The organism is Paenibacillus sp. FSL R7-0312, from assembly GCF_038004445.1.
GTDB lineage: Bacteria > Bacillota > Bacilli > Paenibacillales > Paenibacillaceae > Paenibacillus_AQ.
Window position 1 is genome coordinate 2,072,859 of sequence record NZ_JBBORE010000001.1, and the last position, 230,686, is coordinate 2,303,544.

Genomic DNA, 230,686 nt, shown 5'->3' on the forward strand with positions numbered 1-230,686 from the left:
TTCTTATGTAGTTAACGCTACCAAGAACAAACGTGAGCGTATCGGCCGTATCCTGCAAATGCATGCGAACAGCCGCCAAGAAATCTCCATTGTGTATTCCGGTGATATCGCGGCAGCCGTTGGTCTGAAGGACACAAGTACCGGCGATACCCTTTGCGATGAGAAACATCCGGTTATCCTGGAGTCCATGAACTTCCCTGATCCGGTTATCGAAATCGCAGTTGAACCAAAAACCAAAGCTGACCAAGATAAGCTCGGCGTAGCTCTCGGAAAGTTGACTGAAGAGGATCCTACTCTTCGTGCTCACACTGATGAAGAAACTGGCCAAACGATCCTGGCAGGTATGGGTGAGCTTCACCTGGATATTATCATCGACCGTATGCGCCGCGAATTCAAGGTAGAAACCAACGTGGGTAAACCACAGGTTGCTTACCGTGAAACATTCAAAGCACCAGCACGTGTTGAAGGTAAATTCGTTCGCCAATCCGGCGGTCGCGGTCAGTATGGTCACGTATGGGTTGAATTTGAACCTCTCGAGCCGGGTACTGGCAGCAAGTTCGAAAGTAAAGTTGTCGGTGGTTCTGTTCCTAGAGAATACATCGCTCCTGCACTTGCCGGTATTGAAGAGCAAATGAAAAACGGCGTTATTGCAGGCTTCCCGCTTGTTGACGTTAAGGCTACCATCGTAGATGGTTCCTATCATGATGTTGACTCCAACGAAATGGCGTTCAAAATCGCCGGCTCGATGGCACTCAAAGCAGCTAAAGACAAGTGTAAACCTGTCCTGCTCGAGCCAATCATGAAAGTGGAAGTAACTGTTCCTGAGGAATACATGGGCGATGTAATGGGTATGTTGAACTCCAGACGCGGACGGATCGAAGGTATGGATTCCCGTGGCGGTGCGCAAATTATCCGTGCAAAGGTACCTCTTTCCGAAATGTTCGGATACTCCACAACACTTCGTTCCGGTACTCAAGGACGCGGCGTATTCTCAATGGAACTTTCTCACTATGAAGAAGTACCTAAATCCATTGCTGAAGAAATCGTAGCCAAGAACAAAGGCGGAGAATAATCATCATTTTTAACTTGCCGTCCGGGTATATCACATAAGTCATCTAAGAATTGCATGTAGGCGGGCGGCTCAAATATAAGGAACCCCACATTAAGGAGGAACTGTTCAAATGGCAAAGGCAAAGTTTGAACGTAACAAACCGCACGTTAACATTGGTACTATTGGTCACGTCGACCATGGTAAAACAACTCTGACTGCTGCAATCACTACTGTATTGTCCAAGAAATACGGTGGCGCTGCTGTAGCATTCGACCAAATCGATAAGGCTCCTGAAGAACGCGAACGTGGTATCACTATCTCCACTGCTCACGTTGAATATGAAACTCCTAATCGTCACTACGCTCACGTAGACTGCCCTGGACACGCCGACTATGTTAAAAACATGATCACTGGCGCAGCGCAAATGGACGGAGCTATCCTGGTTGTATCCGCAGCTGATGGCCCTATGCCACAGACTCGTGAACACATCCTGCTGTCCCGTCAAGTAGGCGTTCCTTACATCGTTGTATTCTTGAACAAATGCGACATGGTTGAAGACGAAGAGTTGCTTGAACTGGTTGAAATGGAAGTTCGCGACCTGCTGAGCGAATACGACTTCCCAGGCGATGATACTCCAATCATCCGTGGATCTGCTCGTGAAGCTCTGCAGAACCCTGAAGGCGAATATGCACAGAAGATCGTTGAAATGTTCGAAACGATCGACACGTACATCCCGCTTCCAGAACGTCAGACTGACAAACCATTCTTGATGCCTGTCGAAGATGTATTCTCCATCACTGGCCGCGGTACTGTGGCAACTGGTCGCGTAGAACGCGGAACAGTTAAAGTCGGAGAAGAAATCGAAATCGTTGGTATTCACGAAGAAAAGAAAAAATCCGTTGTTACAGGCGTTGAAATGTTCCGTAAATTGCTCGATTCCGCACAAGCGGGCGACAACATCGGCGCATTGCTGCGTGGTGTAGACCGTAACATGATCGAGCGCGGCCAAGTATTGGCTAAGCCGAACTCCGTTAACCCACACACAGAGTTCACTGCTCAGATCTACGTTCTGACTAAAGAAGAAGGCGGACGTCACAAACCATTCTTTACTGGTTACCGTCCACAGTTCTACTTCCGTACAACTGACGTAACTGGCATCATCAACCTGCCAGAAGGTACTGAAATGGTTATGCCTGGTGACAACATCACTGTAACTGTTTCCCTGATCTCACCAATCGCTATTGAAGAAGGTACTAAATTCTCCATTCGCGAAGGCGGACGTACAGTTGGTGCCGGTTCCGTAGCTTCCATCCAGAAATAATTCGTCTCTATCCGTTAGGATAGATCCGGAATATAAGTCAGGGCCCCTTCATTATGAAGGGGCCCTGTTTTTATTGCTGGCTGTAGGATCTAGATTTCTTTGGCATAGGCCGGACTCGGCAGCTTGGACAGAATGACATGCAGACTGGAAGGGGAAGAGCTGTCATTAGTGTAGGCAAAAGATTCATCTCCGGCGATATAGATAGTCTCTCCTTCAATAAGGGGCTGCACGGCTTCATTTACATGAATGGTTCCATTTCCTTTTAAAGCAAGGATATATACATCCGCTCCAGGATGCTTATGAACAGGCAATTTTTGACCCGGCATGAAATTAAGCACGAATACAACACTTTCACCTTGCTGGAAGAGGATTTTCTTTGTAAAACGTTCCTCCTGATACTGCAGCACGTCAGCTAAACTTTTCTTTTCCATTAGATAATCCCTGCTTTCATAATTATAAATTTATCCATCTCAATCTCATCCTTTAAAGCTTAACTTCGTATTCACAGTGCTCATGACCGGTAACGTTGCATTTGATCTCTTTAACAGAGACCTTACGGCCGAGAATCTTGCCGAGTGCCCCTTCAAGAATCGCTCCCTCTAAGTCACATACCATTTTCTCTTCTTCGAGAGTTGGCAGTCCTTTGCAAAAGCAATCCTCTACAGCAATATTGATCTTACGGTTATCAGAATGAACAATCCGCGGAATACCGATTTTGAGCTCTTCAAACATCTGTAGAAGATCATCAACAGAGTTTACAGGCAGGCTTTCACCAATCTTTCTGCCAATGGTAAGCGTAGTCCCTTTTCCTCCAAGGGGAAGTCCCTGGTTCAGTCCAATCAGACGTATGGTACGGAACAACTCAAGGGGCACCGTATTACCAAGGGTACTCCTATCAATCTGACGCATATCTTCAAATGAATACTGCAGCAATTACTCCAACTCCTTTACTCTCTCTATAATTCTATTGTAATGATAAGCCGGTGAAGATTCCTTGATGCAGATCAAGTTTTTGAGAAATATGTGTTTCCAGTCACCCGCCGGAATCCGGAATTTTGATATATTAGAGTCAGCTATAAGGAAGGGTGAAGGATCATGAGCTGTCCTACCTGCAATTCGCATGCCTGTGTACGTCAGGTTCCCGTATTTCGGAGCTTGTCTGATGAGGAATTAGTGATGGTCGAATCGATTACAGAGACCCATAACTATAAAAAAGGAAGTCAAGTGTGCAGAGAAGGGGAGCCGTCTGAAGCATTGTTTGTAGTAAAAAGCGGTCTCATCAAGCTGACTCAGAACAGTAAGGATGGAAAGCAGCATATTGTCCGTTTTCTTTTCCCGGGTGATTATTTCGGCCAGTTTGCCTTACTCCATAATAAAAATAATGATGTAACGGCAGAGGTGATTGAGAGCGGAGAGGTATGCCGGATGCACCGTAAAGACTTTATTCCCTTGCTGGAGCAGAATGCAGGTCTTGCCTTTAGCTTCCTTATGTCTGTTAGCGAGCAGCTGCATCAGGCCGAGGAGGCTGCTGGGGCATTGCACATGTTTGAGGTTGAGAAGAGACTGGCCAGGCTGTTGGTATACCTGTATACAAGGAATCTTGCCGAATCGGCAGTGACTGTACAATCCTTAGGACACTCCGTAGATTTGCCGTCAGCCCAAAAAGAAGTAGCAGCCATGATTGGAACTACGGCAGAAACTCTAAGCCGCAAACTGAATAAACTGGAAGCATTGAAGATTATCGCTATGCATAAAAGAACCGTAAATATTCTTGAGCTGGAAGCTCTTATTCAGATTGCAGAAATCAGAGATTGAACTACTAATCTGGGGAAATGTCCTTTTTCATTTATGCATGGTCTGACTTCAAAGAATACCAATGAGGAATCTCCCGCCGCTCCATCAATGGACATCAAAAGCTTTGCACCCGCTACCACAGAGATGTTTCATACCCCTGACGGGCATGATGATTTGAACAAGCAAATGCGAATGATCGATTTAACTGAGGAAGATTTAAGACTCCTGCGCCTGATGAAACCTGTTGTAGAACAGAGAATCGACGATATCACAAATCAATTCTATAATACGGTTCTTGGAGTCAACAAACTGGAAGCAATTATTCTGGAACACAGCAGTATTGATCGCCTTAAAAAGACTTTGCGTGAGCATATCATCGAGATTTTTGATGGTAATGTTAACGAGGAGTACATAGCCAAGCGGCTAAAAATTGCAAATATTCATAAGAGGATTGGCCTGGAGCCTAAATGGTATCTCTCCGCTTTTCAGAATCTGCAGAATGTGTTCATTACGGCTATTTATAATGAGACACATACAGATGCCGAGAGGATCAAACTGGTCCAGACCGTAACCAAATCGCTTAATCTGGAACAGCAACTGGTCCTTGAGGAATATGAGAAGGAGAACATTAGGGAAAAGGAAGAACAGTATCTGCTGGTTAAGAACGAATTGAAACATAAGATAGCTGAATTCAGCGGAGAGCTGATTGATCTTAGCATAGATACCAACGCCGCTGTGGAGCAGCTGGTGACGAGCAGCAATGAAGTCGACAATACATTCCAGCGAACTGCCGCCTCCGCTCTGGAGTCACAGGGGAAGGCCAGGGAGGGACATGGACAGCTGAACAACCTTACAGGTCAGATTAATCTTATATATGCGAAATGAGATGGAGCGGTCAGTAAATGAACTGAGCAGTTCGTCACAGAAAATCCGTAAAATTGTGGCGGCTGTTCAGGATATTGCTGACCAGACTCGCCGAAGATACCAAGAACACGGTGGTCTGGATCGGTGAACTGACCCTTCAGTCCAGCTCTCTTACGTCGTAGGTTGTTGGGGAGATCCGCAAAGTTCAGGAGCTGTCGAAGAGCGGTAAACACCAGTCCCTCGAGACTAGCAGGCTCTTCAGTGATATTGTAGACTCCATGCAGACGAGTACACAGAGAATTGTTACGGTAGAGGAAGAGATCAAGGTGCTCATTCAGACCATTGAAGGTATTGGTTCTGCAACTGCGCAGACAGCAGCTTCGGCAGGACAATTCAAATCTGCGACGGATAATTTATAGACGGAGCTATTTATATAGAAGAAAAACGTTATATTGCAGCTCGTAGTGTGCATTTCTGAACAAGAAAGGCACCTTTTCTATTCTTTTCGGAAAAAGTTGATTTGTTTTTGCAAATCCCCTTGCAATATAGCCGCCTATTATATATAATAATAAATGTTGTTCTGAGACGTTGCGATGATGTGAGAGGTTACTGACACACCCGGCCCCTTTGCCATGAGGTCGACGTCAGAAAATTTTCACGGAGTATGTCCGATAATAAATTGGGCGATAGAAGGAGGGACTAAAATGGCAAAGCAAAAAATTCGTATTCGCTTGAAAGCATACGACCACAGAATTCTTGATCAATCCGCAGAGAAAATCGTTGAAACAGCAAAACGTTCGGGTGCTGGTGTATCCGGGCCGATCCCGCTGCCAACTGAGAAGCAAATCATTACTATTCTCCGTGCGGTACACAAGTACAAGGATTCCCGTGAACAGTTTGAGCAACGGACTCACAAACGTTTGATCGATATTGTGAACCCAACACCACAAACTGTGGATGCCTTGATGCGCTTGGATCTACCGTCCGGTGTAGATATCGAAATCAAATTGTAATTTCATTATTAAGCAACTAGGAAAAGAAAAGAGGTGTCAACATTGAAAGGTATCTTAGGAAAAAAACTCGGTATGACTCAAGTGTTTACTCCAGAAGGTAACGTAATCGCGGTTTCTGTTATCGAAGCTGGCCCTTGTGTGGTACTGCAAAAGAAAGACCTGAATATCGACGGATATGAAGCAGTGCAGTTGGGCTTTTCCGATAAAAAGGAAAGTCGCTCCAACAAGCCTGAACAAGGTCACGCCAAAAAGGCAAACGCAACACCTAAGCGCTACGTTCGCGAAATTCGCGGTGTTGACCTCGGGTCACTCGAGGTTGGACAAGAGCTTAAGGCTGACATCTTCGCAGAAGGCGAATTTGTTGACGTAACAGGTACTTCGAAGGGTAAAGGCTTCCAGGGTAACATCAAACGCTGGGGACAAAGCCGCGGACCAATGGCACACGGATCGCGCTACCACAGAAGACCAGGCTCCATGGGTTCCATTCAAGCTAACCGTGTTCCTAAGGGCAAACGCCTGCCAGGACATATGGGTCACACGACTATAACGGTTCAAAAGCTTGAAATCATCCGAGTTGACGTAGAACGTAATGTATTGCTGGTTAAAGGCGCGATTCCGGGCCCTAAAAACAGCTTCGTGAAAGTTAAACAAACCGTTAAGAAATAATCTCTGAAGAAAGGAGGAACATGAAATGCCAAAAGTAACACTTTATAATATTAGTGGTAACGAAGTTGGCGAAGTTGAACTGAGTGATTCAGTTTTCGGTATTGAACCGAACGTACATGTGCTGCATGAAGCTGCACTTATGCAGAGAGCTTCCCTTCGTCGTGGTACACACAAAGTAAAAGGACGTTCTGAAGTGCGTGGCGGCGGACGTAAGCCTTGGAAACAAAAAGGTACAGGTCGTGCTCGTCAAGGCTCCATTCGTTCACCGCAATGGAAAGGCGGCGGCGTAGTCTTCGGACCAACACCACGTAGCTATTCCTGGAAACTGCCTAAGAAGGTTCGCCGGTTGGCCATCAAATCCGCGTTGTCCTCGAAAGTACTTGAGAATGACATCATCGTTTTGGATAGCTTGACTATGAGTGCTCCGAAGACGAAAGAATTCGCAGCTATTCTGAACAACCTGAAGGTTGGTACAAAAGCATTGATCGTAGCTCCTAGCTATGATGACAATGTAGCACTTTCCGCTCGTAACATCCCTGGGGTGAAATTCGTAGCGGCTGACGGCATCAATGTTCTTGACGTACTGACGTACGACAAACTGATTATCACTAAAGAAGCAGTTCTGAAGGTAGAGGAGGTGTTCGCGTAATGAAAGATCCGCGTGATATTATCAAGCGTCCGGTGATTACGGAACGCACATCCGAATACATGAGCGAATTGAAATACGCTTTTGAAGTGGATATCCGTTCTAACAAGACCGAAATCAAAAAAGCTGTTGAAGCTATTTTTAAAGTTAAAGTTGTTAGTGTGAACACAATGCGCGTACCTGGCAAACTGAAACGTTACGGCAAATATTCCGGTTACACTCCGGAGTGGAAAAAAGCCATCGTTAAGCTTAGCCCGGACAGCAAGCCGCTCGAATTCTTTGAAGCGGTAGAATAATACTCTTAAAGTAAGGAGGAAACTATAGTGCCAATCAAAAAGTACAAACCGACCTCTCCGGCAAGACGCAACATGTCTGTGTCTACGTTTGAAGAAATCACAACAAACCAGCCAGAGAAATCGTTGCTTTCTCCGCTGTTCAAACATGCGGGACGCAACAACCAAGGTAAAATTACGGTTCGTCACCACGGCGGCGGACACAAACGTAAATACCGTATCATCGACTTCAAACGGACTAAAGACGGCATACCAGGTAGCGTTGCTACAATCGAGTATGACCCGAACCGTACTTCCAATATTGCTTTGATCCACTATGCTGATGGAGAGAAACGTTATATTATCGCTCCTAAAGGCCTTAAAGTTGGGGATAAAGTTGAGTCCGGCCCTGCTGCGGATATCAAAATTGGTAACAGCCTTCCGCTGATCAACATTCCGGTAGGTACAATTATCCACAACATCGAGTTGAAACCAGGTAAAGGCGGACAATTGGTTCGTGCTGCTGGTACTGAAGCTCAGTTGCTGGGTAAAGAAGAAAAATACGTATCCGTTCGTTTGAACTCCGGCGAAGTTCGCAGAATCCTCAGCGTATGCCGCGCAACCATCGGATCCGTAGGTAACGAAGATCATGAATTGATCAAGATTGGTAAAGCCGGACGCAGCCGCTGGCTAGGACGTCGTCCTGAAGTTCGCGGTGTTGTCATGAACCCTAACGATCACCCACACGGTGGTGGTGAAGGCCGTGCTCCAATCGGACGTAAATCGCCAATGTCACCTTGGGGCAAACCAACCCTTGGCTACAAAACGCGTAAGAAAAACAAAGCATCTGATAAATATATCGTTCGTCGCCGCACAAAATAAGACGCTTCAGGCAAGTTAGATTAGCGCGAAGCGTCGATTCGCGGTTTGAAGAACCGGATGAAGGGAGGATTCACACATGGGTCGCAGTTTAAAGAAGGGGCCGTTTATTGATGGCTACCTGCTGAAAAAAGTTGAGGATTTGAACGAGGCAGATAAGAAAGTTGTAGTTAAAACTTGGTCCCGTCGCTCAACCATTTTCCCTCAGTTTATCGGACATACGTTTGGTGTATATGACGGCCGCAAACACGTGCCTGTATACGTAACGGAAGATATGGTAGGTCACAAGTTGGGCGAGTTCGCGCCAACACGTACTTACAAAGGCCACGCGGGTGACGATAAGAAAACCAGAAGATAATTAACGTCTTCGTTTGAAAGGAGGGAAAACAATGGAAGCAAAAGCACATGCAAGATCGGTGCGGATTTCCGCTCGTAAAGCGAAACTGGTTGTTGACTTGATTCGCGGCAAGCAAGTGGGGGAAGCAATTGCAATTCTTCGCCACACTCCGAAATCCGCTTCTCCGGTTGTTGAGAAGCTACTGAACTCGGCGATTGCGAACGCTGAGCATAACTACTCTTTGGACGTGAACAGCTTGTTCGTAAGCGAAGTTTTCGTTAACCAGGGTCCAACTATGAAACGTTTCCGTCCGCGCGCCATGGGCCGCGCAAGCCGGATTAACAAACGTACCAGCCACATTACTTTGGTGGTATCTGAGAAATAAGGAGGGATAACACGTGGGTCAAAAGGTAAATCCAGTCGGACTCCGAGTCGGTATTATTCGCGATTGGGAATCTAAATGGTATGCAGGCAAAGATTTCGGTACTCTTTTAATGGAAGACGTCAAAATCCGGGAATACCTTAAAGGCAAGTTGAAGGATTCCGCTGTTTCCCGCATTGAAATCGAAAGAGCGGCAAGCCGCGTGAACGTTACAATTCACACTGCTAAACCTGGTATGGTAATTGGTAAAGGCGGAGCAGAAGTGGAAGTACTTCGCAGCGCAGTTACAACTATCGCCGGTGGCAAAAAAGTACACATTAACATCAATGAAATTAAACACCCTGAACTGGATGCAATTCTGGTTGCTGAAAGCATTGCACAACAATTGGAACGTCGCGTATCGTTCCGTCGTGCACTGAAACAAGCTATTCAGAGAACTATGCGTTCCGGCGCAAAGGGAATTAAAACTCAAGTAGGCGGACGTCTTGGCGGCGCTGAGATTGCCCGTTCAGAAGGTTATAGCGAAGGAACAGTTCCACTTCATACGCTTCGTGCTGATATCGATTACGGAACAGCTGAAGCACATACAACTTACGGCCTGATCGGCGTAAAAGTATGGATCTACCGTGGAGAAGTTCTTCCCCCAGCTAAGAAACAAGCTGCTCAGGAAGGAGGCAACTAATCATGTTGGTACCAAAGCGCGTTAAACACCGCAAGCAACAACGCGGTCACATGAAGGGTATGGCAAAAGGCGGTACAGAATTGAACTTCGGCGAATATGGTTTGCAGGCACTGGAACCATCGTGGATCACTAACCGTCAGATCGAAGCTGCCCGTATTGCAATGACACGTTACATCAAACGTGGCGGTCAGGTTTGGATCAAGATTTTCCCAGATAAGCCTATTACTCAGAAGCCTCTCGAGGTTCGTATGGGTAGTGGTAAAGGTAACGTTGAGAAGTGGGTAGCGGTAGTAAAACCGGGCAAGATTATGTTCGAACTCGGAGGCGTGTCGGAAGAAATCGCTCGTGAAGCGATGCGTCTTGCCGCTCACAAGCTGCCTGTAAAGACTAAGTTTGTGAAACGTGAAGAATTGGGTGGTGAAGCAAATGAAAGCTAATGAACTTCGCAACTTAACCACTGCCGAGATTGAACAAAAGATCGCTGGATTCAAAGAGGAACTTTTCAATCTCCGTTTTCAATTGGCAACTGGCCAACTGGATAACCCGACTCGGATTCGTGACGTGCGCAAGGAAATAGCTCGTGCTAAAACCGTTATCCATCAAAGAGTACTTGGGATCAGTTAAGTGACCGCGGATTCTTAATCCGTAATCAGGAAGGAGGCTAACTATGAGCGAAGAACGTAATGCACGTAAAGTGCTGACCGGTAAAGTAGTCAGTGATAAAATGGATAAAACCATCGTAATTGCTGTTGAAACCTATAAAAAGCACAATCTGTATCACAAACGCATCAAGTCCACGAAGAAATTCAAGGCACATGATGAAGAGAATGTAGCTAAAATTGGTGATGTCGTGAAAGTCATGGAAACTCGTCCATTGTCCAAAGACAAACGGTGGAGACTGGTTGAAGTGGTAGAAAAAGCGGTAATCATCTAATACAAAGCTGAACCCTTTCCGGAAGGAGGAAATTAATAATGATTCAACCATTTACACGTTTGCATGTGGCTGATAACTCTGGTGCGAAGGAACTGATGTGTATCCGCGTACTAGGTGGTACTGGACGCCGTACAGCAGCAATCGGCGATTTGATCGTTTGTTCCGTTAAACAAGCAACACCAGGCGGCGTTGTCAAAAAGGGTGATGTTGTTAAAGCGGTAGTTGTTCGTACGAAACGTTCTGTACGCCGTAAAGATGGATCTTACATCGCATTCGACGAAAACGCAGCTGTTGTTGTAAAAGACGACAGAAGCCCGCGCGGAACACGTATCTTCGGACCAGTTGCTCGCGAACTTCGCGACAAGGACTACATGAAGATCGTTTCCTTGGCACCGGAAGTAATCTAATAAATCGAGCCGGTCTCGGTTTTAATTGAAAAGGTCAGTTATAGGAGGTGTAATAAATGCCTAGAGTGAAAAAAGTTCTGGAATCCCATAACAATAAACTGCACGTGAAGAAAGATGATGTGGTACTTGTGATCAGCGGGAAAGACAAAGGTAAAAAAGGCCGTGTCATCGCTGCTTATCCTCGTGAAAACCGCGTTCTGGTAGAAGGCGTGAACATGGTGAAAAAACACCAGAAGCCGAACCAGTTGAATCCACAGGGTGGAATCATCGAGCAAGAAGCTTCGATTCATGTGTCCAACGTAATGCACATCGATCCGAAGAGCGGTAAAGTAACACGTATTGGCTACAAAGTGCTCGATAACGGTAAGAAGGTTCGGGTAGCAAAACGATCCGGAGAGATTATCGACTAATACAGTCCTAAAGAAAGGAGGTAAATCTTCATGGCAGCAAGAATGAAAGAACGTTTTCTGAATGAAATTACACCTGCTCTGATGCAGAAGTTTAACTATACTACTGTTATGCAAGTGCCTAAGATCGAGAAGATCGTCATCAACATGGGTGTGGGTGACGCTGTTCAAAACTCCAAAGTACTTGATGCTGCAGTTAATGACATGCAATTGATCACTGGTCAAAAGCCAGTTATCACTAAAGCAAAGAAATCCATCGCCGGTTTCAAACTGCGCGAAAATATGCCGATCGGGGTTAAAGTAACACTGCGCGGCGAGCGTATGTATTACTTCCTGGATAAATTGATCAACGTAACGCTTCCACGCGTACGTGACTTCCGTGGTATTTCCAACAAAGCCTTTGATGGCCGTGGTAACTACACACTGGGTCTTAAAGAGCAATTGATCTTCCCGGAAATCGAATATGACAAAGTGGATAAAGTCCGCGGTATGGACATCGTTATTGTAACGACTGCAAAGACGGACGAGGAATCCCGTGAGCTGCTGAATCAGCTGGGAATGCCTTTCACAAAATAAGAATCATCCATTTCTCCGAAAATGTTTAGGAGGTGTCAGTCTAAGTGGCAAAGACTTCAATGAAAGTTAAACAACAACGCGAGCCTAAGTTCAAAGTACGTGCATATACACGTTGCGAGCGTTGCGGTCGTCCACATTCGGTATTGCAAAAGTTCAAAATTTGCAGAATTTGTTTCCGTGAATTAGCTTATAAAGGCCAGATTCCTGGCGTGAAAAAAGCAAGTTGGTAAGAAGTTTATAAACGGGAAGGAGGTTTACACACATGACTATGTCTGATCCTATTGCAGATATGCTTACTCGTATTCGTAACGCCAACACTGTGCGTCACGAGACAGTAGAAATGCCTGCTTCTACTATGAAGAAACAAATCGCGGACATCTTGAAACGTGAAGGTTTCATCCGTGATGCTGAATTCGTTGAAGATAGCAAACAAGGGATTATCCGTATTTTCTTGAAATACGGCCCGAACCAGGAGCGCGTTATCTCTGGTCTGAAAAGAATCAGTAAACCAGGTCTTCGCGTTTACACGAAGAGCAATGAAGTGCCTCGTGTACTCGGTGGTCTGGGAATCGCGATTATCTCCACATCTAAGGGAGTTATGACCGACAAAGAAGCTCGTCAATCAAAATCCGGCGGAGAAGTTGTCTGCTACATTTGGTAATAAACGTCACAAGATAAGGAGGTGCAACACATGTCTCGTATTGGTCGCAAACCAATCGCAGTACCTAGCGGTGTAGATGTCACTTTGGACAACACCGTTATTACAGTAAAAGGTCCTAAAGGCACTTTGACTCGTGAGCTTCATAAAGACATGAAGATTACAGTTGAAAATAACGAAATCACTGTTGTTCGCCCGTCGGACAACAAATTGCATCGTTCACTTCACGGCACAACCCGCTCCGTTGTCAACAACATGGTGAGTGGTGTGACTGAAGGTTTCTCGAAATCTCTGGAGCTGGTTGGGGTCGGATATCGTGCAAGCAAATCCGGAGATAAAATCGTACTGAACGTTGGTTACTCCCACCCGGTTGAAATTACACCGGAAGCGGGCATTGAGTTCGATGTTCCTGCGAACACGAAGATCATCGTTAGAGGTATCGATAAAGAACGCGTAGGCGCTTATGCTGCCAAAATCCGTTCCGTACGTGAACCAGAACCGTACAAAGGTAAAGGTATCAAATATGAAGGCGAGCGTATCATCCGCAAGGAAGGTAAAGCTGGTAAGAAGAAATAACCAGCTCTACCTAAATTGTAAGATACCCCGTGCATCTTAAAGTGAAGCTGTTTACGGCAAACTGAAGGGAGTGAAAGGGAAGTCATGATTACAAAAGAGGATAAAAACAAGGCTCGTCTCAAAAGACACCTGCGTGTTCGTAAAAAGATCCAGGGTACTACTGAGCGTCCACGTTTGAACGTGTTCCGTTCTTCGAAACACATCTACGCTCAATTGATCGATGACGTGACAGGCGCTACTATCGTATCCGCCTCCACTCTGGATAAAGAATTGAGTGCTACAATCGGAAATGGCGGCAGCGTTGAAGCTGCAGGCAAAGTAGGTCAATTGATCGCTGAGCGCGCTAAAGAAAAAGGTTATGCAGTGGTTGTATTTGACCGCGGTGGATACTTGTACCATGGACGGATTCAGGCTTTGGCTAACGCAGCACGCGAAGCTGGTCTTGAATTCTAGAATATTTCTTAAAAGGAGGTTAACGACTTGCGTGTAGATCCGAACAGTTTAGAACTGACAGAAAGAGTTGTGCACATTAACCGTGTTGCAAAAGTTGTAAAAGGCGGACGCCGTTTCAGCTTTAGCGCACTTGTTGTTGTGGGCGACGGCAACGGCTATGTCGGTGCAGGTATCGGTAAAGCCGGCGAAGTTCCGGATGCCATCCGTAAAGGCATTGAAGACGCCAAGAAAAACCTGATCCACATTCCAATCGTAGGAACTTCGATTCCTCACTTGGTTACTGGGCATTTCGGCGCAGGACGCGTTCTGCTGAAACCAGCATCCGAAGGTACCGGCGTTATCGCTGGTGGTCCAGTTCGTGCGGTACTTGAATTGGCAGGCGTTGGCGACATCTTGACAAAATCTTTGGGTTCTTCGAATTCCATGAACATGGTCAATGCTACTTTAGAGGGACTTTCCCGTCTGAAACGCATTGAAGAGGTCGCGAAGCTTCGCGGCAAATCTGTCGAAGAATTACGCGGTTAAGGAGGGGAACGTCAATGGCAAAGTTGCAAATTACCCTCGTACGCAGTGTGATCGGACGTCCAGAAACACAACGTGTTACTGTTAAGACGCTCGGCCTGCGCAAAACCAACTCGTCCGTGGTTCACAATGATACTCCTGCAATTCGCGGGATGATCAACAAAGTGAGTCACTTGCTATCCGTTACTGAAATTGAAGGCTAATTGCCTCGCATAAATTAACAAACATAAGGAGGTGCAAACGATGAAGTTACATGAACTTGCTCCAGCTCCTGGTTCACGCAAAGAACGCAACCGCGTTGGTCGTGGTCCAAGTAGCGGGAACGGTAAAACTTCGGGCCGCGGTCACAAAGGTCAAAACTCCCGTTCCGGCGGTGGTGTGCGTCCAGGCTTCGAGGGTGGACAAAATCCACTCTATCGTCGTCTGCCTAAACGTGGTTTCATCAATCCTACCCGTAAAGAGTACGCGATTGTGAACCTGGAAGATCTGAATAGCTTTGCTGAAGGAACAGAAGTGACTCCACAACTGTTGCTTGAAACTGGTGTTGTCAGCAACACTAAGAGCGGCATTAAGATTCTCGGCAATGGCGAACTGGCTGTTAAATTGACTGTACAAGCAAATAAGTTCTCTCAATCTGCGGTAGAGAAAATCGAAGCTGCCGGCGGTAAAACCGAGGTGATCTAATGTTCAAGACGCTTAAGAATATATGGCATGTTGAAGATTTGCGCAAAAAGATCCTGTTTACCCTGTTCGTTCTGATCATTTACCGCATCGGTTCGTTTGTACCGGTTCCCGGTGTGAACAAAGAAGTACTGGAATCAACAAATCAGGGCGGAGACGCTTTGATGGGTCTTTTGAACACCTTCTCGGGCGGAGCGCTCAAAAACTTCTCGATTTTTGCGATCAGTATTTACCCGTACATTACAGCATCCATCATAGTGCAATTGCTCTCGATGGATGTTATCCCTAAGTTTGCCGAATGGGCTAAGCAAGGGGAGCACGGGAAAAAACAACTGGCGCAAATTACGCGTTACGGCACGGTAGTGCTAGGTTTGATTCAAGCGTTTGCCACATCTATCGGGTTTAACCGGATTTATGGCACTGAGATGATTCCAAATGCAACCTTTGCGGATTACCTGCTCATTGCGATCATACTGACGGCGGGTACATCGTTCCTGATGTGGTTAGGTGAGCAGATCACTGAAAAGGGTATAGGAAACGGGATTTCCATCCTAATTTTTGCGGGAATCGTCGCCGCCTTTCCGGGATATATCACAACTACGGCTCAATCAAGCTTTATTCAGCCGGATCAGATGTTCCTGAATATTCTTAAAGTCGTTATTGTACTGATTGTGGTTGTTGCGATTATTGTCGGGGTTATCTTTGTTCAACAAGGTATCCGTAAGATTCCTGTACAATATGCCAAACGCGTAGTCGGTAACAAAATGTACGGTGGACAGAATACGCACATTCCGCTTAAAATTAATGCGGCTGGTGTAATTCCGGTTATCTTCGCCGTTTCACTGCTTCAATTCCCGATCGTTATCGCAAGTATCTGGCCACATCTCGCTTGGGCCAAATGGGTTTCTCAAAATCTGGATCATACGAAGCCGCTCGGCATGGTTCTTTATGTAATCATGATCATTGGATTTACGTTCTTCTATACGTTTGTCCAGATGAATCCGCAGCAAATGGCTGATAATATGAAAAAGAATGGCGGATACATTCCGGGGATTCGTCCAGGCAAGGCTACAGAGAAATATTTGACTAGAGTAATGTCGCGTCTGACTATGTCCGGTGCGTTGTTCCTATCCCTCATTTCTGTGCTGCCAGTATTGTTTGGTTCACTGTCCGGTCTGCCGAAGCAAGTACAGATCGGCGGTACTGCTCTCTTGATCGTAATCGGTGTGGCATTGGATACTATGAAGCAGATCGAGAGCCAATTGATCAAACGCCATTACAAAGGCTTCATCAATAAATAGGCGATAGGTTCCGGTGAAGTACCTAGGGTTTTAAACTTCCCGGTACCTATTGTGCTGTTTCTTGCTTGGTGGCGAACTTTTGGGGGGAGAAGAGAATCGTGAACATTTTATTCATGGGCCCTCCTGGGGCAGGCAAGGGAACACAAGCCGCTGTAGTAGTGAAGGAACTTGGTATTCCGCATATTTCGACTGGAGATGCTTTCCGCTTGGCGATCAAGCAGGGAACTCCAATCGGGCTGAAAGCTAAATCTTACACGGAGCAAGGCTTGCTTGTACCTGATGATGTGACTATTGGAATCGTTGAAGAACGGCTGCAGCAGTCCGATTGCGAAAAAGGTTTTTTATTGGATGGCTTTCCAAGAACCCTTTCGCAAGCGGAAGCGCTGGGAGAAATCCTTAGCCGCCTCGGCACTTCATTAGATCACGTAATCAACTTGAATGTGGACCGCGGACTGCTCATGGCGCGCCTTACAGGACGCCGGATCTGCAGTACTTGCGGAACATCCTACCATTTAATTTTCAACCCGCCGAAGCAAGATGGCATCTGCGACATTGATGGCGGTGAATTGTATCAGCGTCCGGATGACAACGAAGAGAGTGTAGGCAAGCGTCTGGATGAGTATGATAACAAAACAGCGCCGCTGCTTGCATTTTATGACGATAAAGGTCTTTTGCGTCAGGTAAACGGAGAAAACGAAATCAATGTCGTTTCTTCCGAAATCGTGTCTTTATTGCGGGGTTAATGTAATGATCATTTGTAAATCCGAACAGGAACTTGCCTTTATGAGGGAAGCTGGACGAATTGTTGCCGAGAGTCACCGCCGTATTGCTGAGGCTATAGAGCCTGGTATTACAACTGGAGAGCTCGACAGAATCGCCGATCAATACATCCGCAGTCAAGGTGCTGTGCCGTCTTTCAAAGGTTACAACGGTTTTCCTGCCAGCATTTGCGCTTCAGTCAACGAACAATTGGTGCATGGATTTCCAGGTAAACGCAAACTGGTAGAAGGCGATATTGTTACGCTGGATATCGGTGCAGAGTACCGCGGTTATCACGGTGATTCCGCCTGGACCTACGGGGTGGGCAGCATTTCTGAAGAGGCTCAGCGTCTGCTGGACGTCACGGAAGGCTCCTTGAACGCAGGACTAGCGTTAGTCAAACCGGATGTGCGCTTGTTTACAATCTCCCATGCAATCCAGCAGTACATCGAGGACGCCGGCTTCTCCGTTGTCCGCGAGTATGTTGGTCATGGCATTGGGGCAGAACTGCATGAAGAACCGCAAATTCCGAACTATGGCATAGCGGACCGCGGACCACGTCTGAAGCCGGGTATGGTACTCGCGATTGAGCCGATGGTTAACGCCGGGGACAGATATGTCAGAACGCTGGAAGATAACTGGACGGTCGTTACGGTAGACGGTTCACTATGCGCTCACTTTGAGCATACAGTAGCAGTTACACCGGACGGCATGGAGATTTTCACAAAACTGAATGCGTAGGTGATCTTCACGTGAATACTGGGAGCAGCCCGCAGATTGGTCAAATCGTGAGAATTCTCAAAGGCAAGGATGCCGGAGAGGCTGCCGTTGTTATCGCAGTTGTTGATAGCAGATTTGTATATATTGCTGACGGGGACAAACGCAAGTTTGATAGTCCAAAGAAGAAGAATATTCAGCACTTGGAGCTCATACCCTTCATCAGCAGTGAGATTGTAGATAGTTTGGAAGAAACCGGCCGGGTAACCAACGGAAAGCTGCGGTTCGCAGTGATGAAGTATGGGGAACCAGCTGGAAAAAGTGCTAATGAGAAAGGAGACTAACTGTGGCTAAGGAAGATGTCATTGAGGTAGAAGGAACGGTCATTGAGCCGTTGCCTAACGCAACGTTTAAGGTTGAGCTTGAGAACGGTCATCAAATACTTGCCCATGTGTCCGGGAAATTGCGGATGCACTTTATCCGTATCCTAACCGGAGACAAAGTGGTCGTGCAGTTATCGCCTTATGATTTATCAAAAGGCCGTATAACTTACCGTAAATAGATGGGAACTACAACAAAAGTTTTGCTTCGCAAAACTTTGAGGAGGTAATTAACATGAAGGTAAGACCTTCTGTAAAGCCCATTTGCGAAAAATGCAAAGTCATCCGCCGCAAAGGGACTGTTATGGTAATTTGCGAAAATCCGAAACACAAACAAAAACAAGGTTAAGAAGGGGGTGTAGCGTAAAATGGCTCGTATAGCTGGAGTGGATTTGCCACGTGATAAGCGCGTTGAGATCGCCTTGACTTATATTTTCGGAATCGGTAAAACGACTTCCCAGAAAATTCTTAATGAAACAGGCATTGACGTTAACACACGTGTCCGTGATTTGACGGAAGATGAAGTCAGCAAACTGCGTGAAACGATCGACAAAGAGGTTAAGGTTGAAGGTGACCTTCGTCGTGAAATTTCCTTGAATATTAAACGTCTTACTGAGATCGGCTGTTACCGCGGTGTTCGTCACCGTCGTGGATTGCCTGTTCGCGGTCAACGTACCAAAACAAATGCCCGTACCCGTAAAGGCCCGCGTCGTACGGTAGCAAACAAAAAGAAATAAGAAGAGGTGATAAGAGACAATGGCTAAACCGAAAAAAGTCGTACGTACGAAACGTCGCGACCGGAAAAATATCGAGTCTGGCGTGGCACATATCCGTTCCACGTTCAATAACACTATCGTTACGATCACGGACCCTCACGGAAATGCAATTTCCTGGGCAAGCTCCGGCGGTCAAGGATTCAAAGGTTCCCGTAAATCGACTCCATTTGCAGCGCAAATGGCAGCCGAATCTGCTGCTAAAGCAGCTATGGAACACGGCATGAAGTCCGTTGAAGTTATGGTTAAAGGACCGGGCGCGGGCCGCGAAGCAGCCATCCGTTCCCTTCAGGCCGCTGGCCTTGAAGTAAACCTCATTAAAGACGTTACTCCGGTTCCTCACAATGGATGCCGTCCGCCGAAGCGTCGCCGCGTTTAGTAAAATCAGAATTGTGATTGTGGTATAATTCTGACGCATCTGCTAATAATAGGTGTTTAGGCATACTACATGATACACCTGATGGGGTGACTGTTTCATATAGGAGCGACGTTTGAAGGAGGGGTACACTCGTGATAGAAATCGAAAAGCCGAAGATTGAGACCGTAGAAGCCAATGATGATGGAACCTATGGGAAATTCGTAATTGAACCGCTGGAACGTGGATATGGCACGACTCTGGGGAATTCGCTTCGCCGGATCTTGCTTTCCTCCCTTCCGGGAGCCGCAGTGACTTCGGTCCAAATTGACGGCGTTCTGCATGAGTTCTCGACCGTTCCCGGCGTAATGGAAGATGTGACGGAAATCATCCTGAACCTTAAAGCTCTGTCTCTGAAGATTCATTCGGATGAAGAGAAAGTGTTCGAGATTGATGCTGAAGGTGAAGGCATCGTTACCGCAGGTGATATTCGTGCGGATAGCGATGTTGAGATCCTGAACCCGGATCTTCATATTGCAACGCTGGGACCTGGAGCGAGACTACACATGCGCATTTTTGCAGGCCGTGGTCGCGGCTACGTCCAAGCGGACCGGAACAAACGCGACGATCAGCCAATCGGTGTTATTCCAGTTGACTCCATCTACACTCCTATTTCCCGCGTGAATTATGGTATTGATAATACCCGTGTTGGTCAAGTGACTAACTACGACAAATTGACGCTTGAAATTTGGACGGATGGCAGCATCAGACCGGAAGAAGCCGTTAGTCTTGGAGCCAAAATTTTGAACGAGCACCTCGTTCTGTTCGTAGGTCTTACGGACGAAGCGAAAGACGCCGAAATTATGGTTGAAAAAGAAGAAGACAAAAAAGAAAAAGTACTCGAGATGACCATTGAAGAGCTTGATCTTTCTGTCCGTTCCTACAACTGCCTCAAACGTGCCGGTATTAATACCGTGCAAGAGCTGACTACGAAAACTGAAGAAGATATGATGAAGGTCCGTAACCTGGGCCGCAAATCTTTGGAAGAAGTTCAAGAGAAGCTTGAGGAGCTCGGTTTGGGTCTTCGTACAGAAGAATAGTTACAGGGTTTCTTGAGACTTGAGTGAAGGAGGGAAAACAAATGGCATACCAAAAATTGGGCCGTGATTCCAGCGCGCGCAAAGCACTATTCCGCGATATGGTAACGGATCTGTTCCTATACGAACGCATCCAGACTACAGAAGCCAAGGCGAAGGAAGTTCGTTCCATCGCTGAGAAACTGATCACAAAAGCGAAAAAGGGCGATCTTCATGCTCGCCGTCAAGTAGCAGCATTTGTTCGTCGTGAGACTGTAGACGGTGAACAAGATGCAATCCAAAAATTGTTCTCTGATATTGCTCCTCGTTACACAGAGCGTCCAGGCGGATACACTCGTATCCTGAAGCTGGGACCTCGCCGTGGCGATGCTGCGCCTATGGTTTATCTTGAACTGGTAGACCGCGCGTAGTTTCACAAGCATGATTTCCGGATGTACGCATTACGTATTTAACGTTATTGTACTGCAGGGCATTCTTGACCCTGCCGTGCAAATAACCGCGGGAATCACCTTGTATAGAGTAGAAGGAGCTCCCGCCGGGGCTCTTTTTTTATGACACAGAAAAACCTATGGACTAACAGGAGAATGAAATGCGCAATCTATTGATGAAAGTCAATTATGACGGTACCCACTATGATGGCTTTCAGACCCAGCCTCAGGGCAATACGATTCAGGACAAGCTGGAGCATGCTATTCTTCATCTGACCGGTGAGACGCTCAAGATAACGGGCTCAGGACGGACAGATGCGGGTGTGCACGCTTATGGCCAACCTTTTAATTTCATAACCTCTTCCCAGATCCCGCTGGAACGCTGGTGTCTGGCTCTGAACGCCAGGCTTCCGCAGGATATCGTGGTTACCGAGGCCTGGGAGGTTCCGCTCTCATTCCACTCGCGTAGAGGAGCGAAGCGTAAAACCTACCGGTACACGATTAACGGCAACCGGTTCCCGGACCCGTTCCAGCGGCGTTGGCAGCATCATCATCCGGTGAAGCTGGACATTCAGTCGATGGAGCAGGGACTGGCAGGGCTGCTGGGTACTCATGATTACACTTCGTTCGCATCAAGGAAGTCTACCAAGACATCGCATGTGCGGACAATATTTGAAGCGTATCTTGAAGTGGACCGCAGCATGTGCCGGCCGGGATCATCCGATCAGGGAGTTATTCATACGTATATTACAGGCAGTGGATTTCTACAGCATATGGTACGCATTATTATGGGTACGCTGATGCAAGTGGGGGAAGGTAAAATCAGCGCGGACAAAGTCCCTGCAATTCTTGCGGCATGTGACCGTGCGGCTGCCGGACCTACGGCCGTTTCGAAAGGTCTGGCACTGTGGAGTGTAGAATATGACGAGAATGAGATTTAAACGACATGCACACTATTTTTTTCTGAAAAATAGAGCTTGAAAAGTTAAAAATCACTTGCACTTGTCATGTTTATACTGTAATATAAAAGTTGTGTTTTCTTGATGGCTATCCCACAGCCCCGATCAAGGAAATGCCAACAAACAAGTTTTTCTTAACTCACATAATTGTAATCCAATGAGAAACAAGATATACGAGACAGATGATTTTCGTACGAGAACAAGGAGGAAACATTCATGCGTACCACCTATATGGCGAAGCCAAACGAAGTTGAACGCAATTGGCACATCATTGATGCCGAAGGCAAAACACTTGGTCGTTTGGCAAGCGAAGCCGCTGCTCTGATCCGTGGCAAACACAAACCGCAATTCACTCCACATGTTGATACTGGAGATTTCGTAATTGTTATCAACGCTGAGAAGATTCACCTGACCGGTAAGAAAATGCAAAACAAGAAATACTACCGTCACTCGATGCACCCAGGCGGCTTGAAGGTTACTGTTGCAGAAGACCTGATCAAGACCAAACCTGAGCGTATGATTGAATTCGCAGTTCATGGCATGATTCCTAAGACTCGTCAAGGGGACCACATGAAGCTGAGACTCAAAGTATATGCAGGCGCTGAACATCCACATGCAGCACAAAAACCTGAAGTTTACGAACTTCGCGGATAAGAATAGAGGAGGACAGTTTCATGGCACAAGTACAATACTATGGGACAGGTCGTCGTAAACATTCGGTAGCACGTGTTCGCCTTGTACCGGGTGAAGGACGCATTGTCATTAACAAACGCGAGATGGACGAATATTTCGGTGTTGAAACACTGAAGATGATCGTAAGACAACCTTTGAACCTGACTGAAACACTTGGCAACTACGATGTAATCGTTCTTGCACATGGTGGCGGCATTTCCGGTCAAGCTGGCGCAATCCGTCACGGGATCTCCCGTGCATTGCTCAAAGTTGACCCTGAATATCGCGGTGCGCTGAAGAAAGCAGGCTTCCTGACTCGTGACCCACGTATGAAGGAACGTAAGAAATACGGCCTCAAAGCCGCTCGTCGTGCTCCACAGTTCTCGAAACGTTAAGATCTGTCCCTTGTTATCAAGGAACTCAAGCTCCTGGCCTTTATGGCCGGGAGCTTTTTTACGTTTCATTAACATACAAATATTAATTCCCCGCATACTTTATTCCAAAATGAACAAAACCCATTGACTTCGCCACTGAAACGGATATACTATACCATATAGAATTAGTCGGGATTAATCTCTCTGAGGATTCGATCTTGGCTATACCCGGATGGAGGAAGATTAGATGAATCTGCTTGAGAAAGAGGATTTAATCAAAGTTAAAGCTGAAGAATTGGAGAATGCCACTCCCGAAGAGATTATCCGCTGGGCGGTAGAGACTTTTCCTAACATAACCTTTGCCTGCAGCTTTGGTGCCGAGGATGTAGTGCTGGTGGATATGATCCAGAAGGTAAGCCCGTCGACAGATGTGTTCTATCTCGATACCGATTATCACTTCAAGGAAACCTATGAGACAAGAGATGTTATGGCCGACAAGTACGGAATGGAGTTCGTCCGTGTATCGCCGCAGATTACAGTAGAAGAGCAGGCACTGCAATATGGTGAGGCGCTTTGGAACACTGACCCGAATCAATGCTGCGCCATCCGTAAGGTTGAGCCGCTCACGCGTATTCTTTCGCAATACGACGCTTGGATTACCGGAATCCGCCGTGACCAGGCGCCAACCCGCGCCAACTCTAAAAAGGTGGAGTATGATAACAAATTTGGCCTTGTAAAGTTTAATCCGATTGCAAGCTGGACCACAGAGGATGTATGGAATTATATCCGCGAGAATGATGTAGTCTATAACCCGCTTCATGACCGTAACTTCCCTAGTATTGGCTGTGAGCAATGCACCCGGGCAGTTATGCCTGGTGAAGATCCGCGTGCCGGAAGATGGTCCGGATCAGACAAAACAGAATGTGGATTGCATAAATAACACACTAGCATTGCACACAGGAGGAGAGAACAAGGATGACTTCAATACTTCCTCATGGAGGAGCGCTGGTTCAGCGTATAGCACAGGGTACGGAGAGAGAACAACTGCTGCAGCAGGCCTCAGCCAATAAATCAATTTCTCTCAATACATGGACTTTATCTGATTTGGATTTGATTGGTGTAGGTGCATTTTCGCCGCTCACTGGCTTCTTGAATGAAGCGGACTACCATTCTGTGGTCACAAGCATGCGTCTGGCAGATGGAACCGTATGGAGCATTCCTATCACACTCGCTGTAGATGACAAGCAGGCGGCATCCCTTACAGTGGGTGACAGGGTATCACTGATTAGTGAAGAAGACGGTGTAGTCTGCGGACTGCTTGATATTGAGAGTATTTATGTAGTGGATCAGCAGCTTGAAGCGCAGAATGTGTTCAAGACAACCGATCCTGAGCATCCTGGCGTAAGCAAACTGCTCGCCCGTCCGGCAACTTATGTAGGCGGTCCTATAACTGTACTGAACCGGCCGCAGCCTGAGAAATTCGGTGAGTTCTATTTCGACCCCGCCGAGACCCGTCAGATCTTCGCGGACAAAGGCTGGAGAACCGTTGTGGGCTTCCAGACACGCAATCCGGTACACCGCGCTCATGAGTACATTCAGAAGTGTGCTATGGAGGTTGTAGACGCTCTTTTCCTGAATCCTCTTGTGGGTGAAACCAAGTCTGACGATGTGCCGGCCAATGTGCGGATGAAGAGTTATCTTGCGCTCCTGGAGAATTATTATCCGGAGAACCGCACATTCCTGGGCGTATTCCCGGCGGCAATGCGTTATGCCGGACCGCGTGAAGCGATATTCCATGCGATGGTGCGCAAGAATTACGGCTGCACACATTTTATTGTCGGCCGTGATCATGCCGGTGTGGGTGACTACTACGGCACTTACGAAGCGCAGGAGATCTTCGCGAACTTTACCGCCGAGGAACTTGGCATTACACCATTATTCTTCGAGCACAGCTTCTTCTGTCTGAAATGCGGCAATATGGCTTCCAGCAAAACCTGCCCGCATCCGGGTGATCAGCATTTGACGCTTTCCGGAACCAAGGTACGGGCACTTCTTCGCGACGGACAATGTCCGCCTCCAGAATTCACGCGCCCCGAAGTGGCGCAGATTCTGATTGAAGGCATGTCTCCGGAAGTTTCGGTCCAAGCTTAAACAGCCAGTACTATTTGGCCCTCTTGTCCCATATAGATGAGTAGAATCTATCGGGACGAGGGGGTCTTTGTTATGTCTGGCCGACAACAGCATAAAGTCTCGGTCTGGATCTCTTGGAGCAGCATCAAAAAAAGCATCCTTGGCGCTGCATTACTCGCTGTGATGATCGGTATCATTGCTTATGATATGCCGACTGCCAAGACGATCAATTATTGGAGTCTGCCGCTCTCCGGCAAGGTAATTGCCATTGATGCAGGCCACGGGGGGCCGGATGGCGGCGCAGTGAGCCGGGAGGGGCTGATTGAGAAGGATATCAACTTATCGGTGTCCCTCTATTTACGCGATTATCTTCAGCAGGCGGGAGCTATTGTAGTGATGACCCGGGAAGGGGATTATGATCTGGCCCAGGACAGCACCAAGGGGTATGCCAGACGCAAGACGGAGGATCTGAAGCAGCGGGTCAGAAGTATCGAGGAGAAGGGCGCCGATCTGTTTGTCAGCGTACATATGAACAGTATTCCTTCGAACCGCTGGAGCGGAGCCCAGACCTTCTATTATCCAAGCAATGAGGGCAACAAGGCGTTGGCCGGATCGGTACAGGATGAGCTGAAGGCTACCCTTGAGAATACAGACCGTGTGGCCAAGACTGCGAATACCATTTATTTGTTAAAAGTATTAAAGATGCCGGCTGTCTTAGTTGAGGTAGGATTCCTATCCCATCCTGAGGAATCCGTTCTGCTTGGAGACGATGTGTATCAACGGAAGGTGGCAACCAGTATCTACCGGGGGATCTTGCGGTATACCTCTGATCAGCCATAGGGTGGGACTACTCTTCCGCCGGAGGGTAATGCTATAATAGACGAAAATACCGGAGCTTACCCATCCGGTAAGGAACAGAGGTGCTTTCCATGCTGACTAGGGAACAAATTCAGGAACTTTTGCAGCCGCTCACAGACCCGGAATCCGGAAAAAGCCTTGTCGAATTGCAGCTGATCCGCGATATCATGATTAAAGAAGACCGGATCTCGCTATCTGTCGTGTATCTTGACTCCGAGGAGAAGCAGCGTATGGAGCTGGAGCAGCAGGTTCGCGATCTGCTTACTGAGGGCGGAGCAGATAATATTCATATCCGTCTGCGTGATGCCACCGATTATGAACGAGCTATACTCCGTGGAGAGAGTGCAGAAGGCGAGCAGGAATCAGAACAAGGCGAGAAGCTGAAAGGCCACGCAGCGGGCCTTGAGGGGCATGAGCTGATCAACGAGAATTCGGGTGTGAACTTCATCGCGATCGCCAGCGGCAAGGGCGGAGTGGGAAAGTCAACGGTGACAGTGAACCTGGCCGTAGCACTAGCCAGAAAAGGCAAAAAGGTCGGTCTGATCGATGCTGACATTTACGGCTTCAGTATCCCTGACATGATGGGGATTGAAGAAGGACCAGTCGTGGAAGAAGGTACGATTATTCCGGTGGAACGATTCGGAGTGAAGGTCATGTCGATGGGCTTCTTCATCCGTGAGAATAGTCCGGTCATCTGGAGAGGGCCCATGCTTGGCAAAATGCTGCGCCAGTTCTTCAGCGATGTAGGCTGGGGTGAACTGGATTACCTGCTGCTGGACCTGCCTCCGGGAACGGGCGATGTGGCGCTTGACGTGCATCAGATGCTGCCGCACAGTAAGGAGATTATTGTAACCACCCCTCATGCAACGGCGGCCTTTGTGGCAGCGAGAGCGGGCTCTATGGCTCTGCAGACCGATCATGAGATTCTTGGGGTCATCGAGAATATGGCGTATTATGAATGTTCCTCCTGCGGCAAGAAGGATTATATCTTCGGACGCGGGGGAGGTGCCCGCCTGGCCGAAACACTGCATACAGAGCTGCTGGCCCAGGTGCCGCTGGGTGCACCTGATAACCATATCTCTGAGCCTGATTTCTCACCATCGGTGTACAAGGCGGATACGCCAACTGCAGGATTGTTTGCAGAAGTTGCAGATAAGCTGATCGCCAAGTACGAACATTAAGCTCTGCGTAATTTGTTTGCACACAAAAAGGCCTGTCCTATATGGGACATGGCCTTTTTTGAAAATAATGTATGTTATTTTAGGAGCCGGAATCATCTCCGCCTTCCTGCTTCTGACTGTCGCCCCCGCTTTCCTGTTCCTCTCCGCCCCCGCCGCCTTTTTCGGCATCCTTTTTCTGTACCTTAGGCTGCAGCTCTTCCTGTACTACAGTTTTGAGCAGATCGAGCACTTCCATACGGAAGAGCGGATTCTGCATGGCCTCCTGCATAATGGTCATGGATTGCTTGCGGTAATCGGAAGTCTTAGTAAGGTCGAGGAACATTTTCATCATTTCAGGCGATTTCATAATTTCTTCGACAGACTTTTGATAAGTGGGGTCCTTAATTAATTGAAGATGCAATTCCTTGCTCTGCGTATTAATCGCTTTGGCGAACTCCCCGGCAAACTGCGGGTCCGTCATGATTTTTTCGATTTCCTTCTGGTACTCAGGAGCTGTGATGGTGTCTTTAACCGCGATCCGGATCTGCTCGGTTGTTTGCATCGGCATCATTTTCATGCTCAGCCCGCTTGTGCTGCCTTCACCCGAGCTGGGGGTAGAAAGGGCCTCCTCAACTGCCTTTTTCCCCTCATCGCTTTTCAATATATCTACAACCATCGTCTTCATTTCCTTATATCCGCCCTGTCCGGAAGAAGAACTGCTGCTCTGTTCGCCTCCGCAGGCCGTTAAGGCCATAACCAAGCCGAGTGCCAAGCCTCCAGACCACAAAGTCCTCCATTTCATTGGCGCTGCCCTCCTTTATAGAGTTACTGACTGTAGTATGCCGCGGGGGCACACATTTATGTTGGAGTGTAATGGTTTTTTGACGGTAACCTTGGTAAAATAAATCTGACACAGGGAGGTGGAAGCGCTGAACTTAAGAAAATGGTTTTATTTATTCTGGACCACGCTTTTGATCGGAGCAGGAGGAGCCGTGATTGCCGGTCTTGCCCTGCAGATAGTCAATGGCGGAATCGATTTCAAGAGCACCGCCGACCTTTTACTTTACTCCCTGATCCTTTTTGGCTACGGAGTGCTCGTCAGTGTATATGCACAGCTTGGGTTCTTCGCTTATCTGATTCTTAATTACATGGGCACCGGCGTGTTCCCGCGCAAGGCATGGCGGTACATACAACTGGTGCTAGCAGTGCTTGCGCTGCTTGAACTGGTTTTCCTGCGTACATTTTTGAGCGGGGACCGGAGTGTTGCATCCGACCTGATTCTGGGTCTCGGGATTCTGCTTACCGCAATTATTGTTTCCTGGTTCAAAATGCGGGGTACCAACGCTTCGGCCTGGATTCCAACCTTTTTCTTTATGACCGCCATCACCATTGTTGAGATTATCGGTGTACTCCGGATCGGCGTAGATAGCGCCACCATTTTTATTCTGGTGCCGCTGGTCGCTTGCAATGCGTTCCAGATTTTGATGCTGCACCGCATTTTGAAACCGGCCTCAATTTAAAAGTCTATAAACCAAAACCCCGCTTCCCTGAATACACTCAGGGTGGCGGGGTTTTGGCATTGCTTATACGGAACGGTTAGAATCAAGTTGATGAGGTTAATCTTAAAGAATAGAGTGGAGGAGGGAATATATGAACATCAAGCGTTATATGATAAAAGACACAAGTGAAACACGCCTGAAAGACCTCGATCCGGACGAACGCGGCGAATTCAAATCTAAAGAAGAAGCGGAAGCCAAAATGGAGAAGCTGAAGAAACGGCTGGCAGAGCTTCAGGATATCCTTTTTGCACAAAAGAAGCATTCCCTGCTCGTTATTCTTCAAGGAATGGATTCCAGCGGGAAGGACGGAACCGTTAAGCATATTTTCTCCGGTATTAACCCGCAAGGCTTCATCGTTACCAGCTTCAAGAAGCCCTCTCTGGAGGAGGAAGCTCACGATTTCCTGTGGAGAGTCCATATGAAGACACCGCCCAAAGGCTATATTGCTGCGTTTAACCGTTCGCATTATGAGGATGTGCTGGTACCGCGTGTGCATGGCAGTCTGAAGAAAGAGGATGCCAAGCGGCGTTTCCGCTACATCCGCCAGTTTGAGGAAATGCTGGCGGAAGAGGGGACAACGGTAATCAAGCTCTTTCTGCACATCTCCAAGGAGAAGCAGCTGGAGAAGATCCAGGAGCGGCTTGATGATCCGGCGAAACATTGGAAGTTCGACGCCAGCGATCTGCAGGAACGCGAATTCTGGGATGATTATCAACAAGCCTATGAAGATGTTTTTGAGGAAACCGGTATAGAGAAAGCTCCATGGTACTGGATTCCGGCGAATCACCGCTGGTACCGCAATTATCTGGCGCTGGCCATTGTGGTGAAAACGCTGGAGGGGCTTGACCTGAGCTACCCGAAACTAAATACACCTACTCCGGATATTTCCAAGCTCATTTCTCCGCGCCACTAATTCATAGCACATAACCTATAGCGGCGCGTTTAGAACTGGTCTAAGTTACATCCCGGCAGCGTCTTCTAACCCATTATCCAGCCAAGCGGAGTCGCGGACTTCCTTGCCTTCGGCACTGCTTTGGCTAATTAGTTCAGAGACTGTAACGAATTCATATCCTTGGCTGCGCAGTTTATCAATAATTTGCGGCAATGCCTCATGAGTCTGCTTACAGGAGTCGCTGGCATGCAGCAATACGATATCTCCGGGATGGGCCTTGCTCGTCACACGGTTCACGATATTATCCACACCGATGTTCTTCCAGTCCAGCGAATCTGTATCCCATTGAATTACCTTATACCCAAGATCAGAGGCAACCTGCAGCACTCTTTTGTCAAAATCCCCGTTAGGCATTCTGATGAGGTTGGGCTGTGTACCTGTTAACTCGGTCAAGACCGTATGGGCTGTAGTAATTTGCGTACGGATTTCTTCATTGCTCAGTGTACTGTAGTTCACATGCTTGTGGCCGTGGCTGCCAATCTCGTATCCGGCGTCTTTGATGCTGGTGACAATCTCTGGATGGGTCTTACTCCAAGGGGAGGATAGAAAGAAGGTAGCCTTATCCACCTTTTTGTCTTCCAGCACCTTCAGGATCGGTTCCGGTCTCTTCTCCCCCCAGCTAATATCAAAGGTTAAGGCAATCAGCTTCTTTTCCGTCGGCACGCTGTAAATGGCGGAAGGGGCTGCTTCAGAGAAAACAGTAATATTACCCCTTTCGACATAGACGACACCGGCGGTAAGAAGCGCAGCAGCAAAGATATAAATGAACCGTTTTATCTTTTTGCCGCTGAATACATAAAAAGAATTCATAATGTCAGCGCTCCTCTCCCATGCGAAATGCTTGTTTGTTCTAAATGTATGCTCGTACAGGGCGCTTATGACCGCAGATATAAAACCTGCAGCAAATGCTTCAAAAGCGCGATATCATATCAGGAGGTACAAATGTTATCTTTTAATACGTTTATCAAAGATCTGGGAACGATCCGCAAAGCGCTGCTGACAGCAGCCTTGTTATTCATAGCCGGCGGAGTAATTGGCTGGATCGGTACGGGAAGTCTGCAGCAGCTGCTGAATGAGCAATTGAAAGGAATCAGCGAAATCAGCGGGAACCTTAGAGAATCCTCTAATCCGCAATGGAGCTTTTTTGTATTTATCTTTCTGAACAACAGCATCAAAAGTGTAGTCATTATATTTCTAGGGGCACTGTTTGGAATATTACCGGTGTTCTTCCTGCTGATTAACGGTGCGGTCATTGGTTATCTGATTCATCTGTCCGCAATACAGGGACAGGACCTGTTCACCCTGATTGTAAAAGGATTGCTGCCGCACGGGATTATCGAGATTCCAGCAATCATTATTGCCTGTGCTTTTGGTCTGAGGTTCGGAGGCAAAGCGTTGTCTGCCCTATTTCGGGCGGGAAAAAGAAATGAGAGGGAAGCGGGCCATTGGCAGGCGTTTATGCGGCAGACTTTTACCGCTTCGGTATGGATTGTTATTCTGCTGTTCGTTGCCGCAATCATTGAGAGTACAATTACATTTTCACTTTTATCATAAAATTTATGGGAATTGAGCATAACATTAAAAGCCAAATAAATTGGTCCCATAGTCGGAATTTGGATATAACGAGACCATAATGGAATTTTTTATAATTATGGTTATAGATCCTATGCTCCGGTTAATCTAGTGTAAGCAGTACAATTGGAGCTTCCCACATCGAATGGTCTATTTTCTACAGTAGAGGACATGGCATTTGATGGTTGTTGATAGCTATGAATTTCATGAAGGAGGCCAAGCATATGCTCGGGATGTTATTCAATGAGAAGGAATGCAAGGAGCTGGACTATGTTTTGCGTAAAGAGCTGGATGAAATGCTTCTGGACTTGAGCGATCAGCGTTTAGATCAGAATATCAGACACGCTATTGCCAATCGATATAAAACGGTATTCCGTATGTATGCACGTTTTGCTCCACAGAAGGAGTTGTCCAAGTACGCGTGGGGAGGACGTTCCTCACAGTTCAAACATTGAATACTAAAGTGCTATAAGACCAGAACAAATAAAATTAACCTAATAGCTTGACTAAAAGGGAGCCGGCATGATACATTATATCTCGCGCTCCTTTTGAATGTTTAAAAGGGTGCTACAGGCAGGAAATAATGAAAAATAACTTTTTCAAAAAAAAGCTTGCCAAACAACGAAACACTATGATATATTATAAAGGTCGCCGCTGAGATGCGGTGAAGAGTTAAAATGAGACATTGATCTTTGAAAACTGAACAACGAGTGAGTGGGGAATCACGAAAGTGACTTCCAAAAATGATGAGTTTCACAGCGTCTTGTACGCTTTAGAAACTTCATCGTGAGAATGAAAATTCTCGTCAGATGTTTCAAAATGAGCAATCGCTCTTTCTAAATACAATTTGGAGAGTTTGATCCTGGCTCAGGACGAACGCTGGCGGCATGCCTAATACATGCAAGTCGAGCGGAGTTCATTTGAAAGCTTGCTTTCAAATGAATTTAGCGGCGGACGGGTGAGTAACACGTAGGCAACCTGCCCTCAAGACTGGGATAACTACCGGAAACGGTAGCTAATACCGGATAATTTCTTTCCTCTCCTGAAGAGAGAATGAAAGGCGGAGCAATCTGCCACTTGGGGATGGGCCTGCGGCGCATTAGCTAGTTGGTGGGGTAATGGCCCACCAAGGCGACGATGCGTAGCCGACCTGAGAGGGTGAACGGCCACACTGGGACTGAGACACGGCCCAGACTCCTACGGGAGGCAGCAGTAGGGAATCTTCCGCAATGGGCGAAAGCCTGACGGAGCAATGCCGCGTGAGTGATGAAGGTTTTCGGATCGTAAAGCTCTGTTGCCAGGGAAGAACGTCCGGTAGAGTAACTGCTACCGGAGTGACGGTACCTGAGAAGAAAGCCCCGGCTAACTACGTGCCAGCAGCCGCGGTAATACGTAGGGGGCAAGCGTTGTCCGGAATTATTGGGCGTAAAGCGCGCGCAGGCGGTCATTTAAGTCTGGTGTTTAAACCTTGGGCTCAACCTGGGGTCGCACTGGAAACTGGGTGACTTGAGTACAGAAGAGGAAAGTGGAATTCCACGTGTAGCGGTGAAATGCGTAGATATGTGGAGGAACACCAGTGGCGAAGGCGACTTTCTGGGCTGTAACTGACGCTGAGGCGCGAAAGCGTGGGGAGCAAACAGGATTAGATACCCTGGTAGTCCACGCCGTAAACGATGAGTGCTAGGTGTTAGGGGTTTCGATACCCTTGGTGCCGAAGTTAACACAGTAAGCACTCCGCCTGGGGAGTACGGTCGCAAGACTGAAACTCAAAGGAATTGACGGGGACCCGCACAAGCAGTGGAGTATGTGGTTTAATTCGAAGCAACGCGAAGAACCTTACCAGGTCTTGACATCCCGATGAAAGCATTAGAGATAGTGCCCCTCTTCGGAGCATCGGAGACAGGTGGTGCATGGTTGTCGTCAGCTCGTGTCGTGAGATGTTGGGTTAAGTCCCGCAACGAGCGCAACCCTTGACTTTAGTTGCCAGCAGGTAAGGCTGGGCACTCTAGAGTGACTGCCGGTGACAAACCGGAGGAAGGTGGGGATGACGTCAAATCATCATGCCCCTTATGACCTGGGCTACACACGTACTACAATGGCCGGTACAACGGGAAGCGAAACCGCGAGGTGGAGCCAATCCCAGCAAAGCCGGTCTCAGTTCGGATTGCAGGCTGCAACTCGCCTGCATGAAGTCGGAATTGCTAGTAATCGCGGATCAGCATGCCGCGGTGAATACGTTCCCGGGTCTTGTACACACCGCCCGTCACACCACGAGAGTTTACAACACCCGAAGTCGGTGGGGTAACCCGCAAGGGAGCCAGCCGCCGAAGGTGGGGTAGATGATTGGGGTGAAGTCGTAACAAGGTAGCCGTATCGGAAGGTGCGGCTGGATCACCTCCTTTCTATGGAGAATCGTTTCCTGCAACGGAAACATTCAAATCGGAAGCTAAAGCTTCCACAACGAACCTTAGGGTTCAAACACTCACTCGTGTTCAGTTTTGAAAGAGCAAGTCTCTTTCGTATGCGTTTGGTGGCGATAGCGGAGGGGTTCCACACGTACCCATCCCGAACACGACCGTTAAGCCCTCCAGCGCCGATGGTACTTGGACCGAAGGGTCCTGGGAGAGTAGGACGCCGCCAAGCGAACAATCAATTTATTGGTTGATTCACAATGTTATCTGTTATATGGGCTTTTAGCTCAGTTGGTTAGAGCGCACCTCTGATAAGGGTGAGGTCGGTGGTTCGAGTCCACCAAGGCCCACCATATAACATTTAGAATTGAATACCTTTATGGGGCCATAGCTCAGCTGGGAGAGCGCCTGCCTTGCAAGCAGGAGGTCAGCGGTTCGATCCCGCTTGGCTCCACCAATACTTCTTTACAAGATTATATGCACATTGTCTGTTATTCCGAACATCACAGTCGTGATTGTTTCATAATAACAGCACCTTGATCCTTGAAAACTGGATACCGAAACGAATTTGCGTTTTAGAACATCTTTTAGCTGAAACTTGTATAAGCAAGTTGAAATAGTTATTAGTCATGCTGAGCGATGGTTTTGGATTATGAGCGACTTTTGGCTTTAAACAGACTAGCGGACGGATTCATCCGGAAGCGCTGTTTAAAACAAGATGAGCGAATGAGCCAATACCGGAGCGATTGGTTAAGCTAATAAGAGCACACGGAGGATGCCTAGGCGCCAGGAGCCGACGAAGGACGTGGCGAACAACGAAACTGCCTCGGGGAGCTGTAAGCAAGCTTTGATCCGGGGGTGTCCGAATGGGGAAACCCAGCTGTGGTAATTCGCAGTTACTCGTATCTGAATACATAGGATACGCAGAGGCAGACCAGGGGAACTGAAACATCTAAGTACCCTGAGGAAGAGAAAACAATAGTGATTCCGTCAGTAGCGGCGAGCGAACGCGGAACAGCCTAAACCAAGGGGCTTGCCTCTTGGGGTTGTGGGACGTCTCACATGGAGTTACAAAGGAATATGGTAGGTGAAGAGGTCTGGAAAGGCCCGCGATAGAGGTAAAAGCCCTGTAGCCTAAACTGTGTTCTCTCCGAGACGGATCCCGAGTAGTGCGGGGCACGTGAAACCCCGTATGAATCCAGCAGGACCATCTGCTAAGGCTAAATACTACCTGGCGACCGATAGTGAAACAGTACCGTGAGGGAAAGGTGAAAAGCACCCCGGAAGGGGAGTGAAATAGAACCTGAAACCGTGTGCTTACAAAAAGTCAGAGCCCTATTACTGGGTGATGGCGTGCCTTTTGTAGAATGAACCGGCGAGTTACGTTTAACATGCAAGGTTAAGTCGAGAAGACGGAGCCGCAGCGAAAGCGAGTCTGAATAGGGCGAATGAGTATGTGGACGTAGACCCGAAACCGTGTGATCTACCCCTGTCCAGGGTGAAGGTGCGGTAACACGCACTGGAGGCCCGAACCCACGCATGTTGAAAAATGCGGGGATGAGGTGGGGGTAGCGGAGAAATTCCAATCGAACTCGGAGATAGCTGGTTCTCCCCGAAATAGCTTTAGGGCTAGCCTCGGTGAATGGAGTGGTGGAGGTAGAGCACTGATTGGGTGCGGGGCCCGCAAGGGTTACCAAGCTCAGTCAAACTCCGAATGCCATTAACTTCTTGCCGGGAGTCAGACAGTGAGTGCTAAGATCCATTGTCAAAAGGGAAACAGCCCAGACCATCAGCTAAGGTCCCCAAGTGTGTGTTAAGTGGGAAAGGATGTGGAGTTGCACAGACAACCAGGATGTTGGCTTAGAAGCAGCCACCATTGAAAGAGTGCGTAATAGCTCACTGGTCGAGTGACTCTGCGCCGAAAATGTAACGGGGCTAAACACACCACCGAAGCTATGGCTAGATACTTTGTATCTGGGGTAGGGGAGCGTTGTATGTGGGTTGAAGGTGTACCGTAAGGAGCGCTGGACAGCATACAAGTGAGAATGCCGGTATGAGTAACGAAAAGATCAGTGAGAATCTGATCCGCCGAAAGCCCAAGGTTTCCTGAGGAAGGCTCGTCCGCTCAGGGTAAGTCGGGACCTAAGGCGAGGCCGAAAGGCGTAGTCGAAGGACAACAGTTTGAAATTACTGTACCACCGTAATCCGCTATGAGCGATGGGGTGACGCAGGAGGGTAGTGACGCGGACTGATGGATGTGTCCGTCTAAGCAGTGAGGCTGATGTGTAGGCAAATCCGCACATCAATAAGGCTGGGCTGTGATGGGGAGCGAAAATTGTAGTAGCGAAGGTCATGATCTCACACTGCCAAGAAAAGCCTCTAGCCAGGAGAAGGTGCCCGTACCGCAAACCGACACAGGTAGGCGAGAAGAGAATTCTAAGGCGCGCGGAAGAACTCTCGTTAAGGAACTCGGCAAAATGACCTCGTAACTTCGGGAGAAGAGGTGCCTCGGTAGGGTGAATAGCCCGAGGGGGCCGCAGTGAAAAGGCCCAAGCGACTGTTTAGCAAAAACACAGGTCTGTGCGAAGCCGCAAGGCGAAGTATACGGGCTGACGCCTGCCCGGTGCTGGAAGGTTAAGGGGAGTGGTTAGGGGTTAAACCCGAAGCTGTGAACCGAAGCCCCAGTAAACGGCGGCCGTAACTATAACGGTCCTAAGGTAGCGAAATTCCTTGTCAGGTAAATTCTGACCCGCACGAATGGCGTAACGACTTGGGCGCTGTCTCAACGAGAGATCCGGTGAAATTTTAATACCTGTGAAGATGCAGGTTACCCGCGACAAGACGGAAAGACCCCATGGAGCTTTACTGCAGCTTGATATTGAATTTGGGTACGATCTGTACAGGATAGGTGGGAGCCGTTGAGGCAGGAGCGCAAGCTTCTGCGGAGGCGCCGTTGGGATACCACCCTGATCGTATCTAGGTTCTAACCTAGTACCCTAAGCGGGTACGGGGACCGTGTCAGGCGGGCAGTTTGACTGGGGCGGTCGCCTCCTAAAGAGTAACGGAGGCGTTCAAAGGTTCCCTCAGAATGGTTGGAAATCATTCGCAGAGTGCAAAGGCATAAGGGAGCTTGACTGCGAGACCTACAAGTCGAGCAGGGACGAAAGTCGGACTTAGTGATCCGGTGGTACCGCATGGAAGGGCCATCGCTCAACGGATAAAAGCTACCCTGGGGATAACAGGCTTATCTCCCCCAAGAGTCCACATCGACGGGGAGGTTTGGCACCTCGATGTCGGCTCATCGCATCCTGGGGCTGAAGTAGGTCCCAAGGGTTGGGCTGTTCGCCCATTAAAGCGGTACGCGAGCTGGGTTCAGAACGTCGTGAGACAGTTCGGTCCCTATCTGTCGTGGGCGCAGGAAATTTGAGAGGAGCTGTCCTTAGTACGAGAGGACCGGGATGGACGTACCGCTGGTGCATCAGTTGTTCCGCCAGGAGCATGGCTGAGTAGCTACGTACGGACGGGATAAGCGCTGAAAGCATCTAAGCGTGAAGCCCCCCTCAAGATGAGATTTCCCAACTAGTAAGACCCCTTGAAGACGACGAGGTAGATAGGTTGGAGGTGGAAGTGCAGCAATGCATGGAGCTGACCAATACTAATCGGTCGAGGGCTTATCCAAATTTCTTAGAGCGCAGATTCGTTTCGGATTCAGTTTTCAGGAATCAATTCCTGAAGCATTTACGCTGTAAATGCCCGTTTGGTGGCGATAGCGGAGGGGTTCCACGCGTACCCATCCCGAACACGACCGTTAAGCCCTCCAGCGCCGATGGTACTTGGACCGAAGGGTCCTGGGAGAGTAGGACGCCGCCAAGCGGACAATATTCCCTGATAGCTCAGTTGGTAGAGCACTCGACTGTTAATCGAGTTGTCACAGGTTCGAGTCCTGTTCGGGGAGCCATGCTCTCATAGCTCAGCAGGTAGAGTGCTTCCATGGTAAGGAAGAGGTCACCGGTTCGAATCCGGTTGAGAGCTCCACAGATTTACTTTACTAAGGCCCGTTGGTCAAGGGGTTAAGACACCTCCCTTTCACGGAGGTAACATGGGTTCGAATCCCATACGGGTCACCAATTTTTTATGGGATGATAATTCCCTGAGTTTCACCCCTTTGGAGCGCCATACATATGGAGGCTTAGCTCAGCTGGGAGAGCATCTGCCTTACAAGCAGAGGGTCGGGGGTTCGAACCCCTCAGCCTCCACCATAATTTTCTTGATATTTGTGGGAGATTGTGGGCATTATATAGGTATCTATTGTAGGGGATTCGCCAAGTGGTAAGGCAACGGACTCTGACTCCGTCATCATAGGTTCGAATCCTATATCCCCTGCCAATTGCGAGCCATTAGCTCAGTTGGTAGAGCACCTGACTTTTAATCAGGGTGTCGAAGGTTCGAGTCCTTCATGGCTCACTTTTATTAGTTTTATGCGCGTGTGGCGGAATGGCAGACGCACCAGACTTAGGATCTGGCGTCGTAAGACGTGGGGGTTCAAGTCCCTTCACGCGCACCACTAATTTGCGGACGTGGCTCAGCGGTAGAGCATCGCCTTGCCAAGGCGAGGGTCGCGGGTTCGATTCCCGTCGTCCGCTCCATATTTTTTGCGCCCTTAGCTCAGCTGGATAGAGCGTTTGACTACGAATCAAAAGGTCGGGAGTTCGAATCTCTCAGGGCGCGCCATTATTCTTTTGAGTAATAGGCTTTATATTAACGGGATGTAGCTCAGCTTGGTAGAGCACCTGGTTTGGGACCAGGGGGTCGCATGTTCAAATCGTGTCATCCCGATATTTCACCTTTGCGGGTGTAGTTCAATGGTAGAACTTCAGCCTTCCAAGCTGATAGCGTGGGTTCGATTCCCATCACCCGCTCCATATTAAATTTTATAGTTTCGGGATGTAGCTCAGCTTGGTAGAGCACCTGGTTTGGGACCAGGGGGTCGCATGTTCAAATCGTGTCATCCCGATAACACAGCTAATAGCTGGCAATGAACTCTTACTTCGGTAAGAGTTTTTTGTTGCGTTATTAAAGGAACATATGTTCCTTTAATCGTCTAAAAAAAAGACAACCTCTGCCGGGATGCCGATCCTTGCATAATAGCTCTGTAAAGATTCATCCTGCTCGATAGAAGTGCCAGCGGATAGCAGCTTCACTGCGAATATATTGGCCTGACGCTCCAGCTTCCCCGGTGAGAAAAAAGAGTTTTCCTCCAGAAAAAAACGGTTGACCCCTTTATGCAGACGGTCATGAGCCAATTCATGCGCACATACAAACCGCTGCCACTCCAGAGGCAGCTCATTATGAATGACGATAAACCTTCTTCTCAACTTACGGTAATACAAGCCCTTGGTGCCTTCGCCTAGATCCATAAACCTGATGTGAATGCCGAGGACTCCGGCCAGCTCGAAGGGGTTGTTGGTATTATATTTTTTGACCAGACGCTTGATTAGCTCATCCATATTCTTCACCCGCAGCATGTTAATAGTTGTATGATTGCCTGGCTATTCCTTCGTACCTGAATCGTGCTTGGGCTTAGTTCTTTTGTTCATCTGCTTGGCCTCCCAGAATAGGCCTGTTAATACATCCTTGATCCGCTGCTTATCCTCCTTGTTCAGTGGGATTCCGTCGAACATCAGCTCGCCATCATCCTCAAGCATTTGACGGAAATCCCGTTTATCCTTACTCGTAGCCCATGCGGGCACTGACCCTACAGTACTGCTCTGTGATTCGGTTAAATGACCGGCATGGCCCATAAGCTCCTCATAAGAGACATCGGTCGCTTCAGCAATCTTACGCAGTGTAGCCGGCTTAGGGACACCCCGCAGTCCATTCTCTATCCGCGAAATTTGTGCTCCGCTAATCCCGGCAAGGGATGCCAACTGATTGATTGTCAGTCCCTTTTCTTCCCGAAGCTGTTTCAGATAGTTCCCGAATTCCTCTGCCATCGTTAACCACTCCTTATCACCTAATAAGCTGTTGCTATTAATATAAGCTATTTATGCCAATAGGTAAACAATAAAGCGGACAATATTGCCAAAAGGTAAGATAAATAATGAATATAGCTTGTTTATACTCTAAAACGGGCCTAAATGGCATTTTACGGAATTGGTAGATAAGTGGTATATTAATGAAAAACACGAACAACATACGAACAAATAGAATTTTACCACATTTCGCTGGAAAGGTCCGCAATAAAGTTCTCAAATCTGTATGACATCAAAAGGAGTGGTTAACATGATGATTCTAGCTTCGCTGCCCGAGCTTGACCGCCGTCTTACTCAGGTCACTATAGAAAATATGCTGGAGAAATACCGTATATTTAAGACCGTAACTTTCGAGACTAAAGAGGCCGGGATTACGTACTCTTATACGGAAAGGTTCCACGGCGCGACTAATACGGTTACGGATCAGACGGCGGCTATAGCAACTCATAATGTGGATGTGCCTGCGGCAAGAAGAGCATACTGTGCAATGATAGATTCCGTAGTAGAGAGACTTACACTTAGAGAACAGCAGCTTGTGCGGGAACGTTACTTGCGCAGAGAGGAGAGCTACGACTACACGATCTATAATCATGTATTCGATCCCCCGGTGAGCAAGGACACTTATGTGAAAATAAGGTCGAAGGCGTTCTATAAAATGGCGCTGGCGCTCGCAGATCTGCAGTTGTTGTCATTAACTTCGCTAGAGAAAACATCAGGGCCCCGCAAGGAGAAATAGTAGACTGCCCGCTGAAGCTGAACCTTCTCACGGAAATAGCCTGGAGATTCGGTTATTTTAGATAATAAGTAGTACACGAAGCCGTATTGCCCAATGGGTGATGCGGCTTTTTTTGCGGCACAACTGGCACCTCCTTTTTTCATCCCAAGGGTCTCCGGAAGTTAGTCCATTCTCCTCTATAATAGCGTCTGCGCAGAGATTCAAAGGGTCTATATTTATAACATGGCAAATGAAGCAGAAGGACACCGCGGGAGCATGAATGCTCTACAAAATATCGGCTCCCTTGGGGGCTGAGGCATAAGCGTGGTGAAAGTTCCTTCAGCAGAGGCCTAATACAAGACGGATATTATTCTTGTCAGGATAGTATCCGTTGTGATTTCCAGGAAGGGGGGAGGGATTATCACAACTAATCTTGAGAGGATTGAAATCATGACTGTACAACAAGTGCGGGAGAACATCACAGATGCGTTGGCAGAGTATTATCCCGATGTACCTGTCTATGTGGAAGGGGACAAGCCGCAGTCAGCCTACTTCAAAACGGGGCTCATCTCAGCAACCTACGACCGGCAGCGTGAAGGCAGATACATGGCGGTGTACCGTTTCGGTATCCGCTACGAGCAGGGAAGTCCGCTGGATGCAGAGAGCATGGCGGACGGCTTGTGTGAAGCGTTGGCGGACAGGGAAAGCGGCAATCCAGCTTTTCGTGTAATGCGCCAGTCATGGGAGGCAGGAGCAGAGGGACATGGGCCGCTGTTCACAGTAGACTATATGCTCTATCTCCAGAAGCAGAAGCAGCCGGAGGGCGAGGCAGAACTGATGGGTCACTTCACAGAAGGAGCACGGCTGAAATGAATTCAAAGGAAATGAATGCAAGTGAGCTGAAGCGAGGCGGGGAAGAGCAGAATGCTTTTGGCAAACAGCAGATTATGGGTTCTGTCTTATTTTCGCCGAAGGAAAAAGATGTACTGGATGTAGTTCTGCATGAGAGCGGGAGCTACAGCCTGGAAGAGGTTAAGCAATTAATGATGCTTTATCTAAATAAGGAGGTTATCTAATGGCTGGAGGAACATGGACAACACAAAACAAGGTGCGTCCGGGAGTATACGTAAATGTGGCTTCGAACGGAAGCGTGTCAGGTAAAATGGGGGAACGCGGTACGGCGGCCCTGGCGCTTACGCTGCCTTGGGGACAAGCCGGAGTAATTCTTAAGCTCACCGCACAGGATGATTTCCAGAAGAAGCTTGGGTATGATCTGACGGGTGCTGAGTTGCTGCCGGTAAGAGAGGTACTGAAACGGGCAGGCACGTTGCTGCTCTATCGTTTGAATCAGGGTGTAAAGGCAGCTGTGACCAATAATGGGGTTCAAGTTACTGCATTGTATGGCGGGGAACGCGGCAATGCACTCAAGATTGTTATCGAGAAGAATATCGACGACAACGCTCAGTTCGATGTGCGGACTTTGCTTGAGAATACAGAGGTGGACAAGCAGACAGTAGCTACGGCTGCCGGGCTGACTGCGAACGACTATGTAGAATTTAAGCCGAATGGACCCGGTGCGCTGACGCTAACAGCCGGGATGCCGCTTGTAGGCGGTGCTAATGGTACGGTAACGAATGCAGAACATAGCGACTTCCTGGCGGAGCTGGAGGTTCAGGACTTCCAGACTGTGGGGCTGGTATCCGAGGATAACACGCTCAAGGCGCTATATAGCGCTTATGTGAAGCGTCTGCGTAATACGGAAGGCAAGAAGGTGCAGGCAGTATTGTCCGATTATGCTACGGCTGACCACGAGGGTATTATCAGTGTGGCAAACGGTGTGGTGCTGAGTGACGGAACTGTGGTGGATAAAGCACATGCCGTGGCTTGGGTAGCCGGTGCTACTGCCGCCGCTGCGGTGAACGAATCCCTGACCTATCAGGCCTACGATGACGCTGTTGATGCGGATGTGCGCTTCAGCCATTCCGAGACCGTAGCCGCGCTTACAGACGGTGAACTGCTCTTTACGTATAATGGCGGCCGTGCTGTGGTAGAGCAGGATATCAACACCTTTACTTCATTTTCACCAGATAAGGGTAAGGCATTCTCCAAAAATCGTGTACTGCGCGTACTGGATGGAATCTCCGGTGATTTGAAGCGTATTTTTGAGAATTACTTCATCGGTAAATTGCCGAATAATGAAGACGGGCGTGCGCTGTTCTGGTCGCAGTGCGTCACCTATATGAATGATCTGCAGAACCTGGGGGCGATTGAGAACTTCAATGCACAGAGCGATATTGTAGTTACCCCCGGAGCGGACAGTGACAGTGTTGTGCTGGATGTGGCTGTGAAGCCGGTGGATTCCGTAGAAAAAGTATATATGAAAGTGAAGGTGGTTTAAGATGACATTCTTGAAAGCCAGCGATACGCTATCCGGCCAGGAGGGCCGGGCCTATGCGACAATTAACGGACAGACGGAAGAAATGTTCTATGTAAAAACGCTGGAGGCTACAGTGGAGAAACAGAAGGCGGAAGTGAAAACGCTTGGACGCCGCGGGGTGCAGCATAAGGCAACCGGATGGTCGGGCAGCGGTACGATGACGATTTTCTATATGACCAGCCGTTTCCGGCAAATGATGCTGGAATACATGAAGACGGGGATTGACCAGTATTTCAGTATTATTGTGACGAATGAAGACCCGTCCTCTACAGTTGGCGCGCAGCGCATCATGCTGAAGGATGTCAATCTGGACAGTGTCATTATGGCTTCGCTGGATACGGAGTCGGATGCGCTGGAGGAAGAGGTCAGCTTTACCTTTGAGGATGTGGAGTTGGTTCAGCCCTTCAGTGCCCCGGCAAATTCCGGCCAATAAAGATTATGCAGGCATATCCATAGACAAGAGCTGGAAAGACCCGGGCTTATGATATGGCGGCGGGTCTCTTCTTTTGTCTATACACAATAAGAATCCGGGAGGAACATCATGAGTGAATTAAGTTTGTTTTTTGCGCAAAATGCAGCATGTGATACAACAGAGGAGTTTGTGGTCTCGCTACGTTTCAAGGATAAGGAAGGTAAAGCTGCCGTCTGGAAGCTGCGCAGCATGAATGAGGATGAGAACCAGGAGTGCCGGAAAGCCGCCACACGCAAGGTCAAAGGAAAGAACGGCACCTATACCACGGAGATTGATCCCAATGAGTATATGGCCAAGCTGATGACGGCAAGCGTTGTGCATCCGGATCTGAAGAACACGGAGTTGCAGCGCTCTTATGGGGTGATGGGGGCCGAATCACTGCTGCGCAAAATGCTGCTGCCCGGTGAGTTCGCCGCGCTTGGTGAGCGGGTACAGGCCCTGAACGGCTTCGCCACAGATATGAACGAGCTGGTAGATGACGTAAAAAACTAATCAACGAGGGCGATGGTGAGGCCAATCTGGCCTACTACGCCCTCCACGAGCTGCATATTCTGCCGCATGAGCTGATGAAGCTCTCGGTCCGCGAACGCGCGGCGATCTATGCCATGATTGCTGTGCGCGTGGACAAGGAGAAGCGGGAGCGTGCCCGGAGTAAGGGGAAGAAGAGATGAAGGGGGTGAATGAATGGAAATTACAAGTACAGCGTTGGTTCCTGTAACGGCATTAACCGTCTGGCAAAATGTGAATTCACAGTGGGATCGGCTGAACCAGAATTTTAACCGGGCCAGCCACTCGCTGGGTGACCTGCAGCAGATACTGGAGCGGGTGTATGAAGAGAAAAACAAGTCTTTTATGGAAGGGTTCATGCAGTCTCAGGAAGCGGCCAGACGGCTTGCGGATGAAGGGGGCTCTTCCAGATCCAGCCGCTCTGGAGGCAGTTCTAACGATGACGATCTGGATCATAACGATGTCCGGAATGCCAAAAGCGGATTCATGGGTGAAGTCCAAAAAATAATGAAGGCCCTGGACGTAGGCGGATTCGAACTTATCACTTACGTTGGGGACAAAGCCATAGGTTATATGCAGAACAAGAAGAAGGAAGCTGCAGCGGAAAAGGAACAAAAGGCAGCAGAGAAGGCACGGAAAGCAGCGGAGCCGGGATTCCTCTCCAAAACGAAGGACTCCTTGGGTTCACTGGACCTTGGCGGTGTGTTCGATAAGGTGAAGTCTCTGGGTACGAAAGCGATAGCTGCTAACGCGACGGAGGAAGATAAGGGGAAATGGAACAAGCTGCAGGGAAACATGGATAGCGCAGTTGAAATGATGGGTCAAAAAGCCATCGTTGCGTTACGTCCGGTTCTGGATACCTTGAATAATGCATTTCAGTCTGAAGGAATGTCTACTGCACTAAATCTGATCGCGAATGCATTCCTGGTAATAGCTACGGTGATTGGAGAGGTTGTAAATGGCATCTTGTATATGTTTGCAGCGTTCCAGGAGAACTGGGATGTTGTAGGGCCAATCCTTGCGGCCATTGCCATTGTCTTCATAGCTGCGATGATTGTGCAGTTATATAATCTTGCTGCCGCTTGGCTTGTAGGCATGTGGCCGATCCTTTTAATTGTTGCCGCTGTAGCGCTGCTTATTTATATTCTTCAACAAGCAGGTGTGTCCGTAAACGAGGTAGTTGCTTTTATCGGGGGAGCTTTTGGCTGGCTGAGGGCGACTATAGAGAATTTTGTTATCGGTCTGTACAATAACTTTGTTTCATTTGCAGACTTCTTCCGTAACTTGTTTATTGATCCGACGTATGCTGTGCAAAAGCTATTTTATGACCTGGCCACGAACTTCCTGGGCTTCATTTACCAAATGGCGTTAGGTGTTGAAAGCTTTGCAGGCGGGTTCGTAAAGGCCATAGCAGAAGGCATAAACTTTGTGCTTAAGGGGATTCAAAGTGTGGCAGGGTGGTTAAGCAAATTCCCCGGTTTTGAATTTTTGGCCGATTTCAAACCCAACTTTCTTGAAGCAGAGAATCCGCATGTCTTCAGTGATATGGTCAAGAATGCTCAAGGTACCCTGGTAGAGCCTACATCAACTAAGGATGTACACAATACCAAAAAGAAAGAATTTGTCGATACCGCCAAAACAGTAGCGGAATATGAGAACAAGGCAGCAGCTCTCCCCGCAAAATTCAATACCAAGCTGGATTCGGCCAAGCCCAAAGATGATAAATCCAAGAATCCTGCTCAAACTGCTGCAGCTAACATCAACAACATCAACAAAGTGGGTGAAGTAGGCTCCATTAATGATAAGGTCGATATCTCCAGCGATGATCTGGACATGCTGCGCGAGCTGGCCGAGATTCAGTCGATTCAGAATTTTGTAGAGCTGACACCAACAGTTCAGGTAACAACGGGTAATATTAATAACTCCGGCGATATTGACTCCATCATCACGAAGATCGGACAAAAGCTGAAAGAGGAATTTGTCTCTACGGCCCAGGGGGTGTATACGTAACATGGAGGAGTATGGGTTCTATCTTAGCTTCAATAACTATGAAGAGGTGATCCGGCTTCCGGTTAATCCTGAGACCCTCGAGATCAAAGAGAATGGCGACAGCAAGAGCTATACGGTCATAGATTTTGGCGAGATCAATGCTATTGCTTATCCGAAGCTGACGGAGATCACCATTGAGAGTATTTTTCCGGCACAGTATTATCCGTTTGTGGTGTATTCGGGAGAGAATGCCGGCAAGCTGCTGAAGCCTTATGAATATGTGGAGCTGATCCGGAAATGGATGCTGAGCCGCAGGCCGGTCCGGTTTGTTTTCTCAGGGCTGAAGGCGGTGAATGTGCAGGATACGCAGACTCCAGATTGGCTGAAGCAGGCGAATGCACAGGCGCAGCAGACTTTTACCGGGGACATTGGCATCAATATGGCTGTCAGCATTGAAAGCTTCTCCTGGAAGCTGAGTGCGGGCTCTTCCGGGGATATCGAGTATACGATCGGCTTGAAAAAATATGTGTTCTATCAGGCGTTAGCCATGAAGGTTGACAGCAAGGGTGAAGTGAAGACGCAGCAGAAGCGGGCAAGCGAAAAAACAGCAGCCTCCACTTATACCATCAAAGCCGGTGATACCCTCTGGTCCATTGCCCAAAAACAACTGGGTGAAGGCAGCAAATATCAAACTCTGCAAAAGCTTAACAGTATCTCTGACAGCGAACTGAAGAAGCTCAAACCCGGCAGAGTGATTAAGCTGTCGTAGGAGGCCATGGCGATGGAATTAATAGTAATCAATAAAGAAGGCACGATCTGGGATGTTTCCGGGATTGCCACTGACATCTCCTGGAAAACCACCCGTACCGGCAAGCCTGCCACCCTCGAGCTCACACTGGTGGATAGCGGCATTTATCAGCATGCTAAGTTCGGCATCAGCAACGGGGATATTGTGCAGTTCAGGAAAGACGGGATTGATGTGTTCTACGGGTTCGTCTTCAGCATCGATACGGGAGCGAATCAGGAAATGAAGCTGACGGCGTATGATCAGATCCGTTATCTGCTGGGCAACGGCAGTTATGTGCTGCAGGATATTACAGCAAGTGAGCTGATCAGCAAAATCGCCAAAGACTATGGCCTCCGGCTCGGAGTAATGGACCCGGCGAAGTACACGATTCCTTCCCTGATCGAGGATAATAAAAAGCTGCTGGATATAATTATGGGAGCTGTGGGCAGTGAACTGCAGTATATGGGCCAGCTGATGGCTTTTTATGATGATTTCGGAAAGCTGACCCTGCGTGCGCCTCAGGCAATGCTGCTGAATGTGATCCTTGGTGCCGGTCATTATCTGTATGATTATTCGCTTAAAAGAAGCATTGACGATGATACGTACAATACAATCCTGCTCTATCAAGACAATGAGGAAACCGGCAAACGTGAGTTTTTTCCGGCGACGGATAAGGAAAATGTGGAACGCTGGGGGATTCTTCACCTGTACCAGAAGGCGGATGACAAGGCGAATGCTGCGCAAATCCAGGAGAAGGCAGGCAATCTGCTGAAGCTGCATAACCGCGAGAAGCTTAGCCTCTCTGTGCAGGCCATTGGTGATATGCGGGTCCGGGCCGGGAATTTCATTTATGTACTGCTGGATGAGTTTCAGACACAGCTGTTTCTGGTCGATCAATGCAGCCATAAGATTTCAGGCGGGGAGCATACGATGTCCCTAGACATTAAGGTGGTGTAGAAGACATGCTAGATATTATTAAACAAGCAAGCCTCGGGGCCGTATCGAATACGAATCCGGTGGCTTTTTCTTATGGGACAGTAGTCGGGGTACAGCCGTTGCAGATCCAGGTGGAGCAGCGGTTCATTCTGACGGGACCGGCGCTGGTTGTGCCAGAGTCCGTGATGGAGAGCAAGGCAGTGTTTGAGGGCAGAGAGATCTTGCTCCGCCGGGCCTTGGCAGCGGGAGACCGCGTGCTGCTTGTGCGTATGCAGGGCGGACAGAGCTATATCGTCCTGGATCGGCTGGTGGACCTATGATCCCGGCGATTGGGAAGTCCGGTCCGGTTACGGCATCCCTTGAAGGTAATGGGGATACAACGGCTGTCAGCCCGAGCCTAACGTATAGGATGGACTGGGAGCAGGGGCGGATAGCCGGAAGAATCGATGGGCTTGAAGCAGTCAAACAGGCAGCGGTTAAAGTGCTGCAGACTGCCCGCTTCGAGCATTTGATCTATAGTCCAAACTACGGAACGGAATGGAGTCTCGTACTGGGACAAGACAGGCTGCTGGCCCGGCCGGAGCTGCGCAGAATCGTAAGTGAGGCGCTGCTGCAGGATGAGCGGATTCAACAGCTTAAGGATGTGGACATTCTTTTTAACGGGGATACGGTGAGCTTCAGCTGCACTGCGGTCACGGTTTACGGCAATTTTGAACTGAGAAAGGAGGAGATTGCCGGTGTATGAAGATCAAACCTATGAGGCCCTGCTCGAACGTATGCTGGACCGGGTTCCGGAAGGGATGGACAAGCGCGAGGGAAGCATTATTTATGATGCACTCGCTCCGGCGGCGGCTGAAATGGCCCAGATGTATATTGAGCTTGAGGTCAGCAATAACCTGTATTTCCCCGATACAGCGGGTGGTGAGTATCTGGAACGCAGCATTGCCTGGACGGGGATTACCCGTCATCCCGCAGGGAAAGCGCAGCTGAGCGGCAAGTTCTATACAAGCGGAGGGGAGCTGCTGGATGTTCCTCTTGGCAGCCGGTTTTCCCTGGGCTTGCACCACTATAGCGCAGCGGAGAAGCTGTCGCCCGGAACGTACCGTCTTGAAAGTGAGACCGCCGGTGCAGAGGGGAATCAGTACTCGGGTACGCTGCTGCCCATCGATTATATTTCCGGGCTGGCACGCGGGGAGATTACGGCACTGCTCGTTCCCGGTACGGATGCGGAGTCAGATGAGGCGCTGCGCCAGCGGTACTTCGACTCGGCTAGACGGCCTTCGACGAGCGGCAATAAATATCATTATATGGAATGGGCGTTGGACACCCCGGGCGTAGGGGGAGCGCGGGTTTTTCCGCTGTGGGCCGGGCCGAAGACGGTAAAAGTGGTCATTGTGAACGCGGAGCATAAGCCTGCTTCCGCGCTGCTGGTCTCCCAGGTTCAACAATACATTGATCCTGCTCCGGGTCTTGGCGAAGGACAAGCTCCGGTCGGAGCCGTAGTGACGGTGGAATCCGCCACAGGCAAAACCATTAACGTCACAGCCAAGATTACACTGGCAGCGGGTTATGCGCTGCAGCCGGTTATTAATGCTTTTACAGCGATTCTGGAGAAATACCGCAAAGAGAAAGCTTTTGCCGCCACTTATATTAGTCAATCTGTAGTTGGATCGCTGCTGCTGGATACCGACGGCGTTGTGGATTATAGCGGACTCAAGCTGAACGGCGGGACAGGGAATGTGACTCTAAATGAGACTGAAGTGCCGCTATTCGGCAGTGTCGTACTGGAGGTGTAGCGATGGGATATCCGGAGCAGATTTACGTCTTTCAGGACAAGCTGAACAAAAAAGCAAACGGCAGCAGCTATGTGGTCGAGGAGAAGCTTCTTCTTGCAGGCGGTGTGTACAGCGGGCTTCTCGCCCACGATAACATTAACAATCAGACGCTATCGGTGTATACAGGTTCACGCTATAGCGGGACAGAGGTGCGGAATTACTCGGTGTCTTTTCCTGACGAAGCGCCTTGGCGGCGGATGATTAAGATCTATGCCGATGTGCCCGAAGTGTATGTGACTTACGAAACGCCGGGAGATACGGTGGAAGCGGATGATGTGAATCAGCTGCAGTCGGGGCTGACCGCTACGCAAACTGAGCTTGAACGTTACAAAAAAGCCGGGCTGATTGACGGCGGATCTTTCAAAAGAGAGGTGTAAAATGGCACAAACTATTCAAGTGAAACGCGGTACGCGGGCAGAGCTGTCCACTTACGGGACGCTGAAGGCCGGTGAAATGGGCTTCTGTACAGACACGAAGGAAATATACATCGGAGACGGTACATCCAATTCCATGGTCGGTCGGGCGTTGTCCGGTCCGGAAGCCTCTCGCCCTGCGGCAGCGTCTGTGGGCCGGCTGTATTATGTGAGCAGCGGAAGTAACAGCGGTTATTTGTACTTCGATGACGGGGCGGCCTGGCGCCGGGTGAATGCGCAGAAATTAACAGATCTGACCGGAACCGTGGATGATATCGCAGATGGCACTACCTATGCCAAAGTGCTCAAAGCGGATATCACTGCGGGACATCCCAACAAGGTGTCGGACGGCACTAATACCAAGACGGCTGCTGAGATCAAAACCCATATCGACGATGCCGCTAAGCACCGGTTAATCAATGATACGGGAACGGCAATTACGGATCTGTGGTCTGCACAAAAAATCAAAAATGAGATTGAGCTGGCCAAGCATAATATCGAGCCTCAGGCCTCGGTCAAGGATCAGAACCTCAGCGCTCCGCCGGCCAGCCCGGTCGAAGGTGAACGTTACATCATCCCGGCTGGAGCTACGGGTGTATGGGCAGGGAAAACCAATCAGGTTGCCGAGTACCAGTCTGCTGTCTGGGTGTATTATGTTCCGGTTGTCGGCTGGACGGCTTATGTGGATGATGAGCAGAAAATTTACAGCTGGAACGGGACCGCCTGGGTGCGGACGGGGGGAGCACTGCAGACCATTACAGCGGGCAGCGGGCTCACCGGCGGCGGACAGGCCGATGCGGTAACGCTGAATGTCGGAGCGGGAAACGGGATTACGGTAAGTGCAGATGCGATTGCTGTAACCGCCGGCAAAGGTATTACTGTAGATGCGGCAGGTGTTGCGGCCAATGTGGATGGAAGCAGCATTGTCTATGATGCGGGCAACGGCAACCGGCTGACGGTGGGCAGTATAGATGGCGGAACATTCTAGGGGGCGGTGACCATGGCACTGAAGACATTGATTCAAATCCGCCGCGGCCTGGAAAGTGCACTGGGTACGCTTGCCGCAGGCGAATTGGGCTACTGCACCGATACAGGCAAGCTCTACATTGGGAATGGCAGCAGCAATTTGCTGCTGGTTGCCGCCCAAAGCACCGGCGACATGCTGAAGAGCATCTATGATACCAATAACAACGGCAAGGTCGATTATGCGCAGGCTGCGGATAGTGTCCCTTGGTCCGGTGTGGACGGCAAGCCATCCGTATTTCCACCGGCTGCGCATACCCATGATTATTTGCCCAGAGGTCCGCTAACCTGGAATCAGCTTAAGGGGGTGTAGCTGTGGCTTATGGAGACAGTATATATGGCCTTCTGAAGTATTCCGAAGAGGGTGTGTCGGGGGAAGGGCCGGAAGTTCAGGTCCCTGATCTGATGAAATACCTGCCGGAGTATTATCAGAGCGTACCCGAGATGGAGCAGCTGCAGGCGAGCGCCGGTGCGGAATGTGGCGAGCTTGCCTATGCGATGGCTGACAGCGATGCACAGAAGACTCTGGAGTCTGCAACGTGGAGTCTGTCCCGCTGGGAGCGGATGCTGGCGCTGACTTCGGATACGGGGAAGTCTTACGCAACCCGCCGGGAGATGATCAAGGCCAAGCTGCGGGGGAACGGAACGACCACGCCGGAGATGATCCGGAGGACGGCATCTGCTTTTTCCGGCGGGGATGTTGAGGTGGTGGAGGTGCCCGGAGCGTACAGCTTCGAGGTGCGTTTCGTCGGTACGCTGGGCATCCCGGCCAATATGGCCGGTCTGATTCAGATCATGGAAGAGATTAAGCCGGCGCATCTGGATTATAGCTTCGTGTACAGCTATACCTGGTGGGACTCCGTCAAGACGCTTACCTGGAGTGGTGCACATGGCAAGACCTGGAACGAATTAAGAGTATATGAATAGGAGTGTGAGCGATGAAAACAACAGGGAATTTGGGACTGAAAAAGCCGGATGGCACAGATATCGTGGATATTACGGATTTGAACGGCAATATGGATATTCTGGACACAGCCGTCAAGGCTGTACAGGATCATGCCGCAGATGCGGTCAAGCATATCACGGCTGCTGATCGCACAGCATGGAATGCCAAGGCATCCACCGCCGCCGCTACTGCGTCCGCCGCCGGGCTGATGGCTGCAGCGGATAAGGCGAAGCTGGATGGTGTGGCTGCCGGGGCGAATAATTATGTGCATCCCAATCATACCGGGGATGTAACCAGTACGGGGGATGGCGTAACGGCGATTGCACCTGGGGTAATTGTGAATGCAGATATCAACGCTGCTGCGGCGATTGATGCGTCGAAGATCGGCACGGGTGTTGTGTCTAATGCGGAGTTTGGGTATTTGGATGGGGTGACAGCGGGGATTCAGGGGCAGTTGAATGGGAAGGCGAATCTGACTACTACACCACAGCAGACTACGGCGGACATTACCTATTATGTCCGGACGGATGGGAATGATGGGAATACGGGGCTGGGGAATACGGCGGGTGGGGCGTTTAGGACGATTCAAAAGGCGATTAACAGTGTTCCTTACCACGTGGACCATGCGGTTAACATCTATGTGAATGCCGGGACGTATGCCGAGGATGTCAAAGTTTCCGACTTCAACGGATCGACAGAGTTGTACATTTATGGCGCAACAACTGCGGCTACAGTGGTTAACTACGTTGTTAATAGCTTTAAAGTATATGGTTGCTCTAATCAAATATATATCCAAGGGTTCACTGCGTCCACAAAAACAAAAACAGCTTTTGATGTAGTCAATACAACATTTTGTCAGCTTGTACTTTGCCGTGCTGTTGTAACTACTACGCCGCCATACACTGGCGTGGAGGCGTCAAATGGGTCGACTGTCAGGGTTGCTTCTTGCGAACTATCAAACAGATCAACGGCAATACATGCCACGCAAGGCGCTCTTGTTAACTCATGGGACAATACAGGCACAGGAAACGCTTATGGTATAACTGCGACCGAAGGAGGGACGGCAACTAAAGCGGGTACGCAGGCTTCAAGCGTTCAGGGCGATGCGATTAATAGAGGTACGATAACTAACGGCGTTATTAATCCATGGGGAGATAATACTTGGACGGCACGTTCATTTATGTACGCCACTCACTCAGTCCAACAAACTTTTTCCGCAAATGTTCTTACGAAAGTCATTTACGGTTGGGAAGGTAACGATAATTTAGGAGAGTATGACCCGGCAACGGGCATTTTTACCGCAAAAATGGCTGGTGTCTACATGATCACGGCATCCATCCAGTTCACAAACGCTATAAGCGGGATTGAGCTGAAAATCGGAGTTGGTTCCGCTAGCGGAGGAACATTATTTATGTCTCATACACGCCCTGGAAGTTCTGGTTATACCGCTGCTAGTGGATCAGCAACGTTGGGGGTGGCGGCTGGTGGGACTTTGGCTATATGGGCAACGGCAACTGCGGGAGTGTCAACGAACCCGGACCCTTCTTACTCTTATTTAATGATTACAAGAATTGCATAAGGAGGATTGAAAATGAATATAGCACTAGCAATCATGTATCTATACCCGGACGCCAACCCAACGCATAATTTCATCGTCCAAGACAACGGCCCAGAACCCGTCCTGCGGCCCGGGGCCGAAGAAAAAGGCCGCGTCCGCTACGAGATCAAAACGCCAGAAGTCGGCGAAGAACCCGTTGAGGGCATCCACTACCGCTACGGCATCGACTATAACCTTCTAGTCGAAGGCGAAGACTATGACCTTGTAGAGCGCGGCCCATATATCGCCGTTTGGAATCTGGACGAGCCACAGCCGACAGTAGCTGAACTGCAAGCAGCCTGGGAAGCGTACCAGGAGGCCGAAGCCAACAAGCCGCCGGTGCTGACGGAGATTGAGCAGCTGCAACAAGAAAATCTGCTGCTGAAGGCGCAGAATAACGCGCTGTCCGAACGGGCGGATTTCATTGAGGACATTATTGCCGAAATGGCAATGCAGGTCTATCAATAATGTTTCGTCTTTTATAAGCTCATGCTCATATGGAAAGGTGGTGAGGATATAATGGCATTGTTTTTTGCACAACGTGTAACCCTTGGGAAAACCAAGTATAGTGAAATACCCTCCACGCTGAAGCTTGCAGTCAAAGAAATTCTGGCAGATAGCGGACTTGAGTTTCTTGCAACCGAAGAATAGATAACCACAGGCGCCGACCAAGGCGTTTTTATTTTGCCCTCGGACCCGTCCGGGGGCATTTCTTTTACCAACACAGAAGGGAGTGAAGCAATGGACAGCAACGATGTTGCGAATTTGGAGAAGCTGCTGCCTTTGGCGGATAAGTATGGGCTTGCTTACATCATCGCTTTGATTCTGCTGATGATTTTTCTTGTGCTTTTGCGGTCGATTGTGAAGGGGAATCTGGTGCCGCGTGAACTGCTGGAGCGTGCCGAGGAAGACAGAGACAGGCTGCAGAACATCCTCGACAAAGAGCGGTCCGACTTCATGGCACCGACACTTGAAGTGCTGCAGCGATTGAAGATCGACCATTCAGCGGGCAACAAGAATTCAGATGGTATTAATGAAGAAGACAGGGGGGGATAACGTGCTGAGTGAGTGGATCAAGCGACTATCTCCCCTGCACCGGGATAGAGAACGGAAGCTGACGCAAGCGGGAATGAGAGTATCGCTCTCTATCCGAAGGTACAAGAATGTCTCCAAAGAAATTCAAGATGAAATCAGGAACAACGGGTTCGCCGAGTTCCTAATCTATGATCGGGGGGCAGAGGATGAGCATCATTGATATTGTGTTGTTCATAGCGTATTCCATATCCTTTATCTGTGCGCTGCTGCTGATAGCTGCGCTTTTTTTGTATTTCCGCAAAAGGTTCCAGGTACGCGTGGTCAGTCTGTTTATGCTGGCAGTGTTCTTTTTTCTGGGGGCGTATACCGTTAACATGGCGGTTGCCTTCTGGATCAGATTCAGTACTTCCGGTTCGGACGCTGTGCTGAGCTCGCTGCAATCGGAAGCCTGGGCCATTGCCCAGACGTGCACTACTGTAGGACTGGTCATTCTGACGCTGTTAATGTACACCAAATGCCAGGATTTTTTCTTGGTACTGTCCGGGATCAGGAAAGGGAGGGATCCGCATGCTGACTCTGACTCAGGTTTTAAATAGATCCGCTGCCCGTCTATCCGGACTCCATCCCGCCGTACTCGCCGCAGCTAAAACGCTGATTGAACGCTGCTATGCTTGCGGTGTTCCCATCCTGATTACCCAGGGACTGCGGACGACTGCCGAGCAGGATGCGCTCTATGCCCAGGGACGAACCAAGCCGGGAACGATTGTCACTAATGCACGCGGCGGATATAGCTATCACAATTATGGACTGGCGGTGGATTTTGCACTGCTGCTCCCGAATGGCTCAAGTGTTTCTTGGGATACGAACAAGGACGGGGACAATGACTGCACAGCCGATTGGCTGGAGGTGGTGCAGCAGGCCAAGGCAATCGGGTTTGAATGGGGCGGGGACTGGACCAGTTTCAAGGATTATCCGCATTTTCAGCTGAGCTTTGGAATGACGCTGGCAGCACTTCGGACAGGAGCGGAGCCTGCTACGGCAGCAGTGGCGGCAGTGTATGAACGCATTAAGCTTAAGGAGGAACAAACTGTGAAGAGTGAAATTACAGCAACGGTAAAAGTGAACGGAGTGAAGATTGTAGAAGGGATGCTGGAGAATGGTGTTACTTATGCTCCCGTTCGTGTGATCGCAGAAGCGCTAGGCGCACAGGTCGGCTACAATCCGGGTACAAAAACAGTGAATATTACAAGTAGCCACCAGAAGGGAGCAAACTGATGATTAACAGTGAACTGTTTGACAATGTGTTAGCTTTTGCTTCAATACTGGCCGTAGTTATTCTGGCTTTGGTGCAGCTGATCAAAAATAATACCCGTCTGCCGCGGGGCGTTATCCCGTTTGTAGGATTAGGCATAGGGTTACTGGTTGGAGCGGCAGCGTACCCTTTTACAGATCTCGGTATTACCCTTCGCCTCTGGGCAGGAGGGATTGCCGGACTGTCTGCTACAGGATTATTTGAATTGGCATTCAATAACCGGCCAGGGAATACCATGAAATGAAACATGACTTATAATTGACAGCTGGCTCTGAGGAGTCGGCTTTTTTTCTATTTTATGTCATGTAATATTACATATTAACTACATAAAACAGACAATATATATAGGAAGAGATACATAATTAATTCTGACTGCATAAATAACTGGATTGGTGTATAATCTTAATTGCTGTATCGCTTTACCGCGCAATAAAGTTGAAGATTTCCGGGCAGTTTTATTGTATGATATGAGGAAAGCTTTTAAATAGACAATGTTAAGAGCATTGATCCGGAAGAGGATGGGGGGAGCAGAATGACCGAACTTACGACTACCGTTAGCAAAAGCAACTCCAATAATCTGCTGCGGCGGGACGTACGGTTCTTGGGGAATATTCTGGGCGAAGTCTTGGTACACCAAGGTGGCAACGAACTGCTGGATATCGTGGAGAAGATCCGTGAAACCAGTAAATCGCTGCGCTCATTGTTTTTGCCTGAACTGCACAATGAATTTAAAGAGCTAATTAGTTCACTGGATACGGAGAACCGGCATCAGGTGATACGGGCTTTCGCCATTTATTTTCAATTAGTGAACATAGCCGAGCAGAATCACCGGATTCGCCGTAAGCGCGATTATGAACGTTCTGCCGGGGAGACCGTACAGCCAGGGTCGATTGAAAGCGCGATTCAGGAGCTCCGCGAGCGGGATTTCTCCCACGAGGATGTTCATGAGATTATGAACGGCCTGTCTCTGGAACTAGTTATGACGGCTCACCCTACGGAAGCTATGCGCCGTGCGATCCTCGATATCCACAAACGGATCTCCGATGATGTCATGGGACTGGATAATCCGACTCTGACGTTCCGCGAACGCGAACAGCTCCGTGAGAAGCTGCTGAATGAAGTGATTACACTGTGGCAGACGGATGAGTTGCGCGACCGTAAGCCTACTGTGCTCGATGAAGTGCGCAATGGCATGTACTATTTCCATGAGACGATTTTTGAAGTTCTGCCGGATGTCTATCAAGAACTTGAGCGATGTTTGAGTAAGTACTATCCTGGCCAGAACTGGCATGTGCCAACTTATCTTCGTTTCGGTTCATGGATTGGCGGCGACCGCGACGGTAACCCTTCCGTGACAGCAGCCGTAACTATGCAGACGCTGCGTCTGCAGCGCAAACTGGCCATTCGTGAGTATCAGCGGATTATGCGCGAATTGATGCAGTACCTAAGCTTTAGTACAAGCATCGTCAATGTGACGCCGGAGCTGCTGGAGTCCATTGAGAAGGACCGTAATATTATCAATCTTAACCGGGTTGATGCCTGGCGTAATGATAATGAACCATACCGGATTAAGCTCAGCTATATGATCTCCAAGACACAGAATGTTCTGGACGATGAGAAAAAAGGCACGCCTGTGCGCTACTCCTCACCAGAGCAATTTATAGATGATTTGAACGTGATTGATCGCAGCCTGCGGCATCACTATGCTGATTATGTAGCAGACACCTACATTAAGAAGCTAATCCGCCAGGTGGAGCTGTTCGGCTTCCATACGTCAACCCTGGACGTCCGCCAGCACAGCCAGGAGCATGAGAATGCGATGACGGAGATTCTGGCCAAAATGAATGTTACACCGGATTACTCCAAGCTGGAGGAGAAACAAAAGATTGAGCTGCTCGAAAAGCTGCTGAATGATCCGCGTCCGCTGACATCCCCTTACCAGTCTTATAGTGAAGGTACGGAGGAATGCCTTGCGGTATACCGGACGATCTTCCAGGCGCAGGAGGAATACGGCAAGCAATGTATCACAAGCTATCTGATCAGTATGGCGGAAGCAGCCAGTGATATTCTTGAAGTCATGGTATTCTCCAAAGAAGTGGGACTGTTCCGCAAAGACAACGATGGTACAGTGGTTTGTACTTTGCAGGCGGTGCCGTTGTTTGAAACCATTGACGACCTTCATGAGGCACCGCAGATTATGCATACGCTGCTCAGCATGCCGATCTACCGCGATGCCGTTACTGCGATGAATGACCTGCAGGAAATCATGCTTGGTTATTCGGACAGTAATAAGGACGGTGGTGTGGTTACTGCGAACTGGGAGCTGCGCGTTGCCCTGAAGCAGATTACAGCGACTGCCGATGAATTCGGCATTAAGCTGAAGTTCTTCCATGGACGCGGCGGAGCCCTCGGACGTGGCGGTATGCCGCTGAACCGGAGTATTCTGGCCCAGCCGGCTTCCACCATTGGCGGCGGTATCAAGATTACCGAGCAGGGGGAGGTGATCTCTTCCCGGTATTCGATGAAAGGCATTGCTTACCGCAGTCTGGAGCAGGCGACATCTGCTCTGGTTACGGCAGCCATTCATGCCAGATCGCCACAGGCGGATCTGTATGAAGCGAAGTGGGATGAGATTATTGCGCGCATCTCTGAAGTCTCCCTGAACAAATATCAGGATCTGATCTTCCGTGATCCAGATTTCCTGACGTACTTCAAAGAATCAACCCCGCTGCCGGAGGTTGGGGAACTGAATATCGGTTCACGTCCTTCGAAGCGTAAGAACAGTGAACGCTTCGAGGATCTGCGTGCCATCCCTTGGGTATTCGCCTGGACGCAGAGCCGTTATCTGCTGCCTGCATGGTATGCGGCCGGAACAGGACTGCAGAGCTTCTATGAGGATAAAGAAGAGAATTTGAAGATCATGCAGCATATGTATGCCAACTTCTCTTTCTTCACGACCTTGATCGATACCCTGCAGATGGCTATTGCCAAGGCGGATCTCGTAATCGCCAAGGAATATGCCGGCATGGGCAAAAACGAAGAGGCGCGTCAGCGGATCTTCGGCCAGATTGAAGCCGAATTCAAGCTGACCTCCGAGCTGATCCTGAAGATTACCGGTCAGCAGGACATTCTGGATAATGTTCCGGTTATTCAGGAATCGATCCGCCTGCGTAACCCGTATGTTGATCCGCTCAGCTACCTGCAGGTTCAGCTCCTTGCCGAGCTTCGCGCCCTGCGCGATGTGGAGGGCGATGACGCTGAGCTGCTGCGCGAGGTACTGCTTACCATCAACGGTATTGCCGCCGGTCTCCGGAATACCGGCTGATGCCTTTGCTTGAGCTCTTGCTTGTTCGGTCTTGATCTAGCGATCTTGATCTTAAAGTCGGCGAAGCCGCTTTGCTTTAAAGGGTTTGCGTTTTTAATCTTGCTCTTTTGATCTTGCCTAGCTGATCTTGATCTTAAAGTCGGTGAAGCCGCTTTGCTTTAAAGGGTTTGCGCTTTTGATCTTACTTTTACGATCTTGATCTAGCTGATCTTGATCTTAAAGTCGGCGAAGCCGCTTTAAAAGGTTTGTTTGTGTCTGAAGCCAGGGAATCCGCTTCAGGAAACCCCGTCCGCCCTCTTACCCGGAGGATGGACGGGGTTTTTATCTTTCTAAGTGAGGCCGGGAGTCATTGACCCGGCCGAACCCATGCACACCCCATTGTTGCCTGAGATATACTTTGGGCAACAAAAAAGAGGTCCCCCATGGCTGATGGAGACGGCGGAGCGGAAATTTGGAACTGGAGGAGCGGCAGCGTTCGCCTTTATTGGCAGATTTCGACCGCAGATTGCGGTTCCAATCAGGAAATCTGCCAATAACAGCGACCGGAAGTCCAAATGTTCTGCGCAGTCCGCGACTAATCAGCCCGCCTGTCCTCTTTTCCAATCACAATATATAGAAGGTAACAATACAAACCTTGATTTTTGCAAGAACTTGAATTACGATTTATATGCTTGTACCGTGGATTTTCGGAAACTGAGATACCAAGGGCGGCAAGTCTGGGGGAGTTAACAGGTGGAGAATCTGGAAGGCAGATTGACAAAGCTCGCCTTGAAGGGCGACCAAAGGGCATTTGCCGAGCTTGTGGAACTATATAAAGACAAAATATATCATTTGGCTTACCGTATGCTGAATAACCGCCATGAGGCGGAAGATATTGTTCAGGAAACGTTTTTGCGCGTGTACCGAAATTTGGACCGTTATGATGATAAACAGAAGTTCTCAACGTGGATCTACCGTATCGGTACGAACCTTTGTATTGACCGGCTGCGCAAGCGGCGCCCAACGTATTCATTAGATGCCGAGATGAACGATCAAGAGGGAATTGACGGGTATTCGATGATTCCGAGCGATAATGTGACACCGGAGACAGAACTGCTGCTCTCAGAGACTCAGAGCCTCATCTATGAAGCCATCGACAGTCTGCCCGTGAAATACAGATCGGTGATGATACTGCGCTATCTGCAGGATTTATCGCTTCAGGAAATCAGTGATGTGCTGGATATGCCTGTGACGACGATCAAGACCCGTGTGCATCGAGGACGTGAGTTTTTACGTAAAAAATTAGGCCCTAAATTGTAAAAATAGATTATTTTTTATGAAACTCCTGCATGGCAGTGACGTATGTAAGTTAAGCAAGTCTTATGCGTCCTGCTCCTATGTCTTGAAAGAATTAAATAAGCACTCATGAAAGGATTGGCTCCTATGGAATGCAAACTGGCCGTCTCTATGATGCACGACTACCTGGATGACGACTTGCCCGAACTGCAGCAGAGGGAATTGAAGGAGCATCTTCTATCCTGTACGGATTGCCGTGCGAAGTTCAAGGAACTGGAACAGACCGATATGCTGATGTTTTCCCTGATGCACCAGACCCCTGTTGCCTCGGAGGATCTTGTAGGCCGGATTATGAATTCATTACCGAAACCCAAGAAGGAAAGAGCTTTTATCACCTGGATCAAACGACATCCGGCGCTTACGGCAGCCTCTGTGTTTATCTTCGTGATGCTGATGAGTTCTGTAACTTTTTGGAATCAGGATAGACAGCTTGTAGTCAGAGGGACTGACCTCGATCAGGTTGTTATCCAAGGGGATACGGTTATCGTACCTTCCGGCAAAGTCATTTCCGGCAATCTGACGGTGGAGAACGGTAAAACTCAAGTTTATGGGGAAGTCAACGGCAATGTGACGGTGATCGACGGCTCGCTGTATCAGGCTTCAACCGCCCATATTTCCGGGCAAGTCAAAAGCATAGACCAAGCGGTAAGCTGGCTCTGGTATAAAGTGACGAACATGTTCTCTGAAGTTGCCTACCGATAGCTAATGTTGGTCGCTTGTAGCAGAAAACTCATTTGCGCCTCTTTTTCCGGAAAGATGGCGCTTTTTTGTTGCCTGAAAACACCAGTTTTGCAATTTGCTTCAGCCCTAAACTTGCAACCGGAGGCAGAACGTTATAACCTAGATATGATAAAGTGCTAACATACAATTTACATAAACCCAGCTAATTTTGAAATGACGGGGGTTTTCGGCCATGAGCTATTTTACCGACCTTACATGGAAAGAGTCCATTAAAGATATAATTGATATTCTGATTGTCAGCTACATCATCTACAAAGTACTGAATATGGTGCGCGGTACGCGGGCTGTTCAGCTCCTGAAGGGAATTCTGGTCCTGGTTGTAATCTGGGGGGGCAGTACCCTATTGGATTTGTACACGCTCAAATGGCTGATGAACCAGATGTTTACGTTTGGGGTATTTGCGATCTTTATTATTTTTCAGCCGGAACTGCGCAGGGGGCTGGAACAGCTCGGCCGGGGGAAATTCTTCGGGCGGACTGCCGAGAATGATGAAGAGATCAGTAAATTAATTGGGGAAGTTATAAAAGCTGTGAATTATTTAGCTGTGCGCAAAATCGGGGCATTAATCGTATTTGAACGGGCCACAGGGCTTAATGAATATACGGAATCCGGGATCGCCATGCGTTCGGAAGTCAGCTCTGAGCTGCTGATTAATATCTTCATTCCCAATACACCGCTGCACGACGGGGCGCTGATTATGCAGGGGAGCCAGATTGCTGCGGCCGCCTGTTACCTGCCATTGTCAGAGAATCCATTCATCAGCAAGGAGCTCGGAACAAGGCATCGTGCCGCCATCGGTATTAGTGAAGTGGCAGACTCCGTATCTGTTGTCGTCTCCGAGGAGACCGGACAGATCTCTCTGGCCATCAACGGACAAATCGTCCGGGATATTAAGGAAGAGTCGCTGATCTCGAAGCTGCATCAAGAGCTGAGTGCAAGCTCACTCCTGAAGGATAAAGGTTCCGCTTTCTGGAAATGGAGGGGGACTAAGAACAATGGATAAATGGATGAAGAATAATAACTTCAACAAAATTCTTGCGCTTGCCCTCAGTATTATTCTCTGGACCATTGTACATGTAGATACGGCACCGGCGAATCAGACTACGGTTAATACCGAATCGAAGACGATCGAGAATGTCAAAGTGGAGATTGAAGGCTTCGACAGTGATGCTTATGTACTGACCAAGGATGTAGATAGCGTAAGGATGGAGGTAAGGGGCAAGAGGTCCGATCTTACCTACAAGTTCTCCGATGCCTACCGGGTGTGGCTGGATCTTAGTGATGTGAAACCCGGCGACAATACGCTTCCCTTAATGTATTCGACGCCGAGTGGTGTAACCTTGGATGATATGGTGCCGAATCAGGTGAATGTGCATATTGAGCTGCGGACGACCAAGTCTTTTCCGGTAACCCTGAATATCACGGGGGAGCCTGCAGCAGGTTATCAGGTGGGGGCTCCGGTGGTTGACCCGGTATCGGCAGAGGTGACCCTTCCGGCCAGTGAACTCGGACGGGTAGCGAAGGTACAGGGGGATATTGAGCTGGATGGCGAGAATGAGCCGTTCAGTGAGAAGAAGCTGAAGCTCTATGCTTATGACAGTGAAGGAAACGAGCTGAAGGATGCTATGATCGAACCTTCAACAGTAGGTGTAGAACTGCCTATTACGCTCCCATCCAAAACACTGCCGCTGGATATCAGCTATACCGGCAGTCTGCCCGGTTCACTGGTCCTGTCCCGGGTTACGCCTGAACAGGATATGGTGACTGTATATGGCAGTGCGGAGATATTGCAGAACCTATCCTCCTATGAGGCGGTTCTTAATCTAAGCTCCATTACTGCTGCCGGTACAGAACAGCTGAAGCTGGAGCTGAAGCCGCCAGAAGGGACCGGTAAGATCGAACCGGCGGCCATGAATGTATCGGTCTCAACAGCGGAGATCGCCCAGCGGACGATCTCCGCTGTGCCTATAAAGCTGGAGGGTGTAGCTACCGGGCTGACGGCCCTTATATTAGATCCTGTGAGCACCTCCATGGATCTGACGGTATCGGGTGCGCCCACCCTTCTGGACCAGCTGGACCAGGATAATGTCAGTGTGGTTGCTGATGTGGGCGGGCTTACGGCTGGAATTCATGATATTCCGCTGCAAATCTCCCTTCCCCGGTTCATAGCACTGCAGAATGACGGTCCGCAGCTTACTGCAAAGGTAGAACTGCTGGCTCCAGCTACACCGGAGCCTTCTGCCGGTGCTGACAACAGCACGGCAGTTCCTACTACGGAGCCCAGTGCTGAGCCGGCTGCCGTTGAGGAGACGCCCTTAGAGCCGTCTCCTACCCATACTGACGAGTCTGCAGAGCCGACCCCGACTCTGTCACACACTCCTGCGGAGAACACGGCTACACCGGCAGCAGGCGGGAATAACGCCGGAAGTACGGGGGGGACGTAACTTTTTGTTCAAGAACACGTCTATTTATTAGGCATCTCATATACACGGAATAAAGAATCAATCATACTATAATTTATTAAGCTGAAGCAGCGTATTAGAAGGAGAAAAAAGATGGGTAAGTATTTCGGAACAGATGGCGTACGCGGTGTCGCAAACCGTGAATTAACAGCGGAGATGGCCTACAGCATTGGACGCTGCGGTGGATATGTACTGGCAGGAAATGTGGAAAAGCCTAAGGTCGTAATTGGGATGGATACACGGATTTCTGGTCCGCTCCTGGAATCGGCACTGATTGCCGGGTTATTGTCCATTGGTGCGGATGTAGTCCGCCTGGGTGTAGTATCTACACCTGCGGTTGCTTATATTACAAGATTGCTCAAGGCGGATGCCGGCGTCATGATTTCAGCTTCGCATAACCCCGTGGAAGATAACGGGATTAAGTTTTTTGGCGGAGACGGCTTCAAATTGACTGATGAAACAGAGCTGCGTATTGAAGAACTGATGGATGCCGAGCAGGATGAGCTGCCGCGTCCGGTCGGATCGGGTCTCGGTACGCTCCAGGTAGATAATGATGCCAAATATCTGTATCTGGAATATTTGAAAACGACGATCGACCAGAACTTCAAGGGCATTAAGGTAGTACTGGACTGTGCGCACGGCGCTGCTTATGAGCTGGCACCACGGCTGTTCAGAGAGCTGGGAGCCGAAGTAATCTCCATCGGTGCAGAGCCGGACGGGCTTAACATTAATGATGGATTCGGTTCCACGCATCCGGAGACCCTGCGTGCGGAAGTACTGCGTCACGGGGCGGACCTGGGACTCGCATTTGACGGCGATGCCGACCGCCTGATTGCTATCGATGAGAACGGCGATGAGGTTGACGGTGACTTTATCCTCTGCATTTGCGGGGATGCCATGAATCGTGCAGGGAAGCTGAAAGACGGTACAATTGTATCTACAGTAATGAGCAATATCGGATTCTACAAAGCGACAGAGAAATTATCGCTGAATACGGCGAAGACTGCTGTCGGCGACCGGTATGTCATGGAAGAAATGCGCCGTGGCGGTTATAACCTGGGCGGAGAACAATCCGGCCATGTAATCTTCCTGGACTACAATACGACAGGTGACGGTATTCTGACGGCGATTCAACTGGTCAATACCATGAAGAGTTCCGGCAAAAAGCTTAGCACACTGAAGTCCATGATGACCAAATATCCGCAGGTACTGGTAAATGTGCGTGTGCAGGACAAAACCAATTATCCGAACAATCCGGCAATTGAAGCTGCGATCATAGAAGTGGAAGGCAAGCTAGGCGACAACGGGCGTGTATTGGTGCGTCCTTCGGGAACCGAGCCGCTGATCCGTGTAATGGCGGAAGGACCGGATAAGGCTGAGCTTGATCTTTTTGTAGGACAGATTGTTGAAGTGGTGCAGCGCGAGCTGGTGTAATTACACTAATAAAGTAAAATGGGCAGCCGGTGGGACGGAGGAGTAATATTCGTTCACCGGCTGAACCTTTAATGTGGACGATGTTTTCAATTGAAATGGATGAAAAAGGTTTTCTTTGCCGCATCATTGCCAAAACGATGTAAGGTGCATATAATAGACTAAGTGTCATTCCAGAAGGAAAGCGAGGATAGTAAGGTTGAAGCAATGCAAGCGCCAGAGCTTGATCTTGCGCGGGGGAGAAGGGAAGACTGGAAGCTGCCATTAAGGGCAGAACGGCCTGAACGGATCACGGCAGATGTAAGCTGACGAGGTGGAGGTGTTCGAAATGTTCGGCGGGGACCTCCCGGTGATGCACCAGAGCCGTAAATGGAAGCGGAAAATGCGAGGGCGACCTCTCACACAACGCTCCTGTGGGTGCCAATTGAAATGTACAAATCATGGGTATGCGCATGCAGGAAACGCAGATGGTTCTGCCACGGCAGAGGAGAAGACTGTGCATTTTCGTGACTATAGATGCAAGTGACAGGTTATTTTGTTGATCTGTAAATGACAACAACATATTTGCTTTTCTTCAAAACATGCCGCACGGCACGTTTCTTTCCTCATGGCCGCCCTTACTACGAAAAATTGGACGGAGGAAAATATAATGTGTGGTATTGTGGGATATATTGGTAATCAGAATTCGCAGGGGATCTTGGTCGAGGGTTTGAAGAAGCTGGAGTATCGCGGGTATGATTCCGCAGGTATTGCCGTATTCACTAAGGAAGGTCTGCAGGTTGTAAAAGCACAGGGCCGTATGGCGAACCTGGAATCCCGTCTCGAAGCAACTCCACTGACTGGAAGCGCAGGAATTGGCCACACCCGCTGGGCAACACACGGCAAGCCATCCGATGAGAACTCTCATCCGCACACAGATAACACCCACAAATTCTCCGTAGTTCATAACGGGATTGTTGAGAACTATCTGGATCTCAAGGAAGAACTGATTGCTGGAGGAGCTAATTTCTCTTCCGAAACAGATACCGAAGTTATCTCCCATCTGATTGCGCGTGAATACAATGGGGATATCGTGAAGGCTGTGCAAAAAGCGATCACTTATATGCGCGGTGCGTTCGCGCTGGGTGTTCTGACTGAATATGAACCGGATAAACTGGTAGCTGTACGTCAGGCCAGTCCGCTGATTATCGGTCTTGGAGAAGGCGAGAACTTTATCGGGTCTGATATTCCTGCTCTGCTGGAATATACCCGCAACGTATATATTCTGAACGACGGCGAAATGGCTGTATTGACACGGGATGCTGTCGAACTCATGACGATTGAAGGCAACTTTATTTCTCGGGAAATGATTACTGTCGATTGGGATGCTGTTACCGCAGAAAAAGGCGGTTATGAGCACTTCATGCTGAAAGAAATCCACGAGCAGCCAAAGGCTTACCGCGATACAATGCGCGGACGCATGAATGCTGCAGGCAACAAAGTCATTCTGCCTGAGCTTAACCTGACTGAAGAACAAATTAAGAACATCCGGAACATTCAGATCGTCGCTTGCGGTACTGCTTATAATGCTGGTCTCGTAGGTCGTAACCTGATTGAGTCCCTGGTACGTATTCCGGTAGAGAATGACATTGCTTCCGAATACCGTTACCGTGCGCCAATCGTGACTCCGGAAACACTGGTTATCGTAGTCAGCCAATCCGGTGAAACTGCCGATACACTGGCTGCTCTTCGCGAAGGTCAAGCCAACGGAGCCCATGTTCTGGCAATCACTAACGTGGTAGGCAGCTCTATTGCCCGGGAAGCTAACAGTGTACTGGTAACACTGGCTGGTCCAGAAATCGCTGTAGCTTCGACCAAAGCTTATACTTCCCAGTTGATCGCATTCACGTTGCTGGGTCTGTACCTGGCTGAAGTACGCGGCACCCAGTCTGAACCAGAAGTGGCTAAGATTCTGGCAGCTATGCAGTCCCTGCCGGAGCAAGTAGAAGTAATCCTGGCTCAGAAAGACGCGATTAAAGCTTACGCCGAGCAAATCGCTGAGCATAAGCACCTCTTCTTCATCGGCCGCGGCGTAGATTACGCAGTCGCCCAAGAAGGATCGCTGAAGCTGAAAGAAATCTCCTACATTCACTCCGAAGCTTATGCTGCGGGTGAACTGAAGCATGGTACACTGGCGCTGATCGAAGAAGGCGTTCCTGTCATTGCCCTGGCAACCCAGGAATTCGTGCTTGAGAAGACCGTCAGCAACATCAAAGAAGTGAAGGCCCGCGGAGCACATGTGCTGGCCATCACTCATGAAGAACACAAAAACGATCTGCTCAGATCCGTTGACCAGGTGTTCGTGATTCCTCAGACCCTGCCGCTGCTGACCTCTGCACTGTCCGTAGTGTCGCTGCAACTGCTGGCTTACTACGCCTCATTGGCTCTGGGTCATGATGTTGATAAGCCAAGAAACTTGGCTAAGAGTGTTACTGTTGAATAAATGAGGGAATTGGCGTCATGGTGATTGTTCAGAGACATTAATGTTAGTAACTGAACATTAATGTTAGTAACTGGTTTTATAAAAATTTCAAATGGGAGTAGTTACGGTCGTCAACCATTATGGACGGTAACGGTATCGCTTCTAGCCATGCGGCACAAGAAGAGCAAGGTGTACGAAAGGTGCATCCCTCTTTTTGTGCCGCTTTTTTTGTTCTATAAAAAACTATTTTGTAAATACTAATTCTACTAAATATATTAGTGGGAATATTTAATGATAGACTAAAAAATAAAGTTTTAGACTAACGATGCATCATTAACCGAGGGACGGGCAAATTTGTGTAAAACCAGCGAGACTGAGCAATTGCCAGAGGTCGCTCTTTTTGCGAACCGAAGAGTGTGACTGATCAGGAAACTATCTATGCTTGGAAAGTAGTGTTAGCTGTTGAGTAAAGTGAAATTCCGCAAAAAATATCAAAACAGAGCGTTCCATCTGTCGTAAAGTGAGTATATCGATATGGAGGTATTCAAGTGGATTATAAGGATTTGGTAATCAAGGCCATTACCTATATTGAGGATCATCTGACCGAAGAGAGCTTAAGCAACAAGGTTATGGAGGCTGCGGGCTATTCGCCGTACCATTTTCACCGGATCTTCCTATCGGTTACGAGAAACTCCGTCTCGGAGTACATACGCAAGCGGAGATTGACACAAGCAGCATACGATTTATTTTATACCAATCAAAGGATCATAGATATTGCCATATTGTACCAATTCGAGTCTCAGGAATCCTTCGCCCGAGCCTTTTGGAAAATGTTCTCCATCTCGCCTGGACAATTTCGAAAGCAAAGGGACATGAAAGACACGCTGTTCCGGGCAATGGAGAAGCTTCCTTTGGATGAAGTGGGGCTACAGCATTTGAATAAGAGCGTTTCCCTAGTGCCAGCTTTTGTTTGCCTGAATAAGCTGAATCTGGTCGGCATGTCAATACCGGGTGTCAATTCGGACGAGGTCGGAAAGCTATGGCGGAGCTTTAGGCAGCGTTTGTTTGAAATTGAGCGAAAGCCGGATACGGAAGACATATTTTATGCGGTCATTGAACTTACAGGTAGGCAATGGGAAATCACGTATATCGCTTGTGTCGAGGTGGCTAGCGAGGAGAGTGCAGTTCCCTTGGGAATGGTCGCTAAGCTGCTCCCAGTGGTAACTTATGCGGTTTTTACTCATAAGGGGACATTATCGAGACTCAACGATACGGTCCAGTACATTTATGAAACATGGTTACCCCAGTCAGGCAGCGTTCGTACGAAATACCCGGAGTTTGTGCGTTATGACCATCGATATCTAGGACCGATGAACGAGGATTCGGTAGTAGACATATATATTCCCGTTGGCTCGCCATATTAGGAGTATGTAGCTCAAGGAGAGGAAGAGATCAGGATGAACAAAATAGAAGACATTGTTGAAGTATATGCAGGTTGCTGCGAGGTACAAATTACCGACAACGCATTGAGGGTGACCGTTCCCATGATCGTGATGTATCCGACAGATGCACCGGAACAGACTGATAGGATGGGGCCGTACTCGTTGGAGGTGGCCAGAGATGCAGCGCCGTTGGATGGGGAATTTAGGATGGTCCTCATTTCACACGGTACAGGCGGTTCACCGCTTGTGTACCGGTCGCTCGCTCGGCATTTGGCGCGCAGCGGCTTTATCGTTGGCCTGCTCGAACATCCATTCAATAACCGCAACGATAATAGTTTGGAAGGTACTGTCCAAAACCTCACCTATCGCCCCCGGCACCTTCGCATGGCAGCCGACTGGTTTTTTGAAGATGAGAGGTTTAAGGGGCTTCTCCAGCCGGGAGGCCATTCGGTCATCGGGCATTCCATGGGGGGGTACACCGCGCTTGCAGCAGCTGGCGGCATCCCGACCTCCTTCCCTACTGAGAGCCCGGATGGGAAGCCGCAGCAGATCGATGTTCCTTATGATTCACGCATCCGGTCCCTGATTTTACTAGCCCCGGCGTCCGTTTGGTTCCGTAATGAGGGAGCATTAAGCAACGTTCGGCTCCCCATTCTCATGTTGGATGCCGAGCAAGACCCTTACACACCTCCTTTTCACGCACAGATCATCATGAATAGTGTTGCTGAACCGCAAATGATTCGCTATCGGACGGTAGAGAATGCCGGACATTATTCCTTCCTGACTCCTTTCCCAGCTGAGATGCTTTCACCAGCTTTCCCCCCCTCGCAAGACCCGCCTGGCTTTGATCGCGTGCAATTTCACGAAACGCTGAAGGCTGAAGTAGTAGAGTTTCTGTTGATTTAACATTAGGAACAATCACTTTCCGTCGAAATCAAATGTTACCTGAGAGTTCGATTAACTAACCGTTACGCTAACTGGAGAATGTTAGTTCAATAACAGGCTGAAACAGCAGCGGCAGTCTAGAACTTTATTTCAACGAACAACAATTAAAGTTGGTACCTGAAGAATAATGTAAGAACTCAGACCATTAAGTTAGTGTCTTTACAAAATAGTTGGTCCTAGAAGTTGAATAGGCCCATTGAATACCCACCAAAAAGTCCCGATGATATCTTAAATCATCGGGACTTTTTTTGCGATTGGTTGAGATCATGGGAACGAAGGTTACCAGACGTTTAGTGAAAGCAATACGTGGCCTGTGTTGTCATTTCGCTACAATCGGCACGAATATATCAGATAGATGATAGCCCATATTCTCTTTGAATATTTTGGGTGTAACAACATGGGTCATAACGTAACGTTCAGCTGAATCATTGTCACTTGTTGATATTTCGAAGCACTGGCTTGTCTCAACCCACGAGCGAATGGATGCTTTAGTTTCCTGGATGGCCGCTTCCTCTGCGTCTTTCGAAGTTGCAACTGCATATAATCCCCCAGGGAAATCGACTACTTCGTATCCACCTGTATCTTTGTATCCTACCGGAAGCGCAAAAAACCATTCCAAGTAACCCTTTTTGATGTTATACCACATAAAGTCACGGGGCGTAATGTAATGCTTCACATCGACAGAAGACCACCATTGGTCAAACGCTTCGAAATCCTCCGTATCTGATATGCTTCCCGAATTAACGACTGTCAGAGGTGGAATCTCAATTACACGGATATTCTCCATGTTCACAAAACCTCCTGAATAGAAGTACTTTAACCAAGAGCATAAGTGTAATGGATAAATTTGGAGATGATATGCATCACAAGTGAATTTTGTAGGTTGGAATCCATCACTCATATCCGTTCGGAATGTTAAAAAAACCTGTGACAGCAAAGCCGGCGGTCTTTGTTTTTAAGACGATTCCCCTATAATCCTCTTGATACCTGCCTCATAGAAGGGGTACATATTATCAAGTTCCATAATGTGCGTTTGAATGGGCACTCCATACATTAAAGCGAATAATTGACTTACTAATTCATTGTACTGAGAAGGAGGTATCGTTTTTATCTCCGAAAGATGGTAGTTAAAAACCTGCTGCAGGCTCAGCGGCTCTACCTGTTGGTCAAATGCTTCCTTATTAAACAGATAATACTCGTACTGTGAAGGCTCGATAGCGGGTGGTTTTTCGGTAAGCTTACTATAATATTGAATGAGTGATATCATGATTTTTTTGCCGGGAACCGTATCATCACAAATCGATTGAAATACTTTATACAATCCTGCTTCACCTGGATGCCTTTTGCGGTGGATATCAAAGCTTCTATCATAAAGCCACTTACATATGAAGTAATCTAGTACCTGCTCTTTGTAGCTAAAGTTTTTGAAAAAAGTTACTTTAGTTGTATTAATGTTAGAACACAGTTCTTCCAGGGTTAAATCATTAATACTTTTCATTGTCAGCAGACGAAGCATCTCCTCCAGAATAGAAACCCTCAGAAGAGCCGCCTTTTTTTCTCTAATCCCGAAATTCTCCATCCGTTTGCTCCTTCTTGGACCTGCTTCTAATCCAGGCTGCACCGTTTACTAGTAAGATAGCGATAACCACAATATAAAATACTAAAGTTGATATGCTTTTGATAATTGTAAAAGTACTTGCTGCATAAACAAGGATTATTGGAACTGCCGCTTTGTACGAAAGCATCATGAAGATCATGATGTTCTCCAGGTAATCAAATAACATGGCAACCAGCGGAAGGGCTAAAGCGGCTTTTGAAAAAGAGGAATATATAGATGATGCAGATGTATTCTTCACCTTATTATATAGACGAAGCAGCAAAATGAAAGTAGATAATCCAGTCAAGCCATTTAGAATAGGAAACAAAATATCGAGGGGTAACTGCACATGCAGATAGAGGGTATAACCTTCTTCAGATAACTGTGATAGAAATTTATGCGCATATTCATAAGTATACCCCAAAGGATTCATATCAAAGATCAGGAGACCGCCAGCTTCTTGGCATATTCGTGGAATCGAATAGCTCTGCATAATGGCATAAATAGATTGAGACATTAATAGAAAGAGCAACCAAAGCTTAAACGTTACAGTTTCAAGGCCCTTAGACAGCCTATTGATCATGAGAAGACCTCCGGAAATTAGATTTACCGTAGTAAATAAATTAACTTAAGTTAATCATAATATAAGGGGAAGCCGACTCAAAGTCAACAATCCATAAGAAAAACAACACGAGTTAAATTATGCTAAAATGTAGTTAATTTTAAAAGCTAAAATGTAGTTGATTAATAATGCAGATATCCCTGATGAACAAAGGAGAATTGAAAATGAGAAAACTTGTTCTATTTCTGCACGCATCGCTTGACGGTTTTGTGGAAGGACCGAAGGGGGAAATGGATATTGGCTGGATTTCCTACGATGCTGATTTGGAGAACCACGCAAAAGAAATTCTCAGTACTGCCGACACTGTTATTTGGGGGCGGGGGACTTATCAGATGATGTACAGTTATTGGCCATCAGTGCCTTCGGATCCATCCTCTTCGCAATATGAGCTGAACCATGCCGAGTGGATCGAAAAGACAACCAAAATCGTTTTTTCTACGACCCTGGAGAAAGTCGAATGGAACAATTCCAGATTGGTGAAAGAAAATGTCGAGGAAGAGATCAGGAACCTTAAGCAACAGGCCGGCAAGGATATGGTCATTCTCGGCAGTCCTAGGTTAGCCCATTACCTAATGCAGCTTGATTTGATCGATGAGTATAAAATCACAGTTTCTCCCGTCCTGATCGGCAGCGGGTTACCGTTATTCCAAGGTCTAAAGGAAAAAATCAATCTCAACCTTATCGAAAATAAGACATTTGATTCTGGAGCCATAGGTCTCGTTTACCAAACGGTCAGATGACCGTTGACTCCTACAGTTCGAGCATGATTTTATTTGAGTTTCCGTTGCCATGACGCCAACACTTTGCAAGGAAGCGAGATCGAGTTCGATCAACGCAGGAGGCGGCCGCCTCCTTGGGTGCGGCGTCAAGGACCGAAAACAGCGGTAGTCTAGGACTTTATTTCTCGTCCATGGCTACCGCTGTTTTAATAACTGTGGCTAGTTAAATATTATTTTCCGAGCCCTAACGTTATATTGCTTATTACAGATCGACTCTCCAGTTGCCCATCATCTTGGCGACTTCCGGATCGCGGTACGATAAGAAAAGACTTTGCTGCTTATCGAGAGTGGAAATTTGTTCGATATCGTCGGCGCTCAGTTCAAAATCAAAAATGTTGAAGTTTTCGGCGATCCGCTCTTTGCGCACCGATTTTGGAATAGCCACAACTCCACGCTGAACAAGCCAGCGAAGCACGACCTGGGCTACGGACTTGTTATGTTTGTCTGCGATGGAGGTCAGTATTTCATTGCCGAACAGGTTGTTAAGTCCTTCAGCAAACGGGGCCCACGACTGGTGCTGTACTCCCTGCTCTTTCATAAAAGCGGCACTCTCAATTTGATGGTAGAACGGATGTGTTTCAACCTGGTTGACCGCGGGCACAATTTCGTTATGCACGATGAGGTCCATCAGACGGTCGGGCAGGAAATTGCTGACACCGATCGCCTTGATCTTGCCTTCGCGGTACAGGTCTTCCATTGCACGCCAAGCGCCGTAATAATCGCCGAACGGCTGGTGAATAAGGTATAGATCGAGATAGTCGAGCTGCAGCTTTTTTAAGGATTTGGCAAACGCCAGCTTGGCACTCTCGTAACCGGCATCCTGAACCCAAAGCTTGGTCGTGATGAACAGCTCCTCACGCGGCACACCGCTGCGCTTGAGCGCGTGTCCGACCGCTTCCTCGTTCAGATAACCGGCGGCAGTGTCGATCAGGCGGTAACCGGCCATCAGGGCTTCATATACCGCATTCTCACATTCTTCAGCATTCGGAACTTGGTAGACACCAAAGCCGATGACCGGCATTTTCACACCATTGTTTAAGGTTACGGTTTGCATTGTAATTCCTCCTAATGTTCAAACGATAATAGCCTTCGTGTTACACGAAGTCAAGGCGACTTAGTCATAAAAATGTACGTAGATCTCTGTCTCGAAGGAGATTCGACCATTCCGCAACGCGCCGCACTCATGATGAAGCATAAAGAAGCGGCGCTCGCTAAGCTCGAAGAAGCCAAACAGCATGTTGCCCATTTGGAAGAGAAAACCGTACTATCTCAAGCCATCCTGGAGCACCGCTCTCCAGACACGACCAATCCTGGTAACTGGGACAAAATTCAGCATATGCATAGTGACGTATTTTACTCGCCCACTGCTCGGAAGGCGTGAGAGATGTACGTGAGACAAATCGTTATGAAGAAAATACTGGATTAGGAGTGGGGAAAAGCAATTTGGAAGAGTGCATCATGATCCGCAGTGAGCAAGGGGATTGTGCGGTTGGAGAAGCCGTAGTTACAACAGGAGGGAACTTGAAGAGTCGTCTTGTAGTCCATACTGCGGTTTCCGTTTGAGATATGATAAATGCAAAGTGGGTGACGTTACTTGGAGGACATAAATATTTTAATTCAAAAGCTGGATTGGGATACACCTGTGGAAGAGAGAGAGAATGCAATAAAAAAGCTGCAGTATGTTAATGATGATGAACTCCATCTATTATTACAGCCTCTCTCGAAAGGGCATTGGGATGGAGCTGCTGAAGTAATCCTAAATATAGGATATCCCCGTGTGAAGAGTATATTGCCGGAACTGCTTATTTGGATCCAGGATTTGAATTGGCCGGGTGCTGACAAGGTCTCGCGGTTGTTAAGAGAAATTGGCGATCCGCTTATTCCATATATAAAAAATGTATTTATACATAATAGTGACGATAGAGAATGGATTTGGTGGATATTTGAACGCATCATTGATCAATGGAATACGGAACAGATATCTCAAATCCAGAAAGAATTAATTCAGCTTTCTAAAGGAAGAGTTAATGATGTGAAGTATCGAACTGGAAAAATCTAATCCCGGAATGGATTGTGAACAACTTCAAAAAGAATTTAGTGAGGTGATCTTTAAGCCGGAATTATCCAGACCGTTTTATGAGCAAAACAAGGCGGGATTTTCGTTTTGTAACTATAAATCTTACTTACAGAATTATTTAAATGAAATTGAAGATTTAGCCACTGAGGTGTCGTACTTCGTCTAACTTAATCGCGCTACAGGCCATACAGTTTCATTGATCTGCGATTTTAATTAAGAATAATACACGGTTTCTATTTTATATAAGGTTTGCTCAATAGTCGGGCATAGATTGGCATCTGTTTTGTAAAATTTAACACGGAAGTATAAACTTTTCAAAAAGTTTTTTATATTATTTTTTTGCTTAAAGGCAGGAAGGAATTCCGGATTTTTCTCTATATCAGCAAAACTTTGAATCCATTGCTCTACATAAGTCTGACTAAGTATTTTTCTGTTTAGAATACTAATGACGGATCTTACCATTCGCTCATCCTCACCATCGGAGTAAATCCGGTCTGTGATGGTGATCTTGTCGTAAACCAATTTGAGGATGGTTAAGAGGTCTTTGTTATCCAGTTCGGAACATTGAGCCAGATCGTCCAAGGCATCTGCCCCATGAGCGATGGCATGAGCCCAGCCTTTTTCCTCGTCATACCCGCGGTAATCCCGTTCTTCTTGTATACTGTACAATACTTTCTCTTTGATCTGATGAATTTGTTCACTTGAGAGAAAGGGGGATTCACGGTGTCTCATAAGGATGAGCGGTATGACCAGCATTGAGAAAGAACGGGTGAAGACCGAGTCTGTATTATTTTCGCCAAGCTTAAAGTGCAAGTGCTGTGTATCCAAAATAACAGGCAGAAGTTGTTCCAGCTCGTATGCAGTTAGAGAATGACCGGGAATCCAATGGGATAAGGTCGTATAAATCAGATCATCACGCAGCTCAGCATCCACAGAACCGATGTTATGTATCATTTCTTGTGCCAACTGGAAAGTGTCGGGAGGTGCCTGGTAGCCATTTTCTGTGATTGCTATCAACTTTTCTTTTAAATTCATTGTACACGCTCCTGCTTTTTCGGTATTCCTTCTTCTCTTATTATAAGCGAAAATTCGTTTCTAAATGAAGAAGTGCATATTAAACTTGCTCTGGAGGAAGAAGTAATCGAGGTGGTTAACCGGATAGATGAAGCAGGTACGTAGTTCAAATATATAGGGTGAATACTCTAAATAAAGCGGTCATGGAAATAGAACTGTGAGCAAAGAGGGAGACGCATGCTTTTGAATATTATCCATGATCGAGCCGTCAAATAAAGCGGGGGTACTGGTAGCGCTCATAGGAGACTGGAGACAGATTTGGAGTGTGAATATCCCGGGAACAATATTTATATTTTTGCTCTCGGCGGAGTAATGTTACAGATTGTTGTAATGGGGATTATCTACTTGACGCTTGGAATTGGCAGTGAAGGTAATTATTATCTTCCGTTGCTATTTATGATTATAAATCTGAGAACAATAATAGTTAATTTATATCCAAGAATCTTTGCGCGTTATGGAGTGTATTACCCTAGTGACGGATTGCTTTTGAAAAGAATACTACAGATGAAGGCATCTCCGGACAACAGGCTGTAGTCCTTCAATTAAGATTTTTATAATCGGGACACTAAGGCAGCAATGCCCGGGTGTCTTTTTTTATGTCTTTTTGGGACAGGACCCAAAAATAGTGGTATTTTTCCCAATGAGGGGTCCTTATGTCTGAGAGCGTCTGGCAATATAATATGAATGCGGTTACATAAAACCGAGGATTGAATATAAAAGGGGAGGCAAAGTATGAAAAGTATGAAGCGTGTTCTAGCGGGGATCTCTACACTGGTTTTGATGTCATCTGCTCTGGCAGCGTGTGGAGGCAATAATAATTCAAGCTCATCCGGCGCAAACGCAACAACTGCTCCAGCAGCTAATACTGCTACAGAGGCTACAACTGCTCCAGCAGCAGGATCTGGTGAGAAAGTTACTATCAATCTCTGGAGCTTCACGGACGAGATTCCAAACATGACCAAGAAGTACATGGAGCTACATCCTGAAGCGAATGTGGAATTCAAAACTACGATTGTTGCAACTACAGATGGAGCCTATCAGCCTGCTCTTGACCAGGCGCTGGCCGCTGGCGGAAAAGATGCACCAGATATTTACGCTACTGAAGGGGCATTCGTACTCAAATATACACAAGGCGATGCATCCACTTTTGCCGCCAATTATGCTGACCTGGGCCTTACTGATCAAATGGTTAAGGACGCAGGTATCGCTCAATATTCTGTTGATATCGGCAGCAAAGACGGCCAGCTGAAAGGTCTTGGCTATCAGGCGACAGGCGGAGCCTTTATCTATCGCCGCTCGCTTGCCAAGGATGTATTTGGAACAGATGACCCGGCTACGATCAAGAATGAAATTGGTCCAGGCTGGGATAAGTTCTTCAGTGCAGCAGAAAAGCTGAAAGCTAAAGGATATGCCGCAGTTTCTGGAGATGGGGATCTCTGGCACGCGGTCGAGAACAGTTCTGATAAAGGCTGGATTGTCGATGGCAAGCTGCATATTGATCCGAAGCGCGAAGAGTTCCTCGATCTTTCCAAGAAGCTGAAAGACAATGACTATTACAACGATACGACAGACTGGCAAGAAGCCTGGTTCGCTGATATGAACGGTACTGGTGCAAAACCGGTCTTCGGCTTCTTCGGTCCTGCGTGGCTCATTAACTATACGTTAAGCGAACATGCAGTAGAAACAAAGGGTGACTGGGCAGTTACTGAATCACCAACAGGCTTCTTCTGGGGAGGCACTTGGTTGATCGCTAACAAAGATGTAGTCAAGGACGAAGCCAAGAAACAAGCCGTTGCCGACTTTATCAAGTGGGTAACACTCGACACCTCTGAAACCGGACTCCAGTACTCCTGGGCTAACGGAACAATGAAAGCTGGCGAGCAAGGTGCGAAGGACAGTGTTGCTTCCTCCGTTGTTATGGATAAATCTAAAGGTGATTTGGAATTGGTTGGCGGACAGAACATTTTCGATATCTTTGTTCCAGCTAATGCCAACGCTTCCGGTAAGAACTTGACTGCATTCGACGAAACGATCAACAAGCTCTGGCGTGATCAAGTACGCGAATATACTGCAGGCAACAAAGACCGTGCTAAAGCGATCGAAACCTTCAAACAGCAAGTCAAAGATCAACTGAATATCGATAGCGAATAAAAAGCAATCGAAGGGGCGGGGGAGTCATCCCGCCCCTTCATATCAACTAAAGGGGTGAGAGCATGCGCCGCAATGGTGTGAACTACTCTAAATTTGGCTATATTTTTACGTTTCCGTTTGTTTTGGCATTTCTGATCTTCTCGCTGTATCCTATTTTATACACCGCATTCATCGGGTTCACCGATTTGCAGGGATTAATACCAAAACCAATACATATTTTGGATAATCCTTTTCAGAATTTCAAAGATTTGATCCTTAGTAACGCCTCTTTCCGAAAATCTCTGATTAACACCGGGATACTCTGGATTGTCAACTTCGTTCCCCAAATTCTTCTTGCACTCTTGCTTACTGCATGGTTTACGAACCAGCGTCTCAAAATAAAAGGACAAGGTTTCTTCAAGGTTCTGCTGTATATGCCTAATATTATTACTGCGGGTACAATCGCCTTGCTTTTCAGTACTCTGTTTGGCTATCCAATGGGTCCAGTAAACAGTTTCTTTGAAATGATGGGTTGGTCCGACGCTCCGATCTACTTCCTTCAGGATAAGACGACAGCGCGGGGCATTGTGGCGTTCATCCAGTTCTGGATGTGGTACGGGAACACCATGATCATTCTGATCGCAGGTGTTATGGGTATCAATCCCGCGCTCTTCGAGTCTGCATCGATTGACGGTGCAAACGGAGTTCAGACGTTCTTCAAGATCACGCTGCCAAGTTTACGTACAATTCTACTATTCACACTGATTACATCGATGGTCGGTGGTTTGACCATGTTTGATATTCCACAGCTCTTCCTTGCGGGCGGACCGGATGACTCTACGCTTACCACGTCCATGTTCATTTATGGGCAAGCCTTTAAGGGAAGCTATTTGTACAATCGTGCTGCTGCTGCGAGCATGATTATGTTCTTGATTTCAGGGATATTGTCTGCATTTGTGTTCTATCTAATGCGTGACCGTGACGCGGCAAGACTTAAAAAAATCGAAAAAATGCACCGGAAATCCACCAAGAGCAGCCAAAAGGGGGGCGTAGCACATGGACAATAATCAAAAAGGCGGAAACGTCACCCGGAAGATAAACAAGACGATTATCTATATCGTCTGTATCTGTCTGGCGGTGCTCAGCGTCCTTCCGTTTTGGATCATGTTTGTAAACGCCACCCGTTCTTCAGCAGAAATTCAAAGCGGTATCTCATTGTTTCCTTCATCCCATATGATGGACAATCTGAAGGTGCTGCTTGAAAAGAGCTTCGATCCGATTCAGGGGTTTATCAACTCATTTGTTATCTCTTCTTCAGCTACTCTCTTAACGGTCTATTTCTCCTCCCTGACGGCTTATGGTCTTGTGACTTATAGCTGGAAGCTGCGCGGGGCATTCTTTACCTTTATTTTGTGTGTAATGATGATTCCTTCCCAGGCCAGCGCCATCGGATTCTATCAGTTCATGTATAAAATTCATTGGACCAATAGCTTCCTTCCGCTAATTCTTCCGGCAATTGCCGCACCGGCGGTGGTATTCTTTATGCGCCAGTATCTGCTGGCCACGCTGTCGATAGAGATCGTTGAAGCCGCGCGGGTAGACGGCTCGAGTGAGTTCAAAACCTTTAACCGGATTATCCTGCCGCTGATGGCTCCGGCTGTGGCGACACAGGCGATCTTCGCCTTCGTGGGCAACTGGAACAACCTGTTCATGCCGCTCATCCTGCTTACCCAGAAAGAGAAGTATACGATGCCGATTATGGTCAGCTTGCTGCGCGGGGATATATACAAGACGTCGTTCGGCTCGATCTATATGGGGCTGGCGCTGACAGCTTTACCGCTGTTCGTAGTCTACTTCCTGTTGTCCCGTTACATTATCGCGGGCGTAGCGCTTGGCGGCGTCAAAGAATAAACCCACTCAGATTCATCCCAAATTGAGTTCTGTTGATTAGCTAAATTATGGTTATGGAAACGTAGTAGACTTTTTCTTGAGGCCGCCACATTGCGGAGATCTGCAGAGGTGTAGAAGATTTACGGAATGAGCGATTTCTTTGCTACTTATTTTGGCTAATCAACAGGCGTACTCCCGATAATGCACAACATTATCGGGAGTTTTTTTGTAAATATACAAATTTTATGTTTCACATGATAAGTTATCCTTCTATCTCTCGCTGAAACGGCGCTTGCAATGGCTTCGCAGGGCGTAAGCGTATCGGTGGTGCGGCTTCCGCTGTCCGTTCATGGTGATGGCAACTGGAGCTGTCAAAAAATAAATATCGGATGAGTCAGAGCATATTGTACAATTGAAAGGATGATGTGAAGTTTCTTTTATTTAGCTCACAGGGAGGAAGAATGGATGAAAATCGGTTTGCTGATTATTGATCTGCAAGAGGTGCATTTGGGCAAGGTGGAACAGAAAGTAATCGATAAGGCCTGCGAGTATATTAACTATGCTGCAGAACTGCTGCGTTCCAAAGATCATACCGTGATTCATGTTCAGGACATTGAGGGTATGCAGCCTTCAGAGGAAGCGAAGTTCAATATCATTCCCGGAATCGAAATTAAGGAGACAGATCTTAGAGTGACGAAGGAATATTCGAATGCTTTTTGGAAGACGGACCTGGAGCAGATTGTGCTGGAGCAGGGCATTGATCTGCTGATTCTCTCGGGATATGCCGCTGAGCACTGCGTACTGTTCACCTATAACGGGGCTCTGGAGAGAGGCTTCAAAGCCGTACTCCTGCAAAATGGAATTCTAAGCTCACAAAGTGATGTGATTCCTGCAACCTATAGAGACCGGAGTCTGATTTCTTATCCAGTGATTGAGGCGCTGGTGCAGTAAGGGAGTATCGCAGGGCTGGAGGAAGAACAATGGAACAGTATATGGTCTACAATGCGGAGAACAACGGTCAAACGCTAGTGGTGCTCCCGGCGCTGGGTGAACGAAAGGAAATATATGCTCCTCTGGCTGCACAAATGGAGACTGTTCGGATCATCGCCATTGACCTGCCGGGTCATAACCGTGAGGATCGGGCCGATGCTGATATTGGAGCTTTTGTGCAGGAGATTAAGGATATTTTGGATGAGTTACAGATTTCGGAAGCGCATCTCGTAGGCAATTCTATCGGCGCATGGATATGTGAGGCCTTTTATGCGGAGTATCCTGCTTATGTGAAGTCACTTACTTTGCTCGATGGCGGATATTATTTCCTTGCGGACAGGGAAGAGGATGAGGGGGAGATTACGTTACCTGTCATTGATAGTCTGGAGGAGCTTGAGCAGGCAGTGGATGAAACCATCCTGGCGATGGACAAGCTTGCTGAATCTGAACGACAAGTATTCAAGGACTATTTAATGAATAACTTCTACCTGCAGGGTGATTCCTATATGCACCATAGCCGTGAACAGGCCTTAAATCGTCTGAGCAAGGAAGTAACTGCCACCGATTATTGCCTGAAGCAAACGGCTGATATTCCTTTGATATTGCTGTTGGCAGAAGAGAGTATGGATGAATTTAGTCTGGAGAAAATGCAGCTTTTCAAGGTTGCCCACCCTGATGCGGATGTGAAAATAATCGGCAACGGCTATCACTTCCTGCCGATTACGAATGCGGCAGATGTGGCAGCGGCGATGCATGAATTGCTAAGTCCGCTGTAATACCGCTTCTTTTAATTTAACAGGTATAAGAATACGCCAAAAACACTTCAAGAGCCGTTTAAGCGCTGAAGTGTTTTTGGCGTATTAGGGTCACAATATCAGTTATTTAACCCCGGTACGGGCTAATTCCTTATGCACGATAGGGGCAACCTTGGTGCCCAATAGCTCAATGGCGCGCAGCACCTCGCGGTGCGGCATGGTGCCTACATTCACATGCAGGAAGAAGCGGGTCACGCCAAGATTCTTGCGCAGCAGGAGGATCTTCTCGGCTACATATTCAGCGTCGCCGACATAGAGTGCGCCGCGCAGGCTGCGGGCATCGTCAAAGGCCGCACGGTTATAGGTTCCGCCCCAGCCCCGTTCGCGTCCGATGACATTCATCTGGGCTGCGGTGGACGGGTAGAACAAGGCGGCTGCCTGTTCGTTAGTTTCACCTACGAAGCCGTGGGAGTGCGTGGCAATCTGCAGCTTGTCTGGATTATGTCCCGCGCGGACAGCCGCCTCCTTGTATAAGGCGACGAGAGGAGCAAAGCGTTCCGGCATGCCGCCAATGATCGCGAAAGCGATCGGAAGACCAAGCGTTCCGGCCCGCACAGCGGATTCAGGATTGCCACCGCTGGCCACCCAGACGGGAAGCGGATCCTGGACGGCGCGGGGATAGACGGCAAGGTTATTAATCGCCGGGCGATGGCCGCCGCGCCAGGTGACCTTCTCGGAAGCGCGGATCGCCAGCAGCAGCTCCAGATTCTCCTCGAACAATTCATCATAATCATCCAGGCTATAGCCAAACAGCGGGAAGGATTCGATGAATGAGCCACGGCCAGCCATAATCTCTGCCCGGCCATTCGACAGTCCATCCAGAGTGGCAAAATCCTGGTACACCCGGACCGGATCATCTGAAGACAAGACGCTGACAGCGCTGGTCAGTCTGATTCGCTTGGTCGTAGCTGCCGCTGCGGCAAGAACCACAGCCGGAGCACTGCCTGCATAATCGGCCCGGTGATGCTCACCTATGCCATATACGTCCAGGCCCACCTGGTCAGCGAGCACAATTTCTTCTACGGCTTCGCGCAGTCTCTCCGCATGGCTAATGGCCTTGCCGGTTACCGGATCAGGCGTAGTCTCCAAAAACGTGCTTATTCCTATTTCCATCAATTGTTTCTCTTCGGACATATTAATCCGCCCCCTTCTTCATGTACTCATTCTACTATACTTTATAATGTTTCTCAACTTTAGTAAGTGAAATTTATTCCGGAAGCTACTGCCGCTTGGATGATAACGGAATGGCAGCGGCAGCGGATACCGGGTACGGGGTAGCGTACGGATGGCGTCAGATTCGCATTTATGTGAAATAACCGGCCGGATCAGCGGCCCAGCCAAACAAAGCCAAGCGGACCGGGATGACCCCGGATCCACTTGGCTGTTTGCTGTCCTCAGGATTTATCCTTTTTGACAGCAAGCTGTACGATCATAATGATGAGAACGAGCAATGCGATGAGCTGATCTGTACTCATGGTGGTCCGGCCTCCAATCCACTGGCAAGGATGGCTCTTCGGACCTGCATCTCCTCTCCAAGAAGCTGCTGCGTTCCCCATAATCTAGCATATGAACCGGCAGAGAAGGTTAGTACTTAAGCGTAGTGAACTACACACCACCTAAGAGGTGGGTGCTTCTTGGTCAATAGAGCTACTGCTCCAAGTTTACCCAAGCTTATAGGCTAGTTCCTAACCCGCTAAGGGCCATTTACATGGCTAGTTGTAGAAGATTCAGTGCCGCATTCCGGTCTCTGTCATGCTCCGTATGACAGGCAGGGCAGGACCACTCCCGTACGGCTAGGTTCTTTACTTCTGCATTTTTGTAGCCACAGCAGGAACACAATTGACTGCTTGCAAAGTGTTTGGGGGCAATGATTAATTCTCTGCCGTACCATTTCGCTTTGTAGGTCAGCATGTCTCTGAACAGGCTCCAAGACACTTCGGATATGGCTTTGGCTAACTTATGATTCTGCATCATGTTCTTTACACGCAAGTCCTCCATCACGATCACTTGGTTTTCGTTTATCATTTGGGTGGACGTTTTGTGCAAAAAGTCTTTCCGTTGATTCGCTATTTTTTCATGCAGTCTGGCGACCTTCAGCCTTGCTTTATACCGGTTACGGCTCCCTTTCTTCTTTCGTGACAAGTCCTTTTGCAGCTTGGCTAATCGTTGTTCAGACTTCCGCAAGTACTTCGGATTCGGTATGATTTCGCCATGTGAAGGAATCGCAAAGTCTTTCAACCCCAGATCCACACCGATCTTCGTCTCGAGTGGGGGCAATGGGATGATATCCGTTTCCACCAATACGGAAGCGTAATATTTTCCCGTGGGTGTTTTGGAAATGGTGCATGATTTAATACGTCCCTCGAATGGACGGTGCAGCTTGATTTTGATTTTCGTTTTTAGTTTGGGAATTTTGATCCTTCCATCTGTAATGGCAATGGTTCCCTTCTGGTTATTGGTTGTGAAGCTATGGCTATTCTTCTTCTTGCTCTTGAATTTTGGGAATCCCGCGTTCGGTTCACGGAAGAAATTCTGATAAGCCTTCTCTAAGTGAAGCTGGGCATTGGCTAAGGCTAGACTATCCACTTCTTTCAGCCAGGCAAAATCCTTTTTGTATGGCGCAGGTGTCGTTTGGAGCATCGTTTCCGTTTGCTTGTAATGTTCAAGCTTATCTGCAAGCATTCGATTGTAGATGAAGCGAACAGCGCCGAATACTTTAGTGAAGTACTGCTCTTGCTCATAGGTGGGATGGATTCGATACTTATAAGCCTTTAACACCTGCCCACCTCATTTCTGACCTTGAGATTCGATGTACTTCCGGATGACTTCAATCGGCGCACCGCCAATCGTCAGTAGACAATAACTTCTGGACCAGAAATATTCCTTCCACAGCTGTTGACGAATTACAGGAAATTCTTTCTTAATTAGACGGGAGGATGCACTCTTATAAGCGTTCAGAAATTTAGAAATATCGCTATTGGGGTGAGCTTTCATTAGAATGTGAACATGATCCTTGTCATGCTTCCATTCCTGCAGGGTGATATTGTAATTAGGCTGAATAGACTCAAATATCTCTTGTAACCGATTCGAAATGTCATCGTCTATTACTTTTCTGCGGTACTTCACGACTAGAACAAGATGATAATGAAGAGAGAATACTGAATGATTATTTGTGTCTAATTTTACGGATATCACAACCTATTTCAGAATACTACTGAATAGTTTTATTGTAATATTTTAGGTTGTATTTGTCTATGAGAAAGACCGCTGACATTCATCCCGCCACTTAGAGAAGTGGGGGAATTCTGATAGCTAAATGTCAAAATATTCCTGAAAACAGGGTGACTATAGAATTGAAATATTACCTCTTGTCCTTTTGATAGGACTGTTTTAGTATATAAGAATTGGCTTATATAATGAGGAGGCTGAACCGCGATGGATAAGCTTAACGAGGTGGCTGATGACCTGAAGCTTCTGGGAGACAAGACCCGCCTGATGATGCTTGGACTGCTGCAGGAGCGGGAATGGTGTGTCTGTGAGTTCGTCGAACTCTTTGAGATCTCGCAGCCGGCAATCAGCCAGCATCTGCGTAAACTGAAGGATAAGGGGATGGTGAAGGAGAGCAAACGCGGGCAGTGGAAGCATTACTCCCTGAATGTGGAGGGCAAGCCGCATATCACGGCCGTCCTGCATGGACTGCCGGATTCACATACTCTGCTGGCGTCACTGAATAAGACAGAGGTTACTGCCTGCTGCGACTGATACAACACTAGATCGATGAGAACGTCTGGAGGATAGGCTGGCGTTACTCTTATATATAAATATATCGGATTGGGGAGTGCTGCGGGAAATGTTGCTGCGGGTCAAACGGAGGGCGGGATTATGGTTGTCCTAGCCAGCCTTATTTTTGTTATTACTTTAATGTTTGTGATCTGGCAGCCGCGGAAGTTATCCATTGGCTGGTCAGCCTGCGGCGGAGCGCTGCTGGCCCTGGCGGCAGGCGTGGTCAGCTTCGGGGATGTCCGCGATGTGACGCTGATTGTGTGGAATGCCACGCTGGCCTTTGTAGCTATTATTCTGATTTCTTTGATACTCGACCGTGTTGGATTCTTCGAATGGGCGGCACTGCATATGGCAGCGGCGGCACGCGGCAACGGTACACTGATGTTCATCTATGTTATCTTGCTGGGTGCAGTGGTAGCTGCGTTGTTTGCCAATGACGGGGCAGCGCTGATCCTGACACCGATTGTACTGGCGATGGTCCGGGCGCTGAATTTTGATGAGAAAAAAGTGTTTCCCTTCATTATCGCCAGCGGGTTTATCGCCGATACGACTTCGCTGCCGCTGATCGTCAGCAATCTGGTCAATATTGTATCGGCCGATTTCTTCGGCATCAGCTTCACGGAATATGCAGGACGTATGCTGCTGCCTACGCTCTTCTCGCTCGCCGCCAGTATTCTGGTCTTATACTTGTTCTTCCGCAGAAGTATACCCAAAGTGTACGACACTGCCGGGATGAAGCTCCCGGAGGAGGCGATTAAGGACAAGCGGATGTTCCGGTTATCCTGGGGCGTGCTGGCGCTTCTGCTGGCCGGATATTTTGTCAGTGAATTTCTGAACATTCCGGTTTCTGTCGTGGCAGGTGTAATCGCGGTTTGCTTCCTGCTCATGGCCCGCCGGAGTCCTTACGTCAAGACGATGGAAGTGGTCAAGGGCGCGCCGTGGGCGATTGTCTTTTTCTCCATTGGTATGTATGTCGTGGTGTATGGCTTGCGCAATGCCGGACTGACCGATGTGCTTGCAGAGATGATCAGTGAGGTTGCGGAACACGGATTGTTCGCAGCAACGATGGGGATGGGCTTCCTCGCCGCGATCCTCTCCTCAGTGATGAATAATCTGCCGACTGTGCTGATTGGGGCGCTGGCCATTGATAACGCACAGGCGACAGGTCTCATTAAAGAGGCTCTGATCTACGCGAATGTCATCGGTTCCGATTTGGGTCCGAAGATTACGCCGATCGGCTCGCTCGCTACTCTGCTGTGGCTGCATGTGCTATCAGGCAAAGGTGTAAAGATCTCTTGGGGCACTTATTTCAAAACAGGAATTATTCTGACAATTCCGACGCTATTTATCACATTGTTAGGTTTGTATCTGCAACTGAAGCTGTTCTAATCTAGTCCTGAAGGAGAAGTCAGACATTAGCAAAAAGACAATCTATTTCCTATACGGGAACGAAATACAAACGAATTAAGTACAAAAAGCGGTGCAGACGGGGTGTCTGACCGCTTTTTATGTTGTTCTAGAAAGAGATACAGTTCGAACAATTGGAGTTACCCATTAATTATAGGATGATCATTAAGATATTGCAGAATGTACAACATTAAGGCCGATCTATACAGCTGACCTTAAAGATTATCACTTCAGCCGCCTGGTTGGGGTAAAGATAAGGCCATAGGGCAGACTGACCTGCCCTATCCAGTCTCAAACTGAGCAAAACCACGCGCTACTCCTTCTGCTTCCCAAGCCCATGCTCATGCCCATGCTCGTGCCCCTGATCCTGATCCTGATCCTGATCCTGATCCTGATCCGGGTATTTCACGACAGGCCATTTCACTTTGCGCAGGGCATCCATCAGCTCCGGCCCCACATTCAGATTGCTGCTGACCAGTTCATGGGGGGTAAGCGCCATCCACTGGTTCAGGGAGACATCGGCGAACCGGTCGCTCCGGAACATTTCCAGGAACCAGAGCGTGTCTGTCCCGGTATTCTGTATATAATGTCCCTGGGCAAAAGGCACATAGCCAACATCTCCGGCTCTGACGTTAAATGTACGCGCTGCGCTGTCCCCGCCGAAGACCGTCATCCGGCCTTGCCCGGTCAGATAATACTGCCACTCGTCATTATTCGGATGCCAGTGCAGCTCCCGCATGCCGCCGGGCTCAATCTCCACCAGCGCGGCGGCATGTTCCGGGAGATGGGGAAATTGCCGGAGTCGACAATCCGCACACTGCCTCCGGGCGTCCGAAGCGGCGGCTGGGCCAGCAGCTGATGCTTGAAGCTCAGCGGAATTTCCCCGTAAGGCGACTCGACTCTCTGACTCTCAAGGGGGCCGGGCACCTGATCCTGATAAATATACACTTGTTCCTTCGGAATACACTCAAATGCAGATTCAGGTACGCCGAAGTTGGCGGACAGGACCTCTGGCGGCGTATGGGCAAACCAGTCGGAGATCGACAGGGTGTTCAGATCTGAGAAGCCTCCATCGTCAAAAACAAGCAGGAATTCACATCCCTCCGCCAGCCCCTGGATTGAGTGCGGGATGCCCGGAGGGAAATACCACAGATCGCCCGGGCCGACATCGGCAATGAAGTTCCGGCCATTCTGATCCACGGCGGTAATCCGGGCGCTGCCGAGCAGCATATAGGACCATTCCGCCTGCTGGTGCCAGTGCAGCTCGCGTACTCCGCCCGGCGTCAGGCTCATATTCACCCCGGCAAGGGTGGTGGCAATTGGCAGCTCTCTGACGGTAACCTCCCGGGACCAGCCGCCGAAGTTCAGCTGCATATGGGCGTCGGAGAAGGAGAACTTCAGATTGGGGATCAGCCCGTTATCTGTAGAGGGCGGGACGAACATATCGGGATTCTCCCGGTCGCGCAGAATATCGCGGGGGCCGAGGTCAACATTGCCTGCACCGTCACTGCGGATAGGCTGGGGGATAACGGGCTTGCTAGAAGAACCGGGTTCGGCAGGGTTCATGGCTTAAGCTCCTTTCTGGATCGTACAGCACTCCAAGAAATATATGCGCCAGTATGCCACTTATGAGTTGTGAAGGGCTGAGCGAAATGTGATAATATTTGACTACCGGACAAATTTCCGTACGATAATCAGAGAGCAGGGTTTGAACTAATGACAATAGACGGACAAGAACGATACCGCTTCAGTGAAGCGCCAATATGGGAACTGCAGCGCAGGTATTATGAGCAGCTCGGGCTGCAGGCTTGGGCGAATGACCAGGTCCCACAGTACATTACAAGCAATCCGATGATCGGAACAGCGTATGCGGAGATGATCTTCGGATTTCTGCAGGACCGTGCGGAGAAGGGGCATACTACAGAACCGGTTATTATTCTGGAGCTTGGCGCAGGTGTCGGACGCCTGGCGTTCCATGTTCTGCAGCAGCTATGTGAGCTGATCCAGTATGCCGGAGTGCTGCTGCCTCCTTTCCGCTACGTCATGAGCGATCTGCCCTGGAAGAATATTGAGGGCTGGCAGAAGCATGAAGGTCTGAAGCCTTTTGTGGAGCAGGGGATTCTTGATTTCGCCCGCTTTGATGCGGTGCAGGATACAGAGCTGTCCCTGACGCAGAGCGGAATAGTGATTAAGCCCGGCGGACTGCAGCAGCCGCTGATGGTGATCGCCAACTACTTCTTCGATAGTATTCAGCAGGAACTGCTCTATATTGATGAAGGCAAGATTTATGAATGTGAGGTTTCGTTAAAATATCCCGAGCAGTCCGGCTCGATGAGCACGTCCGAAGTACTGCGGGATCTGGTGCCGGAATATCATTACAAGCGGGCCGAAGGCTATGAGGATCCTTCATACAAGTACCATGAAGTGATTTCATTCTATCTGGACAAGCTGGAGGATTCGCATATCCTGTTCCCGGCGGCGGCCATTTCCTGTATGGAACGTCTCGGGGCTCTCTCCCAGGGGAGCTTCCTGCTGCTTACCGCAGATAAGGGCGACCACCGGCTGGAGAACTGGGAATTCGCCGAGCCGCCGAAGCTGATTCATCACGGCAGCATTTCACTCACGGCAAATTATCATGCGCTGGTGCATTATTTTGAACGGAAGGGCGCCAAGTCCCAGTTCACACAGCATCATTATAAGAATCTGAATGTCGGCTGCATTCTGATGCTTGAAGAGCCGATGCTCCATCCCCATACCCGTCTGGCCTACCGGCGGTTTGTAGAGCGGTTCGGCCCGGATGATTTCTTCAGCCTGAAGGTGTGGATCGACAAAAATTACGATACGATCGGCATGCAGCAGATCCTGGCCTTCTGGCGGCTGGGCGGCTATGATGCCGAGCTGTTCATCCAGAGTGCGGAGCGTATCTCCGCTCTGCTGCCGGATGCCAGTGATGATGAGCTGCTGGACCTGCAGCGCGGGATTAATCTGATGTGGAAAGGCTTCTATCCGATGCCGCAGAAATATGATCTGGCGCTCGACTGCGGTCTGCTGCTGTTCGAGATGGAGCAGTACGGGGAGTCCCGCCGCTTCCTGGAACATTCGCTTGCATCCAGTGAGGAGGAGCCGGTAATTACTGTATTGTACTGCCTGGCTATTTGCAGCTACGAGCAGGAGGATGACGAAGCAGCGCTGGATTATACGCGCAGATCACTTCTGATTGAGCCGGAGCATGAGGAAGCCTTGGAGCTTTTGGCGGCGCTGAGCCAGGGGTAAGGTTGTCCCGCAGGCTGCTGCCGCCAACGGACATTGCTACACTTTACACCCAGCCTGTGATTTGTTATTCTGGATCAAATGATCAAACGCGATGACGAGAAGAGTACGTCTATTCATTCCCTCACAGAGAGCTCCGGGTGGTGCGAAGGAGCAGGGAAGGCTGGACCGAAACAAGCCTCTGAGCGGTGCACCGGAACCGGCTATGGCCGGGGATGGTACAACAGGAGCTCCTGTTACAGAGCTAGAGTATAAGTCCTGCCTGCCGGCAGTGCCGTACTTGATGAGATTAATATGGCGACATATTAATAAACCTGGGGTGGTACCGCGAGAATCTCGTCCCCAAGACTACAGTCTTGGAGGTGAGGTTCTTTTTTGTTGTCCCGTGAGGGCAGGTATCACCAATATACAGGAGGAGATCAGAATGACTGACGTTAATGTGAATGAGAGTGAACCGGCCGTGCCGGAGAATTATATGGATAAGCTGATCAGAGAAGACGTGGAGGGCGGAGTCTACAGCAGGGAGATCTGCACAAGATTTCCGCCGGAGCCCAATGGGTATCTGCATATCGGCAGTGCTTTTGCCATCCACACGAATGTTGAGATTGCCCGTAAGAATGGCGGCAGATTCCATCTGCGCTTCGATGATACCAACCCGCTGAAGGAGGATATGGAGTATGTAAAAGCTATTACCGAGGACATGGAATGGCTGGGCTGCAGCCCGGGAGAGCATATCTATTATGGCTCTGATTATTCGGAGGAAATCTGCCGCAGCGCAGAGGAACTGATTCTTAAGGGGAAAGCTTATGTCTGCGACCTGACTCCGGAGGAAGTAACGTCCTACAGGGGGACATTAACCGAACCTGGTAAGGACAGTCCGTACCGGGACCGGTCGCGGGACGAGAATCTGCGGCTGTTCCGGGGGATGCGTAATGGAGAATATCCTAACGGTGCAAAGGTGCTGCGGGCCAGAATCGACATGTCTTCGCCCAACATCAATCTGCGCGACCCGGTACTCTACCGGATCATTCATGCAGAGCACTACCGCACGGGGGAGGACTGGTGCATCTATCCGATGTATGATTTTGCTCATCCGATTCAGGATGCCATTGAAGGGGTAACGCATTCACTCTGCTCCATTGAGTTCAAGGATCACCGGCCGCTGTATGAGTGGGTGCTTAAGGAGCTGAATATTCCTGAACCCCCTAAGCAAAGGGAATTCGGCCGGGTGAATCTGACGGGAGTGATCACGAGCAAACGGTATCTCCGGGCGCTGGTTGCCGGGAAGTATGTGGACGGCTGGGATGATCCGCGTCTGCCTACGCTCCGTGGACTGCGTAGACGCGGATTCACGCCGGAGAGCATCAAGGATTTTGTCCGGGAGATCGGGATGGTCCGCAATACGGCAATGGTCGATTTCTCGCTGCTGGAGCACTGCGTAAGACAGGATCTTAAAGCGAAGGTGCCGGCTATCATGGCCGTGCTGAATCCGCTGAAGGTTGTGCTTGCCAATTACGAAGCCGGGGCTTCTGAATCTCTTAACATTGAGTACAACAGTGAGAATCCCGCGCTCGGCACAAGAGACGTTCCATTCTCCGGCACACTCTATATCGAGCGGGAGGACTTCATGGAGATACCTTCCAAGGGCTTCCGCAGACTGACGCTTGGCGGTGAAGTACGGCTGAAGGGTGGGTATTTCATCCGCTGCAATGAAGTGATTAAGGATAAGGAAACTGGTGAGATTGTCGAGCTGCGCTGCACCTATGATCCGGATACGAGAAGCGGGAGCGGTTTTGACGGGCGGAAGGTAAAAGGAACCATCCATTGGGTGTCCGCTGAGCATGCGGTCAAAAGTGATGTGTATCTGTACGAGAAGTTGCTTGTAGACAATGAAGGGCCGAAGGAGGAAGGGGAGACCTGGGAAGCGTACATCAACCCGGATTCTGCCACTTTGCTAAAGGATTGCTTGCTGGAGCCGCTTGCGGATAAACCACAGCCCGGGGACAAATTTCAATTCCTGCGTCACGGTTATTTCTGTATCGACAGCAAGCACAGTTCTGATCACAGGCTGGTATTCAACAGAATTGTTCCGCTGAAGGACACCTGGAAAGGGAAAGCAGAAAAATAAGCTTCAACACAGTTTCTCCACAAACGGCGGCTATACTGATGGCAGTACCTTGAATCCCGGAGGAGGAATAACCATGAATTGGTCCTGGCTGGTTACATTGATCTGTCCGCTGATGATGATTCTCATGATGTTCGGAATGCCCGGCATGCGCGGCAAACATGGACATGGAGGCCACTCGCGGAAGCAGTCGGATGTGGAGAAGCTGCAGCAAGAGCTGAATGAACTGAAGCTGCTGAATGAACAGATGCGCGCTGATATCCAAAGTATTACCTCTTAAGCAGTGTGGATCACACTGGAATGCCCGGCGGGCGAGAGTCAGGATTAACTCCTGAAGCTCGTCCGTTTTTTTGTACGCTGTGACAGATGCATTTTAGTTTGCGAAGCAGCGGGCGGGGTAATGACTTCTTAGGCTGGAGCATCACTTTGCCGCAGGTTTGCACATAATATATTTTTGAGCATCTGGGCGGATATCGTGTGTATTAATCAGGATGCCATTCCGGATGAAAAATCCAATGAAAATACATTTACATTTCTCAATTAGCAGATTATAATGAAAACAAATCAAATGTTGCATCAGGGAAACTTTCGTGTATATAGACAACTTTTTCCGGGCAAGAGGAGGGATAGAAAATGATGGAGCAAAATACAGCAGTAGAATCATCCCCTATACTAAAAGGACATACTAATAAACATTCGGCACAATCGGTGCTGAATGGAGATGTCAAAGGACTGAAGAGACTCCTTCCTTTCTTGGGCCCGGCTTTTATCGCTTCTGTAGCGTATCTGGACCCCGGCAATTTCGCCACTAATATTACTGCAGGCTCGAAATACGGATATTTGTTATTATGGGTTATCTTTGCCTCGAATCTGATGGCTGTCCTTATACAATCCTTATCCGCCAAGCTTGGCATTGCCACCGGTAAGAATCTGCCTGAGGTAGCCCGGGAGAAATTCCCGAGGGGCGTGTCCATCTTCCTGTGGATTCAGAGTGAACTGGTTATTATCGCTACTGACCTGGCGGAATTTATCGGGGCAGCCCTTGGACTATACTTGCTGTTCGGTATACCGATGCTGCCCGCTGCGCTGATTACCGCAGTAGGATCTTTCGCTATTCTGGAGCTCCAGCGGCGCGGCTACCGTACCCTGGAGGCCGGAATTGCCGGGATGGTGATGATTGTTGTTCTGGCTTTTGCATTCCAGGTCATTATGGCGAAGCCCGATGCGGGCAGTGTAGTTGCCGGAATGTTCACTCCAAGATTCGAAGGTGTGGACAGCATCCTGCTGGCTGCCGGAATTCTCGGCGCGACGGTTATGCCGCATGCGATTTATCTGCATTCCTCGCTGACCCAGAGCCGGGTCGTCGGGATCGATGAGCGGGAGAAGAAACAGATCTTCCGGCTGGAATTCATCGATATTCTGATTGCCATGCTGATTGCCGGTGCCGTGAATATGGCCATGGTGGTTGTAGCTGCGGCGTTGTTCTTCAAGAATGGTCTGGTCGTTGAGGATTTGGATGTCGCCTTCGAGCAGTTCCGCAATCTGGCAGGACCGGTTACCGCCATCTCCTTCGGCCTCGGCCTCCTGATCGCAGGTCTGTCGAGCTCGTCGGTCGGTACAATGGCTGGTGATGTGGTCATGCAAGGCTTCATTAATAAAAAGATCAATCTCTACCTGCGGCGGGCGATTACAATCATTCCACCGCTGACCATCATCGCCTTCGGGATTAACGCTACTAGTGCACTGGTGATGAGCCAGGTCGTCTTGTCCTTCGGGATTGCCTTTGCCCTCATTCCGCTCGTGATCTTCACAAGCGACCGCACAATCATGAAGGGGCTGGTGAACCACCGGATCACCACCCTCCTCGGCTGGATTATCTCGGCTCTGGTAGTGTCACTAAATTTGTTCCTGATTGTTGAGATGTTTGTGTAACTGCTGTAAGGTCATTAATGTTTTACGCTGTGAATCTTCCTTCAAAAGGGTCGTCCCAAAGCCATGAACGATGGCTTGGGAGGGCCTTTTGTTATTTTTGCGTAGAAGTGCTACTGAATTCGGGGAAGTGGCGAGGGATGAGGAAATGAAAGGGATAAATCCCTTTGAATTCGCTGTAGGCGGGTATTTGGAGGAAATGAAGGGGATAAATCCCTTTGAATTCGCTGTGGGCGGGTATTTGAGGGAAATGAAGGGGATAAATCCCTTTCATTTCGATGGAAGTGGTCTTTAAGATTGTAGAAACTCCCCCTCTTAAACAGCGGAGCGGACGGAATGATTGTGGAAAAGCGGAGCGGTCGCCTTTGTATCCGGATTTTCACCGTAAAGGGGAATAAATAAAATCTGGATACAAGAGCGATTGGAACAACGTTCCGTTTGCGGAGCGTGCTCTAAAGTGCCAACGTAAATCCTGCTCTAAAACAAATATAAAAAAGAGGCACCCAAGCCATTTTGGCTTTGAGGCACCTCTTGCTTTTTATTAGTTCCTATTGCTTCACAATATCCTGCACAGCCTTATCCAGACTCTCCAGCAGCTTATCACGGTCAAGCTGTCCGCCGAGATATTCCTGCATCGCAGCGCCGAAGCCCTGGGTTACACCGTCAGGGAACATATCCCAGTTCCAGCCGAGGGCGGTAGCGGATTTCTCCTGCACGGCAACGGCAACCTGGCCGATATCTGCTGCGTCGGCAGCAACGTTAGTTTCAGCCGGGATGAACTTGAATTCCTTGGTCAGATACTTCTGGCCGGTTTCGGAAGAGACGAGCCAGTTCAGGAAGGCTTTAGCTTCTTCCGGATGCTCGGATTTGCTGTTCACCACATAGTTGTTAGGTACGCCTACAAGGATAGTGCCTTCTTCGTCGCTGATCGGAAGCGGGAGGAGGCCCAGATTCAGGGCAGGATCGATTTTGTCGATATCGCCTTGCGTCCAGTTACCCTGTAGCATCATCGCGGCTTTGCCGGATGCGAATTCCGCAACCTGGGTAGCATAGTCGGTAGTCATCTTGTTATCCTGGGCATTGTCGAAGATCACATCCACCAGATCCAGCCACTGCTCGAATACGGCGTTGCCTTTGATCGTCTGCGTACCGGCTTTGACATCATCAATGAACTGCTTCGGATCAGGCTGGTGGGCCAGACCTACGTTCACAAGGTGAATCCCCATCGACCACCACTCATTAGTGGCTTCAAACGGTGTGATGCCGGCGGATTTCAGCTTGGCTGCCGCATCTTTCAATTGCGGGAGGGTCTTAGGCTCTTCCGTAATGCCGGCTTTGGCGAACAGATCCTTGTTGTAGATCAGTCCATAGCCTTCTACGTTCATTGGCATACCATAGAGCTTGCCGTCCACGGTTGCCGGCGTTTTGGCGGTTGGGATCAGATTGGCGGCCCAAGGCTCATTGCTCAAATCAGTGGCGCGGTCCATATAAGGTACGAGGGCAGTATAACCGCCGTTATTGAAAATTTCCGGTTCAGAGCCGGAAGCAATCTCCGCTTTGAGCAACGCGCCGTAGTCTTCACCGCCGCCATGCGTTTCCACTTCGACCTTCACACCGGTTTCTTTCTCATATTCTTCGGCGAGTGCGTTCAGCTGCTCGGCAATTTCAACCTTGAACTGGAACATTTTGATCGTAACATCCTTGGCAGGTGCCTTGGTTGCTTCCGGTGCTGTGGTTTCGGTTGACGCATTAGGAGCATTGGTTGCGTTTCCATTGCCTGCGGAATTCGTATTGCCGCTATTCCCGCAACCTGCGATAATAAGTGTGCAAACGGTTGCGATAACGAACGCGAACTTTCTTTTCATAGAATAACCTCCCTGGTCTGTGTTTCCTGCAACTAGATCGTAATGCAAATGAGAGTGGACTTACACTTAATATTTTGCTCGAAAAAGTGGATATTGTTGCAAGGGGATCTCGCGATCATCCCTTAATGGAGCCTGTGGTTACACCTTCGACAATATAACGCTGCAGGGACAGGAAGAATATGAGGATAGGCGTAATCGCCATCACGAGACCCGCAAGGGCCAGATCCCACTTCTTGGTGTACTGCCCGAAGAACTTGGTCACTGCAACCGGCAGGGTCGTCAGATCCTTATTTCCCCCGATGACGAGCACCGGCAGCAGATAGTCATTCCAGATCCACAGCGTGTTAAGGATAATGACCGTTACAATAATCGGCATGAGCAGCGGGAACACAATTTTGAAGAATACGCCGTACGGATTGGAGCCGTCCACCCGCGCCGCTTCCTCCAGCTCAAAAGGCACTGTCTTAATGAATCCGTGGAACAGAAACACCGACAGCGGCATTCCGAAGCCGAGATAGCAGGCCACGATCCCGTATAATTCTCCGCGAAGTTCCAGAATACTGGTCACACGGACTAATTGCAACATCAGCGACTGGAACGGAATGATCATCGCCGAGACCAGCAGCAGGAAGACGAAGGAATTGAAGCGTGTCGGCTTCCGTACAATCTGATAAGCGGCCATCGAGCTGAACAGGACAATGAAGATTACGCTTAAGACAGTGATTTGCAGGGAGCTGAAGAAGGCTTGCGGGAAGTCAATGGCATCCCAGACCTTCGAGTAATTATCCCAGTGGAACACCTGCGGCCAGGAAGCAGCGTCGATCAGGATGTCCTTAAGCCCTTTAACCGAATTGCTTAGCACCAGGTAGAAGGGGGATAAGAATATAATAGCCAGAAGTATGGAGATGATCTCTAGAACGAAGTTTCTGGGCCGGTATCTGCTGCTGTTCATTACGCCGACACCTCTTTTCTTTTGGTAAGCCAGACCTGTGTGACCGTGATCAGTGAAACAGCCGCGAAGAAGAGCAGCGCTTTGGCCGTACCGAGGCCATAACGGTTGTTGATCAGCGCTTCCGCATAAATGTTATAGGCCAGTGACTGGGTCGAGGTCCCCGGTCCGCCTTTGGTCAATGACAGGTTGAGATCGAACATCTTGAACGCGTTAGAGGTCGTCAGGAACAGGCAGATCGTAATCGCCGGCATAATCAGCGGGACATAGACACTCTTGAACAGCTGCGGGGCACGGGCGCCGTCAATTTTGGCCGCTTCGACCAGATCCTTCGGGATACCCGCTAGCGCCGCGATATAAATGACCATCATATACCCGGCAGTCTGCCAGACGAACACAATGACCAGACCCCAGAATCCAGTGCTGGGCGTACCCAGCCAAGGCAGCTGGAAGAACGAAATCCCGGTAAGCTCGCCGATCGTGGCGAAGCCTTTGGTGAAGATGAACTGCCAGATGTAGCCGAGCAGAATACCGCCGATCACATTGGGCATGAAAAAGATGGTGCGCAGCAGCTTCTTCGTCTTCAGCGTCGTCATCAGAATGAAGGCAAGCAGCAGCGCCAGTACATTGGCGGCCACTACGGAGATTACGGTGAAGCGGAGCGTAAAGAGCAGAGACTCCCAGAACTTATCGTCGTTCGTAAAAATCCGTCTCCAGTTGGCCGCGCCGGTCCAGACCGCTTTGTCCAGATCGAGCCCGTTCCAGTCGGTGGAAGAGTAGTAGAAGCCGAGGAAGAATGGAGTGACTACAATGGTCAGGAAAAAGAGCAGACAGGGGCCGAGAAATACGATTTGCTGTCCCCAGCCTCGTTGCAAGCGCAGAGCTTTTCTCATATGGAATCTCCTTTGTATAATATTTCTACGTGTTCACAGCTTCATTATAGAAAGCCCGGGCCATCGCCAACACTCAATTTGATGATGAGAAAAGTGGATTATATTGCAGCCGTGTTGCTTCCGGAGCGAGTTTTGCTGCAAGGTTATATCAGAGAAGCGGTTCTTCCGCAAAACTTACAGGAGGTTCCCCCATGTTCAGAAACAGTATCCGGACGCGGCTGATGGCCTTAGTGCTGCTGGCGTCAGTGATTCCGTCAGGCATATCCGTTACCTTCTCCTATCTCTATACCAAGCAGTCGGTTACGGAGCAGTCCGTGAAGCAGAATACGAAGCTGCTGACGCTGGGGGAAGCGAATCTCAGCAGTTACTTCAGCGGGATGAATCAGCAGGCGATGTCGCTGTACAGCGGGATTAATGTTCCCAGTTCTTTCTATACCCTACTACTTACCGCCAAAAGCAATGAACATGTACCTGATGGAACGATTGTGCCGGATACCCGCGCCGTGATCTCCACCCAGCTGTACAATCTGTTCCTCTCCGACCGGAATACCTTCCAGATCCATCTCTACGTCAGAGCGGCCCGGCAGTCCAATCTGCTGCTGGGCGGACTGTTCCGCCGGGAAGATAATGCGGATTATGCCAAGGCGGAGCATCTCGAGGGGACCTACCGGCCATACATCGAAGTGACGCATATGGATCATCAATACGGCGTGAAGTCCGGCTTCCCCAATCTGAAGCCGGGGAGCGTTCCGGTCTTCACTGCGCATTTTCCCATCTACCGCACGCCCAGCGACAGTGTATTGGCCGATCTGTCGATTGATTACAGCCTTGAAGAGCTGGAGGGCATCGTCAAATCGATGTACAATTCGGACACGGAGCGTCTGTATGTGCTGAATGAGCAGGGAAAGGCCTTGTTCACTTCTGATCCGGACTGGGTGGGTAAAACGGTTGAGACCGGATGGAGCCGTCTTCCCGAAGACAGTGACAGCGGGCATTTCACCTGGAAAAAGGATGGCTTCCAGGGTATTGTCATGTACAAGCATATCAAGGACCCGCTCTTCAGCGGCAGCATCATCAAGCTGGTGCCTTACGAGGATCTGTATGGTGATGCGAGGATCATCACCCGGTTCAATATGGGGATCGGGCTGCTGTTTCTCCTGATCGGGGGAATCAGCGCGGTCCTCATCTCCATCGGCTTTACCCGGCCGATTAAGAAGCTGATCAACTTCACCCAGAAGGTGCAGATCGGCCAGCTGGATGCGCATATGGATGCCGAACGGGAGGATGAATTCGGCCTGCTGACCCGCAAGATCACCGGCATGACCCGGACCATCAATGACCTGATCGTTAAGGAATACCGCCTGGAGCTGGCGAACAAGACGAATCAGCTGAAGGCGCTGCAGGCTCAGGTCAATCCGCATTTTCTCTACAATGCCCTGCAGTCCATCGCCAGCTTGTCCTTGCGCTATAATGCGCCGAAGGTGTATGATCTCATCTATTCCCTGGGCAGCATGATGCGCTATTCCATGAATACGGAGCGGACGCAGGTGCCGCTGCGCGATGAAATCGAGCATGTGCAGAATTATGTGATTCTGCAGACGGAGCGGTTCGGCGAAGAGAATCTGCGCCTGGAGATTCATGCGGCGGAAGCAGCGCTGGAGACGGTCCTGCCCAAGATGATTCTCCAGCCGATCGTGGAGAATATCTTCAAGCACGGCTTCGCGGACGGAATCCGCGAAGCCGTCATCCGGATAGACTGCATGCTGGAAGGGCAGTCCCGGCTGGTTCTTGCCGTCAAGGATAACGGCAAGGGGATTAGCCCGGAACGGCTGGAGGAGATTACAGCCGGACATAGAAGCAGCGGCCGGCCTGAGAACGAAGAGATCGGCCTGTATAATGTGCTGGCCCGCCTGCGGCTGCAGTTCGGCAGCGAGGCGGAGATGCAGCTGCATAATGAAGAGGGTCAAGGGGTTACGGTTACCCTGATTATTCCGCTGGAGGGGCCAGGCGAATAAAGCCATCTTCCCGGAGAGACAGTTACAGTATGAATGTTTAACGCGATGAATTATTGATTATAGAGTGATAAATGAAGAAGGGTGCAGACATAACCGAAAGGAGCGGCTGGAAATGAAGGTGCTGATTGTAGATGATGAGAAGCATGTGCGGGAGGCCATCCGTTATTTTGTTCCTTGGGACAAATATAATATCTCCGCGATATATGAGGCTACCAATGGTCAGGAAGCGACCCGGGTGATGCAGGAGCATCAGCCGGCGATCGTATTCACGGATATGCGGATGCCGCTGATGGACGGAGCCGAGCTGCTGGAATGGCTGCATAAGCATTATCCGAATACGAAGACCATTGTCATCAGCGGGTATCAGGATTTCAATTATGTGAAGCCGGCCATTGTCTACGGCGGGACTGATTATCTGCTGAAGCCGCTGAACAGCAAGCAGCTGATTGCCTCGGCGGAGCATGCCTTTAAGCTGTGGATGGAGGAGGAGGCGGTGCGGAAGCAGTCGCAGCGCCAGAATATGCAGCTGAACGTGCTGCGTCCGCTCTACTGGGACAAGGTGCTGTCCGATCTGGTCTACGGGCATGCCTCCTTTCAGGAGCTGAAGCTGGCGCTCAGCGAAGAGCTGGGGATGCCGATTGGAGCAGCCTCCTGCAGAGTGGCTGTCATCTCGATGCAAGGTGCAGACTGCCGTCTGCTGCAGAGATTTCATGGCGATGTGGCGCTGACGGCTTTTGTGCTGGCCAATGTCTGCAATGAGGTTATGGCACCAGACTACAGCGGCTATGCCTTCCGCAGCTGGCAGAGCGGGGGGGAGCTTGTGATTCTGCTGTGGAATGCTGTTCAACAGGCGGAGACGGTACTGAACGGAGTGAATGAATCGATCCGTAAGGCGTATGGCGTCCAGGTGGATATCGGGCTCAGCCTGCTGAACCCGTTGCCGGAGGGGCTGCAGCCTGCTTTTGCCCAGGCACGCCAAGGGCTGGAGGAACGGAATCTTCTTCAGCGTGATGGACGGATACATCTCTGTAGAGCAGATGGGGAGGAGAGTAGGCCTGAAGAAGACTACGCCCTGGATATGGAGCTCGACAAGCTTAGAATCGCGGTATTGTCGGGTGATCTGGAGCGGATGGAGCGGGTTGTGGAGGAATGGGCGCGGGAGCTTGCCGGGTTACCGCTGCTTACTGAGAGCAGCTTCCTCCATCAGCAGGAGGAGATCTGTGCTGTTCTAAAGCGCTGGCGGCCGGAGGAGGAGATCAGCCTAGAGCTATGTTATGACTCACAGGGGCTGTTCTCGGTGGAGAACTGGGAGAGTCAGCTTAAGGCTCTGCTGCAGCGCCTGTCCAAAGGCAGCTCGCAGGCTCAGGGCAGCAGACTTGTGCTGGAGATCAGAGAGTACCTGAACCAGAACTATGCGCAGGAGATGACGCTGCAGCATATTGCGGAACGCTTTTTCATCAGCAGGGAGAATGTCTCCCGCAAATTCAAGCAGATCACCGGGGAGAATCTGTCGGATTATTTAACCAGTCTCAGAGTGGATAAAGCGAAGACGCTGCTGCAGAATACGAATTTGCGGCTATCACAGATCGCGGGGCTGGTGGGCTATGAAGATGAGAAATATTTCAGCCGTGTCTTCAAAAAGTCCACCGGAATGACTCCGCGGGAGTACCGCAAGCAAGAGGAGGAGGGCTAATGGAAGGCCCAATTACCTTTCAACATTTTCCAGCGTTAAACCGATAATAGCTATATGGGCAATTTATATATTGTTTCGGTTATCTGGGAGGGCTGGAAGGTATGGACAACTATCTGGGAAGAACAATTAAGAATGATCTGATCAATGCGTACGGAGTTACAGTTATTCCTGCCAAGAGCAAATTGAATGTTGAACACCTGGAGCTCATCCGCAAACAAAGAATTGATGTAATTGACATAATATTTACGGATGAAGCCGAGCAGGCACCCCCTTATCAGCAAATGGTAAATAGTGTAGTGAATAGCTCGAAAGAACTGTTTGAATCTTACAGAATTTCACGGAAAATCCAGTTAGCGGATATCCGGAAGGATGTCGTTCCGGTTATTCAGGAAATTTCCCGTAATCCTGATATTTTTGCTTTGTTCAGTTCGGTTCAAGGCAAGGATGATTATACATACCAGCACAACGTTGGAGTCGGTGTACTGTCCACCCTGATCGGCAGATGGTTACATATGAATGAAGCGGATCTGTCCGTGCTGTCCACGGCAGCTACCCTGCATGATGTCGGCAAGCTGAAGATTCCTAACGAGATCCTGAACAAGCCCGGCAAGCTGACGGAAGAAGAATTCAGTCTGGTGAAGAAACACACGATTTACGGCTATGAGATGCTGAAAGAAACCACCGGAGCCAATTCGCGCATCACCCTGGCGGCTCTGCAGCATCATGAGAGAAACGACGGCAAGGGATATCCGCTGGGACTTAAGGATGAACAGATTGATTCCTACAGCAAAATAATAGCCGTTGCCGATATTTTTCATGCTATGTCCAGTAAACGCCCCTATCATGAGGCTATGCCGTTCCATATGATTGTTGATCAGATGAGAAGAGGCAGCTTTGGCGCACTGGACCCGCATATTGTTTCGGTTTTTCTGGAGAACATTGTGAAGCGGACTGTTGGCCGTGAGGTAGTATTAACCGATGGCCGGGTCGGTGAGATCGTCTATCTGAATCCGCATGATATCGAAACTCCGCTCATCCGCATTAACGATGAATATATCGACCTCAGCAAAATAAAAGAACTCAATATCCGGGAAATCACTATCTAATTTCAGATGACTTCCTTTCAGTATTGATAATAATCAGCCAGCCCCTCGGCGATAGCCTGTGCAGCCTTCCGCTGATAAGCGGCTTTGCGGACAATCGACTCGTCGTATGGATTGCTGAGGAACCCAAGCTCTATAAGGGCTGCGGGAAGCGGATTTTCCCTCAGAATATGATAGTTGCCGAAGGAGAGGCCGTTGCTCCGGAGGCCGATTCCTGCGCCAAGCCGGGTTTCAATCGCCCGGGCCAGCCGGAGATCATTCTGCTCCGAATAGAAGAAGGTCAGCGTGCCGGAGACATTCTTCGGGGAGGAATTATAATGGATGCTTACAAAAGCATCTGCCCCGAGCTGCTGCCCGAGCTGTACCCGCCGGGAGAGCGTTGGCTTCTGGTCTCCACGGGTACGGGTCAGCTCTACCCGGGCCCCTTTGGCGGTCAGGTAATCCCGGAGATATAGGGAGGTCTGCAGGGTAAGATCCTTCTCCATCGTGTCATAGGTCGTGCCGAGCATACCGGGGTCACTGCCCCCATGACCGGGATCGACGACAATCAGCTTGCCGCGGATGCTGCCGGATTTCCTTATTACACTGGTGTTCTGGGCATTTGAACTGGCAGTGCTTAAGTTCGGGATGCTTCCCCCGGCAAGGTACTGGGTGGATACCCAGCCGGTAGCTCCTCCGGCTGTACGGATTCTTGACCATCCGTCCTGGCGGAGCAGAATCGTAACGGCATTCCCGGACTGCAAAGAACCGACTACCTCATAGCTGATTCCCGGGCCTCCCCGGATACGCAGGGAAGAGGCGGTGACAACAGCCGTTCCGCTGGAGGTGGAGGAGGTCTTAACGGAGGTGCTGGCGGATGAGGCGGATGAGGTTCCAGCAGAGGCAGCTCTGCTGGTCCGCTTCAGATAATACCCGGCGACCCATCCGGATACAGATCCGGCCCTCACTTTGAGCCAGCCATGCTGCTCCTCCGTGACTGTAACGACGTCTCCTCCCGCCAGAGAGCCGGTAATGGCTGCGCTTGCGGCAGGCTCACTGCGAACATTCAGGGAGTTCGCGTATACTTTGGCTGTGTAGGTATCTGCAGCGTGGGCAGCAGAAGACGGCAGCGCATATGGTGTCAACAGACAGGCTGCCAGTACGGCGGTATGTAATATTCTTTTCATATAAAGCCTCTTTTCCCGGATAGATAAATTTCTATTACCCGTTTCATCGGCCGGAGAACAATAATTAATTAAAATTAAGAATAATTATGATTCGTTTATACATATAACAACGACAATTCACACTACGGGGTCTCGCTGTTTAATATAACTGGCAGCCCTATTCCTTAGGGGGAAATGTCTGTATAATTATTACATATTGGGGAAACAGATAAAGGAGTGCCGCCGTGATCAGACCTAGATTATTCATTGGATCCTCCAGAGAATCCATCCGCTACGCCAGGGCCATCCACGAGCAGCTGAAGCGGACTGCAGAAGTTCATCCTTGGTATGCTGCTGCTTTCCGGCCGAATGAATATACGATCGAGGCGCTGGAGCGGAATCTGGATATCAGTGACTTTGCCGTATTCGTGTTCTCGCCTGATGATGTGGCCCGGATCAGGGGTAAATATTATTATGTAACCCGTGATAACACCCAGTTTGAAATGGGTTTGTTCTGGTCCAGATTACGGCGTGGCCGGGTCTTCTGCCTGCTGCCGGATCAGGTACCTTCGCGCAGCGATCTGATTCCGGGGGAGAACGTGGAAGAGTACCACCTGTTGTCCGATCTGTCGGGGCTGACGCCGCTGGAATACGAGTGGCAGCATGAGAATGTTACAGCGGCGGTGGATGTCAGCTGCGGCAAGATTATCGACAGCATTCAGGGACAGGGGATGTACCATGATCCGGCTGTTGAGCTCCAGCAACTTAGAGCAGAGCTTAGGCGAAAAGAAAGTATCCTTCACTTCTTTTGGCAATATAATAATAATGTGACGCCTCCCCAGCCGGGTGAGAACTATCAGGCGCTTAGCGAAGCCGTCCGTAATTCATTCATACCTCCGGAGGATTGCCGGGTGATCGGAGCCGCCATGTGGCGGGCCGAAGAGGGGGAAGGCCTGAAACAGGTGGGCGGCAATGTAGGCCGCGGGCATATCTATCCGTTCTCGACCTCCGAAGACGGAAGCGGAAAACCGGGTGTGCTGGATGCTTATTTGGCTAAGGAATGGACTTTCTTACAGCGTACGGAAGTTGCGGAGGTATATATCCTATGCTATCCTTTAGGGGAGAACCACGTGATTTCTGTACATTTCTCCGGAAGCGGGGGATTATCGGCAGAGGATCTTACAGCAGTGGTTGCCTATAACCGTGATTTGTTCCGTACCGTCAATCATCTAGTGGAAGGGGACTGACAGGATGAAGAATATGAAGAATGCAGTTAGTGTCTCTAGTAGCGTCCGCCGGTCTGCGGGCGGTAACGGTAACAGTGCGGGAGGCAAAGGCCGTTCCAGACGCAAATCCGGCACCAAGCTCTCTCCATCCGCGCTTAATGTATATTTAGCGCCTTCTCTGGAGGGCGGAGACGACGAGTACAAGAAGCTGGTCAGCGGCAAAGTTGATAATAACAAGCCATCATTCGCATAAATAGACAGAGGGCCTCAGCTTTCGCTGAGGCTTTTTTTTATTTTTTTTTCATAATTTCGTCATGTTCCTATTAGGAATGCAATATAGAATCATCCCTATAGAAACTAAAACAGATAGGGAGTGCTGATATGGCGAAAATATTGATTACCGATGATGCGGCCTTCATGCGGCTGATGGTGCGCTCAGCACTGGAGTCCAAGGGCCATGAAATTGTGGGAGAAGCAGTTAATGGAACGGAAGCCATCAGAGTGTACCAGCAGACGAGGCCGGATGTAGTAACTATGGATATTACTATGCCGGATATGGATGGGGTAACGGCCGTAAAAAATATTATCGCGATTGATCCCAAGGCCAAGATTATTATGTGCAGTGCCATGGGACAGACCGTTATGGTTATGGAGGCCATGAAGGCCGGGGCGAAGGATTTTGTGGTCAAACCGTTTCAGGCAGACCGGTTATTACAGGCCGTAGAAAATCAATTGTAAAAAGAGAGAGGAGATGCCGATAATATGCATATACAGTCCGGATATCTAGACATCGTTATTGCAGGGATACAAAAAGTGCTGGTCACCCACTTGGGTTATGTGTTTCGTGCAGGTTCGCCTTCTGAACAGCTGGCTTTTGTAAATACGGATAAAGTATCGGTTATGGTAGGGATGACAGGCGATGTCCGTGGTGAGATCATACTCAGCATGGACGATGAGGTCCTGAGGAGCATTGTGAGCACTATGTGCGGTTTTCCTATAGAGGTCATTGATGACATGGGTTGGAGTGCGTTTGCAGAGTTCGGCAACTGGGTAGGCGCTTCCTGCTGTTCGGCGTTCAATGAGCTACATATGAATACGAATATCACGCCTCCGGTCCTCCATGAAGGAAAAGGCAGCCTGCGCACTAGCAGTACCTTTATCAGCATTCCGATATTTGCAAGTGAATTGACGATTATGGCGCATATCAGTCTGGGTGAATAATGAGTGCGCACAAGGCGGTTAACTGGTGGGGAGAGCTGTTCATGAATCAATTGAAGATGTTGCGCTTGTACACCGGCTTGTCATTAATATGTATCCTGGTCATGGGACGGCTGGCACACTGGATGAATCCGGCTGACCCCAGCCCGGATGCCGTTGAAGTGACTGTTTTGATAATCGGAACCCTGCTGATGGCGGGTTCTTTCCTCTCGAAGAGAATCAAGGCGGCTTCTGAACCGCTGTTATTTGCCTACCTTTGGTTTATATCTTCAGCCGCCTTTATTTCCCTGATGCAGTATCATTACGATTCCATGCTTCTGATTACGATCCTGATGATGTATTTTGTTATCAGTCAGACCATCACTTCCCTCGGCAGGTTAAGAGTCTATATGGCCTTGATCTTGTCTGAGCTGATATTGTTTTTGTTCTTTACTGGAGACCCGAAGCAGACGAGTTTTGCTATTATGCTCTTTCTTGTAGCTAGCATCGCAATCTATCTGTCCACAGGAAAGCGCTTGCAATTGATCAAGGAGTATCAGGAGACTGAAATAGCCTTACGCCATTCTGTTGCAGAGAAGAATCTCTATGAACGGGCCGTGCATGATGTGGGAACTGGAGTTATTATTGCAGAGGCCTTGCCCCACCGGCCGATTATTTATGTGAACCAGGCATTTACACAGATCACCGGTTACACGCTGGAGGAAGTGCTGGGCCGCAACTGTAACTTTTTGCAGGGTAAGGATACGAGTCTTGAGCATATTGCGGACATCCGCAATGCCCTGAATCAGCACTCGCGGGTACAGCTCGAGATTCTGAATTACCGCAAGAATCACGAACCGTTCTGGAATGAGCTTGTCATTACCCCACTTAAGGACGAGGGCGGGAAAGTAACCCATTTCATCGGAATTCAGACGGATGTGACCGAAAGGCAGCAGTTAATGCAGAGTGAGCAGCAGGCAAGGACCATGCTGGAACAGGTGCTTAGGTCATTAAAAGACGCAGTGATGGTATTGCGTACTGAGCAGCTTGAGCTGCAGCCTGTGATGATGAACGAAGCAGCACGCGAAATTTATGAGAATGTAGACCGTTCCTTCATTTCACATCTGGATGCCTACAAAGAAATTATTCTTGGAATCATGTCAGGAGATCATGCCAAAGAGCTGGAAGTAGAGCTTCAAATTAACGAAGAGAAGCGTAGTTACCGTATTGTGATCAGCAGGCTTAAGGAGCTGGTGATGCTAACTTTAACTAACATCACGGCTCAAAAGGATAATGAGCGCCAGCTGCTCCTGAACAAAGAGGTTCTGGAATCTACCAATGATGCAAAGGATCAATTCCTGGCGTTGATCAGCCATGAATTCCGCACTCCGCTGAATTCAATCCTCGGGATCGTGCAATTACAGGATGAGAACGGCCTTGGCCGGGAAGAGGTTCAAACCTTAAGACACTCTTCAGAGCATCTTTTATTCCTAATTGAACGTGTACTGGACTATTCCGCTATGGAGAATGGTGAAGTGCATATTGAGGAGCGGCCTTTCAACCTCCATGAACTGATAATTACTCTATCTGAGAAATACCGGGAAAATATGAAGCACAAATCACTGGAATTCCATTTGAAAACAGGACTGCTGCCCAATGTGCCGGTGATCGGGGATTCCCGGAGGGCTGTGCAAATCATTAGAACGCTTCTGGATAATGCCGTGAAGTTTACGCCGCAGGGATCCGTGGAAATATCAGTGGTTGTCCGTCCGCTCCGGGAGCCGTCCAAGGTGCTGCTTATGATCCGTATTACAGATACAGGAATTGGGATTCCCGAGGAGGCCGCAGAAGAGATCTTCCAGCCGTTCTTCCAGATCGATCCCTCCTCTACCCGGAAATATGGAGGACTCGGGATTGGGCTGGCCTACTCGCGTAAGCTGACAGAACTGCTGGGTGGAAGGATATCGTATCAGAGCAAGCCGGGAGAAGGAACATCCTTTGAAGTGAGGCTTCCTCTGAAACTGGAATCTGCTGAGGATTCCACTGCACTCTTTGGGCGGAATCTGCGGTTGCTGCTGGCGGAAGACAATATCGACAACCAGAATCTATTCTTGGCATTTATGAGAAAAAACAACTGTAGCGTAGATGTGGCTGTGAATGGTGCAGAAGCAGTAAAGATGTTTACTGAAGGTTATTACCATATAGTCTTCATGGATATTCAAATGCCTGTGATGGACGGTTACGAAGCGACCCGGGCAATCCGGAATTGGGAAGCGGACGAACAGCTCAAGCCCACGCCGGTTATTGCTCTGACCGCTCATGCCTTTGAGGAGCACCGCAGAGCCTCTTCAGAGGCCGGATGTACAGATTTCCTGGAGAAACCGATTTTTATAGAGCCATTATTTCAAATGATCCGGCGGTATGGAGAAGAAGAGTTAACGGGGGGGGCAGGTCATCTCTATGGATCAGACACCGATTAAGGTATGGGTCGACGAGGATATTGCCGAACTGATTCCCGGTTATATGGAACGCCGCAGGGTGGATCTGGTTATGATCTCCGAGGCATTGCAGGTTGAGGATTTTGAGAAAATAATGGTAATCGGCCATTCTATGAAAGGCAGTGGAGGAGGATATGGCTTTCCCTTCATCTCAGAAATTGGGCGGGAGCTGGAAGGGCATGTAGTGCTGAAAAATGCAGAGGGCATTATCTTGTGCCGGGATCTGCTTGAATATTATATAAGGCATCTGGATATTTTGGTGAAACCAAGCGAGCGCTAGGAAACGGGGTACAGCATGAAGAGAGAGAAACCGATCTCCTTATTTCAATGGATATGGAAATCTTATATTAGAACTTCAGTTATTCCGTTAGTGCTGGTGGAATTAGTTTTTATCGGAATCTACTTTGTGACGAATGAATGGTCAAGGGAACGACAGACACTCAGTATGAAGAATGAAGTGTTAAACGAAATTCGGATTGTGGCTTCACAGGAATCTGCAATTATTGATAGTGAGACCCGGAGAATTTCATCTCTTACAGTGTTATACAGCGATTCTATCGCCCATGCGCTGAATCAGGAGATTCCGGCTTCGGAAGAAAACCTGGAGCGGCTGGTAATGAGCCCGGAGGGGGCCTATTATTCCAAGGCAGACACTACTAGCGGCGGAGCGGCCATTTTTTACAGCGGAATAAACAAGGTTGGGGCTCAGCAAAAAAACAAGGTGGAACGGCTGCTGCCGCTGCAGCCGTTTATGAAGTCTATCGTTGCCAGGGAGCCCCTTGCGGCCGCTGTATATTTTAACACCTATGACTCCTTAAATATCATCTATCCCTATTTCGATGTGATGACTCAATATCAATCCCAAATGAATATTCCTGAGTTTAATTTCTATTATGAAGCGGACGCTGAGCATAATCCGGAACGGAAGGCGGTCTGGACAGATGCCTATCTGGATCCTGCAGGAAACGGCTGGATGGCCTCCTCAATTGCTCCTGTATACAGGGGGAATGTGCTCGAGGGGGTAGCGGGTATCGATGTTACGATTAACACATTCAGGGAAGAAATTCAGACTATGGATATCCCCTGGAAGGGGCTCGGCTTGCTGGTGAGCAATAACGGAACCATTCTTGCTATGCCGGACCGGGCGGAACAATTGTTTGGCATTCAGGAGCTTACTTCACATAATTACCAGGAGGCGGTCAAGCAGGATACCTTCAAGCCGGATGAATTCAATCTGTTTGCCCATAAAGACCTTCAGGCGATAGCCGTTGATATTGCGGCAGATAAGCAGGGTTTAAGCGAAGTGAGAATAGACGGGCAGAAGCAGATGCTTGCCTGGTCAACCATGGAGAACACCGGATGGAAATTCATAATTCTGGCCGCTGAAACGAATATATTTGCTGTAACCAACCACCTGAATCATGAGCTGTTTGAGATCGGAATGTATATGATTCTGGGGCTGTTTTTGTTCTATATTATTTATTTTGCCATCCTGAACTGGCGGAGCCGGGTCATGAGCGGAAGAATATCAGAGCCTCTCATGGAAATCAATCGAATAGCCATGGAGATTGGACAAGGGCGGTATCATCAAGAGATTCCGGAGATCCATGTCACTGAGATCAGGGAAACCGCTGAAATATTGTCCCAGGTTGGCAGCAGGCTTGGGGAAGCCTATAAGTCAAGCTCGGAAGCGAAGGATGCGCTTGAAGACCGCGAAGCTAACATGAATGCTATGATTCAATCCATAGACGATATGATTGCAGAGATTAACGAGACAGGTGTAATCGAGAAGGTCTGGTCCATCGACAGAAGGTATGATTATGCGATGGCCAAAAGCTTTGAAGGGAAGCATATTGATGCGCTTCTAGACCCGCAGACCACTCTCCGGTTCATGAGCATATTAAGCGAAGTACTGGCAACCCAGGAAACGGTCGGTATGGAGTATGAGATGGCTAGCAGCAGGGGGACTGTTTGGATGCAGGCACTGATTACCCCTATCAAGCGGAAGAACGAGCCCGTGCGTAAAGTCTGTGTAATCTCCCGTGATATCACGGAAAGGAAGTATATGGAGGAGTCCTTATTCAGCTCGAAGGAGCTTGCAGAGACGGCCAATAAGGCGAAATCCGAGTTTCTGTCCAGCATGAGTCATGAACTGCGCACACCAATGAATGCGATTCTTGGATTTGCACAGCTGCTTGAATATGAGTCTTCCGATCCGCTGTCCGCATCCCAGCAGGAGAACGTGAGAGAAATTATTAAGGCCGGCAAACATCTGCTGCAGCTGATCAGTGAAATCCTCGATTTGACCCGGATCGAATCCGGACGGATGGCGTTGTCTATAGAGGACCTTCGTTTAGGTGATGTTCTGGAGGAATGCTTCACCTGGATGCAACCGATCTGCAGTCAGCATAGTATCGGCTTCCGCAATGAGGCGTTATCCATGTATGAAGAGCTTATACGCTGTGACCGTATCCGTATGAAGCAGGTGCTGCTAAATATATTGTCTAATTCAATTAAATATAATAACCCGAACGGCATGGTCACCGTCAGTGTGCATCATGCGGAAGCCCGTAAGCTTGTGATTGTGGTTAAAGATACAGGTGTCGGAATACGCGAAGAGGATCTGATCCATATATTCGAGCCGTTTCACAGGATCCCCCAAGGGAAGCAAATTGAAGGTACGGGTATCGGTCTTACGGTATCCCGCAGGCTGCTGGGAATGATGGATGGCGAGATTCAGGTCACCAGTGTATTCGGTGAAGGCAGTGTGTTTAAGATTTTGATTCCTCTGGGGGAGGAAGGCTAACGAAATGGTTGCGAGAGAGCGGAGGGTTGTCAATGCTGGTGGCAGATAAGAACCAACGGGAGATCTACAAGCACGGAAAAATTATGATCATTGACGATGTCAGGACTAATACATTATTACTAGAAAAATTGTTCACGATCGAAGGATATCAGAATATTTTTGTCATTCATGATCCTGCGCAGGCTCTTCAGGTTATTGAGCAGGAGGATCCGGATGTACTGCTGCTTGATTTGAATATGCCGGTCATCAGCGGTTTTGATATTTTGGAACTGCTGGAGGCAAGACATTCGCCGTTGATCTCTTCCGTAATTGTCATTACGGCCTATCAGGATTCAGAGTATCTTCACCGCAGCCTGCGGCTTGGCGTGCGTGATTTTTTGACTAAGCCGTTTGATCCAGTGGAAGTCGTGCTTAAGGTGCAGCATGTGCTTCAGGAGAACCTTCAGCGCAGGATGCAGGCGGAACAAACTTTTCAAATAGAGGAACTGCTGCAGCAGCATGTATTTCAGCTTGAGGAGCTTCAGCAGGAGTATGTTCAGCGGCTGCTTCAGGCTATGAAGCAGAAGGACAATGAAACAGGTCGGCATTTACTCAGAATCAGCAATTATGTCTTTGTGCTTGCCAAGAAGTTGGAGTACGAAGAAAGCTATTGCCACAAGCTTAAGCTGGCAGCCGCTCTGCATGATATAGGCAAGCTGGCGATTCCTGACCGTATTCTGCATAAGCCTGGACGATTAACTCCGGAAGAATTTGAGATCATGAAAGAACACACAACTAAGGGAGCGGAGTTGCTGTCAGGCAGCCGGAATGAGATTCTGCTGCTGGCTGAGAGAATAGCGCTGACTCATCATGAGAAGTGGGACGGCAGCGGATATCCGCAGGCCTTACGCGGGGAAGAAATTCCTGTAGAAGGGCGGATTACAGCAGTTTGCGACGTTTTTGATGCACTCACCTCCAAACGGGTCTATAAAGAGGCGTGGAGCAAGGAGGAGGCTTTTGCAGAGATCCTGTGGCAAAGCGGGATGCATTTCGATCCGGCAGTGGTTCAGGCTTTCAGTGAGGTATACAATGAAATTCTGGAAATCCGGGAAACGTGGATAGATTAGTGAAAAGGGCCGGCCTCGTTAGAAAGAACAGAGGGCCAGCCCTTAGGTGTGGATAGTGCGGTAATTCAGACGACAAATTTATACCCGATCCCCCAAATCGTCTTGATCAGACGGTGATCGGGATCGATTTTTTTACGGATGTTTTTAAGATAGACGGTTACTGTGTTGATATCCCCATTGTCTTCATAACCCCATACTGCAGTATAAATCTGCTCTCTGCTTAGTACAAGATTCTTATTGCGGACCAGGTGGAGCAGAATCTCCAGTTCTTTGCCCGATAAATGAACGGGTTCACCCTTTATAGATACCTCATACGTTTCACCGTTAATGGTTAGATCCTCAAACTGGAATACCCTCTGGTTCGAAACGGCAGGCTTGGCTAGCCGCATTTCCCTCCGGAGATGGGACTTAATCCGTGCCGTTAACTCATCAATGCTGAAGGGTTTGGTAATGTAATCATCTGCACCAAGCTCCAGTCCGACCACTTTGTCAATCTCCCGGTCTTTTGCGCTGAGCAGCAGAATGGGAGCGTTAACATGATCACGGATGGCCTTACAGATATCAAGTCCATTCATGGAAGGCATGATAATATCAAGAACAATTAATGCGAAATCATACAGTTTGACCTGCCTAAGCACTTCCTGTCCCTCGGAAACAGTAACTACCTCGTAGCCCTCAATCTCCAGACGTTTTTTCAGAAGAATTAATATATCGCGGTCATCGTCTACCACAAGGATTTTAGGCTTTACCATAGTTGGATTACCTCCAAGAAAAGGACTCATATCTATGATTCTATCATATCTTATTCAGATTTTATTATATTTACATCACATTATGTCTAGATTTGTTTGATAAAACTAGATTGTAAAGGAAATAAGGGAGGGTTTCCCTGGGAATGTGGTGGTCTTGTTTGGATATGAACCAGTTTATGGATGTTTTTATGGAGGAAGCAGACGAACAAATTCAGATTATGGAGGAAAAACTACTTCTTCTTGAACAGGGTGATTGCGACAGTGGAACCATCCAGTCCTTATTCCGCGCAGCACATACTTTGAAGGGTTCTTCTGCGGCCATGGGCTTTGATCCGGTTAAAAATGTAACACATGAGATGGAATCTCTGCTGGATTTAATCCGTAACGGGCAGTTGAAGCTGGAAAATGAATTAGTTGTTCTCCTCATTGATAGTTTGGATACGATCAGACAATTAAAAGATGACATTGCTTCTGGCTCTGCCGGGACGGAGATTTCGGGGATTATCGGGCGTATCGTTCATTTCCGCAATAACGGCCCGGTGGCACAGCTACCTGTATCAGCGGACCCTGCATATAGCGAGATTCAGGAGAAGCCGCTGCAATCCGCTCTGAATCTGGATGAACGTTATCATTGTCTTGAGGGCAAAGAACAAGGGAAATCGATACTGGCTGTAGAGGTCATTCTGGAACAGGATTGTCTGATGAGGGCGGCCCGGGCTTCAATCATCCAACAGCGCATTGCCGATCTTGCAGAGATTGTGAAGCAGAATCCTCCGATAGATGACAGTGCTGCGGAAGCGGATGAGACCTCCTTCGCCAAGCTGGAATTCCTCCTCATTACGCATCTGCAGGTTGAGGAGCTTCACAGGAAGATTGCCTCTCTGGTTGAGGTAGCGTATGTCCATATACAGGCTGTTCTGATGGAGCAGGAGGATGAATCGTCTGGTGCTACCGCTACAGTGCAGCTGACCGCGAATTCACAGGTTCCCGATAGTGCTCAGACGCAGGATCGTAAAAGAGCCCGTTCCATCCGGGTAGATGTAGAACGCCTTGAGCATCTGATGAATCTAGTGGGAGAACTTCTGATTGACCAGGTTGGGATCAAGCAGGCCGGCCAGAATCTGAATCAGCGTTACCGTACCGACGAGGCTCTCCCGAAGCTGGTTGGGCAGACCGATCACCTGGGGCGGGTTATACATGAATTGCAGGAGCAGGTAATGAAGATCCGGATGCTGCCTGCAGAGCAATTGTTCAGCCGTCTGCCCCGGATCGTAAGGGACTTATCGAAGCAGTTGGGGAAAGAGGTTGATCTGCAGCTGCTTGGCGGAGAGACAGAAATGGACCGGACCGTCATTGAAGAAATAACGGATCCGCTTATACATTTGCTCCGAAACGGAGTGGATCATGGAATCGAATCCGAAGAAGAACGGTTACGCAACGGGAAACCCCCGAAAGGGATATTAACCGTACAAGCTTGCCACGAGGGTAATCAGGTGGTAATCCGGGTGAAGGATGACGGAGGCGGAATTGATCCTGAGGTGATCAGGCGGAGCGCAGTGAAGAAGCAGATCCTTAGTGAAGAGGAAGCAGCTGTACTAACAGAGCGCGAGGCTGTTCATTTAATTTTCAAGCCTGGATTCTCTATGGCGGCTGTAGTCAGTGACATCTCCGGGCGTGGTGTCGGAATGGATATCGTCCGCGATCATATTGAGAAATTGAATGGTGTAATCGACATCCGGAGTGAGGTGGGCAAGGGAACGGAGTTTCTGATCCGTCTGCCGCTGACGCTGGCAATTATTCCGGGGCTGCAGATCAAAGTCAACGGCACAAGTTTTATTCTGCCTATGTCTAATATTCTGGGGATTATCCGGCTGAAGCCGGAGGAGATCGGTTACATCCGGAGACAGCCGATTATCAACCTGCGGGGGGAAGTCCTTCCGTTGACAAGTATGCAGGATGTGCTGGGCTGGGACAAACCCTATCAGGAAAAAGTGTATCACCAGGTTATCATTATCGGCATGGCCGAGAAACGCATCGCCTTATTAGTGGATGAGTTGAACGGGAATGCGGATATTGTGGTAAAGTCCATCGGCAAATACATGGGAAGAACCAAATGCGTTACGGGAGCAACTATTCTGGGAGACGGCAGAGTTGCATTGATTTTTGATATCGGTTCATTATTCTAAATCGAATGCGGGGAACAAAAATGAAAAAGCTGAAGATGACTGTGAAAACCAAGCTGCTGTCCATCCTGCTGATTCCGATTCTAGCTATGGCTCTAACTTCGTATTTATCGCTTAACCTGGTAATTTCATCCGATAATAATTTGAAACGCGTATTCTACGATCACGGCTATAATTTGACCTCATATATGCTCAATGCCGACAGGGATATGTATCAGGCTTATTCTGCGGTACAGCTGCATCTGGCTACCGGAGACGAGAAGGCCGTTGCGGATTACCGGGAGAACATTGCCCAGGTAGCCGAAAGAATAGGAAAGGCTGAAGATATCCTGAAGACCTATAATGACCGGCGGATTCTTGACCTGAGAAGTGAAGCCGGAAGTGATATCTTGAGGGAGCTTGGAGAGGCCAGAATGCTGTTCGTGGAGTGGACTGGAATCATTGACCAGCTGCTGCAGTCTCCGGGTGAGAATAAGGTAACAAATGAGCTGCTGCGGGTGGATCAGTTTACGGAAGCACGCGACAAGCTCGATTCGGCATCAGGCATCGTCGAGGCATTTATGGTGAACGAGGTTAAGGGGTCAGAAGATTCAATACACCTTTCCTTCATAAAGGTAGCTGCAGTCAGCGTAGCCCTGCTAATGACTTCCTTCATCCTGGGTTTCCTCTATATCCGGAAAATTGGTTCGGCTTTTAAGATGATTCAGATAGTTATGGAAAGATTGACTGCAGGCGACCTTACAGTTGAACCGCTTAACCTCAAGAGCAAGGATGAAATTGGACAGGTGGCACTCGCAATTAATAATATGACTGGCAAAATTAAGGGGCTGATCGAAAAGTCGGTAACTCTGTCACATACAGTCTCTACAGCCTCGCGGGAAATTTCGATGAACACAGAAGAAGTAGTAAGAAGCAGTACACATCAGGCTAATGATGCCCAGACGATGACGATGCTGGTGTCTGAACTGTCGATGGCCGTTACTTCAGTAGCGCAGAACGCGGAAAGGGCATCCACGATGTATCAGCAGACTGTAGGTATTTCTACAGAGAATATGCGTATAGTCGATGCCTCGATCAATGAGATGAATGCGGCAAGCGAACAGATGAACAAGCTGCAGGAAGATTCCAAGAAAATCGGGAATATCCTCGATCTGATTGATGATATTGCGGAGCAGACCAATCTGCTGGCACTGAATGCTGCGATTGAAGCAGCCAGAGCTGGTGAACACGGCAGAGGTTTTGCAGTAGTGGCCGACGAAGTCCGTAAGCTGGCGGAACGGAGCGGGGAAGCTACCCGGCAAATCTCTCAGATTATTGAGACTATGCAGGAAAATACGGTAAAAAGTGTATCGGCAGTAGGTTTGGGAGTGCAATCCTCCTTGGATGCGGCAGCCGCCTTTGACAAGATTAAAGGGATTGTGGGTGAAACGGCCCAGTTAATCACCGAAATTGCTGCGGCCAGCGAAGAACAGGCAGCCCAGGCGGACGACGTGCTACGGTCAGTACAGAGCATTGCGGCTGCCAGCCAGGAAGTCTGTGCCTGTGCAGAAGAGACTGCGGCCTCCTCGCATGATCTGGTGGATTCCACAGCTCAGCTGAACGAGTCGCTGGCAGCGTTCCGGATGTCTTAATCCGAGAAAGACAGGTGAAGCTAGATGACGCTGGATACAGCAAATCAATATGTCGAATTTGGGATGGGCCAGGAACAGTATGCCATTCCGATCCAGGATATTCATGAAATTATCCGTGTGCAGGAAATCACCCGTCTTCCACATACTCCTGCTTTTGTTGAAGGGGTCATTAACCTGAGGGGCAAGATCGTACCGGTGATCAGTTTACGCAAACGCTTTGGATTCGAAGACATTCCGTTGACCAAACGTACACGGATAATAGTAATCAACCGCCAGGATGAGAAGGTGGGTGTGCTCGTGGATCACGTGAATAAGGTGGTGCGCATCCATGATATGCAAGCACCGCCGGAACGGCTGGGAACCCTGAACGGCACGTTCTTCGAGGGGATTGGCAAATCGGACAATGGACTTGTCAGTGTGCTGAAACTGGAGCACTTATTTGAAGAAGCGGGCAGTTAGGTTTCATTTACAGGATTAGGGAGCAAGGAGGCGAAGAAATGAATAAGCGCGTACTGATCGTAGATGATTCTGCCTTTATGAGAAGGCTTCTGACGGAAATGATTAAGGAGTTTCCCGGTTTTGAAGTGGCCGGCGTTGCCAGAAACGGAGTAGAGGCCGTACAGCAGGTGCTGGCCCTTCAGCCGGATGTGGTGACTATGGATGTTGAGATGCCCATCATGGACGGGCTGAAAGCGCTGGGGGAAATAATGAAGCTTAGGCCTACTCCGGTGATTATGGTTAGCTCGCTCACCCGGGAAGGTGCCGACGCTACCATTCAGGCTTTGATGCTGGGGGCAGTTGACTTTATTGCTAAACCCTCCGGTTCCATCTCGGCAGAACTCGGGAACAAGCAGAACGAACTGCTGGTGATGCTGCAGGCAGCGGCATCCTCTCATCAATCGGTCACAAAGTGGGGAGGGGAGCCGCCCAAACGGCGTGCTCTGCCGGCCCAAACGGCGGCCCAAACGGCGGCGCCTGCGGCTTCGGTTCAGCGTGAAAGAAAACGAACATCCCCAATGATCAGCGGGATATGCGCAGTGGGCACCTCAACCGGAGGACCTAAGGCACTTGAGACGCTGCTTACCTCCTTGCCGGAGGATCTTGCGGTTCCCGTTGTTGTCGTTCAACATATGCCGGTTAAATTCACGGCTTCACTTGCTCAGCGGCTGGATCAGCATGCCGCTCTGCATGTGGTGGAGGCAACGCATCATCAAATCCTGGAGCCCGGAAATGTCTATATTGCACCCGGAGGCAAGCATATGGAAATAGAGAATACCGGCGCCGGATCGTACCGTATTGTGATTAGTGAGCACAATACGGTGAATGGGCACCGCCCCTCTGTAGAGGTTATGTTCGATTCTGTCACACGGCTGAAGGGGCTGAAAAAGGGTTACGTCATTATGACCGGTATGGGAGCTGATGGTGCACAGGCGATGCAGCGGGCCAAACAGGCTGCGTTCCAGTCCGTCACGATAGCCGAATCAGAGGCTACCTGCGTGGTGTATGGCATGCCCAGAGCTGCGGTAGAGCTGAAGTGTATTGATCATATTTTGCCCCTTCCACAAATCGCCGGAAAGATAATAAGTATATTTCATAATATTTCAGATAATTATTAACGGATTAGGGCAGCCGGTTCTTCATCCATTAATTCTGGTGAGCGGGTCTTCCGCAGATGCTGGAACCTTGCGCCTCCGATCAGAGCAGCCCCGGCAGCAGTAATCCCGCCGATCAGTCCGAACACCGGAACAGGCGATTCTACCCCGTACAGCCCTAGCAGACCCGCCCCGAGCATAGGGCCGAAAGTGGTTCCGATCTTAACAAACTCCGAGCAGCCGAAATAGAGTCCCTTATTACTCTCCGGAGACAGCTCATCCACTAAGGCATCGAACCGCGCACCAATCAGCAGCTCCCCCAGACTGAACACTATAATGAACAGCAGCGGCATCAACGGGGAGACGGGCAACACAAAGAACAGAAAGCTTGCGGCAATCAGCAGATTACTGGCGAGTACCACGTGGAAAGGATTCCACTTCGAGATCCAGCGCAGCACGGCAAATTGCGCAGCCAGAATAACAACCGCATTGAGCGACAGGATCACCGAATACATCCGGGCACCGTCGGCGAAGGCAGAAGTGGCGTTTAAATATTGGGATACGGTTCCGTTCAGCTGAGAATACCCGAAGAAGGAGAAGCTCATTCCAGCCAGCAGGAGGAGGAATACATAGTCCTTGCGAATTGCACCAAGATTCTTAAGGCTGCCGATACCCCGGGATGCAATAGAAGCGTGGATGCGGCCCCCGTGCCGGAAGAAGAATTGTGTGGAGACGCCATACAGAATATAAAGCACGCCCAGAATAACATAAGGAAAGAGAGTCAGCTTCATATTGAACATCAGGCTTAACAGCGGGCCGAGAAAACAGCCCAGATTTATCGCCGTATACCGCAGATTGAAGACGAGCAGCCGGTTCTCCGGGAGCGTTTCGGTGGACAGTACTTTTTTACTGGCAGGCTCGAAGATGGAGTAGCATAATCCGTTAAGGCCGTTAAGCAGCAGGAAGGCCGGGAAGCCGTCCGCATAATAGAACAGAATGAATAGGCTTCCCCAGATTATGGGGACAACGGCGATGATTTTGTGCAGAGGCAGCCGGTCCGCAAGCGCCCCTCCGAAGCCGCTGAAGAGCACATTCACCAGCGGATTGATACTGAGAACACAGCCGGCCAAGAAGATGGAGAGATGTTTTTGGCTCGTCAGAAAGATGGCCAGATAAGGGACGCTCATAAATAGTGCAGTTCTCGTGAAAAAGGTGCCGGCCAGAATGTTCCATACTCTACGGTTTAGTTTCCGTGACAAATGAAAGCCCATGATAATCCTTCCCCTGCTTTTTATATTTTGATTTGTGCCGAGTGTAGCATACAATGAAAATCAGACCGGAAAATTGTGCTGTATACTCACACGGCAGAGCGGAGGGGTGATATCATGTTTCTGGGCTCTACAATCAGGCAAATCCGTTCCTCCAAAGGAATCAACCAGTCGATTCTGGCGGATGGGATTATGAGCCGTTCCAACTTGTCACGCTTTGAGGGCGGTAAATATTATCCCGGATATGACAAGCTGATCCTCCTGCTGGACAAGCTGGAAATGTCCCTTGAAGAGCTGCTGTTCCTGCAGAATGGCTATGCACAGCCGGAGAAACGTACGCTTCACTTAAGTCTGGTGGAGGCGGCGAACCGTTATGAATTCGACAAAGTTAGAACGATCAGCCATGAATGCCGTTTCTTGTACGGGGTGACGCGCACGGAGGCTTATTATCATTTGTATCTGCTGGGCCAGGGTTTTCTGATTCAATATCAGCGGGAGGATGAGATCAGGCAGTTAAGCGAATTAGCCGGGGAGATCAAGCCTTATCTGATGGGTGCGGATATATGGTATCTGTATGAGTTCAAGCTGCTGAATAATTTCCTGTTTACGTTAAGCAGCGGAGACGCGATCTTTTTTGGACTAAGGGCTGCAGATGAGTTTGATAAATACCATGACTTTGCCGAGAGCCGGACCATCCAGCAGCATCTGATGCAGAATATCGCGAAAATTTGCCTGAAAGAGCATAATTACGAGCAAAGCCTGTTCTTCCTTAAAAAAGCGCTGCCCTTAGCGGATAAGACGAATCTGCTGTACGATAAAATTGTCACATTGGTGTACCATGAGATCACGCTGCTCTGTCTGAAGCATAAAGACGATACCCAGCAGTTATTGGGTTACCTGGATATTCTCCGGCAGCTTGAGTTCAATGACAGTTATGAAGCGCTGCAGCAGGTGTGCCGGATACATCTGCCGGATATATTCTGATACATATACTTTTTATTTTCCGCACAAAAAGGTTGCCACTCTATCACCGGGCGGCAACCTTTTTGGTTCTGTTTATTATTGGGGGGAAGAGATGCCGCTGCGCTTCTTGGCGAGCTCGCGCCGCACAACCGGAGCTACTTCTGTTGCCAGCAGCTCAATGGCTTCTGCCACCTTGGCATAGGGAAGGCCGCCGATATCCAGCTGGGTCATGAAGCGGTGATGGCCGAACAGCTCATGCTGATAGAGGATCTTCTCAATAATCTGCTGCGGGCTACCCACGGCCAAGGTATTGTCCGGAGAGGTGAACCGGCCGAATTCTTCGCGTGAGACACGGTATTCCTGGCCGGGCTTCGGGCTAATCGCATTGCGGTAGCTGTAGTAATAAGGATAGTACTCATCCAATGCCTGCCGGGAGGTCTTGGCTATGTAACCGTGGCTTGTGATGGCAATCTTCAAGTCTTCCGGTCTGTGCCCTGCTGCTGCGCCGGAGCGGCGGTAGGTGTGGGCCAGATTCTGGAAAGGCTCCGGGCTGCCGCTCAGAATAGCGATGGCCATACCTACACCCAGCTCTCCGGCCTTCTGGGCACTTTCGGCCGAACCGCCGATGCCCACCCAGAGCGGAAGCTTCTGCTGCAGCGGACGCGGGGCAATCTCGGCGTTATGCAGCGGGGAGCGGAACTTGCCTTCCCAGTTCATGACCTCATGCTGGTTCAGCGTGAGCAGCAGGTCGAGATTCTCGCTGAACAGCTGTTTGTAATCCTCCAGCTCATAGCCGAACAGCGGGAAGGATTCCAGGAATGCGCCGCGCCCGGCGATAATCTCCGCCCGGCCGTCCGACAGCAGATCCAGAGTGGCGAAATCCTCGAAGACACGAACCGGATCAATCGTACTCAGTACAGTGGTTGCACTGGTAAGCTTAATCCGCTCTGTAACCTGGGCAATAGCTGCCAGCACAACCGGTACTGAGGAGATGACGAAATCCAGCCGGTGATGTTCACCTACGCCGAATACATCCAGACCCGCTTCATCGGCAAGCTTCGCGGCAGCAATCACTTCATGGAGCCGCTGGCGGGGGCTAATCCGCTGCCCCGTTTGGCAATCGGTTACGATATCCCCGAGTGTATAAATACCGAACTCGAACTCCGGTTCAGCCGCTTGCTTCGCTTGATCATTCCCTTGATTGTTCATTGGTACAGACCCCTTATTATCCAGAATATTTAGTATGTTTAAAGCTTAAGCTTGTCCGTTACAGCAAGGATATACTCTACTATACCATAACGACTTACAAAATGTAAGTATATGAGTGTAAGTTTGTGATATGAGGAGATAAGCAGATAAGCAGCAATACTAATGTTGTGCCCTGCATACCATATACCGGGAGCACTGGTTGCCCTTTCTAACTTTTATGTATTTATATATATACGAAGTCCCCCGGTTGAGATTATACTAAAGTGACGAACCGTTTTTTCAGCAGGCGGAGCGTCTCCCCATACCTATAACACAGACACAAGAATATTATGCTGGAGGAAATTGAATGAGCACTACAGAACTTACTAGCCAACTTTCCAGTTTCACAGGAAGATTACTGCGGGAACGCTTTGGGAAAGGGCCTGAATCCATACACGCCTCTATCGGAAAGCAATGTATAGCGCTGCATATTCGTAATTTTATCGGACCTGTGGAGAAATTTTTGTTAAATAAGGAAGAAGAACAGGCGTTTCGCTATACGAGAGAGCTTCTGATGAAGTCTCTGCTGCCCGAGCTTGCGGCCTACCTGAAGGAAATGACGGCTATGGAGGTTGGCGAGATTTTCTATGACTGGGGTATACATAATGCGTCTGGAATGATCGTTGCGCTCATTAAGAATGACGTTATGGTCATTGACGATTATGCCGGGCGTCAAGAAGTCCATGCCCAGATAAATGAAGTTAGCAGAAAGGTTCAGAAGGAACCGGTCTATACCGACTCCTGGTGGCTTGGCCCGCGCGTCCTGATTATCAAACGTGAGGGTATCCTGATCCCGCTGGAGAAGGAACTGATTAGCCTTGGTTATGAGAATACGCTTAAGACTACCAAACGTAAGATGGAAAAACGATATTTGGAGGATACCACCACGATTGCCCCGATGCTTGGCAAGGAACTGTCGGATATATACGTGGATTGGGATTTCGACAAGGATACCAGTGTGATAGCTTATACTTTTCATTAAGTTTAACTATAAATAAGGCGGAAATGAGTCGGACATGCGAATGAGCCGAACATGAGCCGGAGAAGGGGGAATTGTCCCTTTCTTCGGCTTTTTTATTTTCTGCCTGTTTAGGGGCTGTTGTGCTGGGACTTTTTAGGAGGATATGCCGAATGGAGGAGTACAAGCAGACAGTATTATATGTGGAAGATAATCAACTCAACATGGCCCTAATGCATCATATCTTCAAAAGAAACCTGCCCTCCATATTGCTGCTGAAAGCCGAAACGGCAGAGCTCGGGCTAAGTATGGCCCGTGAAGAACTGCCGGATCTGATCATCCTGGATATCGGGCTGCCCGGCCTTAACGGATATGAAGCTCTGGAAATATTGCAGCAGGATGAGGCTACTTGCCACATTCCGGTACTGGGAACCAGTGCGTTTGCTCAATTATCGGATATTGAAAAAGCCAGGAACAAGGGTTTTGCTTCATACATTACCAAACCTTTTCAGGTAAAAGCCTTCACTGAAACGGTGAAGAGGCTGCTGGACGGTGGGCTCTAAAAGGATAATGTAATGCAGGAATGGATTGAACAAAGGCGGGAACTGGGGAGAACTCTGTCTGAAGGCTGGTTCGCGGGTTAATATAATCCGACAGAATCATTTGACTTTCGCCCGGATATGCAAGATATTTATATTACAGATTTGAACTAATAATGCATGTATTACTCCACGAACGGGCGGTGGAATTTATGCTAAGACAACATACGGAGATCTCTTCTCCATTCGAACAGGCATTCAAAAAGGGGACTGCCGGAGTTGCATTTCTCTCCATTTCCGAAGAATGGACTAGTGTGAATCCGGCGGTAACCCTGTTACTTGGATACACGGAAGAACGATTGCTGGGACATGGCCTCACGGAGTTTCTGTATGAAGATTCCCTGGAGATACATAGGCAAAAGATGGGCACCCTAAAAGCGGGAGAGGCTCCCTTTTTTGAATGTGAGCTAAATTTCCGGCATGCAGACGGCTCTGTAGTTGCAGTACTGCTGCATGTTTCTCTGATTAGCGAGCCCTCTACGGGAATGGGCTTGTATTATATCGTTCATCTGGCCGGATTGCGGCACCCGGAAGCTAAGTCCATGGATGAACTTCCTGCACCGCCAGATGAGCTGTACCGCCTGATCGCAGCCAATATTCGAGACATTGTATATTATGCAACCCCGGATGGTATCTGCAGATACTGTTCTCCTTCGATTGTAGAAGTACTCGGGTATAAGCCTGAGGAATTGATCGGCTGTGATATCCGCGGACTGGTTTACCCCGAGGATATGGAATTTATGAGCGCTCCGCAGGCGGCTGAGCTTCAGAGTGTGCAGCTGCGGATTCTTCATAAGGACGGGCGGTATCTCTGGATTGAATTCACGCTGCGGATTGTGGAAGACAGCGGGAGCTGGAGCGTGCTTGCCGTAGGCCGTGATGTGACACAGCGTAAGATTATGGAGCAGAAGCTGCAGGAATCGGTAGAGCGGTATACCTCGCTGAAGAAATATAACCATGATGCGATTATTTCCCTGGATCTGGAAGGGAACATCATCAATGGGAATGAGAAGGCCGTGCAGCTGACAGGCTACACCATTCCTGAGCTGGTGGGAATGAGTGTCGGCCGGATTATCGGGAACCACCATCTTCACGACGTGATCAGCTTCTGCCAGAAGAAGGGTTCCATGGAACGGAGCATCGACCTCATCTGGCATAAGGACGGGCATTCCGTGGAGGTGCTGACAACCCTTGCCCCTATCATAATCAACAAGGAGACGGTGGGCTTTTATATAATCGTCAAGGATATTACCGAGCAGAAGAAGCTGCTGATCGCCAAAGAAACCGCCGAGAATACGAACCGGGCCAAAAGCGAGTTCCTGGCTATGATGAGCCATGAAATCCGCACGCCGATGAACGGGGTGATCGGGATGACCGATCTGCTGCTGGACCTCAGTGATCCGGATTCTCAGCAACGGGAGTACCTGGAAATCATCCGCCAGAGCGGGGAATCCCTGCTGAATATCATTAACGATATTCTGGATCTATCCAAGATAGAGGCTGGCAAAACCTCATTGCATGAAGAACCGTTTGTCCTTCAGCACTGCATAGAGTCTGCTCTGGAGCTGCTGCAGCTTAAAGCGGAGAATAAGGGCCTAACCATCCAGGTGGAGGTGGGACCGGAGGTGCCCGCTGATCTGATCGGGGACGGAGAACGCTTGAAGCAGATCCTGATCAATCTGGTCGGCAATGCAGTGAAGTTCACTTACACGGGCGGGATAAAGGTAGGCGTGCAAAGCATAAGGGGAGAAGAGGCTGCTGATGGGGTAACGCTGCAATTTACAGTGGCGGATACAGGAATAGGCATTCCGGAGGATGCCCGCAGCCAATTGTTCGAGCCGTTCTACCAGCTCGATCATTCCATGAGCCGCAAACATGAAGGAAGTGGCCTGGGGCTGGCGATCAGCAAGCAGCTGGTTGAAATGATGGGAGGCAGGATTCAGCTGGAGCCGCAGACCGGGCAGGGGGCAACTTTTGTATTTACAGTGGTGCTCCGGACCGAGAAGCAGGCTCTGACTGCTGAGGGGGCGGAGCCGGGCCTGCTGAGTCCGCAGCAGCTCAGCCGTTCTTTGCGCATCCTGGTGGCTGAAGACAATGTTATTAATCAGATTGTGCTGCGCAAAATTCTGGAGAAGCGCGGGTTCGCCGTCGATGTTGCGGAAGACGGGCTGCAGGTAGTCGAGATGGTCTCTCAGCGCAGCTATGACCTGATCTTCATGGATGTGCAGATGCCCGGCATGAACGGCCTGGAGGCCACATTGAGAATCAGGCAGACGCAGCCGGCAGACTCGCAGCCGGTCATTATTGCCGTAACGGCTAATGCGCTGAAAGGCGACCGGGAATTATGCATTGAAGCGGGAATGGACGAGTATATCAGCAAGCCGCTGAGAAGCGAGACTATAGTGAATGTTATCGGGAAATTCTTTTAATTTGCAGGCAGTCTTCCGTTTGTTCATCACCCATTCACATTTTTGCGTTAAAGCTGCAATACGTCACTCTGACATCTTGCATGTGGAAGTCATTTTGATTAAGATAGCAGAAACCGGTGCATAAGACGCATCGATATACCATTAAATGACAATGACGAAGAGAGTAAGCACTTTATAGCGGATCTTAACAGGGAAGGTGTGCCGGAGACTGAGAGCACCCTCATTTGACGCTTAGTGCCGAAGTTCACTTCCGAGTCGGCTCCTGAAGTACACTGCTGCAGCAGGTATGAGTAGGGAGGCCCGCTTCCAGCGTTAACGGGTGTAAGACAGAGTTAATCCGGTCCGGGATGAGGTAACAGCTTACCGGGTGCTGACGCGTCAGCAGGATTCATCTCTAAATAAGGGTGGTACCACGGCTCCTCGTCCCTTGCGACGGGGGGCCTTTTTGCGTTCGTTCATAGGATTAACTATTAACTACAAAAGGGAGTGTCAGGAAATGAGTAATGTGGAATTGGATAAGCTGAGAGCAAGGCTTGATGAAATTAACGGACAACTGCTGGAGCTGATCTCGGAGCGTGCGGGAATCGTGCAGGAAATTGGAGCACTCAAAGAGAAGCAGGGCGTGCCGAAGTTCGATCCTGAACGCGAGAAAGCCATGCTGGATAAGCTGGTCGCAAGCAACAAGGGACCGTTCACCAGCGGCACGATCCGTACCCTGTTCAAGCAGATTTTCTCTGCTTCACTGGATCTGCAAAGCACGGAGCATAAGAAATCCCTGCTGGTAGCCCGCAAAAATCACGCTGAAGATACAGTAATTACCCTTCCGGGTAATGTAACCGTCGGCGGATTATCTTCGCTGATGGTTGCCGGACCCTGCTCGGTGGAGAGTGAGCTGCAGACCCGTACAGTTGCCGCTGCCCTGCAGAAGGCAGGCGTGAAGGTAATGCGCGGCGGAGCCTTCAAGCCCCGTACCTCCCCGTATGATTTCCAGGGACTCGGGATGGATGGCCTGAGAATTCTGCGTGAAGCGGCGAATGAATACGGGCTTCTGACCATCAGTGAAATTGTAGACCCTCGTCATATTGAGGAGGCTCTTGATTATGTCGATGTTATTCAGGTCGGTGCACGGAATATGCATAACTTCGAACTGCTCAAAGCGGTAGGGGAAGTGAACAAGCCGGTATTGCTGAAGCGCGGTTTGTCGGCGACACTGGACGAATTCGTCCATGCGGCAGAATACATTATGTCCCGGGGTAACATGGAGATCATACTGATTGAACGCGGCATCCGTACCTATGAGAAAGCGACCCGCAATACGCTGGATATTTCGGCAGTACCGATTCTCAAGCAGGAATGCCATCTGCCGGTGCTGGTCGATGTGACCCATTCCACCGGACGCAAGGATATCCTGATCCCATGTGCCAAAGCCGCACTTGCCGCCGGAGCCGACGGCATCATGGTGGAAGTGCATCCCGATCCGGCAACCGCCTTATCGGATGCGGCGCAGCAGCTTAATATTGAAGAGTTCAACACCTTCTTCAATGAAGTGAAAGCCTCCGGACTGTACCGTTAATCTAAATATCTAGAATTTATACGGAAATAGAAGAATTAATGAGAATGACGCTGTAATTAGCGCTTACAAGAATAGTTTGCACTTTTGTGGAGGTTAAGGAGGGTCAGGTACAATAACAAGTATTGGCGTTGCACCTGACCCAGGCTCTATGGTTAGAGCCTATAACCTTATAACAAGACACAGGAGGAGCAGCACAATTTGAAGCAGTTAAGCTTATACAACAACGGTTGGTTCTCCAACACACGGAGCGACATTCTGTCGGGTATGACCGTGGCGATTGCCTTAATCCCTGAAGCGATTGCTTTCTCCATCCTCGCCGGTGTAAGCCCGATGGTTGGATTGTACGCATCTTTCTGTATTGCTATTGTGACGGCATTTGCCGGCGGAAGACCGGGCATGATCTCCGCGGCAACCGGGGCGATGGCACTATTGGTCGGCAGCCTGGTGATTTCACACGGAATTGAGTACCTGTTCGCGGCTACCGTACTGGCGGGAATCTTTCAGATTCTAATGGGGATGCTGAAGCTTGGCAGATTCATCACGTTCCTGCCGCAGCCGGTAATGACCGGCTTCGTCAACGCATTAGCCATTCTTATTTTCATGGCCCAGCTTGTGCATTTTGAAGGACAGGGCTGGATGATGTATGCACTGGTGGCACTTACACTGATTATCATTTATACGGTTCCGCGGATCACGAAGGCTGTCCCTTCGGCACTTGTAGCGATTATCGCAGTTTCCATACTCAGTATTGTTCTTAATCTGGATGTGAGGACCGTAGGCGATATGGGCACCATTACTTCGGCTCTGCCGGTGTTCCATCTGCCGGATCTTCCCTTCACGCTGGATACACTGCTGATCATTCTGCCCTATTCACTATCGCTAGCTGTTGTCGGATTGCTGGAATCCCTGATGACCGCAACGCTGATTGATGATATTACCGGCACCGGCAGTAACAAGAACCGGGAAGCGAAGGGACAAGGCCTGGCCAATATCGTTACCGGCTTCTTCGGCGGGATGGCAGGCTGTGCAATGATCGGCCAGTCGATGGTTAATATGAAATCGGGCGGACGTACACGGCTGTCTACTTTTGTATCGGGGATCTTTCTTTTGTTCCTGATTCTCGTTCTGGGCGATGTGGTTAAGCAGATTCCGATGGGCGCCTTGGTCGGTGTTATGATCATGGTCTGCATCAGCACCTTCGAGTGGGGTTCGTTGAAGACATTAGCCAAGGTGCCGCTCAGCGACGCACTGGTCATGATCGTTACGGTAGTTACTGTGGTAGTGACAGATAATCTGTCGATCGGTGTACTGTTCGGTGTTCTGCTGAGCGCTTTGTCTTTTGCCTGGAAAATGGCTTCAATAAAGCTCAGTGTCCATACGGCAGCATCTGTAACTACCTACAAAGTATCCGGCCAGCTGTTCTTCGGTACAACCAGTCATTTCGTGCATGAATTTATGTATGAGAGTGATCCGCAGCAGGTGATTATCGACTTCTCCCATTCTCATGTGTGGGATCAGTCGGCGGTGGGGGCTATTGCCAAAACGCTGGACAAATACGCGGCACTCGGCAAAAAGGTAACGATTACCGGATTAAATGAAGAAAGTGCCCGGCTGGTGAAGCGGATCGGCCTGAGCTTGTCGGGCGGGCATTGAAGGGTAAATGTATTGAGGCTGTCTTTGGAGCTGTTTATGGCTTCAAAGGCGGTCTCTTTTTATGTAGTATCTTTTGCGGCAGGAAAAAGGATTTTCGAAAAAGTTGTCGAAATTTTCCGGTAGAGGGACATTTGTCATTGCATGTTCAGGAATGACCCTACTTTAACAACGCAATTGCCGTGCGCGAAAGGGAAGGCCTTCATGTTTTCTTTTATCCGAACAAGACTTATTGCTCGTATCCTCTGCATCATGACTGTAGTCATTCTATGTATCACAGCAGGGAACATTGCCATTCAGCGGGCGAACACCGGAACAGCGGTGAAAGGGACGATCAGCAGTTACAACATGAGTATTGCCAGCCATTATGTTACGCAGATGGATGCCGGCCGTTACAGCGAATTCCTGGCCGATCCCCGGGAATCGGACCTGTATTGGTCGCTCCGCAATGAACTGGATCAGTTCCGGGTGTCGATCGGTGCCCGTTATGTATACTTTGTCAGGATCGATGAAGCTAATCAGCCGCAGCTGATGATTGACGGCAGACCGGAGGGGGACCCGCTGGCTTCACAGATTAATGAAAGTACAGATATGCCGGCGGTTGCAGTTCAGGCGGTCCTTGCCGGAGAGAATGCGAGTACGCCGCTGATCATGAATCCTCAATATGGGGATTATATCTCGGCATTTGTGCCGGTGAAAGGGGCTGACGGGACTCTGATCGGGGCGCTGGGCATTGATACCGATGTCGCTGTCCTTAGCAGCCTGACCCGTGATGTCCTGATCCAAAGTCTGCCTCTCTATGGTATTATTCTCGCCTTATCCCTGGCCGCTTTGGCGGTGCTGGCCTGGTTTGTGTCCCGGTCCTTGCGTCCTCTGGGGACGATCACGGAGAGTGCGGGCACCATGGCCAGGGGCGACTTGGCTGAGGCCGCGCGGATTCTGAATGGCCGTCCGGTCAAGTCCCGGGATGAGATTGGAACGGCTTATCTGGCGATGCTTCAGATGTCAGGAGATTTGAATTCCAGAGTGAGAGGGATGGTGTCTGGTGTGTCCACGGCATCCGATTCTCTCTACGGCTCCTCCGAGACATTCGCCAGGAATGCCGATGATGTGCTGAAGATGAGTGAGGCTGTCAATGGGAGAATAGGCGACATCTACGCCGGTGCCCATTCACAGACGGAAGGGGCGCAGAGCAGCGCTATGGCAATGGATGAGATGGCGCAGGGCATTTCACGTATTTCGGCCGCTTCGGCCGCTGTCTCCGAATTCGCGGTCAAGGCTCTGGATATGGTGGAGTCCTCCCAGAACGCCATGAACTACACAAATCAGCAGATGAAGTCGATTTCCGTATCTACCAGCGATACTCTGGATATCGTGCTGTTGCTGCAAGGCTATACGAATGAAATTGAGGGGGCGCTGGCTTCGATCAGGCAGTTCGCCGATCAGACGAAGCTGCTTGCGCTGAATGCCTCGATTGAGGCAGCGCGCGCGGGAGAACACGGGCGGGGCTTCACTGTCGTAGCCGGAGAGGTACGCAAGCTGGCAGAGGGCTCTGCGGCTTCTGTCGAGCGGGTAGCCGATTTACTGATTCATATCGGCAATGCCTCGGCAAGCATCGGTACGCAAATGACGGACGCTTCCCATGAAGTCAGTGAAGGTGTGCGGATGTCTGCTGAAGCAGAAGCTGCGCTGCTGGAAGCCTCGGCCGCTTTTCGTGAGGTGGCCGGACAGATCATCGATGTCTCCGCGACGGCAGAGCAGCTGTCTGCAGGCTCGGAGGAGGTTGCTGCAACGGTGGGCAGCATGGCCTCCATTGCCGGAGGTGTCTCGGAGCAGACAAGGCAGATCCGTGAGCTTACAGGTCTTCAACTGGAGAAGATCAAAGAAGTGTACGAGGCTTCGATGATGATCAGCGCGAACACGGGCGACTTGCGGGAGGCTATCCGGCAGGTGAAGGTATAGGCGGCGATTCGAGTGTTGATCGGGCGCAGTAGCAGGTGCTCGCTCTCCGGCTTTCCAAAGTGTTCGACTATTGGTATGATTACAAGGAATGCGAACATCTACTACCGATTACATGGAGGAATTAATAATGAGTGAAACTACAATATCCGGGATTATTGATCATACGCTGCTGAAGGCGGATGCCCGTAAAGACGATATTATCAAGCTGGCTGAGGAAGCCAAAGCATACAAATTCGCTTCGGTCTGTGTGAACCCGGCCTGGGTGTCCACGGCCTATGCCGTGCTGAAGGATACGCCGGAAGTAAAAGTATGTACAGTAATCGGGTTCCCGCTGGGATCGTCCACACCGGAAACCAAAGCCTTTGAAACCACCGATGCGATTGCTAACGGTGCTGGCGAAGTAGATATGGTTATTAATATCGGCGCATTGAAAGACGGCAATGACGAGCTGGTGAAACGTGATATCGCCGCAGTGGTTGAAGCTGCCCGCGGTAAAGCACTAACCAAAGTCATCATTGAAACCTGCCTGCTGTCCGATGGAGAGAAGGTCCGCGCCTGTAAGCTCGCTGTAGAAGCGGGAGCCGACTTTGTGAAGACTTCGACCGGCTTCTCCACGGGAGGCGCAACGAAGGAAGATATCGCACTCATGCGGGCGACTGTCGGCCCTGATATCGGCGTTAAGGCATCCGGCGGTGTGCGCAGTGCGGAAGATGCCCTCGTAATGGTCGGAGCAGGCGCTACCCGGATCGGGACAAGCGGCGGCGTAGCCATTGCCAAAGGTGAACAAAGTCAGAGCAGCTACTAAATAGAATAAGAAACGCTCTACATACGGCAGCGCCCTCCTTGATTTCAAGGGGCGCTGCCGTTTTTGTACAAATATAATTCGGAAAGAGATACATCCCTCAGAGTCCGCCGAAAGCGGGGGGGATGAGGGAATGGGGAGCACAAGTACATCTGAATTCACCGGATGCGTAAATCATTGGACCCGGTGAGTGAAGCGGACTGAGAAGTCGTTATTTCGCCCAAAAAACCATAAATAAGGATGAGACGGACTGAGAATCGCTTATATCGTTCATTTGAGGCCAAAATGACGGATATCCGGATGCTTAACGGAATCTCAGTCCGATCGTCCTACCATTTCATCAGATTTGCCAACATAACGGAATCTCAGTCCACCTTACGGGCAGAGGCGTCAGGAAGAATCCGCCAAGTTCCAATTACGGAAATGCTCCAATGATAGGCTCCAGCCTGAATCACCCCTCGGGGTGATTTTGTTCAGGGAATAGCGAGTACGGGTAAAATGAGGGGGGCGAAGTACCCGGCAGGCGGAACTGAGGAGCACTAGTGCACCTGAATTAGCTGAAAGTAGCCGATAGGCGTGAATGAGGCGCATTAGCCGTTAGTGCACCAGGTTTCACCAGCTCCGTGCCTTGCTCCCACTGCATTTTCATCTCAACAAACCGGCAGCAGCCCCCTTGAATTCAAGGAGGCTGCTGCCGGTTCTGCGAAGCAAATACATTAGTGGTCTGGCAGATCAGCTAAGTATGAGAAATGGATCTCCGGAAGTCGGCTGTACAGAAGCCTACCCGCCTACCCGCCTCTCATAAAAGGACGGCAAAGCCGATTCATCTTTCCTAGAACAGCCCTTTATCCATCGCTTTGCCGATCAGCGTGGCGAACAGGCTATTGGACCAGGCGAACCACTCGCGGGAGAAGTCGGCTGGATCATCCGGGTGGAAGCCTTCGTGCATGTAGCCGGTATCCGCATCAGTGCGGATCAGCATGTCGATCAGCTCCTTGATCTCCTCATCGTTGTCTGCCGTCAGCGCCTGCATGGACAGTGCCATGTGCCACACATAACCGCCCGGCGTATGCGGACTGCCAATGCCCTTGGCGTGCTTGCCCTCGAAGTAGAAGGGATTGTCGAAGCTGAGGGCGAAACGGCGTGTGTTCTGATAAATCTCATCCTCTACGCCAACATAACCAATATAAGGAATGGACATCAGTCCAGGTGTGCCCGCATCGTCCATCAGGGAATAATTGCCGAATCCGTCCGTTTCATAGGCGTAGATTCTGCCGTATTTTGGGTGAGTCACGATTCCGTAGGTACGGATGCCGAAGTCGATCTCCTTGCGCAGCTTCGCCGCCCGTGCCGCCAGTCTTTCGTCCATGTAGACCTCGCTTGCAATCTCGCGGATATAACCCAGAATGACTACGGCGAACATATTGGAGGGAATGTTGTAGCCGAATTCGCAGCTGTCATCGCTTGGCCGGAAGCCGGACCAGCTCATGCCGGTATAGTTGACAGGCATGCCGCGTCCGTTATTGTGCAAAGTTTCCGTATCCTGAAGCGTCTGCCGGATGAAATGGTATGGCGACTTCTCCCCGTGATATTGCTCGGTTTCGATAACATTCACAATGGAGGTCAGCGCCTGGTAGCAGGCAGCATCGAAGATATCGCGCTGCTCTGCTTCCTTCCAGTACATATACGCCAGCTGTACAACGAAGCAGAGGGAGTCCAGCTCATACTTGCGCTCCCACATCCACGGATTCAGATTGCAGTCGTCCGTATCCCGGTAATGCTTGTCGCTGGCCGTTTCGTTGAAGGCGTTGGTGTACGGATCAATATTGACATAGAACATCTGGCGGGCGATCAGGCCGCGGAGAATGCGCTGCAATTCCGGATCGTTTTTGGCAAAAGGAATGTAGTGGCGCACCTGCTCCGTCGAATCGCGCAGCCACATGGCCGGAATATCTCCGGTGAACACGAAGGTGGTGCCGTCCTCCAGCAGCTTGGTGGTCGTCTCCAGCGTATTCGGGAAGCAATTGCGGAACAATTGCTGCAGTTTCGGGTGATGCTTGAGCCGTTCGTCGGCCTCATTCAGATAGGTGGTAATGGAAGCTGGCAGGTTCATCGTTAATTCCTCCTCAGGCATAGTGAATTTAGGGTTGTACCGTTTGCAGGGCATAAGTTACAATTTGGGCTTTGCCGGCGGTGCTGCGCAGAATTCCTTCATCTAATATGGCTGTCTGTTTCCGCCGCTCCAGAATATCACTGGCATGTACAGCCTCTACGGGAAAATGCGGCACGAGCGCAAAATCCTGCTCCTGATGCGCCAGATTGTACCACCGCAGGATAATATCCTCATGTTCTTCCGACAGCTTGAAGGCGGAGAGGGCCATTGTGCGGCCCTGCCACTCCAGCGGCTGATACTCGGCAGGCAGGGAGCCCTGCTGCCAGCCGGTCTGTACAGTGAACCAAGGCACCTGATACTGGTAGGCCCAGGCGAAGGCCTCCGGCCACCCGGCATCTCCGGCATAAGGGCGAACCGCGAATTGAGCGGTCTGCTCACCCAGGCACTGGGCTTCCGGCGTAGGGAACACGCCCCAGTCCCCCAGCTCCGACACACTGCGTAGCAGGGTTACGGCAATGGTATTGCTTCCGTCACGCAGGACCTCGTATTCGTTCAGCCCTTTGTTGGCGACCACAAGACCCGCGCTGCCGTCCGACACACTGACGTAAGCCTGCTGGTGCTGGGCATTGCTCGGATTGATCCAGTCGGCAGCCGGTTCAATGGCGCGCTCCGCCGCTTCGAAGATGGAATCCGCCAAGAGTGTGGAGGCGGCAAGATCCGTAGGGAAGAGGACGCGCAGCCTGTGGTCCTTGGCCTGGTTATTGAACGTGGCAGAGACCTGAATGCCGGTCCCATTAGCCTCCAGACTGATCCGGGTTACGATCCGCAGCGGGACCTGGGCTGAAGAGCGTCCCGCCTTGCGCTGGCGGAACGGAACCATCCGGCGCTTCTCCTCCTCGAAGGAGGCATCGGCGGAAGCCGGAACGGTCCATTCATGCACGATTTCATAGGTGATGCGGTAAGGCTCGTGCTCGGCAAGCGTGATGCGGGCGTCCAGTCCCTTGGTAGTCAGAGCAGCATCGCCCTCCGGCTGGCGGAACACATACTCATTTCCGATATCCCCGTAATTCTCGTAAACCCCTAGTCCGGCGAAGACTTTGCCGGTGTGCTTGTCCTTCACATCATACGAGCCGTCTTCCCGGATCTGGATGGCCAGGAATCCGTTCTCCATCCCCGTCTCGGTGAGCCTAAGCGGGCTGGCAGCAGCCCCGGCAGCTCCAGCGGATGCGCTACCCGGTGACTCCACCCAGGCATAAGTGGTATAGCCAAGCGGCGGAATCTGCACAGCTTCGAAGGTCAGCCGGACCATACGCGCCATATAAGGCTTGCGGAACTGATCGTCCGGCAGCTCATAGCCGAACCGGGTGCCGAGATCCTCGGCCTTGCAGGCCAGGACCCGTCCGTCCGCACCCAGCAGCCGCCCGCGCGCAAGCTCAAGCGGTAACTGATCCAGCGCTTCGGCAATCGCCGCAGGATTCGGGCCTCCCTTGAAGTACCGTTTGGCTACCGCTACCTCCACACTAACCGTACCACTGCGTTCCCAGCCGGTTGTATTGAAGACCGTCACGGGAATGGCAGATTCTCCCCAGGCGGCTACGCCCATAGTTCCAATCTGACCGGAGATCGCCTTCAGGCTCTCCTCCATAATAGCCTCGCCGACATGCCTGCTCTTCTCGAAGCGTGTAACCATCTCGCGGTGAACCTCATCCACGCTACAGCCGCAGATGCTGTCATGCGGATGATTCTGCATCAGCGTCTTCCAGGCGTAGGTCAGCAGGGCGTGGGGATAAGCCTGCCCGCTGAGCAGATAAGCCAGGGCAGCCAGCGGCTCGGCGCCCTTCTCCAGCAGGGTCTGGCCCTGATGATTCAGCTGCTTCAGATAGACGCGGGCGGAAGCGGTGTTCACCAGCGTCCCCCAGCCGTCCGTATGCTGGCTGCGCAGCTCTCCGTGTACGGTGACCAGATCTTCAGGCAGCGAAGGACCCAGCGCCTCCAAGTACTGCTCGAAGCTGGAATGGACGAAATCCGTGTCCGGGTAGAGCTTCCTCGCGGTCTCCAGCGCATCGGCGAGATCACGCTGTACCGGCTGATGATCACAGCCGTTCATGAACAGCAGCTCGGGGGTGGAGGCATATTTGCCGGCATCGGCGATTTTTTTGTCCCAGAAGGCCTTGGCTTCACCCGCATCTACCGGCACCTCGTTGCCGTTGCTGTACCAGTTCGCAAACAGCAGCCCCAGCACGCTTGAGCCGTCGGGTGATTCCCAGAACATCTCGGAGTAAGGCGATTCATAGCTTGAGCTGTTCAACTCGCCGACCATATTGTCGAAGCCCGTCGGCTTCACTCCGCGCCCGAACACCGCAGTCTCAATGTCTGCCTGCCGGAGCAGCTGCGGGGCTTGTCCCATATTGCCGAAGGAATCCGGGAAATAACCCAGCTTGGAGATGACGCCATATTTGGCCGCGTCCTGATGGCCGATCAGCAGATTGCGGACATTGGCCTCCGAGCTGGTCAGGAATTCATCCTGGAGCACATACCAGGGGCCGATGACAATACGGCCTTCGAGGATGAATCTCTCCAGCTGCTCTCTTTTCTCCGGATGAATCTGAAGATAGTCTTCAATAATAATGGTCTGTCCGTCCAGGTGGAAATAACGGTAGCGTTCATCCTTCTCCAGAGTTTCCAGGAGCTCATTCATCAGCTTCGCCAGCAGAACGTGGTGACGCTCGTAAGGCATGTACCATTCCCGGTCCCAGTGGGTGTGGGAGATCAGGTGTGCGGTTGTACGGGTCATGACAGTAACCTCCTATATCATCAGTCGGATATTTAGTCTTGGCATTCGTAGCAAATGTTTGCATACCTGCCCGGGGATCACAATATGTAACTTTTGCAGGGGGGAGAGAGGTTCATAATTCACATATTTGCGGCAGCAGGCTAACCGTGGGCAACTACAGCAGGCAATTCCGGAAAGTCCTGCAGCGGCGCGGTTTTACACTCCCTTAACATGACAATGCACATCCTACATATTTACGATGTCAGCTTAGTTTCACTACACTTGGTGTTGTAAGCGTTAGCAGGAAGGTGATTAGCGAGAATGCGAAGCGGCTGCATGATTTAATGTCATGAAAACTAACATAGAGAGGAGTGGGAGAATGAAGGGGAGTAATGCTGAAGTATCCGGAAGTCCTTCATTGAAGAACAAGTCCCTTGGCAAAAGAATCTGGCAAAATTGGGAGCTCTATCTGTTCATGCTTCCCGCATTACTGTATTTCCTCGTTTTTCATTACGGTCCGATGTACGGTATTCAGATTGCGTTTAAGAATTTCGTACCCTCGAAGGGAATTACGGGCAGCGAATGGGTAGGCTTTGACCATTTTGAACGGTTCTTCAATTCCTATTTCTTCTGGGATCTGCTCTGGAACACATTCAGTATCAGCTTCTATGAACTGGCCATCGGGTTTCCGCTGCCGATCATTCTGGCGCTGGCCTTCAATGAGGTCCGCAACGGCCCGTTCAAAAAATCAGTCCAGACGGTAACCTATGCGCCGCATTTCATTTCCGTCGTTGTTATGGCAGGGATGATTATTACCTTCCTGTCGCCCTCCAGCGGAATGATTGTCCGGGCCATCGAATTCCTGGGCTTCGAGCCTGCGCAGTTTCTGACCGATCCGGCCTGGTTCAAGACCGTGTATGTCTTCTCGGGCGTCTGGCAGAGCACCGGGTGGGGAACGATTATTTATCTCGCGGCTCTGTCAGGCGTAGATCCCCAGCTGCATGAAGCGGCCATTGTGGATGGAGCAAGCCGGATCAAACGGGTGCTGCATATCAACCTGCCGACGATTATCCCCACGATTACGATCATGCTGATCCTGAATATGGGGAATATTCTGGGCCTTGGCTTCGAGAAAATTCTGCTGCTGCAGAATTCGCTCAATATGGAAGCTTCCGATGTCATATCCACTTATGTATACCGCGCCGGGCTAGTGAACGCCCAATACAGCTTCTCTACGGCTGTCGGATTGTTCAACTCGGTGGTCAACGTAATTCTGCTGGTTACCGTCAACCGGATTGCCAAACGCACCAGTGAGAACAGTCTCTGGTAGAAAGGAGTTGAAGTCTTTGGTTACTGCTATGAAAGAGTCAAGGGGAGACAAGCTGTTTCTGATCAGCACCTATATTTATCTGTGCCTTGCCCTGCTGGTTGTTCTCTATCCGCTGGTCTATATTCTCAGCGCTTCGATCAGTTCGCCGCAGGATGTCAATTCGGGAGCCATGTGGCTGTTCCCGAAGAACGTGACACTGGACGGCTACAAGCTTGTTTTTGAGAACCCTAAGATATGGAATGGTTACTTGAATACCATTATTTACACGGTGGCGGGCACCCTGCTCAATCTCGCGGTTACGCTGCCGGCCTCCTATGCGCTCAGCAGATCTGACTTTGTCGGACGCCAGCTGTTTATGGGTATCATTCTGTTCACGATGTTCTTCAGCGGCGGACTCGTGCCGACGTATCTGCTGGTCAAGAACCTGGGCCTCATCAACAGTATGGGCGCATTGATTCTGCCGGTGGCCGCTTCGGTCTGGAACATCGTCGTAGCCCGCACCTTTTTCCAGACGACCATCCCGAAGGAATTGCAGGAGGCGGCGCACATTGACGGCTCTACGAACCTGGGGCTGTTCATCCGTATTATTTTGCCGCTGTCCGCACCGATTATTGCCGTTATGGCCCTGTTCTACGGGGTAGGCCACTGGAACAGCTATTTCCCGTCCCTGATCTATTTGAATGATGAAGCCAAGTATCCGCTGCAGATGGTGCTGCGCCAGATCCTTGTCCTTCAGGAAATGTCGGCCGAAACCACGGGCGCTGCGATCAACGGCGAGGTGGCGATCGCCATGAATAATAAGGCAGAAACGGCATCGCTGATCAAATATGGAGTTATTGTCGTCTCTACGCTACCCATCGTGGCTGTCTATCCGTTCCTGCAGCGTTATTTTGTTCAAGGCGTCATGATTGGCTCAGTTAAAGGCTAAGCGGTTAAAATGTAATGAACATAAGGGAGGAATTATCAATGCAAACCACACGTAAACCATGGAAGCTTCTGCTGTCTTCGGCTATGATCCTGACGTTGCTGGCAGGCTGCGGCAATTCAAACGAAGGGGCCAAGAATAACAGCAGCGGCGAAGTTACTGTGAACAAGGAAGGCTTTCCGATTGTGAATCAGCCCGTAACACTGACGCTCACAGCGCCGGATGTAGGAATTCAGAACTGGGAGAATATGGCGGTGCTCCAGCAGATGCAGGAGATGTCCGGCATTACTATGGAATATAAGAACGCGCCGAAGGACAGCTTCGAGACGAAGAAGAACCTGGTGTTTGCCAGCGGGGATTACCCGGATATCTTCTACGCAGCGGGTCTGACGACTGCAGAACAGATGAATTATGGAGAGCAGGGTATCCTGATCCCTCTGGAGGACCTGATCGAAGAGTATGCCCCGAACTTCAAAGCGCTGCTGGAGGAGTACCCGGATGTCCGCAAATCGATCACAGCCCCGGACGGGCATATCTATTCCTTGCCGGTGGTGGAATTCAGCCAGCACTGGTACCGCAACCCGATGTGGTATAACGGGGATTTCCTGAAGGCGCTCAATATTGACAAGCTTCCCGAAACAACAGAGGAGCTGTATACCTATCTGAAGCGTGTGAAGGAGGAAGATCCGAACGGCAATGGCATTGCTGATGAACTTCCGATTTCCTCAGTTACGACAGCCGCTGCGAACCTCCGCGATATCCGTACCTGGCTGCTGGGAGCCTTCGGAATCTATGAGGAGGAAATTTATGTAGACGATGCGGATAAGGTGCATTATACACCGCTGGAAGAAGGCTACAAGGAGTATCTGACTTATATGAACCGCCTGTGGTCCGAGGAGCTGCTGGATCATGAGAGCTTCTCGCAGACAGCGGAGCAGAAGAAGGCCAAAGCGCAGAACAACCGCGTCGCTCTCTTCTCCGACTGGCATGCTTATATGACCAAGGGCGGAGAGCCTTCGACGTCTGATCCGATGTTTGCGCCAGTCCGCAGCGAATCGGTGGATGCGCCGGCGATTGCCAAGAACAGAGGGATTACAACCGGCGCTTTTGCCATTACGAACAGCAATCCGGAGCCGGAGGCCTCACTGCGCTGGGTAGATTATCTCTACTCCTATGAAGGTGCCTTGTACTTCAATAAAGGGCCGGAGGGTGTTCTCTGGGAATACACCGACAAAGACAACCGGGTCAAGCAATACCTGCCTGTACCAGACGGCAAGGAAATGGAAGATTACCGGGCCACGCTGACGCCTAACTACGGTATTCCTGCGCCAACTCTGTCCATGGATGATATCAACAAGGGACTGAAGACAGACTTTGACCTCTGGGTAGAACAGGAGACCAAGCAGAAGCTACTGGATAAAGGCGCACGGATTCCGTTCCCGGCCCTGTTCCTCACCGTGGAAGAACAGACCGAGATCAGCAGCCTGAATTCGGATCTGAGCACGTATGTGAAGCAGATGGAAGCGAAGTTCATTACCGGAGCCGAGCCGCTTACGGGGTGGGATAATTATGTGGCGACGGTTAAGAAAATGGGCGGAGAGCGTGTAGCCGAGATCAACCAGGCTGCTTATGACCGCTGGAAAACCAACTAAATTTCATCCGCTGTTGTGCCGCTAAAGAGCGGTATGAATGTCTAAATGCAGAAAGGTGCTGTAAAAATGATCTATAAGGATAAAGCGCGCCCTGTGACCGATCGGGTACAGGACCTGCTGCAGCGCATGACCCTTGGAGAGAAGGCTGGACAATTAGTCCAGCCTTTCGGCTGGCAGTGCTATGAGAAGCACCCTGACGGAACTACAGGTATGACAGAAGCTTTCAAGCGCCAGGTTGCAGCCGGAGGTGTCGGTTCCTTGTATGGAACGCTGCGTGCAGACCCGTGGACCGGCGTTACCCTGGAGACGGGCCTGTCCCCGAAGCAAGGAGCAGAGGCGGTGAATGCCATTCAGGCCTACGCGATGAAGGAGAGCCGGCTGGGGATTCCCATTCTGTTCGGGGAGGAGTGCTCACACGGACATATGGCGATCGGCGCGACCGTATTTCCGGTTCCGCTGGCTCTGGGCAGCATGTGGAATCCGGAGCTGTACCGGGAGATGTGCCGGGCAGTGGCACTGGAGACCCGCAGCCAGGGCGGAGCGGCCACCTATTCGCCGGTGCTGGATGTAGTGCGTGATCCGCGCTGGGGGCGTACGGAGGAGACGTTTGGTGAAGATCCTTATCTCATCGCCGTGATGGGCGTGGAGGCGGTGAAGGGATTGCAGGGAGAACGGCTGGATGCGGAGGATTCCGTGATGGCGACCCTGAAGCATTTCGCCGCCTATGGCAGCTCGGAAGGCGGGCGGAATTCAGCGCCTGTGCATATGGGACTCCGGGAGCTGCATGAAGTCGATCTGCTGCCCTTCCGCAAAGCGGTGGAGGCCGGAGCGCTGTCCATTATGACAGCCTATAACGAGATTGACGGCGTGCCCTGCACGACGAATCGTTATCTGCTGCAGGATGTGCTGCGAGAGCAGTGGGGCTTCGAGGGCTTCGTGATCACGGATTGCGGAGCGCTGGGGATGCTGACAAGCGGGCATAACACCGCGGGTAGCGGGGAGACGGCAGTGGCCCAGGCGCTCCTCGCCGGCATCGATATGGAGATGTCGGGCGAAATGTTCGAGAAGCACATCGCGGCCGCTATCGAGCATGGACGGCTGCAGGAGTCCGATCTGGACCGCGCGGCCGCCCGGATTCTGGAGCTGAAGTTCAAGCTCGGGCTGTTCGACCGTCCCTACGCCGATCCTGAGCAGGCCGGGCAGACGATCGGCAAGCCGGAGCACCGGGAGCTGGCGCGGCGGATCGCCGGAGAGAGCATCATTCTACTGAAGAACGAGAACGGAACGCTGCCGCTGAGCAAGCAGATTCCGAAGCTTGCGGTAATCGGACCCAATGCGGATGCGCCGTATAACCAGCTGGGCGACTATACCTCGCCGCAGCCCAAAGGCGCGATTGTCACTGTGCTTGAGGGAATCCGGCAGGCGTTGGGCGGCAGTGCGGACAAGGTGCTGTATGCACACGGCTGCCGGATTAAGGGCGATTCCCGGGAAGGCTTCGCCCATGCGCTGGCCTGTGCCGCAGAGGCTGATGCCGTTGTGCTGGCGATTGGCGGCTCCAGTGCCAGAGATTTCGGGGAAGGCACAATCGATCTGCTTACCGGTGCTTCAGTCGTGACTGAGCATTCCTGGAGCGATATGGAATGCGGCGAGGGCATCGACCGGGCCACGCTGAATCTGATGGGCGTACAGCTTGAGCTGGCACAGGAGATTCATAAGCTGGGCAAGCCGCTGATTGTGGTCTACATCAACGGGCGTCCGATTGCCGAGCCATGGATTGTAGAGCATGCTGATGCCATTCTGGAGGCCTGGTATCCGGGCCAGGAAGGCGGGCATGCCATTGCCGATATTCTCTTCGGCGAGGTGAACCCTTCCGGGCGGCTGACGATCAGTATTCCGAAGCATGTGGGTCAGCTTCCGGTCTATTACTATAAACGGCGGACCAGAGGCAAACGGTATCTGGAGACGGACTTCCATGCCGAGTATCCGTTCGGCTACGGCCTCAGCTACAGCGAATTTGCATACAGTAACCTGAAGGTGGAGCCTTCCGTGATATCTGCGGACGGGCAGGCGCTTGTCTCCGTGGATGTGACCAATTCCGGAGACCGGGCGGGGAGCGAGGTGGTCCAGCTGTATATTTCCGATCTGGCCTCCTCCATTACCCGTCCCGAGAAGCAGCTCAAGGGCTTCCGCAAGATCAGCCTCCAGCCGGGAGACACGCAGACGGTGACGTTCAGCGTGGGCCGGGAGCAGCTGGAGTATGTATCTGCGGATCTGACACGGATCGTGGAAGCAGGGGAGTTCGCGGTAATGGCAGGTCCGAACTCCGCAGAGTACCTGACGGCACCGCTCCATGTGAGGGAGGGCTGAGCCATGAAGCGTATGAACCGGTTCGCCTTGTGGCTGGCCAAGCGGCAGTGGGCAGAGAAGATAGAGCTTGCGGAATGGAGTATGCGCAGGTCCCGCTACCTCACTCCAGGCTGCTATGAGCATGAGGAGGAGCTGCATAAGCAATACAACGTTTCCCTGCTGGACGGCGGGTATGGAACCACCTATTTCCTTCACCGGGAGATCGCGGTTCCGGGAGACTGGGCGCCGGAAGAAGCCGCGCTGCTCTATCTGGGGCGCGGGGAAGGCCTTCTGAAGATTAACGGAGCGCCCTACCATGGCCTGGACAGCAATCACTGGTTCATTCCGCTGCCGCCCGGCACTGCGGGAGGAGAGCTTCAGCTGGATATTGAGCTGTATGATCCGGTGCCTGAGCCGGAGGACCCGCTGAACCGCCAGGCGGTGATCAATCCGCCGCTCACAGGGATTGAAATTACGCTGGTGCGGGTGAATTCTGCGGTGTACAGCCTGCTGCATACGGTGAAGATCGTGCATGAAGCAGCCCTGCTGCTGCCGGAAGGGGATATGCGCCGCATCCGCAGCCTGAAGGCACTGGAGCGGGTGATGGACACGCTCTATATGAAGGAGGAGCTGCTCGTTGACGGCGATGCCGTCTCGGCAGCGGAGCAGCAGTTGCGGACGGAAGCGGCGGCGGAACGCTCTGCGGGGCTGCACCCGGGGACGATGCACATGGTGGGCCAGTCGCATATCGATATCGCCTGGCTGTGGCCGGTCCGGGAGACGGTCCGCAAGGTCAGCCGGACCTTCTCCACGGTCTGCGCTCTGATGGATAAATATCCGGAGTTCCGTTACTCCCAGAGCCAGCCCCAGCTGTATGCCTTCGCCAAGGAGCACTATCCGCAGCTGTACGGGCGGATTAAGGAACGGATTGCCGAAGGGCGCTGGGAGCTGGTCGGCGGCATGTGGGTGGAGCCGGATCTGAACATCCCCGGCGGAGAATCACTGGTACGGCAGATGCTCTACGGCCAGGGCTTCTATATGGAGGAATTCGGCAAGCATTCCACGATTGAATGGCTGCCGGATACCTTCGGCTATTGTGCTTCTCTGCCGCAGCTCTTGAAGCAGGCCGGAATTGAGTACTTCATGACGACCAAGCTCGGCTGGAATGATACCAACCCGTTCCCGCATACGCTGTTCCACTGGGTCGGCATTGACGGAACGAAGATCGTGGCCTATCAGAACCACGGGGTGAACGAGCATACCCATCCGAAGGATGTTCAGGAGCACTGGCAGGCCTATGACCTGAAGGTAGAGCATGAGGAGCTGATGCTGCTCTACGGCCACGGCGACGGCGGAGGCGGGGTTACCCACGAGATGCTGGAATATGTGGCCCGCACCGATCTCGCGCCGGGCCAGCCGGTCAGCCGATTCTCTACGGCGGAGGCATTCTTCTCAGGAGTCGGCTCGCGCCAGCCGGAGCTTCCGGCATGGCATGGCGACCTCTATCTGGAGCTTCACCGGGGCACCTTCACGACCCATGCGTTCAATAAGCGCAGCAACCGCAAGGCGGAGGTCTTATACCGTCAAGCGGAGATCTGGAGTGTGCTCGCGCAGAAGAATAATCATCCGGAGCCTGTACAACCGGCGCAGGAGCGGAAGCAGTTGGTGAAGCCGCAGGAGGAGCTGGCCGAGGGCTGGAAGCTGCTGCTGCTCAACCAGTTCCATGACATCATTCCCGGCACCTCCATTCCCGAGGTGTACACCACCTCGCGGGAGGAGTACGCGGAGATCTTCCGCCTGGGCCAGCAGGTGCTGGATACCTCGCTCCGTGCCTTGGCAGGCGAAGTGAATACTGCGGGTGAGGGCCGTCCCTATGTGGTCTTCAACAGTCTGGGCTGGGAACGGACGGAGGTGATCCGGCTGGAGGGAGGCTGCAGCCTGATGGCACTGCAAGCGTTCGATGAGGACGGCCAGCTGGAGAGCGAATGCTGGAACACAGCCGGAGCCGGCTATATCCTGGCTGTTCGGGTCCGCAGGGTCCCTGCCTTCGGCTGCCGGACCTTCTGGCTGCGGGAGGCTGCTGCGCCTGCCGGTATACGCCCTGATCTGGAGGCAGATGCTGTCGGCGGGTGGCACGGGCAGGAGGCTGCTCCCTTAACTGCGCGAGATAGTTTCCCCGAACAATGGGAGACGGACCATTACATTCTTACCTTTAACGAAGACGGTGAAATCAGCCGCTGGGTTGACAAAAGCGCAGGCCGGGAGCTGCTGCAGCCCGGCCAGACCGGCAATCAGCTACAGTTCTATCATGACACTCCCCCGTTGTGGGATGCCTGGGATCTTGACCCGCGTTATGAACAGCAGCCTGCGGGCAAGGCGAAGCTGCTGGACCGGCAGGTTGTCACCAGCGGCCCTGTGCTGACGGTGCTGAAATTCCGCTGGCAGCTGAATGAATCCCTGATTGAGCAGGAGATTACGCTGCCCATGCAAGGCCGCAGGGTGGACTTCCAGACCCGGGTCAGCTGGAGGGAGGAGCATAAGCTGCTGAAGGTCGCTTTTCCGGTCGACATTGTGGCCGCGAAGGCTACGTATGAAATTCCGTTCGGGTCACTGGAGCGTCCGACGCACCGCAACACCAGTTGGGAGCAGGCGCAATTCGAGGTCTGCGGCCATCGCTGGGCGGATCTGTCCGAGGGCGGCTATGGCGTCAGTCTGCTGAACGACTGCAAATACGGCTATGACATTCATGACGGGGTGCTGCGCCTGTCGCTGCTGCGCTCCCCGCGCTGGCCTGACCGCTATGCGGACCAGGGTGAGCATGAATTTACGTATTCCCTGTATCCGCACGGCGGGGAATGGCGTCAGGCTGGGGTTGTGCGCGAAGCGGCAGAGCTGAATGCCCCCTTGCAGGTGGTCAGCGAGGAGCCGCATGCAGGCCGTTATCCAAGCACTCATGCCTGGCTCGCTTTCCAGAGCCGTCATGTCATGCTGGATACGATCAAGCGTGCAGAGGACGGCAGCGGAGTTATTGTCCGGCTGTATGAATCCGCAGGCAGCAGAGAGACGGCTGAACTGGACTGGAGGGACGGAGACATCCGCGCTTCGCAGGTTAATCTGCTGGAGAGCGATACAGGCTCCGTGGTGACTTCCGGCGGCGTGATTTCGCTCTCCTTCCGGCCCTATGAGGTCCAGACGGTCAAACTATATCACGAAACTTATTCGCAGGAGGAATAGACATGCAAATCACTAGACATCCGAATAATCCTATAGTCGTCCCTGGCGGCTATGAATGGCGCAAGGTTACGGTCTTCAATCCTGCGGTCATCATCGACAACGGCAAATTCTATATGATTGAGCGCACCGCCGGTTCCCTGACCCCGTGCAAGAATTACCTGGGCCTCCTTACGAGCGAGGACGGGGTGAACTTTACCCATGTGAAGGATGAGCCGATTGTGACGCCCGATATGCTCGGTTTCCCGTATGGTAGCGTGCAGGACCCGCGGATTGTCAAAATCGACGGGACCTTCTATTTGAACTACGCCCTGCGCCCCTGCGCCATGAGCTATTATCCTACCGGGGCAGGCGTCCCGGAGCGCTCTATTCCAACCTACCCGGATGGCTGGGGAGAAGAGGAGGGCCACTGGCTGACCCGTTCCTCCATCCTGAAGTCGGACAATCTGCTGGACTGGGAGTTTGTGGCGGACACGACGCCACTGGATATCAATGACCGGGACAACATTCTGTTTCCTGAGAAAATAAATGGAAAATTCGTGCTGCTGCGCCGTCCTGAGGAATATGTGGGCGAAGCCTACGGAACCGAGAAGGCGGCCATGTGGATTACCTACTCCGAGGATCTGGTGAACTGGGAGGAGCCCAAGCTGCTCGCCACCGCCGGGAATCTGTCTTGGGAGTCGCGGAAGATCGGCGGCTCCACGCCTCCAATCCGTACAGACAAGGGCTGGCTGGTGCTCTATCACGGCGTCGATGAGGATATTGTCTACCGTGTGGGAGCGATGCTGCTAGATCTGGAGCAGCCGGAGAAGATCATTGCCCGCACGCGTAATTTCATTATGGAGCCGGAGACCTACTATGAGAAATTCGGGTTCCAGATTCCGAATGTCATCTTCCCGACCGGCAACGTGGTCAAGGACGGGCTGCTCTACATTTATTACGGGGTAACGGACACGGCGATTGCGCTCGCGACCGTTCCGCTGGATGAGCTGGTAGAGCATATTCTTAAGGAAGCTAAGTAACTGTTCAGCGTCAGATTTAAAAAAGTGGAATGGAAAAACAGAACATCGTCTTTTTATTTATTTAACATATTTTAACGGAAAACCGAACACAATTGGACTGGGTGCACCGCGTAGGCCAAATGTAATCGGAAAACCGAACACAATTGGACTGGACGCCCCGCGTAGGCCGAATGTAATCGGAAAACCGAACACAATTGGACTGGGTGCACCGCGTAGGCCAAATGTAATCGGAAAACCGAACACAATTGGACTGGGTACGCCACGTAAGCCAAATGTAATCGGAAAACCGAACACAATTGGACTGGGAGCGCCGCGTAGGCCGAATGTAATTGGAAAACCGAACACAATTGGACTGGGAGCGCCGCGTAGGCCGGATGTAATCGAAAAACCGAACACAATTGGACTGGGTGTGCCACGTAGGCCGAATGTAATCGAAAACCGAACACAATTGGACTGGACGCGCCGCGTAGGCCGAATGTAATCGAAAAACCGAACACAATTGGACTGGGTGCGCCACGTAGGCCGAATGTAATCGAAAAACCGAACACAATTGGACTGGGTGCACCGCGTAAGCCAAATGTAATCGGAAAACCGAACACAATTGGACTGGGAGCGCCACGTAGGCCGTGCGTTTATCGCAGGTTGTGCCAGAAGTATTTTCACAGAAAAACCGAACATAATGTGCTGGCGCGAAGCGGGCGCATGACTCGTTCCCGGCAGAATGGAACTGCTTAATAGGCGTCATAGACATCATAGGCACTATGGACATAAATGTTGCACGTTTTGCAGCTTCGGTTCATAGATAGCCAGGTGGACGGGCGGATTGTTACACAGAATGCAAGAATATCCCTGCTAAACCGTCTAAGATAGGTACAATCCTGCGTTTTGTGCAACAATTCCGGGTTCGGGTGGATAGGATGAGGGCAATGTTGCATTATGTGCAGGATTTTATACAAAGTTACCCGATTTCTGCCGCGAAAAGTGGATGACACCAGGGAATTCCTGCGCAGCAGCCGCTGCCCGGAAGTCTGCTGTTCACAGGGGTCAAAGAAGCTCCGCCCGGAAGTGCGACTATTCACAGGGTGAAGGATTGGCTGTATGCCACAATCTTTAAGCTTAGTCTATTCAGACAGGTCGGGCGGAAGCTCCGCCCGCTTAAACCGGTCTTTTCGCAGCAGTCCCCTTCAAGGTATGTTCCTTGCGGTACTGCCCCGGCGTCAGACCGGTTTCTTTTTTGAACTTGCGGATGAAATTCGGTGCATCCAGATAGCCCACCTGCTCAATGATTTCCTTGAGCGGAGCGCTGGTATTCACCAACAGCCGGATGACCTCATCCACACGCCGCTGCCAGATATATTGTGAGAAATTGCTGCCGGTCTTCTCTTTGAAGCTCCGGCTTAAATAAGAGGTTGAAATGGCAAATTTGAGTGCCACATGCTCCAGGCTGAGGGTGTAGTCTGCGAACTGCTGGTCCACATAAGCCAGAATATCGTCCATTAAAGAAGACTCGTTGGTCTCCGTATTCCGCTCGACCTGCGCGCAGATGGCAGCGGCGAGAGCGAGCAGGCGGCTCTCCAGCTCCTCCAGCGTCTCGAAGGAGGTCAGCTCCGGCATATTGGCGAACACCTCGTCCATGCCAAGCTCGGAGGCGGTGCGCAGAAAAGCGTTCAGCAGATCAAAGCAGATACAGCGCAGCAGGTGAACCTGAAGCGGTTCATCCTTAATCGTGTCAATGGTGTCGGCAATCATCTGGACGGCTACGGATTCGTTGCCCTGCTTCAGGCTCTGCTCCAGCTTCAGCATGGATTTGCGCGGAATCCAGAAGCTCTCGGCAGCAGGCGGACTCAGCTCGGCCAGTTGCTCGAAGTAGGTGACCTGTCCACTGCGCCGGATCATCCGGTGCTCCAGAGCTGCGGCAGCTTCGATGAAGGACTGGTTAAGCCGGGCCAAATCCCGGTAGGCCATGCCGACACCGATACTCAGAGAGAGCTGCGAATGCTCGCGGATCACGGCTTGAACCGCTTCAATAACCTGCTCCATCCGGCTCTGAACCGGCAGGTCTTCATCGCCGGGGAGTGAAATAATCAGGGCGAACTGGTCCTTGACCGAGAATTCAATCCCGAAGATCTGAGCACCCGGTCCCGGCAGACAGATATTGCTGAGCATCTCCTGCAGCACATGGCGCTCCTGCCAGGAATTGCCGCCAGGGGCGTCATCCCAAGACAGAATGGCCGAGAAATAGAGGCCTTGTCCCTGCGGATGCCTGAAGCCTGCACTGAGGATCATCTGCTCAATTTCGGGATCATCCGGCTTGCCGTGCTTGAGCAGCAGCAACATGCACTGATTGCGGACGAACGGCTCCTGAAGATCAATTCTGGCACTGTAATCATGAAGTGTCTGCCGGATCGACTCCCATTCATTCCGGAGCTTGGAAGTGTCATTGCCGCTGCCTCGCAGCTTGGCGAATTCCATCAGGTCCCGGATCGGATGATACTGCCGTTTGGCCAGCAGCAGTGCGGCAGCTATGCCGGTAATGACTGCAATACAGAAGACGATCAGGATCAGGGTCTGGACATGGGCGACACGGCTGAAGAATTGGAAGCTGGGCATCGTGGTCACGTAGGTCCAGCCATTTTCTTCCGACTGTACAGAAACGACGGAGTACTGTTCCCCGTCCAGCACCAGATTATGAATCCCCGGCTCAAGTGCGGATATATTCTTAAGCTCGTTCTGGGGAAGGCTGGCGCCGTGACTGTTCGCGGTCAGCACCTCGCCGGAGGGGCCGAAAATATAGCTGCTTCCCGAGAAATCGCTCAGAATCGAATCCATAACTCCCGTAAGATTGGATTCCTTCATCAAATAGACGACTGTCCCGTAAGGGAACGGGTCATTCGGTTTCACGGGTACAAGCATGGCGAGCATCGGCTCCATGCGGGAATTAACCGTCACATTCTCGGCGGGACGGACCATCGGCTGCCGGGCCTCATTCAAGTCCTGCCGCAAGTCTTCCGGGCTCCAGCGCTCGAACTGATAGAGGGTACTGAAGGTGACATGAAGATCAGCCAGGCCCCGGTAAGAATAAATGTTGGAATCTTCATGGAAATAGAGAAACAAATCCTCTGCAATGCTGCTGCTGGCCTTATAATTTGCCAGTGCCTGAATGGCCTCCAGGCTGTAGTAGGGATGCCGCACCATATAAGGAGTCAGATGCTTGTCATAGGCGATTCTTCCCGCTATTTCCTGAAGCTCATTCATACGGTCGTCTATCGTGCTCTTCACCTGATTCAGCTGATTGACATTGGATTGTTCAATTTCCATACGCAGGCCCTTGACGGCGTTTTCATAGACAAAGATAGTTACACCTGTCAGAGGAACCAGGAACATGAGAATGTAGGAAAATGCATATTTCAGCAGCAGCCTTGATTTGAAATGATTCCAGCTGAGCCGGAAGCGGTTGAGTAAGGATGGCTTGATTGCTTGATTTACCATGAAGCGGACCCTCCAGTGTTAAAATTATTCAGATTAGAAATCTTTACAGAAATCTTTATAGAAATATTTGAATTATAAATCACTGTTCTCTTCCGGATTGCATCTATGCTAATATAAACATTATAACATTATAACATTATAATCTTTAGAATGGAGTAGCGTCTCAGGTTTCTTAAAATAAAAGGGTCGATACTTTTCCCTGGACCTAGCATCCTTATATTTCCGCCAGAACCGGCACCGTCTTCTTCAGGACGGCAAAGCCGTTTCTACTTGAAATATAAGAATTTATATCTTCACGTTATAAATGATCCTTCTATTTCTCGCTGAAACGGTGCCATCCTTTATAAGGACGGCAAAGCCGTTTCTACTTGTTAAATATAAGGATGTAAAGGTTTCATGTCATTAACCATTTTTTAGAGGGCGCTTGTATATCCAGGTTAGAGAAGGAGATGGAGGAGTGGGCACAGAGAATGTGCTGCGCAATTTGCAGCTTGTTGACGGGCAGATGGTTGATATTTCCATCTGTGACGGGATCATCACCGCCATTACACCGCCAGGCCAGGCTGAAGGAGAAACCCTGCTGGACGGTTCCGGGTTATTTGTATCAAGCGGATGGATTGATCTGCATGTGCATGCTGTACCGGAGCTGCATCCTTACGGCGATGAGATTGACGAAATTGGAGTGAAGCAGGGGGTAACGGCTCTGGTGGATGCCGGAAGCTGCGGTGCAGACCGGATCGGAGACTTCTATACCCGGAGTCTGGAGGCGGCCACCCAGGTGTTCGCTTTGCTGAATATCTCGAGAATCGGGCTGGAGCGGACCGATGAGCTGTCGCAGCTGGAATGGATCGACCGGACCAAGGTTCTGGAGGCGGCAGCCGCCTATCCCGGATTCATTGTCGGTCTGAAAGCCCGCATCAGCCAGAGTGTCGTCAAGGACAGCGGCATACAGCCGCTTAAGCTGGCACGCACACTGTCGGAGGAGACGGGGCTTCCGCTGATGGTGCATATCGGCTCCGCTCCGCCGGCGGTCTCCGGAGTGCTGGAGCTGCTGCAGCGGGGTGATGTGATCACTCATTATCTTAACGGCAAACCCAATAATCTGTTTGAGGAAGACGGTGCGCCGCTGCAAGGGCTGCTGGATGCAGTTGCCCGGGGCGTTCATCTGGATGTGGGGCATGGCACGGCGAGCTTCTCCTTCCGGGTGGCTGAACAGGCGAAGGCGGCAGGCATCGCGCTGAATACGATCAGTACGGATATTTACCGGGGCAACCGTCTGAACGGGCCGGTATACAGCATGTCGAACCTGCTGACGAAATTCCTCTATCTCGGCTACAGTCTGGAGGAGGCCATCCGTGCGGTCACTACCAGCGCAGCGGAATGGCTGGGCAAGCCGGAGCTCGCCCGGATCAGAGTTGGGCAGCAGGCGAACCTGACCTTATTTGCCCTGCAAGCAGGCGAGAAGCAGCTTACGGACTCGGAAGGCGATGTCCGGGCCGCACACCACTATATTGAGGCTAAAGGAGTCTATGTCAATGGATCACTCATTACAGGCTAGATATGGATTGAAGCGTGTAATTAATGCCAGCGGAAGAATGAGCATTCTTGGGGTCTCCGCGCCGACGGATTCAGTCATGGAGGCAATGAAGCAGGGCGGGCAGCAGTACGCGGAAATTGCGGACCTTGTGGACAAATCCGGGGCGTACATTGCCCGGCTGCTTGGGGCGGAAGGGGCGGTTGTCGTAAACTCGGCATCCAGCGGCATTGCGTTGTCGGTAGCAGCTATTGTGACGACCGGAGACCCGAGGCTTAGCCTCCGCCTACACCAGGAGCCGGTGCTGAAGAATGAGATCATTATGCTCAAGGGCCACAATGTGCAATATGGAGCGCCGGTCGAAACCATGGTATTCCTCGGCGGGGGCCGGGTGGTGGAAGCAGGATATGCCAACGAAGGGCGCAAGGAGCATATCGAACAGGCGATCGGTGAGCGTACCGCAGCCATTCTCTACGTCAAATCCCATCACGCCGTCCAGAAGAATATGATCTCCGTGGAGGAAGCCTGGGAGGTTGCACAGCGCAGAGGGGTGCCGCTGATTGTGGATGCGGCAGCGGAAGAGGACCTGTCCAAATATGTCCGGTATTCCGATTTGGCCATTTACAGCGGCTCGAAGGCGGTGGAAGGCCCGACCTCAGGCATTGTCGCCGGCAAAACAAAGTATATCGAATGGCTGAAGGTACAACTGCACGGCATCGGCCGCAGCATGAAGGTCGGCAAGGAGACCATCTTCGGACTGCTGCAGGCACTGGAGGAATACCAGGATAAAGCTGACAACAGCGGGCTGGAAAAGCAGGCGCTGGAGGCTCTTCAGCCGCTGGCCGCCCTTCCCGGAGTTTCCGTCCGCATCGTGCAGGATGAAGCGGGCAGAGCGATTTTTCGTGGACGGGTCCAGATTGATGCCTCTGCGGCGGGAATGGATGCGAAGACGGTCAATGACCGGCTACGTGAAGGCACGATTGCGGTGTATACCCGGGACTATGGCGTGAAGCAGGGCTATTTCGATATCGATCCAAGGCCGCTGCAAGGGGATGATCTTCAGGTCATCGTCAGCAGAATCATTGAAATTATGGGAGGTAAACAATAATGGGCAAGATTGAGCAGCGCTTCTATAAGAACAGAGCCGCACTTAATGTGCTGGCCGGCAGCATCGGCAATGCTAAGGATGTGTATGAAGCAGCGGACGGGCATGTGCTGGTGGGCGTGCTCTCCAAAAACTATGCCACCGCACAGGAAGCGGCCGCTGCCATGACGGATTATGGCCAATCTATTGAGGATGCCGTATCGATCGGACTCGGGGCTGGAGACAACCGCCAGGCGTCCGTTGTGGCGGAGATTTCCTTAAGCTATGCGGGCAGCCATATCAATCAGGTATTTCCGGCAGTAGGGGCGACCCGTGCCAATCTGGGTACCAGAGACAGCTGGATTAACAGCCTGGTCTCTCCCTGCGGGCAGCCGGGATATGTAAATATATCAACCGGCCCGATCAGTTCGGGAATCGGGACGCAAGCTATTGTTCCTGTTCATGCTGCCATTGCACTGGTGCGTGACATGGGCGGCAATGCGCTCAAATATTATCCGATGCAGGGACTGAAGCTGGAGGAGGAATACCGCGCGGTGGCCAAGGCCTGCGGGGAAGCGGGATTTGCCCTGGAGCCAACGGGCGGAATCGACCTGGATAACTTTGGACCTATCCTGGAGATTGCGCTTCAGGCAGGCGTGCCGCAGGTGATCCCGCATGTCTATTCCTCGATTATTGATCCGCAGACCGGGAGTACGAACGTACAGGATGTCCGCAGACTGCTGGGTACGATGAAATCGCTGGTGGACCAGTATGCCTAGAATTGCAGCCTTTGGCGAAGTGATGATGCGGCTGCAGGTCCCGGGGGTTGAGACGCTGGCCCAGGGCAGCAGGCTGGAGTATTCTTTTTCCGGCAGCGGGGTGAATGTAACGGCGGCCCTCTCCAGATACGGCCACAACGGTGCACTCATTACCACCCTGCCGGAAACTCCGGTAGGTGAAGCGGCGATCGCCTATCTCCGCAAGCTTGGGGTGGACACGTCGCTGATCAGCCGGGGCGGCAAGCACCTGGGGATGTATTTTCTGGAGAATGGGTTTGGAGCACGCCCCGGCAGAGTGACCTACACAGACCGGCTGGGCAGCAGCTTTAATACTGCGGAGGCAGACCATTATGATATGGCGGCGCTTGCCTCCCGTGTGGACGTCCTGCATTTATGCGGCATTACGCTGGCGATGAATGAAGGCGTGCGCCGGCAGATGAAGCAGCTGGCTGCGGAAGTGAAGAGGGCCGGAGGCAAGGTGGTCTTCGACTGCAATTACCGTCCGGCGCTATGGGGAGCGGATGGATATGCTAAGGCCCGCCCGCACTATGAGGAACTGCTTACGCTGGCCGATACGGTGATGATGAATGAGAAGGATGCGCAGTTTATCCTTGGCATCGGAACGGGAGAATATGATAGAATAACACAGTTGAAGCAAGCGATTCCCGAAGTGGCGGAGCGCTTCGGAATCGGAACGGCAGCGGGAACCCACCGTGAGATTAACGCTGACAATACGCATTCTCTGACAGGCTATATCTATCATCAAGGGATGTTCCGGTTCTCCCGCAAGCTTACCTTCCCGGTGTATGACCGGATCGGTGCCGGCGATGCCTTTACCAGTGGTGTCATCCACGGTGAATTGCAGCAGTACCCGCAGCAGCAGACGGTGGATATGGCAGCGGCGGCGGCGATGCTGGCCCATACCACCCAAGGCGATACAGCGCTTTTTACCGAGAGTGAGGTGCTCCGGGCGCTGTGTGGCCATACCTTAGATGTTGAAAGGTAGTGAACCCAAGCGTGTCTCTGAAACGCAAGCAAGGCCCCTTATATCAGCAGATCCAAAAAATCCTCAAAGACCGGATTCTGCACGGGGTATATCCTCTGGGGAGTATCATCCCCTCCGAGCCGCAGCTGGAAAAGGAATTCGGCGTCAGCAAAATGACGATCCGCGGCGCAGTCCAGGAGCTGTCCCAGGAAGGCTATGTGCAGAAGAAAAGCGGCATCGGAACGATTGTGACGCGCAATACCTCCTATCAGAAGCTCTCCAAGGGTAAACGGTTCACGGAGCTGCTCGTAGAAGAGGGTCATAAGCTGGAAAAAAGGCTGCTGGCTTCCGAACGCATCGCAAACGAGGCCGGAACGGAAGAATACGCCCGCTACGGGCCGTATTGCCAGCGGATTGAACGTCTATATATTCTGAATGGACAGCCTTATATTCATCTGATGCATTTCCTGACGGCAGCCGCACTTCCCGGCGGAGGAGCCAGAGGAATGGATACCGATATCCAATCCCTGTATGACTCGCTGGAAGAGAACGACATCGTGCTGGAGAACTTCAAGGACCGCTTCTTTGTCGAACCTGCACCTCCTGAGGTCTGCCTGCTGCTGGAGCTTCCGCCGGGAACGCATGTCCTCAAGCGACTGCGTAACTCCTACGATGGGGAAGGCAGACTGATTGAACACAGCATCGGCTGCTATAATACGGAGCTCCATCATTATCTGGTCAGCTACGACACTTGAAGCTGCTTAGGATATGAGTATCTCCTACACCATGGACATAGATTTCTTTATATTCGACACCCGCGCCCTCTGCATGCAGCGGGTCTTTTTTTTGAAAGATGGAAACTTAATAAAACATAGTGAATTAATGAGAATTTTAACTTTTCAAATGACATGGTTTGTGAGAGAATAGGTACAATTCTTGATTGTTAACGTTTGCCATTATCTATTTAGAGGAGGAAATACCCATGTCAGAAGAACGCAAGCTGTCATTCGAAACCTTAACCGTTCATGCAGGCCAGGAGATTGATCCAACAACTTTAGCCCGTGCTGTACCGTTGTATCAGACCACATCCTACGGATTCCGTGATGCAGAGCATGCTGCCAATCTGTTCGCGCTCAAGGAATTCGGCAATATTTACACCCGGCTGATGAACCCGACCACCGATGTGTTTGAACAGCGTCTTGCGGCGCTGGAGGGCGGGGCCGGTGCGCTTGCGACGGCTTCCGGAGCAGCGGCTATTTCCTTCTCTATTCTAAATATCGCCGGCGCAGGGGATGAAATTGTATCCGCCGCCAGCCTGTATGGCGGGACCTATAATCTGTTCTCGACGACGCTGCCCAAGCTGGGAATTAAGGTGCATTTTGTCGATTCGGATAATCCGGAGAACTTCCGGGCAGCGATAACGGACAAAACCAAAGCGCTCTACGCCGAAACCATTGGTAATCCGCAAGGGAATGTGCTTGATATTGAAGCTGTAGCAGCCATCGCCCATGAGCATGGAATTCCGCTGATTGTCGACAATACCTTCCCAAGCCCTTATCTGCTGCGTCCGATTGAACACGGGGCGGATATTGTGGTGCACTCGGCAACCAAATTCATCGGGGGCCATGGCACCTCGATCGGCGGAATTATTGTGGACGGCGGCAAGTTTGACTGGAAGGCCAGCGGCAGATTCCCCGGCCTTACTGAACCCGACCCAAGCTATCATGGGGTAGTCTACACTGAAGCTGTAGGACCTATTGCTTATATCATCAAAGCTCGCGTACAGCTCCTTCGTGACCTGGGTGCAGCGATCTCGCCTTTCAACTCATGGCTGCTGCTGCAGGGACTCGAAACACTGCATTTGCGTCTGGAACGCCATAGCCAGAATGCGCTTAAGGTGGCCCAGTATCTGGAGGCTCACGATTCCGTGGAGTGGGTAAGCTATGCCGGTCTGCAGAGTCACCCTTCGTATGAGTTGGCACAGAAATACCTGCCCAAAGGCCAGGGTGCCATCCTTACCTTTGGAATCAAGGGCGGAGCGGCGGCAGGCGTCAAGCTGATTGAGAATGTGAAGCTGTTCTCCCATCTGGCTAATGTGGGCGATTCCAAGTCGCTGATCATCCATCCGGCAAGCACTACACATCAGCAGCTGTCAGACGAAGAGCAGATTACGGCCGGGGTTACTCCGGAGCTGCTGCGCTTGTCCATCGGTACGGAGTCGATCGACGATATCCTCTACGATCTGGAGCAGGCGATCGCTGCCAGCCAGCAGTCGTAACACGGATAGGCAGAAGCAGCGGATTGTTGCGAGCCAGGCGCCTCTGGCGGGATCTAGCAGGCATATGCCTGGCAGCATTGTATGGTAAAGGAATAAAATTATAGACCACTGTTTTATGCAGAACACTTGCATGAGATGGTGGTTTTTTTAGAAGTGGGGATGGATTGAGTCTGGGGGAGAAGGTGAGAGTGGGAGAAGCGGGAGAAGTGGGGCTTCTATTGCATTTTTTACAGCAGATATCGGCTGGATCACCCGGAAAAAGGCATCTGTTGCAGTTCGTACAGTAGAATCCCTTGAGAATGGCGTTTCTGCGGCATGAGCCGGAAATCCATTGTATGAAATACATTAGAACCAATTTTAGCGCATTAATATTGCGAAATCTGTTGTAGAAAGTGCATTTGCTGAACAAATATCCGACTTCTAAATACCGGATAGTTAATAACTATAGGATACCCATGCTGAAGAGTTCAAGTTGCGCGTATCCCCAAGTTCATCCTTCGCCGCCGTAATCATTTGATACCGTTTGCATATTTCAGGGCCTTTGCCAGTATTTATAGATTGAAGCATCGTAAAATGCCGGGGGCATCGCCTTAAGGGGAGCAGAGCCGGCAGCAATCCAAAGTTAAAAAGGTGGGTGCGATGATGAAAGGTGAACGTCTGCAGGATCAGAATCAAAATAATGAGGAGCGCCCGTTCAAGTATAATCCCGGCGACCGGACTATTGGCATGGAGATGAGCCAGTCTGCATCTGTTGCTTCCGCTGCAGCGGAATTTCTTCCCGACGGGGAGCGGCGTAAGAGTAATGGGAACATGAGCCGGACCTATTTCCGCCGTCCGGGCGAACGCCCAGCTTTTCTGGTGCTGCGCGACGGACTGGGTGACCGGTCCCTTCTTCGGGAGGAGCCCGGCATTTACCCTGCGGGTCCCTGTCTGATCCGCAGCGAGGAATGGTTGCTGGAGCCGGAGCTTGCGGCACTCTATTCGAGCTGGATGTCCTGCGGGGATGAGGGGCAGGCTGAGCGTATCCTGCAGCGGATTTATTATCGGCTGCGGGCTGCCGCTGCCGCGCTTCTGGAGTCGGCGGACGGTGTCTGGGCCGCAGTTGCTCTGCCCTATGCGCCGGAGCTTGCCGCCCGCCCGGCAAGACTGGCCGCGCTGCAGGATGCGCAGCTTGAAGCGCTGTTCGCCGCGGTGGCGGAGAGCCAGCGGCTGGGCGGCGACAGCCGCGTGGACCTGCTGGCGCCGTACCCCGCCAGCGCAGCCGAATTCGCAGCACAGCGCGAATTCATTGAGGGCGTGGCCGAGCAGACCCTCGGCCACGCTTACGCGGCAGCGTGCCGCATCGGGGCGCTCCTGCTCCCCGAGGTGGGGCGCGCTGCCGCGGGGGAAATCGCGCGCATCGCCGATTTCCTGGTGCTGGACGGCGCGGCCGGTGAAGCCGCGCTGAAGGAGAGCGCCGCCGAGGGCTTCGCCAAGGCGGCGGCTGAGGTGTTAGCCGCCGTGCGCCGGGTGAAGCCGGCGGCGGCGGTGCTCGCCGCGGGGGCACCGGCGGCGTACGCGCTGGCCGATCTGTATCAGATCGGCCTGAGCGGGATCTTCTGCAGCGCGGCCCAGCGGACCGAAGCGCTGCTCCGGGCGGCCTGCCTGACGTGGATCGCCCGGCAGGACAATATAGATGCTGCCGCCGGAGGATGGCAGTAGCAGCCGGTTAGACCGGTTGATCCCAATCCATCCATGCTGTCACCTTACTCAAACTGCTGCTAACGCCATAAGCACCGCCACTGTAACGCGCCTATAATCAGGCCTCTGCTGCTTGCGCCTCAATCCCAACGGTGCATCTCACTATATTCATACTGCTTGCCGCCAGCCGACATCAATACAATTACCGCAGACCCTCAGTGCCTAAGCGCATCTACTATAATAATAACCCGATTCCACCAGCCATCCAGGCTGTGTTGGAATCGGGTTTTATTATGCTCACAGATAGAAGGGGATAAAGGTCACTTAGGTAATAAAGGAATCTCGCTTTCCTGAGAATTAAGCTCAAATCAGCTTCTGCTTCAGTCCAAACGATGGCGTGAAATAGTATGTGTAAGGATCGGGGAGTCTAGTAAACGACAAAAAAGTAGGGTATCCTTGGGATTGCGAAGTCACCAAGAAAAAGAAGCCCTACTCAATGACCAGTATACAACAAAACCCGTTCAGTGATCTACTCGAAAATAGTCTCCAACGTTTTCTGAAAGAAAAAATAGACTCATGCTCTGTGAAGAAATCAAAAATCACCTGAGTGTCGAATATCCAGAAGAAGCAAACTCTCGCAACGGATATTACAGCACGGACGTGGGAAACGCATCACGGGCGCATCCCGGATTTACAGGTCCCACGGGATCGGCAAGGCCAGTTTCAGACGGAGCTATTTGTCCTGTACTGAATACAACATTATCCATATTAAATGAGCTAAAACTATGGATTGTTGTATGAAATACAGCATTTCTCATCCCCAAAGCCGCTCAGCGAGAGAATTCTTGTATTTCGTACAACAATCCTCTCAAACACCCAGGGATTCATGAATCAAAGTTGCAATTTGTACAACATTTCTCCTTACCGCGCCTGCAACCGTGTCTGTGCCCGCCCCCCGGAGCGCCACCGGTCGAATGATTATGAGCCATTCACAGCCCCCTAACAAACCCACAGCAATTCCTAACCCAGACGCACAGTAGCTCCTCCGGATATCCGGCATGCCTCGTCCCCGGCGGTGATCCATACATCCACTGCCGACGGATTATAGACCATCTCCCGGGAAGCGGAGAAGCGCAGTCCTTGTACAGCGGACAAGTAGTCGGCAATCTCGATATTGGTGGCGTACCAGATCTCTTCATGGCCGCCCATCATGGCGGCGAACTGCTCAAGCTCCTCCCAGTTATCATTGTCGTTGAATTCATAGCTGTGTCCCCATACATATAGCAGTTGCATATGGGAGAACCGGGGCTGCTCCTCCAGGAACTGTTTGCCCAGCGCCAGCATATCGCGGTGATGGCAGGTGGGATGCCAAGCCAGCAGGTTGTCCGGCAGGCTGAAGCTGCCATGGGACTTTACAGTACGTGAATATTCGATCCCCAGCGCCGGCAGAACGCTCAGCACCTGATCACTGTAATCCCCGAACGGATAGGACATGCCCCTTACGGGATAGCCGGCGAGGGCTTCCAGATGTCTGCGGTCTTGTAGAATCTCTTCGGCGATGCCCTCACGCGGGGTCATGGAGAGAAAGGGATGAGTGCTCGTATGTGCTGAAATCTCATGCCCCTCATAGAGGGAAGCCACTTCCTCTTCCGTGATGTAGCCCTCATTGCCGAAGAATCCTGAATTCAAATGGAATGAGCCCTTCAGCCCGTGCCGGTTATGAATCTCCACAAGCCGCCTGTCGTGGATTCTTCCATCATCCCAGCTTAATGTTAGCGCTTTAGTAACACCGCCCGGAAAAAGATCAAACTTGATTTTCATTACCTGTTAGCCTCCCCTGATTTCTCTCTATGTAGATTGAACTGGAAATTTATAATTTGGAATTTGTTACTGAATCCGTGAAGGACTTGGCCTTCGGGACGTTGCCAGTCTGCGGATCTCTTAAAAGTTAAGAATCATATGCTTCGCATAATAAATATTCCTTATCTTTCCCGCGGAAACGGATGCCGTTCTTTAAAAAGACGGCATCCGTTTCTACTTGATCCGCTTCCCCCATTATTAAATCTCTAGGTTCAATCTATAAAGAATTTGGTCGTGAGCATGTGTTCCTCCGAATGACGAATACAGCTCCATTATGAACAATGCCAGAAGTGAAAGCGATTAGCAAGATTCTTGTTAATGGACGGCATTCCGGCGCTTGACTACACTGAGGTTGCGAACAGGGCTAATCAGCCGGCCACAGGCTCTAGGCTCTAGGCAGGACATTAAGAAGGAGGAGCATTATGGAAGCAGTATCACGTACAACACTCGAAAAGCAGATCGCCCGTGTGATTGAGCGGATGAAGGATATGAAAGGCTCCATTCAGGAGACCGCTCCCATCGGCATTATCTCTATGGACAATTGGGAATGGCCGCAGGGAGTGGGGCTCTTCGCCTTATACAGCTATTACCGGGAAACCGCAGATGAAGAGATTCTGCATTATCTGACCGGATGGTTCGACAGCAAGCTTGACGGGGGCATTCCCGTAAAAAACGTCAATACGATGTGCCCGATGCTTACCTTAAGCTATCTGGCGGAGGAGACCGGACGCGCAGATTATCTGAAGCTGTGCCGGGAATGGCTGGATTATGTGCTGAATGACATGCCCCGCACAGAGGAAGCAGGCATTCAGCACGAGGTTACGGGCAGCCCGAATACCGGACAGCTCTGGGACGACACGCTGTATATGACGGTGCTGTTCGTAGCCCGGATGGGGATTGTACTGAAGGAGGAGGAGTGCATACAGGAGAGTATCCGCCAGTTTCTCGTCCATCTCAAATACCTGACCGATCCAGCAACAGGGCTATTCTTCCACGGGTGGACCTTCGAGGGGGGCCATCACTTTGCCCGGGCCTTGTGGGCACGCGGCAACTCCTGGTATACGGCGGGGCTGGTGGATTATCTGGAGATGGTGGAGCTGCCGCCGGGTGTGAGCAGCTTCCTGCTGTCCTCGCTGGAGCGGCAGGTACGCAAGCTGCTTGAGCTGCAGACGCCGGAAGGCGCGTGGCATACCTTGCTGGACGACAGCGGCTCCTATCTGGAGACCTCGGCTACCGCCGCTTTTGCTTACGGCATGCTGAAGGCAGTGCGGCAGGGGCTGCTGGATGAGAGCTGCCGCAAGCCTGCCCTGGCAGCTCTTCACTATGTGCTGGGCCAGATTGATGAAGAAGGGATAGTACAGGGAGTATCGTACGGAACGGGTATGGGAGCTACGCTTCAGGACTACCGCGAGATTCCGGTCTGTCCGATGCCCTACGGGCAATCCATGACGCTACTGCTGCTGGTGGAGGCGATGAAGCATGGTTGATTCCGCCAAGCGCAAGGTCATAGGGTTGCCGGGACTGGACCGGATTGCCTTCCATAACGTTGCTGAACTGGAGGAGGCCGGCGGGTACGGCGTGTATCTGCGCCGTATTCCCCGCAGCGTCAGAGAGCAGCTGAATGAGCGGGGCCGGTTCATCGCCGGGGAAGCGGGCGGCTGTGAGCTTCGTTTCGTTACAGCCGCCCCGAACATCCGGGTAACCCTGTCTTTGCCGGAGGCGGATGGCTGTGTGACCGTATTCAAGGGCGGACTGTTCCATTCCAGGCATGAGCTTCAGGCAGGGACCATCCGCACGCTTCAGTTAAGCGAGCCGCCGCGGCTGGCGATGGCTGACCGCAAGCTGCTGATGGGAACGGGCTTTGCACCGGAGGTGTGGCGCATATGCTTCGGACGGTATGCCTGCGTGGTCTGCGGCATTGAGACCTTCGGCCATCCGCTCCGCCCGCCGGAGGAAGGAGAGACTCCCCGGAAGCGCTGGATTGCTTACGGCTCATCCATTACCAATGGTGAGAACAGCAGCCTGCCGTACATCGGCCAAGCGGCAAGAAGGCTGGCTGCCGATGTGCTGAATCTGGGCATGAGCGGCTCCTGCCAGTGCGAACGGGAGATGAGTGATTTTCTTGCAGAGCAGCAGGACTGGTCTTTCATGACGCTGGAGCTGGGCGTAAATATGCGCGATCATATGCCGGCGGACGAATTCCGTGAGCGGAGCGGCTATCTGCTGGACCGGCTGGTTAGCAGGCATCCGGAGAAGCCGGTGGCGGTTATTACGATTTATCCCAACTTTGCGAATTTCCCGGCCAGCGGGATTGCGGACAAGGATATCCGGTTTAACGGGATTCTGCGCAGTCACGTACAGCGCCTGTCACACCCTAAGCTGAGCCTGATTGAAGGAAGCCGGGTGCTGGATGACCTTAGCGGGTTGTCCTGTGATCTGATTCATCCCGGGGATGACGGACATATCCGGATGGGGGAGAATTTGGCCCGGGAGCTGGGCGGAATCCTGTAACTCCAGGCTGCATAAGGGTTCAGCGGCGATTAACAGGTAAACTGAATATTGCCGTAACCTGCCGAAGCGGCTATGGTGAGGACATGAAACGGCCATTTCAGCTCAACAGCAACATGTTCAGAAGCAAAAACAGGCAAGCGAAAGGAGGCACCGAGATGAAAGCGAATAGAGCAAGCGAAGCGGTGCTGCGGATGGATACTCTGCGGAAGACGGGAAGCAAGCGCTTCTGGCAGACCCGCCGGTTCAAGAACAATCTGCCGCTGTGGGTCATGTTCGTTCCGGTCATCGCGTTCTATATCATTTTCAAATACACGCCCATGCTGGGACTGGTCATTGCCTTCAAAAATTATACCTTCTATGAGGGGGTATGGGGCAGCCAGTGGGTCGGCATGGACAATTTCACCAATCTGTTCACCCAGGCGCAATCGGTGCAGATTATCCGCAATACGCTTGTGCTCAGTATATTGTCAGTGCTGGTCAGCTTTCCGTTTCCGATTGCCCTGGCGATTATGCTGAATGAAGTCCGGAACAAGTTTTTCAAAAAATCAGTCCAGACGCTGGTGTATCTGCCCTATTTCTTCTCCTGGGTCATTGTCGGCGGACTGGTAGTGACGATCTTTGCCCAGACCGGGGTGGCCAATGTGCTGGTCGAGAAGCTGTCCGGCAAGCCGTTTCCGTTCCTCTTCAAAGAGTGGTCCTGGGTATCCATCTTCCTCGGCTCGGGAATCTGGAAGGATGCGGGCTTCAATGCGATTATCTATCTGGCTGCACTGACTTCCATTGACCCCAGCCTCTATGAAGCGGCGAGCATGGACGGAGCGGGCAAATGGAAGCAGATCCGCAACATCACACTGCCCGGGATCAGCCCGACCATTGTCATTATGCTGATTCTCGCCATGGGACGGGTGATGGAGGTAGGCTTCGACCATGTATATGTGCTCCAGAACTCGATTGTATCGGGGATCTCCGAGGTTATAAGTACGTACATCTACGCGATTGGACTACAGGGAGGGCAGTTCAGCCTGACGGCTGCACTGGGAATGTTCGATTCCCTCGTAGCGCTGACCCTGGTGCTGATATCCAACGCCATTGCCCGGCGCTTCAATAAAGGCTTGTGGTAACAGGAGGACACTATGCAAAGTACAAAAGGTGAAAAAGTATTCTACGGCTTCAATTATCTGCTGCTGACGCTCGCAGGCATTCTCTGTCTGCTGCCGCTGCTCCATCTCGCCTCCCTGTCCCTCAGCGGCAAGGACGCGGTGCTCTCCGGTTTTGTCACCCTATGGCCGGTGGAGTTCACACTTAGCTCTTATACCATGCTCTTCGAGGGAACGCCGGTAGTGCGTGCCTTTGGCAACAGTCTCCTGATTACCCTGGTTGGTGTGGCGGCCAGCATGCTGTTCACTATCTTTGCCGCCTATCCCTTGTCCCGCCGTGATTTCTACGGAAGACGCACGCTGACCCTGGCGATTGTGTTCACGATGCTGTTTACGGGCGGCCTGATCCCGACCTATCTCGTGGTCAGCAGTCTCGGACTGGTCGATTCTTACGCGGCACTTTGGCTGCCGGCTCTGGTAAGCACTTATAATATGATGATCATGCGTTCCTTTTTCGAGAACATTCCGGAGGAGCTGGTGGAAGCGGCCAGAATTGACGGCTCCGGTGAATGGCGGCTGCTGGCGGGGATTATTCTTCCGCTGTCCCTGCCTGTGCTGGCGACGATCGGACTCTTTTACGGCGTGTATTACTGGAACTCGTTCTTCAACGTAATGATCTACATGAACAGTCCGGAGAAAATCAATCTGACGGTTCTGATCCAGCAGATGGTGAAGAGCCAGGCCGTCCTGCAGGAGCTGAATACCATGAACTCGCAGGAGGTCGTCAATATTACACCGGAGGGCATCAAGGCCGCCGGGATTATGGTTATGGTCATTCCGATGCTGATTGTGTATCCGCTGTTGCAGCGGTATTTTGTCAAAGGCGTAACCATCGGTGCCATCAAAGGCTGATCATCGCTGCTCATATCCGTAAGTACAAGAACATCATTATAGGAGGGTCACATCCATATGTCCAAACCCATTTGGCTTAGAAAAACAACTGCTGCCGGTGCAGCATCCCTGATGCTCGCTATCGCTGTCACAGGCTGCGGCGGCAATAATGCTGCTTCCCAGGGCGGAGACTCGAACAAGGAAGGAACACCTGAGAAACGCGGGTCGATCACCGTCTCTTTGTATGACCGCGGCACGGTACCTGCAGAAGAGGGGACGATGAGCGACAACCGCTGGACAAAATGGGTCAATGAGAACGGGCCGGTTAATGTGAAATACGTTACGGTGCCGCGTTTCGAATCCCTGCAGAAGTTCAATGTGCTGTTCGCATCGAAGTCGGCCCCCGACCTGATCTTTGAATTTGATACCGCTTACCAGGGACAGCTCTACAACCAGAAGCAGCTCCTTCCGCTGGATGACCTGATTGCGGGTAGCAGTACGGAATATAAGGCGATGCTGGAGAAGTATCCGGCGCTCCGCAAGGCAGGCACGATGGCGGACGGCAAGCTGTACACGGTGGGACGTCCGATCCAGTTCGGTCCGCAGCATTACCTGTTTATCCGCAATGACTGGCTGAAAAAGCTGGACCTGCAGGTTCCCACTACCCCGGAGGAGCTGCTGAAGGTGGCGAAAGCGTTCACTGAACAGGACCCGGACGGCAACGGCAAAGCGGATACGCAGGGGACCGGGCTCAGCTTCGTAGCCGGAATTATTCTGAACAACATGTTCGGCACCGGGTTTACGCTGTTCGGCGAGGATCAATACCCTTGGGTACTGGAGAATGACAAGGTTGTGCATGACTGGGACCGGATCAAGGCGGCGATCTCCTTCCAGAAGGAGCTGTATGCGGCGGGTGTGGCGGATAAGGATTTCGTCACCGACAAGAACGGCGAGAAGCAGAAGCAGGACTGGATCTCCGGCAAGCTGGGGATATACGGGGGCAACGGGGCCGATGTCAGTACGTATGAGACGCTGAAAAAGAATGTCCCTGAAGCCGAGGTCATTCCGATTGCCCTGCCGACAACGGAATTCGGGCAGTTCAGCCCGACGCTGACCACTCCGATTCAGATGACCGGCATGGTGAATGCCGCGGCCAAAGATCCGGAATCCGTCATGAAGATGATTGATTTCATGGTTACAAGTGAATACACCACTACGATTCAGAACGGTATCGAGGGCGTGCATTACAACAAGACAGCCGACGGCCGCGCTGAGGTGATCGATCCGGAGAAGAACAAAAAGGAGCTGGAGTACAACCGCGATATGGGCATGCTCACTCCGCTGATCGGCAAGAATTATGGGCTGAAGAACAAGGTGAACCCTACAACGGCTGAGCAGGATTTCATCGCAATCTATGAAATGGCCGAGAAGCTGTACATGAACCCGGACCGTCCGATCGTCGGTATTACGCAAAAGGCCTTCCTGCCGCTGCTGCCGCAGGATCTGACCCAGATCAACACCAATGCGAATAAAACAATCCTCGACCGGGCCATGCAGGCCATCGTCAGCTCCGATCCGGCTTCGGTGGACCAGTTCATTGAGGAAGCCAAGGGAGTCTGGGAGAAGGCCGGCGGAACCAAGGTCGATGAGTTCTATGCAACCTGGTATCAGGATAATAAAGCGGATGCCATCATGCTGAAGGATATTTATGAGATGGGCAAGCAGCTAAGCGCGGCTGAATAAATGTGAATTCCAGCATAGGGGGCGGACGGAGTTGAATAATCAGGTCAGAGAGATTCTGGAGCAGAGCTATGCGGCTGCCTCGGAGGATATTGTGGTCGAGGAGGGGCTGGTCCGTTACGACTGGCCGGGTCATACCCGGCAGGTCTCCAAGCTGCCGTACTGCCACGAAGCCCGGTTCTCGGCTGGGTATTATGCTTACGGCACATTGCTGGGTCGGCTGGATGAACAGGCCGGACTGGAGATGCTTGAAGCGATTGCCGGGCTGCAGTTTACAGACCCGGAGCATCCGGATTACGGAGGGTTTCTCTGGTACCGGGAGGAGAGCATGATTCAGGATTCCAATGCGGCGTTTTTTATCCTCATGCCGCTTGTCGTTGTACGTCTCTGTGATCCCGGTGTATTCCCGGACAGTCACCTGGAGGTGATCCAGCGGATGTTCAGCCATGCGGCGGCCTGGTTCTCTCAGGAATGCCGGACGCCGGAGCTGTTCTACCCGAACAAGACGATGAGCGACGGCGCCATGCTGCTGGCCATCGCACACTTCCTGGGTGAGCCTGAGTCTCTGCAGACCGCAATCGCTTACTTCCGCAGATGGGAAGAATATACGGTCCGCCGGGGCTGGGGCTGGGGGGAGAACATCAGCCTGGTCTATCAAGGGGTGATGATGAATGCGCTGAGGATTGCCGGTTCTGTTCTGCAGGAGCATGACCGGGAGCTCGCCGGACGGCTGTCAGAGCGGATGGAGGCACTGAAGAACATTCTTGTCTTCCATGACGGCGGGGAACTGGTTCCGTCCATCCGCAGCTACAACTTCCGGGGAGAGACGAAGCGGCAGAGCCTGCTGTGGCCGATTGCCGGTGTGACGGGGCTGGGCCGTCTGGTAGAAGAGAAGTTTTCACTCAATGATGTGGCAACGCTGCTCCTGTTCGAAGATGATTTCCTTCAGGGAGTAGACTCTCCGTCTGCGCAGCCTGTGCCCAGGGTTCTTGAGGAGCGGATCTTCGATGCTGCCCGTTCCTATACCTGGATCGGACAGCATACCCGTCTGGGCAGCATCAACCGCTTCCCGGTCATGCCCGGAAGCTACCAGCATCCCACCTGGGGGCTGGGCTGGCAGAGCTTCCCGGTCAGCTTCAGCGTGAAGGATCAGCAGGTGTCCTATCTGCGCTGGTATGTGGATGATTCCGCATCGGTGCGGACACATCCGGCGGAGGATTACCGCACGGCCTATCTGATGCCTGCGCTGTTTGCGGAACCGCTGTACCCGGAGGTGGAGACACGTTCGGCCCAGCAGGGCAATGCCCTGCTGGTGGTCCGCAGCATGACCCGGCTGCATAACCGGGCAGCCGAGATTGCGGATGAATGGGTCATCCACCGCTATGACGGAGAAATAGCGCGTGTAATGAATACAGCCGGGGACAAGGAATGGCTGGTGCTGCATTATCCGGGCTGTGCGGTGGCGATCACAGCGCTGAGGGGTATTTGTGCCGGGGCGGAGGCGCGCGCGGGGCTGCCTGTTACGGTGGTGCGGGAGGAAGGGAGGATCAGGCTCCGCCAGGTCCTCTACTCCGGGGACAGCACCGTTCTGGCGCAGCCCCGCCTGGAAGCGGGCTGGGCGGTGATATGTCTGGACGAAGCAGCGGAAGCTGGTGATGTCCGCAGGCTGCTGGATACGGTGCGGATCGATGACTTCGAGACGGATGACCGTGAGGTGCCGCGGGAGCCTTGGGCCCGGGCGCGGGACATTGTGCTGGCGGCGGGCAATCAGCCGCCGGTTCAGCTCAGCGTTGATCCTTACGCACCGTAACAACGCAGTTCAAGCCGATTAATGTAATGACTGACGTATGCTTACTCTTAATTGCACTTTGTACAACTAAATCGTCTGATGTACCACCGAATATCTGTTTAGTTGTATTTCATACAATTAAACTGCCATTTGCACCTTGGCTTCACCCATTCGGGCAGATTTAGTTGTACAGACTACAGCTATAAGAGGGCAAGCCTTCCTTTTGACTGTTTTTAATTGCACATTATACAACTATCATTGATATCATTGAATGTTCACTTCAAATTAAACTTCATAAATTGCTGCATGGTTGAATGAATTCACTTCTGTAGCTCTAATGTTGTACTAGAACCGCTATACTTGCTTCCATACGGAAAGGTGGCTATTATGAGAAAATCAAGTCCAAAATCATATTTTGTATACGCTATCATTATGATTCTGCTGATGGGCCTGCTCCCGGCAGACCTTGGTTCTGTGGCCCGGGCGGATAGTAATTATAAGCTGGAGGAGACCTTTGAATCTTATAGTCCCGGTGCGAAGCCGGCCGGCTGGTCGATCAAGACGCCGCCGCAGGGGGTGAGCGTGGCTGTGCAGGCCTGGGAAGGCTATGCCGGCAAGCTGCTGGAGCTTCATCAGGCAGCCAAAACGGCAAGCAGCTACAATATAAGCAGATCCGTTACGGATGTTACGTACAGAAGCATGTTAAGTTATTCGTTCCGAGCAGAGCAGACGGGAGCGGTGATCTACCTGCCTACCCCGCAGAGCGGTTCTGTTCCGCTAGTGAAATTCGCAATTAACAATGGCGCATTCAGCTATATGAAGAAAGGTGCCGGATCATGGACCTCAGTGCTGCCAATTTCGGCCGGCGTATGGTATGATCTGCGCCTGGCGCTCGACGGCGGCAGCCACAGCTTCGATCTGTCCATTGACGGCAGCCGTCTACTAACGAATGAGCCGATGGCCGAGGGAGGAGCATTAACCTCCTTCTATATGGGATTTTACAAGGACAGCATCGGCAAGATAGGCTTTGACAATTTTATTGTAAGCGGATACAAGAAGGCGATAAGTGCAGCCTTCTCCCAGGCGGCTTACGAGCTGCGCAGAGGCGCCAAGCTGCCATTGCCGCTCCAGTTCACACCTGCGGATGCTACGGATCAGAGCGCTGTCTGGTCTACCGGCAATGCAGAGGTGGCAGCGGTGGATGGCAACGGTATTGTGACAGGCATCCGTCAGGGAGTCACTACGGTGACGGCACAGCCGAATGAGGGGCTTCCGGCGGTAACGGCTACGGTAGCTGTGTATGAAGATCCGATCACGGCCATCATGCTGGCTCCGCTGGAGCGGACGGTGCCCGCAGGCTCCCGTGTGCTGTTACATGCCTCGGTAACCCCACAGGACAATACCGATACAGGCATCCGGTGGGGAACGGAGGACGGGAGTATTGCTGCGGTGGACCGCTACGGAGAGCTGACGGGGGTAAGCGCCGGAACAACTACCGTGTTCGTCACGGATGAGACGGGCAGCGTGCGCGCTGAGACTTCCGTTATTGTGACTGGACGTACAACCGGCCAAGAGCTGTATGTCGCCCCTGGCGGGGACGACAGCAATAACGGCACGGAAGCTGCTCCCTTCCGGACGGTTGCCCGGGCACAGGAAGCGGTCCGCCTGCTGAATGAGGATATGGACTCTGACATCATCGTCAATCTGCGGGAAGGGACCTATACTCTGTCAGAGCCGCTGGAATTCACACCGGAGGATTCAGGGACGAACGGGTATTTTGTCACTTACCGCAGCTACCCCGGGGAGCAGGCAGCCATCAGCGGCGGGCGGCCTGTCACTGGCTGGACGGTGTTCGACAGCGCCAAAGGCATCTACCGGGCGAATGCCGGAACCGGCCTTACGACACGCCAGCTGTTCATAGACGGCATCCGGGCGGTCCGGGCGCGGAGCGCCGCGGGGCTCGTGAATCCGGTGAAGACTGCAACCGGCTATACCTCTGATAATACGGAGCTGGCCGGATGGGGCAATACTAGCGATATGGAAATGGTATTCAACGAGCTGTGGACGAATTCCCGGATCAAGGTGGAGTCTATAACTTCATCCGGCGGCAAAGCGCAGATCGGCCTCCAGGAGCCGGGCCGGAGCGCAGTCTTCAACCGGGGATTAACTTCGGCAACAGTACCTGTGTACTACGAGAATGCTTTTGAGCTGCTGGATGAGCCTGGAGAATGGTACTACAACCGGGTAGAAGGCATGCTGTACTACAAGCCTCGCGCCTGGGAGGATCTGTCCACGGCTGACGTTGTAGTTCCGGTGCTGGAGCAGCTTGCTACCGTTTACGGGATATCGGCTGATGAACCGGTGCGCAATCTGAATTTTGAAGGCCTGAAGTTTATGTATACCACCTGGAACCGTCCGAGTACGGCAGCGGGACATTCCGATTCGCAGAATAACCATCTGCGTTATCCGTCCATCTCCGATGAGCTGACCGATGCTGCGGTGATGCTGGAGCTGACCAATACCGTGAATTTCCGCAATAATGAGTTCACCAAGCTCGGCATTACAGCGGTGCGGATGCAGAACGGCGTTCAGAACAGCCGGATTGAAGGCAACCGCTTCTATGATATCTCAGGCAGTGCGCTGAATGTGGGGCAGCCGAACTCTGGGGACCGGAATATCTACCATCCGGCAGACCACAGGCTGCTGATGAAGAATAATGATGTGCTGAACAATGTGATTCATGATATCGGCATCGACTACAAATCGGCATCTGCCGTATCTGCGGGATATCCGGTAGATATGGACATCAGTCATAATGAAATGTACAATCTGCCCTACAGCGGAACGCATATCGGCTATGGCTGGGATAAGTTGTTCGATGCCGCTACCCGGAACGTGAAGATTCAGAATAATCTGATCTATGATCTCATGGGAATGGGCTTGCGTGATGGAGGAGCCATCTACAGTCTTGGACCTACCGGGGCCACAGCGGCTGAGAAAAATCTGGTCAGCGGCAATTACATCCGCAACCAGATGGACGGCAACTCCGCCCTCTATACGGATGAAGGCTCCGCCTACTGGAAATTTGAGCATAATGTGATCGACCTGAAGGATACGCCGCTGTGGCATTCACCGCTCCGCTGGGCGATGGCGTATGTGCCGACGATCCATGACGTGGATTTCGTGAACAACTACACAACAACGGACGGCTATACCAACAATGGCCGCAAGGTTCTGTTTGCCGACAATACAGTCCAGCCGGACGCCCAGTGGCCTCAGGCGGCCATGCCGATCATTGACCAGGCCGGGCTTCGGCCGGAATATGCCTCTGCAGCGGAAGGGCAGGTCAGCCGCTGGAGTCTGGCCCCGGTCAAGCTGACTGCAGGAGGCAGTGAACAGGTCTCCATTCAGGCCATGGACGGCAAAGACAGGCCGCAAGGCAAGGAAACCAGCAGCTTCTATTACAACAGCCTCGATCCGGCCGTGGCCTCCGTTAATGCCACTGGTGAGGTGACCGGACTCAGCCAGGGGCAGACGAAGCTTATCGTAAGCATCATTAACGGCTCCATCCTGCGGACAATCACTACGGATGTATTCGTGGGAGACACCTTAGCCGCTGTCCGTCTGGAAGGACATGACGGCAATGTGGCGTATGTTCATGAAGGCGCGGACATGCAGCTGCAGCCTTACGGCGAGACATTGTTCGGCAACCGCGAGGAGCTGGAGGAGGTCACGTATACAAGTAGCGATCCTTCCATCGTCAGTGTCAGCGGAAACGGCCTGTTAACGGCGCATCAGACCGGATCGGCAACCCTGACGCTGTCGGCCGGTTATCTTGGCACCGTGACGCAGGGACAATATGAGGTTAAGGTGTGGAATGAGGCCAGCACCTACGATCATACTCTGATGGCGGAACTGCAGGACCCGGAGGGCTGGTATGTATCGGCAACCGCCAACGGGCTGAAGGAGACCGGGGCAGATAGCCTTACGCTGAGGGCTCCCGGTGGCCATGCCATCTACCAGAACCGCAAGTACCAGAATGAGCTGCTGGATTTCAATATGAAGATCAATGACAGCGCGGTCTCGTCCAATTGGTATGCCTTGATGCTGAATAATCAGAGCAAGGAACTGAGCTATAGTACCGGTAGTATGTACCTGGTGGTTATAGGGACATCGGGTATTGAGCTGCACCGCTTCAACGAAGGGGTGCGGACGGTGATCTACGGCAAGATTGACGGCCTGACCAGTCTGGGCGGGCCGGCTATTCCGAATACAGCCATAACCTTCGGGGAGCAGAGCCGCGTTCAGCTTGGCGCTTTTCAAGAGTCCGGGGGTGTGCGCCTGATCCTGAAGGCTGACGGAGTACAGGTATTTAGTTATCTGGATACCGCAGCAGGGGCGATTGGAGAAGCGGGGTACTTCGGGCTGATCTCCCGCAATGCAAGCACGGAACTGGGTTACTGACAGACTACAATTATGAATCCGGCCCCGTAGCCAATATCACTTAAGCGATAGCCCACATCTGGACTTACAGGGGATGACACCGATGCATAAGAAATGGCTGTACCGACTGATTCTTTCCTACCTGCCGATCCTGTTTGCCGTGGTATTTTGCTTGATTATCCTGTTTTTCCTGACCCTAAATGAAGCGATGGAGAGGCAGACGGCCAAGGCAAACGGTGTATACGCAGAAAATGTACTGCAGATCGTGGACACCACTCTCCGCAACCTGGAGACTACAACGATCAAAAGCCTGCTGCTGGATGATCAGGTGAGCAGTTATTTTGACCGCCCGGGGCAGCTTGATCCTTATCATGATTACGGGGTAACGGAGGTGCTGCTGGATTTCATGTCGCCGCTGCCGATGATCGATTCGGTCTATTTATACCGTGCGGCCGACGGCAAAGTGCTGATGCAGCATTTCTCGTCCAGTCTGCCGGATTTCGGGGACCGCAGCTTTATTGAGACAGCGATGAGGGGGGCAGGCAGCTATGCCTGGAGCGGAATCCGTGACCTGCAGCTTTTCTCCGGCGAGGATCAGCCGAAATCAGTCATTTCGCTGGTGGAGCAGGTACCTTATTTCTCCGGTGAGCAGGGATTGATTGTCATTAACGTGCGGAAGCAGTCTCTGCAGGCGCTGATTCAGGATATGAACATGGCGAATACGGAGATCTGCCTGAAGGACGCCGGTGGGCGCGCTTTTGCAGGGGCTGATACCTGCTCAGACCCACAGGCTCAGGATCAGGCGGTAAACCGCATGTCTTCCTATACAGGCTGGACAATTAAGGTTGGATTGGCGCGTGCAGAAGCCTTCTCGCTGCTGTCAGCCTTCTCTAATGTCTGGGCGATTCTGGGCTTTGCGGCGATCTTCGGCGGGATTGCGGCCATGACGTATATCAGCCATCGGAATTACCGTCCGATTGAACAGGTGATGAGCCGGATTTACACGTTCGGTGCGGACCGTTCCTCCGGCTGGAAGCCGCAGAGCAAGGGGGATGATGAATTTTCTTTCATCGGCCATGCGCTGGAGAGTCTGATTGAGCAGACGAACAGCTATGAGAAGCAGCAGGCGGAGGGAATCCTGCACAGGCGGAATCAGTTGTTCAAAGAGCTGCTGGAGCACAGCGGCCAGGTGTCGGCAGAAATATGGAGCCGAGAATCGGAGCGGATTGGAATGAAAGGTGAATTTGCAGGCGCGGTTGTGGGAATTGCTGAGATTGATTTCTATGAGGCCTTTGCTGCAGACTACTCTGCTCGTGATCAGGCGTTGTTCAAATTCACCCTCCGCAGTGTGATTCAGGAGATCGCCGAGAAAGAAGGGGAACCGCTCTGGACAGAGTGGATTGGACCGGGGCGTCTCGGGCTGCTCTTCCGCCGTTCCGCCGCCGGAGTAACGGCTGATGGTGCCGAGAAGCCGCTGATGATTGCAGAGAGTGCCCGCTCCTGGGTGAAGCAGCATCTCAAATTCACGGCAACCTTTGGCATCAGCGGGCCGGCGGCCGGTCTCAGCGGCTTATCGGATGCTTACCGCAAGGCCGCAGGTGCGCTGGAACGCAAACTCACTGGCGGTCCCGACCGCGTCTATGTTGCACCGGCAGAAGGCAGTCTCCCGCCCCAGGCGGAAGGAATGGATGTGCTGGTGCAGTCTATCGGTGCCGTTCCCCAGCTGTACCGGCTGGGGAACGACGAGTGGAGGCCGCTGATGGAGCGGATCTTCGGGCTGCTGGCAGGCGGCAATTACTCCAAGGAGGACATTGTCCGCCTGCTGCAGCTGCTGGAGGCTGGCCTCTCCAGGGAGATGCAGGAGCTGCCGCCAGAGATGAAGGGGATATGGAATAACGGGCGGCTGCGCGGAATTCCGCAATCTCCGGAATCCTTCGAATGGATAGAGGAGCTACGCGGGGAGCTCCTGGCTTCACTGGAGGAGATAGAGGAGGCGCTCCGCGGCCTGCGGATGAACCGGGAGCAGTATACGCTGGCCAACAAGGTGCGTGAGTATATTGCCCTGCATTACGCCGATCCCGATTTCTCCCTGACCCATGCCGCTGACAGCTTCGCGATGAATACCAAAGCGCTGAGCCGGATATTCAAGGAAGAAATCGGCGAGAATTTCGTCGATTATCTGGCCCGGCTGCGGATGGACGAGGCCAAGCGCCTGCTGACAGAGACCTCCGAGCCTGTCCAGAATATCGCCGAGCGGGTGGGGTATTTGTATCCGATGTCCTTCATCCGCGTCTTCAAGAAGCTGGAGGGCGTAACCCCGGGAGAGTACCGCAAGGAGCGGAGCGGCCCTTCGCATGGCGAGCGGCAGGGCTAGACCCGGACCCGGACCCGGGCCCGGGCGGCTCTTGCCGGGGGATCAAGGGCGGATAAGATGTATATTTCACAGGCCAATGGGCGGGCATATAGCTTTAAAAGGCGGCAGGGAAGTTTCCCCTTGCCGCCTTTCTTTGTACTTGTCCCCATGGAAGGGAAATGGAGGTTCTATTGCACTTTGTACAATAGAAGAACATTAAATCAGCCTGGAAATTGAATCTATTGTACATTGTACAGCAGAATTTTAGGTTTTCGCTGTTTTTTGCCCCTTTTCCCATAATCAACTGTATGAAATGCAATAGAATATCATTTTTCACAATTCTAAAGGAGTTCTATTACACAAAGTACAATCAGCCAAACCCGCAACAATCCCCCGGTTGCCAATATGGAGAAAACTGCAGGTTCCCGCTTGTCTGCCGCTACATTCCGGCCTTATGCATCCGGTACTCGGAGGGCGTGCACAGGAACACTTTTTTGAATTGTCTGGAATAATAATTATGATCCCGGAACCCGCTGTCCATGGCCACCTGTGAGATGGTTAATCCGGCATTGCGCAGCAGTGTGCAGGAATACTCCAGCCGTTTGCGGATGACATAATCCATAGGTGTCGTATGGTAATTCCGGGTGAACACGCGGAGAAATTGGCGCTTCGACATATAAGCCAGATCTGCCAGAGACTGAAGTGAAATAGGCTGGAGGAAATGCTCTTCAATATAGGTAACCGCCTCACCGATCTGCAGCGCCCTGTTCTCCGTTCCGCCGCCATTCTGCCGGTAATATCGTGATAGTGTGCCGACAAGTGCGGTGAAATACGTGCGGATCATCAGCCGGTAGCCGTCAGACTGCCGGTCATACTCCTCCAGAATCCGGTCCAGAAGAACAGTAGCCTCTTCCAGCTGCGCGGGCTGCAAGGAGAGCATGCCTTTGAAGTACATCTCTTTGCGGAAGAACGGCTCCAGATAGAACAGCGCCTGAAACCCCGGCAGGAGCTTCAGCTCAGGCAGCTGCAGCAGCTGATCGGGATGGAACATCACATTGATGTACTCAATATTCTGCACATTTTTGTACCCATGTGAAATATCGCTGTGGATAAAAAACACCTGACCCGCCGATACGGGGTACTCCTTTCCTTCGATAATATGAATCGCGCTTCCCTCCAGGATGACCACCAGCTCCGAGAAATCATGGCAGTGAACATAATAATCCTGAGTCAGCGGGCATTTCTGAATGCGGAAAGTGAAGCCAGGCTCGAGTCCTAAATCCCGTGCATAGAGTTTATTTGTCATGTCGTTATTATGCTAAAGAAGGGCATGATCGTCAAGGAACTGTTCCGCCGTTTGCGTTAATCTTAAGAGGAAGATGACACACGGTTGGAGGGAATCTATGCAGCGATATTTATATAGAGCCGAATGCAGAGAGGGCTGCGACCCGGCTGCTTTTTTGGGCTCACAGGTGGAATGGCTTAATGAACGTATGGACTGGCTGGGTATTTCTTGGCTAAGCATCTTTCAAGACGGCCAGTGGCTATTTCTATATTACGAATGCAGCGGCAAAGAGGCTCAGCCGGAGCAGCTGTTCCCGCCCGCAGTGGAGATGCTCAAGGTCTGGCCGGGCGGGGATTACCCGCGGCTGTGGGTGCCGATGATGGACATTTTTCATTATCAGCAGCCGGTGTCCGGGCAGCATTGGAAGCGTAATCAAACTCCGGGGGCTCCCTACGGCAGGCTGGCAGTACTCAAGCCGGAGCAGGTCTCAAGTTATGTCTATTACCATTATCAATATCAGGAGGAGTGCCCGGGAGACGGTGACAAATACGGGATCATCGGTCTTCATGAGAACCTGCTGTTCTTTTATTCCGAGCTGCCCGCAACCGTGGAGCCCGCTCCCTATACGGGGAAACTCACAACGAATCTGCGTCCGGAGCAGTGGGGAGAGGTTATGGAGCCGCATTTTATCAAGTGGAAGAATGTAGGGCCGGATCAGGACATCTGGAAAAAGCTTACGCCTGTCCTAACGATCACGCTCCCGCAAAGGGGAAAAGGAGAATGAATATGCTGCGCACATCCATATGCCTGAACGGCGAATGGGATTTCATGCCGCTCTACGATCAGCCGCGCTGCCGCAGTCTTCCTGAGAGGCTGCAATATGAGGCGCGCAAGATACAGGTGCCTTCGAGCTGGCGCCACAGCTATAAGACGCCTTCGGGCAGCAAATTTGGAGAAGTACCGGACCATAACTTCGTGCCGTTTGATGTGTACGGCTACCCGGGAGAATGGGATGCGGCCGAGGCTGGGGTGCTGCACCGTTCTTTTCAGGTGCCGGAGACTATGCTGGGGCAGCGGATTGTGCTGCGCTTCGATGGAATCTTGCAGAAGGCAGCGGTGTATCTGGACCGCGAGCGGATTGCCGTCTGGGAGGACGGGTATCTGCCTTTGCGGCTGGATATCACCCGGATGGTGAAGCCTGGCCGGGAGCAGCAGTTACATGTAGTATGCGGAAGCTTCGACATGGCGGTAATTCCCTCCGGGGAGGAGAGAATCACCGGACTTGCCGGTTCGTGGTTCGGCAGGATCGCAAGGGGAATATGGCAGGATGTCTTCCTCCAAGGCTACCCGCCAATATCGCTGGAGGATCTCACAATCCGTACCTCTGTCCGGCAGGGGATGCTGGAAGTGGAGGCACTAATGAGCACAGAGCCGGGTGGTCCTGCGATGGAAGCGCTGCAGGTGTTCCTGAAAGTCAGGGAACGGAAATCCGGTACCCTGACTGCGAAGGGTGCAGAGCCGCTGCCGGTGCTTGAAGCGGAAGCAGGAGTAAATGTTCTGCCTGCGCAGGCCGTAGAAGGACGGCAATTATGCTGGAACACCGGCAGCCGGGAGTGGGGCGGAGCATCATTTGCACTGCCCTGGCAGGGTGCCGAGCTGTGGAGTCCGGAGCATCCGTTCCTATATGAACTGGAGCTGGAGCTTCAGGCAGATGGGGAGGTCCTTGACCGGCGGACCGATGTATTCGGCTTCCGGGAGTTCTGGTGCGAAGGCCCGCAGTTCATGCTGAACGGGATTCCTGTTAACCTGCGGGGCGATTCCTGGCATTTCCAGGGTGCGGCGCAGCAGACAGAAGACTATATCCGCAATTGGTACCGAATGTGCAGACAGGCGGGCATCAACAGCATCCGGCTGCATGCCGAGCCGTATCCGGCTGATTATCTGCGGATTGCCGATGAGGAAGGAATGCTGATTGTCGATGAGACAGCCATCTACGGGTCCGGTAAAACTATGGATGCGGCCCACCCCGATTTCATCTCCAATTGCCGGGCGCATGTGCAGCGGCTGGTACAGCGGGATAAGAATCACCCATCCGTCATTCTGTGGAGCGTGCAGAACGAGATGCGCTGGGTGGACGGCCGGGATACCTACCAACAGCATATCCCGGGTCTGATGGAGCTGATGAGAGCCCTTGATTCCACCCGCCCGATTATGGTGGAAGGGGATAACCGGTTGGTCACCAAGCAAGGGACAGAGGTGGAGAGCCGCCATTACAACATTGACGGCACGATCGCGCAGTGGGACCGCAGCGTTCCGCTCACCTTCGGCGAGCATGGCGGCTGGTGGTACATCTGCCCGCAGAACAGCAGCATGTATATCGGACTGGACGCATACCGTGACTCAGATGCAAGTGCTGCCGGCTTAGCCCAGAAGGAAAGGCTGTTCGTGGAGTATGCACGCCGCCAAGGGGTCTCTGGCATCTCTACCTTCAACTTCGCCCATTATTTCATGCGGGCGATGCCGGAACGGAATATTCAGCTGCCGCCTGCCGACCTGAACACACCAGGCCCTAAGCCTGCGGTAATTCCGGCTTACTCCCTTTCCCTGAACAACGGGCTGCTGCCGGGGGAATATCCGGCATTCAAGGCCAATCCCGCTTTTGCCATTATGGCTGAAGCCTTCAAGCCGGTAACATTGATTGCCGCCGAATATAACCGCTGCTTCTTCGATGATGCGCCGGTCCGCCGCAGCTTCGATGTCTACAACGATACGCTGGCAGAACAGGAAGTAACTATTGAATGCACGGTCCGGCAAAGCGGACATGTGGTTCATAGCGAGACGTTCCGTTTCCGCCACGAGCCTGCCGCCCGCCGGAGCATCCGGCTGGAATGGATGCCGGAACCGGTCAATGGTGAAGGAGCAGGAGTGGGAGGGGATGGAGGCGTAGGCGTAGGCGCAAGAGCAGGAGATGGGGCAGAAGTAAGAGTAGGAGATGGGGAAGGAGCAAGAGCAGGAGATGTGGCAGAAGTAAGAGTAGGAGATGGGGCAGGAGCATCAGCAGGAGTAGCAGAAGCGGAAGCGGTGCTGTCTGCCCGGCTGTTCCATGGCATGGAGCTGAAGCATGAGCTTCTGTTAAGCTACCGGCTGTTGTCCGGGAGCTGCAAGACTGAGCCGGTAGAAGTAGCGCTTCCCGCTGCTTATCTAGGCTCTGACCGGGACTATGAGGCGATCCGCACCCTGGTGCCCGGCCTGGTCCGGTCAGAAGCGGAAGCGGTAGAGCAGCTTGGGGGCGGGACGCTGCTGATTGTCGGCAGCCGCATGCAGGACAAGGACGGGGCGCTGGACCGGAAGCTGAGAAGCTACGTGCAGCGGGGCGGCAGATTGCTGCTGCTGGAACAGCTTCACCTCTCTCCCGGCAGCCTGACGCTCAGCCGCAGGGAATTCATCCGTGCCCATGCAGGCGACTATGGGCATCCGGTGCTCCGGGGCCTTGGAGCAGAGGACCTCATGTACTGGCATGAGGGGCTGCGCGAGGACGGGCCGCTGCCGATTATCCGGGCAGCGTTCGAGAAGCCGGTGACCGGCGATTTCACCCTGCTGCTGGAATGCAGCGCGGGTGACTTTGGAGATGGCGGCGATCTGTGGTCGCCGCTGCTGGAGTACCGGAGCGGCGCGGGCATGTTCCTGGCGAATCAGCTGGAGATTATGGATCATCTCCAACGGATTCCCCAAGCCTGCCTGCTGCTGCGGAGCCTGCTCCAGTACGCGGGCCGCGCGGTCCACGCGGCCGCTGTACCGGAGCCCGCTGCGGTGTGGGTCCGCAGCGGCGGGGCGGCGGAGGCCTTGCTCTGCAAGCTCCGCCTGAAGGGCCAGAGGCTGGACAGCGCCGCAGGCTTGTCCAGCCTGAACCCCGGCCTCCTGGTGGTGGAGGCCGGATTGCTGCACGGACCGGGCGCGGCGGAAGCCGTCCGGCAGGCGGCAAGTGCCGGCAGCACAGTGCTGGTGCTGCCGGCAGAACCCGGCGGGCAGGAGGCGATTGCCCGCCTGCTGGACCGCCCCGTGCGTATTGCGCCGCACGGGACCTATCATCTGGCGGCGGACTATACGCACGCCGCCGTCCGCGGGATCAGCCCTGTCGACCTGTTCGGGTTCGACAAGGTGCATCTCTCGCCCCGGGACGTGGTCAACCGGGAGCTGGCCGGTCACAGGCTGGAGGTGCAAGGCGCGGAGGTGCTGTGCACCAGCGTGGAAGGCACAGCCTGGAAGGATTACTTCGCCGGACAGCATACGGCGGAATACAGCAGGCTGGCGCTGGTCGAGCTGAACCGCAGCAAGGCCTGTGCTCCCGGAGCTTTTGTGATCCGCCAGGCAGTCGGCGAGGGTGAGATTATCTGCTCGCAGTTGCTCACCGACCCGGGCAGTGACAAAAGCCTGAGGCTGTACACCCGCCTGCTGGGCAATCTGGGGGCCGACTTCGCGGATGAGCTGCTGCAGCTGGATAAAGGAGATGCGCAGTGGGCGGTGGAAGCCGCGATGACGCTGTTCTGTCCGCCGTATACCGATTATCAGGCCATGAAGGATTACTATACCGACCCGGAATTCTCCCTGAACAATCTGGGTGAAGGCCTGTATGGCTGGATGAAGAAAAAAGAACGGCGCGAAGACGGAACGCTGCTGATCCCGGCACCTGAGGGCCGTCCGCTGTTTCTGAGCTGTTTCGTGCATCTGCCTGCGCTCGTCTCCGGCAGCGGGGAACCTGCGGATATCCGAACCGGCAGGCTGCGGTTGAACTCAGAATGTGCTTACGAGATCTATATGAACGGTCAGCATGTGACTCAGCCGGAGCGGGAGATCATTTTGAGAAGAGGAGTCAACCGGCTGGTTGCCATCGTCCGGGGAGACCGGGAGGATATCTCTTTTGGCATGGTTTTCCTGAACCCGGATGGCACGTATATGAATGATTTGGAGTTCCGCATGACGATGGATGAGGTTGAGCCTAAGTGAGGAATAAGATTAAGCAATAAGTAATCCTATATGAAGAGGAGCCAGACTAATGACGAACCAACCGGGAACAATCACTCCGGCAGGCGACTCCGGCCGCACACAGAGTAACAAGGCTGTAAAACCGGCAGCCGGGGGCAACGCGTTTGCCCGCGAGCAGGAGCTGGACCAGTATTTCACCTTCCGCGATGACGCGAAGGAGGTAGAGTTCAAGCGCCATGATATGCCGACCCCATGGCTGAACTATTTATCCAACGGGACCTTCCATACCATGCTGTCCCATGCGGGCGGCGGATTAGCCTTTTATAAATCTCCGCAGATCTGGCGGATTACACGCTACCGTTTCTTTCATCTGCCGACCGACCGCTCCGGCCCTTATATTTACCTGCAGGATGCCGGAACGGGCAGCTACTGGTGCCCTACCTATGAGCCGGCTTTTCAGAAGCCGCAGGAATGGAAGAGCAGCCACGGCATGGGGTATACCCGCTTTGAAGCCGCGCAGGATGAAGTTTCGGCAAAGACCGTTTACTTTGTCGGACCTTACGAGAACTCGCTGATCTGGAATTTGACGCTGACTAATAATAGTACCGAGGTCAAAGAACTGAATGTGTATGCCTACGCCGAGTTTGGCATGATGGAATTCATGCGCGAGCTGCAATGGCAATGCTACAACAAACATCAGGTGTCGGTGCAGTATCATGCCAAGGAAGCTCTTATCTACAAGTACGGAGTTGAGAATCAGCCCAAGCCGGATGAGACGCCGCTGGTCTATATGATGTCGGATGCGCCGCTGGCCGGTTATGACGGGGATCGTGAAGAGTTTATCGGCAGCTACCGCAGCGAATCCAATCCGGCTGCGATTGAGCAGGGTGGATGCACCGGCTCGACAATACTGGGCGGAGATCCTTGCGGAGCGCTTCAGGTTCAAGTGAGGCTGCAGCCCGGCGAGACCCGTACCGTGAACTTCTTCCTGGGGACGGCGATGACTGAGGCTGAGATCGAACAGGCCATCGGCCATTCCCGGGAGGCGGATTTCGTCACCCGTTCCTTTGCGGCGCTTAAGGAGAACTGGGACAGCTATCTGGGGGCCTGGAACTGTGAATTGCCGGATAAAGATGCACAGCGCATGATCAACATCTGGAATCCGTATCAGTCGCAGCGGAACTTTCTTTTCTCGCGCAATATTTCGTTCTATGCTACGGGAACATTCCGGGGAGTAGGCTACCGGGACACAGCTCAGGATATATTGGCCGTAGCTCCATTAGATCCGGAGGCGGCCAAAGACAAGGTCCGCCTGCTGCTTGGGCAGCAGTATCAGGACGGGCATGTGAATCATTACTTTTTCCCGAATGAGGGCTGGGACCCGGTGACCAGTATTCACTCGGATGACCACCTGTGGACGGCGCTGGCTGTATGGGATATTCTCGCAGAGACCGGCGATACCGGATTCCTGCAGGAGAGTCTGCCTTTCTATGATGGCGGTGAAGCGCCGCTGTATGATCATTTGAAGCGTGCGGTAGACTTCACCGTCTCCCGGCTGGGGCCGAACGGCTTCCCGCTGATGCTCCGCTCGGACTGGAATGACCAGCTGTTCCGCGTATGCCGCGAGGGCAGAGGAGAGAGCATCTGGACGGCGATGCAGTTCGGAACCGTGCTGCTTCGTATGAAGGATCTGGCGGCAGCAGCCGGTCATCTGGAGCATGCGGCGGACTATGACAGGCTGTACGAGGAGCAGAAGCGGCTGGTGAACACGCTCGGCTGGGACGGCCAATGGTTCCGGCGGGCAGTCATGGATGACGGGCGTTATCTGGGCACCGCTGAGCATGACGAAGCCCAGATTTGGCTTAACGCCCAGACCTGGGCGACCCTGTCCGGCATGGGAGAGCCTGATAAAGCGCTCCAGGCCATGGACAGTGTTCGCGACATTCTGGATACGGAGCTTGGCATTAAGAAGCTGCACCCGTCCATTACCAACTTCCCCGATCCCGCAGATCCGCTGACCAATTACAACAAGGGGACAGGAGAGAACGGGGCCGTCTTTTGCCACGCCAACACCTGGGCGATTATTGCAGAATGCATGCTGGGCAGAGGAGATCAAGCCTACAAATATTACCGCCAGCTGATTCCTAATATTGCGATGGAACAAGCCGGATTATGGCGCTATAAAGCGGAACCTTATGTCTATGCCTCCAACCTGTTCGGACCGGAATCCGACAGATTCGGGCTGGCGAATGTATCCTGGCTGACCGGAACTGCTGCGTGGATGTATATAGCCGCTACGCAGTATATTATGGGCATTAAGCCCGTTATTGGCGGACTGTCGGTTAACCCGTGCATCCCGTCTTCCTGGGAGGGCTTCTCTGTTTACCGGAGATTCCGCGGCTGCTTGTATGAGATTACCGTGAAGAACGAGAGCAGTGTCTGCACAGGCGTCAAGGAAATCCGTGTTGACGGTGAATTGCTGGCAGGTACGGTAGTGCCTGTCTATCCGGATCGTAGCTCGGTGAAAGTGGAGGTTCTACTATAGTTGTAGGCAGAGCTTAATGCATACTCAAAAGTGTCCCGCCAGCTGCACCAGCAGAATTATGGCGGGGCATTTTTATATCCCTCGAAAAAGCAATTATCCTCAAATTCTCCGTCACGGGATGCTGCTGCGGCCGGAAATAGTTATGATGAACGAAAGGCAGCCCCTGTTCGCACACCTTAGGTTAAAATGGGAGTAAGGACAACCATTTCAGAGCTAAATGCGAAAGGAGCTGTTACTATGAAGAATACCATAAAATACGTAGGTTTGGACGTGTCAAAAGAAAAAATTGCAGTGGCGATTGCAGACGAGGGACGGGACCCCGCACGGTATCACGGAGCGATTGCCCATACGCCAGATGCTGTAGGACGACTCATTCGGAAACTGAAAAGCCCGGAGGTTACTCTTGAAGTCTGCTATGAGGCGGGACCCACCGGGTATGATTTGTATCGCTGGCTGACCAAGATGGGAATTTCCTGCACGGTCATCGCCCCCTCACGTATTCCTCAGCGTTCAGGCGATGCCATTAAAACCGACCGACGGGATGCAGAGCGGCTCGCTCAGCTCCACCGTGCGGGAGAATTGACGGGCATTCATGTACCCACTCCGGAACTCGAGGCTCTTCGGGATCTCATCCGAGCCCGGGAGAATGCTCGGGAAGAACTGCACCGGGCCCGGCAGCACCTCGTTCATTTTCTGTTACGGCACCAGATCCACACCCCGGAAGAGATGAAAAAACGCTGGACGAAACGATACCGGCTGTGGCTCTCTACCTTGACGTTTGAGCATACCGCGCAAGAACGGGTATTCACCGAGATGCAACAACAGTTGCGGGAGGTGGAGGAGCGCATTAAACGGCTAGAGGAGGCCATGCGGAAAGAAGCCGAAATCTGCCCGTACGCCTCTGTGATTAAAGCGCTCCAGGGTCTTCGGGGGATTGCCCTGCTCACGGCCATGACGCTCGTCGTTGAAATCGGGAATTTTGAGCGGTTCCGTTCGCCTGCGCAGCTGATGAGTTACCTGGGACTGGTTCCGCGGGAATCTTCTACAGGACCCAAGACAAGACGGGGCCGCCTGACTAAAACAGGAAATGCCTCCGTAAGGCGTGCTTTGGTGGAATCGGCCTGGAGTTACCGTTACCTTCCGGCGGTCAAAGGCGATTTAGAAAAGCGGTTAGAAGGGCAAAGTGCTCATGTCCAGGAAACGTCATGGAAGGCGCAGGAGAGATTGCACAAAAAATATGTGCAGATGGTCAAACGGGGAAAACACCGAAACTTGGTGATCGCAGCGGTGGGACGGGAATTGGTCGGATTCATTTGGTGTGTTGCGGTAAAGGCAGAAGCAGGAATCGCATAATATAGAACAAGAAAAAGCCTGTCCCCAAAGGATGAATCCTTGGGGCATGGAGACAACGAGAAAGGTTCGAGGAGAATCCACGAAATCCAACTGCACAAAACCCGGATGGGTTTGACGTGCGACAATAGTTTAGGGAAGCTCCTTCGACGTAGGCCTAACATGTGGAACCAACCCACGGATAGCAGTGTGCCAGCCGACGACTCGCATGTTGTCTCCATGCCCAAGGGATTGAAAAAACCTTTGTTAAAAAGGGAAGAAACAGGGGGATTGACAAATTCGTTCATAGCAGTTGGATTTTCTCCACTTGCTGATGAACGAAGAGCGTCTGCTAAAACAGCAGTTGGATAAACAGCACTTAAATCGCTGCGTATGAGCTACATGAAGGTAAATGAACCGAATTAAATGCCTTTTTTCCAATTGCTTGCTTGAAATCACTCCATTCGTCCGAATTAAGATACGTTTTTCCACTTATATAAGCTGAACCTAAGAGTGATGGCCAGCCGATGGATGAACCCCTTGTTACCCGAAGGTTCCGCCCATGCAGCAAGTCAGATACTTAAGTTCACTCTATATAGCATCATATGGGCGGACTCTCATAACAGAACACAGCAGCCGGCTTATGCAAACTCCACACACCTTTCGCTCGCACTACCAACGCCATTCTCTGCAGCCTCCATAATTTCCGCAAACTCCTCCCAACCTCTCTCAACTTCTCTCAACTTCTCTAACATCCCCCAACAGGCGTGCGGGCTTTGCCCAAGGTGGAGGCCAACCCTCCCGAAATAACAGGCTTGTTTGTGGGTTTACTTTTCCGCCGGGCGTGATATAGTATAGCTATAAGTTGCACAGAGGAAATATAGTTGCATTATCGCAACAATGATTATCATTCTCATTTAACATGCTGTCCCGGCTAAGCCGGGGCAGCATGTGTCATTTTAAGGGTCTTAATAATGGCTCTCATTCTCAGTCGAGTCATAATGGTTCTCATTCTGATCTCATTCTCAGTCGGGTCATAATGGTTCTCATTCTGATCTCATTCTCAGTCGGGTCATAATGGTTCTCATTCTGCACTCATTCTCAGTCGAGTCATAATGGTTCTCATTCTGGCTCTCATTCTCAAGTGTGCTCTTATACAAATACAATCAGGAAGGTGATTTATCATGCATTCAACCTCGAAAGAAATGCCTAAATCGATCGCGCGTCAAGGAGGCGCTAAGCAGCCGCGGACGCCGGAGCCGCGCCGCTTCGATCCGCTGGCTATGATCTCAAATGCCGAAATGCAGGCAGCGCTCGGAAGCGGGCTGATGATGCTGATCGCCTGGGCCGCCAGCGGCTGGTCTGAGACGATATCCGTTATTCTCTATGTGATCTCCTATTCAATAGGCGGCTGGATCAAGGCGAAGGAAGGCGTGGAGACGCTGGTCAAGGAACGCGATCTGGATGTCAATCTGCTGATGATTGCCGCGGCTCTCGGCGCAGCTTCCATCGGTTACTGGAATGAAGGCGCGATGCTAATCTTCATCTTCGCGCTGAGCGGCGCGCTGGAGAGTTACACGATGGAGCGCAGTAAGAAGGATATCTCCTCGCTGCTGGCGCTCAAACCTGCCACGGCAGTACGCATTGAGCAGGGGGCAATGAATGAGGTGGCGATTGATCTGCTGGCCATCGGAGATCTGCTGCTGGTCCGTCCCGGGGAGCTTATCCCAGCTGACGGCAAGGTATGCCGTGGGGAATCCTCCGTCAATCAGGCGTCCATTACTGGAGAATCGCTTCCCGTAGATAAGGCAGCCGGAAGTGAAGTGTTCGCCGGTACAGTCAATGGCGAAGGCCCGCTATATATTGAAGTTACCAAATCGGCAGAGAATACCTTGTTCGCCAAGATCATCCGGATGGTTGAAGAAGCAGAGAATGAGGTGCCGGATTCGCAGCGTTTTATCAAACGGCTGGAATCCGTCTATGCCCGCGTAGTAGTAGCCGCAACGGCCTTGTTGATCACTTTGCCGCCGTTTCTGCTGGACTGGAGCTGGAGTAATACCTTCTATAAAGCAATGGTCTTCCTGGTAGTGGCTTCTCCGTGTGCACTCGTATCCTCCATTATGCCGGCCATGCTGTCGGCCATCTCGAAGAGTGCGCGCAAAGGGATTCTCTTCAAAGGCGGTGTCCATCTGGAAAATATGGCACGCACCTCTGTAGTTGCTTTTGACAAAACAGGCACATTGACGGAAGGGGTTCCGCAGGTCACGGATTTCATCGCCGGAGAAGGGTATGGACGTGAAGAGCTGCTGGCCGTCAGTGCTTCGATTGAGAAGCTGTCCGGCCATCCGCTCGCGGAAGCCATTGTTGCGCTTGCTGAAGCCGAGCAGGTAGAGCTGCTCACCATCGAAGAGAGCAAATCGGTTACCGGCTGGGGCATTGAGGGGACCATTAACGGCCGCCTGTGGCGGATCGGCAAGTCCAATCTGCTGGATGAAGTGCACGGTACTGCACCGCAGGGGGATTCGGAATACTGGAGAGCGTTGCGCAGCGAGCTGGAGCAGGAAGGGAAGACAGTATCGCTGATTCTCGCCGGTGATACCATTGCCGGAATGATTGCGCTGCAGGATACCGTACGTTCCCAGGCGGAGACAGCCGTACGTAAGCTGCAGGAGCTGGGCATTAAGGTAGCGATGCTTACCGGGGACCGTGAGGCCACCGCACAGGTGATTGCCGGGAAGACCGGAGTGGACCTGGTATTCGCCGGTCTTTTGCCAGAAGATAAGGTATCGCATATCAAAGCGCTTCGTGAACAATACGGCCATGTGATTATGGTGGGTGACGGTGTTAATGATGCGCCTGCGCTGGCTACAGCAACAGTAGGTATGGGAATGGGCATGAAAGGCAGCGGAGCCGCGCTGGAGATTGCCGATGTGGTGCTGATGAACGATAATATCGAGGAGATTGCTTCTACGATTGCCCTGGCCCGCCGTACGCAGCGGATTGTGAAGCAGAATATGATTTTTGCTGTGGCCGTAATCGCCACACTGATGATCAGCAACTTTGTACAGGGGATTGCGTTGCCGTTTGGCGTGGTGGGCCATGAGGGCAGCACCATTCTTGTAATCCTTAACGGACTGCGTCTGTTGCGCTAAAAAAAGCCGGAAAGACCGTTTATCCGGCCCTGCCAAATATTTAATTGCTTAAAATTGAATTGTTCACAAAATAGGTGCGTTTTCACCGTGTCTGGCATATTGACAACTTCCCTTGAGATGATCATAATAAATACTACATTATAATAATTTTAATTAAGAAATGGCGTCTTTGCCGTCCATCTCAAGGAGGATATAATCATGTACAAATCAATTATTGTAGGTACTGGACCGGCCGGATTGACGGCTGCCATATACTTGGCCCGGGCGAACCTGAACCCGCTCGTTATCGAAGGTCCGCAGCCAGGCGGACAGCTTACAACTACAACAGAGATCGAGAACTTCCCAGGATTCCCGGAAGGCATTTTGGGTCCGGATCTGATGGACAATATGCGCAAGCAGGCTGAACGTTTCGGAGCACAGTTCGTTACCGGCTGGGTGAACAGTGTAGAGCTGGGCGAACGTCCGTTCAAGCTGAATGTTGAAGGCATGGGCACACTGGTTACAGATACATTGATTATTTCCACCGGCGCTACAGCGAAATATCTCGGGATTCCCGGGGAGCAGGATAATATCGGACGCGGTGTCAGCACTTGCGCAACCTGTGACGGATTCTTCTTCCGCGGCAAAGAAATCGTGGTTGTCGGCGGCGGTGATTCGGCGCTGGAGGAAGCGGGCTTCCTGACAAGATTCGCGTCAAAAGTAACCCTGGTGCACCGTCGCGAAGAGCTGCGGGCCTCCAAGATTATGCAGGATCGTGTACGCGACAATGCCAAAGTTACCTGGGGACTCAACCGTACGCCTGTTGAAGTTATTGCCGGAGACAAAGGTGTGACTGGCCTGAAGGTGATTAACAATGAGACCGGTGAAGAAGAATTCATTGAAGCCAGCGGTGTATTCGTAGCTGTCGGCCATCATCCCAATACTTCTTTCCTGGGCGGACAAATCACTACGGATGCTAACGGCTACATTGTGTCGAATCCCGGAACCTCTGAGACGAATATTCCCGGCGTGTTTGCTTGCGGTGACGTGCAGGATACCCGTTACAGACAAGCGATTACGGCTGCAGGCAGCGGCTGTATGGCGGCGATGGATGCCGAGAAATATATCGAGAGCCTGGAGCACAGCGCGGTTATTCTGTAAGATTCCATTTGGAATAGAAGGCACTCCGGTGCTACAATAGATCACAGATTCTTATACTTACAAATTAGGAGGAGATCATACTATGGAGAATGTAATTGTGTACACTTCAACCAATTGTCCGCATTGCCGTCAGGTGAAGAGCTTCCTGAACGATAAAGGTGTAGCCTACGAAGAGCGCAACATCGAGCAGAACGATGATTATGCGCAGCAGGTATGGGATATGGGCATGAGAGCTGTTCCTATTACGGTTATCGGTGAGTTCAAAATCGTCGGCATGAACAAAACCAAGTTCGACAAGGCTTTGGCTACGATTTAAGGAATAGCTGGCCGGACTTAAGGAGAATATATTAGCCGCTTCCCTCCGGAGGCGGTTTTTCGTTGTCCTGAACTTAGAGGAGAAGGGAAATTGTTAATCAGCTTAAAGAATTACTGGGACAGCGATGCGGTGAAGAGCCTGCTTGCAGAATGTATGTGGCCGGATGACCAGAGAGTTAACGGGGAGCTGGCCGGAATCACCGGAATCAGCTGCGCTGCTGCACATGAGGTGGAGATCAGACATCTGGCTGTACAGAAGAGTTGGCGCGGACGGACACTTGGCAGCAATATGATCGCAGAAATTGCCGGATGGGAGCAGGTAGAGCTGATCAGGGCAGATACGGATCAGGATGCGGTGGGCTTTTATAGCAAGGCAGGGTTTGAGATTCACAGTCTGGGAGAAAAATATCCGGGGATTGAGCGGTTTGAGTGTGTTCTGCGCACCCGGGGAACAACGGATATATCAAAAAGCAGTCATTGAATCCAGGCTGCTTTTTGTATTTCCTGCTAAAACAGATACATGAAGGGGATACAGGATACCGCTGTCTTGCAAGCATGAACCCCGTTTGGAGGCCGCTAGGCTAAGTATGAGTAAACGACATGACAATTTGAAAAACAGCATATACGGCAATACCGCTGCTAATAAGCATGAATCCGGATTTCTTCCTCGATTGGAACAGGCGCAGGACGCCAAGGCTGATGAGTGGGGCGATAACAAGCAGCAGCAGCAGCACGGTGATGAACATCTTCGCTGAAATATCTGACGTATCAACATAGGTCATAGACGCTCTCTCCATTTCAGAAAAAGGGGTATGGTGACAAATGTCACACGTATATCCTTATTATATAGGATTGCTATTCCTTTTAGTGCAGGAAATGCTGCTGCAAATGCGGCAATTTTACGAAAATATAAGAGCTTATATGTTTTACGTTGAAATGATCCTTCTATAGGGTTACCCGGATGTTGCCGAGAAAGTGCATGACTGCAGAAAAGCCTGCGCCAATCATCGTTCCGCGGCTGCCCAGCCTGGAGAAGGTGATCTCAAGCTGCTGCTTGTGGTAAGGAAGCGTACGCTCGGCTACTACCCGGCGCAGCGGCTCGCCCAGCCACGGTTCAGCTTCAGACAGAGCTCCCCCAATGACAATCAGCTCCGGATTGAAGCTGTTGATCAGATTAGTGACCCCGATGCCCAGATATTCCCCGATGGAGCTAAAGTGCTGCAGGGTATCCGGCTGCCCCTCCAGCGCATACGCCACCAGTTCGGTCGTGGTACGGGCAGGCAGGGAAAGGCCGGGATTATCGTACGTTTTCTCCGAAGCATAGAGCTCCCAGCAGCCCCGGCTGCCGCAGCTGCAGGGCTTGCCTTCCGCCTCAATCGTCATATGCCCGGTCTCCCCGGCGTATCCGCGTGCGCCCTTATACAACTCTCCGCCGATGATGATTCCGGACCCGATCCCCGAGCCTGCACTGATGTACAGCAGATGGCGCACATCCCGCGCCGCCCCGAAGTTCAGCTCCCCTTGTGCCCCGGCATTGGCTTCATTGTCAATGGTGACCGGAACCGCGAAGGCGCTTTCCAGAATCGACCGCAGATCGACCATTTCCCAGCCAAGGTTGGGCGCAAACAGCACGACTCCGTGTTCATCCACCATTCCCGGCACGCCGACTCCGATGCCGACGAGGCCATAGGGTGAAGGAGGCGCCTCGGCAATCAGCTCCGAGATCATCTGCTGCATCTGCCCCAGTACATAAGGGAAGTCGTGGGCTGCCAGCGCACAATCCCGTTCATGAAGAATGCCGCCTCCCAGATTGCAGAGCACGGCCTTAAGCTGTTTAACACGCAGTTCGATCCCGATAACGCTTCCGGCCATTTCGTTGAAATGCAGCATGAGCGGTTTGCGTCCCCCGCTGGATTCTCCGGGACCGGCTTCGGTAAGCAGCTCCTGCCCGCAGAGCTCGGCGACTAGATTGGAGACCGTAGCTTTGTTAAGACCTGTCATCTCGGACACCTTGGCCCGGGAGACGGGGGACTGCATGCGGATCGTATGTAAAATAATCGATTTGTTAATTTTTTTGACCAGCGCCTGATCACCGGTAACTTTCAAGAAGCACACTTCCTTTTTTGAAATATAAGACGATCCGGCCTGCTGAGTACGGCACATAACAATGAGGAAGGCACTCAATCAGGGCAGAGCTTATAGGTTTCGGTTTTCCCGCATACGTAATGCAATAAGCCTTGAGGCAGCGTTTACGCGGAGAAGGTATGCCATTTAGTCTAGAATGAAGAGCGGCAAAAAGCAACTAGATTAACGTCCGGGGGAGGCGGGGGAATTACAGTTATACGCATAGGCTGCACTGCCGGAGGGTACTTTATGTTCAGCATCATATAGTGAAAATAAAGGGAGAAGAGAGTAGCTGCTCTGCCGGGACAGGATAAAAAACAGACAAAATAAAAGTTCTCAAAAACTTTGTTTAACCAATATACAAAGTCCGAAAGATGTGTTAAGATGTTGCTGTAAACGCTTGCGGGCGAAGCAAAATATCGAGGAGGATTTTACAAATGGCTTATTTTGAAACAGTGAGCAAGATCTCTTACGAGGGAAGCCGTTCCACTAACCCTTACGCATTCAAATTCTACAACCCTAAAGAAATCGTTGCCGGCAAAACTATGGAAGAGCACTTGAAATTTGCAATGGCATATTGGCATACATTAACCGCTGGCGGTTCCGATCCGTTCGGCGCTGAAACAGCAGTCCGCGCTTGGGACAAGCTGAGCACACTGGACAAGGCCAAGGCCCGTGCAGAAGCAGCATTTGAGTTCATGGAGAAGATGGATCTGCAGTACTACTGCTTCCATGATGTGGACATCGCTCCAGAAGGCGCGTCCCTGCGTGAGTTCTACAGCAACATCGATACAATCGTAGATATCCTTGAACAAGGCATGAAGGCTTCCGGCAAAAAATTGCTTTGGAACACGGCCAATATGTTCACCAACCCGCGCTACATGCACGGTGCAGGCTCCACTTGCAACGCTGATGTGTTCGCACACGCTGCTGCACAGGTGAAGAAAGGTCTGGAAGTGGGTAAACGTCTGGGCGCTGACAACTATGTATTCTGGGGCGGCCGTGAAGGCTACGAAACACTGCTGAATACAAATATGAGCCTTGAGCAAGACAACATTGCCCGTCTGTTCAGCATGGCTGTTGATTATGCTAAGGAAATCGGCTTCGAAGGCCAGTTCCTGATCGAGCCTAAACCGAAAGAGCCTACCAAACACCAATATGACTTCGATGCAGCAACCTGTATCGCATTCCTGCAGAAGTACAACCTGGATAAGCACTTCAAGCTGAACCTTGAAGCTAACCATGCTACACTGGCCGGCCATACCTTCGAGCATGAGCTGCACGTAGCCCGTATCAACGGCATGCTGGGATCGCTTGATGCGAACCAGGGCGATCCATTGCTCGGCTGGGATACCGATGAATTCCCTGCAAGCATCTACGATTCTACTCTGACTCTGTACGAAGTACTGAAGAACGATGGTCTGGGCAAAGGCGGAATCAACTTTGACTCCAAAGTACGCCGTCCTTCCTTCGAGCCTGAGGATCTGTTCCTGGCACACATCTCCGGTATGGACATCTACGCTAAGGGCCTGAAGGTAGCTGCGAAGCTGCTGGAAGACGGCGTATTCGAGAACTTCATTGCTGAGCGTTACAGCAGCTTCAATGAAGGCATTGGCGCTGACATCGTATCCGGCAAAGCGACACTTGCTTCGCTTGCTGACTATGCGCTGAACAACGAGAACCCGCGTCCGAACAAGTCCGGACGCCAGGAATTGCTGAGAGCTACACTTAACCAGTACATCCTGACTGCTGAATAAGACTGTACCGGGTCTGCGGTGACTGCCGCAGATTCATCAGAGGATAAACGCAACGGGGGTTGCTGAAGAGAGCATTCTTCGGCAGCCCCCTTTTATTGGTGGAGAAAAGATGTGCACGGCGGAGAATGGCTGTATGGATGTATTTTGTGCAATGCACAGGCTTCAGTAAGAGGGTTAATGCTTCATATAATTAAGCAGATGCTTACGAAGCGAGTTTTGCTTGAAGTGAATTCAGGAAGCAGAAGCTCGCAAAACTTAAGATTATGCTTACGAGGCGAGTTATATTGCGGAGATGTTCCAATAGAAGTAATGCTTCATATAACTTTTAGGAGGATAACTATGAAATATGTAATCGGTGTCGATCTCGGAACCAGCGCAGTGAAGACTGTACTGGTAGATCCCCAGGGCAAAGTAGCGTTCGAGCACTCTGAGGCTTACCCGCTTAGCAGACCCCAGCCGAACTGGAGTGAGCAGAATCCCGAGGACTGGGTTAAAGGAACGATCGTCAGCCTGAAACGGCTGATGGAGGTATCCGGTGTAGATTCTTCGCAAGTCGATGGAATCAGCTTCTCCGGTCAAATGCATGGACTGGTGCTGGTTGACGGCGAAGGCAAGGCTCTGCGTCCGGCGATCCTGTGGAACGATACACGCACAACAGCCCAGTGCCGCAAGATTGAGAAGACGCTTGGCGGCAAGCTGATCGAAATTGCCAGAAACCGCGCGCTGGAAGGCTTCACGCTTCCGAAGATTCTATGGGTTCAAGAGAACGAGCCAGAGGTAATGTCGCAGGCTGAGCTGTTCCTGCTGCCGAAGGATTATGTGCGTTACCGCCTGACCGGTGACTATGCTATGGATTATTCAGACGCAGCCGGAACCCTGCTGCTCGACGTAGGCTCCAAGGAGTGGAGCCCGGAGATTGCCGAAGCCTTCGGTCTGCCGCTCTCTATCTGCCCTAGACTTGTGGAATCCTTCGAGCAGACCGGAACCCTGCTTCCTGAGATTGCCGAAGCTTCCGGATTGCTGCCTTCTACCAAGGTGTTCGCCGGTGGTGCAGACAATGCCTGCGGCGCACTCGGTGCCGGAATTCTGGGTGAAGGCCGGACGATGTGCAGCATCGGGACTTCCGGAGTCGTGTTGTCTTATGAGAGCAACAAGGATCTTAACCTCGAAGGCAAAGTCCATTTCTTCAATCACAGTGAGCAGGATGCCTTCTATATCATGGGCGTTACCCTGGCGGCGGGCCACAGTCTGACCTGGTTCAAGGAGACCTTTGCCGCTGAGAAGAGCTTCGACGAATTGCTTCACGGCGTTAATGATATCCCGGCCGGCAGCAGCGGCCTCTTGTTCACACCGTATATCAGCGGAGAACGTACACCGCATCCGGATGCGAACATCCGCGGCAGCTTCATCGGCATGGATTCCGGCCATACACTGCCCTACTTTACACGCGCTGTGCTGGAAGGCATCACCTTCTCGCTGCGTGAATCGATTGAGATTGTACGCGAATCCGGCAAAGAGATCACCGAGGTGGTGGCGATCGGCGGCGGCGCCAAGAATGAAGCCTGGCTGCAGATGCAGGCTGATATCTTCGGCGCTTCGATCATCAAGCTGGAGAGCGAGCAAGGTCCGGCGATGGGCGCGGCGATGCTGGCTGCTTACGGTGCCGGCTGGTTTGAATCGCTGGGAGCGTGCGCGGAAGCCTTCATCCGTCCGGCTGAAACCTACACTCCTAATGCAGAACAGGCTGCAATCTATGACGGCATTTTCGCCTTGTACCAGGAAGTGTACAGCCAGACCCGCGGGCTGAATGAGAAGCTGGCTTTGTATCGTAAATAATTTAGTGTAAAATATAAACAATCACATAAAGAGTTAAATAACCACCTGTATAATTTTGAGTATTTAAAGACAATAAGAAGATGAGAGTGTGCAGTTACGGCCGGAATCTCCATTGGAGATAGCTCTATTCAATTAATAAAGTTTTATATCCAGCACTTAATGTCTGCCATTCCTTTCAGGGTGGCAGCTGTTTTCTTTTTAAATAAGGGGGTGAACCCATATTGATCAAAGTACTGATTGTAGATGATGAGCCCAAGCTAAGAGAAGGGATGCGGACGCTGATTCCCTGGGAAGAAGAGGGCTATACCGTAGTGGCGACGGCGGCGAACGGATACGAAGCACTGGATAAGTTCAAGGCGCTCGCGCCCGGCCTTGTGATTGCAGATATCCGCATGCCCGGGATGGACGGTCTGGAACTGATCTCCGAGCTCCGCAAAGAGAGCCCTAACTGCCATGTGCTGATTCTTAGCGGCTATGCTGACTTTGAATATGCCAAACGGGCGATTGCCTACCATATCGACGGTTATTTGCTTAAGCCGGTCGATGAGGAGGAATTGATCACCTACCTGCAGGAGCTGCGTGAGAAGATAAGCCTGGAAGAACAGATAATCGAATGGCAGTCAGGGGAGCCGGCAAAGACCACCGAAGTGCTGCTGCGCGAGCTGCTGCAGCCGAAGGAAGGCGGAGAGGCTCCCGCAGAGGCTGCGGCTCAGCTGGGTCTCGAAGGATGCAGCTGCGAAGTGATATTGCTGGAATTGAAAGGGCTTAACAAAGGAGGAGACAGCCGTGAGGAACAGGTGAAGAGCCTGATGGAGCGGCATTGGCTGGAAGAGGAAGAGCGCGGCTTATTCTTCACGCTTCCCCCGTATATGGGGATTCTTTTGAAGGAACCGCTTGCAAATGACAGTGCCCGGGAGTCGCTATGGCAGGAGCTGCATTCGATTACAGCGAAGGAAGGACTGGAGTTTCAGGCGGCAGCAGGCGGTGCAGCAGGCAGCCCGGAAGAGGCGTTCCTGTCGTTCGCCACAGCACGTGCCCGGCTGGACGAGTCTTTTTTCGGGCAGAAGGACACGCTGCTAAGCGGGAAGCCGGATAACTGGAATGAACCCGTGAAGAGGACGGGAGAATTCGAGGAGGAGCCGGACCCGGAGCGGGATGTGGAGGTACAGCTGCTGCTTGCTGTTGAGGCCGGAAGCGGTGAGGTGGCCCGCGGGCTTATAGGGCAAATTGTCCGCCAGCTGGTTCATGCCCGGCGCGAAGAAGCTTATATCAAGGATAACCTGATGCGGATTGTCAGCAGTACCATTGCCCGCCTTGAGGCAGCGAATCCGGACATCCGTGCACTGATTGCCGGTCAAGCCTCGCCTATGGGTGAAATGTACAGCAGCGCTAACCTGCATGATGTGGAGCAGCTGGTATCAGCTTATATGGAGCAAATTTCCGGGCTGATCGGCAGCGGCGGGCGCGGAGATGAAATCAAGCGGATCACGGACCTGATCCAGCGCCGCTATAATGAGAATTTGAAGCTGGGCTCGCTTTCCGAAATTTTCAACTATAATAGCGCGTATCTGGGCAAGATGTTCAAGAATCAGGTGGGAGAACACTTCAACACGTATCTGGATAAAGTCAGAATTGAGAAAGCCAAGCAGTTCCTGACCCAAGGCATGAAGGTCTATGAGGTTGCAGAACGGGTCGGTTATATGAACTCCGATTATTTTAATGCCAAGTTCCGCAAATATGTCGGAGTGTCTCCGTCGGCCTACCGCAAAGAGAATTAATACCCCGGCTGCCGGGCAGGCCCGCGAGCAGTATGGGCGGTTAGAACTGTGAACTTGCCGAACGTTCAGCGTGAGGCTTATGATATACAGGCTGTTCCCTATCTGCAGAGGATAAGGGAGCAGCCTGTTTTCCATTGAACGGAAGGGGGAAGTGTTATTAAGAAGCTGGTGCGAATGATCAATAATATGAAGCTGAAATATAAGCTGATTTTTTTCTACATTATTGTCGTCATGATACCTGTGCTGATTGTTGGTATTATTCTTACAAGCTATTTTCGTGAGGGAGCCTTGAACAGAGCGATTGATCAGGCCACCAACAACGTGGAGAAGATCAAAAGCCAATTGTCCAGCAAGCTGCGTGTTCCTACGGATATTTCTAATCTGCTCTATTTTGACGAGGAGCTTGAGCGGCTGGTCACTACGCATTACCCGGATGCACTGGCGCTTACAAAGGCTTATTTGAGTTACACGGATATCCGAGTATTTGTTCTGCGGTACCGGGAAATTTCCAATATCCGTTTTTTCATTGATAATCCGAGCCTGGTGGATGATATGTCGATTGCACCATTGACTCCGGAGCTGGAGTCCAGAGCCTGGTACAAGAAGGCCATGCAGAGCGGAGAGATTTACTGGATGTACATTTCCGACAAGGAAAAATATTTCAACAGCCCCAAAGGAACGATCAACAAGCTCAGCCTGATCCGTCAGGTATACTACCGGGAATCCGGTAAATCCGGAATACTGATGGTACAGGTTTCTCAGGACGAACTGAATCAGATGCTCTACCAGGAGCCGTTTGATACGTTAATCATCGATGAGCAGGGTTATATTGTGTCGGCCAATGATCCGCAGCTTGTAGGCAGCACAGTCGATGATTTTGACATTGGCGTCGATGTGCAATTGCAGTCCAAGGGTGTGCTCAAAACCAGGGTGAAGGGCAAGGATTCTTACGTCATTATTGATGAAATGTCTCCTGAGCTGAGCAGCAGCAAGCTGAAGATTATCTCTATATTTGAAACGAAAAGCATTCTGAGCGATGCCAATAATGTCAGTAAGCTGGGCCTCCTGATCGTTATTGGGGTGTTGCTGGTTGCCCTTGTGTTTGTATACACCATCTCCCTGCTGACCACCAACCGTCTGCTGCGCCTGAGCCGCCAGCTGAATCAGGTAGCCCTTGGCAATCTGAATATCGTCTCCCGGATTGACGGCACGGATGAGATCGGCCAGCTGTCGCGGCAATTCAATTACATGGTGGCAAGTATTAACCGGCTGATCACCCAGGTTATTGAGAGCAACGAGAAGAACAGCGCTCTGGAGATCGCCCAGCGGGAGATCAAATTAAAGATGATGGCGAGCCAGATCCATCCGCATTTCCTATTCAACGCACTGGAATCGATCCGCATGAATGCGCATCTTAAGGGCGAGAAGGAGATTGCGAACATCGTCAGACTGCTTGGTAAGCTTATGCGCAAGAACCTCGAAGTTGGCCGCGAACGGGCACCGATCAAGGAAGAAGTAGAGATGATCCGTTCTTATCTGGAGATCCAGAAATTCCGGTATGAGGACAGGCTGGAGTATGAGATTAAGTTTGACCCTAGAACAGCTGAAGTTATGATCCCGCCGCTCATTATCCAGCCGCTCGTAGAGAATTCCGTAGTCCACGGGCTGGAGAATAAGCAAGGTACCGTTCATGTCAGCGTCAGTATAACCCTGGATGAGAATCAGGAGGTTCAGGTGCTTGTGACAGATGACGGCATCGGCATGATAGAGGAAAGGCTGTCCGAGATCGTAGATGTGATTAGCAAAGTGGAGGAAGAGGAACGGGGACGGATCGGCCTGCGCAATGTGCATCAGAGGCTGACTCTATATTACGGAGAGGAGCATGGGCTGAGAATTACAAGCCGATCAGGTGAAGGTACCGAGATAGCGTTTTCTATTCCCGTTGAAAGCGAGTTCAAGTCTTAAGCAGCGCGGCCTGGGAGAATCTCTAATTTAGACAGGATTTTACGTGAAATCTGTTGGGTATTCTCTCCCGGAGTGCTGCGGTAAGATAAGACTATAAGAACGAAGGGGGAATAATGATCGTGAAAGCGCTCACTGAAAACGGTGTTACAGCAAATGAAAGCGTAACCCCCCGCCCACCTGCGAAACGGAATAGTGGATTTTGGAAAAGCGTACTGCAGCAAAAGTACTTATATCTGATGTCTCTTCCATTCGTGATCTGGGTATTTATTTTCAGCTATGTGCCCATATGGGGATGGTTGATGGCATTCCAAAATTATAAGCCGGCTAAGTCATTCGGCGAACAGAAGTGGGTCGGACTGGATAACTTCAAGGAGTTGTTCCATGACGAACGTTTCTATCTCGTATTAAGAAATACCCTGTCAATGAGCGTACTCGGACTGATCTTTGGCTTCGTGGTTCCAATTACGTTTGCCGTTATGCTCAATGAGCTGCGGGGGAGTATTTTCAAGAGAACGGTTCAAACGGTATCTTATCTGCCTCACTTTGTCTCCTGGGTCGTTGTAGGCGGGATTGTCTACAAGACACTCGCAATCGACGGCGGAATCGTGAACGATTTGCTGATGTGGCTTCATATCACTGATGAGCCGATCCAGTTTATGGCCCAAGGTAAATATTTCTGGGGGATTTTAACTGCATCCGATATATGGAAAGAAACAGGCTGGGGTGCAATCATCTATTTGGCAGCGATTACAGGGATTGATAAAGAGCTGTACGAAGCGGCAAAAGTGGATGGTGCGGGAAGAATTAAGCAAGTGTTCAATATTACTTTGCCGGGTATCCGTTCAACCGTGATGGTGCTGCTCATTATGAATATCGGCCACCTGATCGGTATCGGCTTCGAGAAACAGTTCCAGCTGCAGAACAACCTGGTCACCGATTATTCGGAAGTGCTGGATTTGTATGCGCTTAAGTATGGTATTCAGATCATGCGGTTCTCTTATGGTACTGCAATAAGCATGTTCACCTCAGTAGTCAGTGTAATCCTGCTGTTCACGGCTAACGGTCTGATGAAGAAATTCACTAAAGAAAGCATTATGTAAGGAGGGGACCATAAATGGGTGGCAAAGCATTTCAAATGACGAAAGGTGAGCGTGCATTCGACATCTTCCTGTACACAGCTCTTACCTTAATCATGATTGTAACGTTGTATCCCTTCCTGAACGTACTGGCGATTTCTTTCAATGAATCTACAGATACCGTTCGGGGCGGCATCTATATCTTCCCGAGAGCCTGGACGCTTGAGAATTACCAGCGGATCTTCAGCTATACCGGCCTGATTCAGGGCTTCAAGATATCCATTCTGCGTACCCTTTCAGGTACACTTCTGGGTCTGATCAGTGCTTCCATGCTGGCCTTTACGCTCAGCCGCCCGGAATTCAGAGCGAGAAAATTCATCTCGACTTTCCTGGCCATGACGATGTATTTCTCCGGCGGTATGGTGCCTATGTACATTCTGATGAAAGATTTGAATCTGATCGGAACGTTCTGGATTTACATCCTTCCGGGTATGGTTTCTGCATTTAACGTCTTCATTATCCGTTCCTTTATGGATGGGCTGCCCTTTGCTCTTCAGGAATCTGCCAAGCTGGACGGGGCGAATGACTTTATGATTTTCTATAAGATCATCCTGCCGCTTTGTAAACCGGTACTGGCAACCATCGCGCTGTTCCTGGCCGTTGGCCAATGGAATGAATGGTTCACAACGTATCTGTATAACGGTAACAAGCCGCATTTGACTACACTGCAGTATGAACTTATGAAGGTATTGTCGTCTACCAATCAGGGCAGCGGCATGGTGAATGCCAACGATATGGCGCGGCAGATGGCGCAGATTTCACCTGAATCGATCAAGATGGCGATTACGATTGTCGTAACTGTACCTATTCTGGTTGTATATCCGTTCCTGCAAAAGTACTTCGTTGGCGGTATGACGCTGGGTGCAGTTAAAGCGTAAGCCTGCTAATAGATTGAAATGGAACAGCTGCCTGGTTCAGTGCAGGATCAGGCGGCTATCCAACTCCAGGGTTATTGTTAAATAGTGGAATTTATATTTATAGTAGTTTTGCAAGCGTTAACAATGGTATATTCAGGTCTGTCCTGATATGCATAGATGAAACATACTAATAAGGGGGATATACAATGAATCGCAAGAGTACCAAAACAATCTTTACACTCATGCTTATGAGCTCTATGCTGATCGCCGGTTGTGGAGGCAATAACAATAATGCGGCCAACAACACGACTTCTAACAACACAGGAAATACACCTGCAGCAACTAATACAGCAGCAGATGATACCGCATTAGATACCTCTCCGTTTACGATCTCATTCTTCGGCGGTGACGCCAGTCCGAACTGGAACAAAATGCAGGATGAAGTCGGTAAAGCCATTACTGAAAAAACAGGTGTAACTATTGACGCTGAATTTGATGTAGGCAGCGGCGGCGGCGACCAAAAAATCCCGATGATGGCTGCCAGCGGCGACGTACCTGATCTGATCTTCGCCAAAGGAAATCTGAGCACCCTGGTGGATGCCGGCCTGGTTATTGATATGACGGAACTGATTGATAAATATGCTCCGAACCTCAAGAAGGTCTACGGCGAAAACATGGGCCGTCTGAAATATAGCCTGGATGACCAAGCGATCTATCAGATTCCTACGAATATGGGTGTAGGCCAACAAGCCTTCGATGCTACAGGCGGATTTGAAATTCAACACCGCGTATTGAAGGAGCTAGGCTATCCTGAAGTCAAAACACTGGCAGATTATGAGAAAGTGCTTAAGGATTATGTGGCTCTGCATCCGGAAACCGACGGTCAGCCTACCATTCCGCTGACGCTGAACGCTGATGACTGGAAAATCATGATCACAGTTACAAACCCGGCTTTCACTACAACAGGTGCACCGGATGATGGCGAGTATTATGTAGATCCTGAAACCTATGAAGCACAGCTGCACTACAAACGTCCGGCTGAAAAAGAATATTTCCGCTGGTTGAACGGAATGTACGCTCAGGGTCTGCTTGATAAGGATACCTTCGTACAAAAAGACGATCAATACAAAGCTAAAGTCGCCAGCGGCCGTGTACTCGGCCTGATCTCGCAGGAATGGGAATATTCCGATGGTGAGAATGCTCTGAAAGCAGCCGGTAAAGACGAATATACTTACGGTCACTTCCCTGTAACCCTGTCCGATGAGTATAAAGATCATTCCTTCATGCAGACAGGTATCGACGGCTACGGCCTTGCGATCACTACTGCAGCCAAAGACCCTGTCCGGATCATCAAATGGCTGGACTGGATGTCTTCCGATGAGGGTCAGATTCTTAGAGCCTGGGGTATTGAAGGCACGCACTACACTGTAAATGCAGATGGTAAACGCGAAGTTCTTCCTGAAATCAGCGACGGATTAGCTAACGATACCGCAAACACCCAGAAAAAAACCGGGATTGGCCAGTACCTTATCTTTGGTGCACGTTACGGTGATGGTGTGAAGGATTCCACTGACAACTACTACACTACAAGCTTCCCGGAACAGATCGTAGCTTCTTACTCCGATGCTGAGAAGGAATCACTTGCAGGATACAAGGCTACTACATGGAAAGATCTGTTCCCTAAAGAAGATGAATTCCCGATCAAAGAAACAGGCGCCCTGTACAACCTGCCGGTTCCAACTGACGGCAAATATCAGGTAATCTTCAAGAAGACACAGGATATCATCCGCAAACGTATTCCTGAAGCCATCCTGTCGAAACCGGCAGACTTCGATAAAGTGTATGACGCCTTCCTGGCAGAGCTGGACAAAGCAGGCGCTCAGGATATGGAAAAAGAATTCACAGAGCTCGTGAAAAAGAGAGTAACCCTGTGGACTGGTAAAACATTCTAATCAATAATTGGATGTAGGTCATTCCATACAGCGAAGGCCCGACTTAGGTCAGGGCCTTTTGCCGTACTCAGATACTATGACGGAGGGCGAGAATAGAATGGATAACAACAGGCATCACCCGTGGAAATTAAAGTACGGCCAGCCGGCGGCAGTCTGGGAAGAAGCGCTGCCGCTCGGGAACGGGAACTTGGGCGCCATGGTGTTTGGCGGAACCTCCAAAGAACAGATCCAGTGGAATGAAGATACCCTGTGGTCGGGATTTCCGCGGGATACGAACAACTATGAAGCCCTGCGGTATCTGAAGAAGGTACGGGAGCTGGTATCCTCCGGCAAATATGGTGAAGCTGAGGATATGGTCAACGCGCATATGCTTGGAGTGAATGCCCAGGCGTATATGCCGCTGGGTGATCTGCTGCTGGAGCAGGCTGGCGTAGAGAACTGCACGTCATATGAACGTGAACTGGATCTGGACAGCGGGATTGCCAAGGTGAGGTATCAGAATGAGCAGGGGGCATTTACCCGGGAAGTCTTTATCAGTGCTCCGGACAAGGTAGGTGTCGTTCACCTCACAAGTGAGCAGCCGGGCGGACTTCATCTTGAGCTTGCTCTCAGCAGCCAGCTGAAGCATACGGTCAGCCCGGGAGGCGCGCAAGAGCTGGTGCTCCAAGGCCGCTCCCCGTCGCATATTTCCGACAATTATCATCAGGATCATCCGGTGGCGGTTCGCTATGAGGATGGTCTCGGAATTGCCTTCGAGCTGCACTTGCAGGTGCAGGTAACCGGGGGAAGCATCCGGCATTCGGATGGCAGGCTTGTCATATCCGGCGCTGATCGTGTACTGCTGCTGCTTGCGGCCGGCACAGATTATGAAGAGGTGCGTTCCAGAGCAAGCCATAAGAAAGCCGGAGCGGCGAAGGGGGCCGCAGTTATTGTAAGCCCTGCGGAGGTGTGTGCAAGCAGGCTGACCGCTGCTGCGGACAAGTCCTATGAGGAGCTGCGGAGACGGCATACAGCAGATCATCAGGCGGTATTCCGCCGCATGGATCTGGATCTGGGCGGTCATGAAGCGGACAACCTGCCGACCGATGAACGTCTGGCCGCCTATAAGAACGGCCAGGAGGACCCGGCACTGGAAGCGCTGCTGTTCCAATATGGCCGCTATCTGCTGATGGGCAGCTCGCGGGCCGGAACGCAGGCCGCCAATCTGCAGGGCATCTGGAATAATCATGTACAGCCGCCATGGAACAGCAATTATACGACCAATATTAATACGCAGATGAATTACTGGCTGGCAGAGGTCTGTAATCTCAGTGAATTTCATGAGCCGTTAATTGAGCTGATCAAGGAGCTCAGTGAGACAGGGGCCAGAACGGCTGCCATTCATTACGGGGCACGCGGGTGGGTAGCGCATCACAATGTCGATTTGTGGAAAGCATCTAACCCTTCCGGCGGAGATGCTAGCTGGGCCTTCTGGCCAATGGGCGGCGTCTGGTTATCCCGCCACCTGTGGGAGCATTACGAATTTACGCCGGATGCTGTTTATCTGGAGACGACGGCATATCCGTTGATGAAGGGAGCGGCGCTATTCTGCCTGGACTGGCTGGTGGAAGGGCCGGACGGCCAACTGGTGACTAGCCCGTCTACTTCACCGGAGAACCGTTTTGTAACAGAAGACGGCAGAGCCAGCAGCATATCCATGGGCTCGGCTATGGATATGAGCCTGATCAATGAATTAATGCAGCACTGCCTGCAGGCTGCACGGATTCTCGGCGTGGACCCGGAGTTCCAGGCTGAATTGGAGAAGACGCTCTCCCGTCTGTCACCGCTGAAGATTGCTGAGGACGGGCGGTTGCAGGAGTGGATCTATGACTTCACTGAATCCGAGCCGGGACACCGTCATGTGTCGCACTTATACAGTCTCTATCCGGGCAACCGGATCAACAAACGGGATACACCGGAGCTGCTGGAGGCGAGCCGTATATCGCTTCAGAAGCGGATCGCTTCCGGCGGCGGTCACACCGGCTGGAGCTGCGCCTGGCTGATTAATCTGTATGCCCGGCTGGAGGACGGCGAGTCGGCTTATGGCTTTGTCCGTACGCTGTTAACCCGTTCGGTCTATCCGAATCTGTTCGACGCGCATCCGCCGTTTCAGATTGACGGTAATTTCGGCGCTGCCGCGGGGATTGCGGAAATGCTGCTGCAGAGTCATCTGGGTGACCTTGCGCTGCTTCCGGCGCTGCCCGGAGCCTGGAAGAACGGCCGGATTAGCGGACTGAAGGCACGCGGCGGCTATGTGGTTGACATGGACTGGCAGGATGGAATGCTGATATCCGCCCGGATCACAGCGAAGTACGATGGGAGGCTGCGTCTCAGCTATGCGCAATCGCTGAAGCTGCTGCTTCCTGACGGCAGCGCGCAGATAGTAGATACCGCCATTGAGGTTAAGGCAGGCGTGACATATCTTGTGACGATCTAGGCTGTAAGCAGTGAACGTGACGCGAACGCTTAAGTGTAGGCTTTTGCCGCCGGATACAATTCATAGATAAGTGCAGACGAAGCCGCTGCTTCCCGGAGATGGACCGGGAGGCAGCGGCTTTTTAATGATCCATTTTCACGCCCGCATACCTCCTGAGCATTCTGCCTGCCCCGGCACACTCCGCCGCCAGCCCCCCACCCACTCACCCGCCCACTCACCCGCCCACCAGTGCTTGTCATGATAATATTTATGGGGCGGGTACTTATGCGCCGGGTGTGCCGGGCCGATAATAAGGAATATAGCAGGTATCTCAGGTTCAGGTTCAAAGGTTTCGGGGGTTGGAGTTGTATACAGGGGATTTCCGGCATTTACTATAGAGTAAACGGCTAATCATCCATTATATAGATTGCAGGAGGCACTTGAAGGCTATGGGGAAGAGACGTATATCGCTGATGAAGACCGTGATTTGCGGCATGCTGGTTTTTGCTGCTATCCCTCCCGCAACATACTGGGGGTATGAGCATGCCTATGCTGCTGCTGATTCTGTGGTGCTGCATTCTGTCAATGAGATGACACAGAAGCTGACCGGGGCGATGAGCAACCGCAGGGAGACAATTACCTTCACTTATCAGGGCAAGACCAATAAGCTGAAGAGCCAGGTGCAGACGGCCATCGATCAGGCGATGGGGAGCGATCCGTACCTCTATTATATTATTGACAGCTATGCGTTTTCTTACCGGGGGAGCACACGCTCTGCCAATGTGACGGTTCAGGTGGAGTACCGGGAGACGCTGCAGCAGACAGCATATGTTAACAAGCAGGTGAAGGCTGTTCTGCAGGAATTAATTACACCGGGGATGAGCAGCCATCAGAAAGTCAAAGTCATCCACGACTGGGTGGTGCTGCATTTGCAATATGATAATTCATACCGTAAATATACGGCGTATGAAGGACTTCAGACGGGCAGTGCGGTATGTCAGGGGTATTCCCTGCTGACCTATAAGCTGCTGCTGGGAGCGGGTATCCCGAATAGAATTGTGGAGGGTACGGCGAGGCCCGAGGGGGGCGTTGCCCAGTCGCATGCCTGGAATCTCGTGCAGCTGGATGGACTCTGGTATCATCTCGATACGACCTGGGATGATCCGGAGCCTAGTCCGGAGGGCGGGATCAGTACGGTGTATTACATGAGAACGGATGCCCAGATGCGCCGTGACCACAGCTGGACCAAGACGTATCCGGCTGCTTCAACCGGTTATGCCCAGACACTGTCACAGCTGGTCAGCCGGGGCGGACAGGGGACAGACGGATACAAGAAGCTGCAGGAGGTTCTGGATTACAGGCTGTATGAGGAGGATCAAGTGATCGCTTCGGCGGCAGACTTGAAAAAGCTTGCGCAGCAGGCGGCGGATTCAGGCCAGTTCTCACTGCTATTCCGATACCGGGGCAGTGAGAAGCTGCTGAGGCAGGACCTGCAGGTCCTCTATGAAATAGGGCTGGATAATCTGGCATTCAACAGTTCACCTTTTGAGAATACAGGGGACCTTAAGGTGTATGTGACTTGGAAATAAGAGTACTGAAAGGGATACAGTATAGCTTTATCTCCATTGATCCGTCTCCGAGAAAAGAATGGTTTGAAGCTGATCGTCTGACGGGTCAAAGCGGACCATAACGAATATGCCGAATTCCCGGCCGTCTTTGCTCCGGATCCACAGCTTGAATTTCTCCTCCGCAAGCGTTGGCTTTATTTGAGTACGGCCTACATGCTTATAATCAATAACCTCGGCATTGTATTTCTGCTGCGCTGCTTTCACAGCTACGATACCCCATTTAGCATACTCAGGAGCGGCTGAACTCACCGGGCTGTTAAGGGTGAAGAGAAGCGCCAGCAGAGCGGTGATCCAAATTTTTTTCATGGCTGTCTCCTTAGATTATAGATTGTGAATATGTGTTAGCTTGCCCCCAAAATAAAAATTACATCAGGACAGCAAACAAACAGGGATGTCTGCCGCGCCGATAGGCTGCGGGACATCCCTGCTTGTTGTAATTCCGGATAAACGCCGGAAGCGCTCAAGAGTACTTTCCGAACCCGTCCTCGCACGTTATATCCTGTTCAAGAAGGTCATAAAGAGATTGCTTGGAATCCTCAAGGTTTTTTTTGGCAGCTTCAATATCTGCTATTTTAGCTTTGATAATACGTGTTTGTTCTTCTTTGGAGATTCCATTTTTAGAGATCATGGATCTGATATCATTAATTGAAAAACCGACAGCTAAACAATTTTTCACAACACCCAAGTGACGAATGATCTCTACATCATAATTCCGGTAATTGTTCTCTTCCCTGAGGATATATTCATCCGTGATAATGCCCATTTTCTCATAGTACCGGATGGTTGATATAGGCAGGTCAACAATTTTTGCGACTTCACTAATCTTCATGTTAAATCCCCCCGTTTTTCCCTCTTGCTATAAAGTATACTTCATAGTTTAGAATTCTTGTAGTGAAGATAAACCTATAAATAAAGGAGAGAAATCAACATGAGTACAATGACCGGGAAATACCATACAACCAACGATTTCAATGAAATCGTTCTGGAGCGCCGTTCCGTGAAGGCCTATGATCCTGAAGTGAAAATCAGCCGGGAGGAAATGACCGAGATTCTGGCGGAAGTCTCCCGTGCACCGTCTGCCATTAACATGCAGCCATGGCGTTTCCTTGTTATTGACAGCGCGGAAGGCAAAGAAAAACTTGCACCGCTGGCCTCCTTCAACCAAACGCAAGCTCTGACTTCCTCGGCAGTTATTGCGGTATTTTACGATGCAAAGAATGTTGAATATATAGACGAGATTTTCGGAAAATCGGTGGAGCTTGGTTACATGCCGAGCGACGTCAAGGATATACAGCTGCAACAAGTGAAGCCTTATTATGCGGGAATATCTGCATCCGAGCTGCGTGATGTGAATCTGATTGACTCGGGGCTTATTTCGATGCAGCTGATGCTTGTTGCCCGGGCCCATGGATATGACACCAACCCGATGGCCGGTTATGAGAAGGACAAGATTGCTGAAGCTTTTGGCCTGGACAAAGACCGGTTCCAGCCGGTCATGCTGATCTCGATAGGGAAAGCAGCCAAAGAAGGTTACCCTTCCTACCGCCTGCCGGTTGAGACAATCACAACCTGGGCATAACCAACAGCTCCAAGGGGACGTTCTTCAGTACAAAAGCATACTTAACTTAATCTCCTGACGCAAAAAAAGACCGGTTCAGACCACGATGATGTGGTCGAAACCGGTCTTTGCACTGAATCCGCCAGAAGTAGTCTGGGGAAAATTAAAAGGGATAAATCCCACTAATTCAGCTGAAAGTCGGCGGTATGGAGAAACCAAAGGGATAAATCCCACTAATTCCGCCACACGTTGGCCAAAGGAGGGAATGAGGAGCATTAGTGCCCTTGATTTCCCCGGATGCGAGACAGGTCGCATAAGCCGCACAAGCCCTCAGCTTGCTTCACCCGTAAGGGTGATTTTGTTCAAAATATAAGAAATTATATGGCTCACATGTTAACTTAACCTTCTATTTCTCGCTGAAATACGCCGTCCTTTAAAGGACGGCGTAGCCGTTTCCAATTGTTGTATATAGGCTTGGCGCTTGAATATATGACCTGCAAAGAGTTACTCTGCGTGAGTGCTCAGATCACATTTGTCCAGCGGGACAATGCTGCTCTTGCGGAACCAGCCGTAGCCCAGCCAGATCAGGAGGAACAGAGGTACGCTGACATAAGAGACCAGAATGCCGTACCAGTCGATCTTGGATCCGGTGAAGGCGCCCATGTTCTGGCCGAATACGGCCACCATGCAGAGGGCGAAGGCAAACAGCGGACCAAACGGGAACCATTTCGCCCGGTAAGGCAGTTCATCCAGCGAATGCCCTTGCTTGACGAAGGCGCGGCGGAAGCGGTAATGACAGACGGCAATCCCGAGCCAGTTGATGAAGCCGCACATCCCGGAGGCGTTCAGCAGCCAGTTGTAAACCGCGCCGTCTCCGAAGAAGGAGGCGAGGAAGGCCAGCATGCCGACAGCTGTGGTCACGAGCAGTGCGCCTACAGGCACGCCTCTGCGGTTCAGCTTGCCAAGGGCACGAGGAGCCATGCCGTCCTTCGCCATGGCGTACAGGACACGTGTAGAGGCGTACATCCCGGAATTACCGGCAGACAGCACGGAGCTGAGGATGACGGCGTTCATTACGGAAGCCGCAATTGCCAGTCCGGCTTTGTTAAAGACGATCGTGAACGGGCTGACACCGATATCATCGATCCCGCCGCGGAGCAGATCGGGATTGGTATAAGGAATGAGCAGACCGATTACGAGAATGGCGAAAATATAGAAGATAAGGATGCGCCAGAATACCTGGCGGATGGCCACCGGTACATTCTTGCGGGGATTCTCACTCTCTCCCGCAGCGACCCCGACCAGCTCTGTCCCCTGGAAGGAGAATCCGGCGGCCATGAAGACGCCGACGAAGGCGAAGAAGCCGCCATGGAACGAACTGCCTCCCAGCTGGAAGTTGCTGAATCCCACCGCTTTACCGCCCATAATACCGAAGATCATAAGGACACCGACAACGAGGAAGACAATGACGGTGATGATCTTAATGATGGCAAACCAATATTCCGACTCGCCATAACCGCGCGAGGAGAGGAAGTTCAGGCCGAACATGATCAGCAGGAACAACAGGCTCCAGAGCATGGAAGGGCTGTCCGGGAACCAGTATTTAATAATGACGGTAGCAGCCGATAGTTCCGCTGCTATCGTTACCGCCCAGTTGTACCAGAAGTTCCAGCCGATGGCGAAGCCGAAGGCGGGGCTGACAAACCGGGTTCCGTACGTGCTGAAAGAACCGGAATCCGGCAAATAGGTAGCCAGCTCACCGAGGCTGGTCATCAGGAAATAGACCATAATGCCGACTGCGGTATAGGCAAGCAGTGCTCCGCCCGGACCGGAGGAGGCGATCGCACCGCCGCTGGCCAAGAACAGCCCGGTTCCGATGGAACCGCCCAGGGCGATCATGGTCAGATGTCTTGCTTTGAATGTTTTGCGCAGGCCCGGAGTACTGGCGTTACCCGCCTGTGCAGCCGGCTGCTTCTCTTGCTTCGCTTGCATGAATAGGACACTCCCTTTAAGTTGTTGGTTCGGTTCACAGCGGGGAGTTGCTGCAGCCTGCTTGGCCCTGTGTCTTCAGCTTAGCGTTATGCACACAAAAAAACCGCAGACGGACGCTGCGGTTTCCTGATTATAGGCTCCGCATCATACTCCCTGTTAAGATAGCGCAACACGGTGCAATTCCTGCAGTTTCCTGGCAGGCATGTACACGGTGACAGTTCCGCGCCTTTCGGCTGACGGCCCCAATCCGTGCTGCTAAACTAAGAGCAGCAGCCCGGATTTCGGCGGATATTCCTTTCGGCGCGTATCGTAGATGGCTCTTAGGCATCTCCACGCGCGTACTCTTTATATCCGCGACCTCTACCTCATCCTAGGTATGATGAGGCTATCTTGTAACGATATGAACAACAGGAATCAGTATAATGCAACTTTGCCTCGCAGGCAATGACAAAATACGGCAGGTTGACGTCAGGTCCGCCGGCGCTCCGACATCTGCTGCCAGACGGTGCCCGCGGCCTCTTCGCCGGACAGAATCCGCTCCAGCGCCATCTTAGCCTGCAGCCCTACCTCGAATTCAGGATCATCGGCTGCAACCGTCAGCGCCTCCTGGGCTTCGGCTGTCCCTACCTCATACAGGAAGCGTGCCGCCCGCCAGCGCACCAGCTTGCTGGCGTCACTCAGCGACGCCGTCATCACCGGCGTCGCTGCCGGGTCGCCGATGTCGGACAGCGTGTCGCCGGCGGTGCGCCGGACGGCGGGGGCGCTGTCCTGCATCGCCTCATAGAGCAGCTCCATCGCCCCTGGCGTGCGGATGTCGCCAAGGTACACGACCGCCAATCTGCGGATATGCAGCTTGGGGTCATGCAGCGCCGTGCGCAGCTCCGGCAGGAGCTGCTCGCTCGGCGCCAGATCCTCCAGCGCGGCGTAGCGTACGCGCCAGTCCTCATCATGCAGGTCTCGCAGCAGCTCGGCCTGCTCCTTCTTGTGCCGCTGCTCGACGAACTCGCCGGCAGCCCCGTGCGCGATCGCCTGCTGCACGAGGGAGTCGAGGCGTTCCTGCGGATACGCCGCCTCCAGCTCCTGCTCGACCTCGCGCGCAATGTCCGGCGGCTCGCCGTAGCGTACGCCGTAATCGGTGAGCTTGCGCTCCTTGATCAGCACGGCGCTGGCCACATCGGTCACCGCCTGCGTGAATCGGCTCGACAACGCGATGCGCTCCTCCTTCGCGCCGGTCTTGACGCGGATCTGAATCGGGATCGCGCGGAACATCTGCACGAACACCTGGGCTTCCCCGAAATGGGCGCCGGCGTTCTCATCCTCCAGGCTGAAATCGGCGGCGAGGCCATCCGCGCCGAAGCGGTTCTGGACCTCGCGGAGAATAGCGGCCCAATCAGCACTGCCCTTGCGTTCCAGGGCGGCGAAATCGGCAGCGTGATAGATACTGGTGACGCCCGGGATTTCCAGCATATCCTGCGCCCAGGAAGGGGCAGAGCGCCGGCTTTCCGGCGTGTAGGTCCGGCGGATGCCGGGTGTAAGGGTTTCGTCCAGGTGAAGCTTCATCGTATTTGGACTCGGAGTCGGTTCAATAAAGGTAATCTTCATACGTCAGCTCCTCTTTGATAAGTGGCATAAGCACCGTGCGCTTTACCCGCATTTTACATCATTTCAGCGGTGGAACACAAAAGGGCATAGGTCTAAACCCGCTAAAATTTAAAATATTAGAATAGATAAGATATACATAAGTTAATAACTTCCAGCCCAGTCATTACTGCGGTGTACATTTGGACTTGTGGCCGCTGTTGCCTCCAGATTTGCTGATTCATAACCGCTGTCAGCGGCAGATTTGTTACTCCTCTATTTCACACTGACGTTTCCGTTTGGGCCAAATGGGTAACATTTGTAAGGGGTGGCATTACACATCGGTACACTCATGTACGCACACCTGCACACCTCTGTGATTTTGCAAATAGCTCTGTGGAACCCTATAGTTAAGAGTATCTGATTTGCCGCACCAGAGAGATCCGGCAGAGCGGTTATAAGGAGTGGTTTCAACCATGGCTAAAATACGCTACAACAACATCGATAATGTAAGTACCGATAAAACGCTTAAGGAATTCCGTCAATGGCGCGAGGAACGCCGCAGGAAGAAGAAGGATTACACCTATAAGGTGCCGAATCATCCGCCGCAGCTGAGTTATCTGACCGGGAACCGGCTGGAAACAACGATTACGTGGATCGGGCACTCCACTTTTTTTCTGCAATATGAAGGGCTTAATATCATTACGGACCCGATCTGGGCGCGCAGACTGGGGTTTGAGAAGCGGATCGGGCAGCCGGGCATACCCCTTGGCGATATGCCGCCGATAGACCTTATTCTGATTTCCCATTCGCATTATGATCATCTGCACATCGCTTCCATCCGCAAATTGTACCGGGCAGGGACGACGACCCTTGTGGTCCCGGAAGGACTCAAGCGCAAAATGCTCCGCAAAGGATTCACGGACTGCCTGGAGATGCAGTGGTGGCAGGAGCTTACGCTCGGTGCCGTCAAGCTGACCTTTGTCCCGACCCAGCACTGGACCCGGCGGACACCGTTTGATACGAATTCTTCGCATTGGGGCGGTTATGTGCTGCAGCCGGCGGACCCGCGGAAGCATCCGGAGGGTGATGAGGGCAAGGGGCAGCGCAAGCTTCCGCCGAATCTGTATTTTGCCGGAGACAGCGGCTTCTTCCCGGGCTTCAAGGAGATTGGCAGCCGCTTTAAGCTGCATGTCGCACTGATGCCCATCGGGGCCTATGAGCCGGAGTGGTTCATGAACTCCCAGCATGTGAATCCCGAGGAGGCTGTGCAGGCATTTCTGGATGTAGGGGCAGAGCTCATGATTCCGATGCATTTCGGGACGTTCCGGCTGGCTGATGACACCGCGCGCGAAGCGCTGGACCGAATGGAGCTGGCGCGTGTTGCACAAGGGATCAGCGAGGAACGTATCCGTACATTAGGTTATGGGGAAACACTGGTAGTGCATCCCGAAGAGCGCCCGCCCGGACAATAACTGCCGGCGGCTGACCGGTAGGAGGCCCGCATAACCCTTCTACTTAAAAATATAAGAAATTATATGTTTCACACAATAACTTATCCTTCTATTTCTCGCTGAAACGGTGCCTTCCTTAAAAGGACGGCAAAGTTGTTTCCACTTGATAAGATATTTGCCTGGAAAAGGGCAAAGATGCCCCTTAAAGGGCTACAATTACGGGCCATTTGCCTTGATTTTATGCTATAATGAGCCGGAACCCTAAGTGAAAAGGATGGTAATGCTTAATGATTAGCACAAGCGGCGTAACACTCCGCTACGGAAAACGCGCACTATTTGAGGACGTAAACATAAAATTCACACCCGGCAACTGCTATGGTCTGATTGGCGCGAACGGCGCCGGCAAATCGACCTTTCTAAAGATCCTGTCCGGAGAGATCGAAGCCAACATCGGCGATGTGCATATTACACCCGGTGAACGTCTGGCTATACTGAAACAGAACCATTTCGAGTATGACGAATTTTTGGTACTGGAAACGGTAATTATGGGCCATACCCGCCTTTATGAGATCATGAAGGAGAAGGATTCCCTGTATGCCAAGAGCGACTTCACGGAAGCTGACGGACTTCGCGCCGGTGAGCTGGAAGGCGAATTCGCTGAACTGAACGGCTGGGATGCAGAGCCGGATGCTGCTGCGATGCTGATCGGACTAGGTATTATGCGCGAAATGCATGACAAGAAAATGGCCGAACTCAGCGGCAACGAAAAGGTCCGGGTACTCCTGGCGCAAGCCCTGTTCGGACGTCCGAACAACCTGCTGCTCGATGAGCCTACCAACCATTTGGATCTTGAATCCATCGGCTGGCTGGAGAACTTCCTTATGGACTACGAAGGCACCGTTATCGTGGTATCCCATGACCGTCACTTCCTGAACAAGGTCTGCACGCATATTGCAGATATCGATTTCGGCAAAATCCAGATGTACGTCGGCAACTATGACTTCTGGTACGAGTCCAGCCAACTGGCCCAGGCCCTGCAGCGCGACTCGAACAAGAAGAAGGAAGACAAGATGAAGGAGCTGCAAGCTTTTATCCAGCGCTTCTCGGCTAATGCTTCCAAATCGAAACAGGCTACTTCCCGTAAGAAGCAGCTGGAGAAGATTACACTGGACGATATCCGTCCCTCCAACCGTAAATATCCGTTCCTGAACTTCAAGCCTGAACGTGAAGCCGGCAAACAGCTGCTTACGGTCAGCGGACTGAGCAAGTCGGTTGACGGTGAGCAGCTGCTGGATGAAGTCAGCTTTGTCGTGAACAAGGGCGATAAAATTGCTTTTGTAGGTCCATACTCCCAGCCGAAATCACTGCTGTTCGATGTCCTAATGGGCGAGAAGGAAGCGGATGCCGGTGAATATACCTGGGGCGTTACAACAACCCAGGCTTATTTCCCTAAGGATAACTCGAGTTATTTCGACGGTGTGAACATGAATCTGGTAGAATGGCTGCGTCAGTATTCCAAGGATCAGGATGAAACTTTCCTGCGCGGATTCCTGGGCCGGATGCTATTTGCCGGTGAAGAAGCGCTGAAGAAGGCGAGCGTACTGTCCGGGGGCGAGAAGGTCCGCTGCATGCTGGCCAAGATGATGCTGAACGGGGCAAATGTGCTCGTGTTCGATGAGCCAACCAACCACTTGGATCTGGAATCGATCACAGCGCTCAATAACGGCCTGATCGACTTTGACGGCACCATCCTGTTCACTTCCCATGACCATCAGTTTATCCAGACAATCGCCAACCGCATTATTGAAATTACACCGGCTGGTGTCATCGACCGCTCGATGAGCTATGATGAATATCTGGAGAATCCGGAAATTAAGGAAATGCGTGCACGCATGTATCCTGTAGAGGCTTAAGAACTAGATAGAGGTAGGATGAACGGTAATGAGTTCATACGAAAACGGCTGCGTCGTCCCGGAAGGGATAACGCAGCCGTTTATGTTCACATATAAGAGTGTAAGAAGCCTAGGATCCGCCTGTACGACGGCGCTGATTGTTTGGCTTCTTATTGTTCTGGCTTTTCAGCGGTTTCGCGGAACCGGCTTGAAAAGTTGAACCCGGTTTACCTGAAGCATGCTGTTTCTTCTGTTCAAGCTTCTGGCGGATCGCCTCGGCCAAATTAATTTTTGGTTTATCATTGTTCTCGCTCATTATGTTAACCCCCTTAGGCAGCAAGTCCTTTTCCTTATTCTAATTGTTTTTAAATGCTGCCACAAGGGCAAGAATAACTCAAAGAAAGTTTTCCTGTATTTATGTGACAAGGATGGAGATTGACAGGGGGGAGCAGGGATGGCCGATATTTATGAAGATATACGCAAAGGAGAAAAAGGCGCACTGGTCAGTATTGTCGCTTATCTGGTCTTGTCTGCTTTCAAGCTGGTCTGCGGCTACTTGTTCGCTTCCAGCGCTCTCCTGGCAGACGGCTTTAACAATCTGACCGATATTGTTGCTTCACTGGCCGTGCTGATTGGTCTGCGCATCTCACGGAAGCCGCCGGATTCAGATCATACCTACGGGCATTTCCGGGCCGAGACGGTTGCTGCGCTAATGGCTTCTTTTATCATGGCGATGGTCGGCATCCAGGTTATTGTGGAAGCAGTGCGATCCTTGTTTGAAGGGGCGAAGGCAACGCCGCAGCTCTGGTCGGCGGGAGTTGCCCTGGTGTGTGCCGTAGCCATGATGGGGGTATATATATATAACAAGCGTTTGGCGAAGCAGATTAACAACAACGCACTGATGGCTGCAGCCAAGGATAATTTCTCGGATGCCATGGTTAGTATCGGAGCTGCTGTAGGAATTGTCGGAGCCCAGTTCGGCCTTCCTTGGATCGATTCAGCTGCTGCTGTTGCGGTAGGACTGCTGATCTCCAAGACGGCCTGGGATATATTCCGCGACTCCACTTACCGGCTGACTGACGGCTTTGACGAAGATAAACTGCTTGATCTGCGCAGCACCATTGCCCGGACACCGGGTGTGGAGGGCATTAAGGATTTGAAAGCCCGGGTTCATGGCAATCATGTGCTGGTTGATGTAGTGGTACAAGTGAATGCACAGATGACGGTAATGGAGGGCCATGCCATCAGTGACTCCATCGAAGAGCGGATGAGCAAGCTGCATAACATCATGAATGTGCAGGTTCACGTTGAACCCAAAGATTAACATTCCTTAATTTCTCCTAGTTAGCTGTAATTTCCACCAAATCCAAGGAGAAATCGAGACTATAGACCTGGATGTTACCATAAGATGGAAAGGTTATTTGTGAAATTTGGAGCATGTTCCAAATCCCGGGTAAGCCTATAATGAGGGCAGAAAGCAACAAACGTAGCGCGCGCCGTTGTTGAATTCTCAATACGCTAAGCGGGGGAACGCTATGATCGTATCACATAAGAAACTGGCAGCATCGTTATTGGTCTCAGCAACACTGGCATTATCCTTGGGAGTGTTAAGTCCTCAGCAGTCCTTCGCTGCATCGGCTTCTGACATTTCGTCTTTGGCTGCGCCAGCGGTACAGACAGGTGTAATTCAATCCTCGGTCCGCCTGCGCACGACTCCTTCTACCAGCGGTAAGGTATTGAAGTACCTCAGTAAGGGAGAACAGGTAACGATCCTGGAAGAGACTAACAGCTATTGGTACAAAGTCAGAACTTCAGACGGCGAGATCGGTTATACCAGTGCGGGAGACCAATACATCAGTGTGATTACGGCTCCGGTGGCTACACCTGCAGTACAAACAGCAGTCATCCAGTCCACAGTCCGTCTTCGGGAGACACCTTCCACAAGCGGTAAAGTGCTGGGATACCTATACAAGAATGACCAGGTAACAATCATGGAAGAAACCAATAGCTATTGGTACAAAGTAAGAACAGCTAACGGTACAACCGGATATACAAGCTCTGCGGATCAATACATTGAAGCAACGGCGGCACCTGCTCCGACACCTATACCGACACCGGTGCCAACACCTACGCCAACGCCAGTACCTACGGCTCCGCCGCAGGCTGCTGTGATTGAAAGTGTAATTGCGGCAGGCATGGGCTACCTCGGTACACCGTATGAGTACGGGTCCAGCCGGAGTGATACCAGCACGTTCGACTGCTCGGATTTCATCCGCCAGATCTTCATGGATGCAGCAAATCTGAAGCTGCCTGCCGACTCCCGTCAGCAGGGAGACTGGGTGAAGCAGAATAGTAATGTAGTAACGGACATTTCTGGGTTGAAACGCGGTGATTTGATGTTCTTCATGGATTATAAAGGAAGCTCGGCTTCCGCCTATGCGGGGATCGACAAGTCTGCAGCAAGAATTACGCATGTAGCGATGTATTTGGGGGACGGGCAGTTATTACAGACGTATTCCGTATCTTCCGGCGGTGTAAGAGTAGACAAATTAAGCGCTTCTTGGATGAATCGTTTCCTTTATGGAGGCTCGGTCATCCGCTAATATAACAATAGATATAGAGAGCATGAAGCGGCAGTAGTACAAGTTTGTGACGGGTAAACGAACTAGGGCGGATGTTTTGTGGGGTTATCCTTTCAGTAGATTCTTCTACTGAAAGGATAACCCCTTTTCCGTTTAAACACAGCAAAAAGGCCGTCAGGACTAAGGTCCATGGGCCTCTTGAGTATAACCAACTGCGAAGTCATAGCAAAGGTAGCACATCAGCTGTTATGACTTCGCTTATCGTTAAGTATTTATGGAGTAATTATATAAGCGGATGCAGGAACCTTGAGCCAAGCTTTGCCCAGCCAAGTATATACTTCTCTCCACTCATTGCCCCAAGTATCGGTCATGATTACACCTGTAGTGTCGACAGTCTGCGCACCCAGCCAGCCGATAGGAGCCATGCTGCCCACGGAAAGGTGGAAAGCAGTGATCTTGGTTAGGATAATCTGAGGAGTCGCTAGTTTGATGTCTGCTGGTGTGATTACAGTGTCGAATGGCTCCATGTATGTACTTCCGGTTACAGACACTGCTGCATCAGAAGTAGGAGTAGTGGTAGTGGTACCTGTTACTTCAGCAGCTGAAGCGGTTGCTGCTATGGAAGCCATAAGACCCATTGCTACTGTTAAGCTGGCTAATTTTTTCATCGATGATTCCTCCTGATTTTGGTTTAGTAGTGTACTTTAACATGTTCGTGCTGTGCTAATAAGCATGTAAACATAAAGTGTATGTAATGAACCAAACATCGGGATTAAATATTTTTTGTTTTATTCCAGGGAGCCTTGTATTTCTGATTCTGAGGACAAGTGACATCCTGAGAGGAAAGGCCTATACTTTCTGAAGGGTGAATAGGATATATCAAGGGGAATAATGTGCAGATATGGAAATAAGCCCGGGCTTCTCGTGGAAGCCTCGGGCTCTACAGCATTGCTTGGGTTGGGGTTAGCGGAATGAATGACTACATTGATCGTCCTCTTCGTCCCATAAAGAGCGAAACAACGAAGAGAATAAGGAAGATGTAGAACAATACTTTGGCAATGCCTACAGCGGCCGCCACGATATTGAAGAAACCGAAGATACCGGCAATCAGAGCAACTACCAGCAGAATTACTGACCATCTTAACATGAGATGTCATCCTTTCTGTGTGGTGATGTAGTCATTGTTTAAACGGTGCCTATCATTTTGAAACAAACAGAAGGGGATGGTCTTTAAGGCGCTTGACAATTTGTTTCGGCCTAATTCCGTAAGGGTAACTATGCAGTATCAGACAGAGCCAAACGACATTATAAGACATTCGGAAGGGGTTATGGAAATGATCATTGAACTTAGCGTAGCACTAGTTGCTGTTGCATTCGCAGTCCTCGTATTCTTCTTAATTAAAACCTTGAAATCAGCGAAGGAATCCCTCGACAAGGTCAGTCAGACTCTGCAGGAAGTACAAAAGACCATTGATGAGCTTACGTATGAAGTGAAAACAACGGTCAGACATGCCAATGATATCACTGCCGATGTTCAGGGCAAAATTCAGAAGATTGATCCTATTGTCGATTCTGTGAAGAACCTCGGTGATGTGATGAATGAACTGACACTGACCGTGAAGCAGGTATCGGTAACCGTCATTGAGAAATTCCGCAAATCACGTGAACTGAAGGATAAGGCCAAATCCGTATCTATTGCAGAAGTTCCGCTTACTCCGTCCGAAGAAAGAACTATTCAATCCTATGAAGCGGTAAACGAAAGCAAGTCCAAGGGTAAAATAGCAACAGCGCTTAAGGGCGTGGATGCTGCAGCCGCCATCTGGCAGAAGTTCCGCCATTAATCAGGTTAAGTAGCGCAGGGTTCAGGCCAAGGGCAATTCAGCTTATGAGAGGCGGGAGTTTACATGAAAATCGTTATTCTTTTGCTTAGTCTGCTTTCTCCCTTTATCACCATTCCGCCGCAAGCTGAGACTGTCCCTGCCGCTTCTTCGGCAACCGTGCAACAACCGCCGGTAATGCTCGCCTTTGAGCATAGTGTCAATACAGTTCCCTACATAAGCAGTTTCGAGTCTCTGGCCGGGGTCACCCTGTATATGCCGGAGGAAGCGCTGCTGCAGACCAAAGGTATCCCGCCTCAGATTACTCCGGACCCTTGGGGAGATTGCCTGGAATATCAATACGCTGACGTCTCCGCCGGTGTTTGTGAGGGCTTTGTCCTCTATGTGCATGCTTCACCTTCCCAGGCAGAACAGTTCGGCCTGAATCTTAACGGTCAGGAACTGAATCCGGTGACTGCCAGCCTGCAGGAGACATTGGGGGCACCGGATTTTGAAGCCGAGGACGGCGATGTATATATTAGAGGAAGTGCAGCGCTCAAAGTCTACCGTAATATGAACACCGGAGAATGGGAGGGTATTGATTTATTTGACGGAAATTCTTTCTGAGGCTGTTTCAAGAGCGGCAATTAAGGTTAATGAATGCTCAGTCATCTTTTACCTGCGTTGCCCTCTTAAACAATACAAGGAGAGTGATTTCATGGATTCAATCGGTACACAGGCATATGCCAAGTTGCTGGAGAATGGTGTTCAGGCGATAGAAGAAGTGAATCGGCTGCGTAGCACCGGCTATACAAGAGATGACCTCTACGTGATCAGTCACGATGAAAACCGTGAAGGCCGTATCGTGGATGCTGCAGACGTGAATGAGGTCGGGCTTAGCGAAGAAGGGTTATTTGGTGCGATTGCTAACCTTTTCCGTTCACGCGGCGATGCTCTCCGGTTTAAGATTACTTCGCTCGGCTTTAGTAGCGCGGAAGCGGCTTTTTACGAGAAGGAGCTCGATTTAGGCAAAGTTCTCGTTATCGCCAAAAGAAATCCGAAATAATTGCCGGTCAGCCTTCTGTGACCTCTATAGTCCAATAGCGTAACCTCCAGCCCCACTGCAAGCAGTGGGACTGGAGGTTACTTTGTTGAAGACGAGGGCCTGATTCTCTTCCAATATCTTGCTATATGGAAACAGGCTGTTCAAATATCGTATGATAGAGTGATAGAATTACAGGATTTACGGTCCTAATACTATTCGTGTGAGGTGAGGAAGCTTGAGAATTTTAATTGTAGATGATAATCCGACCAATGTAATCATTATCCGTGAAATCCTGAAAAAAGAAGATTACCGGAATTTTATAACGGCTTCGTCCGCTAAAGATATGTTGAAGCTGCTTGGCGTGGGTTCTGGCGCGGATGAGAAGCAACCTAAGCAGTCGGATGTGGATTTGATACTGCTGGATATGATGATGCCGGAGATGGACGGGATTGAGGCCTGCCGTGTGGTTCAGCAATATGAGCATCTGAAGGACATTCCCATTATTATGGTCACCGCTGTGGGAGATTCCAAGAAGCTTGCAGAAGCACTGGATGCAGGTGCCGTAGATTATGTTACGAAACCGATTAATAAGGTAGAGCTGATGGCCCGCATCCGTCTGGCCCTGCGGCTGAAACGCGAGAAAGATTGGCATAAGGAGCGGGATCAGCGCATCCAGGATGAGTTGAAGCTTGCTGCTTTAGTGCAGAATGCAGTACTCAGCTTGCCGCTTACCGATGAAACGTTTGAGGTGCATGCCATTTTTCAGCCGTCCTTTGAGCTGGCCGGTGATTTATACGCCTGGTATCCGCTGGGTGACGGGCGTTATGCTGTCATTCTGCTGGATATGATGGGACACGGGATCTCTTCATCGCTGTTCTGTATGTTCCTGGCCTCGGTATTGAAGGATACCGTGACTACCTATGTTGAGCCGGAGAAGGTTATTCAAGAACTTAACAGACGCTTCAATCAGCTCTACATTGAGAAGCAGCTGGTCCAGTATTACTTCACGGCAATTTATCTCGTTATTGATACACGGATGAAGCGGATTGATTATGTGAATGCCGGGCACCCGCCGGCGCTGCTCTTCGAAGGAGAGGCTAAAACTCCCGTTCTGCTGGAGAGCAACTGCCACCCGGTCGGGCTGTTTGACCGGATTGATATCCAGCCGCAGAGCCTCAGCTATGAGGAAGAAGGCCATCTGGTGCTGTTTACAGACGGCTTGCTGGAGATGGCCCAGGGAGAGCAGGCCGAGCAGCTCGAATTCATGGTCGGGCATTTGAATGCAGGCCACGACTGGCAGGAAGAGGTTATGCGCACTGCTTTCCTGAATGAGCCTGTGAATCAGGAACGCGATGACGATAAGTGTCTGGTATGGATTTCGCTGAAGAAAGGAAAAGATAGGGAATGAAAATAAAGGCAAAACTGCTAATCGGCTTCAGTGCCATGCTGGCCATTATGCTGGCTCTTACCATGATCGGGTATGACCGGCTTCATTATATGAGCGGACAGCTTGACAGCTTCCAGGAGAGGTACAGCAAAGGCCGCTCCTCTTCAGGGCTTCGCGGTGAAGTGAATGATATGGCGCGGATCTTAACCACCTCGATGCTTAACGCGGACACACTTTCTGTGGATGCCCAGAAGGCGGAAATTAACAGCAAGGTGCTCAAAGCTGAGGAGCATCTGAAGAATATGCAGGACTCCATGAATACCACAGAAGAATTGCAGCTGTTATCGCAGATTGAGGCTTCTTATTCTGCGTATAAGAATTATCAGAGTAAAGTGCTGGAGATGCTGACTGCCGGCTACTTCCAGAATGCTAATACTTACCGTAATGCAGAAGGACAAGATATCCAGAACGAGGTACTGAACAGTCTGAATGCACTTTCCGATTATAATGCCTTCCGGATGACTGATGAGACCGCCATAGCCAAGGAGGCATCCGAACGTTCGATTCAGATAGTGACCCTGATTATGATTGTGGGACTGCTGCTGGGGCTCGGGGTGATCCTATGGGTCATCCCGAGTATTACGCGCGGTCTAAGTGTAGTATCCATGATGATTACCAGCTTCGGCAACGGCAAGATGCGGGCGATCCGGCGGATCAAGGTCAAATCCAAAGATGAGATTGGTGATGTAGCCCGCGTGTTCCAGGAGATGGCTGAGGATATTGAGCAGAAGCAGCAGCTTGAAAAGTCCTATGCCCAGGCGCAGAGTGACCAGGCTTGGCTGAACGCGAACATAGCCCGGGTAACGGAGCTGCTGCGTGGCGTCAGCTCACTGGAACAGGTGTCACAGACCTTTATCAGTGAGTTCACGCCTGTGCTGGGAGCCCAGTACGGTGCTGTATATTTGAAGGATCAGAACAATCCGAACCTGCTGGTCAGCAGCGCTTTCTATGCCGGTGAGGAAGGCGTCACACCGAAGGAGAGCTTCGAAATCGGTCAGGGGCTGGTCGGACAAAGCGCCTTGGACAAGCTGCCGATCAATCTGACAGAGGCGCCGGATAACTATATTTCCGTCTCCTCCGGATTCGGGGAATCACATCCGAGTTACATTTCTATTCATCCGCTTTTATTTGAAGATGAGCTAATGGGGGTAGTGGAATTCGCTTCCTTTACTCCTTTCTCGGTGCTGCAGAATGAGCTGCTTCATCAGCTTTCGAATAATCTGGGCATCATTCTGAATAATATCAGCCGCAGGCTTGACGTTGAAGAGCTGCTGCGGGAATCGCAGGCGCTTACCGAAGAGCTGCAATGCCAGTCAGAGGAACTGCAGACCCAGCAGGAAGAACTCCGCCGTTCCAACGAGAATCTGGAGGAACAGACGGATGCGCTGAAGCGTTCCGAGGAGCTGCTGCAGCGGCAGCAGGGAGAACTGGAGCATTATAATACGGAGCTGCTCGCCAAGACCAGTGCTCTGCAGGAGCAGGTGCAGGAGGTTGAAGAGAAGAAGGATGAGATTGAGCATGCCCGCGTCCAGCTTGAGAAGCAGGCGATGCAGCTTGCGGTGACCAGCAAATACAAATCCGAGTTCCTGGCGAATATGTCTCATGAGCTGCGGACGCCGCTGAACAGCCTGTTAATCCTGTCCCAGCTTCTTACGGAGAATAAAGAAGGGAATCTGAGCGACAAGCAGGTGGAATTCGCCCATACCATCTATATGTCAGGTGCGGACCTGCTCAAGATGATAGATGAGATTCTCGATCTGTCCAAGGTGGATGCCGGCAAAATGGAGCTTAATTACGAAGAGATTCCGCTTACAGAGCTAAAGATCTTCGTGAAGCAGAACTTTGCGCCGCTGGCCAGTCAGAAGGGGCTGTCGCTGCGCTTATCCTTCGAGGAGCCACTGCCGGACCATGTGTTCACGGACAGCCACAGACTGAAGCAGGTGCTCCGCAATCTCTTGTCTAATGCGTTCAAATTCACCAGTGAAGGACATGTGGAGTTCTCTGTCAGCCGGGCGGATACCAAGCAGCTGCCTTCCTATCTGCCGCATGAATATGAATACATTGCAATGTCTGTCAAGGACAGCGGAATCGGCATCCCGTCCGACAAGATGGATATAGTCTTTGAGGCCTTCCAGCAGGTCGACGGGACAACTAGCCGCAAGTATGGGGGCACAGGTCTCGGGCTGTCGATCAGCCGCGAGCTTGCCCGTCTGATGGGCGGGGCAATTGGACTGGAATCGCGCGAAGGACAAGGAAGCATCTTCACCTTGTATCTGCCGGTCAAAGGGAATTACAGCCTGCTGCCGGGAGTGGCAGAAGCCGCCGCCGCACGGGATGCGGCGACGCTTGAAGAGTACCGGGACGAACGTACATGGAATGAAACCGGCAATGTGGCACCTACGCCCCTCGTGCCGGTTATTGTTGAAGACGACCGCGAATCGCTTACTGCCGGCGACAAGGTTCTGCTCATTATCGAAGATGACGAGAGCTTTGCCAAAATACTGCTCGGCATGGCCCGCGGCCGCGGCTTCAAGGGACTGGTGGCTCTTCAGGGAGATACCGGCCTGCAGATGGCCAAGACCTATCTGCCTGACGCGATTATTCTCGATATCCAGCTGCCGGTCATGGACGGCTGGTCAATACTCAGGGAACTCAAGGGTGCTTCCCAGACCCGGCATATTCCTGTGCACGTGATCTCCGTGAACGACGAGATTAAGCAGGGCCTCATGATGGGCGCGATGGCCTACTTAAGAAAGCCTTCTTCTCGCGAAGCGCTGGACCGGGCATTCTCGCAAATTGAGAACTACACCGCCAGCACGCTTAAGCATCTGCTCATTGTAGAAGATGATGATATCCAGCGCCGGTCCATCATGGAGCTTATCGGGCATGATGATGTAGCCATTACTGCGGTTTCCACCGGCCATGAAGCCCTGGGCGAGCTGCGCAAGCAGAGGTATGACTGTATGGTCCTCGATCTTATGCTGGAGGATATGACCGGATTCGAGCTGCTGGATCAGATCCGGGATGATGAAGAGTTGAATGATCTGCCGATCATTATTTATACGGGTAAAGATCTGGACAGCAAAGAAGAGACGCAGCTGCGTAAATATGCGGAATCGATCATTATCAAGGATGTCCGCTCGCCGGAACGGCTGCTGGATGAAACTACGCTGTTCCTGCACCGGGTAGAGGCTAATCTTCCGGAGGATAAGCGTAAAATTCTGCAAAAGCTGCACAATAAAGAAGAATTGTTCGACGGCAAAAAAATATTGCTCGTCGATGATGACATCCGAAACGTCTTTGCCCTCTCCAGTGTTCTTGAAGGATATCATATGGAAGTGAAGTTCGCCGAGAATGGGCGGGAGGCCATTGATATGCTGGTGGAGCATACGGATTTTGATCTGGTGCTGATGGATATGATGATGCCGGAAATGGACGGCTACGAAGCGATGCGGCGTATCCGGCAAATGCCGCAGTACCAGAAATTGCCGATTATTGCACTTACGGCCAAGGCGATGAAGGAGGACCGGGCGAAGTGTATTGAGGCCGGAGCCTCCGATTATATGAAGAAACCGATCAGTACAGATCAGCTTCTTTCATTAATGCGTGTCTGGTTGTATTCGTAAGGGCGATTTCGGGGTAATAGCTATACAGTACCATTTGGAACGAGTCCGTAAATAAGGCTTAGGCAAGGGAGTATTGATAACAATGACAGCTATGGAACGCGGATATGAGGAGCAGGCTATTCAGGCAGGGAGCAAACAGGAGCTTGAACAGATTGAAATTGAGCTGCTTCTTAGCGGGGTACACCGTCTATATGGATATGACTTCAGGAATTATGCGCTGCCTTCATTGAAACGGCGCATCTGGCATCATGTCCATGCCGAGAATGTGCCCAGCATATCCGCCCTGCAGGAGAAAGTGCTGCATGACCGTGCCTGCTTTGAACGGTTTGTATACAGTCTTTCGATCCCTGTAACGGAAATGTTCCGCGATCCGGGACTCTTCCTGACCTTCCGGCAGAAGGTGGTCCCCCTGCTGCGGACCTATCCGTATATCCGGATCTGGCATGCCGGCTGTTCCACAGGCGAAGAGGTATATTCCATGGCTATTATGCTGCATGAGGAAGGGCTTTACGACAAGGCGCGGATTTATGCAACGGATATGAACGCCCGTTCCCTGCAGCAGGCCAAAGAAGGCGTGTATGAGATCGGGAAGATGAAGCAATATACCAAGAATTATCTGGAGGCGGGCGGTACACGCGCGTTCTCGGAATACTACACTGCGAAGTATAATTCAGTGATTCTGCAGCCTTACTTGCGCAAGAATATTATTTTTGCCGAGCATAATCTGGCGACAGATACTTCATTTAATGAATTTAATGTTATTTTCTGCCGCAACGTAATGATCTATTTCAACGATGAGCTCCGCGATCATGTTCATGGCTTATTCCACGAAAGTCTCAGCCGGTTCGGAGTCCTGGTCCTTGGTTCCAAGGAATCCATTCATTTCACGAAATACAGTGACAGCTACGAAGCTTTGGACAGGGTGGAAAAAATATACCGCAAGAATAAGTAGCGGGTAAGGAGGGCCTATGGGGGTTCAGGAACCGATTCATATACTGCTGGTTGACGACCGTCCCGAGAATCTGCTGGCACTGGAAGCAGTGCTTGAGAGTCAGCATTACAAGCTTGTCAAAGCCAATTCTGGTGAAGAAGCACTGCGGTGCTTATTAAGATATGAATTTGCAGTTATCGTACTGGACGTTCAGATGCCGGGTATGGACGGAATCGAAACCGCCAAATTAATCAAAGCCAGAGAGAAAACCAAGGATATTCCGATCATTTTTATCTCTGCCAACAGCAAGGAGGCGGAGCATCTGTTCGCGGGTTATTCTGCCGGTGCCATTGATTATATGGTCAAACCATTTATTCCACAGATTCTCAAGTCCAAGATCGAAGGCTTTGTTAACATGTATCTGACCAGCAAGAAGCAGCAGCTTCAGTCTATGCTGCTGCAGCAGAAGACGCAGGAACTCGAGCGGATTAACGGGGAGCTGGTCAAAGCCAAGGAAGAGGCGGAGATTGCCGCTAATGCCAAGACCGAATTCCTCGCGATGATGAGCCATGAGATCCGTACGCCAATGAACGGGGTAGTGGGTATGATCGATCTTCTGATGGAGACGGAGCTTGCTCCTGAGCAGAAGGAATATACGGAGATCATCCGCAAAAGTGCAGATACCCTGATTACAGTCATTAACGATATCCTTGATTTCACCAAGATGGAATCAGGCAAAATGGAAATGGAAGAGCAGTTGTTTGAGCTACAAACCACCATCCAGGAGGTGTTCAGCTTATTTTCTGCGGAAGCAGGCAAAAAGAATCTGGAGCTGGCCTATTTCATCGATCAGAAGCTGCCCAAGCTTATTTACGGGGATATGGCCCGTTTGCGCCAGGTATTAATTAATCTGGTGGCCAATGCGGTCAAGTTTACCAACCAGGGCGGCGTATATTTGGTTGCGTCCAGCGTGCCTACAGCGGATAATAAATTGGTAGTGGAATTTACAGTGAAAGATACAGGCATTGGAATTTCACCGGAGAAATGTGACCGGCTGTTCCAGCCCTTCTCTCAGCTTGATTCATCCATGACCCGCAAATACGGAGGGACGGGCCTGGGGCTCGCTATCTGTAAGTCGCTTGTTGGGATGATGGGCGGAGATATCCGTGTGGAATCGATGGAAGAGAAGGGAGCTACATTCGTATTCACGATAAAGGTAGCTGTCCCGGAGGATGAACTGGCAGACAACTGCCAGGAGGAGCAGAGTGCGGGGAAAGTGGTTGACCGGCATTGGCGCAGCAAGGTGCTTGTCGTGGATGACCATCCGATCAACCAACGCCTGATGGTAAGCATGCTGGACAAGCTGGGCTATAATGCCGAGGTTGCCGAGGATGGGAGCCAGGCTGTAGAGATGGCCCGGAACTCTGCTTACGATTTTATATTCATGGATCTGCAGATGCCGGTGATGGACGGGCTTACAGCGACCTCCAGGATTCGCGAGGACAGCGGCGGTTCCCCGGACAAGACCATTATTATTGCCATGACTGCGAATGTCATGGAGGGCATCCAGAATCGGTGTACCGCTGCCGGAATGGATGGCTATATCAGCAAACCGCTCAAGCTTAGCAGCATCAAGCAGATTATTTCCAGGTATTCTGTCAAGGATAACCCCGCTGCCCAGCGGAACACCTCACTTTTTAATGCAAGATCCAGTAATTACCACAGCCGTTAAGTCCCAATAGTTGTTTCAACAGAGTACCATTAGGGTTATTGGTAAAGAAAACATTTATCAGGAGAGTTGTCTATGAATACACATAAAAGTGAAAAGTTCCACGCAAAAACCGAAACAGAAGGCACAGTATGCACCGTTTATCTGATTGGAGAGCTCGATTTGTCTGTAGCTCCTGATTTCCGTCTGGTCATGGAACCGCTGGTGGGAGATACAGGGCTTGATCTCGTGATTAATCTTAAGGACTTGAGATATATTGACAGCACAGGCATCGGGATTTTGTTGTCGATTCTCAAAGCAAGACACGGAATGGAAGTTAAATTTGCCGTTGAGGAAGTTCCTCCACAAATACAGAAGTTGTTTGATATGACCGGCATTTCCAAGTTTTTTGCCCCCCAAGAGAATTCCCACTAGGAAAGGATCGAACTAAGGATGAGTGATGACGTGCAAAAAGTAGTTCTTCAGTTACCCGCCAGTGCAGAATATGTCGATATCGTCAGACTTAATTTATATGGCATTGCCTCTAAGATGGGTTTCACTTAT

General features: G+C 51.1%; 205 protein-coding genes, 14 tRNA genes, 4 rRNA genes, 4 pseudogenes, 1 riboswitch and 1 other annotated feature (2 of these 229 only partly in view). Of the genes and pseudogenes, 191 read left to right on the forward strand and 36 right to left on the reverse strand.

Features of this window, described 5'->3' with window-relative positions; genetic code table 11:
• Both fusA and tuf read left to right on the forward strand, forming a co-directional pair.
• Positions 1 to 1,072, forward strand: partial view of an elongation factor G gene (gene fusA / locus MKX70_RS08940; RefSeq protein ID WP_340781926.1) — the 3' portion only. The gene continues 1,007 nt to the left of window position 1, outside the view; 1,072 of the gene's 2,079 nt are visible here — the last part of the coding sequence; the start codon falls outside the window, past its left edge; the stop codon is at positions 1,070 to 1,072.
• Positions 1,073 to 1,181: 109 nt separating this feature from the next.
• A complete protein-coding gene (tuf, locus tag MKX70_RS08945) occupies positions 1,182 to 2,372 on the forward strand; it encodes an elongation factor Tu (RefSeq protein ID WP_039298612.1) in 1,191 nt (396 codons plus the stop codon).
• 89 nt (positions 2,373 to 2,461) lie between these two features.
• Here the strand turns inward: tuf and MKX70_RS08950 are convergent, their stop codons facing one another.
• Together MKX70_RS08950 and MKX70_RS08955 are read right to left on the reverse strand one after the other, a co-directional pair.
• Positions 2,462 to 2,803 (reverse strand): cupin domain-containing protein, encoded by a 342-nt coding sequence (locus MKX70_RS08950; RefSeq protein ID WP_042239986.1) that lies wholly within the window; start codon positions 2,801 to 2,803, stop codon positions 2,462 to 2,464.
• A gap of 52 nt (positions 2,804 to 2,855) precedes the next feature.
• Complete coding sequence (locus MKX70_RS08955) at positions 2,856 to 3,305, reverse strand: V4R domain-containing protein (protein WP_231637732.1); 450 nt, start codon at positions 3,303 to 3,305, stop codon at positions 2,856 to 2,858.
• Between the two features lie 243 nt (positions 3,306 to 3,548).
• On the opposite strand from MKX70_RS08955, the gene MKX70_RS08960 reads away from it, so the two are divergent.
• The 41 genes from MKX70_RS08960 (at position 3,549) to MKX70_RS09160 (ending at position 27,105) form a co-directional block, all read left to right on the forward strand.
• Positions 3,549 to 4,187, forward strand: coding sequence for a Crp/Fnr family transcriptional regulator (locus tag MKX70_RS08960; protein ID WP_052416756.1), 639 nt, complete (start codon positions 3,549 to 3,551; stop codon positions 4,185 to 4,187).
• A gap of 87 nt (positions 4,188 to 4,274) precedes the next feature.
• Entirely contained in the window at positions 4,275 to 5,051 is a 777-nt protein-coding gene (locus MKX70_RS08965) for a protoglobin domain-containing protein (protein ID WP_340839925.1), read from the forward strand.
• A 257-nt stretch (positions 5,052 to 5,308) separates the two neighbouring features.
• The gene (locus tag MKX70_RS08970) at positions 5,309 to 5,449 is read left to right on the forward strand and encodes a hypothetical protein (protein ID WP_156123403.1); all 141 of its coding nucleotides are present in this window, start codon (positions 5,309 to 5,311) and stop codon (positions 5,447 to 5,449) included.
• 285 nt (positions 5,450 to 5,734) lie between these two features.
• Positions 5,735 to 6,043 (forward strand): 30S ribosomal protein S10, encoded by a 309-nt coding sequence (gene rpsJ, locus MKX70_RS08975; RefSeq protein ID WP_017692074.1) that lies wholly within the window; start codon positions 5,735 to 5,737, stop codon positions 6,041 to 6,043.
• 42 nt (positions 6,044 to 6,085) lie between these two features.
• Complete coding sequence (gene rplC, locus MKX70_RS08980; protein ID WP_036692386.1) at positions 6,086 to 6,709, forward strand: 50S ribosomal protein L3; 624 nt, start codon at positions 6,086 to 6,088, stop codon at positions 6,707 to 6,709.
• 25 nt (positions 6,710 to 6,734) lie between these two features.
• Positions 6,735 to 7,358, forward strand: a complete 624-nt coding sequence (gene rplD / locus MKX70_RS08985; protein WP_042239980.1) for a 50S ribosomal protein L4 — start codon at positions 6,735 to 6,737, stop codon at positions 7,356 to 7,358.
• On the forward strand, positions 7,358 to 7,651 hold the full coding sequence (rplW, locus tag MKX70_RS08990; RefSeq protein WP_039298634.1) for a 50S ribosomal protein L23: 294 nt from the start codon (positions 7,358 to 7,360) through the stop codon (positions 7,649 to 7,651). The genes rplD and rplW overlap by 1 nt, the downstream gene beginning before the upstream one ends.
• Before the next feature lie 27 nt (positions 7,652 to 7,678).
• A complete protein-coding gene (gene rplB / locus MKX70_RS08995; protein WP_039298637.1) occupies positions 7,679 to 8,509 on the forward strand; it encodes a 50S ribosomal protein L2 in 831 nt (276 codons plus the stop codon).
• Between the two features lie 76 nt (positions 8,510 to 8,585).
• The gene (gene rpsS / locus MKX70_RS09000; RefSeq protein ID WP_039298640.1) at positions 8,586 to 8,864 is read left to right on the forward strand and encodes a 30S ribosomal protein S19; all 279 of its coding nucleotides are present in this window, start codon (positions 8,586 to 8,588) and stop codon (positions 8,862 to 8,864) included.
• 31 nt (positions 8,865 to 8,895) lie between these two features.
• Entirely contained in the window at positions 8,896 to 9,228 is a 333-nt protein-coding gene (rplV, locus tag MKX70_RS09005; protein WP_036680546.1) for a 50S ribosomal protein L22, read from the forward strand.
• Between the two features lie 13 nt (positions 9,229 to 9,241).
• Positions 9,242 to 9,907: a 30S ribosomal protein S3 gene (gene rpsC, locus MKX70_RS09010; RefSeq protein WP_039298645.1), complete on the forward strand. Its 666-nt coding sequence runs from the start codon at positions 9,242 to 9,244 to the stop codon at positions 9,905 to 9,907.
• A 2-nt stretch (positions 9,908 to 9,909) separates the two neighbouring features.
• On the forward strand, positions 9,910 to 10,344 hold the full coding sequence (gene rplP, locus MKX70_RS09015; RefSeq protein WP_039298647.1) for a 50S ribosomal protein L16: 435 nt from the start codon (positions 9,910 to 9,912) through the stop codon (positions 10,342 to 10,344).
• Positions 10,334 to 10,531 (forward strand): 50S ribosomal protein L29, encoded by a 198-nt coding sequence (rpmC, locus tag MKX70_RS09020; RefSeq protein WP_019908232.1) that lies wholly within the window; start codon positions 10,334 to 10,336, stop codon positions 10,529 to 10,531. Before rplP ends, rpmC begins: the two co-directional genes overlap by 11 nt.
• A gap of 43 nt (positions 10,532 to 10,574) precedes the next feature.
• Entirely contained in the window at positions 10,575 to 10,841 is a 267-nt protein-coding gene (gene rpsQ, locus MKX70_RS09025) for a 30S ribosomal protein S17 (RefSeq protein ID WP_039298654.1), read from the forward strand.
• A 38-nt stretch (positions 10,842 to 10,879) separates the two neighbouring features.
• Positions 10,880 to 11,248, forward strand: a complete 369-nt coding sequence (rplN, locus tag MKX70_RS09030; RefSeq protein WP_019908234.1) for a 50S ribosomal protein L14 — start codon at positions 10,880 to 10,882, stop codon at positions 11,246 to 11,248.
• Between the two features lie 56 nt (positions 11,249 to 11,304).
• Complete coding sequence (gene rplX / locus MKX70_RS09035) at positions 11,305 to 11,658, forward strand: 50S ribosomal protein L24 (protein WP_019908235.1); 354 nt, start codon at positions 11,305 to 11,307, stop codon at positions 11,656 to 11,658.
• Positions 11,659 to 11,688: 30 nt separating this feature from the next.
• Positions 11,689 to 12,231, forward strand: coding sequence for a 50S ribosomal protein L5 (gene rplE / locus MKX70_RS09040; RefSeq protein WP_039298657.1), 543 nt, complete (start codon positions 11,689 to 11,691; stop codon positions 12,229 to 12,231).
• Between the two features lie 44 nt (positions 12,232 to 12,275).
• A complete protein-coding gene (locus tag MKX70_RS09045) occupies positions 12,276 to 12,461 on the forward strand; it encodes a type Z 30S ribosomal protein S14 (RefSeq protein ID WP_036589425.1) in 186 nt (61 codons plus the stop codon).
• Between the two features lie 32 nt (positions 12,462 to 12,493).
• Positions 12,494 to 12,892, forward strand: coding sequence for a 30S ribosomal protein S8 (rpsH, locus tag MKX70_RS09050; RefSeq protein ID WP_019908239.1), 399 nt, complete (start codon positions 12,494 to 12,496; stop codon positions 12,890 to 12,892).
• A gap of 30 nt (positions 12,893 to 12,922) precedes the next feature.
• Positions 12,923 to 13,465, forward strand: coding sequence for a 50S ribosomal protein L6 (gene rplF / locus MKX70_RS09055; RefSeq protein ID WP_036692405.1), 543 nt, complete (start codon positions 12,923 to 12,925; stop codon positions 13,463 to 13,465).
• A gap of 84 nt (positions 13,466 to 13,549) precedes the next feature.
• Positions 13,550 to 13,918, forward strand: a complete 369-nt coding sequence (gene rplR, locus MKX70_RS09060) for a 50S ribosomal protein L18 (RefSeq protein ID WP_042140134.1) — start codon at positions 13,550 to 13,552, stop codon at positions 13,916 to 13,918.
• Between the two features lie 27 nt (positions 13,919 to 13,945).
• Entirely contained in the window at positions 13,946 to 14,443 is a 498-nt protein-coding gene (gene rpsE / locus MKX70_RS09065; protein ID WP_036652980.1) for a 30S ribosomal protein S5, read from the forward strand.
• Positions 14,444 to 14,457: 14 nt separating this feature from the next.
• Positions 14,458 to 14,643 (forward strand): 50S ribosomal protein L30, encoded by a 186-nt coding sequence (gene rpmD, locus MKX70_RS09070; protein ID WP_019908243.1) that lies wholly within the window; start codon positions 14,458 to 14,460, stop codon positions 14,641 to 14,643.
• A 40-nt stretch (positions 14,644 to 14,683) separates the two neighbouring features.
• A complete protein-coding gene (gene rplO / locus MKX70_RS09075; RefSeq protein WP_039298666.1) occupies positions 14,684 to 15,124 on the forward strand; it encodes a 50S ribosomal protein L15 in 441 nt (146 codons plus the stop codon).
• Complete coding sequence (secY, locus tag MKX70_RS09080; protein ID WP_039298668.1) at positions 15,124 to 16,422, forward strand: preprotein translocase subunit SecY; 1,299 nt, start codon at positions 15,124 to 15,126, stop codon at positions 16,420 to 16,422. The genes rplO and secY overlap by 1 nt, the downstream gene beginning before the upstream one ends.
• A 98-nt stretch (positions 16,423 to 16,520) precedes the next feature.
• The gene (locus MKX70_RS09085) at positions 16,521 to 17,165 is read left to right on the forward strand and encodes an adenylate kinase (protein ID WP_042140132.1); all 645 of its coding nucleotides are present in this window, start codon (positions 16,521 to 16,523) and stop codon (positions 17,163 to 17,165) included.
• 4 nt (positions 17,166 to 17,169) lie between these two features.
• Positions 17,170 to 17,922, forward strand: coding sequence for a type I methionyl aminopeptidase (gene map / locus MKX70_RS09090; RefSeq protein ID WP_340781928.1), 753 nt, complete (start codon positions 17,170 to 17,172; stop codon positions 17,920 to 17,922).
• A gap of 11 nt (positions 17,923 to 17,933) precedes the next feature.
• Positions 17,934 to 18,242 (forward strand): KOW domain-containing RNA-binding protein, encoded by a 309-nt coding sequence (locus MKX70_RS09095; RefSeq protein ID WP_039298678.1) that lies wholly within the window; start codon positions 17,934 to 17,936, stop codon positions 18,240 to 18,242.
• A 2-nt stretch (positions 18,243 to 18,244) separates the two neighbouring features.
• Positions 18,245 to 18,460: a translation initiation factor IF-1 gene (gene infA, locus MKX70_RS09100; RefSeq protein WP_018753971.1), complete on the forward strand. Its 216-nt coding sequence runs from the start codon at positions 18,245 to 18,247 to the stop codon at positions 18,458 to 18,460.
• Positions 18,461 to 18,513: 53 nt separating this feature from the next.
• Positions 18,514 to 18,627 (forward strand): 50S ribosomal protein L36, encoded by a 114-nt coding sequence (gene rpmJ / locus MKX70_RS09105; protein WP_003322638.1) that lies wholly within the window; start codon positions 18,514 to 18,516, stop codon positions 18,625 to 18,627.
• A 19-nt stretch (positions 18,628 to 18,646) separates the two neighbouring features.
• A complete protein-coding gene (gene rpsM, locus MKX70_RS09110; RefSeq protein WP_036721817.1) occupies positions 18,647 to 19,015 on the forward strand; it encodes a 30S ribosomal protein S13 in 369 nt (122 codons plus the stop codon).
• Between the two features lie 19 nt (positions 19,016 to 19,034).
• Positions 19,035 to 19,430, forward strand: coding sequence for a 30S ribosomal protein S11 (rpsK, locus tag MKX70_RS09115; RefSeq protein ID WP_019908251.1), 396 nt, complete (start codon positions 19,035 to 19,037; stop codon positions 19,428 to 19,430).
• 131 nt (positions 19,431 to 19,561) lie between these two features.
• On the forward strand, positions 19,562 to 20,506 hold the full coding sequence (locus MKX70_RS09120; RefSeq protein WP_039298711.1) for a DNA-directed RNA polymerase subunit alpha: 945 nt from the start codon (positions 19,562 to 19,564) through the stop codon (positions 20,504 to 20,506).
• A 41-nt stretch (positions 20,507 to 20,547) separates the two neighbouring features.
• The gene (gene rplQ / locus MKX70_RS09125) at positions 20,548 to 20,913 is read left to right on the forward strand and encodes a 50S ribosomal protein L17 (protein WP_019908254.1); all 366 of its coding nucleotides are present in this window, start codon (positions 20,548 to 20,550) and stop codon (positions 20,911 to 20,913) included.
• 179 nt (positions 20,914 to 21,092) lie between these two features.
• A complete protein-coding gene (truA, locus tag MKX70_RS09130) occupies positions 21,093 to 21,872 on the forward strand; it encodes a tRNA pseudouridine(38-40) synthase TruA (RefSeq protein WP_340781968.1) in 780 nt (259 codons plus the stop codon).
• 234 nt (positions 21,873 to 22,106) lie between these two features.
• Positions 22,107 to 22,544 carry a 50S ribosomal protein L13 gene (gene rplM / locus MKX70_RS09135; protein WP_042140128.1) on the forward strand — a complete coding sequence of 146 codons (438 nt, stop codon included), beginning with the start codon at positions 22,107 to 22,109 and terminating at the stop codon, positions 22,542 to 22,544.
• A 20-nt stretch (positions 22,545 to 22,564) separates the two neighbouring features.
• Complete coding sequence (gene rpsI / locus MKX70_RS09140; RefSeq protein ID WP_042140127.1) at positions 22,565 to 22,957, forward strand: 30S ribosomal protein S9; 393 nt, start codon at positions 22,565 to 22,567, stop codon at positions 22,955 to 22,957.
• Between the two features lie 226 nt (positions 22,958 to 23,183).
• Complete coding sequence (locus MKX70_RS09145; RefSeq protein WP_042239971.1) at positions 23,184 to 23,876, forward strand: phosphoadenylyl-sulfate reductase; 693 nt, start codon at positions 23,184 to 23,186, stop codon at positions 23,874 to 23,876.
• A gap of 35 nt (positions 23,877 to 23,911) precedes the next feature.
• Positions 23,912 to 25,087 carry a sulfate adenylyltransferase gene (gene sat, locus MKX70_RS09150; protein ID WP_340839926.1) on the forward strand — a complete coding sequence of 392 codons (1,176 nt, stop codon included), beginning with the start codon at positions 23,912 to 23,914 and terminating at the stop codon, positions 25,085 to 25,087.
• 72 nt (positions 25,088 to 25,159) lie between these two features.
• Complete coding sequence (cwlD, locus tag MKX70_RS09155; protein WP_340839927.1) at positions 25,160 to 25,906, forward strand: N-acetylmuramoyl-L-alanine amidase CwlD; 747 nt, start codon at positions 25,160 to 25,162, stop codon at positions 25,904 to 25,906.
• Between the two features lie 89 nt (positions 25,907 to 25,995).
• Positions 25,996 to 27,105 carry an Mrp/NBP35 family ATP-binding protein gene (locus MKX70_RS09160; protein WP_340839928.1) on the forward strand — a complete coding sequence of 370 codons (1,110 nt, stop codon included), beginning with the start codon at positions 25,996 to 25,998 and terminating at the stop codon, positions 27,103 to 27,105.
• Between the two features lie 79 nt (positions 27,106 to 27,184).
• Here the strand turns inward: MKX70_RS09160 and gerD are convergent, their stop codons facing one another.
• Complete coding sequence (gene gerD / locus MKX70_RS09165; protein ID WP_042239960.1) at positions 27,185 to 27,886, reverse strand: spore germination lipoprotein GerD; 702 nt, start codon at positions 27,884 to 27,886, stop codon at positions 27,185 to 27,187.
• 127 nt (positions 27,887 to 28,013) lie between these two features.
• On the opposite strand from gerD, the gene MKX70_RS09170 reads away from it, so the two are divergent.
• Both MKX70_RS09170 and MKX70_RS09175 read left to right on the forward strand, forming a co-directional pair.
• Positions 28,014 to 28,604 (forward strand): KinB-signaling pathway activation protein, encoded by a 591-nt coding sequence (locus tag MKX70_RS09170; RefSeq protein WP_042243600.1) that lies wholly within the window; start codon positions 28,014 to 28,016, stop codon positions 28,602 to 28,604.
• 130 nt (positions 28,605 to 28,734) lie between these two features.
• Entirely contained in the window at positions 28,735 to 29,556 is an 822-nt protein-coding gene (locus MKX70_RS09175; protein ID WP_340781978.1) for a PPK2 family polyphosphate kinase, read from the forward strand.
• A gap of 45 nt (positions 29,557 to 29,601) precedes the next feature.
• Here the strand turns inward: MKX70_RS09175 and pdaB are convergent, their stop codons facing one another.
• Complete coding sequence (gene pdaB, locus MKX70_RS09180; protein ID WP_042239954.1) at positions 29,602 to 30,405, reverse strand: polysaccharide deacetylase family sporulation protein PdaB; 804 nt, start codon at positions 30,403 to 30,405, stop codon at positions 29,602 to 29,604.
• Between the two features lie 132 nt (positions 30,406 to 30,537).
• Between pdaB and MKX70_RS09185 the strand changes: the two genes are divergently transcribed.
• From MKX70_RS09185 to MKX70_RS09280, 20 genes are all read left to right on the forward strand, one after another.
• Complete coding sequence (locus MKX70_RS09185; protein ID WP_340781982.1) at positions 30,538 to 31,149, forward strand: stage II sporulation protein M; 612 nt, start codon at positions 30,538 to 30,540, stop codon at positions 31,147 to 31,149.
• Between the two features lie 242 nt (positions 31,150 to 31,391).
• A complete protein-coding gene (locus MKX70_RS09190) occupies positions 31,392 to 31,622 on the forward strand; it encodes a hypothetical protein (RefSeq protein ID WP_025336637.1) in 231 nt (76 codons plus the stop codon).
• A 389-nt stretch (positions 31,623 to 32,011) separates the two neighbouring features.
• Positions 32,012 to 33,569: ribosomal RNA gene (locus tag MKX70_RS09195) — 16S ribosomal RNA — on the forward strand.
• A gap of 124 nt (positions 33,570 to 33,693) precedes the next feature.
• Positions 33,694 to 33,810: ribosomal RNA gene (gene rrf / locus MKX70_RS09200) — 5S ribosomal RNA — on the forward strand.
• Between the two features lie 44 nt (positions 33,811 to 33,854).
• Positions 33,855 to 33,931 (forward strand) — tRNA-Ile (locus MKX70_RS09205).
• A 28-nt stretch (positions 33,932 to 33,959) separates the two neighbouring features.
• Positions 33,960 to 34,035 (forward strand) — tRNA-Ala (locus tag MKX70_RS09210).
• Between the two features lie 291 nt (positions 34,036 to 34,326).
• Positions 34,327 to 37,257 (forward strand): 23S ribosomal RNA (locus MKX70_RS09215).
• A gap of 77 nt (positions 37,258 to 37,334) precedes the next feature.
• Positions 37,335 to 37,451 (forward strand): 5S ribosomal RNA (gene rrf, locus MKX70_RS09220).
• Together the 16S, 23S and 5S rRNA genes with 14 tRNA genes alongside form the textbook arrangement of a ribosomal RNA operon.
• 9 nt (positions 37,452 to 37,460) lie before the next feature.
• Positions 37,461 to 37,536, forward strand: a tRNA-Asn gene (locus MKX70_RS09225).
• Position 37,537: 1 nt separating this feature from the next.
• Positions 37,538 to 37,613, forward strand: a tRNA-Thr gene (locus MKX70_RS09230).
• Between the two features lie 17 nt (positions 37,614 to 37,630).
• Positions 37,631 to 37,705: transfer RNA gene (locus MKX70_RS09235), tRNA-Glu, on the forward strand.
• A gap of 56 nt (positions 37,706 to 37,761) precedes the next feature.
• Positions 37,762 to 37,837 (forward strand) — tRNA-Val (locus tag MKX70_RS09240).
• A 53-nt stretch (positions 37,838 to 37,890) separates the two neighbouring features.
• Positions 37,891 to 37,964 (forward strand) — tRNA-Gln (locus tag MKX70_RS09245).
• Between the two features lie 5 nt (positions 37,965 to 37,969).
• Positions 37,970 to 38,042 (forward strand) — tRNA-Lys (locus MKX70_RS09250).
• 16 nt (positions 38,043 to 38,058) lie between these two features.
• A tRNA-Leu gene (locus MKX70_RS09255) sits at positions 38,059 to 38,142 on the forward strand.
• Positions 38,143 to 38,149: 7 nt separating this feature from the next.
• Positions 38,150 to 38,224, forward strand: a tRNA-Gly gene (locus MKX70_RS09260).
• 8 nt (positions 38,225 to 38,232) lie between these two features.
• Positions 38,233 to 38,309, forward strand: a tRNA-Arg gene (locus MKX70_RS09265).
• A 31-nt stretch (positions 38,310 to 38,340) separates the two neighbouring features.
• A tRNA-Pro gene (locus MKX70_RS09270) sits at positions 38,341 to 38,414 on the forward strand.
• A gap of 12 nt (positions 38,415 to 38,426) precedes the next feature.
• Positions 38,427 to 38,500: transfer RNA gene (locus tag MKX70_RS09275), tRNA-Gly, on the forward strand.
• 18 nt (positions 38,501 to 38,518) lie between these two features.
• Positions 38,519 to 38,592 (forward strand) — tRNA-Pro (locus tag MKX70_RS09280).
• Between the two features lie 79 nt (positions 38,593 to 38,671).
• On the opposite strand, the gene MKX70_RS09285 is transcribed toward MKX70_RS09280, so the two are convergent.
• Complete coding sequence (locus MKX70_RS09285) at positions 38,672 to 39,085, reverse strand: ImmA/IrrE family metallo-endopeptidase (RefSeq protein WP_340839929.1); 414 nt, start codon at positions 39,083 to 39,085, stop codon at positions 38,672 to 38,674.
• Between the two features lie 42 nt (positions 39,086 to 39,127).
• Positions 39,128 to 39,571: a transcriptional regulator gene (locus MKX70_RS09290; RefSeq protein WP_042239948.1), complete on the reverse strand. Its 444-nt coding sequence runs from the start codon at positions 39,569 to 39,571 to the stop codon at positions 39,128 to 39,130.
• A 292-nt stretch (positions 39,572 to 39,863) separates the two neighbouring features.
• Here MKX70_RS09290 and MKX70_RS09295 point away from each other — a divergent pair, with 292 nt between their 5' ends.
• From MKX70_RS09295 to MKX70_RS09455, 33 genes are all read left to right on the forward strand, one after another.
• Positions 39,864 to 40,346: an ArpU family phage packaging/lysis transcriptional regulator gene (locus MKX70_RS09295; RefSeq protein ID WP_445323703.1), complete on the forward strand. Its 483-nt coding sequence runs from the start codon at positions 39,864 to 39,866 to the stop codon at positions 40,344 to 40,346.
• 429 nt (positions 40,347 to 40,775) lie between these two features.
• Entirely contained in the window at positions 40,776 to 41,198 is a 423-nt protein-coding gene (locus MKX70_RS09300; RefSeq protein WP_042239946.1) for a phage tail terminator family protein, read from the forward strand.
• Positions 41,195 to 41,401, forward strand: a complete 207-nt coding sequence (locus tag MKX70_RS09305; RefSeq protein ID WP_042239943.1) for a hypothetical protein — start codon at positions 41,195 to 41,197, stop codon at positions 41,399 to 41,401. The genes MKX70_RS09300 and MKX70_RS09305 overlap by 4 nt, the downstream gene beginning before the upstream one ends.
• Entirely contained in the window at positions 41,401 to 42,723 is a 1,323-nt protein-coding gene (locus MKX70_RS09310; RefSeq protein WP_042239940.1) for a phage tail sheath family protein, read from the forward strand. The genes MKX70_RS09305 and MKX70_RS09310 overlap by 1 nt, the downstream gene beginning before the upstream one ends.
• A 1-nt stretch (position 42,724) precedes the next feature.
• Complete coding sequence (locus tag MKX70_RS09315) at positions 42,725 to 43,195, forward strand: phage tail tube protein (RefSeq protein ID WP_039294168.1); 471 nt, start codon at positions 42,725 to 42,727, stop codon at positions 43,193 to 43,195.
• Positions 43,196 to 43,303: 108 nt separating this feature from the next.
• On the forward strand, positions 43,304 to 43,726 hold the full coding sequence (locus tag MKX70_RS09320) for a phage tail assembly chaperone (RefSeq protein ID WP_042239937.1): 423 nt from the start codon (positions 43,304 to 43,306) through the stop codon (positions 43,724 to 43,726).
• Between the two features lie 192 nt (positions 43,727 to 43,918).
• Complete coding sequence (locus tag MKX70_RS09325) at positions 43,919 to 45,751, forward strand: hypothetical protein (protein ID WP_340782004.1); 1,833 nt, start codon at positions 43,919 to 43,921, stop codon at positions 45,749 to 45,751.
• 1 nt (position 45,752) lies between these two features.
• The gene (locus MKX70_RS09330) at positions 45,753 to 46,499 is read left to right on the forward strand and encodes a LysM peptidoglycan-binding domain-containing protein (protein WP_042239931.1); all 747 of its coding nucleotides are present in this window, start codon (positions 45,753 to 45,755) and stop codon (positions 46,497 to 46,499) included.
• Positions 46,500 to 46,511: 12 nt separating this feature from the next.
• Entirely contained in the window at positions 46,512 to 47,474 is a 963-nt protein-coding gene (locus MKX70_RS09335) for an XkdQ/YqbQ family protein (RefSeq protein ID WP_340782007.1), read from the forward strand.
• Between the two features lie 5 nt (positions 47,475 to 47,479).
• A complete protein-coding gene (locus MKX70_RS09340; RefSeq protein WP_042239926.1) occupies positions 47,480 to 47,773 on the forward strand; it encodes a DUF2577 domain-containing protein in 294 nt (97 codons plus the stop codon).
• Positions 47,770 to 48,198: a DUF2634 domain-containing protein gene (locus MKX70_RS09345; protein ID WP_340839930.1), complete on the forward strand. Its 429-nt coding sequence runs from the start codon at positions 47,770 to 47,772 to the stop codon at positions 48,196 to 48,198. Before MKX70_RS09340 ends, MKX70_RS09345 begins: the two co-directional genes overlap by 4 nt.
• Complete coding sequence (locus tag MKX70_RS09350) at positions 48,191 to 49,249, forward strand: baseplate J/gp47 family protein (RefSeq protein WP_340839931.1); 1,059 nt, start codon at positions 48,191 to 48,193, stop codon at positions 49,247 to 49,249. The genes MKX70_RS09345 and MKX70_RS09350 overlap by 8 nt, the downstream gene beginning before the upstream one ends.
• Before the next feature lie 2 nt (positions 49,250 to 49,251).
• Positions 49,252 to 49,665, forward strand: a complete 414-nt coding sequence (locus MKX70_RS09355; RefSeq protein ID WP_340839932.1) for a phosphoglucomutase — start codon at positions 49,252 to 49,254, stop codon at positions 49,663 to 49,665.
• Between the two features lies 1 nt (position 49,666).
• Complete coding sequence (locus MKX70_RS09360) at positions 49,667 to 50,689, forward strand: DUF2793 domain-containing protein (protein ID WP_042239915.1); 1,023 nt, start codon at positions 49,667 to 49,669, stop codon at positions 50,687 to 50,689.
• 12 nt (positions 50,690 to 50,701) lie between these two features.
• On the forward strand, positions 50,702 to 51,037 hold the full coding sequence (locus MKX70_RS09365) for a hyaluronate lyase N-terminal domain-containing protein (protein WP_081956713.1): 336 nt from the start codon (positions 50,702 to 50,704) through the stop codon (positions 51,035 to 51,037).
• 2 nt (positions 51,038 to 51,039) lie between these two features.
• Positions 51,040 to 51,651 carry a putative phage tail protein gene (locus MKX70_RS09370; protein WP_042239913.1) on the forward strand — a complete coding sequence of 204 codons (612 nt, stop codon included), beginning with the start codon at positions 51,040 to 51,042 and terminating at the stop codon, positions 51,649 to 51,651.
• 11 nt (positions 51,652 to 51,662) lie between these two features.
• Entirely contained in the window at positions 51,663 to 53,249 is a 1,587-nt protein-coding gene (locus tag MKX70_RS09375) for a hypothetical protein (protein WP_340839934.1), read from the forward strand.
• Between the two features lie 12 nt (positions 53,250 to 53,261).
• Positions 53,262 to 53,735 carry an XkdW family protein gene (locus MKX70_RS09380; RefSeq protein ID WP_340839935.1) on the forward strand — a complete coding sequence of 158 codons (474 nt, stop codon included), beginning with the start codon at positions 53,262 to 53,264 and terminating at the stop codon, positions 53,733 to 53,735.
• Positions 53,736 to 53,786: 51 nt separating this feature from the next.
• Positions 53,787 to 53,918, forward strand: a complete 132-nt coding sequence (locus MKX70_RS09385) for a hypothetical protein (protein ID WP_340782024.1) — start codon at positions 53,787 to 53,789, stop codon at positions 53,916 to 53,918.
• Between the two features lie 90 nt (positions 53,919 to 54,008).
• Complete coding sequence (locus MKX70_RS09390) at positions 54,009 to 54,323, forward strand: hypothetical protein (RefSeq protein WP_039294205.1); 315 nt, start codon at positions 54,009 to 54,011, stop codon at positions 54,321 to 54,323.
• A 1-nt stretch (position 54,324) separates the two neighbouring features.
• Positions 54,325 to 54,522, forward strand: coding sequence for a hypothetical protein (locus MKX70_RS09395; RefSeq protein WP_340782026.1), 198 nt, complete (start codon positions 54,325 to 54,327; stop codon positions 54,520 to 54,522).
• Positions 54,509 to 54,898: a hypothetical protein gene (locus tag MKX70_RS09400; protein ID WP_340839937.1), complete on the forward strand. Its 390-nt coding sequence runs from the start codon at positions 54,509 to 54,511 to the stop codon at positions 54,896 to 54,898. The genes MKX70_RS09395 and MKX70_RS09400 overlap by 14 nt, the downstream gene beginning before the upstream one ends.
• A complete protein-coding gene (locus MKX70_RS09405; protein WP_340839938.1) occupies positions 54,870 to 55,577 on the forward strand; it encodes a M15 family metallopeptidase in 708 nt (235 codons plus the stop codon). The genes MKX70_RS09400 and MKX70_RS09405 overlap by 29 nt, the downstream gene beginning before the upstream one ends.
• On the forward strand, positions 55,577 to 55,858 hold the full coding sequence (locus MKX70_RS09410; protein WP_042239899.1) for a holin: 282 nt from the start codon (positions 55,577 to 55,579) through the stop codon (positions 55,856 to 55,858). Before MKX70_RS09405 ends, MKX70_RS09410 begins: the two co-directional genes overlap by 1 nt.
• Positions 55,859 to 56,146: 288 nt before the next feature.
• Complete coding sequence (gene ppc / locus MKX70_RS09415; RefSeq protein WP_042239897.1) at positions 56,147 to 58,939, forward strand: phosphoenolpyruvate carboxylase; 2,793 nt, start codon at positions 56,147 to 56,149, stop codon at positions 58,937 to 58,939.
• Between the two features lie 732 nt (positions 58,940 to 59,671).
• Entirely contained in the window at positions 59,672 to 60,238 is a 567-nt protein-coding gene (gene sigW, locus MKX70_RS09420; protein WP_039294228.1) for an RNA polymerase sigma factor SigW, read from the forward strand.
• A gap of 123 nt (positions 60,239 to 60,361) precedes the next feature.
• The gene (locus tag MKX70_RS09425) at positions 60,362 to 60,976 is read left to right on the forward strand and encodes a zf-HC2 domain-containing protein (RefSeq protein WP_042239889.1); all 615 of its coding nucleotides are present in this window, start codon (positions 60,362 to 60,364) and stop codon (positions 60,974 to 60,976) included.
• 211 nt (positions 60,977 to 61,187) lie between these two features.
• The gene (cdaA, locus tag MKX70_RS09430) at positions 61,188 to 62,018 is read left to right on the forward strand and encodes a diadenylate cyclase CdaA (RefSeq protein ID WP_042239887.1); all 831 of its coding nucleotides are present in this window, start codon (positions 61,188 to 61,190) and stop codon (positions 62,016 to 62,018) included.
• Positions 62,011 to 63,459 carry a CdaR family protein gene (locus MKX70_RS09435; RefSeq protein ID WP_340839940.1) on the forward strand — a complete coding sequence of 483 codons (1,449 nt, stop codon included), beginning with the start codon at positions 62,011 to 62,013 and terminating at the stop codon, positions 63,457 to 63,459. Before cdaA ends, MKX70_RS09435 begins: the two co-directional genes overlap by 8 nt.
• Before the next feature lie 111 nt (positions 63,460 to 63,570).
• Positions 63,571 to 64,911, forward strand: a complete 1,341-nt coding sequence (gene glmM, locus MKX70_RS09440) for a phosphoglucosamine mutase (RefSeq protein ID WP_042239885.1) — start codon at positions 63,571 to 63,573, stop codon at positions 64,909 to 64,911.
• 646 nt (positions 64,912 to 65,557) lie between these two features.
• Positions 65,558 to 67,390: a glutamine--fructose-6-phosphate transaminase (isomerizing) gene (gene glmS / locus MKX70_RS09445; RefSeq protein WP_340839941.1), complete on the forward strand. Its 1,833-nt coding sequence runs from the start codon at positions 65,558 to 65,560 to the stop codon at positions 67,388 to 67,390.
• Positions 67,391 to 67,917: 527 nt separating this feature from the next.
• On the forward strand, positions 67,918 to 68,793 hold the full coding sequence (locus MKX70_RS09450) for a GyrI-like domain-containing protein (protein WP_042239881.1): 876 nt from the start codon (positions 67,918 to 67,920) through the stop codon (positions 68,791 to 68,793).
• A gap of 33 nt (positions 68,794 to 68,826) precedes the next feature.
• Complete coding sequence (locus tag MKX70_RS09455) at positions 68,827 to 69,717, forward strand: alpha/beta hydrolase family protein (RefSeq protein ID WP_042239879.1); 891 nt, start codon at positions 68,827 to 68,829, stop codon at positions 69,715 to 69,717.
• Between the two features lie 358 nt (positions 69,718 to 70,075).
• On the opposite strand, the gene MKX70_RS09460 is transcribed toward MKX70_RS09455, so the two are convergent.
• The 3 genes from MKX70_RS09460 to MKX70_RS09470 form a co-directional block, all read right to left on the reverse strand.
• Positions 70,076 to 70,543, reverse strand: coding sequence for a GyrI-like domain-containing protein (locus MKX70_RS09460; protein WP_042239877.1), 468 nt, complete (start codon positions 70,541 to 70,543; stop codon positions 70,076 to 70,078).
• 168 nt (positions 70,544 to 70,711) lie between these two features.
• The gene (locus MKX70_RS09465) at positions 70,712 to 71,335 is read right to left on the reverse strand and encodes a hypothetical protein (protein WP_042239875.1); all 624 of its coding nucleotides are present in this window, start codon (positions 71,333 to 71,335) and stop codon (positions 70,712 to 70,714) included.
• Positions 71,316 to 71,936 (reverse strand): hypothetical protein, encoded by a 621-nt coding sequence (locus MKX70_RS09470; RefSeq protein WP_340839943.1) that lies wholly within the window; start codon positions 71,934 to 71,936, stop codon positions 71,316 to 71,318. The genes MKX70_RS09465 and MKX70_RS09470 overlap by 20 nt, the downstream gene beginning before the upstream one ends.
• A 203-nt stretch (positions 71,937 to 72,139) precedes the next feature.
• Here MKX70_RS09470 and MKX70_RS09475 point away from each other — a divergent pair, with 203 nt between their 5' ends.
• Positions 72,140 to 72,715: a dihydrofolate reductase family protein gene (locus MKX70_RS09475; RefSeq protein WP_042239874.1), complete on the forward strand. Its 576-nt coding sequence runs from the start codon at positions 72,140 to 72,142 to the stop codon at positions 72,713 to 72,715.
• Positions 72,716 to 72,956: 241 nt separating this feature from the next.
• Here the strand turns inward: MKX70_RS09475 and MKX70_RS09480 are convergent, their stop codons facing one another.
• Positions 72,957 to 73,808, reverse strand: coding sequence for an aldo/keto reductase (locus MKX70_RS09480; RefSeq protein ID WP_340839944.1), 852 nt, complete (start codon positions 73,806 to 73,808; stop codon positions 72,957 to 72,959).
• A gap of 63 nt (positions 73,809 to 73,871) precedes the next feature.
• Between MKX70_RS09480 and MKX70_RS09485 the strand changes: the two are divergent.
• From MKX70_RS09485 to MKX70_RS09495, 3 genes and pseudogenes are all read left to right on the forward strand, one after another.
• Positions 73,872 to 74,135: pseudogene (locus tag MKX70_RS09485) on the forward strand (MerR family transcriptional regulator); the annotation flags it as partial.
• Between the two features lie 47 nt (positions 74,136 to 74,182).
• Entirely contained in the window at positions 74,183 to 74,317 is a 135-nt protein-coding gene (locus tag MKX70_RS09490) for a macro domain-containing protein (RefSeq protein WP_340839945.1), read from the forward strand.
• Positions 74,318 to 74,348: 31 nt separating this feature from the next.
• Positions 74,349 to 74,813 (forward strand): DUF5071 domain-containing protein, encoded by a 465-nt coding sequence (locus tag MKX70_RS09495; protein WP_340839946.1) that lies wholly within the window; start codon positions 74,349 to 74,351, stop codon positions 74,811 to 74,813.
• A 231-nt stretch (positions 74,814 to 75,044) separates the two neighbouring features.
• Here MKX70_RS09495 and MKX70_RS09500 read toward each other — a convergent pair whose 3' ends face one another.
• A complete protein-coding gene (locus MKX70_RS09500) occupies positions 75,045 to 75,866 on the reverse strand; it encodes a DUF2785 domain-containing protein (RefSeq protein WP_340782127.1) in 822 nt (273 codons plus the stop codon).
• A gap of 771 nt (positions 75,867 to 76,637) precedes the next feature.
• Between MKX70_RS09500 and MKX70_RS09505 the strand changes: the two genes are divergently transcribed.
• The 5 genes from MKX70_RS09505 (at position 76,638) to MKX70_RS09525 (ending at position 81,691) form a co-directional block, all read left to right on the forward strand.
• Positions 76,638 to 78,056 carry an ABC transporter substrate-binding protein gene (locus MKX70_RS09505; protein ID WP_081956711.1) on the forward strand — a complete coding sequence of 473 codons (1,419 nt, stop codon included), beginning with the start codon at positions 76,638 to 76,640 and terminating at the stop codon, positions 78,054 to 78,056.
• A gap of 62 nt (positions 78,057 to 78,118) precedes the next feature.
• Positions 78,119 to 79,102, forward strand: a complete 984-nt coding sequence (locus MKX70_RS09510; RefSeq protein WP_042239867.1) for a carbohydrate ABC transporter permease — start codon at positions 78,119 to 78,121, stop codon at positions 79,100 to 79,102.
• Positions 79,092 to 79,946, forward strand: coding sequence for a carbohydrate ABC transporter permease (locus tag MKX70_RS09515; RefSeq protein WP_340782132.1), 855 nt, complete (start codon positions 79,092 to 79,094; stop codon positions 79,944 to 79,946). Before MKX70_RS09510 ends, MKX70_RS09515 begins: the two co-directional genes overlap by 11 nt.
• A gap of 444 nt (positions 79,947 to 80,390) precedes the next feature.
• Positions 80,391 to 80,876 (forward strand): cysteine hydrolase family protein, encoded by a 486-nt coding sequence (locus tag MKX70_RS09520; protein WP_042239863.1) that lies wholly within the window; start codon positions 80,391 to 80,393, stop codon positions 80,874 to 80,876.
• Positions 80,877 to 80,905: 29 nt separating this feature from the next.
• Positions 80,906 to 81,691 carry an alpha/beta fold hydrolase gene (locus tag MKX70_RS09525; RefSeq protein ID WP_042239861.1) on the forward strand — a complete coding sequence of 262 codons (786 nt, stop codon included), beginning with the start codon at positions 80,906 to 80,908 and terminating at the stop codon, positions 81,689 to 81,691.
• Between the two features lie 102 nt (positions 81,692 to 81,793).
• On the opposite strand, the gene MKX70_RS09530 is transcribed toward MKX70_RS09525, so the two are convergent.
• The 3 genes from MKX70_RS09530 to tnpA all read right to left on the reverse strand — a co-directional run bounded on the left by MKX70_RS09530 (position 81,794) and on the right by tnpA (position 84,922).
• Positions 81,794 to 82,864, reverse strand: a complete 1,071-nt coding sequence (locus MKX70_RS09530) for an LLM class flavin-dependent oxidoreductase (protein ID WP_340839947.1) — start codon at positions 82,862 to 82,864, stop codon at positions 81,794 to 81,796.
• 570 nt (positions 82,865 to 83,434) lie between these two features.
• A complete protein-coding gene (gene tnpB / locus MKX70_RS09535) occupies positions 83,435 to 84,508 on the reverse strand; it encodes an IS200/IS605 family element RNA-guided endonuclease TnpB (protein ID WP_340839948.1) in 1,074 nt (357 codons plus the stop codon).
• A 9-nt stretch (positions 84,509 to 84,517) separates the two neighbouring features.
• Positions 84,518 to 84,922, reverse strand: a complete 405-nt coding sequence (tnpA, locus tag MKX70_RS09540) for an IS200/IS605 family transposase (protein WP_340841640.1) — start codon at positions 84,920 to 84,922, stop codon at positions 84,518 to 84,520.
• A 243-nt stretch (positions 84,923 to 85,165) separates the two neighbouring features.
• Here tnpA and MKX70_RS09545 point away from each other — a divergent pair, with 243 nt between their 5' ends.
• Positions 85,166 to 85,492 carry an ArsR/SmtB family transcription factor gene (locus MKX70_RS09545; RefSeq protein ID WP_340839949.1) on the forward strand — a complete coding sequence of 109 codons (327 nt, stop codon included), beginning with the start codon at positions 85,166 to 85,168 and terminating at the stop codon, positions 85,490 to 85,492.
• A 120-nt stretch (positions 85,493 to 85,612) separates the two neighbouring features.
• The gene (locus MKX70_RS09550) at positions 85,613 to 86,902 is read left to right on the forward strand and encodes an arsenic transporter (RefSeq protein WP_042239856.1); all 1,290 of its coding nucleotides are present in this window, start codon (positions 85,613 to 85,615) and stop codon (positions 86,900 to 86,902) included.
• 331 nt (positions 86,903 to 87,233) lie between these two features.
• On the opposite strand, the pseudogene MKX70_RS09555 reads toward MKX70_RS09550, so the two are convergent.
• Positions 87,234 to 88,486 (reverse strand): annotated as a pseudogene (locus MKX70_RS09555) (oxalate decarboxylase family bicupin).
• 150 nt (positions 88,487 to 88,636) lie between these two features.
• Between MKX70_RS09555 and MKX70_RS09560 the strand changes: the two are divergent.
• The 5 genes from MKX70_RS09560 (at position 88,637) to MKX70_RS09580 (ending at position 94,539) form a co-directional block, all read left to right on the forward strand.
• The gene (locus tag MKX70_RS09560; protein ID WP_042239854.1) at positions 88,637 to 90,193 is read left to right on the forward strand and encodes a tetratricopeptide repeat protein; all 1,557 of its coding nucleotides are present in this window, start codon (positions 88,637 to 88,639) and stop codon (positions 90,191 to 90,193) included.
• An 82-nt stretch (positions 90,194 to 90,275) separates the two neighbouring features.
• Positions 90,276 to 90,537: a binding site (T-box leader), on the forward strand.
• A 77-nt stretch (positions 90,538 to 90,614) separates the two neighbouring features.
• Positions 90,615 to 92,318 (forward strand): glutamine--tRNA ligase/YqeY domain fusion protein, encoded by a 1,704-nt coding sequence (locus tag MKX70_RS09565; RefSeq protein ID WP_340839950.1) that lies wholly within the window; start codon positions 90,615 to 90,617, stop codon positions 92,316 to 92,318.
• Between the two features lie 73 nt (positions 92,319 to 92,391).
• A complete protein-coding gene (locus MKX70_RS09570; RefSeq protein ID WP_340782153.1) occupies positions 92,392 to 92,595 on the forward strand; it encodes a hypothetical protein in 204 nt (67 codons plus the stop codon).
• Positions 92,596 to 92,951: 356 nt separating this feature from the next.
• Complete coding sequence (locus tag MKX70_RS09575; protein ID WP_042243574.1) at positions 92,952 to 94,247, forward strand: Nramp family divalent metal transporter; 1,296 nt, start codon at positions 92,952 to 92,954, stop codon at positions 94,245 to 94,247.
• A gap of 88 nt (positions 94,248 to 94,335) precedes the next feature.
• Entirely contained in the window at positions 94,336 to 94,539 is a 204-nt protein-coding gene (locus MKX70_RS09580) for a hypothetical protein (protein ID WP_042239847.1), read from the forward strand.
• 253 nt (positions 94,540 to 94,792) lie between these two features.
• Here MKX70_RS09580 and MKX70_RS09585 read toward each other — a convergent pair whose 3' ends face one another.
• The 3 genes from MKX70_RS09585 to MKX70_RS09595 all read right to left on the reverse strand — a co-directional run bounded on the left by MKX70_RS09585 (position 94,793) and on the right by MKX70_RS09595 (position 97,951).
• Complete coding sequence (locus MKX70_RS09585) at positions 94,793 to 96,109, reverse strand: ABC transporter substrate-binding protein (protein WP_042239846.1); 1,317 nt, start codon at positions 96,107 to 96,109, stop codon at positions 94,793 to 94,795.
• A gap of 115 nt (positions 96,110 to 96,224) precedes the next feature.
• Entirely contained in the window at positions 96,225 to 97,061 is an 837-nt protein-coding gene (locus MKX70_RS09590; protein ID WP_340839951.1) for a carbohydrate ABC transporter permease, read from the reverse strand.
• On the reverse strand, positions 97,061 to 97,951 hold the full coding sequence (locus tag MKX70_RS09595) for a carbohydrate ABC transporter permease (RefSeq protein ID WP_039300685.1): 891 nt from the start codon (positions 97,949 to 97,951) through the stop codon (positions 97,061 to 97,063). Before MKX70_RS09595 ends, MKX70_RS09590 begins: the two co-directional genes overlap by 1 nt.
• A 191-nt stretch (positions 97,952 to 98,142) precedes the next feature.
• Here MKX70_RS09595 and MKX70_RS09600 point away from each other — a divergent pair, with 191 nt between their 5' ends.
• From MKX70_RS09600 to MKX70_RS09610, 3 genes are all read left to right on the forward strand, one after another.
• Positions 98,143 to 99,966 carry a sensor histidine kinase gene (locus MKX70_RS09600; protein WP_340839952.1) on the forward strand — a complete coding sequence of 608 codons (1,824 nt, stop codon included), beginning with the start codon at positions 98,143 to 98,145 and terminating at the stop codon, positions 99,964 to 99,966.
• Between the two features lie 112 nt (positions 99,967 to 100,078).
• Entirely contained in the window at positions 100,079 to 101,659 is a 1,581-nt protein-coding gene (locus MKX70_RS09605; RefSeq protein ID WP_340839954.1) for a response regulator, read from the forward strand.
• Between the two features lie 101 nt (positions 101,660 to 101,760).
• Complete coding sequence (locus MKX70_RS09610; RefSeq protein ID WP_340839955.1) at positions 101,761 to 102,765, forward strand: HD-GYP domain-containing protein; 1,005 nt, start codon at positions 101,761 to 101,763, stop codon at positions 102,763 to 102,765.
• A gap of 17 nt (positions 102,766 to 102,782) precedes the next feature.
• Here MKX70_RS09610 and MKX70_RS09615 read toward each other — a convergent pair whose 3' ends face one another.
• A complete protein-coding gene (locus MKX70_RS09615; protein ID WP_340839956.1) occupies positions 102,783 to 103,928 on the reverse strand; it encodes an N-acetylmuramoyl-L-alanine amidase in 1,146 nt (381 codons plus the stop codon).
• 224 nt (positions 103,929 to 104,152) lie between these two features.
• On the opposite strand from MKX70_RS09615, the gene MKX70_RS09620 reads away from it, so the two are divergent.
• From MKX70_RS09620 to MKX70_RS09655, 8 genes are all read left to right on the forward strand, one after another.
• Positions 104,153 to 105,154: a TIR domain-containing protein gene (locus MKX70_RS09620; RefSeq protein ID WP_340839957.1), complete on the forward strand. Its 1,002-nt coding sequence runs from the start codon at positions 104,153 to 104,155 to the stop codon at positions 105,152 to 105,154.
• A gap of 4 nt (positions 105,155 to 105,158) precedes the next feature.
• Positions 105,159 to 105,386, forward strand: coding sequence for a hypothetical protein (locus MKX70_RS09625; protein WP_052416752.1), 228 nt, complete (start codon positions 105,159 to 105,161; stop codon positions 105,384 to 105,386).
• 128 nt (positions 105,387 to 105,514) lie between these two features.
• A complete protein-coding gene (locus MKX70_RS09630; protein WP_042239834.1) occupies positions 105,515 to 105,871 on the forward strand; it encodes a response regulator in 357 nt (118 codons plus the stop codon).
• Between the two features lie 24 nt (positions 105,872 to 105,895).
• Positions 105,896 to 106,354 carry a chemotaxis protein CheX gene (locus tag MKX70_RS09635; protein WP_052416751.1) on the forward strand — a complete coding sequence of 153 codons (459 nt, stop codon included), beginning with the start codon at positions 105,896 to 105,898 and terminating at the stop codon, positions 106,352 to 106,354.
• A 41-nt stretch (positions 106,355 to 106,395) separates the two neighbouring features.
• Complete coding sequence (locus MKX70_RS09640; protein WP_340839958.1) at positions 106,396 to 108,810, forward strand: ATP-binding protein; 2,415 nt, start codon at positions 106,396 to 106,398, stop codon at positions 108,808 to 108,810.
• Positions 108,791 to 109,108 (forward strand): Hpt domain-containing protein, encoded by a 318-nt coding sequence (locus MKX70_RS09645; RefSeq protein WP_042239830.1) that lies wholly within the window; start codon positions 108,791 to 108,793, stop codon positions 109,106 to 109,108. The genes MKX70_RS09640 and MKX70_RS09645 overlap by 20 nt, the downstream gene beginning before the upstream one ends.
• A gap of 15 nt (positions 109,109 to 109,123) precedes the next feature.
• Positions 109,124 to 111,634 carry a sensor histidine kinase gene (locus tag MKX70_RS09650; protein WP_340839959.1) on the forward strand — a complete coding sequence of 837 codons (2,511 nt, stop codon included), beginning with the start codon at positions 109,124 to 109,126 and terminating at the stop codon, positions 111,632 to 111,634.
• Between the two features lie 32 nt (positions 111,635 to 111,666).
• A complete protein-coding gene (locus MKX70_RS09655; RefSeq protein WP_042239827.1) occupies positions 111,667 to 112,740 on the forward strand; it encodes an HD domain-containing phosphohydrolase in 1,074 nt (357 codons plus the stop codon).
• Positions 112,741 to 112,805: 65 nt separating this feature from the next.
• Here the strand turns inward: MKX70_RS09655 and MKX70_RS09660 are convergent, their stop codons facing one another.
• The gene (locus MKX70_RS09660) at positions 112,806 to 113,492 is read right to left on the reverse strand and encodes a response regulator transcription factor (protein ID WP_042239825.1); all 687 of its coding nucleotides are present in this window, start codon (positions 113,490 to 113,492) and stop codon (positions 112,806 to 112,808) included.
• A gap of 143 nt (positions 113,493 to 113,635) precedes the next feature.
• Between MKX70_RS09660 and MKX70_RS09665 the strand changes: the two genes are divergently transcribed.
• From MKX70_RS09665 to MKX70_RS09680, 4 genes are read left to right on the forward strand one after another with little or no spacing between them, the layout of a single operon-like run.
• Positions 113,636 to 115,678, forward strand: a complete 2,043-nt coding sequence (locus MKX70_RS09665) for a chemotaxis protein CheA (protein ID WP_340839960.1) — start codon at positions 113,636 to 113,638, stop codon at positions 115,676 to 115,678.
• Between the two features lie 20 nt (positions 115,679 to 115,698).
• A complete protein-coding gene (locus MKX70_RS09670; protein ID WP_340839961.1) occupies positions 115,699 to 117,306 on the forward strand; it encodes a methyl-accepting chemotaxis protein in 1,608 nt (535 codons plus the stop codon).
• Positions 117,307 to 117,330: 24 nt separating this feature from the next.
• A complete protein-coding gene (locus MKX70_RS09675) occupies positions 117,331 to 117,765 on the forward strand; it encodes a chemotaxis protein CheW (protein WP_042239823.1) in 435 nt (144 codons plus the stop codon).
• Positions 117,766 to 117,803: 38 nt separating this feature from the next.
• Positions 117,804 to 118,922, forward strand: a complete 1,119-nt coding sequence (locus MKX70_RS09680; protein WP_340839962.1) for a protein-glutamate methylesterase/protein-glutamine glutaminase — start codon at positions 117,804 to 117,806, stop codon at positions 118,920 to 118,922.
• Here MKX70_RS09680 and MKX70_RS09685 read toward each other — a convergent pair.
• Complete coding sequence (locus MKX70_RS09685; RefSeq protein ID WP_340839963.1) at positions 118,919 to 120,169, reverse strand: MFS transporter; 1,251 nt, start codon at positions 120,167 to 120,169, stop codon at positions 118,919 to 118,921. The two genes, MKX70_RS09680 and MKX70_RS09685, sit on opposite strands and share 4 nt — an antisense overlap.
• Positions 120,170 to 120,283: 114 nt before the next feature.
• On the opposite strand from MKX70_RS09685, the gene MKX70_RS09690 reads away from it, so the two are divergent.
• On the forward strand, positions 120,284 to 121,150 hold the full coding sequence (locus MKX70_RS09690; RefSeq protein WP_042239816.1) for a helix-turn-helix domain-containing protein: 867 nt from the start codon (positions 120,284 to 120,286) through the stop codon (positions 121,148 to 121,150).
• Positions 121,151 to 121,225: 75 nt separating this feature from the next.
• Here the strand turns inward: MKX70_RS09690 and MKX70_RS09695 are convergent, their stop codons facing one another.
• A complete protein-coding gene (locus MKX70_RS09695; RefSeq protein WP_042239814.1) occupies positions 121,226 to 122,338 on the reverse strand; it encodes an LLM class flavin-dependent oxidoreductase in 1,113 nt (370 codons plus the stop codon).
• Positions 122,339 to 122,684: 346 nt separating this feature from the next.
• On the opposite strand from MKX70_RS09695, the pseudogene MKX70_RS09700 reads away from it, so the two are divergent.
• The 8 genes and pseudogenes from MKX70_RS09700 to deoC all read left to right on the forward strand — a co-directional run.
• A pseudogene (locus tag MKX70_RS09700) lies at positions 122,685 to 122,774 on the forward strand (Na-translocating system protein MpsC family protein); the annotation flags it as partial.
• 66 nt (positions 122,775 to 122,840) lie between these two features.
• Positions 122,841 to 123,359, forward strand: a complete 519-nt coding sequence (locus MKX70_RS09705) for a Na-translocating system protein MpsC family protein (protein WP_339843000.1) — start codon at positions 122,841 to 122,843, stop codon at positions 123,357 to 123,359.
• Positions 123,360 to 123,508: 149 nt separating this feature from the next.
• Positions 123,509 to 123,898 carry a response regulator gene (locus tag MKX70_RS09710; protein ID WP_042239810.1) on the forward strand — a complete coding sequence of 130 codons (390 nt, stop codon included), beginning with the start codon at positions 123,509 to 123,511 and terminating at the stop codon, positions 123,896 to 123,898.
• Between the two features lie 188 nt (positions 123,899 to 124,086).
• Positions 124,087 to 126,363 carry a PAS domain S-box protein gene (locus tag MKX70_RS09715; RefSeq protein ID WP_340839964.1) on the forward strand — a complete coding sequence of 759 codons (2,277 nt, stop codon included), beginning with the start codon at positions 124,087 to 124,089 and terminating at the stop codon, positions 126,361 to 126,363.
• A 496-nt stretch (positions 126,364 to 126,859) separates the two neighbouring features.
• Positions 126,860 to 127,936: a bifunctional 3-deoxy-7-phosphoheptulonate synthase/chorismate mutase gene (locus MKX70_RS09720; RefSeq protein WP_042239809.1), complete on the forward strand. Its 1,077-nt coding sequence runs from the start codon at positions 126,860 to 126,862 to the stop codon at positions 127,934 to 127,936.
• A 198-nt stretch (positions 127,937 to 128,134) separates the two neighbouring features.
• Positions 128,135 to 129,589 (forward strand): SulP family inorganic anion transporter, encoded by a 1,455-nt coding sequence (locus MKX70_RS09725; RefSeq protein WP_042239808.1) that lies wholly within the window; start codon positions 128,135 to 128,137, stop codon positions 129,587 to 129,589.
• Between the two features lie 201 nt (positions 129,590 to 129,790).
• The gene (locus MKX70_RS09730; RefSeq protein ID WP_042239806.1) at positions 129,791 to 131,548 is read left to right on the forward strand and encodes a methyl-accepting chemotaxis protein; all 1,758 of its coding nucleotides are present in this window, start codon (positions 129,791 to 129,793) and stop codon (positions 131,546 to 131,548) included.
• A 127-nt stretch (positions 131,549 to 131,675) separates the two neighbouring features.
• Positions 131,676 to 132,353 (forward strand): deoxyribose-phosphate aldolase, encoded by a 678-nt coding sequence (gene deoC, locus MKX70_RS09735; RefSeq protein WP_042239804.1) that lies wholly within the window; start codon positions 131,676 to 131,678, stop codon positions 132,351 to 132,353.
• 829 nt (positions 132,354 to 133,182) lie between these two features.
• On the opposite strand, the gene MKX70_RS09740 is transcribed toward deoC, so the two are convergent.
• Both MKX70_RS09740 and MKX70_RS09745 read right to left on the reverse strand, forming a co-directional pair.
• Positions 133,183 to 134,463 carry a glycoside hydrolase family 125 protein gene (locus tag MKX70_RS09740; protein WP_081956704.1) on the reverse strand — a complete coding sequence of 427 codons (1,281 nt, stop codon included), beginning with the start codon at positions 134,461 to 134,463 and terminating at the stop codon, positions 133,183 to 133,185.
• 28 nt (positions 134,464 to 134,491) lie between these two features.
• The gene (locus MKX70_RS09745; protein WP_340839965.1) at positions 134,492 to 137,257 is read right to left on the reverse strand and encodes an alpha-mannosidase; all 2,766 of its coding nucleotides are present in this window, start codon (positions 137,255 to 137,257) and stop codon (positions 134,492 to 134,494) included.
• A 358-nt stretch (positions 137,258 to 137,615) separates the two neighbouring features.
• Here MKX70_RS09745 and MKX70_RS09750 point away from each other — a divergent pair, with 358 nt between their 5' ends.
• The 6 genes from MKX70_RS09750 to MKX70_RS09775 all read left to right on the forward strand — a co-directional run bounded on the left by MKX70_RS09750 (position 137,616) and on the right by MKX70_RS09775 (position 147,742).
• Positions 137,616 to 138,566, forward strand: a complete 951-nt coding sequence (locus MKX70_RS09750) for an ABC transporter permease (RefSeq protein WP_042239798.1) — start codon at positions 137,616 to 137,618, stop codon at positions 138,564 to 138,566.
• Positions 138,567 to 138,582: 16 nt separating this feature from the next.
• Positions 138,583 to 139,494, forward strand: coding sequence for a carbohydrate ABC transporter permease (locus tag MKX70_RS09755; RefSeq protein ID WP_042239795.1), 912 nt, complete (start codon positions 138,583 to 138,585; stop codon positions 139,492 to 139,494).
• A gap of 38 nt (positions 139,495 to 139,532) precedes the next feature.
• Positions 139,533 to 141,143, forward strand: a complete 1,611-nt coding sequence (locus MKX70_RS09760) for an extracellular solute-binding protein (RefSeq protein WP_042239793.1) — start codon at positions 139,533 to 139,535, stop codon at positions 141,141 to 141,143.
• A 66-nt stretch (positions 141,144 to 141,209) separates the two neighbouring features.
• Positions 141,210 to 143,510, forward strand: coding sequence for a glycoside hydrolase family 3 N-terminal domain-containing protein (locus MKX70_RS09765; protein WP_340839966.1), 2,301 nt, complete (start codon positions 141,210 to 141,212; stop codon positions 143,508 to 143,510).
• 3 nt (positions 143,511 to 143,513) lie between these two features.
• Entirely contained in the window at positions 143,514 to 146,723 is a 3,210-nt protein-coding gene (locus MKX70_RS09770; RefSeq protein ID WP_340839967.1) for an alpha-mannosidase, read from the forward strand.
• A gap of 2 nt (positions 146,724 to 146,725) precedes the next feature.
• A complete protein-coding gene (locus MKX70_RS09775; protein ID WP_340839968.1) occupies positions 146,726 to 147,742 on the forward strand; it encodes a glycoside hydrolase family 130 protein in 1,017 nt (338 codons plus the stop codon).
• A 1,155-nt stretch (positions 147,743 to 148,897) separates the two neighbouring features.
• On the opposite strand, the gene MKX70_RS09780 is transcribed toward MKX70_RS09775, so the two are convergent.
• Complete coding sequence (locus MKX70_RS09780; RefSeq protein WP_340839970.1) at positions 148,898 to 151,231, reverse strand: helix-turn-helix domain-containing protein; 2,334 nt, start codon at positions 151,229 to 151,231, stop codon at positions 148,898 to 148,900.
• A 505-nt stretch (positions 151,232 to 151,736) separates the two neighbouring features.
• Between MKX70_RS09780 and MKX70_RS09785 the strand changes: the two genes are divergently transcribed.
• From MKX70_RS09785 to MKX70_RS33400, 8 genes and pseudogenes are all read left to right on the forward strand, one after another.
• Positions 151,737 to 152,789 carry an amidohydrolase/deacetylase family metallohydrolase gene (locus MKX70_RS09785; RefSeq protein ID WP_340841641.1) on the forward strand — a complete coding sequence of 351 codons (1,053 nt, stop codon included), beginning with the start codon at positions 151,737 to 151,739 and terminating at the stop codon, positions 152,787 to 152,789.
• Positions 152,767 to 153,873, forward strand: coding sequence for a DgaE family pyridoxal phosphate-dependent ammonia lyase (locus MKX70_RS09790; protein ID WP_042239786.1), 1,107 nt, complete (start codon positions 152,767 to 152,769; stop codon positions 153,871 to 153,873). Before MKX70_RS09785 ends, MKX70_RS09790 begins: the two co-directional genes overlap by 23 nt.
• Complete coding sequence (gene dagF / locus MKX70_RS09795; protein WP_340839971.1) at positions 153,873 to 154,628, forward strand: 2-dehydro-3-deoxy-phosphogluconate aldolase; 756 nt, start codon at positions 153,873 to 153,875, stop codon at positions 154,626 to 154,628. Before MKX70_RS09790 ends, dagF begins: the two co-directional genes overlap by 1 nt.
• Positions 154,621 to 155,634, forward strand: a complete 1,014-nt coding sequence (locus tag MKX70_RS09800; RefSeq protein WP_042239782.1) for a sugar kinase — start codon at positions 154,621 to 154,623, stop codon at positions 155,632 to 155,634. The genes dagF and MKX70_RS09800 overlap by 8 nt, the downstream gene beginning before the upstream one ends.
• On the forward strand, positions 155,634 to 156,368 hold the full coding sequence (locus MKX70_RS09805; RefSeq protein ID WP_197072999.1) for a GntR family transcriptional regulator: 735 nt from the start codon (positions 155,634 to 155,636) through the stop codon (positions 156,366 to 156,368). The genes MKX70_RS09800 and MKX70_RS09805 overlap by 1 nt, the downstream gene beginning before the upstream one ends.
• Before the next feature lie 227 nt (positions 156,369 to 156,595).
• Positions 156,596 to 157,891 (forward strand): homocysteine synthase, encoded by a 1,296-nt coding sequence (locus MKX70_RS09810; protein ID WP_042239778.1) that lies wholly within the window; start codon positions 156,596 to 156,598, stop codon positions 157,889 to 157,891.
• Positions 157,892 to 158,530: 639 nt separating this feature from the next.
• The gene (locus MKX70_RS09815) at positions 158,531 to 159,592 is read left to right on the forward strand and encodes a hypothetical protein (protein WP_156123395.1); all 1,062 of its coding nucleotides are present in this window, start codon (positions 158,531 to 158,533) and stop codon (positions 159,590 to 159,592) included.
• Positions 159,593 to 160,067: 475 nt separating this feature from the next.
• Positions 160,068 to 160,319 (forward strand): annotated as a pseudogene (locus tag MKX70_RS33400) (transposase); the annotation flags it as partial.
• 272 nt (positions 160,320 to 160,591) lie between these two features.
• Here the strand turns inward: MKX70_RS33400 and MKX70_RS09820 are convergent.
• Positions 160,592 to 161,392, reverse strand: coding sequence for a polysaccharide deacetylase family protein (locus tag MKX70_RS09820; protein WP_042239773.1), 801 nt, complete (start codon positions 161,390 to 161,392; stop codon positions 160,592 to 160,594).
• 461 nt (positions 161,393 to 161,853) lie between these two features.
• Here MKX70_RS09820 and bglB point away from each other — a divergent pair, with 461 nt between their 5' ends.
• The 8 genes from bglB to MKX70_RS09860 all read left to right on the forward strand — a co-directional run bounded on the left by bglB (position 161,854) and on the right by MKX70_RS09860 (position 176,276).
• Entirely contained in the window at positions 161,854 to 162,918 is a 1,065-nt protein-coding gene (bglB, locus tag MKX70_RS09825; RefSeq protein ID WP_042239771.1) for a beta-galactosidase BglB, read from the forward strand.
• Positions 162,911 to 163,942 carry an SGNH/GDSL hydrolase family protein gene (locus MKX70_RS09830; protein ID WP_042239770.1) on the forward strand — a complete coding sequence of 344 codons (1,032 nt, stop codon included), beginning with the start codon at positions 162,911 to 162,913 and terminating at the stop codon, positions 163,940 to 163,942. The genes bglB and MKX70_RS09830 overlap by 8 nt, the downstream gene beginning before the upstream one ends.
• A 191-nt stretch (positions 163,943 to 164,133) precedes the next feature.
• Complete coding sequence (locus MKX70_RS09835; RefSeq protein ID WP_042243556.1) at positions 164,134 to 165,063, forward strand: ABC transporter permease; 930 nt, start codon at positions 164,134 to 164,136, stop codon at positions 165,061 to 165,063.
• Positions 165,064 to 165,075: 12 nt separating this feature from the next.
• Positions 165,076 to 165,951: a carbohydrate ABC transporter permease gene (locus MKX70_RS09840; RefSeq protein ID WP_042239768.1), complete on the forward strand. Its 876-nt coding sequence runs from the start codon at positions 165,076 to 165,078 to the stop codon at positions 165,949 to 165,951.
• 57 nt (positions 165,952 to 166,008) lie between these two features.
• Positions 166,009 to 167,673, forward strand: coding sequence for an extracellular solute-binding protein (locus tag MKX70_RS09845; protein ID WP_042239767.1), 1,665 nt, complete (start codon positions 166,009 to 166,011; stop codon positions 167,671 to 167,673).
• Between the two features lie 31 nt (positions 167,674 to 167,704).
• A complete protein-coding gene (locus MKX70_RS09850) occupies positions 167,705 to 169,480 on the forward strand; it encodes a hypothetical protein (RefSeq protein ID WP_042239765.1) in 1,776 nt (591 codons plus the stop codon).
• A 366-nt stretch (positions 169,481 to 169,846) separates the two neighbouring features.
• Entirely contained in the window at positions 169,847 to 173,923 is a 4,077-nt protein-coding gene (locus MKX70_RS09855) for an Ig-like domain-containing protein (RefSeq protein ID WP_042239763.1), read from the forward strand.
• 82 nt (positions 173,924 to 174,005) lie between these two features.
• Positions 174,006 to 176,276 carry a helix-turn-helix domain-containing protein gene (locus MKX70_RS09860; RefSeq protein WP_340839973.1) on the forward strand — a complete coding sequence of 757 codons (2,271 nt, stop codon included), beginning with the start codon at positions 174,006 to 174,008 and terminating at the stop codon, positions 176,274 to 176,276.
• Between the two features lie 418 nt (positions 176,277 to 176,694).
• Here the strand turns inward: MKX70_RS09860 and MKX70_RS09865 are convergent, their stop codons facing one another.
• Complete coding sequence (locus tag MKX70_RS09865; RefSeq protein ID WP_052416748.1) at positions 176,695 to 177,561, reverse strand: helix-turn-helix domain-containing protein; 867 nt, start codon at positions 177,559 to 177,561, stop codon at positions 176,695 to 176,697.
• Positions 177,562 to 177,658: 97 nt separating this feature from the next.
• Between MKX70_RS09865 and MKX70_RS09870 the strand changes: the two genes are divergently transcribed.
• The 8 genes from MKX70_RS09870 (at position 177,659) to MKX70_RS09905 (ending at position 191,485) form a co-directional block, all read left to right on the forward strand.
• Complete coding sequence (locus tag MKX70_RS09870) at positions 177,659 to 178,324, forward strand: hypothetical protein (RefSeq protein ID WP_340839974.1); 666 nt, start codon at positions 177,659 to 177,661, stop codon at positions 178,322 to 178,324.
• Positions 178,321 to 182,544, forward strand: coding sequence for a glycoside hydrolase family 2 TIM barrel-domain containing protein (locus tag MKX70_RS09875; protein ID WP_340839975.1), 4,224 nt, complete (start codon positions 178,321 to 178,323; stop codon positions 182,542 to 182,544). Before MKX70_RS09870 ends, MKX70_RS09875 begins: the two co-directional genes overlap by 4 nt.
• A gap of 49 nt (positions 182,545 to 182,593) precedes the next feature.
• Positions 182,594 to 185,068 carry a GH36-type glycosyl hydrolase domain-containing protein gene (locus MKX70_RS09880; RefSeq protein ID WP_340839976.1) on the forward strand — a complete coding sequence of 825 codons (2,475 nt, stop codon included), beginning with the start codon at positions 182,594 to 182,596 and terminating at the stop codon, positions 185,066 to 185,068.
• 237 nt (positions 185,069 to 185,305) lie between these two features.
• Entirely contained in the window at positions 185,306 to 186,421 is a 1,116-nt protein-coding gene (locus MKX70_RS09885; protein WP_340839977.1) for an IS110 family transposase, read from the forward strand.
• 1,160 nt (positions 186,422 to 187,581) lie between these two features.
• Positions 187,582 to 189,549 carry a heavy metal translocating P-type ATPase gene (locus MKX70_RS09890; protein ID WP_042239758.1) on the forward strand — a complete coding sequence of 656 codons (1,968 nt, stop codon included), beginning with the start codon at positions 187,582 to 187,584 and terminating at the stop codon, positions 189,547 to 189,549.
• Between the two features lie 198 nt (positions 189,550 to 189,747).
• Positions 189,748 to 190,689: a thioredoxin-disulfide reductase gene (trxB, locus tag MKX70_RS09895; RefSeq protein WP_042217706.1), complete on the forward strand. Its 942-nt coding sequence runs from the start codon at positions 189,748 to 189,750 to the stop codon at positions 190,687 to 190,689.
• A gap of 82 nt (positions 190,690 to 190,771) precedes the next feature.
• The gene (locus MKX70_RS09900) at positions 190,772 to 191,005 is read left to right on the forward strand and encodes a glutaredoxin family protein (protein ID WP_039308604.1); all 234 of its coding nucleotides are present in this window, start codon (positions 190,772 to 190,774) and stop codon (positions 191,003 to 191,005) included.
• 90 nt (positions 191,006 to 191,095) lie between these two features.
• Positions 191,096 to 191,485, forward strand: a complete 390-nt coding sequence (locus tag MKX70_RS09905; RefSeq protein ID WP_340782268.1) for a GNAT family N-acetyltransferase — start codon at positions 191,096 to 191,098, stop codon at positions 191,483 to 191,485.
• 100 nt (positions 191,486 to 191,585) lie between these two features.
• Here MKX70_RS09905 and MKX70_RS09910 read toward each other — a convergent pair whose 3' ends face one another.
• Together MKX70_RS09910 and MKX70_RS09915 are read right to left on the reverse strand one after the other, a co-directional pair.
• Positions 191,586 to 191,786 (reverse strand): hypothetical protein, encoded by a 201-nt coding sequence (locus MKX70_RS09910; protein ID WP_042239753.1) that lies wholly within the window; start codon positions 191,784 to 191,786, stop codon positions 191,586 to 191,588.
• A 163-nt stretch (positions 191,787 to 191,949) separates the two neighbouring features.
• Positions 191,950 to 193,110, reverse strand: coding sequence for an ROK family transcriptional regulator (locus MKX70_RS09915; protein WP_340839978.1), 1,161 nt, complete (start codon positions 193,108 to 193,110; stop codon positions 191,950 to 191,952).
• A 455-nt stretch (positions 193,111 to 193,565) separates the two neighbouring features.
• Here MKX70_RS09915 and xylA point away from each other — a divergent pair, with 455 nt between their 5' ends.
• The 9 genes from xylA (at position 193,566) to MKX70_RS09960 (ending at position 208,453) form a co-directional block, all read left to right on the forward strand.
• On the forward strand, positions 193,566 to 194,885 hold the full coding sequence (gene xylA / locus MKX70_RS09920; protein ID WP_042239750.1) for a xylose isomerase: 1,320 nt from the start codon (positions 193,566 to 193,568) through the stop codon (positions 194,883 to 194,885).
• A 339-nt stretch (positions 194,886 to 195,224) separates the two neighbouring features.
• Entirely contained in the window at positions 195,225 to 196,721 is a 1,497-nt protein-coding gene (gene xylB / locus MKX70_RS09925; protein ID WP_042239748.1) for a xylulokinase, read from the forward strand.
• Positions 196,722 to 196,942: 221 nt separating this feature from the next.
• The gene (locus tag MKX70_RS09930; RefSeq protein WP_340839979.1) at positions 196,943 to 198,499 is read left to right on the forward strand and encodes a response regulator transcription factor; all 1,557 of its coding nucleotides are present in this window, start codon (positions 196,943 to 196,945) and stop codon (positions 198,497 to 198,499) included.
• 174 nt (positions 198,500 to 198,673) lie between these two features.
• Entirely contained in the window at positions 198,674 to 200,464 is a 1,791-nt protein-coding gene (locus tag MKX70_RS09935; protein ID WP_042239745.1) for a sensor histidine kinase, read from the forward strand.
• 113 nt (positions 200,465 to 200,577) lie between these two features.
• The gene (locus MKX70_RS09940) at positions 200,578 to 201,564 is read left to right on the forward strand and encodes an ABC transporter permease (RefSeq protein WP_081956700.1); all 987 of its coding nucleotides are present in this window, start codon (positions 200,578 to 200,580) and stop codon (positions 201,562 to 201,564) included.
• A 14-nt stretch (positions 201,565 to 201,578) separates the two neighbouring features.
• Positions 201,579 to 202,478 carry a carbohydrate ABC transporter permease gene (locus MKX70_RS09945; protein WP_042239743.1) on the forward strand — a complete coding sequence of 300 codons (900 nt, stop codon included), beginning with the start codon at positions 201,579 to 201,581 and terminating at the stop codon, positions 202,476 to 202,478.
• A gap of 185 nt (positions 202,479 to 202,663) precedes the next feature.
• Positions 202,664 to 204,409 (forward strand): ABC transporter substrate-binding protein, encoded by a 1,746-nt coding sequence (locus tag MKX70_RS09950; protein WP_042239741.1) that lies wholly within the window; start codon positions 202,664 to 202,666, stop codon positions 204,407 to 204,409.
• Positions 204,410 to 204,506: 97 nt separating this feature from the next.
• Positions 204,507 to 206,885: a glycoside hydrolase family 95 protein gene (locus MKX70_RS09955; protein ID WP_340782290.1), complete on the forward strand. Its 2,379-nt coding sequence runs from the start codon at positions 204,507 to 204,509 to the stop codon at positions 206,883 to 206,885.
• 428 nt (positions 206,886 to 207,313) lie between these two features.
• Entirely contained in the window at positions 207,314 to 208,453 is a 1,140-nt protein-coding gene (locus tag MKX70_RS09960) for a transglutaminase domain-containing protein (protein ID WP_340782293.1), read from the forward strand.
• 27 nt (positions 208,454 to 208,480) lie between these two features.
• Here the strand turns inward: MKX70_RS09960 and MKX70_RS09965 are convergent, their stop codons facing one another.
• Both MKX70_RS09965 and MKX70_RS09970 read right to left on the reverse strand, forming a co-directional pair.
• Complete coding sequence (locus MKX70_RS09965) at positions 208,481 to 208,798, reverse strand: DUF3889 domain-containing protein (protein ID WP_042239737.1); 318 nt, start codon at positions 208,796 to 208,798, stop codon at positions 208,481 to 208,483.
• A gap of 154 nt (positions 208,799 to 208,952) precedes the next feature.
• Positions 208,953 to 209,321, reverse strand: coding sequence for a helix-turn-helix domain-containing protein (locus MKX70_RS09970; protein ID WP_042239735.1), 369 nt, complete (start codon positions 209,319 to 209,321; stop codon positions 208,953 to 208,955).
• 99 nt (positions 209,322 to 209,420) lie between these two features.
• Between MKX70_RS09970 and MKX70_RS09975 the strand changes: the two genes are divergently transcribed.
• The gene (locus MKX70_RS09975; RefSeq protein WP_340839980.1) at positions 209,421 to 210,071 is read left to right on the forward strand and encodes a nitroreductase family protein; all 651 of its coding nucleotides are present in this window, start codon (positions 209,421 to 209,423) and stop codon (positions 210,069 to 210,071) included.
• Between the two features lie 483 nt (positions 210,072 to 210,554).
• Here MKX70_RS09975 and MKX70_RS09980 read toward each other — a convergent pair whose 3' ends face one another.
• Both MKX70_RS09980 and MKX70_RS09985 read right to left on the reverse strand, forming a co-directional pair.
• The gene (locus MKX70_RS09980; protein WP_340782302.1) at positions 210,555 to 212,042 is read right to left on the reverse strand and encodes an amino acid permease; all 1,488 of its coding nucleotides are present in this window, start codon (positions 212,040 to 212,042) and stop codon (positions 210,555 to 210,557) included.
• A 154-nt stretch (positions 212,043 to 212,196) separates the two neighbouring features.
• A riboswitch (Lysine riboswitch) is annotated at positions 212,197 to 212,413 on the reverse strand.
• 97 nt (positions 212,414 to 212,510) lie between these two features.
• Positions 212,511 to 213,644 (reverse strand): conserved virulence factor C family protein, encoded by a 1,134-nt coding sequence (locus MKX70_RS09985; RefSeq protein ID WP_042239726.1) that lies wholly within the window; start codon positions 213,642 to 213,644, stop codon positions 212,511 to 212,513.
• Positions 213,645 to 214,096: 452 nt separating this feature from the next.
• On the opposite strand from MKX70_RS09985, the gene MKX70_RS09990 reads away from it, so the two are divergent.
• Together MKX70_RS09990 and MKX70_RS09995 are read left to right on the forward strand one after the other, a co-directional pair.
• Positions 214,097 to 215,095, forward strand: coding sequence for an MBL fold metallo-hydrolase (locus MKX70_RS09990; RefSeq protein ID WP_340839981.1), 999 nt, complete (start codon positions 214,097 to 214,099; stop codon positions 215,093 to 215,095).
• A gap of 266 nt (positions 215,096 to 215,361) precedes the next feature.
• On the forward strand, positions 215,362 to 216,987 hold the full coding sequence (locus tag MKX70_RS09995) for an ABC-F family ATP-binding cassette domain-containing protein (RefSeq protein ID WP_039309280.1): 1,626 nt from the start codon (positions 215,362 to 215,364) through the stop codon (positions 216,985 to 216,987).
• 109 nt (positions 216,988 to 217,096) lie between these two features.
• Here MKX70_RS09995 and MKX70_RS10000 read toward each other — a convergent pair whose 3' ends face one another.
• Entirely contained in the window at positions 217,097 to 217,282 is a 186-nt protein-coding gene (locus tag MKX70_RS10000; RefSeq protein ID WP_039309279.1) for a hypothetical protein, read from the reverse strand.
• Positions 217,283 to 217,420: 138 nt separating this feature from the next.
• Between MKX70_RS10000 and MKX70_RS10005 the strand changes: the two genes are divergently transcribed.
• Together MKX70_RS10005 and MKX70_RS10010 are read left to right on the forward strand one after the other, a co-directional pair.
• A complete protein-coding gene (locus MKX70_RS10005; protein ID WP_042239722.1) occupies positions 217,421 to 218,290 on the forward strand; it encodes a cation diffusion facilitator family transporter in 870 nt (289 codons plus the stop codon).
• 211 nt (positions 218,291 to 218,501) lie between these two features.
• Positions 218,502 to 219,569 carry a C40 family peptidase gene (locus MKX70_RS10010; protein WP_042239721.1) on the forward strand — a complete coding sequence of 356 codons (1,068 nt, stop codon included), beginning with the start codon at positions 218,502 to 218,504 and terminating at the stop codon, positions 219,567 to 219,569.
• Between the two features lie 251 nt (positions 219,570 to 219,820).
• Here the strand turns inward: MKX70_RS10010 and MKX70_RS10015 are convergent, their stop codons facing one another.
• Positions 219,821 to 220,216, reverse strand: coding sequence for a hypothetical protein (locus MKX70_RS10015; RefSeq protein WP_042239720.1), 396 nt, complete (start codon positions 220,214 to 220,216; stop codon positions 219,821 to 219,823).
• Positions 220,217 to 220,527: 311 nt separating this feature from the next.
• Complete coding sequence (locus MKX70_RS10020; RefSeq protein WP_039309270.1) at positions 220,528 to 220,695, reverse strand: DUF1328 domain-containing protein; 168 nt, start codon at positions 220,693 to 220,695, stop codon at positions 220,528 to 220,530.
• 187 nt (positions 220,696 to 220,882) lie between these two features.
• Here MKX70_RS10020 and MKX70_RS10025 point away from each other — a divergent pair, with 187 nt between their 5' ends.
• The 9 genes from MKX70_RS10025 to rsbW form a co-directional block, all read left to right on the forward strand.
• Positions 220,883 to 221,389 carry a DUF948 domain-containing protein gene (locus tag MKX70_RS10025; protein WP_039309267.1) on the forward strand — a complete coding sequence of 169 codons (507 nt, stop codon included), beginning with the start codon at positions 220,883 to 220,885 and terminating at the stop codon, positions 221,387 to 221,389.
• Between the two features lie 63 nt (positions 221,390 to 221,452).
• Complete coding sequence (locus tag MKX70_RS10030) at positions 221,453 to 221,992, forward strand: hypothetical protein (RefSeq protein ID WP_052416744.1); 540 nt, start codon at positions 221,453 to 221,455, stop codon at positions 221,990 to 221,992.
• Between the two features lie 91 nt (positions 221,993 to 222,083).
• Positions 222,084 to 222,431 (forward strand): general stress protein, encoded by a 348-nt coding sequence (locus tag MKX70_RS10035; RefSeq protein WP_042239719.1) that lies wholly within the window; start codon positions 222,084 to 222,086, stop codon positions 222,429 to 222,431.
• 214 nt (positions 222,432 to 222,645) lie between these two features.
• A complete protein-coding gene (locus MKX70_RS10040; protein WP_042239718.1) occupies positions 222,646 to 223,818 on the forward strand; it encodes a SpoIIE family protein phosphatase in 1,173 nt (390 codons plus the stop codon).
• A complete protein-coding gene (locus tag MKX70_RS10045) occupies positions 223,815 to 227,483 on the forward strand; it encodes a response regulator (RefSeq protein ID WP_042239717.1) in 3,669 nt (1,222 codons plus the stop codon). Before MKX70_RS10040 ends, MKX70_RS10045 begins: the two co-directional genes overlap by 4 nt.
• A gap of 82 nt (positions 227,484 to 227,565) precedes the next feature.
• Positions 227,566 to 228,435 (forward strand): CheR family methyltransferase, encoded by an 870-nt coding sequence (locus MKX70_RS10050; protein WP_039309260.1) that lies wholly within the window; start codon positions 227,566 to 227,568, stop codon positions 228,433 to 228,435.
• A 16-nt stretch (positions 228,436 to 228,451) separates the two neighbouring features.
• Positions 228,452 to 230,146, forward strand: a complete 1,695-nt coding sequence (locus tag MKX70_RS10055) for a response regulator (protein WP_042239716.1) — start codon at positions 228,452 to 228,454, stop codon at positions 230,144 to 230,146.
• A gap of 72 nt (positions 230,147 to 230,218) precedes the next feature.
• Positions 230,219 to 230,557, forward strand: a complete 339-nt coding sequence (locus tag MKX70_RS10060) for an STAS domain-containing protein (protein ID WP_039309255.1) — start codon at positions 230,219 to 230,221, stop codon at positions 230,555 to 230,557.
• A gap of 18 nt (positions 230,558 to 230,575) precedes the next feature.
• On the forward strand, positions 230,576 to 230,686 hold the 5' portion of the coding sequence (gene rsbW / locus MKX70_RS10065) for an anti-sigma B factor RsbW (RefSeq protein WP_042239715.1). It continues 342 nt past the right edge of the window; 111 of the gene's 453 nt are visible here — the first part of the coding sequence; its start codon is at positions 230,576 to 230,578; the stop codon falls past the right edge of the window.

Bases quoted from the DNA above. Each gene is read 5' to 3' on its own strand.
- MKX70_RS09975 (WP_340839980.1), top strand. From the start codon at position 209,421: ATGAGTACAATGACCGGGAAATACCATACAACCAACGATTTCAATGAA.
- rplW (WP_039298634.1), top strand. From the start codon at position 7,358: ATGAAAGATCCGCGTGATATTATCAAGCGTCCGGTGATTACGGAACGC.
- MKX70_RS09935 (WP_042239745.1), top strand. From the start codon at position 198,674: ATGATCAATAATATGAAGCTGAAATATAAGCTGATTTTTTTCTACATT.
- MKX70_RS09470 (WP_340839943.1), bottom strand. From the start codon at position 71,936: ATGATCAATAGGCTGTCTAAGGGCCTTGAAACTGTAACGTTTAAGCTT.
- MKX70_RS10015 (WP_042239720.1), bottom strand. From the start codon at position 220,216: ATGAAAAAATTAGCCAGCTTAACAGTAGCAATGGGTCTTATGGCTTCC.
- MKX70_RS09680 (WP_340839962.1), top strand. From the start codon at position 117,804: ATGAATAAGCGCGTACTGATCGTAGATGATTCTGCCTTTATGAGAAGG.
- rpsJ (WP_017692074.1), top strand. From the start codon at position 5,735: ATGGCAAAGCAAAAAATTCGTATTCGCTTGAAAGCATACGACCACAGA.
- MKX70_RS09860 (WP_340839973.1), top strand. From the start codon at position 174,006: ATGCATAAGAAATGGCTGTACCGACTGATTCTTTCCTACCTGCCGATC.
- MKX70_RS09615 (WP_340839956.1), bottom strand. From the start codon at position 103,928: ATGAAAAGAATATTACATACCGCCGTACTGGCAGCCTGTCTGTTGACA.
- MKX70_RS09890 (WP_042239758.1), top strand. From the start codon at position 187,582: ATGCATTCAACCTCGAAAGAAATGCCTAAATCGATCGCGCGTCAAGGA.
- bglB (WP_042239771.1), top strand. From the start codon at position 161,854: ATGGAAGCAGTATCACGTACAACACTCGAAAAGCAGATCGCCCGTGTG.
- MKX70_RS08965 (WP_340839925.1), top strand. From the start codon at position 4,275: ATGGACATCAAAAGCTTTGCACCCGCTACCACAGAGATGTTTCATACC.
- MKX70_RS09630 (WP_042239834.1), top strand. From the start codon at position 105,515: ATGGCGAAAATATTGATTACCGATGATGCGGCCTTCATGCGGCTGATG.
- trxB (WP_042217706.1), top strand. From the start codon at position 189,748: ATGTACAAATCAATTATTGTAGGTACTGGACCGGCCGGATTGACGGCT.
- MKX70_RS09625 (WP_052416752.1), top strand. From the start codon at position 105,159: ATGAAGAATATGAAGAATGCAGTTAGTGTCTCTAGTAGCGTCCGCCGG.
- MKX70_RS09955 (WP_340782290.1), top strand. From the start codon at position 204,507: ATGGATAACAACAGGCATCACCCGTGGAAATTAAAGTACGGCCAGCCG.
- MKX70_RS09560 (WP_042239854.1), top strand. From the start codon at position 88,637: ATGACAATAGACGGACAAGAACGATACCGCTTCAGTGAAGCGCCAATA.
- MKX70_RS09765 (WP_340839966.1), top strand. From the start codon at position 141,210: ATGATCTATAAGGATAAAGCGCGCCCTGTGACCGATCGGGTACAGGAC.
- MKX70_RS09810 (WP_042239778.1), top strand. From the start codon at position 156,596: ATGTCAGAAGAACGCAAGCTGTCATTCGAAACCTTAACCGTTCATGCA.
- rpmD (WP_019908243.1), top strand. From the start codon at position 14,458: ATGGCAAAGTTGCAAATTACCCTCGTACGCAGTGTGATCGGACGTCCA.
- MKX70_RS09690 (WP_042239816.1), top strand. From the start codon at position 120,284: ATGTTTCTGGGCTCTACAATCAGGCAAATCCGTTCCTCCAAAGGAATC.
- xylA (WP_042239750.1), top strand. From the start codon at position 193,566: ATGGCTTATTTTGAAACAGTGAGCAAGATCTCTTACGAGGGAAGCCGT.
- MKX70_RS09380 (WP_340839935.1), top strand. From the start codon at position 53,262: ATGAATATAGCACTAGCAATCATGTATCTATACCCGGACGCCAACCCA.
- MKX70_RS09645 (WP_042239830.1), top strand. From the start codon at position 108,791: ATGGATCAGACACCGATTAAGGTATGGGTCGACGAGGATATTGCCGAA.
- MKX70_RS09575 (WP_042243574.1), top strand. From the start codon at position 92,952: ATGGAGCAAAATACAGCAGTAGAATCATCCCCTATACTAAAAGGACAT.
- glmM (WP_042239885.1), top strand. From the start codon at position 63,571: ATGGGTAAGTATTTCGGAACAGATGGCGTACGCGGTGTCGCAAACCGT.
- MKX70_RS09965 (WP_042239737.1), bottom strand. From the start codon at position 208,798: ATGAAAAAAATTTGGATCACCGCTCTGCTGGCGCTTCTCTTCACCCTT.
- MKX70_RS09970 (WP_042239735.1), bottom strand. From the start codon at position 209,321: ATGAAGATTAGTGAAGTCGCAAAAATTGTTGACCTGCCTATATCAACC.
- MKX70_RS09305 (WP_042239943.1), top strand. From the start codon at position 41,195: ATGAATTCAAAGGAAATGAATGCAAGTGAGCTGAAGCGAGGCGGGGAA.
- MKX70_RS09525 (WP_042239861.1), top strand. From the start codon at position 80,906: ATGGAACAGTATATGGTCTACAATGCGGAGAACAACGGTCAAACGCTA.
- MKX70_RS09945 (WP_042239743.1), top strand. From the start codon at position 201,579: ATGGGTGGCAAAGCATTTCAAATGACGAAAGGTGAGCGTGCATTCGAC.
- MKX70_RS09160 (WP_340839928.1), top strand. From the start codon at position 25,996: ATGCTGACTAGGGAACAAATTCAGGAACTTTTGCAGCCGCTCACAGAC.
- MKX70_RS09750 (WP_042239798.1), top strand. From the start codon at position 137,616: ATGAAGGGGAGTAATGCTGAAGTATCCGGAAGTCCTTCATTGAAGAAC.
- MKX70_RS09990 (WP_340839981.1), top strand. From the start codon at position 214,097: ATGGCTAAAATACGCTACAACAACATCGATAATGTAAGTACCGATAAA.
- MKX70_RS09870 (WP_340839974.1), top strand. From the start codon at position 177,659: ATGCAGCGATATTTATATAGAGCCGAATGCAGAGAGGGCTGCGACCCG.
- cwlD (WP_340839927.1), top strand. From the start codon at position 25,160: ATGTCTGGCCGACAACAGCATAAAGTCTCGGTCTGGATCTCTTGGAGC.
- MKX70_RS09985 (WP_042239726.1), bottom strand. From the start codon at position 213,644: ATGAAGATTACCTTTATTGAACCGACTCCGAGTCCAAATACGATGAAG.
- MKX70_RS10030 (WP_052416744.1), top strand. From the start codon at position 221,453: ATGAAAATCGTTATTCTTTTGCTTAGTCTGCTTTCTCCCTTTATCACC.
- MKX70_RS09175 (WP_340781978.1), top strand. From the start codon at position 28,735: ATGAACATCAAGCGTTATATGATAAAAGACACAAGTGAAACACGCCTG.
- MKX70_RS09675 (WP_042239823.1), top strand. From the start codon at position 117,331: ATGACGCTGGATACAGCAAATCAATATGTCGAATTTGGGATGGGCCAG.
- MKX70_RS09695 (WP_042239814.1), bottom strand. From the start codon at position 122,338: ATGAACAATCAAGGGAATGATCAAGCGAAGCAAGCGGCTGAACCGGAG.
- MKX70_RS09345 (WP_340839930.1), top strand. From the start codon at position 47,770: ATGATCCCGGCGATTGGGAAGTCCGGTCCGGTTACGGCATCCCTTGAA.
- MKX70_RS09635 (WP_052416751.1), top strand. From the start codon at position 105,896: ATGCATATACAGTCCGGATATCTAGACATCGTTATTGCAGGGATACAA.
- MKX70_RS09565 (WP_340839950.1), top strand. From the start codon at position 90,615: ATGACTGACGTTAATGTGAATGAGAGTGAACCGGCCGTGCCGGAGAAT.
- rplD (WP_042239980.1), top strand. From the start codon at position 6,735: ATGCCAAAAGTAACACTTTATAATATTAGTGGTAACGAAGTTGGCGAA.
- rpmJ (WP_003322638.1), top strand. From the start codon at position 18,514: ATGAAGGTAAGACCTTCTGTAAAGCCCATTTGCGAAAAATGCAAAGTC.
- MKX70_RS09660 (WP_042239825.1), bottom strand. From the start codon at position 113,492: ATGGTAAAGCCTAAAATCCTTGTGGTAGACGATGACCGCGATATATTA.
- dagF (WP_340839971.1), top strand. From the start codon at position 153,873: ATGGGCAAGATTGAGCAGCGCTTCTATAAGAACAGAGCCGCACTTAAT.
- MKX70_RS09145 (WP_042239971.1), top strand. From the start codon at position 23,184: ATGAATCTGCTTGAGAAAGAGGATTTAATCAAAGTTAAAGCTGAAGAA.
- MKX70_RS09510 (WP_042239867.1), top strand. From the start codon at position 78,119: ATGCGCCGCAATGGTGTGAACTACTCTAAATTTGGCTATATTTTTACG.
- MKX70_RS09940 (WP_081956700.1), top strand. From the start codon at position 200,578: ATGATCGTGAAAGCGCTCACTGAAAACGGTGTTACAGCAAATGAAAGC.
- MKX70_RS09290 (WP_042239948.1), bottom strand. From the start codon at position 39,571: ATGGCAGAGGAATTCGGGAACTATCTGAAACAGCTTCGGGAAGAAAAG.
- MKX70_RS09360 (WP_042239915.1), top strand. From the start codon at position 49,667: ATGGCACAAACTATTCAAGTGAAACGCGGTACGCGGGCAGAGCTGTCC.
- MKX70_RS09775 (WP_340839968.1), top strand. From the start codon at position 146,726: ATGCAAATCACTAGACATCCGAATAATCCTATAGTCGTCCCTGGCGGC.
- rpsH (WP_019908239.1), top strand. From the start codon at position 12,494: ATGACTATGTCTGATCCTATTGCAGATATGCTTACTCGTATTCGTAAC.
- MKX70_RS10055 (WP_042239716.1), top strand. From the start codon at position 228,452: ATGGGGGTTCAGGAACCGATTCATATACTGCTGGTTGACGACCGTCCC.
- MKX70_RS09605 (WP_340839954.1), top strand. From the start codon at position 100,079: ATGAAGGTGCTGATTGTAGATGATGAGAAGCATGTGCGGGAGGCCATC.
- secY (WP_039298668.1), top strand. From the start codon at position 15,124: ATGTTCAAGACGCTTAAGAATATATGGCATGTTGAAGATTTGCGCAAA.
- MKX70_RS09865 (WP_052416748.1), bottom strand. From the start codon at position 177,561: ATGACAAATAAACTCTATGCACGGGATTTAGGACTCGAGCCTGGCTTC.
- MKX70_RS09845 (WP_042239767.1), top strand. From the start codon at position 166,009: ATGTCCAAACCCATTTGGCTTAGAAAAACAACTGCTGCCGGTGCAGCA.
- rpsI (WP_042140127.1), top strand. From the start codon at position 22,565: ATGGCACAAGTACAATACTATGGGACAGGTCGTCGTAAACATTCGGTA.
- MKX70_RS09590 (WP_340839951.1), bottom strand. From the start codon at position 97,061: ATGAACAGCAGCAGATACCGGCCCAGAAACTTCGTTCTAGAGATCATC.
- MKX70_RS08970 (WP_156123403.1), top strand. From the start codon at position 5,309: ATGCAGACGAGTACACAGAGAATTGTTACGGTAGAGGAAGAGATCAAG.
- MKX70_RS10045 (WP_042239717.1), top strand. From the start codon at position 223,815: ATGAAAATAAAGGCAAAACTGCTAATCGGCTTCAGTGCCATGCTGGCC.
- MKX70_RS09390 (WP_039294205.1), top strand. From the start codon at position 54,009: ATGGACAGCAACGATGTTGCGAATTTGGAGAAGCTGCTGCCTTTGGCG.
- deoC (WP_042239804.1), top strand. From the start codon at position 131,676: ATGAGTGAAACTACAATATCCGGGATTATTGATCATACGCTGCTGAAG.
- MKX70_RS09650 (WP_340839959.1), top strand. From the start codon at position 109,124: ATGAAGAGAGAGAAACCGATCTCCTTATTTCAATGGATATGGAAATCT.
- MKX70_RS09770 (WP_340839967.1), top strand. From the start codon at position 143,514: ATGAAGCGTATGAACCGGTTCGCCTTGTGGCTGGCCAAGCGGCAGTGG.
- rplR (WP_042140134.1), top strand. From the start codon at position 13,550: ATGATTACAAAAGAGGATAAAAACAAGGCTCGTCTCAAAAGACACCTG.
- sat (WP_340839926.1), top strand. From the start codon at position 23,912: ATGACTTCAATACTTCCTCATGGAGGAGCGCTGGTTCAGCGTATAGCA.
- MKX70_RS09500 (WP_340782127.1), bottom strand. From the start codon at position 75,866: ATGAATTTAAAAGAAAAGTTGATAGCAATCACAGAAAATGGCTACCAG.
- MKX70_RS10010 (WP_042239721.1), top strand. From the start codon at position 218,502: ATGATCGTATCACATAAGAAACTGGCAGCATCGTTATTGGTCTCAGCA.
- MKX70_RS09355 (WP_340839932.1), top strand. From the start codon at position 49,252: ATGGGATATCCGGAGCAGATTTACGTCTTTCAGGACAAGCTGAACAAA.
- MKX70_RS09785 (WP_340841641.1), top strand. From the start codon at position 151,737: ATGGTTGATATTTCCATCTGTGACGGGATCATCACCGCCATTACACCG.
- MKX70_RS09425 (WP_042239889.1), top strand. From the start codon at position 60,362: ATGGAATGCAAACTGGCCGTCTCTATGATGCACGACTACCTGGATGAC.
- MKX70_RS09855 (WP_042239763.1), top strand. From the start codon at position 169,847: ATGAGAAAATCAAGTCCAAAATCATATTTTGTATACGCTATCATTATG.
- rplQ (WP_019908254.1), top strand. From the start codon at position 20,548: ATGGCATACCAAAAATTGGGCCGTGATTCCAGCGCGCGCAAAGCACTA.
- MKX70_RS09505 (WP_081956711.1), top strand. From the start codon at position 76,638: ATGAAAAGTATGAAGCGTGTTCTAGCGGGGATCTCTACACTGGTTTTG.
- truA (WP_340781968.1), top strand. From the start codon at position 21,093: ATGCGCAATCTATTGATGAAAGTCAATTATGACGGTACCCACTATGAT.
- MKX70_RS09455 (WP_042239879.1), top strand. From the start codon at position 68,827: ATGAACAAAATAGAAGACATTGTTGAAGTATATGCAGGTTGCTGCGAG.
- MKX70_RS08950 (WP_042239986.1), bottom strand. From the start codon at position 2,803: ATGGAAAAGAAAAGTTTAGCTGACGTGCTGCAGTATCAGGAGGAACGT.
- MKX70_RS09885 (WP_340839977.1), top strand. From the start codon at position 185,306: ATGAAGAATACCATAAAATACGTAGGTTTGGACGTGTCAAAAGAAAAA.
- MKX70_RS09190 (WP_025336637.1), top strand. From the start codon at position 31,392: ATGCTCGGGATGTTATTCAATGAGAAGGAATGCAAGGAGCTGGACTAT.
- MKX70_RS09465 (WP_042239875.1), bottom strand. From the start codon at position 71,335: ATGGAGAATTTCGGGATTAGAGAAAAAAAGGCGGCTCTTCTGAGGGTT.
- MKX70_RS09790 (WP_042239786.1), top strand. From the start codon at position 152,767: ATGGATCACTCATTACAGGCTAGATATGGATTGAAGCGTGTAATTAAT.
- MKX70_RS10035 (WP_042239719.1), top strand. From the start codon at position 222,084: ATGGATTCAATCGGTACACAGGCATATGCCAAGTTGCTGGAGAATGGT.
- rplN (WP_019908234.1), top strand. From the start codon at position 10,880: ATGATTCAACCATTTACACGTTTGCATGTGGCTGATAACTCTGGTGCG.
- MKX70_RS09960 (WP_340782293.1), top strand. From the start codon at position 207,314: ATGGGGAAGAGACGTATATCGCTGATGAAGACCGTGATTTGCGGCATG.
- MKX70_RS09715 (WP_340839964.1), top strand. From the start codon at position 124,087: ATGCTAAGACAACATACGGAGATCTCTTCTCCATTCGAACAGGCATTC.
- MKX70_RS09710 (WP_042239810.1), top strand. From the start codon at position 123,509: ATGGAGGAGTACAAGCAGACAGTATTATATGTGGAAGATAATCAACTC.
- MKX70_RS09335 (WP_340782007.1), top strand. From the start codon at position 46,512: ATGGAATTAATAGTAATCAATAAAGAAGGCACGATCTGGGATGTTTCC.
- MKX70_RS09480 (WP_340839944.1), bottom strand. From the start codon at position 73,808: ATGCAAACCGTAACCTTAAACAATGGTGTGAAAATGCCGGTCATCGGC.
- MKX70_RS09295 (WP_445323703.1), top strand. From the start codon at position 39,864: ATGATTCTAGCTTCGCTGCCCGAGCTTGACCGCCGTCTTACTCAGGTC.
- MKX70_RS09475 (WP_042239874.1), top strand. From the start codon at position 72,140: ATGAGAAAACTTGTTCTATTTCTGCACGCATCGCTTGACGGTTTTGTG.
- MKX70_RS09740 (WP_081956704.1), bottom strand. From the start codon at position 134,463: ATGAACCTGCCAGCTTCCATTACCACCTATCTGAATGAGGCCGACGAA.
- MKX70_RS09640 (WP_340839958.1), top strand. From the start codon at position 106,396: ATGAATCAATTGAAGATGTTGCGCTTGTACACCGGCTTGTCATTAATA.
- MKX70_RS09405 (WP_340839938.1), top strand. From the start codon at position 54,870: ATGCTGACTCTGACTCAGGTTTTAAATAGATCCGCTGCCCGTCTATCC.
- MKX70_RS09410 (WP_042239899.1), top strand. From the start codon at position 55,577: ATGATTAACAGTGAACTGTTTGACAATGTGTTAGCTTTTGCTTCAATA.
- MKX70_RS09840 (WP_042239768.1), top strand. From the start codon at position 165,076: ATGCAAAGTACAAAAGGTGAAAAAGTATTCTACGGCTTCAATTATCTG.
- MKX70_RS09375 (WP_340839934.1), top strand. From the start codon at position 51,663: ATGAAAACAACAGGGAATTTGGGACTGAAAAAGCCGGATGGCACAGAT.
- MKX70_RS09185 (WP_340781982.1), top strand. From the start codon at position 30,538: ATGTTATCTTTTAATACGTTTATCAAAGATCTGGGAACGATCCGCAAA.
- MKX70_RS09595 (WP_039300685.1), bottom strand. From the start codon at position 97,951: ATGAGAAAAGCTCTGCGCTTGCAACGAGGCTGGGGACAGCAAATCGTA.
- MKX70_RS10000 (WP_039309279.1), bottom strand. From the start codon at position 217,282: ATGAGCGAGAACAATGATAAACCAAAAATTAATTTGGCCGAGGCGATC.
- rpmC (WP_019908232.1), top strand. From the start codon at position 10,334: ATGAAAGCTAATGAACTTCGCAACTTAACCACTGCCGAGATTGAACAA.
- rplF (WP_036692405.1), top strand. From the start codon at position 12,923: ATGTCTCGTATTGGTCGCAAACCAATCGCAGTACCTAGCGGTGTAGAT.
- map (WP_340781928.1), top strand. From the start codon at position 17,170: ATGATCATTTGTAAATCCGAACAGGAACTTGCCTTTATGAGGGAAGCT.
- MKX70_RS09300 (WP_042239946.1), top strand. From the start codon at position 40,776: ATGACTGTACAACAAGTGCGGGAGAACATCACAGATGCGTTGGCAGAG.
- MKX70_RS09980 (WP_340782302.1), bottom strand. From the start codon at position 212,042: ATGCAAGCGAAGCAAGAGAAGCAGCCGGCTGCACAGGCGGGTAACGCC.
- rplM (WP_042140128.1), top strand. From the start codon at position 22,107: ATGCGTACCACCTATATGGCGAAGCCAAACGAAGTTGAACGCAATTGG.
- MKX70_RS09530 (WP_340839947.1), bottom strand. From the start codon at position 82,864: ATGTCCGAAGAGAAACAATTGATGGAAATAGGAATAAGCACGTTTTTG.
- xylB (WP_042239748.1), top strand. From the start codon at position 195,225: ATGAAATATGTAATCGGTGTCGATCTCGGAACCAGCGCAGTGAAGACT.
- MKX70_RS09600 (WP_340839952.1), top strand. From the start codon at position 98,143: ATGTTCAGAAACAGTATCCGGACGCGGCTGATGGCCTTAGTGCTGCTG.
- MKX70_RS08960 (WP_052416756.1), top strand. From the start codon at position 3,549: ATGGTCGAATCGATTACAGAGACCCATAACTATAAAAAAGGAAGTCAA.
- MKX70_RS09310 (WP_042239940.1), top strand. From the start codon at position 41,401: ATGGCTGGAGGAACATGGACAACACAAAACAAGGTGCGTCCGGGAGTA.
- MKX70_RS09995 (WP_039309280.1), top strand. From the start codon at position 215,362: ATGATTAGCACAAGCGGCGTAACACTCCGCTACGGAAAACGCGCACTA.
- MKX70_RS09670 (WP_340839961.1), top strand. From the start codon at position 115,699: ATGAAAAAGCTGAAGATGACTGTGAAAACCAAGCTGCTGTCCATCCTG.
- rpsS (WP_039298640.1), top strand. From the start codon at position 8,586: ATGGGTCGCAGTTTAAAGAAGGGGCCGTTTATTGATGGCTACCTGCTG.
- MKX70_RS09520 (WP_042239863.1), top strand. From the start codon at position 80,391: ATGAAAATCGGTTTGCTGATTATTGATCTGCAAGAGGTGCATTTGGGC.
- MKX70_RS09550 (WP_042239856.1), top strand. From the start codon at position 85,613: ATGGTTGTCCTAGCCAGCCTTATTTTTGTTATTACTTTAATGTTTGTG.
- MKX70_RS09655 (WP_042239827.1), top strand. From the start codon at position 111,667: ATGCTGGTGGCAGATAAGAACCAACGGGAGATCTACAAGCACGGAAAA.
- MKX70_RS09900 (WP_039308604.1), top strand. From the start codon at position 190,772: ATGGAGAATGTAATTGTGTACACTTCAACCAATTGTCCGCATTGCCGT.
- MKX70_RS10060 (WP_039309255.1), top strand. From the start codon at position 230,219: ATGAATACACATAAAAGTGAAAAGTTCCACGCAAAAACCGAAACAGAA.
- MKX70_RS09780 (WP_340839970.1), bottom strand. From the start codon at position 151,231: ATGGTAAATCAAGCAATCAAGCCATCCTTACTCAACCGCTTCCGGCTC.
- rplX (WP_019908235.1), top strand. From the start codon at position 11,305: ATGCCTAGAGTGAAAAAAGTTCTGGAATCCCATAACAATAAACTGCAC.
- tuf (WP_039298612.1), top strand. From the start codon at position 1,182: ATGGCAAAGGCAAAGTTTGAACGTAACAAACCGCACGTTAACATTGGT.
- MKX70_RS10005 (WP_042239722.1), top strand. From the start codon at position 217,421: ATGGCCGATATTTATGAAGATATACGCAAAGGAGAAAAAGGCGCACTG.
- MKX70_RS10025 (WP_039309267.1), top strand. From the start codon at position 220,883: ATGATCATTGAACTTAGCGTAGCACTAGTTGCTGTTGCATTCGCAGTC.
- rpsK (WP_019908251.1), top strand. From the start codon at position 19,035: ATGGCTAAACCGAAAAAAGTCGTACGTACGAAACGTCGCGACCGGAAA.
- MKX70_RS09285 (WP_340839929.1), bottom strand. From the start codon at position 39,085: ATGGATGAGCTAATCAAGCGTCTGGTCAAAAAATATAATACCAACAAC.
- MKX70_RS10050 (WP_039309260.1), top strand. From the start codon at position 227,566: ATGACAGCTATGGAACGCGGATATGAGGAGCAGGCTATTCAGGCAGGG.
- MKX70_RS09830 (WP_042239770.1), top strand. From the start codon at position 162,911: ATGGTTGATTCCGCCAAGCGCAAGGTCATAGGGTTGCCGGGACTGGAC.
- rpsQ (WP_039298654.1), top strand. From the start codon at position 10,575: ATGAGCGAAGAACGTAATGCACGTAAAGTGCTGACCGGTAAAGTAGTC.
- MKX70_RS09330 (WP_042239931.1), top strand. From the start codon at position 45,753: ATGGAGGAGTATGGGTTCTATCTTAGCTTCAATAACTATGAAGAGGTG.
- MKX70_RS09325 (WP_340782004.1), top strand. From the start codon at position 43,919: ATGGAAATTACAAGTACAGCGTTGGTTCCTGTAACGGCATTAACCGTC.
- MKX70_RS09570 (WP_340782153.1), top strand. From the start codon at position 92,392: ATGAATTGGTCCTGGCTGGTTACATTGATCTGTCCGCTGATGATGATT.
- pdaB (WP_042239954.1), bottom strand. From the start codon at position 30,405: ATGAATTCTTTTTATGTATTCAGCGGCAAAAAGATAAAACGGTTCATT.
- MKX70_RS09340 (WP_042239926.1), top strand. From the start codon at position 47,480: ATGCTAGATATTATTAAACAAGCAAGCCTCGGGGCCGTATCGAATACG.
- MKX70_RS09610 (WP_340839955.1), top strand. From the start codon at position 101,761: ATGGACAACTATCTGGGAAGAACAATTAAGAATGATCTGATCAATGCG.
- rplE (WP_039298657.1), top strand. From the start codon at position 11,689: ATGGCAGCAAGAATGAAAGAACGTTTTCTGAATGAAATTACACCTGCT.
- rpsM (WP_036721817.1), top strand. From the start codon at position 18,647: ATGGCTCGTATAGCTGGAGTGGATTTGCCACGTGATAAGCGCGTTGAG.
- MKX70_RS09315 (WP_039294168.1), top strand. From the start codon at position 42,725: ATGACATTCTTGAAAGCCAGCGATACGCTATCCGGCCAGGAGGGCCGG.
- MKX70_RS09545 (WP_340839949.1), top strand. From the start codon at position 85,166: ATGGATAAGCTTAACGAGGTGGCTGATGACCTGAAGCTTCTGGGAGAC.
- ppc (WP_042239897.1), top strand. From the start codon at position 56,147: ATGACCGAACTTACGACTACCGTTAGCAAAAGCAACTCCAATAATCTG.
- gerD (WP_042239960.1), bottom strand. From the start codon at position 27,886: ATGAAATGGAGGACTTTGTGGTCTGGAGGCTTGGCACTCGGCTTGGTT.
- MKX70_RS09665 (WP_340839960.1), top strand. From the start codon at position 113,636: ATGTGGTGGTCTTGTTTGGATATGAACCAGTTTATGGATGTTTTTATG.
- MKX70_RS09365 (WP_081956713.1), top strand. From the start codon at position 50,702: ATGGCACTGAAGACATTGATTCAAATCCGCCGCGGCCTGGAAAGTGCA.
- MKX70_RS09815 (WP_156123395.1), top strand. From the start codon at position 158,531: ATGATGAAAGGTGAACGTCTGCAGGATCAGAATCAAAATAATGAGGAG.
- MKX70_RS09720 (WP_042239809.1), top strand. From the start codon at position 126,860: ATGAGTAATGTGGAATTGGATAAGCTGAGAGCAAGGCTTGATGAAATT.
- MKX70_RS09460 (WP_042239877.1), bottom strand. From the start codon at position 70,543: ATGGAGAATATCCGTGTAATTGAGATTCCACCTCTGACAGTCGTTAAT.
- MKX70_RS09385 (WP_340782024.1), top strand. From the start codon at position 53,787: ATGGCATTGTTTTTTGCACAACGTGTAACCCTTGGGAAAACCAAGTAT.
- cdaA (WP_042239887.1), top strand. From the start codon at position 61,188: ATGAGCTATTTTACCGACCTTACATGGAAAGAGTCCATTAAAGATATA.
- MKX70_RS09910 (WP_042239753.1), bottom strand. From the start codon at position 191,786: ATGACCTATGTTGATACGTCAGATATTTCAGCGAAGATGTTCATCACC.
- MKX70_RS09835 (WP_042243556.1), top strand. From the start codon at position 164,134: ATGGATACTCTGCGGAAGACGGGAAGCAAGCGCTTCTGGCAGACCCGC.
- MKX70_RS09800 (WP_042239782.1), top strand. From the start codon at position 154,621: ATGCCTAGAATTGCAGCCTTTGGCGAAGTGATGATGCGGCTGCAGGTC.
- MKX70_RS10020 (WP_039309270.1), bottom strand. From the start codon at position 220,695: ATGTTAAGATGGTCAGTAATTCTGCTGGTAGTTGCTCTGATTGCCGGT.
- MKX70_RS09730 (WP_042239806.1), top strand. From the start codon at position 129,791: ATGTTTTCTTTTATCCGAACAAGACTTATTGCTCGTATCCTCTGCATC.
- rplO (WP_039298666.1), top strand. From the start codon at position 14,684: ATGAAGTTACATGAACTTGCTCCAGCTCCTGGTTCACGCAAAGAACGC.
- MKX70_RS09320 (WP_042239937.1), top strand. From the start codon at position 43,304: ATGAGTGAATTAAGTTTGTTTTTTGCGCAAAATGCAGCATGTGATACA.
- MKX70_RS09685 (WP_340839963.1), bottom strand. From the start codon at position 120,169: ATGGGCTTTCATTTGTCACGGAAACTAAACCGTAGAGTATGGAACATT.
- rplV (WP_036680546.1), top strand. From the start codon at position 8,896: ATGGAAGCAAAAGCACATGCAAGATCGGTGCGGATTTCCGCTCGTAAA.
- MKX70_RS09400 (WP_340839937.1), top strand. From the start codon at position 54,509: ATGAGCATCATTGATATTGTGTTGTTCATAGCGTATTCCATATCCTTT.
- rplP (WP_039298647.1), top strand. From the start codon at position 9,910: ATGTTGGTACCAAAGCGCGTTAAACACCGCAAGCAACAACGCGGTCAC.
- MKX70_RS09880 (WP_340839976.1), top strand. From the start codon at position 182,594: ATGACGAACCAACCGGGAACAATCACTCCGGCAGGCGACTCCGGCCGC.
- glmS (WP_340839941.1), top strand. From the start codon at position 65,558: ATGTGTGGTATTGTGGGATATATTGGTAATCAGAATTCGCAGGGGATC.
- MKX70_RS09950 (WP_042239741.1), top strand. From the start codon at position 202,664: ATGAATCGCAAGAGTACCAAAACAATCTTTACACTCATGCTTATGAGC.
- MKX70_RS09515 (WP_340782132.1), top strand. From the start codon at position 79,092: ATGGACAATAATCAAAAAGGCGGAAACGTCACCCGGAAGATAAACAAG.
- MKX70_RS09875 (WP_340839975.1), top strand. From the start codon at position 178,321: ATGAATATGCTGCGCACATCCATATGCCTGAACGGCGAATGGGATTTC.
- MKX70_RS09745 (WP_340839965.1), bottom strand. From the start codon at position 137,257: ATGACCCGTACAACCGCACACCTGATCTCCCACACCCACTGGGACCGG.
- MKX70_RS09820 (WP_042239773.1), bottom strand. From the start codon at position 161,392: ATGAAAATCAAGTTTGATCTTTTTCCGGGCGGTGTTACTAAAGCGCTA.
- MKX70_RS09585 (WP_042239846.1), bottom strand. From the start codon at position 96,109: ATGAAAAGAAAGTTCGCGTTCGTTATCGCAACCGTTTGCACACTTATT.
- MKX70_RS09435 (WP_340839940.1), top strand. From the start codon at position 62,011: ATGGATAAATGGATGAAGAATAATAACTTCAACAAAATTCTTGCGCTT.
- MKX70_RS09760 (WP_042239793.1), top strand. From the start codon at position 139,533: ATGCAAACCACACGTAAACCATGGAAGCTTCTGCTGTCTTCGGCTATG.